Source organism: Flavobacterium branchiophilum FL-15 (assembly GCF_000253275.1).
GTDB classification, from domain to species: Bacteria; Bacteroidota; Bacteroidia; order Flavobacteriales; family Flavobacteriaceae; genus Flavobacterium; species Flavobacterium branchiophilum.
The window spans coordinates 1,095,755-1,326,440 of record NC_016001.1; the positions used below are offsets into that span (position 1 = coordinate 1,095,755).

Genomic DNA, 230,686 nt, shown 5'->3' on the forward strand with positions numbered 1-230,686 from the left:
TATTTGCTTTTAATTATTAATAACTTAAAAAAATGAAGGAATTATTACTGAAATTTGAAAATAAAGCCCCTGAAATAATTTTCAATTGGAAAGATTCAGAAACAGAAGCAGAAGGATGGACTGTCATCAACTCGTTACGAGGTGGTGCTGCTGGTGGAGGGACACGTATGAGAAAAGGCTTGGATATGAACGAAGTTTTATCGTTGGCAAAAACTATGGAAGTCAAGTTTTCTGTCTCGGGACCCGCCATTGGTGGTGCCAAATCAGGGATCAATTTCGACCCTAACGACCCTCGAAAACAAGGGGTTTTGCAACGCTGGTATAAAGCCGTTTCGCCTTTATTGAAAAGTTATTATGGAACAGGTGGCGATTTGAACGTAGATGAAATTCATGAAGTAATCCCATTTACTGAAGAGTGTGGGGTGTGGCATCCTCAAGAAGGGGTTTTTAACGGACATTTCAAACCTACCGAGGCCGATAAAATTAATAGAATTGGACAACTTAGACAAGGAGTAATTAAAGTAATCGAAAATGCACATTTTACCCCCGATGTTGCCCGAAAATATACCGTTGCCGATATGATTACTGGTTATGGTGTGGCCGAAACAGTTAAGCATTATTACAATATTTATGGTGGCAATGTACAAAACAAAAAAGCCATCATTCAAGGTTTTGGTAACGTAGGAGCTGCTGCCGCTTTTTATTTGTCAAAAATGGGAGTGAAAATTGTTGGGATTATTGATAAAGACGGAGGGGTTATGAATCCAGAAGGCTTTGATTTTGAAACTATTACATCTTTTTTTCTGCATAAAAATGGCAACCAACTTGTAGCCAACTCATTGGTGCCTTTTCAGGAAATGAACGAAAAAATTTGGACTTTAGGTGCCGAAATATTTGCTCCTTGTGCTGCCTCTCGATTGGTAACTCAACACCAAATAGACCATTTGATTCAGTCGGGTTTGGAAGTAATTTCTTGCGGTGCTAATGTTCCTTTTGCTGATAAAGCCATTTTTTTTGGTCCTATTATGGAACAAGTGGACAATCAAATTAGTTTGATTCCCGATTTTATTTCTAACTGTGGAATGGCACGTGTTTTTGCTTATTTTATGGAGCAAAAAGTTCAAATGACTGATGAAGCTATTTTTCATGATACTTCAGAAACTATTCGTAAAGCTTTGTGTAACATTCACGATTTGAATCCTGCTAAAACCCAATTAAGCGCCACAGCTTTTGAAATAGCATTAAAACAACTCACCTAAAATTTTGGTGTTAATCCTGTTTGCAATCACAATTTTTTTTATTTTTACACGTTGTTTAATGTCTAATCATATTCAGTATGGGAACTGAAACCCGATGGGCATCATTGATGGTGTCAAAACTTATAAATTTTATTTTAAACAGCGATATTTCTGATAAAAAAAAGTCATTTGTTTTGACTGTTTTCTTATTTTTTGGTGTGTTGTTTTTATTACTCAGTATCCAATTTTGGCCACCCTCAAATTTGACCTCTATAATGGGGCAGGGGGGTGGCGGAAGTGTATCGGTTAGTTTGGGCAATAGCGATTGGGGTTCTGGAAATAATTATAATATAAGTAGTGATGTTAGTGCCCAAAAAGCCCCTAATACATTAATAACAGATCCAATAGACGAAGTGATTTCTAATACAAATCCCTCTGATGATGTGGTTGCACTACCTAATCCTTCAAAAAAAACTACAAAATCGCAAACCCCAAAACACGAAACACCTGTTCATGAACCCAAGCCAAAGGTAGCAACTGTTACTCAAGATGTGTTATCTAATATATTAAAAGGAGGGACAAATAACGGCAACGGCACAGATAAATTAGCGGGTAATAAAGGCAAATCCAGTGGCAGTATAGGACAAAATGGCAATGACGGAAACGGCTCTGGTACTGGCACAGGAACAGGAACGGGTTCTGGAAATGGCACAGGAATTGGCCATGGTTCAGGACAAGGAACGGGTGGAGGCGAAGGCTATTCTTTAGGAAACAGAAAAGCACTTTCCAAACCAACACCAAAATACCAGTGCAACGAAGAAGGCAAAGTGGTTGTGGAGGTAACAGTAGATCAAAATGGCAATACCATACAAGCAACTGCTGGTGTAAAAGGCACCACCAATGCCGCCAAATGTTTATTAGACCAAGCAAAACTTGCTGCTATGCAAACCAAATGGCAAGCATCTGCATCGGCTCCAAACAAACAAGTAGGTAAAATAGTATATAATTTTTCCTTAAACTAAGGGGTGTTTTTTAATTAAAAAATTATAAAATTGATAGGTTGCTATGCTAAATACACTACCGAAAAAATACCCTGTAAGTAAATCTATTGGATAATGAAGACCTAAATAAATCCTGCTATACGAAAAAACGAGAGGCCAAATCAATAAAACATAGCTATATTTGATATGTTTTTTTAGCAATGCAATCAAAAATACGGCAACCGCAGTAGTATTGGCAGCATGACCCGAAAAAAAACTATATGAACTACTTGTTTTTACAATTCTGATAATACCCTGCAAATCAGGGGTGTTGCAAGGTCTTAATCGTTGAAAATGATTTTTAAACAAATTACACGTTTGATCGGTCATGAGGATTAAAACAGCAACCAGCAACACAATATAACCCGTTTGTTTAGCTCCTAACTTTTTGTAAACCAAATATATAAGAAACAAAAAGAAGGGTGTCCAATGCAATTGATTGGTGATAAAAAGCCAAAAACCATCATAAGGTTTGGAGCCTAATCCATTTAAATAAATCAATAACTCCCGATCCAAAATTTTGAGTTGCTCTACCATTAAAATTGACGTTTTATTGGGCCTGTAATTTCTTTTAAATCTTCGCTTACTTTATTTATAGTATTGGTAGAATCTGCAACTAAATTTTCCTTAGCATTGTTTATTTCTTTAGAAATTTCTTTCAATGACGTTTCTTCTGTAATGTCATCAACGCCTTTTTGAATTTCGTGTTTTATTTCATTTGTTGCGTTTTTCAAATGTGCCATAAATTTACCTACTTTTCTAGCAATTTCTGGTACTTTGTCCGAGCCAAACAGCATCAAAACAACGATTAATATAAATAGGATTTCACCTCCACTAACATCTAACATAATTGGTTGATTTTTTTAATTAGGTTTTGCAAAGTTAATAAGTTTCTACAATTTTTCGATAACCTTTACAGGATTAATTTGTAATTATACTTTTTTTAATACTTTCAAAATCCCATTTTTTGTCCGTATTGTATTTTATTTTTCCGTTTATAATTTCAAGTGGACTTTCAAAATTATTCGTATATAATCCTCCTGTTCCGAGTCCTTGAGGCATTTCATTTTTTTGCAAAAAAGTCCATTGTGCTATGGCATTGAGTCCCACATTACTTTCCAATGCCGAGGTAATCCACCAATTGATTTGACAGTTTTTTGCCGCCAATATCCACTCCATACTGCCTCTAAACCCACCAACCAAACTGGGTTTTAATATCACATATTGTGGGTTGATGGCTCTCAAAAGGGCCTCTTTTTGTGTGCCATAAACACCAATCAACTCTTCGTCCAAAGCAATAGGTACGGGGCTTTCTGCACACAGTTTTTTCATAGCTTCTATTTGTCCTTGTTTTATAGGTTGCTCGATGCTATGTATTTGAAATTCAGATAATTGTTTTAATTTATAAATCGCTTCTTCTACCAAAAAAGCACCATTGGCGTCCACTCTTATCGTAATTTTTGATGCGTCAAAATGCTGTCGAATATAAGCTAATAAAGCCAACTCTTTTTCAAAATCAATTGCTCCAATTTTCAATTTAATACAATCAAATCCAGCTGCTATTTTTGCTTCTATTTGAGTTCGCATATACTCTGGACTGCCCATCCAAACCAACCCATTGATTGGCATCGAATGTGTACCCAAAACAAAATCCGACGGAAACAATTCAAATGGATGCTTACTGTACAACGACTGGAATGCCATTTCTATCCCAAATTGAATCGATGGGAATTCCAGTAAAGCTTCCCATAAATAGGCAACCCCTAGGTCAATATGCTTACAAATCCATGTAAGTTTTTCTTCATAATCTTCACGGTCGTCTATACTCAACCCTCGCAACAACCCACACTCGCCAATTCCTATTTGGCCTTGGTCTTCAATTACCAAAAACCACGTTTCTTTTTGTGTCAAAACACCCCTCGATGTACCCGAAGGGGTTTTAAAATGTAATAAATATTTATAATAATGTGCTGTCATTTATATTTTTTTTGGAGCTATTTCCAGCTATTCGTTACAATCTTTTGTGCCAAACCCTGGCACAAAAGGATTTTCACTTCTATCTGGGCTAATTCGTTTTCAAAAGGGGCATGTTTTATTCAAACAATTCTAAAATGTTATCAAAATCTTCATGTTCAATTTTATATTTTTTGAATAATTCCAAGTCTTTTCGTGCTTGTTCTATCCAACTCACTTTGGATGAAATATTTTGATTTCGATAGGTTTTATGGATATTTTTGGCCATTCTAAACTCGTTGTTCAATACTAATGCATGTGCCAAACGCAGTTTGATTGCGATATCCGAGGGGGCTAATTTTTCTGCATTTTCAAGGGCTTGTTTGCCTTTTGAAAATTGCTTGGTCATCAAATAATAATAACCTAAATTGCTATAATCTTGTGCATTTGCTTTTTGAAACTTTATAAATGTTTGGTGAATAGCTTCAATAGCTGCTTCAAAATTTTGCTCATCGGCTAGCTGTGCTATATGTTGTCTATTGGTAGTATCTAACTCATCTTGTAATCCTATTTCTGAAATACATTTTTTTTCAAAGTCATACAATACTTTATTTTTTTCTATCTCTAATAGGTTTTGAAATTCGCTATATTTATAATTTTTTTGGATATTTTCCAAAATACAAGCGGTAAATAGTCCAGAATGAGCTAATTTTTGTGCCGTTTCTAGCTGATTGATGGTAGCTAAAAGTGATTTTTTGTGCGTCATGTTGTACCCCCTGCTTAATTTATAATCAACCCACGGCACTATTTCTAATACAATTTTTTGATTCAAAATCCAGTTTTTATTTTCAAACACAAAAAATATTTTTGTAACTTCATCAGAAAGGCAAGTGTCATTTTGCAATGAAATCAGTTTTGCTTCTTTGTTGGTTGGAGTGTTTTGAGCATAACAAGCCTTATTGGAATTGGCATTTTTTACAAAGTTGTTGGCTGCTATTTCCGAAGCAAAAAGGGCAAATTTGCAAGTATCATTTCCTGAAATTTTTGATAAAAGAAACACTGCACCCGCCGAACCTTGGCTAATGCCAGTAGGATCGGGTATGGATTTTAACAAAGAGGTAAGGCTCGATGCCAGCTCTTGATTATCGTTTAGTAAGGTAATTCTGAATAAAAATTGAGTAGTTCCTTCAGGAAAATCCTCTGATGCCACCACTATTTTTTTAAAAGCAGAGGCAGTTATTGTTTTATTGGTTGCTCTTTCTTTATCCCAAAATCCATCGTTTTGAGAAAAAAGGGAGTTCATGTAAAGAAAAAGTAATATTAATAAATTTTTTTTCATAATTTTTTGCAAAAATGTATCTTTGAAACCAAAGTTTCTAGCCCCGATAGTAGCGACATCCTTTTGTTTTTTTCTTTAAAAAACAAAAGATATAGCGGATAGCGGGATTAGCTCCTAGAAAAAATTACAGCACTAAGCATTATTGACAATTAAATCTGATATAAAAAATATCATTCCTAAGGCTAATAATACAGAAAGTAAAAAAGTTGAGATGGCTAATTTTTTTAATTCGGGGTCTAAATTTTTTGGAATTTGATTGTGATAAACGGTTTTTAAATGACTAATTATAGGGAAAAAGGCTACAATAAAAATGTATTGGTCAAAATGAAAACTTTGAATAAAGCCAAAAAGGAGACACAATACCATGGCAGATATAACAAGAAAAAAATGATATTTTTTTGCCCATGATCCTCCATATTTTACAACCAATGTATTTTTATTTGATTTTCTATCAGATTCTTCATCACGCATGTTGTTTAAATTTAAAACCCCTACACTCAAAAAGCCAATGGCTATTGCGGGTAAAAACAACACCAAATTGAGCTCTTTAGAATATAAGAAATTAACACCAATAGTACTAACTAAACCAAAGAAAATAAATACAAAAATGTCGCCAAAACCTTTGTACCCATAAGCTGATTTGCCAATAGTATAGCGAATGGCAGAGGCAATTGCGGTAATTCCGAGTATTAAAAAAAATAAAGAATATAGTAGATTTGTGTTTTTAAAAGACAAATAAATTAATATAATAGAACTAAAAAATGTTAGAATTGATGTAATAATTATGGCTGTTTTCATTTGTTTTGGACTAATATTGCCGCTTTGTATGGCCCTCATAGGGCCAATGCGGTCTTGATTATCAGTTCCTTTGACACCATCGCCATAATCATTGGCAAAATTGGATAGAATTTGTAAACCCAAGGTTGTAAGAATGGCAAAAATAAATATATTCCAATTAAAAACTTCGGTAGGAGTTAAAACATTTTCAGTAGGGTAGGAGAGGGCAAACATACTACCTACAATGATACCGGAAACGGAAAGGGGTAACGTACGTAATCGGGCTGCTTGTATCCAATGTTTCATAATATATGATTTTTGTCTTTTATTAATGTAAATTTAATTTTATTAATTATAAATTATGGCAACCATTTTTTTTCAAAATCAGGTTTTCTTTTCTCTAAAAAGGCATTTCTACCCTCCACAGCTTCGTCTGTCATGTAGGCCAATCGGGTAGCTTCGCCTGCAAAAACTTGTTGTCCCACCATGCCATCATCTGTTAAATTCATGGCAAATTTCAACATTTTTATTGAGGTGGGCGACTTGGCTAAAATTTCTTGAGCCCATTCATAAGCGGTTGTTTCTAACTCTTGATGCGGAATAACGGCATTGACCATGCCCATTTCAAAGGCTTCTTGTGCGGTGTAATTTCTGCCAAGAAAAAATATTTCCCTAGCTTTTTTCTGACCAACCATTTTTGCTAAATAAGCAGATCCGTAGCCTCCGTCGAAACTTGTAACATCGGCATCTGTTTGTTTGAAAATAGCATGTTCTTTGCTGGCCAAAGTCAAATCGCACACCACGTGCAAGCTATGGCCGCCACCAACTGCCCAACCTGGAACTACCGCAATGACGGCTTTTGGCATAAATCGGATAAGGCGTTGGACATCTAAAATATTCAATCTATGGTAACCATCTTCGCCAACATACCCCTGATGTCCACGGGCTTTTTGATCGCCACCACTGCAAAATGACCACACACCGTCTTTAGTCGAAGGGCCTTCTGCAGAAAGTAACACAACTCCTATAGAAGTGTCTTCTTGTGCATCGTGAAAAGCTTGTAATAATTCTGAGGTGGTTTTGGGTCTGAAAGCGTTGCGAACGTCGGGTCTGTTAAAGGCAATTCGAGCCACACCATTGCATTTTTTGTATGTAATGTCTTCAAAAACTTTAGCTGTTTTCCAATCTATCTCTATCATCTGGTTTATTTTTTTAAATTTCAAATTGTAAAAATACACATTTTATAGGAGCTAAATCCTAGTTTTATGTTTAAGTTTGGTTATGAATTAATTTTGATAATTTTTCTGTAAGTTGTTTTCTTGAAAATTGATGCAATCCTATGGCGTTCGACTTCAAATTTTGTTTCAAAAACGCATCAAAGTATTGGGCAATTGTGTTTTTTAAAGCCATTTTTTCATTGTATTGAAAAAATACGCCTGTATTGGTTTGAATTAATAGGGCCTCAAAATCTGAATCCTTTGGTCCAAGAGCAATTATTGGCCTTTCGGAAACCATGTATTCAAAAAGTTTTCCTGGTAAAATACTTTTAGTATCTTCAGAATCTATTTCAATTAAAAGTAATATTTGAGATTTTCTTTGATGTTTTAGGGCATCTTGATGGGCAACATAGCCCATATTAATAGTATAATGTAATAATTCATGTTGCTTTATTTCATCTAATATATCTTGGCTTACAGCACCTATTAATTTTATTTCTAAATAAGATTTAAAATGAGGCATTTCATTACAAAGTTCACGTAAAGATTCCCAGAGTATTTTTGGATTTCGTTCAGAAAGAAAGGATCCAATATGTGCCAATGAAAAAGTAGTGTCTAATGTTTGTTTTTCAATGTTTTCTACATCAAAGCCATTTGTTATCACTTCAATGGGTTTGTGGGTTAGCTGTTCAAATTCTTTCTTGGTTGTTTTACTGGTAACAATAATGGAATCTGCAGAATTTAACACTTTTTTTTCTAAATAGCGATGTTTTTTTTGAGCATAATTAGATAATTTTAAGGCTTTATGATAGCCAATGGTTGTCCATGGATCTCTAAAATCAGCAAACCATCTGATATTAGTTTTGCTTTTTAAATGCAATCCAATGAGGTGTACACTGTGAGGAGGACCAGTTGTAATAATTGTATCTATTAGATTATCAGTGATGTATTTTTCTAAATAAGAAACAGAAGGTTTAACCCACAAAAACCGTGCATCTGGAATAAAAATATTTCCTCGAATCCAAAGCATTATTTTTTCAAAAAAAGTTTGGTTTTTAGATTTAGGAATAATTCCTGAACTGATTTTTTTTGCTTTATTTTTAGAAAAAAAACCTGCTAATTGATACGGTTCTACTATTTTATTTTTAAGTATAATGGTATTTTTGTTAACCTCCTCTAATAAATGATCATCTACAATTGGATAAGTGGGATTTTCTGGAACATATACAATAGGTTCTATTCCAAATTCAGGCAAGTATTTGACAAATTTTAGCCAACGCTGCACCCCAGGCCCACCAGCTGGGGGCCAATAGTAAGTGATGATAAGGACTTTTTTTGTTTTCATCACTTTATTTTGATAATTTCAATTTGTTTTTTTCAATATAAAATCCAAATAGTATTACAAGCATCATGATAAAAGCACTTATTAAAGTAATGTAACTTCCTGTTTTGATGACTTGAGGCTCAAATTTAAATTCTATTTTATGTTGTCCCGCTGGTATTTGCAAGGCTCTCAATACAAAATCTACTCTAATTGATGGTGCTTTTTGTCCATCGATGTAGGCATTCCAGCCATTTTTATAATAAGTTTCTGAAAAAACAGCAAAGCCATCATTTTTATTTACAGATTGATAAATTAAATAATTAGGTTTGTACGATTTTAATGAAATAGTTGCAGTACTATCTGTAACATAATTGTTTTTTATGGCAACTTTTTTTAGATTATCACCTTCTAAATCTTTTTCAATAATGGCGGATGTTTTGGTGTTTATGGTTTTTAACATGGCCATAGCAGCATCTGCATTTGGTACTGTTTTTACCGTTTGAACAAACCATGCGTTACCATTTGCTTTTGGATTTAGCATCGCATTTGGCACCCCTTTTTCATCTGTTTGAATGATGTATTTTACATTTAACATATTTAGAACTTCTAAATTGTTTTTAGCTATTTGATAATCAAATAGTTGTTGCATCCTGATGGGCTTTACGGCACTGTATCCACCAATGGATTTATGGAAATAAGAACTTCTAGCACTAGACATATTGCCATCTACTTCAAAAACCCTGTAATTGCTGGTGTCTTGTAGAATTTGTAAATCGGCTTGTGTAGGTTGATAAGGAGCATCAACTTCTCGGGCACTTATAAAACTTTTACTATCTACATATTTTTTGTCAATAAAAAATAAATCACCAACCATAAAAAGGCCAATCAAAATAACGGCTGTATGATGAGTCATTTTTTCTTTGAAACTCAACCATAAAATAGCAGTACAACTAGCAATTAAAAAACCAGACCTTAATAAATCAGCTGCAAACATGGATTGTCTGTCTGCCCGTAATGCCTCTATAAAGGGTTGTCCTAATTGTCCGTATTGTTGTATATAATAACCATCGTTATTTCCTGCAAAACTGAATAAACTTTTTGACAATAATACTAATATTATCAATCCTAGACTTGAACCTGATGCTAATAGTAAACCTCTTTTTTGACTGTCTTTTGAAGCCATGTAAAAAGATTGTAAACCCATAATGGCTAATATTGGAAAACAAAGTTCTAAAATGACTTGTATAGACGAAACGGCTCTGAATTTGTTATACAGAGGTACAATATCTATAAAAAAATCTGTTAAAATAGGAAAATTTTTACCCCAAGATAAAACTAATGAAAATAGGGCACCAACTAAAAAAGCCCATTTTATTTTGCGCTTATCAATAGCAAGCCCTAATAATGCTAAGAAAAAAACTACAGCGCCAATATAAGCAGGTGCTGCAACAATAGGTTGGTCTCCCCAATAAGTAGGTGAATTTTGTGAAAACTCTTTAGCTTCAGCATCTGTTCCGCCTTGTGCTATAACAAAATTGTATAAGCTGGAATTATCGTCTAATGTTTCATTATTTGACCCGCCAAATAATCGAGGTGCTATCAAATTAAGACTTTCTGCAATTCCATAACTATATTCTGTAATATAATCATAGCTCATGGAGTTATTTGAAGTTTTTTTCTTGCCGTTTTCATCTAAAGTCAAATCACTTTTGCCCCTCGTACTCATTTTGGCATATTCTGATGTCGCCATCAAGCTGGTAGCATTAACACCAATACCCACGATAGCTGCCGCTGCTAAAACACTGTATGTTTTTGTTAAATTACCATAATCTTTTTCTTTTAAATAGTCTATTGTGTAATAAATACAGATTGGTATTATTAAAAATAAAGCATAATAAGTCATTTGAAGGTGGTTTGCATTAAGCTCTAAACCTGATGCCAACATGGTAAGTATGCCACCCCAAATCCATCTTTTTTGAAAAACCAATACAATACCCGAAATTACAAGTGGTAAATATCCAATGGCATGGGCCTTTGCATTATGACCAACGCCAAGAATAATAATCAAATAGGTTGAAAATCCAAAAGCTAATGATCCAAAAAATGCTTTTAATGGATCGGTTTTCATAACAAGTAAAAGCGTATAAAAACTTATAAAATATAAAAACAAATAATCAGCAGGTCTAGGCAAAAAACGGATGACATCATCAATTTTTCCAATGAAATCATAAGGGTATTTGGCTCCTAATTGATAGGTTGGCATTCCGCCAAATGCACTATTGGTCCAGTAGGGTTCTTGGTTTTCTGCTGCTCTAAAATCATTTTGCTCTTTGGCCATACCAATATATTGTGCTATATCAGATTGGTATATTTTTTTGCCTTGCAACACGGGATAAAAATAGATGACTGAAATTAATGCAAAGCTTAAAATTGCTAGTACAAATGGAAATAAATGTTGAATTTTCTTCATTAGTGTAATAAATTAACTGTGTAGTTTAATCGATTTCTTCAAAATCGATGTATTCACCTACTTGTTTATTGGTTTTTTCTTGGTTAGGTTTACTTTTTTTTGTTACGTCTTGTTCTTGTTCGTAAGTTTTTTGATACTGCTGTTGAAAATTTTGCTGTGCTTTTTCAACAACTTTTTTTACAACTATTGGAAAAAATAATCTTGCAATAAATTTAATAGCATAATAAAATACTATAATTTCTATGACCATTTTTATGAATCCATTAAAAGAGGCTGTTTGCATATTTATTAATAAATTATTCGACAAATTTAATAAATTGTTGTATAAAATTATATTTTTTTGGGTTAAAATAATAATAAAAATAAGTACTTTTGGGCTTCATTTTCAATATAAATTAAAAAATATGACTAGATTTCGTTTATTATTATTGATAACAGCTTTTTTATCAGCTAGTTATGGTTTTTCTCAATATACAGACGTCATCAATTCAAACCGGCCAGGAGAATCGATGTCGGCTTTTGCAGTTGGAAAAGATGTCATTCAAACAGAACTGGGAGCTTATTTAATACAAGAAAAACATGATTTGTTGCTTTCAGAATTAAATGGTTTTGGAACAGATGTTGCTTTACGATATGGTTTTTTGTATGATCAATTAGAATTAATAGGTAATTTACAATATCAAAAAGGGCTTTATAGTAATTTATTAGAAGAAAAAAACATTGAGGGTTTCAAAAAATTTACATTTGGTGCCAAGTATTTGATGTATGATCCTAATAGAAATTATAAACCTAAAGTCAATATTTATAGTTGGAAAGCCAATCATAAGTTTAATTGGCATTATTTAATCCCAGCTGTTTCTGTATATGCTGGAGCTAATTTTAGTGGTAACAGTCCATTTAATTATAGTATAGAGCCTAAAATAAGCCCAAAAGTAATGTTAATATCTCAAAATAATTTTCCTGGCAGTCATGTTTTTGTTTGCAATATTTTTGTAGATAAAATTGCTACAGAAAACCCACTTACTGGATATGTGGTTACTTATACCAAAGGAATTGGAAGCGATTGGTCTGTTTTTCTTGAAAACAAAGGCGTTCAAAGTAAGTACTATTCAGATTCGATATTGACGGTGGGCGGTGCTTTTTTATTGAATTTTAATACACAGGTAGATATTTCTATAAGTAAAAATTTTAAAAACACTCCAGATATTTTGTATGGCGGTGTTGGTTTTTCTTGGAGATTTGATGCCAATTACAAGGATACTTTAGACAGAGTGCCTGAAGATGAACGTATTGCAAAACAAAAAGCCAAAGTAGCAAAAGAGAAAAAACGTTTGGAAAAAGAAGCTAAAAAGAACAGTAAAGGTAAAAGTGGTATAAAAAAAGAGAAAAAATGATTACAATAGTAGAAGCCTTGTCTAAAAAAGAAATGACAGATTACGTCAAATTTCCTTTCAAACTGTATCAAAATAATCCCTATTGGGTACCACCAATAATTGCTGATGAATTGGAAACGTTTGATAAAACTAAAAACCCTGTTTTTGAAAATGCAGAAGCATATTTTTATCTAGCTTATCAAAACAATCAAATAGTTGGGAGAATTGCCGCCATCATCAATTGGGAAGAAGTCCATAACCAACAAAAACGGAAAGTCCGATTTGGCTGGTTTGATGTTATAGACGATATTGAAGTAACTAAAGTGCTATTAAATAAAGTATATGAGCTAGGAAAAAAACATCAATTAGAATATGTTGAAGGGCCTATGGGTTTTTCAAATTTAGACAAAGTAGGGGTTTTAACAGAAGGGTTTGATGAAATAGGCACCATGATTACTTGGTATAACTATCCTTATTATGCTACTCATTTTGAACAATTAGGATTTGTAATGGAGAAAGAATATTTAGAAAATAAATTTCCATTTGTAAATGTTAAATTAGAATATTTTGATAAAGCACAAGAATTAATTAAAAAAAGATACGGATTAAAAGCGTTGAACTTTAAAAAAACAAAAGATGTTTTACCTTATGTTGATCAAATGTTTGATTTGTTTAATAAATCATACGCAAGTTTATCATCTTTTGTAGCTATTTCAGATATTCAGAAAGAATATTTTAAGAAAAAATATATAAGTTTTATCAATCCTGAATATATAAAATTTGTTGCAGATTCACATGGTCAATTAGTAGCTTTTGCCATTGTAATGCCTAGTTTTTCTAAAGCATTACAGAAAGCCAAAGGCAAATTGTTGCCTTTTGGTTTTTTACATTTATTAAATGCAAGAAATAATAGTAAAGATGTTACTTTTTATTTGATTGGGGTTCATCCTGAATATCAGAATAAAGGTGTTCATGCTATTATTTTTAAAGAATACCATACTACTTTTACCGAAAAAAATATTCAAAATTGTATAAGAACACCAGAATTAGCAGATAATACAGCAATACATTTGCTTTGGAAAAATTTTGATCCTAAAATTGTTTGCAGAAGAAAAACGTATAGAAAAAACCTTTAAAAACGACACATGAAAATACTAAATGCCAATGCAAACGACCTACAACTTATTTTTCAATTTTATGATTTTGCTGTAGCTTATCAGAAACAAATTTTTAACAAACATTGGCAAGGTTTTGACGTTGATATGATTCAAAATGAAATCAACGAATCGAGAATTTTTAAAATTATTGAAAATGATTCCACTATTTGTATATTTTCAATCACTTATAATGATGCAGAAATTTGGGACGAAAAAGATGATATACCCTCAATATACTTACACAGAATTGTAACACATCCCGAACATCATGGCAAACATTTAGTAAAATTGATTACAAATTGGGCTATAAATCGGGCAAAAGAAAATAATATTTCTTGCGTTCGATTAGATACTTGGGGAGATAATGACAAATTAAATGCATATTATCAAAAGTGCGGCTACAAATTGATAGGTTACAAAGAAATAAACGCAAATTCTAGCCTACCAAAACATTACGACGCAGTGGTTTTGAGCTTGCTAGAAATTGTAATTTAATTTATTTGATTACAATATCTTTTAATAAAGCCTTTTGTTCGTAATTAATTACTTTTAATGTAATTTTTTTATGATCATTTGTTTCTCCGTTAATAAAGTACACTTTGCCTCCGTCTTCAGGTTTTTTGCTAATTTCAAAATCAATATCTCCATCGGTTAATATTTTTTTAATATCAGTAGTGTCTATCCATTTTTGAGCTATTTTTTGAGTAGCTATATCTGAATAATGAAAAGATTTTGTACGAATATTTTTTAAAACCCTTGCGTTTGGCAAATAGGCAAATTCCATATTTTTGGCACCTGAATAGTCAATTACAAATTTTAAAAAAAAGCCACCAACTAATAATCCTAATAAATAGTAGGCCAAACGATGTGTAAATTTCATGTTGTTTTGATTAATTTTTTTGCAAAATTACGTTTTTATATTTAAAAAACAATCAAATTGATGTCGCTATTTGATAAACCAAACCAATCACCAATGGTTTTATTAGTAAGAATTCCATAGTAAGAATACACACCGTTTTTCAAATCTTTATTACGTCTAATAGAAGATTCAATACCGCCATCTTCGGCAATTTGTAATAAATAAGGTGTTATAATGTTGCTTAATGATAATGTGGCCGTTTTAGCATATCGTGATGGTATATTGGGAACACAATAATGTATGACATTTTGATGCGAAAATATAGGATTTTCATGCGATGTAACTTTTGATGTTTCAAAACATCCGCCTGTATCAATACTTACATCCACAATTACAGAGCCTTTTTTCATGTGTTCTACCATAGTCGTGCTCACCACAACGGGGCACCTATCCTTGCCTCGCATGGCACCAATTGCCACATCACATCGTCTTAAAGCTTTTAGTAAACTTTTTTGTTGAATAGTAGATGTAAATATATTTTGGTTAATATTATTTTGCAAACGCCTAAGTTTTGTAATGGAATTATCAAAAACCTTTACTGTTGCACCCAGCCCGATGGCTGTTTTGGCAGCAAATTCTCCTACTGTACCCGCACCTAAAATGACTACATCTGTTGGTGGCACGCCAGTAATGTTACCAAAAAGTAAACTTTTACCTATCTGTTTGTCTATCATTAGTTCTGAAGCTATCAAAATAGAAGCCGTACCAGCAATTTCGCTTAAAGATTTTATTACAGGATATGAGCCTGTTTCGTCTTTAATAAATTCATAAGCTAAAGCTGTAATTTTTTTATTTGATAATGCTTGAAAATAACTTTTATCTTGTGTTTTTAATTGAATTGTAGATAAAATAAATGATTTTTCATTCATCATATTGATTTCTTCAATGGTTGCGGGTGCAATTTTTAATACAATTGGACAACTAAATATTTTTTGTGTTTGATGGGTAATTTCTGCACCAGCTTCGCTGTATTCTTTGTCAGAATAATTTGAATGTTCCCCTGCTCCTGATTCTATCAAAATTTGATGCCCATTGTTAACCAATGAGTTTACTGCATCTGGAGTAAGGCAAATCCTTTTTTCTTGTTTGCTAGATTCTTTTGGAATACCAATAAATAAATTGGATTTGGATTTAAAAATTTCTAATTTCTCTTCTTGAGGGATTAATTGTGCCTTTGTAAAAGGAGAATTTATTGTAGTCATAAATTTATATTATTTTCATCATTTTTATATCAGCTCTTTCATATACGCCACTTTCTAGTGGAATTTCTTCAAATCCAAATTTTTCGTATAAGTGAATGGCTGGTTTTAAACTTCTGTTTGAATACAATATTAATGATTTGAAATTTTGTTGCTTTGCAAAATCTACGGCAAACGTCATCATTAATTGTCCAATACCTAAACCTTGAGTGCCTTCTTTTACAGCCATTTTGCTTAATTCATACTCATGTTGGCAAATATATAATAATGAAAAAGTACCTACAATTTCTTCGTCTTTTGCAGCATAAAAAATATATCCACCTGTATTGATAATAGTTTCCGTTGGATTAGATAATACTATTTCGTCTTTTGGTTCTATACGAAAATATTTATTTAACCACTCATAGTTTAGCGTTTTGATATGTGTTTTTAACGCTTCTGTATATGGAATTATTTTGATATTGGTATTCGTTTTCATTGTATGTTTAATATTCTTTTGGTTTGATCTAATGTTTTTATGGTTATAACAGTATGATTTTCAGGGATAAGGGATGCTATTTTTTCTGACCATTCTATAAAACACCAATTGTTACTATATAAATAATCTTCAATTCCCATATCTAATGCTTCTGTTTCAGATTTAAGTCTATAAAAATCAAAATGAAAAATGGTTTCCCCTCTATTACTTATATATTCATTTACAATTGAAAATGTAGGGCTACTTGTGCTATCATTTACTCCTAAAGCTTTACATATTTGTGCTATTAAGGTAGTTTTTCCGACTCCCATTGGGCCTTCAAATAGCACTATTTTTTGTAAATTGAAAGTTAAAATTTTTTGAGCAACGCTTTCAATTTCTTCCAATTGAAAAGTAATTTCCATAGTTATTTTGGATTAAAAATTAAAAAAGGAACAATCATTTCTTCTAAAGAAATTCCTCCATGTTGGTAAGTATTTCTGTAATAACTAGCATAATGATTGTAGTTATTTACATAAGCTAAAAATAAATCATTTTTGGCAAAAATATAAGAACTGCTCATATTTATGGCGGGTAATCCTATTTTTTTTGGATCTTTTACAGCATAAACGTCTTTGTCTTCATAAGTCAAACTACGCCCTGTTTTGTATCTCAAATTCAAACTCGTGTTTTTGTCGCCAATTACTTTTGAAGGATTTTTTACATTAATAGTACCATGGTCTGTCGTGATAATGAGTTTAAAACCAAGACGTTGTGCTTGTTGGATAACCTCTAATAATGGCGAATTTTGAAACCAACTTTTAGTAAGCGATCGATAGGCTTTATCATCGGAAGCTAATTCTTTTACTACTTCCATTTCTGTTTTAGCATGCGATAGCATATCTACAAAATTGTAAACAATAGTTACTAAATCATTGTTTTTGAGCGTTTTAAAATTTTCTACTAATTTTTTTCCACTTGCTAAATTGGTTATTTTATAATAATCATGTTTGATATGCAAACCTAATCTTTTCAAATGAGCAGACAAAAATGCTTCCTCAAACAAATTTTTACCTCCATCGTCCACATCATTTTTCCAATATTGTGGATGCTGCTTTTCCATTTCAAGAGGGGTTAAGCCCGAAAAAATAGCGTTTCTTGCATATTGGGTTGCGGTTGGCAATATGGCATAATACGGAATTTCCTTTTCGATTTTGTAATATTGTTGTACAATATTTTCAAAACTTTTCCATTGATCATACCTTAAATTATCAATAACAACAAACAAAATAGGCTTGTCTTTTTTGACAATTTCAGGTATCACTAATTGTTTAAAAAGGTCGTGCGATTGTATTGGTTTATCTGTTTTGGGCAAAAACCATTGTTCATAATTTTTTTCGATAAATTTACCAAATTGAAAATTAGCCTCTACTTTTTGCGATTCCAAAATTTCAAACATACTGTTATCATTGATGTTTTCTAGTTCTAACTCCCAGAACAACAGTTTTTTATATAATTCAATCCAATCCTGATACGTGTTTACCATGGACATATCCATAGCAATTTTACGAAATTCTTTTTGATAATCCAATGATGTTTTTTCCGAAATTAATCGGGTGTGGTCTAAATTTTTTTTCAAACTCAACAATATTTGGTTCGGATTGACTGGTTTTATAAGGTAATCTGCAATTTTAGAACCAATAGCCTCTTCCATTATCATCTCTTCCTCACTTTTTGTAATCATTATAATCGGAATTGTGGAATTTTTTTCTTTAATTTCTTGTAAAGTTTCCAATCCACTCATGCCAGGCATATTTTCGTCCAAAAATACTATATCAAAATTGCCATCTTCAAATACATCAATGGCATCTCTGCCGTTATTACACGTTGTAACAGCGTAATTTTTCTTTTCTAAAAATAAAATATGAGGTTTGAGTAAGTCAATTTCATCATCAACCCATAAAATTTTGATGTTTTCCATTTAAAATAAAATTTGGGTGCAATTTAATCTTTAAAAAACAAAAAATGATTAAAATATCGATAAATTTATTTTTTTGTGGTTTTAAATAGGGTTTTTTGGGTAAACATATTCCATACAATTTTTATTAATAAATAGCGTTTCATTTTTATGTTTCAAATAATTTATATAATTTTACGAAAAATTAAAAACTATGAATTCCCAACAAAACAACTCCAAATTAAAAGCCATTGTATTGGTTTTAGCTCTTTGCCTTTTGGCTAGTTTAGCTTATATTTATAAATTGACGTCCGAAGCTAAAGTTACACAGAATACAATTACAACCATTACAGACGAAAAAGGCAAAGTTTTAGACGAATTGGCCGCTTTGAAAACAACTTATGACGAAGCCATTGCCAAAAACACCTCGCTTTCTGACGAATTGATTGCAGAAAGGGATAAAGTAGTAAGACTTATAGAGGAAGTAAAAAAATCTAAAGGCGATGTAGCTGCTTTGTCTGGTTTTAAACAAAAATTTACCGAATTGCAATCAAAAATGAAAGGATTGTTAATGCAAGTTGATCAATTAAAATCTGAAAATGCCTCTTTAGTATCCCAACGAGACAGTACCATTACTGTTTTGGGCGAAACAAAAAAATACAACGAAGTGTTGATTGGTCAAAACGAAGATTTGTCTAAAACCATTGAGAAAGGTGCCAAATTGAGTGTTTTGAATTTAAAAACGGCGGCTTACAAATTAAGAAGCTCTGGTAAACAAATTGAAACTGCAAAAGCCAGAAAAGCTGATATTTTGAAAATAAGTTTTACCATTGCCGAAAATGCCATTGCAAAATCTGGTGATAAAACCTATTATGTTCAAGTAATTGATAGTAAAAACAATGTTATTGGCGAAAAGAAAACGGTAACATTTGATGATAAAACATTGACTTATAGTTTTTTAAGTAATGTAAAATACGAAAATAAAACCGTACAAGTTTCACAAGATTTAGCTGGAGAAAATTTTGAAAAAGGGACTTATTTTGTTAATATTTTTGATAAAAATGAATTGGTTTCTAATTCGAGTTTTACTTTAGAATAAATTTATAAAAGGAACATGATTAAGGGAAATCCAATGTGGGTTTCCCTTTTTTATTGCTGGATACCATTGATAAAAACACTCTCAACTATTTGACTTCCAAATGAATAGGGTATTTCATAAAACGAATGTAGCGGTTTTGTAATTATCAAATTGGCTTTTTTTCCAATGGTTATACTTCCGTGTGTAGTAGAAATTCCCATGGCATAAGCCCCATTTATTGTTGCAGCATTGATAGCCTCTTCGGGGGTCATTTGCATTTTTATACAGGCCGTTGCTACAACAAAATTCATATTGCCCGAGGGGCATGAGCCTGGATTATAATCTGTGGCAAGTGCCAATGGCAAACCTGATGCAATAATTTTTCGAGCTGGAGTATATGGAATGCTTAAAAAATACGAACAAGCTGGTAATGCAACAGGCATGGTGTTAGAATTTTGAAGAAATTGTATGTCTTCGTCCGAAATAATTTCTAAATGATCAACAGATAGGGCTTGGTTTTCTACAGCCATGGCAACCCCACCTATAATGTTGAATTGATTGACGTGAATTTTTGGAAGCAATCCATTTTCTTTTCCTGCTTTTATGATTCGATCCGATTCTTCGACAGAAAAATAATTTTTTTCGCAAAAAACATCAATAAAATCAGCTATTTTTAAAGCCCCAATTTTGGGTATCATCTCATTTACAATCAAATCAATATATTCTTTATGATTGTTTTTATAAATTGCAGGAAACGCATGTGCTCCTAAAAAAGTTGCTTTTATAGCAATAGGGTAATTTTTTTTTAATTTTTGTATTACATTTAGCATTTTTATTTCAGAAATTGTACTTAAACCATATCCCGATTTGATTTCGATGGCTCCTGTTCCCATTTGGATTACCTCCTCTAATCGAGTTTTACTTTCGTCATACAATTGCTCTTCTGTAATTTCGGATATTTTTTTTGCAGAATTCAATATACCACCGCCTTTTTCGGCTATGGCTTCATAAGTCAATCCGTTGATTCTATCTACAAATTCTTGTTCTCTGTTGCCGGCATATACAATATGGCTGTGGCTGTCGCACCAAGTGGGCAACACAATTTTATTTGTTACATCTATTTTATGGTCAAAATGACTTTTGGGCAGTTGGGCCATTATGCCATAATCAACAATCAAATCATTTTCAATAATTAGATAGGCGTTAGACAATTTGGGCAATTCCTGCATGTCTTTTCCTGCTACTTTAACCACATTGGGTTCTCTTATTTGTAATAAATCTTTGATGTTGTATAATAATGTTTTCATATAGCAATATTTGTTGTAAATATAATATTGTTTTGGAGTTTAGGAATCGATTTTATATTTAAAAAATATTATTTTTTAAGTAAGTTAAGGATTGTTAAAATTGTATTTTGTCGATAATAAAATGTTTTATATCGTTTTTTTTATATTTTATAGTTTGAAAAAAACAATGTTTTGATAGATTCATTCTATGTTTGCAGTGTCAAAATAACAAAATAATAATCAAAAAGTATATCCTTTTTTCGATATAAAAATTTAAAGTTTGGGTGTTTTTTATAAAGAAACTATTGAGATGCAATTCTTAATAGTTTTTTTTTGTTTATGCAAGTAATTGCATTAATTTTGTTATTCTAAAAAATACATACTTGAGAAAAATTCGATATAAAAAAGGACAAAAAGTGCAACCTTCTATTTATGAATATACAGGTTTGCATAAAGATATAGATACGAAAATGCAACTTTTTGTATATAATGATTTGAATTTATATGAAATAGATGCTATACAAATTTTGGATTTTGATAGCCATTTGAATCTTTCACAGGTCAATTGGTTGAATATCCATGGATTAAATGATGTTGGTAAAATACAAGCAATAGGTCAGTATTTTAATATAGACAGTTTTATGGTTGGGGATATTTTAAATACTGTTAAACGAACCAAATTAGATGAATACCACGACACCCTTTTTTTTAGTATCAAATCGATTACACCAATAGAAAATTCTGAAAACATCAATGTTGAACAAATTAGTTTTTTATTAAAAAATGGTATTTTAGTATCATTTCAAGAAAAAAAGAGCGATTTTTTTACACATATTCGAGAGCGAATCCGTACTCATTCTGGTATTGTACGCTCCAAAAAAGAAGATTATTTGCTGTATTTATTGCTAGATGCTATTATGGAAAATTTCTATATTACTATTGAAAATGAAGAACTTAAAGTAGAAAATTTGATCAATTTAACCAAGAAAAGTGTAGCACCATCTATTTTGGAACAAATAGAAAAACACCGAGATAATTTTAATTTTTTGAAACGATCAATCATTCCCTTACGGGATTCGTTATACTCTATCAAAAGTATGAAAGACGACAAATTTTTTAATAATATTGCACACGAAAACTATAGTTTTTTTGATAGGCTGCATCAAAAATGTTTGGAATTATTAGAACAAATCGATTATGATATGACAACCCTAGAGGCGGCATCAAATTTTTATTTTTCGGCACAAAGCCACAAAATGAACGAAGTAATGAAAACGCTAACAGTTGTTTCGGTTATTTTTATGCCATTAACTTTTATTGTGGGCATATATGGTATGAATTTTAAGTATATGCCTGAATTGGATTATAAATTTGGATATTATACGATAGTTGCCGTCATGTTTATTATAGCATTTTTGATGGTCATTTATTTTAAATGGAAAAAATGGTTTTGAAAATGATGATTTCTTAACAAAAAACAGTTTTCGTACCTTATTTTACTAAAAAGGCCTTGTTTAGTTAAATAATTAAAAATAGATGTTCTAAAAATTGTCTATTCTAATAATTAAAACTACTTTTGTGCTTGAATCATAAAATTCCGGAAAAAATGTTTGATTTCTCACAGTATCTTGGTTTTTTACTTTTCTTAACCGTCCTAACTATGGGATTTTGGTTGATGTTCTTTTTAGTAGGTTTCGTACAATATTGGCTTTTTGGAGCTATTCGTGAACTATTAAAAGAAAGAAAAGCTAAAAAAGAATTAGAACAAGCTTAAAAAGTGTTGTTTTAATAGCAATAAAAAAGGAACCCCATCATTGGAGTTCCTTTTTTTATGAAGTAATTTTTTAAAAATCACCACCACCCATTTCTTCAGATCTTGCAGGTTTTTCTCTTTCGGTTTTTTTCTTGTTAAAACGATAAGAAAAAGTAAGGTTAATTTGTCTAACCCGGCGTTGCATTTCACTGTAGGAATTCAATGTTGGTAAATTAAACTGTCTGTACATTTTTGCAGTATTAAATAAGTCACTCACATTTAATGAAAGGGTTGCTTTGTCTTTTAAAATATCTTTGCTAAAAGCAAGATTCACCATATACATAGCCAAACTTTTTCCTTGGGCAGTGTTTTGTGGTGCCATGTAATTGCCATTTGCTTGAAAATCAATTTTATACGGTAAAGTAATTCTGGATGAAATTCTAGCAAACCAGCTTTCCGCATTTCTATCTACGGTGCTGGTGATTAGTTCATTTGTAGATAATAAATTATAAGAAAAACTTCCTTTTATTTGACTTTTAAATAAGTTGAAATTTCCGTTTAACTTCCACCATTTGAACGGGTTATAATTGATGTTACATTCTAAACCATATCTTATTTCTTGATCTAAATTGACGGGTGTAGATACTAAAACAGCAGTGCCATCAATAATTATTCCATTGGGTCTTCGGATAAATTGCATTGCATTTTGAGTGTTGTTAAAGTAAATTGAACTGGTAATAGTTATTTTTTTCCATTTGGTTAATAATCCTAAATCAAAAGCATCTGTAAATGACGGGTTGATGTCTGGATTTCCTTGAAACAAATTGATGTTGCTAGTATAACCAGAAAAAGGAGCAATAAATCTACCTCGTGGTCGTGCAAGTCGCTTGCTGTAATTCAACGATAAATGGGTAGTTTCAGTTATTTGATAATTTAAAAAGGCACTTGGAAACCAGTTTTCGTATAGTTTTTGTTTCGTTTCATTTTCAAGACGAAATTCAATATTAGAATTTTCATATCTTATACCAAATAAATATGAAAATTTGTTTATTTTTGATCCAAATTGCAAATAGAAAGCATTAATTTTTTCACTATAGGTAAAGGTATTAGTAAATAATAAATTGGGTGTATATTGTCCAAAAACATCATAACTTCCCACTTTGTATTGGTTTGTCATTTGATTGAAATCTCCTTTGTAACCCGCTTCTAATTGACTGTTTTTTTGTATCGGCAACACGTAATCCGACTGTATTAAACTTCTGTTTTGGGTTTGATAATTAGTAGTTTCATCTTTTGTAGCTTCATTTTCTAAACCTACAATAGCATCTTGTATAACAGAGTCATCATTATTCTTACTTTTTGAAAACGTGCCATCTACGGTAAGTTTGTGCCCGTCTTTTTTGAATTTTTTAGTAAAATTACTGTTGTATTCTACGTCGCTATTGTTTGATATTTGTTCATTAAATCGGATTCTTTCATAGTTTCCGCTTGTTTCATAATTATAATAATGAACCATTTCTGGACTTAATCCATTGTTTTGTCTTGCTGTTACTGCGTTTGTCCACGTCAATGTTTTAGACAAGTACCAATCCATACCAAAATTATAATTATAACCACTTCTTTCTCGTTCTCTTTTGCTTCTTTCGTTTAAAGTTTTTTGAAAAGTACCATCCGAATTTAAATATTCAGAATCGGTAAGCCCTTTTCCGTATGTATAATTATCGTTATAACCTATTGTTGTAAAAAAATTAAATTCTTTACTTTTATAATTGACATTGCCCATCAAGCCATTATTTTTTGGATTGCCAATAGTTGCTGTGATTACACCATTTAAACCATTATTTTTGCCTTTTTTCAAGATAATGTTTAATATACCTGCGCCCCCTTCTGCATCATATCGAGCAGATGGATTGGTAACTACTTCTACTTTATCAATAGCGTCTGCGGCAATGTTTTTTAAGGCATCAGTAATATTTACTGCGTTAGATGGTCTTCCGTCTATCAAAACCCTTACGTTTTCGTTACCTCTTAAGCTTACATTTCCGTCAGAATCTACTGTAACAGATGGTACATTACCCAAAACATCGCTTGCATTTCCGCCCTTTACCATCATGTCCTGCCCAACGTTATATACTTTTTTATCTAATTTAATTTCTACAGTTGATTTTTCGGCTCTTACCACAACTTCATTCAACTGCGATGGGTTTTCGGCTATTTTGATTACTCCTAAATTTGTTGCCGATAACAATTCTTTGGACTTGATTTCTATTGGCTTAAATGAAATAAATTCTATTTTAATATCATATATACCAGGAAAAATTTCAACACCAAAATCGCCTGTTGCATTGGCAATTCCTCCAAAAATCATTTTATTGTTTTTGGTATTGATCAAAGTAACGGTTGCATATTCTAATGGTTGATTACTTGTTTTTTCTACAATTTTTCCTGTAATGCTTATTTTATTACCAGCTGGTCTGCCTTGAGCATAACCGACAATTTGTAGTAAGGATACAATGGACAGACATAAGAACTGAATCTTCTTCATGTTTTTTGTTTTTTTTATTTAGATTATTTATATCGTGTAACTTTGGACTTTAAATTGGCAATAAAGTTTAATCGGAATTCAAATTAAATTGTCAAAATGACGCAATGAAGTTATAAAATGTTGTTTATCAATTCCAAAGGCCGTGCAATAACAGCTTTATCGCCATTAACAACTATAGGCCTTTCAATCAATACTGGATTTTCTACCATCAAGACGATCAATTCGTCATGAGTATAGGTGTTGTTTTTATATTTTTCTATCCAAATTTTTTCTTTTGTTCTTATCAATTCCATGGGTGTTATCGAAAGTTTGCTGATAATTGTTTTTAATTCTTTAAAATTGGGTATTTCTTCTAAGTAATTAATTACTTTTATTGATTTATTTGATTTTTCTAAAAAAAGAAGACATTCTCTCGACTTGCTACATCGAGAATTATGGTATATTTGTATCATAAAATAATATTTAAAAATGCAAATGTAAGTCATTTCTAAATTTAACCATCAAAAAAATCACATAATTATGTTTATAGAACAGGGTGTTCATGCTCAAAATCCCTTTTGGAAGTATATTTTAGGATCTGTTGTAGTTATTCTTTTTTCCTTAATTGGACAAGTACCTTTTTATTTGGCAATTACTTGGTCTTGTATGCGTCAAAATTTGAATTTCCCAACAGATGAAGCGTCTGTAATGACATTTTTAGATTCTAATGTAACCTTATTTTTAATGTTACTTTCTTTTTTGATAGCCATAGTTGGCTTGTATATTGTAGTAAGTAAAATGCACCAACAAGCTTTCAAAACCATCATGACTGCCCGACCAAAATTAGATTGGAATCGGATTGTATTTTCATTTACAATTTGGGCCGTTTTCACAATAATAGTTACAATATCAGATTATTATTTGAACCCAAGTCATTATGTTTTACAATTTAAATGGATGCCATTTTTAATATTATTTTTTATAGCCCTTGTTTTTATCCCCATTCAAACAACATGTGAAGAGCTGGTTTTTAGAGGCTATTTGATGCAAGGCTTTGCCAATTTACATCCATATAAATGGTTTCCACTAATAATGACATCCTTACTATTTGGAAGTTTACATTTATACAATCCGGAAATTCAAAAAATGGGTTATGTTCTGATTTTATACTATATAGGAACTGGTTTTTTATTAGGAATCATTGCTTTGATGGACGACGGCATAGAACTTTCAATAGGATTTCATGCTGCTAATAATCTTATTACAGCCCTACTTGTAACTTCAGACTGGACTGTTTTTCAGACCAATTCCATATTTAAAGACATTTCAGAACCCGAAATGAGTTTTCAAATATTTTTTCCTTTGATAGTTGTTTATCCAATTTTAATTTATATTTTTAGTCGAAAATACCATTGGAACAATTGGAAGGAACGATTGTTTGGAGCAATTAAACCATAAAAAACAAAAAACGATATAATTATGAGTACAATTAGTTATCAAAAAGTACATAATCAATTCAAAATGAATGGGTTTCATTTTGATAGAGACAGTATGCTTCGTGTGGCATATTGTTTAATAAAAGAAGGAGCTGATTACGAAAAACCAGTCGGAAATTTTTTCTTAGATTGGTTTGACGAAAAATCCTATTTAGAAATCCCAACTTCAGGTTCAACTGGGCCATCAAAAACAGTACGGATTGAAAAGCAAGCTATGGTAAATTCTGCACTTGCGACAGGCGATTTTTTTGGATTAAAACCAGGCGACCGTGCATTGCATTGTTTGCCAGTGAAATATATAGCCGGAAAAATGATGTTTGTGAGAGCTTTTATTTTAGGTCTCGACATCGATTTTGTAGCACCAAGTGCTCATCCATTAGAAAATAATACTACAAAATATGATTTTGCCGCTATGGTACCAATGCAAGCACAAAACTCATTGGATGCGTTAAAAAACATCAAAAAATTGATTGTAGGCGGCGCAAAAGTAAGCGACAAACTGGAACATGAATTATCAAAATTGCCTTATCAAGTGTATATTACCTTTGGAATGACAGAGACAATTACACATATAGCTGCCAAAAAAGTTGGCGAAAAATGGTTTACTACATTGCCCAATGTAAAAATTGGAATAGACGACAGGCAGTGTTTAACGATTGATGCCAGCAAAATTTCTGATGAAAAAATCATTACAAATGATATTGTAGAAATTCAAAACGACAATCAATTTCATTTTATTGGGCGTTTAGATAATGTTGTAAATAGTGGTGGAATTAAATTAATTCCTGAACAAATAGAAAAAAAGTTAGACCCTTATTTCAATAAAAGATTTTTTGTTGCTGGACTAGCAGACGAAAATTTAGGCGAAAAACTCGTTTTAGTAATTGAAGGTTTGTTTTTTGAAATAGATCCCACAATTTTTGACGTTTTGGATAAATATGAAAAGCCGAAAGACATCATTTTTAAAGAAAAATTTAATGAAACTTTAACGGGCAAAGTCATAAGAAATGATTTTTTTTAAATATTTTTGCAGCCTTAAAAGTGAATTATTTTAATTTAATTAGTGCTGAAAAGCACACGAAATGTCCCTAAATAAAATCAGAATTATGAAAAAAATTATTTGTACATTGTTGTTTTCAACTATTGGTTTTGCACAATCAGGATTAGTAAAACCTGATGCCATCAAAAATGAACCTGCTCCAGCGTTTAATATCGAAGAGCATTATGCAAATGTTTATAAAATTGCAAGCTCATTGGGCGATATCGACCAGCAAATAGGAGCTTTAATCAACGTATATGCTGCTTCTCAAAAAGACGAATCTCTTTTAGGTTTGAGTGAATTATACATCAATAAAAAAAACTATGTATCAGCATTGATTTGTGTTAATTCTGTTAAAGATTCTACCACATCTTCTGTTAAAAATGTAAAAGCTTGGACCTATAAATTAGGTGGAAATATTCCTAAATCTACCAAATATTTTAAAGAATTAATGGCTACTGATAAAGACAAAATAAACCAAAATGCTTTTCAAGTGGCGGTAAATGATTTTGAAGGCAATCTGTTGGCAGATGCTAAAAAAATAATTGCAGAATATAAAGCCAAAACAAAAACAGACGACATGGTAAATACAACGGATAGAGTGTCTTTTTATAATGTAAAATTAACTGCAGCATGGGAAAATTTGGAAGGATTAATTTTGTTAGCAGAATCCAGTGCGGATGCTAATAAAATGAAGGAAAAAAAAGATAAAATTGTGGCCTATTTTGATAAAGCAATTGCATTAGATCCAAAATTTCAATTGGCCATTGACAATAAAACGACATTCTTGAAATTATTTGAACCCAAAAAATAATTAACAATACCTAAAAAACTACTTCAATCTCGAGGTAGTTTTTTTTTATATAATCTGTTTTTTTGAAGGTGTGTTTATATTATAAATGTAAATTTTACCTTATGTTTTGTTGTGCTGGTCTCGTTTTTTGATGAGTTCAATATTCTAATACCAAATAGTTGATTTGATGTTCAAAATGGCTGGATTGTTGTATCTAGGCATTACATACAAATAATACCAAATATATTTTAAAATAGTCCAAAGATGCGTAGTTATTTTTTAGAAAAAATTTTCAAAAAAAATCGTTGCATAGCTGGGCTACTGAACTATTTTTTTGGATAATTTTAGCAAAAAAGAACCAATAGATTGGACTATTTTATATGTATATTTGGTATAACTATTTGGGTTCAAATGCAATGTCAAATTTTTGTAAAATATCAAAATATTCTTCATTGAAAATGCTAAACACTGAACCCGTAATCTCGCAAAACGCTTGTTATGCCTTTGTTTTTTATTGATAGAAAGGCAGTTATAAATTATTATAGCTGCCTTTCACTAACCTCTAATCAACACTACATTATAACATTTGTTTTTTATTTATAAATTGAAATATCAATGTATAAATAAAATATAACCAAGTGATTACACTTATTGCAAGGAATAAATTTCCAATAAATCTATTTCCATCTAATTTAGCAAGAACTCCAATAATAGTTGATAACAATGTTATAACTAAAATTATTTTTGTGCTTTTTTTCATATATATTTAGTTAAGGATTAACCGTGAATTTGAAGAACCTAGCCAAGAGCCACGAGAATCTAAATGAATAACATGTATTAGATCATTGGATTTTCGAATTAATTTTATTCTATTTATTTTGAATCCGTATGGTAAAAGTTTTTCAGCTACAATAGTCTCAATAGACTTTTTAGCATTACTTACTCTTCTTTTTCTATGGGGTTATAATATTTTAAATCTTCCCAATTCATTTTTATGATTGTGTTGTGAGAGGCTTGCTGATAACTTTAGTCTGTAAAAAACCATCGCCGAATATTTTTCAAAAATAATATAAAACTATGAAATAAAATAGCATTTATTTACAAATTTTTCAAAAAAAAAAGAGGCACTAAATCCTCTCGAAATGCTAACAAAAACCTTTTCGATAAACTCATAAGGAACGTGAAAGGAATTGGTTTAACTCATGCCTTTTTATTTTTTATGGGTATTCGTTGATGAAAATTTATTGTTCTGCTTACAGGTGCAAGGAAATGCTAACTGTTGTGTACAGTTCTATTTTTTCTCATCAAGTTTTCGTTTTAATTCTTCAATTAATCTGTCTTTTTCTTCAATTACTGCCATTAATTCTTTTTCTTTGTCTTCAAACATTGCGTTCACTGTTCTCCACGCTTCCTGTTCTGTTTCAATTTTTTTGCGTTCTTCGGGATTGGTTCCTGCAAAATGTAAAAGATCTGTCGTAACTTTTATTTCTTCGATGTTTAAATCGTGTTTAAATTCTTTTGTGATTTTTTTATCGTCAATAAAATGTCGTTGTTCAAAAACACTCAATAGTTTATCTAATTTTGTAGCGTAATTATTGGTAATTCTATCTACTTGAACTATAAAACTATCGTGGGTTAATTTTTCGATAAAATCACTTTTTTTATTAATAATAGTATTGTTTATCAAGTCTTTATAGTTTCTTTCCACCTTTAAACAAGCACTTTCTATCTCAGGAAGTTTAAATCCTAAAATATAAATTGTTGTTATGGGCAAAATGGTCTTTTTATTATCTAAACGGTCTTCTTTCTTGTGTTGTTCTGCTAAATAATTTCTGAATCGCATTAAATCTATTTGATTTTTTGCTTTTTGAATTTCGATTAATATTTTCTTTTGTTCTCCTGTTTCTGTCTTAATTGTCGCGATAAAATCAAGTCTAAAAACGGCTAAACCAGCAAGTTCATCGGTATAAGTAAACTCTTGTGGTTTTACCTCAATTGTTTCTATAGTTTGGTTCAAAAGTGTTCCAATAAAAAATTTGGCAACTCTATCGTTTTCCATCATTTTTTTAAATACTACATCGTAAATTGGATTAGCTATAATCATTATTTTAATCTTAAATATTTGTCAGCAAAAATACAAATTAATTTTTCAAATTCCTATATTTGAATTAGGTATGAGGTTGGGTCGTATTGCACACAACGTCAGTCTGTGAAAAAAATTTTGTTAAATAATTTCAAAAATAGTAAAAACATTGAAATACAATAGTTTTTTTTACCCAAACCCACCTCAAAACATCGTTTTACAGCCCATATTTTTTGGCAACAAAATAATGCTGCTTAAAAATAACCCTTTCGCAAATGGCTTCTATTACATTCAAAAACCAGCGTTTTTTTGGTTTTTTGGATTATAAACAGGGTTTTTTCACAGCCTGACGTTTTATGGCTTGCAGAAGTTGGCGATTTCGGAGCACAAAACTGTCTGCCAGCACTGAACATGACACGATGCACAATGCTTCATTAAATAACTGAACCGCCAATTTCTTGTAGGTGCTATTATGCCTTCGCCCTTCTTTTTCTGTCGTGTTTGGTCTAGTTATTTCGTATCTGTTTTGGAGCGTGGGTTTGGTGGCTCTTTTGAAATTTTAAGCTTTAGCGTGGGCTTGTGCGAAATTGCAAATGTGCCACCAAATGCGTTGACATTAGTATTTTAATTGTTTCAAAAATTCTTTTAGTGTTATTGTCGTTATGTTTAGTCCTTTGGCTTTTATTTGTAAACCATTGTCAGAAGTCAGCATAATTGGATTTTCTATTTTGTATTTTAATGCAACAGATAGAATAAAATTGTCTGGTGATTTTTTGTTAAAATCGTTTGGAAGCAAAGACAAATCTGCCGTATCCATTTTAATTCCACGTTTGTCTATACTCTCGTTAATTTGTCTCAATGCTTTTTGAACATTTTTCTTTTGTTCTTCTGTTAATGAAATTTTCAAGTAGTCCAACTCGTCAATAACTTTTGCAGAAAGCACAATACTGTATTTTAGGTCAATTTTAGAAATAATATCAGGTAGGTCAACGAAAACATTCGTGTCAATGATGTAAATATTTTCTTTATCTTTTTTGATTTCCTTTTTTGACTTCTCAAACTGCGAGATGTCTATTTTACCAATAACCTTTAATCCCGATACTGTCGAGTTATCAAGTCCTTGAAAATTCAACTTGTTGTTTTCAATTAGAACATTTGAATGAGAAAGTAAATTTTTTGAAAGACTTAATGTGTCATATATTAGATCATTGTCAATTTGACATTTTGATATATATTCTGCTACAAGACCTTTATAGGGTGGAATGATTTTAAAAACTTCATCTATTAAAATAATTGTGCAATATCTTGCTCTGCTTGATGCAACATTAAAACGATTAACTTTAAACGAGAAAACTGGGTTACCATCTGAATAGGCAAAATAAAAGCAGAAATCAACGGTTAAGCCTTGAACACTGTCCACAGTGTTGATAATTATTTGATTCTGGGCTCCATTAAATTTAAAAAGCAAATTGTCACGTAAAAGTTTAACTCCCTTTTTTGTTGATGATAAAATTGCAATTTCAAATTTGGGGTTTAATTGCAAAAGGCTATTTATTTGAGCATAAAGAAAACCATATAATAAGTCTAATTTATTTGCATCATAGAAATATAAAGAGGAGCCACCATCTTTATTATATATTGAAGGAAGTTTTCTTAGTGAAGCATCACCTTTTTGAATCTCTGACTTTGATTTTAGACTGTTTTCATAGAATGTGTTTGTTTGAAAACAAGCATTTTCCGAAAATCTATAGGTGGTAGTTAACCTGAATTTTGGACAAGTTATGGTTGATGCGTAGTATGTAAAAGATTCTAGCATCAAGTCTATATCTTTAGAAATATTACTTGGATTGTCTTGATTTACAATTGGAGTGAGTTGTAATGGGTCACCGACTAATATTACCTTTTTTCCAAGAATCTTTGCTGCAGCAATAGTTCCTAAAAAACATTGGCTAGCTTCTTCTAAAATTACATAATCATAAATCGGCTTGGTTACATTTTCTACTGATATTCCCGTCATTTTGTAAAATGTGGTTAATAATATGTTGCCTTCAGCTGACTTAAAATTCTTTGGTATAGGCTTTAATTCTTTAACTTCTCTAGATTCTTCTAAGGTCAAATTGGACTTAAATAAAACTCCTTTTTTTGCATCACTAATTTCACAATACTTTTTTGCGAGTTCGATTAGCGATCTGTTCGCTAATGTTGCAACTAAAACTGATTTTTTTTCCTTCGTTAGTAATGTAAGAAGTCTAGAAATAAAGAATGTTTTCCCTGTCCCTGGAGGACCTTGAATTATTATTGATGCTTCATTGTGTAAATTCTCTTTATATTGTTTAATTAACTCAAGTGAATCTTCAATGTGAATCGGTTTAAAATTATCCAAATGAAAATTACCTAATATTATTTCGTTAGCCTTTTGGATTTGTAAATCATTTTTAGTTATATGAATCAAGTTAAAATAGTATTTCAACGGAGGATCAGAAATGCCAAATACAATTTTATCTCCCTTATTTAAAATATTTAAAAACTCTAAGTCAACACTATTAAATCCTATATTGTATTTGCCATTCAGCTCTTGATAATAAACTCCATAACATTCTGTGAAAGAGGCTACACAATTTTTTCTGTAAAAGCTGTATGTAAAATCTTTAAAGTTAGAAACAAGTATTTCTTGCGAATTGGGCTTAGTAGCTGTTAATAGTATTTTAGTTTTAGGTATTTTATCTTTAGGAAATGAAAAGACAACTTGATTTCTAAGTTCATCAATGTATTCAAAACAACCTACACATAACTCATCTTTATTGATTAAATCAATGCACTTAGAGTCAAGATATGCCTTATAATCAGAAAGTATCTTCTTGATTTCTTCTTCGTAAAACTTTATTTGGTCTTCTTTGGAAAGTTTTTTCATTATCAAAAATTATAGTCATCAAGGTTAATAAATTCTTTGTAATTCTGTGCTGCCTTAGTGTTTTTATTAACAATAAACACAAAATGCCATTTTCCCTTGTCATTTATGTTTTCTAAGGAATTATAATCTTCTAAACTATATTCAACAGGCAATCGTAAAATTCCAAACTTGTTTTGTGATTTTGTAAACTGAATTAGACTATCTTGAGTTTTGTAAATATCAATTTGATTATTAGTATATATCGCTAGATGAACATTGTTTTCATTCAATCTTTCCCAATGATATAAGTCTAGATACAATAAGCCATTTTGGGCTGAACGAACTAAAATTTCATCTGTACCTGCCTTCAAATAGCGATTTTCATCTGAAATTTCAGAAGACTTATAATTGTCTCTGATTTTCATTAATGTTTTTATTTTTGCTGTAATATTAGCATCTAATTGCTCATTAAGTTCATAATCACCTTTTATTATACCTCTAATGAAGTTTTCATCGTCTTTGTTAAGACTTGTCCAAAATGAATCTATTTTTTCTTGAATTGAAGTTTTATTGTCTTGGTTAGTATCTTCCATTTGATTATCATTGGTAAGGTTTTGGCTCAATAGAGGTGTTTCGATTTCATTAAACTTTATACTATTTGTATTTTCTAATTCTTTGGTAAGTGACGATATATCTTTAGCTATTTTGCTAGATTTATACTCTTCATAATTTATTTCTAAACTCGACAAATAATCAACTATCTGTTGATCATTCATGTTAAGCATAATCATTATTTCTTTTTCTAACCTTACAGCAGTTAATATCTTGCTTAAATGATAAGAAATATTCAAAATCACACTTGGATTTTTCCAACTTTCGGAAATCAGAAAATCACTATTGACTTCATCATAATAGTAAATTACTATTTTGCCTTCTATCTCTTCCAAATCGTATACAAATACAGGTCGAATGTTGTTGCACTTTATAAATTTTGTCTGGGATACTTTTAAAAATCTATCATATAATGACTTATCTAAATCATTTATTATCATTTTGTTTTTAAGCATTAAACAAATTGGACCGATTAACTTAAGAAGTTTTATTTTTAAATCAAAAAATTCCTTTTGGTCTATAGCCTGATAACTAAAATTGTTTATAAATTTAATGCCAAATGCATCAAGAAGTTCTTCGAATGCAAGTGTCTTTGTATCAACATTTTTAGGAATTAATATAGTCTCTATTCCATTTGTCGAATTTTCAAATCCTAAAATATTTATATAAAGTAAATTACTTGAGGAAATATTTTTTTTCGAGGCACTAATTATTGTATGATTGACCACCCATTTTTTAATTGTTTCTGTTGTATTCTCAGAATCAATATTTAATCTTAGAATTAGCTCGTTGTAAACCATACCAAGCCGCTTTTCATTATCTTTATCAATAAAACCATTAGTCTTTAATGACAATGATATTTTTTCAAGAATACTTAATAAATCATTTATTGAAAATTTGGTTTTTAGTTTTAAAATTAGACACCAGTCATCAGGAACAGTTGTATTTACATTTATAACAGGAAGGTAGTTTCCTGCTAACTCGATGTTATATTCTGAATTAGTAAACGTTTCTTTAGCTAATTTTAAACCAACTGTTGTTGGTATGCAGTTAACACTATCAAATTGCCAGAAGGCAAAACTTGGTATTTTAGTTAAATTATTTAATTGTTTACCCCAATTCATTTCATCTAAGGTTGATATTGTCAATCCCCCACCTAGATTATAAATTGTGTAATTTTTACCAGGACTATAATTGTGGGGAGAAATGCTAGAGTGATCCTTTGTAAAATGATATTTGTTAAATAGCCTTTCCCAATAAAGTTGTGCAAACTTGATGTTTTTAGTTTGCTCTATAAAAGAAAATGATTGTACAAAAAAAGAAACTGTTAATGTTGGTAAATTAGGATAAAAAACACCAATTAAATGAGGATATTTATGACCATCTTTTGCGAAAACATTACAACTTTTAACATACTCATCAGGTAATTCAGTTGAAAGTTTTTTAGCTGATTTTATAAATTCAATATCATCAGTAACATTTAATAATTTAAAAAATAGTCTGCATTCTTGCGAATTAGATATTGGCAGATATTCCTCTGATAAATATGGCTCGTTAGGAAGCACTTTACTAAAATCAGTAGTTGGATTATAGGCCAAAGAAAGAACAGATTGATTTGCCTTTTTAAATCCTTTGCTGGTTTTTAAAGGCAGTTCTTGTAAATTTAAATAATGAGTTTCGGTAAGTTTTTTCTCTTTATGAAGTTTAAAGATGAACTTTGTAACATCTAAATGATTTCCATTATTTATACACTTATCAATACGCCCTATTATCTCCTTTTCAAGATAAGCAATACTACCAGGATCAGTTACACCTAAGTTTTCTAACCATTCAAACAGCTTTTCATTTTGTTTTATACTTTCAAAGACTTCTTTGTGAATCAAGGTATTTTTAAATTCTTCCGTTTCAATATCAATAGGAAAACAAACTCTTTTAATATAATCAAGTTCACCATCTTGATTGATGATTAATGTATTATTGGTAATGGTTGTATACCATTCACCTGATGGGTCATTTAAATCAAGTGACCTTAAAAAATTAAGAATAGTACTATTGTTAGAAGTAGTAATAAAATTGCTGATGTGCTTAGATGAAAAGAATTCTTGTAACTGAATTTCCTTTAATTCATTGGTGTCTAATTTTCTTAATATTTTATTCTGTTCTGTTAGTGAAATTAGATTAGCACCCTTTAAATGAATTTCTTTCTGGGTTTCATTTAAAAAAGTAGCTACTATCTCTAAAAGTTGAGAATCAGTTTTAAATAAATCAAAAGGGTCAAGTACTATTTCTTTTAATTTACATAGATAATTGGTTTTATCTCTAATTATTGAAAATGTATCTAATCCAATTTTTAAACCTTCATTTATTTTTTTACAGAGATTATCTCTCTCACTAATAATTCCATTTCTAAATAATGAAAGGTAAGTTCCTTCAAAAGCTTTATTTATTACAAATTCTGAACAACATTCTACTGTCTTATATCCTATAACTTGAAATAGCCATTCGTTCCATTTTCTGTTTTTATGTATTTTTTCTCTACTGGCATCTAAAAGGAAATTGCAATTAACAATAAATGGAATATTATATTCTTTTTCAGTTGTTGGTAAATAGGAGTATAGTGGGCTATTGCCTTCCTCTAATAATTTAATCTCATCAAATTTTTCGTTTATGTTTATAGCAAAAGAAATTACAGTCTTTTCCATGCTCTGAATTTTCTTGGGCGTTTTGGGATCTGATTTTAATTCTTTTTGTATTTCTAATGGTATATTATGTATCCAATTTTTAACGTACCAATTTGATATATTTTCCTTGTTACTATGCAGTGTAACAATATTTCCAATTTCAGAATTCTTTTTTTTTCTTAATTCTAGTTTGTGACTATTAAATTTTAATTCTACTCTACTTATCCTTCTTAAAAATAATAAAAATTTTGCATCTCCAAAAAAGCTATTTATATTTTCATACAACTTTTTACTATCATCTATTTTTATAGCAGTTTTTACGGAAAATATTTTATTGTTTAAAATAAGATCCGTTTCATTATCATTTGCTGTTTCTGATAAAATTGGCATCATCTGCCATGGGCATTGAAATGTTACACCATTTTTTTCTTCCCAATCCCGTTTATTTCCCCATTTTGAATTCCATCCTTTTAATCTTGCATATTCTTTATCAAATCTAAATAAGGTATTTTCTGTTTTTACGTAAACAATCCCCTCTGGCTGACCGAAAACAGATTTAAACCCAATACCCTTATAACCTGTTTTTGTAGCATCGTTTGTTTTAGTTCCTAATCCTATACTACATAATCCTCTAATATCTCTGGAATTAAAAGGCGCACCATTATGAGATATAACAACATACTTGTCAAGTATATCTATTGATAGTTCTGAATCTTCATCTAAAGCTGCATCATCCGCATTTTGAATAAGTTCATATATAAATCTTTTATCTTCCGAATAAATATCGGTAGCTAATGATTCTACTGAATTTGCCAGATTTACTACTTGAAAGGGTGAATTAATATTAATATTTTCTAGAAATATTTCGTTGATCGTTTTTTCTAAAGCTGTATCAATATTGTCAGCTTTTACTTCAATACTTTTAAATTTTTGAACTATCAGAGAATAAGGATTCTTCTTTCTGTATTCGTCTTTCGATAGTTCTAATTCAACTTCATATTGTTTCCCATCTTCAAGCCCTTTTTTAAGTATCTGATAAATACTTATTCGCCTTTCATTGGTTGCTAAAGTATCTAAAGGATATTCAATAATTTCACCATTAAAACGAATATTTCTAAAGTATCCAAATGGTTTACTTCCTTCGCGAAGAGATACGTTTATAGGAACATGAAAATCAGCTTGAAAAACAAATTTATCTACTCCCCAAAACTGTTTTAATTTATTTATGGCTTCTTCACTTGAAATCATTACTTATTAATTATTTATTGCGAACCGTTATTTACCCACTAAAATTCCAGGCTTAAAATACTCTCTACCTGTCCTGCGATTGGGGCAAAAGGAAATGTGCTGCATTGCGTTGGCTTTGTGCTTTTGTTGCAGCTCTTTTGATTTTGCCGAAGCGTTGCTTTTCGTCTGTCATTCTCAGTTCGTTCATTTTCTGTCGTGTCGGTCTTTTAGGGTGAGGCATAACTAGTAAATATACGAAAGTTCTTGCGTTTTTAACCATCACATATATCCATTGCAAACATAAAACATTTTTTTTATTTCTGAAAACTATTTTTACATTTTTTTGTTCCAATACCATGAGGGAAGTTAGAGATACGAGGTTTGAGGTACGAGGTTTGAGGTTAGAAGTTAGAAATTAGAAGCAAGAGGTTAGAAATTAGAAGCAAGAAGTTAGAAGTAGGAAAACGAAAAATAAGAATTTTGAAAAATCTTTGGTGAGTGGAGACTGACTATTGGAGGTTGCCCGCATGAGGGATAGAGCAAGGCACCATGTGCTCGTGATAGCCCGACGGCAAAAAAAGGAAGCCCCGCCTGAAGGGTTTGGGGCGTGGGGGCTTTCTTTTTTTTGGCGGCATGCCCTTGTGTGGATGGTTCTTTTTTGTTGTAATTATTCAAAAAATCAGTTACGTTGTCTGGCTATGCAACGATTTTTTTTGAAAATTTTTTTCTAAAAAATAACTACGCATTTTTGGAGTATTTTATAAATATATTTGGTATAATTTTGACAAAGATATTGATGAAACGTCCTTGATTTTTATGTGTTTTGATTTAATTGATGTCTATGAAAAAATCTTGTTTGAGGACTTCGATTTCTTGTAAGGCATTGATTTTGTGTTCAAAAAGTTGCCATTCTTTTGTAGGGCAAAGCCTTATTTTGTTGCCTCGAATCATGATATCGATGGGCATGTCAAAAAAATCGACATCGGTAACCCAACGGTATTCTAAATGGGATTGTACTTTTTTGAATTCTAGTTTGGGCAAGTTGGTGTAATGGAGGTATTGATTGAAAATGGGGGTTAGGTCGAGTTTGCTTTCTTGATTGAAAAAAGCGATAACAGCTTCGGTATCAATTATTTGGTGTTTGAAATGTTGGGCATAGTCGTAGAGCATTTTCCACCAGCGTTCGTCGTTGTTGATGACATTTCGGATGGTGTGGAGCATGAGTGCACCTTTGTAATACATATCGCTCGAGCCTTCGTTGGCTACTCCATATTGGCCAATAATGGGTTTGTCTGCTTGTATGTTTTGTGCTAAACCATTGATGTAATATTTTGCTTTTGTAGCTCCATATTTACATTCTAAATATACGGCTTCGGTATAGCACGTAAAGCCTTCGTGTATCCACATATCGGCGACGTCTTTGCTGGTGATGCTGTTGCCAAACCATTCGTGTCCGCTTTCGTGTATGATGATAAAATCGAAAAGTAAACCAAAATTGGTGCTGGATAAATCGGTGCCAAGATAGCCTTTTTTGTATTGGTTTCCGTAGGCCACGGCACTTTGATGTTCCATGCCTAAATAGTTGGTTTCTACTAACTTATAGCCATCTTCTTTGAAAGGGTAGGGGCCAAATTTGGCTTGAAAGCAGTCCATCATGGGTTTTACTTCTTGAAATTGTATTCGGGCTTTGGCTTCGTTTTCTCGGAGTACATAATAATCTAAATCGAGGCCGCCATGTTTGTCGCTAAAATGGATGTAATCGCCTATATATAATGTAATATCGTAGTTGTTTATGGGGTTTTTTACTTCCCAGTTCCATCGTGTAAAACCGTTTTTGAGTTTTTCGCTTCCTTTAAAACGGCCGTTCGACACGCCTACTAGCCCGTCTGGGATGATGAGTTTGATGGTAGCTCCTAAATTGGGTTCGTCTGTTTGCGAGTCTTTGCAAGGATACCATAAGCTTGCTCCTGTTCCTTGTACGGCTACTCCAATAAAATCTTTACCATTTTTGTCTTTTGTAAATACAAACCCACCGTCCCATGGGGCTCTTTTGGCAATTATTGGGTTTCCTGAGTAATAAAAAGCTATTTTTTCGGTATTGCCCATGCTTAATGTTTCGGCAAAATCGATAAATACAGCATTAAATTCACGTTTGTATTCGAGTTTGAACCCTTTGAATTTGATGCTGTCTATTTTCATGTTTTCAAATAAATCTATCTGAATAATATTGGTATTTTCTACTACTTTGAAAGTAATTTCATTTAATCCATACATTTTTTTTTCTTTTGGCAGTACTTTCACCGTAAGGTCGTATCGCATGACATCGAAGCTGGTTCTTTCGGGCCTTAAACCTCCAAATAAGGTGTCTTTTCTGGTAAATGTTTCCTGTGCAAGTGCTATTATACTTGCAGATAAACAGATGGTTAATAAAATTTTTTTAAGCATTTTTTTAAAGTTTGGTTTGTTAATTATTTAGTTTGGTTTTTTTAAATTATTTAAAACCCATTCCATTTCGGGGTCTTTTTTGGAGTAACGGTCTTCGATGGTTGGAATTATAACTTGGTGTGGCATGACTCCTCTGCCCTCTATTGGGGTTTGATGTGCTGCTATACAGGCAATTAAACCAAGGTGCATTTTTAATTTTGAATGTGGTAACATGATTTCGGGCATGATGCCAGCCACAGTGCCATTGGCTGCTCCTCCTGTTTCGTTGCCCACAATTGTGGCTCTTTTGGATTCTTTTAATTCGTTGGAAATCAAGCATGAAGCAGAAAAACTTCCTCCATTGACAAGCACGTAAAGGTAACCTTTAAATGCTTTGCTTTTTGGTTTGTACTGGTTTTGAAACATGTTGTAATAATATTGTCCGTTTGCATTTTTGTGGGTTGATGCCCAAAAATAGCCGAATGTGAATGGGGTTGAAATGATTTTAAGTGTTTTTTGGTACCATTTTTTGCCCGAAAAAACACCGTATTTATACAGACTGAATCGAGAAGTGATGTCTGATTTTTGTAGAAAAACAAAGCTTGAGTCTGCCAAATAGGAGTACAATTCTACAATTTCGGCTAAACTACCGCCTGGATTGTCCCTTAAATCTAATATTAAAGTTTTGGATTTTAATTGTTGTATTTGATCAAAACAATATTGATAACATTTTTTGTAATTTCCATACCTGAATCGGTTGATTTTGAGTACGGCAATGCTACTGTCTTTTTCTAAAAAATGCAAATTTCTAGAAAAATTTTTGGTGTTTGAGTCATAGCCCCACAATTTTTTTGCTTTTTTTGCTACTGTAGTTGTTTTTGGTTGTTTTTCGGTTTTCTTTTTTGTTGTATTGCTTGTGTCTGGTTTTAATCGTTTGACAACACACCATTTGATACTGTCTTGGGACTTTAATTCTAAAAGTAAGCTGTCTTGTAATCCAAATTCAGAGGTGTATAAATCGCCAATTGATTTGCCTAATTTTCGATATTTAAAGGTTTTATTAAAGCCATCTGAGGCAAACCGTTTTTCAAAAACAGCAGCTAAACTGTCTATTTTATGTTTGTTAATACTTAAAATTTCTGATTTTTCGGGTATATTTTTTGATAGGGAATTGTTTTTTACAATATATAGCTTTTGATCAAGATATTCCATTTCCAGTTGAGAGAAAGGCCCTTTTCCTTTTTTGTTTAAAGCAGCTATTTCTTTTTTAGTATATTGTTTTCTGGGAATGCTTAATCCAGAATGTCCTTGTTTAATAGCAGCTACTAACGGGCTCAATTGGGTATATAGTTCGTAAGGAGTTAGGGGTTTTTTGATGGACGTTTTCAGACTGTCAAATTTATAATCTAAATCTTTTTTTGAAATATACCAATACAATTTTGGGTGCATTCTTTGCATTTTTGTATAGGTAAAGTCAATATCTTCTTTTATTTTTTCAATTGATAAAGGCTTGATTAATTGGGCATTGTGCTGCTTGATAGATGAACATCCGCAAAGTTGTATAAGCACAATAAGTCCTAATATTTTTTTACACATAGCTATTTGAAAGTTTTGGTAAACTTAATAAATATTATTTTATGTACAAAAAACTATAAAAATAAATTTAATAAAATTAAAAATTTTCAAATACACCCAAGCCAAACAAAGCAAAATCGTATTTAACGGGGTCGTTTGGGTCTAAAATTTTAAGGTTTTTGTCGAGTTCTGCTAATGCTTTGGCATCATTTTGGGGTCTGGTTAATAAACCGAGTTTGCGGGCCACGTTTCCAGAATGTACATCGAGCGGACAAGAAAGTAGGGAAGGGGATATGCTTTTCCAAATTCCAAAATCAACGCCGCAATTGTCTTGACGAACCATCCATCTTAAAAACATATTGAGGCGTTTTGCAGCAGATTGTTTTGAAGGGTCTGAGATATGTTTTTGGGTTCTGGAAGTATGTGGAATTTCAAAGAATAATTTTTTTAGTAAGGTTATTTTTTCTTGTATATTGTATGTTTTTTGGGTGTCATAAAATACAGATTCAAGTCCATTGTGCTGATTGTAAAGATGTTGCAACCCTTTGATAAATACTATAAAATCATGTCCATTAAAAGTTCTGTGTACAAATTGTTCTAATTTTTTTAAATCTGTTTCATGGTGATTTTTTACAAAATCAAAAGGCGATTGGTCTAACAAATCCATCATTTTTTGGGCATTTTTGATGATCATTTTTCTATTTCCCCATGCTATAGTAGCACTCAAAAAAGCGGCTATTTCTATATCTTCTTTTACAGAAAATTGATGCGGAATAGCAATAGGATCGGATTCAATAAATTGAGGCCGATTGTATAAATGTACTTTTTCGTCCAAAAATTCTTTTAATTCGACTAAATGTAGTTTTTGATGTGCCATTATTTATATGATATTGCCGTCCACCATAGTGAGCTTCCTATCGGCCTTATTTGCCAATTCTTCATTGTGAGTAACAATTACAAATGTTTGTCCGAACTCTTCTCTTAATTTAAAAAAAAGTTGGTGCAAATTCTCGGCCGAAACGGTATCTAAATTCCCTGAAGGCTCGTCTGCAAAAATAATTGCGGGCTTGTTGATGAGCGCCCTTGCCACTGCAACTCGTTGTTGTTCGCCTCCTGAAAGTTCACTTGGTTTGTGGTGTATTCGATGTGAAAGGCCTAAATAATCCAATAATTTTTTGGCAGCTTCTTCTGTTTCTTTTTTGTTTTTTTGTGCTATAAAACCTGGAATACAAACGTTTTCTAATGCCGTAAATTCTGGTAATAATTGATGAAATTGAAAAATAAAACCTAAATTGTTATTCCTAAATTGAGACAGTTTTTTGTCATTTAATGTCAATATATTTTCATTATTGATTATTAATTGGGTGTTTTCATTTATATTTGGCTTGTCTAAGCTGCCTAAAATTTGTAGCAATGTGGTTTTACCAGCCCCAGATGCCCCAACAATTGAAACAATTTCGCCCTTTTGTATATGTATATCAACTCCTTTTAGTACTTGCAGTTGGTCGTAATTTTTTACGATGTTTTTTGCCTGAATCATGATGTTATTTTTCACAAAGAAACAAAAAAAAATACCATATTTAAAATTATTTTCTTGTGCTTATTGTTTTTGGCATCAATTTTGTAAATTGCTTGCCCATAATAGTTTATTTTAACCTTTTTAATTTTATCACAATGAAAAATCAATTGCAATTACCAGTAACTGAAAGTCAAGATGATCATAAATATATGAAATTAATTTTGGGAATTATTTTTGATATTGTCGGAATGTTATCCTATATATTACCTGGTTTGGGCGAATTTACAGATGTAATTTGGGCCCCATTATCTGGAATTATCTTGACAAAAATGTATTATGGTACTACAGGAAAAGTAGCTGGTTTTATTGAATTCATTGAAGAAATCGTACCTGGTATTGATGTTATTCCTACATTTACTTTAACTTGGATATTTGTATATGGTTTTAAAAAATAATGTAGATTTTACCCAAAAGTTGCATCAAATTACGGCACACCGAGCCAGCAGAGACGAAATTGCAGCATTAGTTTTGCTCGATTTGAAACTTTTGAAGGCTACTTTTGAATTTGCTACTGATTTTTCAAATAAAAATCATTTTAAAGGCTATTGGGTTTTAGAGTTGGTTTTGATGCAAAACATCGAGCTGATAATACCATATTTGGATATTTTTTGTAATAATTTAAAAAACATTTCAGTTGATAAAGCTTTAAGACCAGCTGCTAAGATTTGTATGACGTTGGCTTATAATTTAAAAATAAATAAAAAACATCAAAATATTATTATTGAATCGTGTTTTGATTGGTTGATTTCTGATGTTAAAGTAGCAACAAAAGCATATTCCATTCTAGCATTATTTGAATTTGGAAAACAACACCCTTGGATATACCCAGAATTACAAGCCATAATCGAACAAAATTTTGCTACGGAATCCAATGCCTATAAAGCAGTAGCTAAAGAAGTAATGACCAAAATATCCAAAAGCTTGAAGTAATACCAAATATAGCTATAAAATAGTCCAATCTACTTGTTCTTTTTTGCTAAAATGAGTCAAAAAAAAATAGTTCCGTAACCTAGCTATGCAACGATTTTTTTTGAAAATTTTTTCTAAAAAATAACTACGCAGCTTTGGACTATTTTATAAATATATTTGGTATAAATTACAAACAAGTACCCTCTTTTTTTTTGACAAATTATCAAAAGGCAATATCTGCTAAACTATTATTTTCGAGTATCATCAAAGTATTGTCTCTTATTTCAATCATCAATTTTCTTACAGCACAGGTTGTTTCATTTGTACAATCTATACATGGTTCATAAAAATTATGACTAGAGCAAGGAAGTAAAGCAATTGGGCCTTCTAAAATTCGATATACCGATGCCATATTGATGTCTTTGGGGTCTTTTATCAAATAATAGCCACCACCTTTGCCTTTTTTGGCACCCAAAAAACCTGAATGTCTTAATAATAATAATATGCTTTCAAGAAATTTAATCGAAATATTTTCGCTTTTTGCAATTTCAGCAATTTGTACTGGCATTTGATTTTCCTGTCGAGCCAAGAAAGTTAAAGCTTTTATTCCGTATTTTGTTTTTTTTGAAAGCATATTAGGTATTTTTTTTAAATCGTTTGCTATTGATATTAAAAATACAAATTTTTACTTTAATACACAACTTTTTTTATTAATTCTTCGGTTATCATCTGCATGACCTCTTCAGATTTATAACATTCATGCGAACTGTTTTTAACCCAAATTACGCATTAGACTTCGTTATGAAATCTAAAAATACAAGAAAATTAAGTGCTCACGGACTTTTTAAATTTTTAGAATATATTAATATTTTAACATTTTAAAAAGGAGTAAGTGCTTAATTTTGAAGTATTTTTAGATTGTAATAGATTTCTAATGCTTAATTTGGGTTTAATGATATTCGTTGTAAGATTCATTTTGATATACCATGCTGAAATTGGTTTATAAGCGTCATTTTCTCCAAAATACAAATCTATTTTACAGTTTGGTTTGGTTTTTTCATATCGCAAACGTGTGGCAGAAATTGCAATTAAATTTTCAACTTTCAATCCTTTTAATACCGATTTCCAGCCAATCGTACCGCCAATACTAAAGCCTAATATCATAATTTTTTCTGTTTCTAACGTCAATAATGTATTCACTGCATGGTCTATACCATAATCAATAAAATCTTTGTGTTCATTTATTAAAACAGTATTTTTACTTCCTAAAAATTGACAATTATAATAAATTATTTCAAAAAAAGGTTCTAATTTGTCAATATAGGCTTGTAGCCAATTGTTGTTTTCGTCGCCATTTATATCAGATAGGATTACAAGTCTATTGGTATTACATGTATTAGACACGTTCATCCAAAGCCTGCTCCAAATCGGCAATTACATCGGCTACGGTTTCTAATCCTACCGATACTCTTACCAAACCATCGGTAATGCTAACGGCCAGTCGCTCCTCTACAGTTAATTTGCTATGGGTTGTGGAGGCTGGATGGGTAACAATGGTTCGGGTATCGCCCAAATTGGCAGACAATGAACATAATTTTATTTTATCCAAAAAAGCCCGCCCTGCTTCTAGTCCGCCTTTGATTTCAAAAGCCACAATATTGCCTCCTAATCGCATTTGTTTTTGTGCAATTTCATATTGTGGATGTGATGGCAAAAACGGATATTTTACACGATTTACTTGCGGATGTTGTTCTAAAAAGCTGGCTACTTTCATTGCATTTTCGCAATGTTTTTCTACACGAACAGCCAATGTTTCCAAACTTTTTGACAAAACCCAAGCGTTAAACGGCGAAAGCGAAGGCCCCGTATTGCGTGAAAACAAATAAATTTGTCTTATCAAATCGGCTTTACCAACCGTGATGCCTCCCATCACACGTCCTTGTCCATCAATCAATTTGGTTGCAGAATGTATGACTAAATGAGCCCCAAATTGTATAGGATTTTGAATGTAGGGTGTGGCAAAACAGTTGTCTATAATCAAAATAAGGTCGTGTTTTTTGGCAATATTTCCTAATAATTCTAAATCGATAATGTCTATGGCTGGATTTGTAGGTGATTCTGCATATAAAATTTTAGTATTGGGCTGAATCAAACTTTCTATGGTTTCGGGTTTGTTGATATCAAAATAACTGGTTTGGATAGTCCATTTTGGAAAATAAGTTGTAAACAATGCGTGGGTCGATCCAAATACACTTCCTGCCGAAACAATGTGGTCGCCAGCATTGAGCAAGGCCGCAAATGTAGAATAAATTGCTGCCATACCCGTAGCAAAAGCATAGCCCGCTTCGGCACCTTCCATAGCACATATTTTTTCTACAAATTCGGTGGTATTGGGATTGCTAAATCTACTATAAATATTGCGTTGTTTTTCTTCCGTAAACGAAGCCCTCATGTCTTCGGCATCTTCAAATATAAAACTCGATGTAACATACATAGGCACCGAATGCTCTAAATTTTGTGTTCGCTCGGATTGGTTGCGGATGGCTTGGGTTTCAAAACCTAAATTTTCATAATTCATAATATCGCCTCTTTTCCTCAAAAAAAGGAAATTCCTGAAAGAGGTATCAGGGGTTTAGTTGTTTTTTGTAGTTTATTGAGGCTAAATTCTAAATACAATTCACCAATAGAATTAGCCTTTTTTGGGCGTTCCCCAAGGGTCGGGCTATCCGTTTCAATCTTTTTTTGAGGCAGAAAAAGCCTCAAAAAAAGGATTTCCACTGCTATCCCTAACGCATCAACACCGTTAAAAATAGCATTTAACCTTTATTGACAATATTGTGCTATCATATCGACTGCTTTTGGATGTCCTAACAATCTGGCTTTTTCCAAATCTTTGCAACCTTCTTTATTAAATTTCAACGATACAAATACCATCGCTCGCATATAATATGCTTTTGAAGATTCGGGCTTTAAATCTATGGCCTTTGACAAGTCCTCAATCGCTCCTTTCTCATCCTGCAACATGGCCTTGCTAATGGCTCGCATCATATAAAAACCAGGCTGTTTTGCCTTATCCTCTCCTGATTTTTCTAAATCTTCCAAAACTCCCATATGGTCAGACAACTCACTTCTAATGGCAGCCCGAGCATAATAGGTATTAGCATCTTCTTTTAGCTTTAATGCTTTGGTATAATCTGCTTCAGCTCCTTTATAATCTTTCAATTTGCTTTTTGCCATACCTCTATTTACATAAATGGCATCGTTTTTAGGCTCTATTTTCAAGGCTTGATCAAAATCTGCAATTGCTCCTTCAAAATCATTTGCTTTCACTTTTTCGATACCACTTTTATTATACAACAACACTGTCTGAGCATTCATACTAAATGTTGAAAAAAATAAAAATAAGACAGATATTTTTATAAAATTTAAAAAAATCATATTACAATTTTTAAACTCCAATTGGAGTACCATTTACAAACACTTCATATACCACCGTTGCAGTTGGTTCTACTGTTTTTGAAACAGAACAATATTTGTCAAACGACAATTGTGCAGCCCGCCAAGCTTTGTCTGGATCTACTCTTCCTTCCAAAAAAAATTGAACTTTGATGGTTTTAAAGGGGTTGGCCTCTTCAACTGCCTCTCTTGTTCCTTCTACATCGGCTTTAAAAGAAGTGATGTCTTGTCGCTGCTTTTTTAATATCGAAATCATATCTATTCCGCTACATCCAGCCACAGCCATCAATACCAGTTCCATGGGACTTGCTCCCATATCATTACCACCAAAACTAGGTCGTGCATCTACATCTACTACATGACCTCTGTCATTTTTCAATTGAAAATGAAAATTTTCGTTTACTCTTTCTAATGTTACTTTCATATCAGCCCCTCCCTAACCCTCCCAAAAGGGGAGGATGTGAGACTGGAGGGTTAGTCTCTTTTATAGTTGTTTATGATACGTTTGCTTTGCACTTTCTATTTGTTCTTCCGCTGTTATTTCAGGAAACAACACATAACTTGGTGCTTGAATCAAGGCTATTTTTTGCACCTCAATTTCTATTAATTCATGAATGGGAAATTTGTCAGTAAAAAGTGATTTTATGATTCCTGCTTTTGTTTCAAAATCAATATCATTTTTTTCAATTATTCTGGCAATTCCTTTTACTTTATACCCTTTTTGAACAAAAACATCTATAAAACTTACACATACTTTGTTGTGGACTCTGATGTTTCGAACCGAGTTTGGCGAAGCAATATTGGCTATCAACAATGTTTTATCATCTATACAAGTAAACATTTCTTTGGGCGACACATTCGGAAAATGGTCCTCGTCCAAAGTGGCTAACCAACACAAAACACTTTGGTTGATGTATTGTTTTATGGTGCTGTCAATAGTTGTTTTCATGTGTTTTAGAAACCCCTCCCCAGCACCCTCCAATGAGGAGGGAGCGAAAAAGGATTGTTTTTTTTAAAGGTAAGCCTTTCTACTTGTTGCTCATTTCCCCTTCGGGGGTTAGGGGTCTTATCCTTTATCCGACAATCTCAAAATATCACCAAAAACCCCTCTTGCCGTTACTGCCGATCCTGCTCCTGCTCCCTGAATTACAATGGGTCTGTCGCCATAAGATTCGGTATATATTTCAAAAAACGAATCCGAACCTTTTAATCCTCCTAATGCAGTATCTTTTGGTACAGAAACTAATTTTACTTCTAAATTACCTTTGTCGTTTTGCAAATCGCCAGACAATTCGCCAATGTATCTTAATACATGATGGGGCTGCTGGGCTTCTTTTATTTGGGCATAAATAGCATCAAATTCATTTAATTTAGTTAAAAAATCAGCGGCACTTCCTGCTCGTAAATGGTCTGGTATTAAATTCTGAATGGCTATTTCCTCAAATTCATTTTGCAAATCCAACTCACGTGCCAAAATTAATAATTTTCGACCAACATCATTGCCACACAAATCTTCTCTTGGGTCGGGCTCTGTATATCCATTGTCAATGGCTTCTTGCAAAATGGTACTAAATGGCACTTCTTTTTCAGAAAAATGATTGAACAAATAACTCAATGTTCCCGAAAAAACACCTTTTATTTTTGTAATGTTTTCGCCCGAAAGGTGTAGTAATTTGATGGTGTCTATCAAGGGTAATCCTGCACCAACATTGGTTTCATACAAATAATTTTTTTGATTTTCGTCTAAAACTTGTCTCAATTTTACATAAAAATCATAACTCAAAGTATTGGCTACTTTATTGGAAGAAATCAAATCAAAACTATTTTCTGCCAATGTTATGTAATTTTCTACAAATGAGGCACTTGCGGTATTGTCTATTGCAATTAAATTTTCTAAATGGTGTGCTTTGGCATAATCAATTACATCCTGAATTTGATAGGATCGACCATGGGTTTCTACATTGGATTTCCAGTTTTGATCTACACCATCGGCATTTAGCAATACTTTTTTAGAATTGGCAATCGCAAAAACATTCAATTTGATACCTTTCCTTTTTTCGATGTTTTCTGACGATTCTAAAATTTGGTTTATCAATGTACCACCAACCAATCCATGCCCAAAAATAGCAATGTTAATCTTTTTTGAAACACCAAAAATTTCACCATGAATCACATTCAATGCTTTATTCAATTGGTTTTTATCTACAACTAAACTTACGTTTTTTCCTGTTACGGTGTTGTTAAACAAAATAGGGATAATTTTGTTTTTAATTAAAGCGGTATAAGGTTTATGAAATGAACTTAAATCTTGTCCGATTATTGATATAATGGATACATTATCTGTAACGGAAATCTTATTAACATCTTTTGAATAAAAATCATTTTCAAACTCTTTTTCAAGTGCAATCATGGCCGTCGATGCTTTGTCTGATGCTACAACCAATCCTATACCTCGCTCGGATGATCCTTGAGAGATAATACTTACGCTAATTTGATTTTCGGCCATTACTCTAAATATTCGTGCATCTACACCTGCTTTGCCAAGCAATCCTCTTCCTTCTAAATTTACCAATGAAACGTTTTCTATAACCGAAAGTGTTTTGATACCTTCTTTTTCCGTTTTCGATGTAATTAATGTCCCCTTATTTTCGTAATTGAATGTGTTCAAAATCCGCAAGGGTATGTTTTTTTCTAATAATGGAATGATGGTTTTGGCATGCAAAATTGTAGCTCCAAAATTGGCCAATTCATTGGCTTCGTTAAAAGATAAATGGTCTATTTTTTTTGCATCTAAAACCAATTCTGGATTGGCGGTATAAATGCCATCTACGTGAGTGTAGTTTTGTAACTCACTTGCATCCAGAAAATTAGCTATCAACGAGGCTGTATAATTACTGCCGTTTCGACCTAATGTGGTAGCATCATTATTAGAATTTGATCCAATAAATCCGGTTACGATATTGATTTTTTCGGCATTGTCTTTGAAAAATTGAATGACATTTTTTTTGGACAAGTTTTCTAATGGCTGGGCATCGCCAAAATTGGAATCTGTTTTAATCAAGTCTCTCGCATCTGCCAATTGGGCATTTATACCTTGATGTAATAAAATGGCAGTGAGCAATTTTGCTGCAAGCAATTCTCCTTTTGAAAGAATTTGATCTTTAATTTTGGGGCTAAAATCGCCAATTAGGCTAACCCCTTCAAATAATTTTTCTAAAATATCAAATTCTTCTTGTATGGCTATTTTATATGGATTGTTTTCACTTATAATGTTTTGATAACCAGCTATTTGGTAATTTTTAAAATCCTCAAATAGGGTTTTGTAATTGCCATTTTGAGCCGCTATTTGCAATAGATGTTCCAGTTCGTTTGTAGCATTGCCTCTTGCTGAAACTACTACCGTAATAGCTTCATTTTGTGAGATTTTATCTGCAATTATAGCTACTACTTTTTGAAGTCCTTCTCCGTTGGCTAACGATTTCCCACCAAATTTTAATACTTTCATGTTTTTTTCAAAAATTGTTTTTTGTAATTCGTAATTTGATGTTAAAAAACATCTTTTAATAATGTGTTGAGTTGTTCAAATTCTATCAAAAAAGCATCATGTCCGTGGATTGATTGAATTTCTTTTAGATAAATATTTGATTTTAAAGGCTTTATAGCGTTATAAGTAGCTTTGTTTTCATCAATAATAAAAAACAAATCAGAGTTGATACCAATAATATGAATGTTTGCCTTAATTTTTGGAATAAGGGTCAAAAAATCGGTATTATTTCTAGTAATGTCAATCGTTTTGAGCAACTGATTCATCAATTTATAGGCCGATAATTGAAACCGATTTTTCAATTTTTCGCCATGGTGTTCGAGCCAACTTTCCACATTAAACAATCCCGAATGTTCATTTGATGTTCTATGGAATTTAGCGTCAAAGGATTCGGGGGTTCGGTAGCACATCATGGCATGAATGCGGGCATCGACAATTGGGTTTGATGAATTTTGTAAGATTTGCTCTTGTAAATAACAATTTGCTATAAGCCAATCTGTTGATTTCCAGTCTGTTGCAATTGGAATTAAATTTTTGGTCAATTTTGGCGACAAAGCTGCCATTTCCCATGCTATCCCACCTCCAACAGAGCCACCAATAATGGTGTGTAATGTATGGATATGTAATGTTTTAAGTGCCTCTAAAAATAGTTTGGCTATGTCTCGGGCTTTGAAATCGGTATAGTTTTCAATCAAAAAACCGTCATATCCATTGCCAGGAATATTAAACGCCAAAATGGTATATTTTTCAGTGTTTATGGTTTTTTCAGGGCCAATGAGGTCGTTCCACCAACCATTTGGACCAATTACTTGAGCATTTCCCGTTAGGGCATGATTAACCAAAACAATAGGAGCAGTATGCAACGGTTGTCCAAAAAGCTGGTAACTTATTGGAATAGAGGCATATAAAGCACCGCTTTCGGTTTTGAAATTTTGAATGATACTATTTTGAATTTGTTTTTCCAATGTCAAATCTTTAAAAAGATGGATTATGATTTGTATCTGGAAATATTAAAAAGAAAGCTAGATGACTAGAAAATTCTTGTGTTATCTTTCCACAAACTGTGTGGTAGAATGCAGCACCTTCTTCGATAATTCGTAGGGTTGCTAAGGCTTCATTGGGTCTAATCCCTCTGCCTTTCTTTATAACATTTCATCGATAAGCACGAATGCTTAACGGCACAAATTTACGGCTTTTTTTAATATTCACAATATTTATTTTTTAAAAATCAATAAAAATCGTATTTCGCAATGGAATCCTTTTTTTTTATTGAAAATTCAAAAAAAAGTCTTAAAAATTGATATTTTCAAGACTTTTTTCAACTCTATTTTTTAAAATGTAGCTTTCAAATCGGCTTTTAAATCTTCAATATCCTCTAACCCAACAGAAAGTCTAATCAAATCTTGTGTTACTCCTGTAGAAATTTGTTGGTCCGCTGTCAATTGTTGGTGTGTTGTGCTTGCAGGATGGATGATTAATGATTTGGTGTCGCCAATATTTGCCAAAAGCGAGAAAATTTTTGTGTTATCGGCCACCTTTTTGGCTGCTTCAAAACCACCTTTTAGTCCAAATGTAACAATACCACTTTGTCCTTTTGGTAAATAATTTTGTGCCAATTCATAATAAGGGCTCGTTGCCAATCCAGGATAATTTACCCATGCAACAGCCTCTTGTGTGGCAAGCCACGTGGCCAATTCCAAAGCATTTTCTGAATGTTTTTTGATGCGAAGGGGCAAGGTTTCGAGGCCTTGCAATATTTGGAATGCATTAAATGGACTCAAGGCACTTCCAAAATCCCTCAATCCTTCTATTCTAACTTTGGCAATAAAAGCTGCATTGCCAAGGGCTTCATGATATACAAGTCCGTGGTATCCAGCAGAGGGTGTAGTAAACTCTGGAAAAAGGCCATTACTCCAATCAAATGTTCCTGCATCTATGATAACACCACCAAGCGAAGTTCCGTTACCCGAAATATACTTTGTAAGAGAATGAATTACAATATTAGCTCCGTGTGCTATGGGATTCACCAAATAGGGCGAAGGTACCGTGTTATCTACCATAAAAGGTACTTTGAGTTTTTGTGCTTGTGCTGCAACTGCTTTCAAATCGATGACGTCTAATTTTGGATTGCCAAGCGATTCTGCAAAAATAACTTTGGTGTTTTGCTGTGCTGCTTTTGAAAAATTTTCAGGATCTGTCGGATCTACAAATGTGGTTGTTATACCCAAACGAGGCAAGGTAACCTGCAACAAATTGTATGTGCCTCCATACAAACTATTGGACGCTACAATATGGTCGCCTGCTTTGAGCAAAACCAACAATGCTGTAGCAATGGCTGCCGTTCCAGATGCCGTAACTACTGCCCCAATTCCTCCCTCAAGTGCTGCCAAGCGTTGCTCCAACACATCGTTTGTCGGATTGTTCAGTCGGGTATAAATGTAGCCCGATTCGGACAAATTAAATAAATTTGAAGCATGTTGTGCGTCATGAAATACATAAGACGTTGTTTGATAAATGGGTACTGCTCTGGTGCCTGCATGTTTGGTTACATCGTGTCCTGCGTGTAAAGCATTTGTAGAAAATTGTTGTGAACTCATGTGTTTTGTTGTTTTAAAGGTTTTGATTTATAATTGTTTATACAAACAAAAATTCGCTCTCTTCGTTATTCATGGTAGCTAAAATTTGATTGTTTCTAGACGTATTTCTTTTTTTTGTCTTTTTTAAAAATGATTTGGCTTTTATATGATGCCAAGCATTGCTGATTTTTCGGGTTGTTTTCATGTTATTTGAGGTTTTGAATTATTTATTTTTTATAAAAAAAGTCCTTTTGGATGGCTACCAAAAGGACTTACAGATTTAATTTAACTAAGTTTAAAATCTTTTACTTTTGATCATATAGCCTTTGTAGTGTACAATTGCACATCACAGTTTGTTTCATAAGTTGTTTAATATATTTCATCTCGACTGTTTATTTGGTAAAAAAAAAGACCTCTGTATTGTGGCAGAGGTCTTTTTATTATTTATTTCATTTTGAAATTACAATACATAGCACCCTGCGGTATTTAACCACAACTTGATACAGATATTTTGCATTGATAATCTCATTTTTCTTTCTTTATTAATATGGCAAAAATAGTGAAGTTGATTTTAATATGCAAATTTTTTTTAATTTAAAATCAATTTTTTTTATATTGAATTAAAATTCTTAAAAAAATAAATGCATTTTAAATAAAAATAACAATTAGAAAGAGCCTTTTTTGGGCGTTCTCCAAGGGTCGGGCTATCTGTTACAAACAACTTTCATTGAACACCAAAAGAAATATAATATTGTGAAATAATCATTTCTGATTACTACATTCAGAACCTATATTCGTGCAATACAACACCCCTTTTGGGGGCTGGGGGGCTTCAAAAGGATTTTCACAGCTATCGCTATCGCAAAATGTTGTTTATAATATAATTTAGTCAAAATATTGATAATCAATTCAAAATAAATAATTTTAATATTTAAAAAAGTTTTCCAATGAAAAATAAAAACAATATTTTTGTTTCAAAAAATAAAATTAAAAATGGAAAAAATAGTTTTGCACAAATCCGATTCAAGGGGGCATGCTGATCATGGCTGGCTCAATGCTTATCATAGTTTTAGTTTTGCCAATTGGTATAATCCAGAGCGTATTCATTTTGGAATGTTACGGGTTTTGAATGACGATACCGTGGCAGCAGGCATGGGTTTTGGTACACATCCACACGACAATATGGAAATCATCACTATTCCGCTTGAAGGTGATTTGGCACACAAAGACAGCATGGGCAATGCATCCACCATTTGCCAAGGCGATGTGCAAGTAATGAGTGCAGGAACCGGCATACAACATAGTGAGTTCAACCCAAATGCTGATCGACATACAAAACTTTTTCAAATTTGGATTTTTCCAAAATTTCAAAATGTAACTCCTCGTTACCAACAAATTACGCTTGATGTTTCAAAAAAACACAATAATTTTTATCAAATTTTGTCGCCCAATCCTTCAGATGAAGGGGTGTGGATACATCAAGATGCTTGGTTTCATTTGTCGGAATTTGAAGCAGGTTTTTCTTCAGAATATCATTTAAAATTACCAGAAAATGGGGTGTATGTTATGGTAATTTCTGGTCAAATTCAAGTTAATTCCCATGTACTGCACCAGCGTGATGCTTTAGGAATATGGGATGTAGCTTCTTTTAATGTCAAAGCCCTCGAATCTTCAGCATTTTTATTAATTGAAGTGCCTATGTAATTTAATAAACTTTTTTATATATTTTAATATAATTATTACAAAAAAAAACAGTCTAAAAAAATATTATTTTTCAGACTGTTTTTTTAAGCACACAATTTATAGGGAAGTTATTTTTGTTTTGGTTTACAAACCAATAAACTCGAACTATTGATAATTTCTGTTTTGTTGAGTTTCATTTTTCTAAAATGCCCCTCGGCATACATTTTTGCTTGGTCGTTATAATGTTCGCTCATTGGATTTCCAGATTGGCCTGTTGGTAAAATGCTCCAAGAATTTTCAATGTCCGAAAAGTCGATCACTCTTCTTGTTGATGGTCCGGCCGTAATATTGTATTCGCCATTTTCTGTATAAGAAAATATTTGATTATTAATAACTTCATTGCCACCGCTCATGGCAAATTTACCAACATTAAAAATGTTTTTCAAAACGGCCACTTTCCCCATAGCATGTTGATGCTCTAGTGTATGTACGTTTTTCCACTTCCAATTTTCCATATTGGTTCCTAATTGTTTTTCTAACAATTGGATGCTTTCAATAAACGATTTGTTTATAATCTCCGAAGCCGTTTCGGTTTTGTTTTTGGTTTTTGTATTGTCCCACCAAGGCGATTTCGGATTTTTTGGAATTGTAGCAATCACTTGTTTCATGATGTGAGTTCCCATAAAAAGATTGAATTTTTCAGGTCCTAATTCATCTTCAAAAGTGTTTTTCATGTATTGGTACACCCACTTGTTATATAGGGTAGGGGCAATGCTTTCTTTGTCGTGGTTGCCATCCCACTTTTGCAATATGTCCATTGCTTTTTGTACCATTTCTGATTGTGATTGTGTTGGGATTTTAGATAATAACAATTTGATATTGCCCGATGCTGTGGCCGATGTATTGTCCAAAATCATTTGGCTTACCTGTTTTTTGTTCCATTTTGTTTGATTGTTTAACAAGCTAGTAATGCGGCTGGCACGGTCTTTTGGCAAATAATAGCCAGGATACAGCTGCCCGTCTATGGACTCGGGTTGGTTGTTTGCAGAATATACATAATGCCAACTTGGGTTCAATGCTTTTGGGTTTTTAGAAAAATCGAGGTAGGTTGAAATGTCGTCTTTGCCCGAGGCTCCATCTAAAATAAAATGAGTATCAACTCCTTTTTGATGCTGGTACAACTTGCCCGAAGTTGTCCATGAAATGTTTCCCGCAGCATCGCCATACATTACATTCAAACCAGGTGCCGCAATTAAGGCAACATGTTTTCTAAAATCGAGTACATTTTTTGCATGTCCTAGTTGGTACGTTGCTTCTAAAATATGAATGGGTTGTTGGGTATATATCCAAGACATGGCAATGGGTTTTGATGATGATAACCCGTCTAAAAGGCCGTTCATTATTGGTCCATGCCTAGACGATTTAACCGTTAGAACCACATCTGAACTGTCTTTTACTTTAATAATTTTTTTGGTAATCGTCCAATTTTCAAACCCAGAAGGAGTTTGATATGTTGCTGCGTTTTTTGGATTTTCTGTTTCTTGATACAAATCAATATCGTCATTTTCAAACATGGTCAGTCCATAAGCATATTGCCTGTTGTGCCCCAAAAGCGGAAACGGTGTTCCTGCCAAATGGTAGCCATACATTTCGTAGTTTGGTGTTACCAAATGGGCCTCATACCACGTTGCGGGTTGTGAGAAACTAATGTGTGGATCGTTTGCAAATATAACCTGGTTATTTTGTGTTTTTTCTGGGGCAATAACCCAGCTATTACTACCAATAAAGGCTGGAACAGGAGAAGCGTCTAATAATATACTTAATGATTTTGAAATTTCAGAATATGCTTTAGTTTGGCCTTCAAAATTTTTCAATTGCACCTCATGAAAGGCGCCGTCTAGGCCTAAATCTTTTAAGTAATTGACACCTAATTGGTTCCGAATATCGGTTAATAATGGATCTGTTTTTTGAGCCATGGCAAAGCTAAATGACATGAATCCAAAAATATTATAGATATCTTTCAATTCAAATTGTTGTTTTTTGATTCCCAGTAGTTTAAATTCTATGGGAGTTTTACCATTTTCGAGGTATTGATTGATGCCATCTAAATAAGATTTTGCCAAAATAACACTTTCTGAATTTGGATTTAATTTTGCAATGGCTTTTGCAGAGGCCTCGTCTATGCCTATACCAGCAAAAAAACGATCGGTTTTAAGGGCTTTAGATCCAAATATTTCTGAGAGTCTGCCAGGTGCAATTCGTCTTAAAAGTTCCATTTGCCACAATCTGTCTTGTGCATGTACGTATCCTAATGCTAAAAAGGCATCTTTCTGGTTTTGGGCATAAATATGTGGCACACCAAATTCGTCAAAATAAACATCTGTTTTTTGAGTCAAATGTGCCAATTCCACATTGCCTTTGTAATCAGGGCTACTATATAAGGCCAGAGCTGCCAAGCTCAATAATATAATGATGGTAAAAATACCCAAGCCAGCCAATATTTTTTTTATTATTTTCATTTTTAATAATGTTTAATAAACTATTTGTCAAATATAGTATTTTTTTTAAAACAAAGTTGAAAGTTTTGACAAATTACATGATGTCAAACGATGTAGTTGCCTTTTGTTTATTGATAAAGACAAATTTCTATATAATACCAAATTTACATATAAAATAGCCCAATCTACTTGTTCTTTTTTGCTAAAATGAGTCAAAAAAAATAGTTCCGTAGCCCAGCTATGCAACGATTTTTTTTGAAATTTTTTTTTTAAAAATAACTTCGCATCTTTGGACTATTTTATAAATATATTTGGTATAAGAATTGTTTTGGGTAAAAATAAATATTATTTTTTTTATAAAAATAAAAAAAAGTAGTTTTTTATAAGTCAAATATATTTAAGTGTAAAATTTATAGTTACTTGTATTAACTAAATGCTATTATTTACCGTATTTTGCGTTAGGGATAGTAGTGGAAATCCTTTAGCCCCCCCAGCCCCCAATAGGGATGTTGTATTGCACAAATATAGTTTCTGAATGTGGTAATCAATAAAAATTATTTCACAGAATTATATTTCTTTTGCAATTCAATGAACGTTGTTTGCAACGGACAGCCCGACCTTTGTGGTAACGCCCAAGAAATGTTGATGTTAATTTGCTGTTTTATTTAGGGTTTAGCCATTGCATTCTAGTAATTTGAGGATTTCGTTTTCAACAAAAGTACTGTTCCAAAGTTCGTTTATGCCATCTATTGCTAATATTTTTTGCATGATTCTGTCTTGAGCCTCGCCTTGTGCCAATGCTTCACTATAGGGTCTGTGGCTAAAAGTAACTCTGCTATAAAGTGGTACCCATTTATCTGGATGTTTTTCAGAAAAATGTTTTTCTATTTTTTTTTGCAATATAAAAGTGGTATCGGCAGTTTTGGTGCTCATTTCTACAAAATTTCTAAAAGACAATTCCGCAATGGCATCTGCATTTGGTTTACGTGATTTTTGATATTCCATAAATATAGCCGACCAATCGTTTGGGTGTTGTTGAATCATGTCATATAAAACCGTAATATCTTCAAAACCTGCATTCATTCCCTGACCATAAAAAGGTACAATGGCATGTGCTGCATCGCCAATAAGTGCCACTTTGTTTTCAAATGTCCATGGATAACATTTCATCGTTACGAGTGTACTGGTAGGATTTTTAAAAAAATCTTCTACTAAATTTGGAATAATATCAACGGTATCTGGTAAATTTTCTTTAAAAAAATCTTCTACTTCTTGCTTGCTTTGCAAGGATTCCAAAGAGTTTTGGCCTTCAAAAGGCATAAAAAGCGTACATGTAAAACTTCCATCTAAATTAGGCAATGCAATAAGCATGTATTGTCCTCTGGGCCAAATATGAAGTGCATGTTGGTCTAATTTATAGCTACCATCGCTATTGGCAGGAATATTTAATTCTTTGTAACCAATATCTAAAAATTCTTGCGAGTAATTGAACCTATTTTGTCGTTGCATGCGATGCCTGATTCTGGAAAAAGCGCCATCTGCTCCAAATACCATATCATATTTTAAATCTGTCCAAGCTTCATGTTCTGATTCGCCTACATGCAAGGTAGCCTCAGACAAAGTTATATCCCAAACTTTATGTTCAAAGAAAAAAGTAACTCCAGCATTTTCAGCTAAATCAATCATTTTTTTATTTAAAACCCCTCTCGAAATAGAATAAATGCACTCGCCATCTTTGCCATAAAATTGATTGCTTGTTTGAGTTCCAATATGTATAGCCCGCTTGGCAAGTGGAATAGCAATTTTTCTAATATCTGCTCCAATTCCTGCTTCGTCCAATGCTTTCCAGCCTCTGTTTGACATTGCCAAATTGATAGACCTTCCAGAGAAATTAATTGATCTTATATCTGGACTTCTATCAAAAATGTGCACTGTATGACCTGCTTTTCGAAGGTAAATTCCTAATAAAGATCCAACTAATCCCGAACCTACAATGGCTATTTTCTTGGTTTCTTGCATGAGTTATTGTTTTTATTTGGGCTAATATATGGTTTTAGAATCTTTGGCAGATTCTAAAATATAAGCCATAAGCCAAGCAATTTGACCTTGTTTTACAAAATATATTTTTTTGTCCTTTGGCTCATCTAAATTTTGAATGGCCGATAATAATATGTTATTTGCAGTTATCAAATGCCTTTGAGAGTAGGTTTTTAATACTTTTTCAATTTCTGGATTGGTTTTGGATAATGTTTCAAATTTTGTAAAATTTCCAATCAAATCCGACTGGTGTTTTGATACTTCTTCTAAAGTAATTTTATGAAAATTTTCTATGGGGGCAGTAGCTGTCAAAGTAGCAAAAGCCCAAACGGCACCACCAGAAAGGTAAACATTTTTTTTGGTTCGTGTACCTTCTCTCATGTCATACATTTTGTTGATTTCTTTTTTTAATGTATCCTGAAATTGATAGCTGGTTTTTAAAAAATCTTCAAAAGAATCTGACGGACTGTGTTTTTTAATTTTTTCTGTAAATGTAACTGTAGCATAATTCATACTCAATGGCATTAAAACAAAATTTTCTTCATTATATAATCCAATATAACCTCCTTTTGTATTACCTCCACCAATATCTAATATCAATGAATTTAAATACCTGTTTGCGGGTATGCCTCCCTTAACCAACAATCGGGCTTCGAGTTCTGAATTGATCACTTCAGCATTTTTTTGAGTTAATTCTTTGATTTTATCAACCAAAACACTAACATTTTTAGCCATACCAACTCCTGATGAAATGATGATGTAAATCTTTTCTTTGCTTACATGGTGTGTGTCTTGTAATTTATTGAAATTTTGTTGGATAACTTGATACGTTTTTTCTAAATCATCAAGATGCAAATTACCATCTAGGGCTATACCTCTTGCTAAAGCTGTATTTTCTGTCCAAAATTCTTTGATATCAAACAGGTTTTTTTTAGCATTGTGTATGTCCATTACTGTAATTTTAATGCCTTTGCCTCCAATTTCGATACCACCATATAAATTTTGGGAAATAACAGCATTGATACAAACGATGTTGAAAAAAAATATAAATAAAAATGTTGTTTTTTTTGTGAAACTCATATAAAAAAGCCTTTTTGGATAGATAATAAATAGAAAAAAACCATCAATTGAAATTTAATGAACATCTTTGCTTATTTGCTCTTCCGTGCCGAATCTACTATATAGGACAGCAGCCAAGCTATTTGACCTTGTCTAACAAAATAATAATTTTTAGATTCTGGATTTTCTAAATTGGATACTAGTTGATTGATGATTGTGCTCCCGGCTATAATGGTTTCTCTTGGAAATGTTTTTAAAACCCTTTCGTATTCGGTACTTACAAAACTTCTTTTGATATATCCGTCATAATTATTCATAATTTCTTTATGATATTGTGTCAAATCAGAAAATGTAAACATTTCATAATCTTCGTTTGAATAGGGTTTGGATAAAGTAATAAAGGCCCATACAGATCCACCAAGTAAATATACATTAGATTTAGATTTTGAAGTAGGGTTTTTATTATACATCGTTTTAATGGCTTGATTGAGCGTGTCTTTAAACTTGTTTGTCTCATCTACAAATCCAAATGTACTACTGCCACTTATTTTTCTGATGCGTTCGGTTAGTGTAGTGGTACCAAATTTCATTCCCAATGGCATAAACGAAAATGTATTGTTCTTTTCTACATTAACAATTCCCCCTTTTACACTGCCACTGCCAATGTCTAATATTAAGGAATTGGTATATTCTTTTTGTGGAATAGCTCCTTTTATTATCATTTTCGACTCTAAATCCGATGCTATAAAATCAATATTTCGAGTTGTTAGGGTATTGATTTTATTGATTAAATCTTGTTTGTTCTTTGCAACTCCAACACTAGATGAGGCAATTACAAAAATGTTTTTTGCTGCTATGCTAAAATCTTTTTTCAAAGCTTCTATCAAATCAAAAACAATATAACTGGTTTCATCTATATCTTTCTGCGTAAAATTACCTTCAGCATCTATATTTTTTATTATGTTGGTATTTCTTGTCCAGGTCTTGATTATTTCAAACTGTCCAACTTGCAAATCCTCAATTTTTATTACAGATATTTTGATACCTTTTCCTCCAATTTCTATGCCTCCATACACTTCTTGCCCCCACGTGAGCATACTACCAAGGAAAAACAATACAACGAATAGGTGTTTTTTTTTCATTTTAAAATTCATTTATGTTTAAAGTTTTTGTTGGGTTTGTAGGTTTCGTTAATTTGAAATTTGGGGCTAATTTCAAATTAATTTTGATTTAGTAATTAGGAATTATGTTATTGTATTTTCCGTTTCTACTTTTTGTTTTTTTAGTTTCTTTTTCTTCTGGTACTTTTTTTTCTGTTTCGTTAATGTTTACGTCTTTTTCAATACTTTTTTCGGCAGTTGTATTTTTTAGCGGTTGTTTATCAACCATTTTTTCAGCCTCTGCAAAGGTACTCTTTTTTTCAACACTAGACTTTACAACCTCATCTTTAATAGGTTTTAAATTCGCAATCTTATTTTTTTTCTTGTAAATTTTATTTTTTTGCATATCATTACTGTCAATTGTCAATTCCGATTGGTCTTGTTTTAAATTAAGCAAAACTTTTTCAGTTACCATCGTGTCTGTTGTCAATGTTGTTTCACTTGCTACGTCTATATATTGTTCAGAAAGATTGTTTTTAGCTAGCGTATCTTCGGGTTGGACACTTGCATTTTCTTTATCCTTGCACGAAATCAAACCAATTAATGTTATAAAAACCAATGCTTTAGCATATAAAGTGTCATAATTTTTCATAAGTTCCCATTTTTTATTGATTATAAATATTTTTAACTAAAACACATCACTTTTTTTATTAAAAAAGTATTTTTTTAGAAACACAAACTTAATAAAATAAAATAGTTTTAACATATTTTTTTAAATTTAATTTCTTTTTTTTTATTTTTCATAAATTAAATAAAAATGCTATTTTTGTAAAGACTAAAAATTAAAACCCGTTTTATAATTATGAAAAAAATTACGCAACTAACCATGCTATTGATAGCAAATTTAGCGTTGGCTCAATCAAACTATTTTATTACAGAAAAAAATGGTTTGTTTGGTGTTATTGACAGCAAAGGAACACAAATTGTGAAACCAAAGTACGATAAAATAGAAAAATTTGGCATTCAAAAAGAAAATTGGGCTAAAGTATATTTGGAAGGAAAAATTGGTTATATTGACATTGCAGGATATGAGGTGGTACCTGCAAAATATACAACCATAGATAGTTTTGACAATCTCAATAAAGGTTGGGCATTGGTTTCCATCGAAAATAAATTTGGCTTTATTGACGTTAATGGTAGAGAAATTTTAGAACCAATTTACGATAAAATTTATCCATTTGATGAAAATAGAAAAGATTGGGCTAAAATTATCCATGCTGGCAAATCAGGATTTATTGATAAAACAGGAACTCTTGTTGTGAACACCGTTTATGACAATATCAAACCTTTTGGCGAGTATAGAAGTGGATGGTCTTTAGTTCAAATTGGAGACTTTTTGGGCTTTATCGACGAAACAAATGGCAAAGAAGTTGTTCAGGTAAAATACCGTGAAATTGAAAAATTTAGTTTGAGAAAGAAAAATTGGGCTTTAGTAAAACAAAATAGCTTGTATGGATTTATTGATAAATCTGGAAAAGAAGTGATTCCTCCATCATTTGAAAGTATTACACCGTTGGACGAACTAAACAAAAACAATTAGGTTTATAGGATTTATAAAATTCTTAAAACTTTTTTTTGATATGTATAAAAAAAGCTGTTCATTTTGGTTGAACAGCTTTTTTTGTTATAATTAGAATAATACCAAATATACATATTAAAAAGTCCAATCTATTGGTTCTTTTTTGCTAAAATGAGTCAAAAAAAAATAGTTCCGTAGCCCAGCTATGCCACGTTTTTTTTTGAAAATTTTTTCTAAAAAATAACTACGCATCTTTAGACTATTTTATAAATATATTTGGTATAAGAAAAATGGTATTTCACTTTAAATGATTGTCATTGATAATAACTTTGACAATGGTAAGTAATATGGTACTATTTTGCCAAAAAAAAGCTGTTTCTAATTATTGAAACAGCTTTTTTTTTTTTTTTGAATATTAAGATTTTGGAGCTTCTTTTTTGTCTTCTCTTGGAGGACGTGGTAAAAGTGCTTTTTTAGATACTTTTTCTTTACGTGTTTTAGGGTCAATTCCAAGGTATTTTACTTGAAATACATCGCCCATTTTTACAACATCCGAAACATTTTCGGTACGTTCCCATGCCAATTCAGATACGTGCAAAAGGACTTCGTTTCCAGGGGCAGCCGTATATTCTACTACTGCACCAAAGTCTAACATTTTAATGACTTTTACTTCATAAGCTTCGCCAAGTTGTGGTTTAAATACAATAGAATCAATTTTTGCTAACACTGCTGCAATGCCATCTGGATCGGTACCCAAAATTTCTACAACTCCTTGCTCATCCACTTCGTTGATTACGATAGTTGTTCCTGTTGCTTTTTGTAATTCCTGAATTACTTTGCCTCCAGGGCCAATTAATGCTCCAATAAAGTTGCCAGGAATAGTTCTTGTGATGATTTTTGGTGCATGTTTTTTAACATCGGGTCTTGGTGTTGCTAGTACTTCTGTAATTTTTCCTAAAATATGCAAACGACCATCTCGAGCTTGTGCTAATGCTTGCTCCATGATATTGTATGCTAAACCTTCAATTTTGATGTCCATTTGACATGCCGTAATACCATCAGCTGTACCAGTTACTTTAAAATCCATATCGCCTAAATGGTCCTCGTCGCCAAGAATATCAGACAATACTGCAAATCTTTCTCCGTCTGTTATCAATCCCATTGCAATCCCAGAAACGGGTTTAATCATTTGAATACCAGCATCTAACAAAGATAATGTACCTGCGCAAACCGTTGCCATAGACGACGATCCATTGGACTCTAACACTTCAGAAACTACTCTAATAGTATAAGGGCAGTCTGAAGGAATCATGTTTTTTAAAGCTCTTTGAGCCAAATTTCCATGTCCCACTTCTCTTCTCGATGTCCCTCTTAATGGTTTTGCTTCTCCTGTTGAAAACGGTGGGAAGTTATAATGTAAGTAAAATTTTTCTTCTCCTTGCTCGCTTGGAGAATCAATTTGATTGGCCTCTCTCGAGGTTCCTAAAGTGGCAGTTGCCAAAGCTTGTGTTTCGCCTCGTGTAAAAATGGCCGAACCGTGTACAGATGGCAAATAATCTACCTCGGCCCATATTGGTCGTATTTCTGTAGTCTTTCTGCCGTCCAATCTCAAACCTAAATCTAAAATGACATTTCTAACGGCTTCTTTATTTACTTTGTAAAAATATTTTGAAACTAAATCGCCATTCTCAGACAATTCTTCTTCTGTAAATAAGGCTTTTACTTCTTCTTTAACTAAAGCAAATTTTTCAGAACGCTCGTGTTTGGCAGTTCCTTCTTTGGCAATGTCAAAACATTTTTGGTATGCTGCGGCTTTTACTTTTTCAAAAATGGCTTCATCAGATTTCTCGTTTTCATACGTTCTGATGTCTTTTTTACCTACTAGCTCTTGTAATTTTTCCTGTGCTTCAATTTGAATTTTGATGGCTTCATGTGCAAATTTGATGGCTTCTACCATTTCAGATTCTGAAATTTCCTTCATTTCTCCTTCAACCATGGCAATAGAATCTTTAGATGCTCCAATCATCATGTCTATATCAGACAAAGCCAATTGGGCACGACTAGGATTGATAAGCAATTTGCCATCAATTCTGGCCACACGTACTTCAGAAATTAAAGTTGAAAATGGAATATCCGATATTGCCAATGCTGCCGAAGCGGCCAATCCAGCAAGTGCATCTGGCATTACCTCTTCGTCGTGACTCATCAACTGAACCATTACTTGAGTTTCTGCATGATAATCATCTGGAAATAATGGTCGCAAAACCCTATCTACCAATCTCATGGTCAAAACTTCGCTGTCACTAGGACGGGCTTCTCTCTTAAAAAAACCACCTGGAAATCGTCCTGCTGCCGCAAATTTTTCTCGATAATCTACCGTCAATGGCAAAAAATCAATTCCTGGGCTGGCCTGACGGGCAGATACTACGGTAGCTAGCAACATTGAGTTGCCCATTTGTACTACTACAGATCCATCGGCTTGTTTGGCTAATTTTCCTGTTTCGATTGAGATGCTTCGTCCATCTCCTAAATCGATAATTGTTTTTGATACTTTTGGAATCATAATTTTTATTTTTGATTAAACAATGGGTTTTAGTTGTGTTGTTGTGTGTAGTTGTTTTCTAAAACCCAATGAAAAACCAAACTTTTTTCTTTTTTTGATAAAAATAAAGCTCTTTTTTTTAAAATTTTATTTTTAATCGCTCTTTTTATAAGGAATTTATAAAAGCCCTAAATTAAAAAAAGAGGTGCAAAAGCACCTCTTTAGGATTATTTTCTGATATTTAATACTTTGATTATCTCACGGTATCTGTTAATTTCAGTTTTCTTTAAGTAGTCCAATAACGCTCTTCTTTTTCCTACTAACAATACTAGTGAACGCTCTGTATTATAATCATGACGATTTTTTTTCAAGTGTTCTGTTAAATGTGTAATTCTGTAAGTGAATAACGCAATTTGTCCCTCTGCAGATCCTGTGTTTGCAGCATTTCCTCCGTGTTTAGCGAAGATTTCTTCTTTAATTTCTTTGGTTAAATACATTCCAATATTTATTTAATAATTCTTATGTATGTCATTACAGCTTTTGTAAGACGGTGCAAATTTAATTAATTTTTTGGAACATACAACATTTTAGTTAAATTTATAGTAAGAATATTTTAGAATTTATTTTTACAATAGCAATTTACATTCATCTTTAAATTATAGGGGTGGCTTTTTGAGTTAAGCTTGTTGCAAAAGGAATCTAATGTTTTGAAATCAAAAATAGTTTTATACCAAATATATTTATAAAATAGTCCAAAGATGCATAGTTATTTTTTAGAAAAAATTTTCAAAAAAAATCGTTGCATAGCTGGGCTACGGGACTATTTTTTTTTGAATAATTTTAGCAAAAAAGAACAAGTAGATTGGACTATTTTATATGTATATTTGGTATTAGATTCAGGCAACCCTTTTTATTTTTAAATATTAATTATTTACAGGTTTCTTTTTATTAACTTTTTTTCAACTTCTATGGTTGTTTTTTAATTCAAATAAACCAAAAACGATATTTTATACGGAAAAACGATTTTTAATTACCCACATTGTCTTTTTATATTACCAAAATGATTATAAAAAATTTTATCTCAAAATAATGTTTAAAAAACACTATTTTTGCCTTTTCAATTTTAAATTGCAAATAATGTTTAGATTACAACTTCCAACAGACCCACGATGGGTAAACATTGTTGAAACAAATATAGAAGAAATTCTTACTGATCATGCTTGGTGCGAACAAAAGGCAGCCACAAATGCCATTACCATTATTACTCAAAACTCTGATTATCCTGATTTAGTGGCAGATATGTTGGCTTTGGCCAAAGAAGAAATTGAACATTTTCAAATGGTCAATAATATTATTGTAGCCAGAGGATTAAAATTGGGACGAGAGCGTAAAGATCCTTACGTTAATGAATTGGCCCAATATATGAAAAGGAGCAATACGGGAAGTAGAATTTCTGGACTTGTTGAAAGGATGTTGTTTGGAGCCATGATTGAAGCCAGAAGTTGCGAACGTTTTAAAGTACTTTCTGAAAACATCAAAGATCCCGAATTGGCTGTTTTTTATCGAGATTTGATGGAAAGCGAAGCAGGACATTATACTACTTTTATAAAATATGCCAGAAAATACGGTCATGGAATTGATGTCGAAAAACGTTGGAACGAATGGCTTGAATTTGAAGCCTCTGTTATTGCTAACTATGGCAAATCAGAAACCGTTCATGGTTGATTTTTTTGTTTTTCTTCAATCCATTTGCTCAAATATTTTGTACTCTGCAAACTATGATGTTGCAACATATTGCCAATAAAATTAATCGTTCGATGGTTTTTTATATTGGCTAATAAGACTTGCATTTGGTTCATAAAAAGGGCTTCAAATTGTTTTTTTTGATACAGTTTGTTAATAATTATGAGGCCGTTTTGTTGTGCAGCATACCATTTTTTTGAATTTTGATACAAATCGATGGCTTGTAAAACAAAGTCTGAATCTTGCTCGCAAATGGCACCATTCCAAGGCAAATGAGCGTGCATGGCTTCTGCTCCAATGGGTGTAGTAACGCTTGGTGTTCCATTTTGCATAGCCTCTATCAATTTGCCTTTGAGGCCTGCTCCAAATGGGATTGGAGCTAGTAAAACCCTCGATTTTTGTATCACTTCATGTGCACATTCTGCCCTTCCTTTGATTAAAAACCCATCTTTTTCTTGATGCAATTGTTGGGCTTTTGGAGTAGGGTAGGCCCCATAAATGTGTAACTGAGCAGTAGGAATTTTTTTTCTTATTTCGGGCCAAATGTGTTGTTTCAATCTCAAAACGGTGTGCCAATTGGGTTCGTGTCTAAAATTTCCAATGCTTATAAAATGGGCTCTTTCTTCAAATTTCAACCATTTATTTTGTTGGTTTACACTAATTTCATCAATTAAAAATGGCAAGTAAAACAAAATTTCATCTGGAATTTTAAAAACATTTTTCAATAATTGCATTTCAAATTCGGATATAATTAGGGTTACATCACATCTATAAATCGCAGCGATTTCTCGAAAGGCTATAGTCGATTTCATATAATCGGCAACGACAACTTCTTGTTGGTTTTTATATTTTTCTTCTCGAATTTTGCGTAAAAAATGCAAATCTTCACTGTCTAAAACTCTAAGTGCCTCAGGACAATTTGCTGCCACCCGCCATCCAAATTGTTCTTCTGTCATGAATCGATCAAAAAGTACAATTTGAGGTTGCATTGCTTTGATGAAATGATCAAACGAAGCATCGTTGAGCAATATTGCTTTTTTTTGGATACCAATAGTATCTAAATCAATGGCAAAAGCACTATCTGCCGCCGTAGAGGCAAAAATAATTTGCCAACTTTGACTCTGAAATGCAGCAATCAATTGCAACATTCTACTGCCTGCAGCCGTAGATTGTGGTTCTATCCAAACCGAACCGATGATTAAAAGTGTATTTTGAACCATTTTTTAATAAAATTTCATTTTTTTTCAAAAGTAGTAATAATCAATTGTTAAATATCAAAAATCAAATGATTATCTTTGCGGTTTATTTTTCGCAACAAAAATAAAACACAACTTATTATATAACTACAAAATACAAAATTTAAAATGATTAACATCGTATTATTTGGAAAACCAGGAGCTGGAAAAGGGACACAAGCCGAATTTTTAAAAGAAAAATACCAATTAACCCACTTATCAACGGGAGATATTTTTCGATTCAATATTAAAAACGACACCGATTTAGGTAAATTAGCCAAAAGTTATATGGACAATGGCGACTTGGTGCCAGATGAAGTTACCATCAAAATGCTTGAAGATGCTGTAAATAAAAATGCAGATTCTAAAGGGTTTTTATTTGACGGTTTTCCTCGAACTATTGCTCAAGCAGAGGCTTTAGATGCTTTTTTGGCTAGCAAAAATTGGCAAGTGAATGCTACAATTGCTTTAGAAGCAAACGACGAAATATTAGTAGCCCGTTTGTTGGAAAGAGGAAAAACCAGTGGCAGATCTGATGATCAAGACGAAGAGAAAATTAGAAATCGTTACCAAGAATATAACGAAAAAACCGCTCCTTTGATGGATTATTACAACCAACAAAACAAATTTTATGGAGTAGAAGGCATTGGAACAATTGAAGAAGTAGCCACTAGAGTAAATGCTGTAATAGATTCTTTATAAAATTAACAAAATTAAAAAGTTTCAAGTTTAAAGTTACCAACAAGCTTTGAATTTGAAACTTTTGCTTTTATCAACAAAAAAATCATGGAAATTATCATTATCCTATTGTTAATTATTCTGAATGGTGTGTTTTCGATGTCGGAAATAGCATTGATTTCATCTCGAAAAAATCGATTGGAAAATGCTGCCAAAAAAGGTAATGCAAGTGCACAAGCAGCTTTGGATTTGGCTAATTCGCCCAATAAGTTTCTGTCCACTGTTCAAATTGGAATTACATTAATTGGAATCCTTACGGGTATTTTTAGTGGCGATAAAATTACAACAGATGTTCAGAGTTTTGTTGCAGGTTTTCCTGTTTTACAACCTTATTCACAAACAATTGCGGTAGGATTAGTAGTGGTTACTTTAACCTTTTTCTCGTTGGTTTTAGGTGAATTATTGCCTAAAAGAATTGGGTTAAATCATCCAGAAAGCATTGCAAAAGCAGTGGCCATTCCTATGAAAATGATTTCTATTGCCACAGCACCATTTATTTGGTTGCTAACGGTTTCGACCGAATTTTTATTAAAAATAATGATGATCAAGCCTTCGTCTGATGGCAAAATTACCGAGGAGGAAATCAAAGCCATTATCAAAGAAGGAACCGAGGGCGGCGAAGTTCAAGAAATTGAACAAGATATTGTAGAGCGGGTATTTCATATTGGCGACAGAAAAGTAAATTCGCTAATGACCCATAGAAATGCAGTGGTTTTTTTGCCTTTAAAGGCCGATAAAGACCAAGTAAAATCATTAATGCTCAAAGAGTTACATTCTATATATCCCGTATATGACGAAAATTATGATAATATAGTTGGTGTTGTCAATTTGAAAAATATTTTTGCACATATTGACAAACCTCATTTTAATTTAGAACAAATTATTACAGAAGCTCCTTTTTTGATGGAACAAACTACTGCTTATAAAGCATTGGAAAATTTCAAACAAAGCGGGGTACATTATGCTTTTTTGTCAGACGAGTATGGAGTTTTTCAAGGAATCATTACTCTAAACGATATTTTGGAAGCTTTAGTTGGCGATGCGTCCGAATTTTATAAAGACGATTTCAAATTGCACGAACGAGAAGATGGCACTTGGCTTGTGGACGGGCATTATCCGCTACATGATTTTCTTACTCATTTTGAACTTGACGAACTCATCAACGATTATGAAGTAACAACAGTAAGTGGTTTGATTATGACTGAAATGGCCAGAATCCCAAAAACAGGCGACCTCCTTTATTGGCAAAAATTTGAGTTGGAAGTAATGGATATGGATGGAGTTAAAATTGATAAAATATTAGTAAAAAACAAGCAATAGATAGCGTAATATCTTATAAATAAATGAATTATGACGGAAGGAAATTTTGTTGATTATGTAAAAATATATGTCTCTTCAGGAAAAGGAGGGAAGGGTTCTACACATTTGCACAGAGAAAAATTTATCGAAAAAGGTGGGCCAGATGGTGGAGATGGTGGTCGAGGAGGCCATGTGTATATTGTTGGCAACAAAGGACTTTGGACATTATTTCATCTTAAATTTGCTCGTCATATCAAGGCGGGACACGGAGGCGATGGCGGTTCTGATAGAAGTACAGGACATGACGGTGAGGACAAAATCATTGAAGTGCCCCTTGGAACAGTTGTAAAAGACAAAGAAACAGATGAAATATTGTTTGAAATTACCGAACATGGCGAAAAAAGAATCCTTTCGCAAGGTGGCAAAGGGGGGCTTGGCAATTGGCATTTTCGAAGTTCGACAAATCAAACGCCTCGTTATTCTCAACCTGGTTTGCCAGGTGTAGAAATGGACGTGATTTTAGAATTAAAAGTTTTGGCAGACGTTGGTTTAGTTGGTTTTCCAAATGCTGGTAAATCTACGCTACTTTCTGTGCTTACTTCGGCCAAACCTAAAATTGCCGACTATCCTTTCACAACACTAAAACCCAATTTAGGTATTGTAGATTATCGTGATTTTCAATCTTTTGTAATTGCCGATATACCAGGTATTATAGAAGGTGCTGCTGAAGGAAAAGGACTAGGACATTATTTTTTAAGACATATCGAACGCAATGCTACATTGCTTTTCTTGGTGCCTGTGGATACGCCAAATATCAAAGCCGAATATGATATTTTAGTGAACGAATTGGCCCAATACAACCCCGAAATGCTCGACAAAGAACGCATGTTGGTCATTTCAAAATGCGACATGCTCGACGATGAACTCAAAGCCGAACTCAAAGCCGAGCTTGACAAAGAGTTTCAAAACATTCCTTATATGCTTATTTCTGCCGTAGCCCAGCAAGGTTTGACAGAATTAAAAGATAAATTATGGCAAATGTTAAACGAATAACCAGCATGGTTAGATATTAAAAAAGTAAAAGCCGATATTTTTTGAAAATAATTTTCATAAAAATAACGGCTTTATGTATTGTATTTATTTTTTGTCGCTCAACAAGCTAAACAATATGGTTTGCGATAACGACAAGATTAAACTAAAAACAAAAGCTGTCGAAAAACCATCAACCCTAAAACCATCAACTATTTTAGTACAAATTAAAATCATTAATGCGTTAATTACTAATAAAAATAAGCCTAATGTAAAAAATGTTATTGGTAATGTAAATAATTTAATTAACGGTTTTACTGTAATATTCAAAATAGCCAATGCTATAGCTACTTTTGCAGAGGTTGCAATGCCGTCTAACAGCACAACACCCTCAACATATCGGGCAATAATAACTACTAATATAGTGGTTATAAATAATCGGGCTAAAAGTTTCATGATATAAAATTTTGATGGATATTTTTTTTGTAAAATTATAAAAATTCTTGACAAATCTCAAAAAACATTTTTGGATTTTCAGCATGCAACCAATGCCCAACATTTGGAATCGTTTTGAAAACAGCACTTGGAAAATGCTCCTGAATGGCCATCATGTCTTGGTCGGTTATATAATCAGACAGACCTCCTTTTATAAACAAGGTTGGCTTGTCAAAATGATAATTTTTTGGCAATGCCTCCCCAACAGATTCAATACTTTCGTTGAAAACCTTCAAATTAAATCGAAATGCCAGCTGCCCTGGAGATTGCCAATACAAACTTTTGAGCAAAAATTGTCGGGTGCCAAAATCTGTAATATATCCAGCCAAAACTTGTTCAACAGCTGCTCGGCTTGGCTTTGTTGCAAAATCAACCGCATTTAAAGCACTCAAAATCACTTGATGATGCGGGGCATAATACCTCGGACTAATGTCTGCAACTACTAATTGTTGCACCCTATTTGGATACAAACAAGCCAACAACATAGCTGTTTTTCCACCCATAGAATGGCCAATTACCGAAAATGTTGCTATTTGATGCTGCCCACAATACTCAATTATATCTGATACAAAAGCCGAATACGTAAACGTATCTGAATGAAAACTTTTGCCATGGTTTCGCAAATCCAACAAATGTACCTCAAAACCCAACTCGGCAAACTGTCCCCCAAGGGTTTTCCAATTGTCGGCCATACCCATAAAACCATGAAGCACCAACAGTTTTGGAGCTTCTTTGTTGACTTGCAACACAATACTATTTAACACTGGATTCATGAAATTATAGGCTAGATGTTTTTAATTTTTGTAAATACATATTTACAACGTTATCCAAGCCCAAATACAATGCCTCGGCTATCAAAGCATGACCAATAGAAACTTCTAGCAAATGAGGCATGTTGTCATTAAAAAATTGAATGTTATCCAAACTCAAATCATGTCCAGCATTTAGCCCCAATCCCAATTCATGGGCCAAAAGGGCTGCTTGTCTATATGGCTCAATTCCAAGCTTGTTGCCCTTGCCATACAAATGGGCAAATTGCTCGGTGTAGAGTTCAATCCTATCTGCACCAATGAATTTTGCTCCCTCAACCATCTTCAGATCAGGATCCACAAACAACGAGGTACGAATGTGATGACGACGCAATTCGGTAACTATATCTGTCAAAAAATCTTTATGTTTTATAGTGTCCCAACCTGCATTCGACGTGAGAGCATCGGGTGCATCGGGTACCAAGGTAACTTGTGTGGGGCCAATTTCTAGTACTAAATCTATAAAACTTTTCTCTGGATTTCCTTCAATATTGTATTCAGTATATACAATCGCTTTCAAATCCCGAGCGTCCTGATACCTAATATGTCTTTCATCAGGTCGAGGATGTATCGTAATGCCTTGTGCTCCAAAGCGTTGAATGTCTGTTGCTACTTGCAACAAATCAGGAACATTGCCTCCACGAGCATTTCTCAGGGTAGCAATTTTGTTAATATTTACACTTAATTTAGTCATTTATATATATAATTTAATACAAAAAAATCTATTCTAATTTATTTTTAATATTTTCCAAGCCAATATTTTGGGCGTTCCCACAAGGGACGGACTTTTCGTTTCAAACAACATTCATTAAACTCCAAAAGAAATATAATATTGTAAAATAATCCTTTTGACTACACATTCAAAAGCTGTTTTGGTGCAATACAATGCCTCTTTTGGGGCTGGGCGGCTCAAAAGGATTTTCAATGCAATCCCAAACGCAAACCTCGGTACAAAAGTAAAGATAATTTTCAATTCTTTTTCAAATGTTTCACCTTTTACAAATCAATGCCATTGTGGCTTATACCTATCCAAAATTGAAATGTTATTCGGTTTTTGTTAAATTTAGATAGAGTTTAACGCTATGATTAGTTACAAATGAACAAATTAATATTTAAGAAAGCAACATCATTATATGATTTTGACCTATTAAAGGTATATTTTGATAATAAATGTTTTTGTTTCAATATTGAAAAAATTATATGATTTTGCCATATAAAGATCAAATATTTATAGCTTTTCAAACCACCAACACCAACAGTAACGCTTTTTATTTTTTTTTTATATTGTGGAAACGACTATTGAAATATTAATTTTTAAATCAAAGATGTTTAGATGTAGTTTTAATAAGAAACATTAAAATTCAATGTACCCCAATTTTTCCCAATTTTTTGCATCAAAATAGCAACAAAACCATTCTTGGGAGCCATATCTTATAAAATGCTTTTTTAAAAAATAATGAACAATACAATAATTTTTGTTTAAATTTGTGGCCAACAAAAAAAGGGCTATCAATGACAACTTTACAAGCATTAATACAAAACGATTTGAAACCACTAAAGGTTCAGGATACTTTGGCTACGGTTCAGGATTTTTTTCAAGAGGTTTCGTTTTCGCATTTCCCAGTTTTGGACGAACGGGTTTTTATTGGTAGTATTGCAGCCGATGATGTCGATAATTTTGATTACAACAAATCGTTGTCGGATTACAAATATGCTCTCGAAGGTTTTTTTGCCCGTAGCAATATGGTTTGGTTGGATTTGCTTGAAGTTTTTGCTAAAAACAACACCAATTTGGTGCCTGTTTTGAATGAATCTAATGAGTATTTAGGTTATTTTAATGCCCTTGATGTGGTAGAGATGATGAATGAAACTCCGTTTTTGAAAGCAAAAGGCAATGTAATTGTAGTGGCAAAACCGCAATCTGAAATCAACATGTCGCAAATTGTACAAATTGTAGAAAGTAGTGGTACAGCGGTTTTCGGGGCTTTTATTTCTGATGCGGATGCTCAAAATACCCATGTTACTATAAAAATGGGAGATGCCAACTTAAACGAAATTATTCAAACTTTCAGACGTTTTGATTACCAACTTATTTCAAGTCATCAAGACGATCAATATGTTGATGAATTAAAAAATAATGCGGCTTATTTGGATAAGTATTTGAGTTTTTAAAGATTGAAAGATTCAAAGATTGAAAGATTAAAATATTAAAAAGATTGAAAGATAGAGAAGATTGAAAGATTTAAAAGATTAAAAGATAGAGAAGATTGAAAAGATTAAACTTCATAATTCATCCTTCAAACGCATCCTAGATTTTTTTTTAATAAAATTATATATGAAAATAGCCATTTTTGGACAATATTATCAAAATGATACACATCCTATTATAAAGGATATTTTCGTGTTTTTCAATACCCATGGGGTTGAGTTGGTCATTGAAGAGCAGTTTTTGAATACTTTATATTCTCATGATATTCTAAAAAAACAGTACAAAACATTCAACCACCATAGCCAGCTTGATACTAGCTTTGATTTGTTATTGAGTATTGGTGGCGATGGTACCATTTTGAGAGCAGCAACTTATGTTCGGCATTTGCAAATACCAATATTAGGCATCAATGCAGGCCGATTAGGTTTTTTGGCAAGTGTACCACAAGAGAATATAACGGAGTTTTTGAATTTGGTATTACAAAAAAAATTCACAATTTCAAAACGTACATTACTTAGTGTCAGTACTTCAATCGAAAATTCAGATTTAGCACAAATCAATTTTGCATTGAACGAAATTACCGTGAGCCGAAAAGATACCACTTCGATGATAACCATCGAAACGGCCTTAAATGGCGAATACCTCAATTCGTATTGGGCAGATGGACTGATTATTGCAACCCCAACGGGTTCTACGGGTTATTCGTTAAGTTGCGGTGGTCCTGTATTGACTCCAGAAGTTAAAGGGTTGGTAATCACGCCAATAGCTCCACATAACTTAAACGCTCGCCCGCTTGTAATTCCTGATGAAACTGAAATCCAACTTAAAATTTCGGGCAGAGAAAAACAATTTTTGGTTTCACTCGATTCTCGAATTACAACATTAGACAATGAAACGGTTTTGAACATCAAAAAAACACCATTTCAAATCCATTTGGTTGATATTAACGACGTTACTTTTCTCAAAACATTACGAAAAAAATTGCTCTGGGGCGAAGACAAACGAAATTAAGAAGAAAGAAGAAAGAAGAAAGAAGAAAGAAGAAAGAGGAAAGAAGAAAGAGGAAAGAAGAAAGAGGAAAGAAGAAAGAGAACAATAATTTTGAATAGCTTCTTCTACATATTCAAAATATTTTTTTAGAAATAACAAAGGATAGTTTAAGATATATCTAAAACTATCCTTTGCTTTTAATAGAAAGAAAAATAAAAGGCGTCAAACGGCATACCTCTAACTTCTAACTTCTAACCTCTAACTTCTAACCTCTAACCTCTAACCTCTAACCTCTAACCTCTAACCTCTAACCTCTAACCTCTAACTTCTAACCTTTATCTCTTATATTTTAATCCAAAACCAAATGGATACAAAGGATTTTCAGAGTCATGCGGAACATCTTCCTTTTGTTTTTTAACGGCGTCCATTGTCGAAGGCAATTCAAACGGGAGTTTACCTTCGGGTTTTGCATTACCAAAAACAACATCTAATAAAGCAGCATCGCTGGCCCCATAATTGGCCAAAACAGCTTTTGCAGCTTTATTTATTTCAGGAAAAACAGCGGGTCTGTCCAAATAAATATCTACAATGGTTGGTACTTTTTGGCACAATTCCAAAACATCTGTCAAATCTTTCCCTTTAAAATCCAAGTCGCCATGATGAAAACCTCTTGCAAAAAAGTTGTCTGATTCTATGGGTACCCACGGTGTGTTCAATCGGAGGATAGCCACATCGGCTTGCTCTGGCGATTGCACAGCAATCCCATATTTTGAAACCAATTCAGGACTTATATTTTTAGCATATATTTTAAGTTTTGATGCGGTATGCAACGGCAAGTTCATATCGTTTTTCAATAAAGTATAAGCACGTCTTTGTGTTTTTTCGCCAAGTTCTTTAAATGATTTTTGACCAATAATTTGCAATGCTTTTTGCTCGTCTATATAAGGATTTTCAAACAACCCTAATTGAAATTTTACCCTTAACAAGCGTCTGATTGATTGATCGATTCGTTTTTCGGATACTGCACCTTCTTTGACTAAAGATACGACGTGTTGCGGACAATTTTCGCCACCAAATTGGTCGCAACCCGAATCAATTATTTTTTTAACCCGTTCTTTTTCAGTCAAATGCTCCACACCCCATGCCCGTGCGGGCCAAGTTACGGCACCCATTTTTGTGTCTGTTACCAAACCCCAGTCTGTGCACACTACGCCGTCATATTTGTATTTTTCTCGTAACATGGTTGTAATAATGTCTTTGTTGTAGGAAAACCCAACGTTTTCTGATGTTTGATCTGTTGGTACTCCATAATAAGGCATCATACAGGCAGTTTTGGCTTCAAAAGCAGCCTCAAATGGAATTAAATGATAATTAAAATTATTTCCAGGATACACTTGCCCTTTTTGGTATTGAAAATGGGGGTCTATACCTTCTTTTTGTGGGCCACCACCAGAAAAATGCTTGGTCATACAAGCCACACTTTGAGCATTCAAACCATTGGTACCTTGAAAACCAAGTATATATGCTTTTACCATTCGAGCAGATAGTTTGGCATCTTCGCCAAATGTGCCACTAACTCTTGGCCAGCGTGGCTCAGTTGCCAAATCGGCCATTGGATGCAAGGCTTCCTTTATTCCTACTGCAATATATTCTTGACGGGCAATATCGCCAAATTGTTGCATTAATTTTTCATCGCCAATAGCTGCAAACCCAAGTTGTTCTGGCCATTGCGAAAAACCTTTGGCATCCATAGCAAATACATTGTTGCTAAAATAATGACGTGGATCTGAAGCAATGGTAACAGGAATGCCAAGACGAGAATTTTCTGCTACTTTCTGAATGGCATTATATCCTTTTGCTAAAGCGGCTATACTAGGTGCTTGCCAATAGTTGAAATGGTTCATTTTTGATTTTTCTATCAATTCGATAGCGGTTGGCAATCGGGCGGCAAATCCTTCTGCTCCTTCCTTTTTTTCGATACTGCCGTCGTCGTTTATTAATGTACCGTTGATGAACATCATGCCTGCTTTTTCTTCAATAGTCATCAATGAAATAAGATTATCTATACGTTTTTCTATGGATAATTGAGTATTTTCATAATCGTCCATTTTGCCATTTTTATTCAAATCTCGGTATTTTGGCGGTTGATTAAATGCCAAAAAAGCAGTGCCAATAGTAACACAAAGGACTGGTACCACCCATTTTTTAGATTTTTTCATAATTTTGAGTTGTTAAATTTTACTAATTTATATTTTAAATTTCAATGTGTAATAATGACGCAATATAATCAATTTTTTAACACCACGAAATAAATCTTTAAATTTCAATGATTTTTTTTTATAACGAACATTTTTTTTTATATTTGCATGAATATTATAAACAAATTGCAATACATTGTTGCTAATTAAACAAAAAATTGAATTATATAATAAGGAACTTTGTTTATTTTGATTAAAAAATATTTTTTCCAAATATAGTCATGGATTGATTTATTTTTCTACAAAAAAATGTTCACTATCATATAAGTACCAACCCAAAAATTATTAATATGAAAAAGCTATTTTTTCTTCTTACTGCATTGACTTCCTTTTTAAGTCTAGAAGCCCAAATTGTAACGATACCTAATGCCAATTTTAAAGCAAAATTGTTATCGGCCAACAGTACCAATACTATTGCCAAAAATTTGACTGGTTCCTATTTTAAGATAGATAGCAATAACGATAATGAAATACAAGTATCAGAAGCCACCCAAGTTAGCTATCTTTCTGTACCCAACGCATCCATTACCGATTTAACAGGAATAAGTAGTTTTACGGGTTTGACACAATTGTATGTCGATAAAAATCAGCTAACGTCATTGGATGCAACTGCCTTAACAAACTTGGTAACTTTGTCATGTTATCAAAATCAAATTAATAATTTGAATGTTAGTGCATTAGCCAATTTAAAATACTTATATTGTTACGAAAATAGTTTGACAACTTTAAACGTATCTGGATTAACAGCTTTAGAATACCTTTATTGCAACGAAAATAACCTTACAACTATTGATGTAAGTACCCTTACGAATCTTAACTTTTTCTATTGCGATGCCAATCAATTGACCTCTATTTTTATGAAAAACGCTAAAAATGAAACCTTCACATTTAGCGGCAATCCGTATCTAACTTATATTTGTGCCGATGATAGTCAAATTGCAGCCATCGAATCACAAATTGTATTAAACGGATATACCAATTGTCATGTAAATTCATATTGTTCTTTTGCACCAGTAGGGATAAATTTCAAAATTCAAGGTACCATTAAATTAGATGCCACAGGAAACGGCTGTGATGCAACTGATTTGGCCATGCCATTTACCAAATTTAATTTAACAAGCGGAACCAATACGGGTAATGTTTTTGCAAATCAAAATGGGTTTTACACCGTAAACGTTACGGCAGGAACACACACCATTACACCTGTACTAGAAAATCCAACTTATTTTACGGTTTCGCCAACGAGTGCTAATGTTACTTTCCCTACAACTACAAGTCCATTTGTTCAGGATTTTTGTTTAACAGCAAATGGAGTTCACAAAGATTTAGAAATAATCATCATGCCTATTGGACCTGCTCGACCAGGATTTGACGTGGTTTATAAAATTACGTATAAAAACAAAGGAAATCAAACCTTAAATGGCAGTATTAATTTTAATTACAATGACGGTATTTTGGATTTTGTAAGTGCAAATCCTGCGGTTACCAGTCAATCAACCAACAACTTGAATTGGGATTATACCAATTTGGTGCCTTTTGAAACCAGAACAATTTTTGTAACACTTAATTTGAACAGCCCTACAGAAACACCTGCTGTAAATGCTGGAGCTGTATTGACTCCAAAAGCAACTGCAACAATTGCTGGAGACGAAACCCCACTTGACAATGTTTTTACACTTTCGCAAACTGTTGTCAATTCATTAGATCCCAACGATAAAACTTGTTTGGAAGGCAGCCAATTAGACCCTTCAAAAGCTGGTGAATATGTACATTATATGATTCGTTTTGAAAACACTGGTACTTTTCCTGCACAAAACATTGTTGTCAAAGACCTAATTGATACCACAAAATTTGACATCACTTCTTTAAGACCAGTAGCTGCTAGTCATGCTTTTGAAACAAAAATCTCTAATACAAATAAAGTAGAGTTTATTTTTGAAAACATCAACTTGGATTTTAACGATGCTCAAAATGATGGGTTTATTACATTTAAAATCAAAACAAAAAACAATTTGCAATTGGGAGATGCTTTTCAAAACAAAGCTAGTATTTATTTTGATTATAATTTTCCAATTATTACCAATACTGCAACCACAACTTTGGCTACATTAGCTACTAATGCAGTGTCATTGACTAATGAGTATAGTATATATCCAAACCCCGTTTCGACTGTTTTAAACATCAGTTCAAAAAATAATACCAACATCAAATCGATTCAAATTTTCAATTTGGTTGGTCAATTACTTGTAGAACAACACCAAGCAACCTCACAAGTAGCATTGGAACACTTGCAATCTGGAACGTATATTGCGGTAATACAATCTGAAAATGCCACTAGTACAATGAAATTTGTCAAATTGTAACATTTTTTCGATCCGATACTTTTAAAAGCCCTAATTTTTAGGGCTTTTTTTGTGTTTCAATTTTCGTTGGGGTAGGTCGATTAAAGATTTTTTGAGATTTGAAATTTAATAAAACAGTTTCGCAACTTTGGTCCATTTTCAAACTAATACCAAACACTTATATAAATAGTCTAAAAACGCAATGCTATTTTTTTTCAAGATTTTATAAAAATCTTTTCATAGCTGGGCTACGTAATTATTTTTTTGTGAAATATTTGGAGAAAAAGAGCTAGCAGATTAGCTACTTTATATGTATATTTGGTATTACCTATTCCATCCGCTTCAAAACACAGGTAATGCATGTTCCATCAATATAGAAATAAAAGATAGCTTAAACCCTAAAATTGACGAAACATCAATTAGAATGGTAGGAGCAAGCCATAACTACACCTTAGACCGAACCGAAAATCAATTGTCATGGAAAATGAATAACATTCAACTACCAGTTGCTGTAGCCAATTCCGATATTGGCAAAGGTTATGTGACTTTTCAAGCCAAATTAAAACCAGGATTCAATATCGGAGACATCATTCCAAACAATGCACAAATATATTTCGATTTTAATCCAGTAATCATCACCAATACATTCAATACCGAATTGGTAGCCACACTCGGAAACGAAAATATCCAATGGAACAACGCCATCTTATTTCCAAATCCAGCATCAAACCAAGTTCAAATAAAATTAACCAACAACCAAAACATTCAAACTATAAAAATAATAGATATAACAGGCAAAGAACTAAAAACATACACCAACTTAGACAACGAATTTTTCACCATACCCCTCAACGAATACAAAACAGGAGTATATATAATAGAAATCATATCAACAAATAAAACCAAATCAATGTCCAAATTAATAATAAAGTAACACACACAAATAAACAAAACCTAAACAATAGTAGCAGAGCCCTGCGGTTTACAAAGAGCCATATTCCCGCTTTCCGTTACAATCTTTTGTTTTTTAAAGGAAAAAAACAAAAGGATTTCCACTACAATCGGGGCTATTTTAGGGAGTACCTTTTTTTCAAACCAAAACCAGGGGTTACAAGAAGCGAGAAATAAGCTGTAACATATTGAAAACGAGGTATAATAAAAAAAAAGCAAAAAAAAGGTTAAAAAAAGCTTGTATAAGCCAAAAGAAGTGCTACCTTTGCACCCGCAATAAGCGATAAGCATTTTTGAAATAAGGGTAAAAAAAAAGATTTAAAAAAAGTCCAAAAAAGTTTGCCAGAATAAAAAAAAGGTTTACCTTTGCACCCCGCAAAAGAGGGATAATAAATTTGAAATCACGGCAAAAAAAGATTTAAAAATAAATCAAAAAAAGTTTGCCAGAAACAAAAAAGTTATTTACCTTTGCACCCCGCAAAAGAGCGATAATAAATTTGAAATCACGGCAAAAAAAGATTTAAAAATAAATCAAAAAAAGTTTGCCAGAAACAAAAAAGTTATTTACCTTTGCACCCCGCAAAAGAGCGATAAAAAATTTGAAATCACGGCAAAAAAGATTTAAAAATAAATCAAAAAAAGTTTGCCAGAGACAAAAAAGATTATTACTTTTGCACCCGCTTCGAGAGGGGCGAAAAATAAGAAGAAATGTTCATAGACATATTGAATTGACAGCCGTTTTAACAGCAATGTTAAAACACAAAAAAAAGAGAGTAAGCGTTTAGTAAAAAGACGTACATCGCAAATAATATAAAAAATATACGATGAAGAGTTTGATCCTGGCTCAGGATGAACGCTAGCGGCAGGCTTAACACATGCAAGTCGAGGGGTATAGTAGCAATACTAGAGACCGGCGCACGGGTGCGTAACGCGTATGCAATCTACCTTTTACATAGGGATAGCCCAGAGAAATTTGGATTAATACCTGATAGTATGTGATGATCGCATGGTTTTCACATTAAAGTACCAACGGTAAAAGATGAGCATGCGTCCCATTAGCTAGATGGTAAGGTAACGGCTTACCATGGCTACGATGGGTAGGGGTCCTGAGAGGGAGATCCCCCACACTGGTACTGAGACACGGACCAGACTCCTACGGGAGGCAGCAGTGAGGAATATTGGACAATGGGCGCAAGCCTGATCCAGCCATGCCGCGTGCAGGATGACGGTCCTATGGATTGTAAACTGCTTTTGTACAGGAAGAAACACTTCTACGAGTAGAAGCTTGACGGTACTGTAAGAATAAGGATCGGCTAACTCCGTGCCAGCAGCCGCGGTAATACGGAGGATCCAAGCGTTATCCGGAATCATTGGGTTTAAAGGGTCCGTAGGCGGTTTGATAAGTCAGTGGTGAAAGCCCATCGCTCAACGATGGAACGGCCATTGATACTGTTAGACTTGAATTATTAGGAAGTAACTAGAATATGTAGTGTAGCGGTGAAATGCTTAGAGATTACATGGAATACCAATTGCGAAGGCAGGTTACTACTAATGGATTGACGCTGATGGACGAAAGCGTGGGTAGCGAACAGGATTAGATACCCTGGTAGTCCACGCTGTAAACGATGGATACTAGCTGTTGGGGGCAACTTCAGTGGCTAAGCGAAAGTGATAAGTATCCCACCTGGGGAGTACGTTCGCAAGAATGAAACTCAAAGGAATTGACGGGGGCCCGCACAAGCGGTGGAGCATGTGGTTTAATTCGATGATACGCGAGGAACCTTACCAAGGCTTAAATGTAGTTTGACCGATTTGGAAACAGATCTTTCGCAAGACAAATTACAAGGTGCTGCATGGTTGTCGTCAGCTCGTGCCGTGAGGTGTCAGGTTAAGTCCTATAACGAGCGCAACCCCTGTTGTTAGTTGCCATCGAGTGAAGTCGGGAACTCTAACAAGACTGCCAGTGTAAACTGTGAGGAAGGTGGGGATGACGTCAAATCATCACGGCCCTTACGCCTTGGGCTACACACGTGCTACAATGGACGGTACAGAGAGCAGCCACTACGTGAGTAGGAGCGAATCTACAAAACCGTTCTCAGTTCGGATCGGAGTCTGCAACTCGACTCCGTGAAGCTGGAATCGCTAGTAATCGGATATCAGCCATGATCCGGTGAATACGTTCCCGGGCCTTGTACACACCGCCCGTCAAGCCATGGAAGCTGGGGGTGCCTGAAGTCGGTGACCGCAAGGAGCTGCCTAGGGTAAAACTGGTAACTAGGGCTAAGTCGTAACAAGGTAGCCGTACCGGAAGGTGCGGCTGGAACACCTCCTTTCTAGAGCTTATTGTGATAGCGCAAGCAACAATAAGAGAAAGATGTAAATAAGATTACAAAACATTACTCTCGCTGTTAGTTCAACATAATAAAAAAAAACAGAGTCTCGTAGCTCAGCTGGTTAGAGTACTACACTGATAATGTAGGGGTCCCCAGTTCGAGTCTGGGCGGGACTACAAACGTTCATATACAAAAGAAGGAAATTCTAGGGTTGAAAAATTACGAATTACAAAAAATTCCTAATTCATAATTCACAATTCATAATTAAATTGGGGGATTAGCTCAGCTGGCTAGAGCGCCTGCCTTGCACGCAGGAGGTCATCGGTTCGACTCCGATATTCTCCACAAAAGCCTCCCAACCCCCGAAGGGGGAGTTGACAACTAGTTTCTCATTGGGAGCTAGGGGGCTGGAAAGTTCATTGACATATTGAGATAAAAACATTTAAAAAGTAGAAAGTAGATACGCGATTTATCGCGTATAACGTAAATATGCGATTTATCGCGTATAACGTAAATAAGCAATTTATTGCATATTTAAAAACAATTCCTATTTGTATTGATATGAATAGGATGTACATAAGCAAAATAAGGGCGTATGGGGGATGCCTAGGCTCTCAGAGGCGAAGAAGGACGTGATAAGCTGCGAAAAGCTACGGGTAGGTGCACACAACCGCAAAACCGTAGATATCCGAATGGGGCAACCCACTATGTTGAAGACATAGTACATCGATAGATGGGCAAACCCGCTGAACTGAAACATCTAAGTAGGCGGAGGAGAAGAAAACAAAAGTGATTCCGTAAGTAGTGGCGAGCGAACGCGGATAAGCCCAAACCAATGTTGTTACGGCAATATTGGGGTTGTAGGACCACGATATTTCTTGCACAAAGAATTAGAATCTACTGGAAAGTAGAACCAAAGAGGGTGATAGTCCCGTATAGGTAATGAGTGTAAAGGATAGTGGTATCCTGAGTAGGGCGGGGCACGTGAAACCCTGTCTGAATTTGGCGGGACCATCCGCTAAGGCTAAATACTCCTGAGAGACCGATAGTGAACCAGTACCGTGAGGGAAAGGTGAAAAGAACCGTGAATAACGGAGTGAAATAGATCCTGAAACCATACGCCTACAAGCGGTCGGAGCCCATTCGTTGGGTGACGGCGTGCCTTTTGCATAATGAGCCTACGAGTTAACGTTGCTGGCAAGGTTAAGTGATTCAGTCACGGAACCGTAGCGAAAGCGAGTCTGAATAGGGCGCTTTAGTCAGTAGTGTTAGACGCGAAACCGTGTGATCTACCCATGGGCAGGATGAAGCGCTGGTAACACAGTGTGGAGGTCCGAACCGGTTGTCGTTGAAAAGACTTCGGATGACCTGTGGGTAGGGGTGAAAGGCCAATCAAACTCGGAAATAGCTCGTACTCCCCGAAATGCATTTAGGTGCAGCGCTGGTTATAAGTTATATAGAGGTAGAGCTACTGATTGGATGCGGGGGCTTCACCGCCTACCAATTCCTGACAAACTCCGAATGCTATATAATGTTTACCAGCAGTGAGGGCTTGGGTGCTAAGGTCCAAGTCCGAGAGGGAAAGAACCCAGACCATCAGCTAAGGTCCCCAAATATATGTTAAGTTGAAAGAACGCGGTTTGTTTGCATAGACAGCTAGGATGTTGGCTTGGAAGCAGCCATTCATTTAAAGAGTGCGTAACAGCTCACTAGTCGAGCGAACGAGCATGGATAATAATCGGGCATAAACATATTACCGAAGCTATGGATTTGTATTTAGATACAAGTGGTAGGGGAGCATTCTAACAGGGTTGAAGGTTTTTCGTAAGGGGAGCTGGACTGGTTAGAAAAGAAAATGTAGGCATAAGTAACGATAAGCGGTGCGAGAAACACCGCCACCGAAAGACTAAGGTTTCCACAGCTATGCTAATCAGCTGTGGGTTAGTCGGGACCTAAGGCGAACCCGAAAGGGACAGTCGATGGACAACGGGTTAATATTCCCGTACTAGTGTTAATTGTGATGGGGCGACGGAGTGATGAAAGTGTCGCGAACTGACGGAATAGTTCGTTGAAGGCTGTAGCTAAAGAATTTATAGGCAAATCCGTAGATTTTGGCAAAGGCTGATAGTACTCAGAGACTTCGGTTGACGAGATAGTACACCTAAGGGCTTCCAAGAAAACCCTCTAAACTTAGATTAACAGTACCCGTACCGTAAACCGACACAGGTAGTCGAGGAGAGAATCCTAAGGTGCTCGAGAGATTCATGGCTAAGGAATTAGGCAAAATAGACCTGTAACTTCGGGAGAAAGGTCGCCAGCGCAAGCTGGCCGCAGTGAAGAGGTCCAGGCGACTGTTTATCAAAAACACAGGGCTCTGCAAAATCGTAAGATGAAGTATAGGGCCTGACACCTGCCCGGTGCTGGAAGGTTAAGAGGAGATGTTAGTTTAGGCGAAGCATTGAATTGAAGCCCCAGTAAACGGCGGCCGTAACTATAACGGTCCTAAGGTAGCGAAATTCCTTGTCGGGTAAGTTCCGACCTGCACGAATGGTGTAACGATCTGGACACTGTCTCAGCCATGAGCTCGGTGAAATTGTAGTAACGGTGAAGATGCCGTTTACCCGCAGTGGGACGAAAAGACCCTGTGCACCTTTACTATAGCTTAGTATTGACCTTGGATAAATGATGTGTAGGATAGGTTGGAGACTGTGAAGTGGCGTCGCTAGGCGTTGTGGAGTCATTGTTGAAATACAACCCTTTGTTTATCTGAGGCCTAACTCCCAATTAGGGAGGACATTGCTTGGTGGGTAGTTTGACTGGGGTGGTCGCCTCCAAAAGAGTAACGGAGGCTTCTAAAGGTTCCCTCAGTACGCTTGGTAACCGTGCGAAGAGTGCAATGGCATAAGGGAGCTTGACTGAGAGACATACAGGTCGATCAGGTACGAAAGTAGAGCATAGTGATCCGGTGGTTCCGCATGGAAGGGCCATCGCTCAAAGGATAAAAGGTACGCCGGGGATAACAGGCTGATCTCCCCCAAGAGCTCATATCGACGGGGGGGTTTGGCACCTCGATGTCGGCTCGTCACATCCTGGGGCTGGAGAAGGTCCCAAGGGTTGGGCTGTTCGCCCATTAAAGTGGCACGCGAGCTGGGTTCAGAACGTCGTGAGACAGTTCGGTCTCTATCTACTGTGGGCGTTAGAAATTTGAGTGGATCTGATTCTAGTACGAGAGGACCGAATTGGACAAACCTCTAGTGTATCTGTTGTCCCGCCAGGGGCACCGCAGAGTAGCTACGTTTGGAAGGGATAAGCGCTGAAAGCATATAAGCGCGAAACCCACCACAAGATGAGATTTCTTTTAAGGGTCGTGGAAGATGACCACGTTGATAGGCTATAGATGTAAAGGCAGTAATGTCATAGTCGAGTAGTACTAATAACCCGTAAGCTTATGTATAAAACAGCCCCCTAAGTTCCAAAAGAGCAATATGTGGGGCTGGTAAAACTTTCTTTTAAATTTTTATCTCAATATGTTAAGATATTAGCAGTAAAACTGCAGTTGATAGTTGAAGGTTGGTAGTTGATGGCAACAGCAACAACCAAAAACCAACAACCGCTAACAAAGACCTTAAGGTGGTTATTGCGGCGGGGCTCACCTCTTCCCATCCCGAACAGAGAAGTTAAGCCCGCCTGCGCAGATGGTACTGCATTTTGTGGGAGAGTATGTCGCCGCCTTTCTTTTAGAAAACCCGTTTCAATCGAAACGGGTTTTTTGTTGTTTAATACTTTTGACTACTATTGGTTTTAGAATTTTGTAAGTTAATGTTCTGAAAAAAGAATAGCAGATACAAGAAAGTGAATGTCAGATGTAAAACTAGAAGGATTGCCCTTGAGAACACCACCAAAAGTGGCAATCTAGCCCCGACTGGAGTGGAAATCCTTTTTGTTTTTTCTTTAAAAACAAAAAGATTGTAGCGTAAGGCGGGAACAGCCCCTGCGTGAAAATGCCAAAAGTGGCAGCTTCAAATAAGTTAGAGGTTAGAAATTTAGTGGTTTGAAGTTGTAAGTAGGAATTATGAGTTTTGAAGTATGAAGTTCGAGGTTTGAAGTTGTAAGTAGGAATTATAAGGTTAGAGGTTGAAATTAGAGGTTAGAATTATGAGGTTAGAGGTTTGTAATATTGGAAAAATGATTATACTAAATTCATGTTTTTTGTAATTCTTGGTATTGGAAATTTATTTTATTATTAGACAAACTTTAACTGAAAATATATTTACTTTTGCAATATTAATTTTAACACTAATAGCATGAATCCAAATCAAAAATTTCAAGATGATTTAAAAATCGCATTGAATATTCAAAAAAATGGATTAAAATGCCTAATGAAGTTTTAGGGTTTAAATTTCTTATTCCCCCAATACAGATTTTTGTAATAACATTTGACTGTTACCATAGAAAGGCACGTCCGTTTTTCCTAAAATTGTGGTTGGTAATGTTCCTATTTCTGATAAGTTATCCATTGGTACTATAACTGTTTTTGCTCCGTTTTCGGAAAGTAATGTTACTTTGTCGGCGAAATTTAAAGCTCTCTCTATAGCGCCACCAATTGATACATTACCTAAAACTGCTAAACCAGCTTTTAGGTTCTTTTTGTAAATCGCTGAAATTATTGCCACATATACAGCACTACCTATACCATCGTGAATATTAGCTCCCATAATATTGCTTACTTGAATATTTAGGTCATAGTTTGCTAATGAATGTTGTTCGTTTAGAATTGTTTTTTCGTTGGCTCTGATATAGTTAAAGGTGTTCTTTATGTTTTCTTTTACTTCGGTTGAATTGGTTCCAGTAATATTTAATTTCCCTGAGCCTTTTAATGCTACTACTTCAATTTTTATTAAAGAATTATTATCTCCATCACTTGTTGCGGTGTAACATACTCCCGGAGCCAATGGATTTGCTTCTATCAATGACGAGCCTTTTTCTTCCGGTAATCCAACGAATATTTCTTCTTGTGTTTCTTTGTCGATGTAGGAGAAATTAGTGTCCCAAAATTCCATACCGCCAATACGTTTGAGCTGTTCTTTTACTCTGCGACGCATTTCCATTGCAATAATTAAGTACTCTCTAATGTCTTCTTTTGAATACTCACCGTTTGGATGCAGTAATTTTAAAAAGCCCGAAATTATACGTCTTATTGATTTGCTATCTCTTTGTTTTAAATGAGATCCTAAAGAAAAATATTTATTCAACGCATCGTAATACGTTGTTTTTCTTTGTGATTTCAATACTTCGGAAAAGAAATCGGTACTAAAACCAAAATGATGAGTAAAGTTTTGAGGACTGAATTTTGTTATTTCCCAACCTGGTAAAAATAAATTGATACGGTCTAAAAATGCGGTATCGTGGTTTACTTCATCTGATAATGGACTGAATAAGTGTGATGTTTGTAATACGGTTTCTACTGGTTGGTTTATATTCCCGTTTAATATTATAGAAGCTGAACCTGAAATTTCACCTCCCTTTGCTCTTGAAAAAGAACCACTTTCCATATAATCTTTCATTAATGGAATTGCATCTCTATCTTTGAAAAGTTTGTCGGTACTTTCATCAAAACAAATGGCGTCCCAAAGACCAACTGCACCTACACGACCAGAAGTATTGTTTACAAATAATTGAGCAACAGAACCTTGACCTCCTGAAATTAGAATAGCGTAAGGTGTAATTTCTTTGTAGATATATGATTTACCCGAAGAACGAGGACCCAATTCTACCATATTGAAATTGGCTTCTACTAATGGAATTAAACGGCAAAGTAATAGGTTTAGCTTTCTTTCATCTAATCCTTCGCTATAGGGTTCATATCCAGCACTACGTAGTAATAATTTTTTCCATTCCTCTGTTGTGAATTCTTTTCTTTTATCGGAAATTTTACTGTTGTCAAACGATGATAGTTGTATAGGTCTAATTTCTTTTACCACAAATGGAAAAACAGTTGAACCTACTGTTATCATAGGGTCATATTCCATGTCAATAATTGCCCAAATACCTCCTAAAAGTAGCTTCTCATGACTTGTAACTAACTCATCACTGATGTTCGCTTTTCTAATATTACTATTGCTGATATTTGCCCAATATTTATCTTTTTGAGGATCTAATTGAACGGATATTTTGTCAATAATTTTATAACTCCCTTTTTCTTTTAATTTTGATTGAATTAAAGTACTTTCTTCTGGATTGATGTAATGGTCACGTAAAATTGTTTTTACATTTTCCATTCCTTCTTTTAGTTTTTCCTCATCTTCTGTGCTACAGGTATTTGCTAATAAATATTCCAATACAAAAGCTGGTACATTAGCCCCACCTTTGATGATACCTACTAAATCTTTTTTTACCACATACCCACGAAAGTGGTCTAATGCTTTTTTATCTAAATCGTCAAGGACTATCATAATTTTTTTATTTTAAAGTAAACCTCCTAAATCTCTTGCTTTGTTTTGTTTAACTACCACTTTATCTAATTGTTCTTTGGTAATTGCATCTACAATTTTGACTTCTAATTCAGCATTTGAACCGAAGCGAAACTCTTTTTTCACTTCCATTTCTTTACTAATTGTAATGATATCACTTTCATTTACTTTGTTGTTTTTTACAAAAAATAATAATATTACTTTTCTTTCTGTTGAAAATAAACTTGCTTCCGTAGTAGTTGCTTTTAATGCTATTGAGAACAAATCACCTGTCACATCATTTAGATCATTTTTGTTGCTAACTACCACTTGTAATTGTTCACTTGTATTATTTTCATTAGACCATTTTAAAAAAGGTATAATGGTTTCTTGTGGTGCTATACCACCATGGCTATATCCGTAAACTCCAGGTGTTTTGAACGGCCCTAGTCTTTTAGCGAAATAGCAATACTTAAAGTTTGCATATTGGATTTCTTTTTCAACAAGTAGGTTAGTATCTATGTTTTGTTTTTCTTCTGTTCTAATAAAGCGCTCACTTTTGTTTACGTTACCTTTGAAATCAACTTCTATTTTATCTGAATTTTCTAATACACCTGTTAAAACGAAACCATGATCTGTGACTAAGAATACGTTTTTATACCCATTTCTAAGCAGTTGTTCAATTTTTGTTGCAAATAGCGCCGCTACTTGGTCAAAATATTTTAATGCTTTTTGTTGATAGGTTTCACCTAGTTTATCAGGGTCTTTGTAACTACAAATTAAATAGTTTTGTTTATCGGTGGTTTCGTTTACCATTTCTAAATCTATAAAGCCTATTGATTTATCTGTATTTTGGTTTAAAATGTATGCTTCTCGTTCTTGTTTTTTTGCTACAACTACACCTGTATCTACATACAATTGACTCATGTTATGTTCTGTTTCTGATGGAAGACCTGCAAACATAAATTGTTGCTGGTTGCATAACGTATATTCTTTTGATACTCTTTCGATGATGTCTTTAGCAAACTCAAAAGAAACGCCGTCTCCGACTACAATTGCTGTTCTTAATGCATTATTGTTTATTATTTCTTGAATTTTCCCTGTTTGATTGGATTGATAGTCTTCGAAATATTTGAACCACTTATCAAGATATATTACTGCATAATTTTTATAGTATGATTGAATAGGTTCTATTATATTTTTACGGTCTAAAAACTCCGTATATAACTCCCTAATTGCTTTATCTAATTTGTAAAAATGGTTGGTATAAAATGACACACATTCTTGATGAGAAGCAATTTGGTTGATGTTCTTTTCGTCAAATTCCAATAAGGTTTTTATGTTTTTCCAAAATGTAATCCCTAAATGAATGGTGGCTTTATTTACAATACGTTGGTTAATTTTAGGTAAGAAATTAACACAATACTCTTTGTTGTTTATGTTTTTACCCAGTTCTACTAACCAAAGCTCATCTAACTCTTTGAAAGGATGTGCAGGATGACAATTGAAAATTTCTGTTTTGGGTTCTAGTTTATATTTTTTTAGGTATTTATCAAATGATTCTTGGTATGTTTTACTGTCTAACCAATTATTATACGCTTCCAAGAGCATTTTGTTTGGATTGTTGTTTGCTAATCCATCCAATAAATAAAAAACCACTTCTTGAGCTAAAACGGCTGCTGGTTTCTCAATGTAAGGCTGCCCAATTAATTCATTTACTTTTGTGAAGAATAATTCTTGAACGTTTTTATCGTACTTGTTTAAATAGGTTTTAGGGTTATCTAAAAAAGGTACGATTTCTTTTTCCAAATTGAAGATTTCTTTAGCTCCATTGTGGCTTAAGTTCATCCAATAGGTTTGGTCTTTGCCAATACTTACTTTTGCAGCTGCAATTAATTCTTCTTTTTCTAAATGCAGGTTTATATTTAAATGGTTGATTAACTTTTCTTTAATGTATCTGTCGAAATGTTTTATTTCTACCGCCCCATTGGTTTCAACGTATTCTCTAATGAATTTTAGCTGTTCTTTTGGCGTATTGGTATAAATCAAATATTTCTTGTTTTTATCCAAGCTTTTCTCAATTTCATACTTCACTTTAAGTTCATCAATTTCGTTATTCGTAAAAAATGTAACATACTCATTTTTTACCCCTTCTTGTAAAAAAGTAGCTTCTTTTGACTCATCTATAAATACAGCTATAGGATGGGTATTGAATATTTTTTCTATTTCTTTTTTAAACCAAGTATCTATCATAAGTTAGTGATTGGTGACTAGTAATTAGTGATTCGTTTTGTTAATAGGAAATTCAAGTTCAAATTGCCAATTGACTTCTTGTAATTGCCCTCTCAGTTTTTCCAAGTTGCGTAATAGGTCTTCAAAAGAAGGTTTGTTTTCTTCGTAAATCATATCTTCCTTCATTTTGGCATAATCCGATTTCCATTCTTCTAATTTTTCATTGATTGGAATTGGATTAACTGTTTTTGGATTGTGAAGATTATAATCTACTTCGCCCACTCTTGAAAACTTGTATCGGTGCGCTACAATAGTTTCATATAATTCTTTATCGTTTATTGCCTTTTCTGCAATCCCCGCATTTGTTAGATGGAATATATCATAGAGATGGCGGCTTAGTCTATCTACTCGCATTTTTTCTTCCGGACGATGGAATTCTTCGTGTAGCAGGAAAACCTTCTCTAAAAAAGTTCGTTCCGGATTTACTGTTGGCACTTCAAATAAGGGTTCAACAAAATCTTTATCAGCATATACTTCATCTACTAAAGCCCCGAATTTTTTAACCGAAAAGGGTTCTCTCAATGAGCGGCAACTGACTTCAATTTGTACACGAGGCAAAACATATTCTGATGAAGAATTAATTACATTTGGATAATAGATTTCTAATACTCTTGGGTCTTGATCGCTATCTTTTGCTTCAATAATTTTAAAATCAAGATCTACAAATCCTCTTTTTATAAACGCTGCTTGCAATTCTTTAAAGAATGTTCCTGTGGTATAAAGGCCTGCTGTCTTTCTTAGTTTATCTCTTTGATTCTTTCCTAATTCTCCAGTAAATCCAAAAAAATCTTTATCTATGGCCAAATCGATATCTTCAGAAAATCGATTAATCAAATTCCAAGCTTTACTTAATGAGGTTCCGCCTTTGAACACCAAATGTTTGGCGATTTCCATTTGGAAAATAATTTCTAATGTACGGCTCACCCACCAGTCTTTTTCTACAGCAAAAGGCTTCATTCCTTTTTGGGTTGCAATGGCATTGAAAACAGCTACTTTCTCCGCCTTATCTGTTTTATAAAAAATACTATTTGCCATCTTTTACTGCTTTCATCATTATTTTTTGAACCCATACTGGTGCCAGTGCTATGTCGTGTTTTAGGTCTTTTTCCTCTTCCTTTTTTAGTAGGTCAATTATCTTGTTTTCTTCTTCTGCGGTTACTTTGCCGTTACCGATTTCTTTTAATGCCTGAATGACCAATCGGCTAATTTTGCCTTTTGCTAAAAGATTTTTAGGTGTGGTTTTTTTGAACTTTATCGTTCGTTTACCTACTTTAATTACTCTTGGTGAGCCATCCGTTAGTAATACAATATTCATTGGTACTTGTGTACTCAATCCTAATGCATTTAAAGCATAGCTACCTGTTGGCAACGTTCTTATTCGATCTCGTTTGGCAATAGCTTCTGCGACTTCTTCGGCGGAAGGAACCAATTGCCCTATTAATTTACTTATTTTTGGACGAACATAAATACCTTGTGCTACTCGAACAATCACTTGTTTGTTTTCTAAACGATCCAACGCTTTTCGGATGGCAGCCGACGACCCAAAACCAATATAATCGTCTGGCAAAACCAAACTGCCTTTTGGTTTGCTTTTTATTGACTTTTCTATTTGTTTTTCAATGCTTTGTGTCATTATTCTAATTTTAAATTCGTCACAAATATAGTAAAAATTTGTGACAGTTTTTAGATGAGTTCCCTTATTGGAATACCCTAAAAATTAGCGCGCCCCCTTTGGCTTTTTTTATTTTAGCAATTACTTTATCCTCAATGCTTTGCATGCTTTTTTATGACTTACTTTGTCGCAATTTTAGTATATTTTTGCGACAATTTTAGTTTTATTGTTATAACAAAAAAAGCAATTATTTGTTACAGAAAACTTTCTTGCTTGTCACAAATCTTATCGAAATTTGTGACAGTATTTTATTTATGCATTTTTGTAATTTTATAGTTTTCAATATTTGCATGAATATCGTAAGCTATTTTTAAATATTTTTCAATATTCCCAATAAAGTCATTCCATTTTACAGAATATATATAAGATGACCAACCAACATATACTGGATTGACCGTATGATTTGAACAATCATTGTAGACTGGCTTTTTAATATTGAACATATTATCTTTTAATATTTTAAATAGAAAAGGTGTATTCAATGTTCTGCAATTACATTTGGTACAACTGTTTTCGGTAATATAATAATCATAAGAAACTGTTTCATCAGGTAAAACAACAGCCAAAACAGCATTTGATTTACTTGTTATTCCATTTCTTGAATGCTCTTTTAAAGAATATGATATTTCCCAAGGGATCCACTGGTCTTTTTCATCTGTTAGCAACTCTTTCATGCCTTTAGAGATTAATACAATCGTTAAACTGCTGTCGTAAATTTTATCTCTGAGTTTGGATTCAATAGTTGTATCTTCAAAATCTGCTAATGATTGTCCATCTTTTTCACCTTTATAAATGTGGTCTTGCGATAGCTTTTCTTCCAATTTGGTTACAAAATCTCTAGCAGTTGTATTGAAATTATTTCCTAATCCCGCCACTTTACTATCGGAATACTTATATGAAACAAAAATCTTTCTAGCCATTTAGATAGGTCTTTATAAAGTACATTATCAATAATAATACTCCATAAAAAGGAATTAGAGTCATTGAAAAAACACCAAGAACCCAACCAATAATTATGAAGCAGTTTACTTTTATCTTATTAAATAACTTTTTAGATTGTTCAACAAACCAATTATCATTTAGATCAATAACCAAAAGTTTTATATCTGAATACGGATTCATATCGAAATCAACTGTGCTTTCTGTTTTTCCTGTAGCAACTTTATATAAATCTCTAAATCTTCTTTCTGTTGCAATAAAAAAGCCGTCTAATATCCAAAAGGCTACAATTGGAATAAATGCGATAATATAATACTTAGTATTTGCTTCTTTAGCAGATAATGCAAATAGCGCCGCAACTAATGTTACCGCCCAGCCTTTTATCATAAAGGAATTAGAATTTATTCTGGTGATTACATTTTGAATAAATTCTAAATGTTTTAATTGTTTGTCGTTGCTCATAATTTTGTCAATTTTAATTCTTTAAATGGTTTTAAAACATATAAATGACCTAATGGATATTGTAATTTTTCTTCTCTATTTAGTTGATGCCAAACCGTAAAATCGTCTTTAGTTAACTTTGTAAGGTGTTCTAAATCTACTTTATGAGTTATTTTAACGCTTTCGCTTATCATTTTACTTTCATTAGCAGAAAACAGAACAGTTCTAGATACTAATTTTCGGTACTCTGACAATTCTTTTTTTCTAACTAATCTAGACATTTCCAATTCTGAATAAATCCATGGGGAATAAGTTGTAGGATGTTTGATAGTATTTTCTATTGTAATAGAGTTATCGGTATTTATAAAAAAGAAACATTCCGTTTTGTCAATCATTTTAGTTAATGCCGTTGAGAGCATTATATGAACATGACTTGTAGAATTATTTCTTAAATCATAATTATATGTTTTTCCATCTGTATTTTTACAATGTTTTTCATCAATAATTTTTAATAGTTTATTAGAATATTTCCAAATAGATGAATCAATAAAACACTTTATTTTAAAATTTGAATATAGCCAACCCGCCAAGCGCAATGCTAATTTTTCATCAGCGTGCGAGTGAGAAATGAAAATATCTGCGTCTACTTGAGGAAACCATTCCTCTTGCATTTTTGCTCCGTCCAATGCACCATTTTTTGTTAAATATTGTTCTAAAAAAGCAGACGTATCTCTTTTGTATTTTTCATATTGAGGCGAACCTATAGCTTCATAGGACCCATCAATTTTCCAATCTTTAATATCCAATTCAAATCCTCTATACATAATTTTTTATTAAATAAAATTACCAATCCGTGTTTAAATATTTCTTTAACTGTCCTGCATTGAGCACCTCGTAGGCTAACATTCCTTTCTTTTGTAATGGGGCTATGTTTTTGCCTACACCATCATCTAGGATAGGATTGTAGCCCTCTTGTAGTAGCTCGTCTATTTTGGCTTTGAAGCTTTCTATTTCTTTGAGTTGCTTGTATATTTTATCGGCTTCGTTTTGTTCTGAAGCTGATAAAACTTCTTTGTTTCTTAAATCTGTTTGGCGGTTGACTAAAGCTCGTTCGCGGTGTTCGATGTACACGGAACGCACTCGCATTAATTTATCTCTGTCCCATTTGTAAATGATGCTATAGCAATCAAAACCTTGTTCTGGACCTGAAGTAAGGTGCCAAATAAATGGTGTTTTAGGCAAGTACATAAACAAATTCAAATGATCTGATAAAGCTTTGAAGAAATGCCCATTGAGGTATTCTTTGATATTACGACCTAATACTCCATCAAAAGCGGAATACTGTGCCATAGAAAAACCTTTTTCTAAGAATTTTTCCTCAATGCGGTCTAATAGGATTTTTTCTCCTGCATTGGGTACTAATGGAATGATGCCGTCTTCATCTTCTAATAAGATTTCACGAATCATATCCGCTAAAAACTCCATTGCCAAAGTGTTCATACGTTGTTTTGGAATGATGTTGCTTTCTTTGAACCAATACCATACGTTGATGGGATTGACCTGATGGCGAATGCAAAACTCTTCTAAATCATTATTGCTTTGGTACAAATTAGGAAACTCTGCTACTATTTTGTCTTTTTCTTCTGTAGAAAAGGCTGTTTCTGGTAAATTTTGGATAAAATCTTTGATGTTTTCTAAAGGAAACTCTGCCACTTCATTTTCTAAATAGTCTTTTTTGGCAGCAGCGGTTACCGGCAAACCACCAATGCTTTCGCCTTCTTTTGCCAAAACCATTGCTTTATCTGCATCAGTTAACTCATAGACTTCAAAGATCTTTGTGTTAATGATTGCTTCATTAATTAGGACTTGGGTAATTAGATAATTTTCTAAATTATAAAAATCTGATATGCTTTTGCTTTCTATTAAATTGGTTTTGTTAAAATTACTTTCATAAATTTTAAAAGATGCAGTAAAATCTTTTATTGCAACACATTGGTCGACAAGTATTTTCACTTCTTCTTCAAGCTTGCTTTTAGGTAAAACAAATGGCACTCTTTGCATATCACCAACTTGAGCGTTCACAGTTGGGTTCAAACAATCAACTATGTAAGAAACTAACTTGGAATTCATAAATCCTAAAACGAAACTTGTGTTTTTGAAATCTCTATTAGCAAAAATACAAGAACCTCCAGTGTCAAAAACAGAGTTTTCTGGTAAAATTCTAAAAGATGCACCTTTGGATCCAGATGCTGAATATGTTACCCCTTTATTAAAATATAAATCTGAATTTCTAAGAACTGCCCCTGCTTTTTTTAAAGAATCTGCATCGTTTGCATAATTCAAGTAAAGCCACATATTTCCAAACCATTTTTCATAAGGACCGCCTTTTGCATAATTCACCCATTTTTTTTTGTCAACTGGATAATCCTTTGAAAGTTCATCTTTATCCAATTCCCACCAAAATCTTAAAAACTTCAAATTATTTGTAGTTGCTGCACCTTGAGCTGGAGAAAGAACACTCTTAATATCACCTTCCCCAAACTTCTCTCTAAACTCATCAGATATCCAATAAATAAAAGGATAGGATTTGATGATTTTGAGTTTGGATTGGGGAAGTTTATGGTTGTGGATATTATCTTTTCCTTCAATATAATCATTAAGTGCTTCAAGAGTAAATTCTTTTTTAAATTTTTCATTAGGTGTTCTTGTATATTGGTCTAGAGATATAAACCAAGCATTATCTGAAGTTTTAATATTTTTTTCCATTACATAAAATGCTGGGTCAACCATTATTGAGCCAAACAAATTACTTAAGCTGTAATCAACAAAAACATTTAAATGCGTCTTTTCTAAAATGAATTTTCTAACATCTTCAAAAGTTTTTATAAACATAAATGTTCTAGGATGTATCATTGCAATTTTCCCAATTTCATTGGTCAACTCAAAACAACGTTTTATAAAAGTGGCGTATAAATTGGTATGAAAAGCAAACGGCTTTTTGTAATTGCTCTCTATATATTTTTTGAGTTCGGGGCCAAAATCGGCACTATCGGTATAAGGCGGATTAGCCGTTGCTACATCATATTTTTGGGTGATGAGTTTCAGGAAGGTAATGGCGTCTTTGGTTTTGTCAGTCAAAAACGAGTTTCCCGCTTGGGTGGCATATTGTGCTACTGCGGTTTCGAGGTTTCTAAAAAAGTCGGCTGTAAAACGTTCGTATTCTTGTATGGTGTCAGCATCAAACATACGAATTTGGTTTTCGTTTTGTTTTTCTAAAGCACCGTGTAATTTGATGCTTAGTTTTTCTTCAATTTTAACTAAAGAGCCAAATTTATGGGCTTGTTGTAAATCGGTCCAAATTTCTTCTACAATTTTGCGTTGGTTTTGGTCGGCAATGCCACTTTCAAAAATGGGTAGCACTTCCTTAAAATCAGGCAAGAAGAAATCAGACGAAACCACATGGAAGTTTAATGTTGTGGTATTTCGGTTTTTCTGTTTGGCTTTGATCCATAAACCTAATTGTGCTAATTGTGCTGCACGGTCATCTAAGTCCACCCCATATAAGTTGTTTTCAATTATTAGTTTCGGAATGTCTTCTTCGTCATAATTGGCACCATAATTGTCTATTTGGTCTTGGTACAGGGCATAGAAAAAAGCAAACGCATACAACAAAAAGTTACCCGAGCCTGAAGCTGGGTCAATAAGTTTTATTTCGTGTAAGGGTTTAGGCTCACGTACTCTGGTTTTAGGAGCGTTTGCAATTTTGTACTCGTCTTTAATTTCAGAATCGGGGTACATTTCTAAGTACATTTTTCCCAATGAATTATGAACTAAAAATTCCACCACCCAACGTGGTGTATAGACTTGCGATTGCAAACTTACTTTGTCGTACTCCGTTTTATCACCAGAGTCTTTATGGGCTTGCTTTTTAGCATTGTTGTAGCTTTCATACAACCAACCTAAAATATCATCGGACTGCCAGATGTTTGGTTGTTGGTTGTTAGTTGTTGGTTGTTGGGATTTAATAATATCTATATCTGTTTCAACTGCATTGAAGGCTTCTACAATATCGTTTAGCTCAATAACATAAGGTAATAAGGCATACGGATAGTTTTTGTGAAACAACGGTAGGTCATCGCCCAATTTGTTGAATTCGTATTTAAAATAATCACGCATTCCTTCTAATTCCTCGTTTCTTTTTTCGGGGTTGTTTTCTAACCAAATTTTATGTCCAAAGGAACGACCCCCATGAGCCGCTTGCTTGGTAACAATAGGATTAAAAAGCTGATGGGCTTCCATCACTTTGATAGCTGCCAAACGATTGAACAGTGTAAAAGTTAGCTCGTCTAACGCTTTTTCACGTGCTTCTTCGTAGTTTCCTGTTTCGCCTTCATGGCTGGCTATTAAGATTTCAATTTTCTTTCTTTTGGAATGCAAATCGGTTGGAATTTTGTCGATTTCCATTAGTTTATTGGCACCAATTCCTAAGCGAGCAAACTGATTATTGAATGCTTTGTATATGCGTTCGCGAATGCTATCTACGTGATCAGAGAGTTTCATAATATTGTGGTTAGACCTCCCCCCAGCCCCCTCCGAAGGAGGGGGAGACGGAAAGTGTTGCTGTTTTGTTTTTAATTATTTATTGTAATTTCAATCATTTCGTCATTATCCAAACCTGCTAAGGATTGCAATTGAGAGGCTAATATTCCTCGGTATTCTTTGGCAGTCATTACATTATTTTTAATGTTAAGCTGTACTTTTTTAGGTGTACCTGGTGTTGGTGTTGGTGGTGCTTCTTTTAGGAAATTCCCTTTAATAATTTGTAAATCGGTTTCGCGCGTAGGCACCAAATCGATGTAGTTTAAAATATCTGAAAGTGAAAAGCCTGTTATTTGGCAGTGTACTTTATAAATGATTTCAATATCATCGGACGTTTTGTTGTTGCAATTGTCTAAAAGTATTTTTAATTTATTTTTGTTCTCAATGTTTAATTCCGCAGGATAATTAGTATCTAAATCGGCTTGTGCTTTTTCTATTTCCGTTTTTAAACGGTTGTAAGCTGTTGCCATTTTAGTTGCGCTATCCTTCATGAGGTTGTAATATTCATCTTTAATGGCTTGTACGGCATTTTGTATGTCGCCAAATTTTTCGATCACATCTTTGGCTACTGCCTCGTCAAAAACTTTGGTTTGATTTTCGATGATTTGGTTTTGGCTATTGGCTTTTTGTAATTCGTTTTCAACCGCTTTGGTAAAATTTGAAAAGCCTTTGATTTTGTCTAAGTTCTTTTTAACGAAATTCTCCGTTTTAATAACCGTTTTTATAGCCGTAGCGTAACTATTGGAATCCTTTAAGAAATCTTCTGCCTTGTCTATGTAATTTGCTTCGGTAGTTTTAGAAACAAAACCTTGCAAGAAGTTTCTTTGTTCTAAGCAGTGTTTGAAAGTTTTATTGAAATCAGGCACTGTATTTTCTAATGCTTTTACTATCGTAACAAAGTGTTCTGCTAATACAGAAACGGCATCCGCCACGTCGAAATCACTTGACGTATCGCTTATTTTTCTTTCTTTATGTTTTTCAAATTCTAAAGCAATTAATTGATTGATTATTTCACTTTTTTGCTGTGTAGAAAGTGTTTTAGAAATGGATTTGAAACTGGCTGTTTTGAATTTGCTACCCGAAGCAAATACTTCTTGAACCGCTCTGTCTGAATAGGAGAAGTAATCGGTATCGTTTGTTTTAACTACTAGTTTTCCTGCTCTAAACAAGACCGCTAAGGTAGTAGAAATTGTACCATAAGAATAGCCCCATGGATCTAGACCAAAGGTTTCTTCTAGACTTCTACCATCAATGTATCGTTCGTTAATTTTTGTACGTAGTTGCTCTACAATTTTAAGATGATCTCCTACGAAGTTACCATTGGTATCGAAAAATTTGAATTCGTCACCAGCGTTGTATAAATTTAATTTTAAAGGGTTTGATTCTGTGAGGATTTTTACTCCTTTTGACTCCTCTAATTGTTTTGAAAGTCTTTGGGTGTAAATATTTTTAATTAATTTCTTTTGCACCTCATTGATGGTGTTTTTGAAATTGTCTTTATTCAATAAGTTTTCATCAAATAGGTATATTAAAGAACCTTTTTCGTAGGCTTCCGTAATTAAGTTTATTACATCTTTTTCTTTTTCATTTTTAATTATAGAGAAGTCACGAATGATTGGTTTAATTTTTTCGTCATCAGTGCCGCTGTATTTTTCTTCCATGAAGCCATAGCGTTTCACCTCTTCTAATAATTTGTCTATGGTATTGAAAGCTGCATTGTCTGGAATTAAGGTAATGGCATCTTTTGTATATTGGGTTTCTAATCTAATAGCTTCAATAAAATCTTGTCTGTCCCCATTAATGTTAAACAAACTGTAAGCCTTTAGTTTTAATTTTTTATTGTTTGAACCAATTATTTCATCATCTAAATCGGTTAGTACATTAAAGTTATAGGCTACTTTACTTTCGTTAATTGTTGCGATAGGACGGAAAATATTACTCTTTTTGAGGTAATTTACTAACTCTCTCTTTTTAATGAATAATTCTACATCGAAGTCTTTCATTTCTTCCAACAATTTTCCTTCTAAGTTGGATGTAATCTTATATTTGTTATTAGAAACCAACACTATTTTAGCTTCTACTAATAGGTTTAAAGCTTCTTCTACAAGAGGTTTTACTTCATAATATTTTTCAATATCAGGATTGTATAATTTCGTAATATTTTCAATTGAAGGCGAAGCAATAGATTCTGCTTCATTAATAAAATGAATGGTTTTTAAAAGCTTTTCGCCATTTATATCAATGTTGCTATTGTCTAGAATTCTCGTAGCATTTTTATATTTATTGTCTAAATCAGCAGGTGGTGCAGTTTGTGCTTGCGTGCACAAATCGTGAGCTGTTGTAAATTTATACAATTCAAGGTTTGCCAATGTTTTTTTCAACACGTCGAAGGTGGTAATAATCATCCCACGAGCTCCCACTTGAGTGGTTACTAAAGCATTAGAACTGAACAAGAACTTTTGCAATAAATCAAACTGGTATTTGTGAAATGGATAGTACGTTGCGAATTCATCAGAAGAGGTTGTTTTCGTTGGAAAAGATGATTTCAGATTGGTACTATCGCTAATTAGTCCTTCGTTTTTCTTGTAATAATCGACCAATTTTTGATAGGCTTCCTCTTTTTTAAGTAGCAAACGATTTTTCATTATGACATCTACTTCTGTAGATTCTAAGTTCATTTTTGTTTTGAAACGGTCTGTTACCTTAGTTAATTGACTTTTATTAATATTTGCATTGATGATTACATTGTCCAATTTTTCTTGTGCAATAGCAATAGTCCACACTTTTTGACTAATACTTGATAAGCTTTGGCTTATAGCCTGTAAATCCAAAATTTTGAATTTCCCTTGGCTAATGGCTTCACTTGTTTCATCAAAAATAAATACGATATTTTCGTCATTGTATTTCTTAATATATTTTTCTAATTCTATTTTAAAAATGTCTGATTCAAAATTTTCAATTGCTTTTATGTAAACTTCTTTCGTTTCATCAAACTCTTTATCGCTATAACCTAACTCTTTGTATATTGCTCTAAACGCTTTTGCAATTTCACGATTACTAAATTTTATATCCACCCAATTTTTATCGAATAACTTTAATGAAAGTTGATTTACAAAATCTAGTTTATCTTCAATAAACAAGTCATACTCCATGTAGCCATAAACATCATTTCGTAAACCAAGTTTTTTTAAAAAGGCACTAAATAAAGTGAAAGACAATCCATTATCAGTATTTTGTTGAGCAATATCTAAAAATACAACGTTACTTTTTTTAGAATTTAAACTAAGGATATCATTTTTTATAAAACTTTCATTCTTTACACCAGCCAATCTTGGCATAAATCTATCTCTAGCAGGTGTTCCGTTTATGGTAGGGTTTTCAATTAAATAACCTAGAATTTTACCAAAATATGATTTTCCAGAACCATAAAATCCTGAAAGCCATACTCCGGTTTCTTTAATATTACTTGTATATTGTTTTACGAAAGTAGATAGATGCTCTCCTAAACCATCCGTAATTATATAAGATTCTAATTCCGATTGAATTTCGTTTTCCGATTGATCTTCAAGGTCAATCACGTTTTTAATATCTTCTTGTAAATTTAATTTAAGAATATCTTTAATTGTAATCATAGGTTTTGTCTTAAATAATTGTGCATCTGTAATTAGATGATTGTTTTGCATTTAAATAATGATGATGGTCTCCGTTAATTTCTCCTGGATAAAATATCACAAGAGGCATATTGAGTTCATCAATGGTGCTGTGTTGTGTAATGTTTATATTTTCTATACCTGTTCCGTAGAAAACTCCTGTTCTGATTAAAACGGGTATTAATCCTTGTTTTGAAGTTTCAATGATTTCATTAACAATGGCATCAAAAAAATCTTTGTCGGTTCCTGTATTGTCTATGAAAATTTTATAAGAGTTAGGCTTTAAATCTTTATAAACTTCAATAAGATTGTCTAAATTATAATCATCAATAAAATCAACAAATATTTTGCTTGCGTCAATAAACTTAAAATTAGTTGAACTTAGTTCCTTTTTAGCTTTTTCTATGTACAAATTTTCCTCTTTCGGTGGATAGGTGAATAATATTGAATAACCACCATTAGCTACTAAACTTAATTGCGATCTGTTTTTTACATCAAGGATAGACTTTAAATTGTCAAACTTTGCTTTATTTTCATCTATATATGCCATCTATAATGTTGTTATTAGTAAACACTGGTTCGACTTGTAATATCGCACCGTTATAATTTAATTTAATCCAATCTTTTTTTCCTATTCTTTTTAATCTGTCTAATAAATTTTCGTTAGATATAAAAGTAAAACTCATTAGTTCCTCTTCTAGCAAGTTGATTTTAATGTCTTTAAGATTATTAATTAGGTTAATAAAAATTGTTAGTTGTTCGTCTGTTATTCTGTTGAGCTTAAATTTTTTCTTTTGATTACCTTCAACAAGATTTAATTTTTTTAAAATTGTCAGGTATTTTGAAGCAATCGTTTCAATAGTTATCTCAGACCATTTCCCCTTTAATTCTTCATTACGGCTAATCAAATCTTTTATGTAAGCTATTATTGATTCTTTTGGTAATTCTGCTCTACCTTGAAAATAATATTTGAGAAATACATCTCTATTTAATTCATAAAACAATTTGTTATTTATACTGAATAACCAAAACAACAAAACAGATTGTGAGTTTTCATCATTTTTAAAGTAATTTATCAAATTTCCAACAAATTCATTTATATCATTGTTTTCGTTTACAAAAGCAGAATTTAGAGCAGATAAAAATCTTTTTCGAGACTTTTCTGTTCTAAAATCAAATTCATTATTGTTCACAAGAATATCTTCTAATTCCGTTTGATCATTCAAAAGCATAGGTAGTGCCTTGTATATCAAATGGTAATCCGGAATGCTTCCAATGATGTTTATGTCGGTGTTGTATATCAATTGAAAATAATTTAATTTTTTTTATACATTTTATGTAAGAAGATTAATAGTGCAAATATATACAAAAAGGATAAAAAACAAGGCGTATAATGTAAATAGCCAAGACAAACGCTTTTAAATATAAATCAATAATTCTCTGTAAGCCTTAACTAATATACTTTACTTCAATTATTTCTTTATAATAAAGTGTTTACTATCTCAAGAAAAAAATGAAAAACCTACAAACAAAAAAAAAACTCCAACAATTAAGTTGAAGTTTTTTTGAAGTGGGCGATGAGGGATTCGAACCCCCGACCCTCTGGGTGTAAACCAGATGCTCTGAACCAACTGAGCTAATCGCCCTAAATATTTTTAGGTTTTAATAACAAATTTGGTGGGCGATGAGGGATTCGAACCCCCGACCCTCTGGGTGTAAACCAGATGCTCTGAACCAACTGAGCTAATCGCCCTAAATATTTTTAGGTTGCTTTGTTATTGCGAGTGCAAATATACAACTCTTTTTTATTTGTGCAAATGTTTTTTGCGTTTTTTTATAAAATTTCTGCAACCACAAACGTACTACCCCCCACATATATACAATCGTTTTGCTGTGCATTTTGCTGTGCTTGATTGTAAGCTTCTGATACAGAGTAGTATATACTGCCTTCCAAGTGGTGTTGTTTGGCAGTTTGTTGTAGTGTCAAAGCGTCTAATCCTCTTGGTAAATTGGGTTTACAAAAATAATAAATGGCATTTTTGGGAAACAATGGCAAAATAGCATCTAAATTTTTATCGTTTACGACACCCAAAACAATGTGTAGTTGTTCAAAAACAAGGTTTTGTAACTGTTTCATCGTACTTTTTAGTCCATGTTTGTTGTGTGCCGTATCGCAAATAATGGTGGGGTGGCTGCCCAGTTGCTGCCATCTTCCTTGCAGTCCTGTTTGTTGTATAACATTCAAAAATCCGTTATGTATGTGTTGTTCCTGAATGTTCAAAGTGTTTTTCAAAACAGCTATGGCTTGCAAAACGGTTTTTTTGTTCTCTGTTTGATAATCGCCTTTTAAGGCACAAGGCAATTCTGGATACAAAGCATCTGAGGCCCAATACAATGTTGCATGATTTTCGGTGGCCTTTTGTTCAAAAACCGCTTTGGTTTCGGGGGTATAGGTGCCTATAACTACGGGCACTTGATGTTTGATAATCCCCGCTTTTTCTGTTGCAATAGCCGTAAGCGTGTTGCCTAAAAATGCGGTATGATCTAAATCAATGTTTGTTATAATGGATAGGATAGGGTGGATGATGTTGGTAGAATCGAGGCGGCCACCCATGCCAACTTCTATAACGGCCACATCTACCTGTTGTTTTTTGAAATATTGAAAAGCCAGTCCAACCGTCATTTCAAAAAAACTCAAATCATTAGTTTCAAAAAAATTGCGGTGGGTTGCTATAAAATCCACTACTTCCTCTTCGGGAATTTCTAAACCGTTTATTTTGATTCTCTCCCGAAAATCTTTCAAATGAGGCGAGGTGTATAACCCCACTTTATAGCCAGCTTCTTGCAAAACCGAAGCCAATAAATGGGATGTAGAGCCTTTGCCATTTGTTCCTGCAACATGAATACACACCAAATCATGGTGCGGATTGTTTAGATGTTCTGATAAAAGGACGGTATTGGTAAGGTCTTTTTTGTAAGCAGATTGCCCAACGTGCTGGTACATGGGCAGTTGGTTAAACATCCAATCGAGGGTTTCTTGATAATTCATTTGAAGTATTTTTTTTTTAGACAAATAAAATATTTTTTAATTTTTTTAGTTTAATATTGTATGCTTAAATTATAGGGTACAAATTTGCCATATTTTTTATAAATAACACTTATAAAACACCATAAATAATATGTTTCAATGGATTAGTTTACAAGCCGACACGTTGTCTAACCAAACTGCCAATGCCGTAATTACGGACACAGTACAATCAAACAACATAACGGCTCTTGGTTTTTTGCTCAAAGGGGGTTTTTTCTTGATTCCAATAGGAATTTTATTGTTTTATACTTTTTATATCATCATCGAAAGGTGTTTGTATATACATAAAAAAACGCAAAACGACCCTAATTTAATGCCCGATATTCGCAATTATTTACAATCAGGCAATTTAGATATGGCCCGAACTTTGGCAGAACGCACCCCCTCTGCATCTGGAGCAATTTTGCGTGAAGGCATTTTAACTATCGGCAGACCTATTGCAGAAATTGAATCCAATATGGAACGTGCTGCCAATATAGAAATTGGCGAAATGGAAAAAAATGTAGGCAAGCTTGGCCTTATTGCAGGCATTGCCCCAACACTCGGATTTATTGGCACCATTTCTGGTGTCATCAAAATTTTTTATACCATTTCATTAACCGAAAATATCAGTATTGGCTCTATTTCGGGCGGACTATACGAAAAAATGATCAGCTCGGGTTCTGGTTTAATTGTGGGTATTATAGCTTATAGCGGCTATCACTTGCTCAACAATGGGATAGATGCCTTTGCCCTTCAGGTGCAAAAACAAGTGCTAGAATTTGTAAACATCATTCAAAGACCTTCAAAAAATGATCAAAAGAAATAAACGTTTTCATGCAGAAGTAGCCACGTCGTCGTTGAGCGACATTATGTTTTTTTTGTTGCTTTTTTTTCTCATTATTTCTACTTTGGCCAACCCAAATGTGATTAAAATGACGTTGCCAAATGCCAAAAACAACGAAAAAACCAACAAACAATTCATCAGTTTGTCTATTACTGCCAATAAAAATTATTATATTGATAAAGTACCTGTGCCTTTTGAACGATTAGAGTCGGAATTGATTTCTAAAGTGGGTGCAAATCAAACCGTGGTTGTTAGAATTCCTTACAATCTTCAGGTTCAAGATTTAGTAGATGTTTTACAAATTGGCGTCAAAAACAATTTGAAATTTGTAATTGCAACTCAAGCGAAATAGTTTTAATGGGGAATTATAAATTAACAAAGCAAAAGGTTGAAAAATTAGAAAACAAAACCAGAAAATGGAAAAAAAAATGATTGAAATAGGAAAATACAATACGCTAACCATACTTCGAGACACAAAAGTAGGCTTATTTCTTGGCAACGGAAACGAGGCCGAAGATATTTTGTTGCCCAATAAATATGTTCCCAAACATTTTCAAATTGGCGACGAATTAACCGTTTTTGTTTATCTCGATCACGAAGAACGTCCTGTTGCCACCACACTCGAACCCTATATATTACTTAACGAATTTGCTTTATTAAGAGTAAATTATGTAAATAAAATAGGGGCTTTTATGGATTGGGGGCTCGAAAAAGACATCCTCGTACCCTTCAAAGAACAAGCCAGACCAATGGAAAAAGGCAAGCGTTACCTCGTATATCTATACCTCGACTCCAAAACAAATAGACTTGTAGCGTCTAGCAAAACCAACCAATTTCTAAAAAACGACACCCTTTCTATACAAAAAGGAGACGAAGTAGATTTAATCGTATCCCACATCACCGATTTGGGCATCAACGTCATCATCAACAAACAACACAAAGGATTGCTATACAAAGACGAAGTTTTTGACGAAAATATCAGAACAGGCGACCGACTCGTTGGCTACATCAAAAACATCAGACCCGATAACAAAATAGATGTATCGCTCCAAAAACAAGGCTTTGAAAACATAGAACCCAACGCCGAAAAAATCCTTTTTGAACTCCAAGCCAATAGGGGGTTCCTTCGTCTTACAGACCATTCACACCCCGAAGACATCAAAACAGTACTCAAAATGAGTAAAAAAACATTCAAAAAAGCCATCGGAACTTTATACAAAAACCGAGAAATCGACATCAAACCCGATGGGATATACCTTATAACCCAATAATTTTTTTTGGGCACCTTATCCGTCCTCCACTCCCGCTTTTTTTTCTTGCCGCAAAACCCATAAAACCGTCGAGCGGCAAGAAAAAAAGAGCTCCGTTCAGGCCGGGGTGCGGGCATACCTCAAAGTGCCATCTGCCATATCGCCACGTATGGCATGATCCAAAGTTCGTTTATATAAAAATTGGGTTATACCAAATATTTTATATGTATATTTGGTATTAAAAACGATTTATTCCTAAAAATGGTTAAATCTAGGTGTTTTTGATATTTTTACGTTTCTAAAACCAATATCCCATGAATTTACATCAATTTGAAAATTGGACCAACACATTACACCAAATCGATACCCCAATGCCCGCTTTATTCATCGGACACGGTTCGCCCATGAATGCCATCGAAACCAATGAGTTTACACAATCTTGGCAACTATTAGGACAAAAAATCCCAACACCACAAGCCATTTTGGTTATTTCTGCCCATTGGCTCACCAAAAAAACACATATAACAGCCATGGAAAACCCCAAAACGATTCACGATTTTGGAGGTTTTCCTCAAGCCCTATTCGATGTGCAATATCCCGCAAAAGGAAATACAACTTTAGCACAAGAAATCCAACAAATTAGCCAACCAAACCACATTTTTCTCAACGAAACTTGGGGCTTAGACCATGGTACTTGGTGTATTTTAGCTCAAATGTATCCACAAGCCACAATTCCTGTTTTGCAATTGAGTATCGATTATGATAAACCAGCAGCTTATCATTTTGAATTGGCCCAAAAATTAAAAAACCTGCGTCAAAAAGGAGTATTAATTATAGGAAGCGGCAACATGATACATAATTTAAAGCTATTGGCATGGGACAAAATGCAAGTTCCAAATTACGGCTATGATTGGGCCCACGAAATGAATCATATTTTGAAAGAAAAAATACTGACAAACGACTTCAAAGCGTTATTGAATTACTCGAGTCTTGGCCATGCTAGTACCCTTGCCATCCCAACCCCCGATCATTATTTGCCTCTTATATATAGTGTTGCACTCCAAAAACCAACAGATGAGGTTCATTTTTTTAACGATCAATTAATTGCAGGTTCCCTCAGCATGACTTCCGTAATTTGGAAGTAAAACAGTAAATATTTTAATGAAAAAGAATTATAAAAAAATAACGTAAATATCACAAAATTTAATAATTTTGCAGTTCAAAGCAATAGATAGTAACCATTAATAAATTGATAAATATAATGACAATTCCATCAAATTTAAAATATACCAAAGACCACGAATGGGTTAGCCTAGAAGGTGAAATAGCAACAGTAGGTATCACCGATTTTGCACAAAAAGAACTTGGCGACATCGTATATGTAGAAGTAGAAACACTGGACCAAACACTAGACAAAGACGAAGTATTTGGTACTGTAGAAGCCGTAAAAACCGTTTCGGATTTATTTTTACCACTTTCTGGCGAAATAATCGAATTTAATGACTCATTAGAAAGCAAACCTGAAACTGTCAATTCAGACCCTTATGGAGCGGGTTGGATGATCAAAGTAAAAATAAACAATCCCGCTGAAATGGATCAGCTTTTAACTAGTGAGCAGTATCAAGAGCTTATCGGTGCTTAATAAAATTTATCTTTTTGCAGCACTTTTTTGGACCTATATCATTTTATATTTGTGTTTAGCAAGTACAAAAGATTTACCTCAAGTAAGTGTTGGAATCAAAAATTTAGATAAAGCAGTTCATTTTTGTTTTCATTTTGGGTTTGTAATTTTGTGGTATCTTTTTATGGCTTCACAAAAAAACGCTTTAGAAATCAGATTCAAAATGAAAAAAACATTCTTGGTTTCTGTCGTTTTTGGTACCTTGATAGAAATTGCCCAATTGTGTTTTACCAATTCCAGAAGTGCCGATATTATTGATGTTTTTGCAAACAGTGTAGGAGCTTATAGTGCGGTAATTTTTTTGAAAAAAACCAAATTTTTATTCAAAAAATTCAATTTAATATCATAAAAAAACCTTCTTTGGAAGGTTTTTTTATTTTATTCTCCAACCATTTTCAAGTGGTTGGGTAAGTTGTTTAAAAGGTTTTTATATCAAATAGCAATGTCGTTTAGTTCATCAAAATATAGTCATAATGGCACTTCAACTTTGATAAAAAGGATTGATTCGAATGAATGCTAAACTAAACGACATTGTACTCAATATATTTATAAAATAGAGAAAGATGCAAAGTTGGTTTTTCAAAAAATAATGCTGTTATTTTAAATTTTTAAAATAAGATAATAATACAGCGTCATTTACATTTGTGGGGGTGAATATTTCCAAAATACTGGCTCTTTTTTCAATAATATAAGAATTCCAAACCTTGTCGAGCTCCATTTCGTTCGAGGCTTCAAAATATTCCAATTGATGCATCTTTGCAAGGTGTTGTGCCGATAAATCATGTTGGGTTTCAAAAAACTGATTGAAAACAGGATTTTCATCGTGTCCTGGCAATATTCTAAATATTCCACCACCTTTATTATTGAGTAAAATTATTTTAAAATGCTCAGGAATATAAGAGTTCCAAAGGGCATTATTGTCATAAAAAAAGCTAATATCTCCCGAAATCAATATCGTTGGTACTCTAGCAGCTACGGCCGCTCCAACAGCCGTAGAGGTACAGCCATCGATTCCACTGGTTCCTCTATTACAAAAAACTTTTATAGATGGGTGAATATCAAATAATTGAGCATACCTAATAGAAGAACTGTTGCCAATTTGTAACATCGATTGATGAGGTAACCTTTTTAAAATATATTCAAAAACTTTGAAATCAGAAAAAGGAAGGTTTTGCAAGTATTGGTTGTGTTTTAACTTCCTGTATTCTTGTATAATTTTGTTTTTTTTAAAGTAATTGCTCTCTATTTTGTTATTAAGAACATATATATTTTCAAAAAATAAATTAATATTACAAGTTATATGAGCTGTTAAAGCAGCATAAGTATCATAAGCCCGAAGCGAATCTACATGCCAATGGTGTAGGGGTTTGTATTTTCGGAGTAGGGTTTTGATGCGTTTTGAAACTACCATTCCACCAAAAGTAAGCAATAATTGTGGCTGAAAATCAGCCATTGCAGTATCGTCAAATGGTGTTATGTGAGTGTCTATATTTGAAATAAAATCAGGATGATGCCAATTGGAGTTACATTCTGTAAGCACGACTATCGACGGGTCTGCCGCCACAATAGATGTCCAATGTTGATCAACAACGTGCGGATTTTCTGATCCAACTAATAGTAATTTTTTGCTAGAATCATTCCAAATTTTCCTAAAATTTTCCCAATTAATATTGTTATCTTCAAATGTTTGGGGTTCATTTTCTAATAAGTTAATCTTTACAGTACTTGACGGAACTGTTTCGTACAGCGGTTCTTCAAAGGGAGCATTCAAATGGACGGGCCCTTTATATTGAAGGGCTTTTTGAATGGAAAGTGCTATTGTTTTATGGTTTTGCTCAGAATCAATTTCAGACAAAGTATGACTTTCTAAAATATGATTGCTAAAAACATGGTGCTGACGGATGGTTTGCCCGTCGCCAATGTCTATTTTGTCAACTGGTCGGTCTGCAGAAATAACAATTAAAGGGATTTGACTATAATAGGCCTCTGCAATCGCAGGATAATAGTTGAGTAATGCAGAGCCCGAAGTACAAACTAAAACAACAGGTTCTTGTAATTGCTGGGCCATGCCTAAGGCAAAAAAAGCTGCCGAACGTTCATCAACAATACTGTAACATGAAAAAAATGGGTGGTTTACAAAACCAATTGTAAGTGGAGCATTTCTCGAACCTGGCGAAATGACGATATGTTTGACCTCTTTTAGCAAACATATTTGTATAATGCTTTGAGCTAAAGGAATTTTTGGATAGAAAATCATTTTTAAAATATTTTTGAACAAAAATAATCAAAAATTGTAAATATAAATTAATTAAATAAGGCAAATCATTTGAAATTATTAATGTTTTAATTTACAACGATAAAATTTGTTTTTTACCGAATTCAGAATTTTTTTCATATAATTTTAGTTCTTTCTTGTATATTTATCTTATATTTGCAACTCAAAAATTAATATTTTATTTTTGTATAAATTTTACCGATAAAAATTAAAATTATGAATGAATTTTTTGCACATGAAACAGCCGTAATTGATGATAATAGTCAAATAGGTATCGGAACTAAAATTTGGCATTTTTCACATATAATGTCTCATTGTGTTATTGGTACTTCTTGTAATATTGGTCAGAATGTGGTTATTTCTCCACAAGTTATTTTAGGGAATAACGTTAAAATACAAAATAATGTATCTGTTTATACAGGAGTTGAATGTGAAGACGACGTTTTTTTAGGTCCTTCAATGGTTTTTACTAATGTATTAAACCCTAGAAGTGCCATTAATAGAAAAGAGCAATATAGTAAAACAATTGTTCAAAAAGGGGCTTCAATTGGAGCAAATGCTACCGTAGTTTGTGGTAATACTATTGGGAAATATGCTTTAGTTGGTGCGGGCGCCGTAATTACAAAATCATTACCTGATTATTCGCTTTGGGTTGGAAATCCGGCCAAACAAATAGGTTGGGTTAGTGAATATGGACATCGATTGCATTTTGATGACAATAATATTGCAATTTGTCCAGAATCAGGACAACAATATGAGTTGAGAAATAATAAAGTTACAGAAATTTTGTAATGTTTATTAATTAAGGATATTAATATAAAAAACATGAAAAATTTTGCCCTTATTGGAGTTGCGGGATTTATAGCTCCAAGACATTTAAAAGCCATTAAAGAAACTAAAAACAATTTAGTAGCAGCATTAGATAAATTTGACAGTGTTGGTATTATGGATAGTTATTTTCCTGATACGAGTTTTTTTACGGAATTCGAGCGTTTTGACAGACATATAACCAACAATATCAACGAAAAAAATATTCCATTGGATTATGTTTCAATTTGTACTCCAAATTATTTGCATGATTCAAACATTCGTTTTGCACTACGTCAAGGAGCCGATGCCATTTGCGAAAAACCTTTGGTACTAAATCCTTGGAATATTGATGCTTTAGCAAAAAACGAAATCGAAACAGGCAAAAAAGTATATACTATTTTACAACTTCGATTGCATCCCAGCATTATTGCACTGAAAAATAAAGTGGCAAACGGCCCAAAGGATAAAATATACGACATTGATTTAACCTATTTAACCTCAAGAGGCAACTGGTATTACACTACTTGGAAAGCCGATGTTAGCAAATCAGGTGGGGTTGCCTCCAATATTGGAGTTCATTTTTATGATATGCTCAGTTGGATTTTTGGTGATGTAGTAAAAAATGATGTACATTTGCATTCGTTTGATAGAGCTGCTGGATATTTAGAATTTAAACAAGCCCGAGTTAGATGGTTTTTGTCTATTAACAGCAATACGTTACCAAAAGAAGTGGTTGCAAGAAATCAAACTACCTATCGATCGATCAAAATGGATGGCGAAGAAATAGAGTTTAGCGATGGATTTAAAGATTTGCATACTGCAAGTTATGAAGATATTTTGAGTGGAGGAGGATTTGGATTGACAGAAGCACGTACATCAATTGAAATTATTCAAACGATAAGAAATGCTGCATTGCAACCTTTGACAAACGACTACCACCCGTTTTGTAAATTAGAACAAAGTAAACATCCTTTTGAAAAATAATTATTTTCATTATAAAAAATGATGGATAATATTAAAAATAATTTTGTAATTGATCATAAACACATCATTATTTATGCAACAAGGAAGTAATAAATATGCTGAAAACGGATTAAAATATTTTTTTGTATCTAATTAAAATATATAATGTTGTTTTTTGTAAAATTTTAAAAAAATATTAGATAGGAATTGAGTTCTTAATTGAGTATTTGATAAATAATAAATTAATGTATTTTTGCACTTATTTTAAAATTTGTTGTTTTGAAATAATATAAACCGATTTATAGAAACACAAAATCTTTATAATCAGCAATATAAGAAAAAGTAGTTTATTGAAAAAAGTAAAGCTGCGAATGTTTGGAATTAAAAATTAAAAAATGAATGAAACATTATTAATAACAGGAGGTACTGGTTCTTTTGGAAACGCCGTCTTACAAAGATTTTTGCTAGGAAATAGATTTTCTGAAATTAGAATCTTATCAAGAGATGAGAAAAAGCAAGACGACATGAGAAGACGATTGAACAATCCAAAAATTAAATTCTATTTAGGAGATGTTCGAGATTACAATAGTATCATTAATGCTTTTAGAGGTGTTGATTATGTATTTCATGCAGCAGCATTGAAACAAGTTCCTTCTTGTGAGTTTTTTCCTATGGAAGCCTTTAAAACAAATGTAGTTGGCACTCAAAATGTGATCCAAGCTGCAGCGTTTCATAACGTAAAAAAAGTAATTTGTTTAAGTACAGACAAGGCAGCATATCCAATAAATGCAATGGGTATTTCGAAGGCCATGATGGAAAAAGTAACAATAGCAGAATCTAGAAATCTTCCAAATACCGTAGTTTGTTTAACACGATATGGCAACGTAATGGCCTCTAGGGGTTCGGTTATTCCATTATTTATAGAACAAATTAAAAATGGATCTGATATTACCATTACCGATCCTTCCATGACACGTTTTTTAATGAGCCTTGATGATGCAGTGGATTTAGTTTTATTTGCTTTTGATCATGGTAATTCGGGCGATTTATTTGTAAACAAAGCCCCATCATCTACGGTTAATGACCTGGCAATTGCACTACAAAATATTGCTAATAAACAGTGTAATATAAAAATTATTGGCACTAGACATGGAGAAAAAGTTTATGAAACCCTGTGCACAAGAGAAGAAATGTTAAAATCTGAAGATATGGGTGATTTTTATAGAATTCCAGCAGATAATAGAGATTTAAATTATGCTTTGTTTTTTTCCGAAGGAGATTCTAAAATTAGTGAAATTAATGATTACAATTCACACAACACAACATTGTTAACCATCAGCGAAATTGAAGTTTTATTAAAGAAATTGCCATATATAAAGAAAGTACTTTTAGATGAAACAATTTCGGATTATTTAGTAGAGTAATAAGATGCAAGTTATTAAAGGAGCTACATTTGAAGATTTTAGAGGAATTGTAAAGTTTGTAAATGATTTTGACATGACTAAAGTAGTTAGAATGTACAGTATTTATCCAAATAAAAATGTAATCAGAGCTTGGCAAGGACATAAAATGGAGTATAAATGGTTTTTTGTTGCAAAAGGTGCCATATTAGTAAAAGTTAGAAACATGCTTACCAATGAAGTACATGATTTTCATCTTTCAGAAAATGAAGCTCAAATATTAGAAATTTCTGGAGGTAATTACAATGGATTTCAAGCCTTAACAGAAGATTCTATATTGATAGTATATTCCAATTTTAGTGTAAGGGAATCATTACTAGATGATTACAGACAGTCGATAGAAGCATATCCATGGTAAAAAATAATATCAAATGAAAAAAATAGGTATAACAGGTCAGAATGGGTTTATTGGTTACCATTTATTACAAACATTAAATTTGAATAAACAAAAATTTCAAATAATTGATTTTAATAGAAGCTTTTTTGATGACTCTAAAGCATTAGAACATTTTGTTAGTCAATGCGATGTTATCATTCATTTGGCTGCATTAAACAGGCATCATGATGCCAATACAATCTTTGATACCAATACGGATTTAGTAAAAAAGTTAATAAACGCATTAGAAAACCAAAATAGTAAAGCACATCTTATTATTTCGTCTTCGACACAAGAAGAAAGAGATAATTTATATGGAAAATCCAAAAAGGAAGGGCGTTTGATGCTTGCTGAATGGGCAAACAAATCTGGCGGTAGATTTACAGGAATGATAATTCCTAATGTATATGGACCTTTTGGAACCCCTTATTATAATTCGGTTATCGCCACTTTTTGCCATCAAATAGCAAGAAACGAAGAGCCCAAAATAGATGTAGATGGTGATTTGAAGTTGGTATATGTTGGCGAGGTTGTTGATGTAATAATCAATGCAATAAATAATAATGACAATAGTCATGAATATGATGTAGCTCCAACAGCACAGGCAAAAGTTTCTGAAATATTGTCAATACTTATCAATTTTAAAAAAACCTACCAAGACAAAGGTGAATTTCCAAAATTGCACAACGATTTTGAACTTAAATTATTTAATACATATCGTTGTTATATGGATATTGAAAATTATTTCCCAAAAAAATTCCTCCAACATGCAGACGAAAGGGGAGCATTTGTAGAAATTGCTCGACATGGTATTGCAGGGCAAACCTCGTTTTCTACGACAGTGCCAGGTATTACAAGAGGCAACCATTTTCATACCAGAAAAATAGAACGTTTTGCAGTAATAAAAGGTAAAGCGTTAATACAATTAAGAAAAATAGGAACAAATAAAGTTTATAATTTTGAGCTGAATGGAAACGAGCCTGCCTATGTAGATATGCCAATTTGGTTTACTCATAATATCAAAAATATAGGAGACGAAATACTATATACCAATTTTTGGATTAATGAACCTTTTGATGCAAATGATCCTGACACTTGGTTTGAAGTTGTTTAATTGAATAAAATGAATAGATGAAAAAATTAAAAGTAATGACTGTTGTAGGTACCAGACCAGAGATTATTAGACTTTCTCGAGTAATGGCTGCCTTGGATGAAAGTCCTGCTATTGAACATATTACAGTACATACAGGTCAAAATTATGATTATGAACTTAATGAAGTTTTTTATGAAGACCTTGGAATCAGAAAACCTAATTATTTTTTGAATGCCGCTGGTATATCGGCTACCGCAACAATCGGTCAAATACTTGTAAACATAGATCCATTATTAGAAGAAATAAAACCAGATGCCTTTTTAGTTTTAGGTGATACAAATTCTTGCTTATGTGCTATACCAGCCAAAAAAAGGCATATCCCTATTTTTCACATGGAAGCGGGCAATAGATGTTTTGATCAACGTGTTCCTGAAGAAACCAATAGAAAGATTGTAGATCATATTTCGGATATTAATTTAACCTATTCTGATATAGCTAGAGAATATCTATTAAGAGAAGGGTTGCCTGCGGATAAAATCATCAAAACGGGATCGCCTATGTTTGAGGTTTTAAACTATTATTTACCTAAAATTAAAGAAAGTAATATTTTAGAAAAGTTAGCGCTAGAACCCCAAAAATATTTTGTAGTTTCTGCGCATCGAGAAGAAAATATTAGTAGTGATGTTAATTTTTTTGGTTTAATTCATACCCTTAATACAATTGCTGCTAAATATAATTATCCAATTATTGTTTCGACTCATCCTAGAACCAAAAAAAGATTGGAAGAATTGAAAGAAAATGTAGTGCTTCATCAATTGATTCAATGGCAAAAACCCATGGGGTTTTCAGACTATAACGCATTACAAATCAATGCGTTTGCAGTTTTGTCAGACAGTGGAACTATAAGCGAAGAATCGTCAATTCTCAATTTCCGAGCTTTAAATATACGAGAGGCACACGAAAGACCCGAAGCCATGGAAGAAGCAAGCGTAATGATGGTTGGACTAAATCCAACTAGAATTATGCAAGCATTGGAACATGTACAACTACAAAAAATGGGTTCAAATAGAAATTTTGAACCTGTTGCAGATTATTCTAAACCTAATGTGAGTGAAAAAATGGTACGAATTATTTTGAGTTACACGGACTACATAAAGAAAAACGTATGGAAAGAGGTAATTACGTAATATAATATCAAATAAAAAATAATAAAAAATAATTAAAAATGGAAAACATAATATCTCCTCTTACAAAAAATTCTGAAGCTGTTTTTGAAAGAAGAATTAAAACAAAACAGTTAATTTCAGATTATAATAAAAGTTTTAACATAGATGTTTCGGATTACTTTACAAATTTAGATTATATAAGCATTTATAAATGTATAAATACAGGGTATCGTTTTTACTATCCATACAATCTTTCTGGTGATAGTAAATTTTATGAACATTTTCAAAAATTTGATTGGTATTATATGCCATGGAAATGGGAACACGAGATAAGTAAAAATTATATTAATGATGGAGATAAATTATTGGAAGTAGGCTGTGGACAAGGTGCATTTTTAAAAAAAATTAATGAACTGTATTCATTGGATAAATCAATAGGATTAGAGTTAAACGAATCAAGTAAAAACGATTATGGAAAATTTCAAGTATTAAACGAAAGAATAGAAGATTATTCTGTAAATAATAAAGATTCTTTTGATGTGGTATGCTCGTATCAAGTATTGGAACATATTGCAGATGTAAATAGTTTTATTGCCTCAAAAATAGCTTGTTTGAAACCAAAAGGTAAAATGATCATTAGCGTTCCAAACAATGATTCGTATCTTAAAAACGATGATTTTAATTTGAATATGCCACCACACCACATGGGGCTTTGGACCGAAAATTCGTTAAAAAATTTATGTAATATTTTTCCTTTAAAATTAATAAAAGTACATTTAGAAGAATTACAAGAATATCATATACATACCTATTTGGGTTCAGAATACAATTTAAAATATAAGAATAAATTAATTCAAAGCATAGTAAGAAAATTTCATGTGTTAGTTGGAGTTTATTCAAAAAAAGCAGAAAAAATAAAAAGTAATAGACTAAACATTATCGGACATACCATATTGTTAGTGTATGAAAAACAATAAAAATTAATATGCTATTGAATTCCAAAAACAATATAAACAAGTTTGATTTTAATCTTTATAAAAATATTTTTTATTCCTTTGGAATAAAAGGTTTAAATATTTTTATTGGATTATTATTGGTTCCGCTTACACTGAATTATTTAGATAATTATAACTATGGGGTCTGGATCACGTTAAGCTCGTTAGTTGGTTGGTTCGGATTTTTTGATATTGGTTTGGGACATGGTTTGAGAAACAAATTAACCGAAGCTTTAGCTAAAGAGGATATACAATTAGCTCAAAAATATGTAAGTACAACTTATGGAATTATAGGAATTATTATTGCTATATTAATCCTATTTTTTTTGTTATTTACATTTTTTGTAGATTGGAATATTTTATTGAATATAGATAAAACAAAAATTGCCAATATAGATTTAAAATATATTATTTTAATTACGTATTCTACTTTTTGTTTATCTTTCATGTTACGTTTAATAACCGTAGTTTTAACAGCACATCATAAAACAGCAAAGGCGGCTAGTATTGATTTAATTGGAAAGTTATTTGTATTAATTATTATTTATATCCTTACAAAAACTTCGTTTTCTTCGTTGTTTTTATTTTCTTTTTTGTTTAGTGTTGTACCAGCCGTAATATTAGTTATGGCCAATTTTTATTTTTTTAACAAAAACTACCAACATTTAAAACCAACATTTAAAAAAATAGATTTTACATTATACAAAGATTTAATGTCTTTAGGACTCAAATTTTTTTTCCTACAAATTTCAGCAATTTTAATTTTTGAAACCAATATTATTGTTATTGGTCAATTGTTTGGACAAGAGCAAGTTACGGTTTATAATTTAGGGTTCAAATACTTTAGTATTATATCTATGATTTCTGCAATTGTTTTGACACCTTATTGGAGTGCATTTACTGAAGCATGGGTAAAAAACGATAAGTTGTGGATTAAAAAATCAATAATTAAACTAAACATTGTATGGATATTATTGGTAATCCTTGCCTTATTAATGCTCTATTTTGATAGATTTGTATTTAAAATTTGGTTTGGTGAAAAAGTTTTCATATCCAAAAAAATATCAATTTTGATATGTATTTGGCTCATCATTATGGCTTGGAATGCTACGTATGTTAGTTTTTTTAATGGCATTGGCAAAGTTAGAGTTCAAATGTTGATAGGCATCTTTGCAGCTATAACAAATATTCCTTTGTCGGTATTTTTTGCGAAAATATATGGAATAGAAGGTATTTTATACTCCAATATATTGTTAAGTACACTAACTATATTTATTTATCCAATACAATATTATTATTTGATAAATGACAAAGCAAAAGGATTATTTAATAAATAAAAGTCATGACAAAAGTATTATGGTTTTCAAATACTCCTGCAAATGCTGATGAGTATTTTAACAACGAAATCAAACAAACAGGAGGCTGGTTAAAATCTTTAGATTTATTGATGCAAGACCATATAGATTTGCATATTGCATTTAAAACCCATTTATCTATAAACCCATTTGAATACAAGAAAACGACTTATTATCCAATTACTATTAAAAAATCACTGTCAAAAAAGATATTAAACTTTTTTAATTTGCAGAAATATAATTATTTGGATCAATATCAAAAACTGATAATGGAAATAAATCCTGATGTAATACACATTCATGGAACAGAATCTGATTTTGGACTGATTTACAAATATACAGATAAGCCAATAGTGGTTTCAATACAAGGTAATTTGACGGTATATACGCATAAATTTTTTTCGGGATTGAGTAAAAATAAAATAAATAAATATTTTATTAGAAAAAGCTTTCCTTTTATTGATAATTTCATGTTTACATTCCGTAATATGAAGAACGAATCGAAAATTGAAAGTGAAATTTTGAAAAATTCAAAATATATTATCGGAAGAACTGATTGGGACAAAAATATAACTAAAGTTTTGAGCCCAAAAAATACATATTTTCATAATGATGAAGTGTTGCGAGATGGATTTTATAAAAATGTTTGGGATTTAGATTGGGATAAAAACCAAAAAATTATCATACATACCACCACAGGCGATAGCCCATACAAAGGTTTTGAAACGATTTTGCAAGCAGCAAACTTACTATTAAAATTAAACATAGATTTTGAATGGAGATTAGCTGGATTAAATGAAAAATCATTAATTACCAAAGTAGTAAAAAGTAACGTAGGAAATTATATTAAGTTATTAGGCAATTTAAATGAGAATGAACTCATACAAAATCTAAAATCGTCTCATATTTATGTAATGCCGTCACATATAGAAAATAGCCCAAATAGTTTATGCGAAGCAATGATTTTAGGAGTGCCTTGCATTAGTGCACACGTTGGAGGTACAGGCTCTATATTAAAAAATAAAAAAGAAGGTGTTTTAATACAAGATGGAGATCCGTGGATGTTGGCAGGGACTATTTTGGAATTTGTGCAAAATTTTGAGCAAGCAAAAGTATATGGTAAACAGGCTCGAAAAACCGCTTTAATAAGGCATAATAAAGAAAAAATTTCAAATGATTTGAAATTAATTTATAATAAAATTGTTAATGAATAAAATTATTACTTTTTTCAAAGAAGATTTTTTAATAATATTACTTATAATATTAGCCTCTTCAAGTGCCATTTTTTTAAATGAAAAACTATTTCTTATAAGCGTTGTAATTTATATTTTAAGTTTGTTTTTTTTCCTAAAAAAAACTATAAATTTAAAGATTTATATTTTTTTGACATCTTGGATTGTGATAAACATATTATCTTTTTTAGTTTATAATCATGTAGAATCATTTAAAGCAATAACTTTTTTATCTGTAACCGCTCGTATATTACTACCATATTTTATAATTAGAATTATGGGTATTAATAGTTTTTTAAATAAATTTGAACGAATAATATATGTTTTAACATTAATATCGTTACCATTATTTACAATACAATTAATTAATCCTAATTTGTTTTTCGCATTATCACCTTTGCTTTCTGCATTTTCATTAGAAGAGCAGCAGTTGGCAGGTGGTTGGTATGTAGGTTTTTTTATGTTTAGTGGTTGGGCTGCCGATAGAAATTGCGGTTTTATGTGGGAACCAGGAGCCTTTGCTTTTATGATTATTTTGGCAATGTTTATTCGTTTTTTCAAAAACAATTTCACTATTGATAAAAAAATAATAGTTTACGTTATCGCTATCATTACTACTTTATCAACTATGGGCTTTTTTGTACTTTTTTTGATGACATTAGCTTTTTTGTTGAAATTTAAAAGTGCAAGAATCAATATGTTGATTATTGTAATTTTACCAATATTTATTATATTTTCTGTTTATTTTTATCTTAATTCTGATTTTTTAGCTGGAAAAATAAATGTTTATGTAGAAGTGGGTAGCGAAACTTGGTATGAAGGTGTTGATAACCAGCAATTTAGATTATCAAGATTAGGAATTATTTTATTTGCCTTTGAAGAGAGTTTGAAATGGCCTTTTGGTTGGGGCATTTTAGAAAATGTTCCTGGCATTTTAAAATACGGAAAGCCTGTAAGTGGACCAAATACTTATGCTGAATTATTATTAAAATGGGGTTGGGCAGGATTGATCATGTTTATATATATATTAAAAAAAACAATGTTTATTTTGTTTTATAATCAAAGAGTTATTGTTAAATATTTGATGACTTTTTCTATTTTAATGTCTGTTTTAACATATAATTTAGCTAATAATACTTTTTTGCTAACGTTTATTTATATAGGCATATTATTTAATGAAAAATTAATATTAAAAAAAGAATAATGTTTATTATATACACAAACTATGGCAATTTTGGAAAAGTTGTTTTAAACGAAATATGTAGTAACATTTATGAAATTGAATTCAAAACGGCATACAACAATAAGGCTTCCGATTGTACAATAGATAATAGACCTTGGAAAGTTTTAAATATTAATTTTGGTTAATACAAATTAAGAGATTTATGAATGATAATAAAATAAATATACCAAATATTGTAATATATACAACATCTGATTTTCCAAACGGCGGTGCACCAGAAAATTTTGTTCGGCAAATGGTTGATGGTATATACGAAAACCAAATAGCTGTTTCGGTTGTTCGATTAAGAGGTCAATTATTTGGAGATACAGAGCATAAGGTAAAAGTAAGTAATTTTATAAATAAAAAATTTCCAGAAAATGAATTTTTAAAATTCGTAAATTTAATTTCACAAATTATTTATACTCCATTTTCAATATTAATTCAAAAATTAAAATATAAAAAAAATACAATCATTTTATATGGAGTTGAATATTTATATTTTACAATACCCTATTTGTTATTTTGTAAATTATTTAATATCCGTTTATATAGAATTGTTACAGATTATTACGAACCGCAATCGCTGACTCCCGTTTGGTGGAAAAAAATAAAATTAGTTTTTTATTATGGGCAATTCAAATTTATAGATCAATATTTTAATGGTGTTATTGTATTAAGTCATTATTTGAAAAAAATAATTCAAAAAAATAATGTAAAAAATGTTCTGTTAATCAATCATTTTATAGATTTTTCTAGTTTTTATAGTTCTAGTTTTAAAAAAGTTGAAAATACTTTTGTCATTGGGTTTTGTGGAACTACAAATATACAAAATGGAACTTTTGATTTGATTGACGCTTTCGTGTTGTTACAAGAATTTCATCCAAACACCCAACTATTAATTATTGGCAACTTTTCTTCTGAATTAAAAAACAAGTTAAATCAATTACCAGATTGCATTAAAAACAAAATAACAGTTACAGGTTTCTTGGAAAAATCAGATGTACAACAAAATTTGCAAAAATGCGATATTTTAGTCAATCCAAGAATAGCAGGTGAATTTGCTGAGGCAGGATTTCCAACTAAATTAGGCGAATATTTTGCTATGAAAAAACCAATAGTTACCACTGTAACCGATGATTTTAAAATATATTTTGAAAACAAAAAACAAGTTGTATTTGCAAGTTCCAATAACCCAACTTCTATCAAAGATGGATTGGTGTTTTTTATAGAAAACCCTTTAGAGTCTAACAAAATTGCTAATGCGGGATACCAATGGGGGTATGAAAATTTAGATTATATTAAAAACAGTAAAAAACTGATTAATTTTATAAAAATGTAATAGTAGATGAGGGTATTAATTGTTTGTAGTGGCAATGCACAAGTTATTGCACCATTTATAGTTGAGCAAGTCAACGCATTAAAAAAATTAGACGTTGAAATAGAATATTTTTTGATAAAAGGCAAAGGGATATTAGGTTATATTAAAAATTATAAGGCATTATTGCAAAAAATAGCATCGTTTCAACCCAATATCATACACGCTCATTATGGATTTAGTGGATTATTATCCATTTTTCAACGAAGAATTCCAGTTGTAGTTACATTTCATGGATGTGATATTCAAAAAAGAGGGGTTAATAATATAATATCAAATTTTGTTTTTTATTTAGCAAATAGTAGTATCTTTGTAAATAGTAAAATGCTAAATTTTGTTATATTTAAAAAAAAACACACTATTATTTCATGCGGAATTGATTTAGATGAATATCAATATATTTCTAAAGAAGAGGCTAGGAAAAACTTGCGTTTTTCTGACAAAGAAAAATTAGTCTTATTCAGTTCAAGTTTTGATGAGCCAGTAAAAAATTACGACTTAGCCAAAAAAGCTGTAGAAAAATTGGAAAACATAAAATTATTAGAATTAAAAGGATATAAAAGAGAAGAAGTAATACAGTTGATGCATGCAGTAGATTGTTTATTAATAACCTCTATTCGAGAAACAGGCCCACAAGTTGTAAAGGAAGCTTTGATGTGTGGTTGTCCCATAATTTCAGTAGATGTTGGCGATGTAAAAAGTTTGATAGAGCAGGTAGCTGGATGTTTTATAGTACCGTATGATGAAAATATAATAGCCGAAAAAATAAGTTTGGTTTTTCAAAACAATAACCGAATAAAAGGTAGAGAAGTTATCATTGAAAAAGAATTATATAATAGTGTAATTGCCAAAAAAATAAAAGACATTTACACTCAAATACTAAATAAATAATGTGTGGAATTTCGGGAATAATCAATTTCAATAACCAAAAGGTTCAAGAGTTGGAACTGCTGTCTATGGTTCAAGCCATGAAACACAGAGGGCCAGACGATCAAGGTATATTTATTGATAATACGGTTGGTTTTGGATTTGTAAGATTAAGTATCATCGATTTGTCTAGTGCAGGACATCAGCCATTTCAAAGTGAAGACCAAAGATACACCATGGTATTTAATGGGGAAATATATAATTATGTAGAATTAAGAGAAGAACTTATACGAAATGGAACGGTTTTTAATACCAAAACCGATACAGAAGTTTTGTTAAAATCATATATCAAATGGGGAAAAGATTGCTTGCATAAGTTTAATGGTATGTGGGCTTTTGCTATATATGATAATCAAGAAAAAACAGTGTTTTTTGCAAGGGATAGATTTGGAGTAAAGCCTTTTTATTATTATTCAGATGAGAATAATTTTTATTTTGCCTCAGAAATTCCATCTATATTAGCAGTATTAAAAGCAAAACCAAAAGCAAACGAACAGGCAATATTTGATTATTTAGTTTTTAATAAAACAGAACATAACAGTCAAACCTTTTTTGAGGGTATAGAAAAAATATCGCACGGTCATTGTTTGTTTGTTGATTTGAAAAAACAAAAAAATACGATTGCACCTGAAAAATGGTATGATTTAAGGGAAAATGTTAAAAAAAGCACAGGTTTTTCTTCACCTAATGAATTTAAAGATGTATTTGTAGAGGCTGTAAAACTAAGATTACGAAGTGATGTGCCGGTTGGAGTATGTTTAAGTGGTGGCTTGGACTCTTCTTCAATTGTGTCGGTTATAATTGATCATTTAAACGTAGCAAACTTAAATACTTTTTCGGCGGTTTTTGATAATAATTTTTCTGGCGATGAATCAAAATTTATATTAGAATATGCAGATAAACCAGGACAAAGACATTATATAACCCCTACTGCCGAAACTTTGTATGACGATCTTGATGATTTTATAACTTGCCATACAGAGCCAATCCCGTCAACATCACCTTATGCACAATACAAAGTGATGCAAAAGGCACAAAATAATGTAGTTGTTACTATTGATGGTCAGGGTGCAGACGAACATTTGGCGGGTTACCATTACATTTTTGGGTTTTATTTTAAAGATTTATTAATCAATTTAAAATGGTACACTTTGTTGAAAGAAATGTACTATTACTTGAAAATACATAAATCCACTTTTGGGCTTAAAACGTTTTTGTTTTTTTTACTTCCTAAAAATATTCGAACCAAAACAAAAGTGAATGATTTAGGTTATTTTAATGTTAAATTTGTTAATGATTATTTAAAAAAATCAAGTATTTCTGATAATTTGTATGGTTCCAAAAGTTTAAAAGATTCATTATTAAATCATTTTGAATACAAACTCGAACATTTATTAAAATGGGGTGATAGAAATTCAATGCATTTTTCAATAGAATCAAGAGTTCCATTTTTGGATTATAAGCTGGTTGAAAAATCGTTGGCTACAAAATCGAATGAAATAATAAAAAATGGAATGACTAAAAGCATTTTACGTAAATCGATGAAAGGTATTTTACCCGAAGTTATAAGAAACAGAGTAGATAAAATTGGTTTTGAAACCCCTCAAGATGAGTGGTTTAGAGAAATAAAATGGCAAAACAAAATAAATAATATAATAACAAGTGAATCTTTTGGTAACAGAGGAATTTTTGATCAAAAAAATGTGGTTAAAAAATATAAAAAGCACATTAGTAGAGAAATAAATATTTCAAATGAAATTTGGAAATGGGTACATTTAGAATTATGGTTTAGAAAATATATAGATGAGTTATGATAGGAATTATAGACTATAATATGGGCAATTCAGGTTCGGTAAAAAGAAAATTTGATAGATTACAATCAAATAGTTTTGTTTCAAATAATATTGCCGAGTTGAGTAAAGCAGATAAATTGGTAATGCCTGGTGTAGGACATTTTGGTAATGCAATTGAACAAATCAAAAAGCTAAATCTTTGGGATTTTATAAACGAATCTGTTTTAATTAAAAAAAAACCAATTTTAGGTATTTGTTTAGGGATGCAAATAATGGCCAAAACTAGTGAAGAAGGGAACGAAGAAGGCTTTGGATGGTTTGATGCTAACGTCATAAAATTTAAAGTTTCTGATACTTTTCAGTTTAAAATTCCTCACATAGGTTGGAATGATACATTTATTCAAAAAAAATCAAAATTATTTGATAATATTTCAAATAATGATTTTTATTTTGTACATAGTTATCATATAGAATGCAATGACAAACAAGATATATTAACGACTACAAATTATGATTATGAGTTTGTCTCTGCCATTGAAAAGGATAATATTTTTGGATGTCAATTTCATCCAGAAAAAAGTCATTCACAAGGAGATCAATTGTTTAAAAATTTTATACAATTATAGTACATGTACAAACCAAGAGTTATTCCAGTTTTATTATTAAAAGATTACGGACTGGTAAAATCTATTAATTTTAAAAAACATCGCTATATAGGAGACCCTATAAATGCTGTGAAAATATTTAATGATTTAAAAGCAGACGAGTTAGTCTTTTTAGATATTAATGCTACAAAAGATAATAAAATAATTGATTTAGATTTTGTAAAAAAAGTAGGAGAAGAGGCCAATATGCCATTTTCTGTTGGTGGCGGAATCAAAACTTTAGATAACATAGAAAGTATATTAAAGATTGGTGTTGAAAAATGTATAATTGGGACTTTTGCTATCGAAAACCCTAATTTTATAAAAGAAGCGTCTGATAGATTCGGATCATCAACAATTGGAGTTTGCATAGACGTGAAAAAAGACTTTTTTGGAAGAGAATACGTCTATTATAGAAATGGTTCAAAAAAAGCAAATTTAGCTATCGAAGATTTTGCAAAACTAATGCAAGAAAAAGGAGCTGGAGAGTTAATCATTCAATCTATAGATAATGACGGTACAAAACGAGGATATAATTTGGAACTGATAGACAAAATATCAAAATTAGTATCTATTCCTATAGTTGCACTTGGGGGGGCTAAAAATATTGATAGTATGCAAGAGTTACATAAAAAAACAGTTGTAAATGGTTTTGCAGCTGGAAGTATGTTTGTATATCATGGAAATAGAGATGGAATATTGATAAACTATCCTGATAAGGAAGAGTTGAAAAAATTATTTTTATGAAAATTTTAGTTGCTTTAAATCACCCGGCACATTATTATGTGTTTAAGTTTACGGTGAAAGAATTAATCGCATTAGGGTATGATGTTAAATATGTTATTAAAGAGAAAGATATATTAGAGCATTTACTTAAAAGCGAGGGCGTTGAGTATATAAAAATTAATGAAAAGAAAAATAGAAAGAAAAATGCTTTTTCTATTATTTACAATGGAATATTTGAATTAGGTAAACAAAATATTAACTTAGGTAAAGTAGTATATCAATGGAAACCCAATTTAATGATAGGGACTGATATATCGATTACCTATATTGGCAAACTATTCTCCATACCCTCATTTGTTTTTAATGAAGATGATTTTGAAATTAATAAAATGTTTTGCAAGGCAGCATATCCATTTGCTACACGTATAATCGCACCTAATATTTGTTCTGTTGGAAAATTTGATTATAAAAAAATAGGGTATAATGGTATTCAAAAAATGGCCTATTTGCATCCAAATAATTTTACGCCTGATTATGACGTAATTAAAGAGTATGTAGATGCAGATAAGCCTTATTTTTTAATTCGTTTAGTTAGTTTAACGGCTGGACATGACATTGAAGGTTTGCATACTGGGCTTAATGAACATTTAATAGATGAAATTATCAAACTTTTAGAGCCTTATGGAAATATAATTATTAGCGGTGAAGATAAAATAAATGATAAATACAAAAAATATAATTTAAATTTACCACCAAATAAAATGCATCATCTTATTGCTTTTGCAGATTTATTTATAGGCGATAGTCAAACGATGTGTGCAGAGGCAGGATTATTAGGAACACCTTTTTTGAGATTCAATGATTTTGTTGGCAAAATAGCCTATTTGAATGAAATTGAAAATGAATACAAACTAGGATTTGGTATCAAAACAAACAAACCAAATGAATTAATTGATCAAATCAAAGAATTAATTAAAGAAAGTGACAAAAAGAAAAAATATAAAGAAAAAAAAGAAAAATTATTTTTAGATAAAATAAATGTTTCAAGTTTTTATACAAATCTAATAGATGATTTTTTAAAGTTAAAAGAATAAGAAAATGCAAAATTTTAAATACCAAGCCGATAAAATTTGTTCAAGGTGTATAATGGATGACACTGTAGAAGGAATAACATTTAACGAAAAAGGTGAATGCACATTTTGTGAAATTCATGATGAATTAGAAATGCAGTTTGCATTAAACGATCATTCAAAAAAAGAGTTAGAAAAAATAGTGGCTAAAATCAAACAAGATGGCAAAGGGAAGCCTTATGATTGTATAGTTGGAGTAAGCGGAGGTAGAGATAGTACTTATACTTTATATGAAACTGTAAAATTAGGATTACGTCCTTTGGCAGTACATTTTGACAATGGTTGGAATACAGAGCATGCCGTAAATAATATAAAGAATGTTTGCAAAAAATTAAATGTTGATTTATACACTCATGTGGCTGTTTGGGAAGAGTTTAAAGATTTGCAAAGAGCTTTTCTTGAAGCATCAGTACCCGACGCAGAAGTTCCTACAGATTGGGTAATATTTTCTGTTTTATTTAAAGAAGCCGCTAAAGAAAATTTGAAGTATATTATTCATGGACACTCCTTTAGAACCGAAGGAACTACACCAATTTCATGGACCTATATGGATGGAAGATATGTAAATGATATCCATAAAAAATTTGGAAAACTAAAAATTAAAAGTTTTCCAATTATGAACATGTCAGATTATTTGTATTATTCATTTATAAGAAAAATAAAACAAGTACGTTTGCTGTATTATTTACCTTATGATGAACAAGAAGTTTTAAAATCTTTGACAAGTGAAGTAGATTGGCACAATTATGGTGGCAAACATCATGAATCGAAATATACTGGTTTTTTTCAATCTTATATTTTAACAAGAAAATTCAATATAGATAAAAGAAAACTCCATTATTCTGCTCTTTTAAGAAATGGACAAATAACTCGAAATGAAGCTTTATTAATTGTTAAAAAAGACCCTTTTACTGAAGGAATTGAAACAATAAATTATTGTCAGAAAAAACTAGGTTACTCTGCTGAGGAGTTCGATAGCATCATGAAATCTCCAGTAAAATCTTATAAGGATTATAATTCATATTTTAATATTATAAAAAAATTGAAAAAACCTATTTTTTGGGCAACCAAATTAGGTATAGTTCCAGATACAGTTTATAGAAAATTTTTTAAATTTTAAAATATTTTATTAAATTTAAGTATATTAAATGCTATAATATTAGTTTTTATTATTATTTAACCATTAAAATTAAGTCATAAGTTAAAATATCTTGTCAATGCCAAAAGAATATCTACTTAATAAAAATATAGGTAAGGAAGGGTTAGATTTTGTCAATCAATTTTGTTCTCTAGAAAAGGCAATTGTTTTGGCTACTCAAAATATTTTTAATATTGAAAGCATTGAAAGCAAACAAGTTGCAATTATTAATATAGAACGTATTAATGATATAAAAAAACTAAATAGTTTTTTAAAAAAGGTAAATAAAAAACTTAATAATGACGGCGTTTATGTGGGTTGTGCAGAAACCTATATGGTAAGAAAAAATAGGTTGATGAAAAAATTCCCTAAACCTTTAAACCATATTTATTATTTTTTCGATTTCTTAATAACAAGAGTGCTTCCAAAAATATGGTTTACAAGTAGAGTCTATTTTTATTTATCAGGCGGCAAAGGTAGAGTGCTTTCAAAAACTGAGGTTTTGGGTAGGTTAGTGTATTGTGGTTTTGGAATAGCAGAAGTTAAGCAAATTAATAATTTGTTGTATTTTGCAGTAAAAAAAGTAAATGAACCTCAATATGATGCACATAAACCTAAGTACGGCTTTTTTATTAAATTGCCACGAATAGGAAAAGATAGTAAAATTATAAAAGTATATAAATTAAGAACTATGCATGCTTATTCTGAGTATATTCAGAAATATGTTTTTGAACAAAACAATTTGGCCGAAGGAGGAAAGCTTAAAAACGATTTTAGAATTCCAACTTATGGAGAAAAATTAAGAAAATACTGGATAGATGAGTTGCCTATGCTCATTAACTTATTGAAGGGCGAAATGAAAATCATTGGTGTTAGGCCATTAAGTGCACATTATTTGAGTTTGTATAATCCAGAATTAGTAGCATTAAGAACTCAAACAAAACCTGGACTGTTGCCCCCATTTTATGCCGATTCGCCTAAAACTTTAGATGAAATTATGGATTCTGAAAAAAAATACTTGCTTCAATACCTGAAAAGCCCTTTTAAAACAGATGTTAAATATTTTTTTAAAATTCTACATACTATTTTCATTAAAGGTAAGCGAAGTTCCTAACAAAAAAAATAGCTTACATTTTTATTATCTATAAAAATCACTTACTTTTGCAAAAAAAAATTAAATATATAAAATGATTATTACAAAACATCACTTTACCAATAAAATTGGTTTGAAATTCTTGTGTTTTTTGTTATTAGGAATGATGGCATCTTCATGTACTTCTTCTAAAGACATTATCTTATTGCAAGATGTGCATCAAAATACTAGCAATACTATTCAAAAAAGCTATATAAACACGATTCAACCTGATGATAATTTAGCTATTTTCGTGTCTTCGTCAGATAATGTTGGTGTACAATCTTTCAATATGCCTGTAAGTGCTATTAATGTTGCTTCGGGTACCGTTTCGGGGATTCCAAAGCAAATTACTTATTTAGTAAAACAAGATGGTTCTATAGAGTTTCCTGTTTTGGGTAAAATTCAGGTTTCTGGATTAACCATGCTTGAATTAACAGAAATGTTAAAAAGTAAATTGAAAACTTATCTAAATAATCCTATTGTAAATATTGAATTGCAAAATTTTAAAGTAACGGTACTAGGTGAGGTAAACAAACCAGGTGTGTATCCTGTAAACCAAGAAAGAATAACCATTTTTGAAGCTTTAGGTTTGGCTGGTGATTTGAATATTACGGCTATTAGAAAAAATGTGTTGGTGATAAGAGAAATCAACAAAGAACAAAAATATTTTAATGTTGATTTGACATCCAAAAATATTTTTGAGTCAGATGTTTATTATTTGAAAAAAAATGATGTTGTGATTGTTGCTCCCAATAATGCAAAAATTAAATCAGCATCTTATAACGCCAATACACCCGTTTTAATATCATTGGCCTCTGTAGTACTTTCGTTAATTATAATTTTAACAAAATAATTCCTCAAAATGTCAGATTACAAAGATTTATTTATTGATAATGATCAGCATCATAATAATAATGACAATATCGATTTTAAAGAAAACTTAGAAAAATATTTAGCACATTATAAATGGTTTTTATTAAGTATTTTTTTGTGTTTAATTTTGGGAATTGTTTTTATCAAATATGCCAAACCCGTTTATCAATCTACAGCTACCATTTTACTAAAAAAAGACAAGTCGGGTGGTCCTTTGAATGAAATTTCGATGTTGCAAGATTTAGGAGTGGGGGCAGGAAATAATTTTGTTGAAGACGAAATTCAAATTATTAAATCTATTCCTATAATAAGTAATGTTGTTGGTAAATTAAACTTAAATATTAAGTGTTATAAAAAAACGAGTATTACACACAAAGTTATTGAGGTATATAGCAAAAGTTTACCATTTTATATTGTTCATAAAAAACTGGATAGTAGTAGGGTAATAAATTCTGAAATTAAAATCAAATTTACAGATAAAAATCAATTTACTGTAAGTTCTGATAGTGTAAGTAATCAAAAATACCGTTTAGGGCAAACCATTAATATTGGAGCCGATGAACTGATTTTTGTACCCAAAGCAGATTATAACAAATTGGTTACAAAGGATGTAGTGGAAGCAATGGAGTATAACATCATGGTAATTCCGTTTGATATTGCTGTGGATAATTATCGAAATGACATTCAAGTAAACCAAATCAGCAAAACATCTAATGCAGTTGAGTTAAGTTTAAAATCGGAAATTCAAGCTCAAGGGCGTGATATTTTGAATGTTTTAGTCCAAGAATATATTGCCAATGGAATTGTAGATAAAAATCAGGTTGCTCTAAAAACAGCCGAATTTATCAATAAAAGAATTGTGGTTTTAGATGATGAATTGAATGTATTAGAAAAAAATGTTGAAAATTTTAAAAAACAAAATAACCTTACAGATATAGTGTCTGAAGCCAAGCTTTTTGTAGAAGGCCATGCCGAAATAGAAACTAAAATTCAAAATAATAATATTCAATTGGGGTTAATCAAATACATGCAAGATTATTTGAGTAAAACAAAAGAAGATTTAATTCCTACAAATATCGGACTTTCGGACTTGACGTTAGCAAAAAATATTGAAATGTATAATGAGTTATTACTCAAAAAAAGGATGTTTGCTAAAAGTGTTACAGCTCAAAATCCAGAATGGATTAATTTAGCAAATTCTGTTGTAAGTTTACGTAAAAATATTATAGATGCTCTAGAAAATCAAAGAAAATCTTTTGAAATAACAAGCAGTAATTTGCAGTCGCAGAATACAAAAATCAATTCAAAAATTAGTGATATTCCTGTTCAAGAAAGAAAATTTAGAGAAATTTATAGACCTCAACAAACAAAAGAAGCATTATTCTTGTTTTTATTGCAAAAAAGAGAAGAAGCTACTATAACATCTGTATCAACTTTACCTTCGGCCAAAATTATTAATAAAGCCAACGGTTTATTTGAACCTATTTTTCCCAAAAAATCCTTAATTCTGGGAGTGTTTTTATTCATTGGAATTTTAATCCCTTTTCTGATAATTTTTATAGGACAATTGTTGGATACCAAAATACATAATATTGGACAGCTAGAAAAATTGACTTCTGTTCCAATCATTGGAAATGTTGCAAAAGGAACAAATAAAACCCGTAGTATTGTTGAGAAAAACGACCGAACCAATGTAGGTGAATCTTTACGTCATTTGATTGCCAATTTGAATTTTGTAACCAATAATGCTAAAAATTCAACTATATTAGTAACTTCTACTATGAGTGGTGAAGGTAAATCGTTTGTGGCAGCAAATTTAGCTACTTATTTGGCTCACTCTGGTTATAAAGTAGTTTTGTTAGGTTTAGATTTACGTGCTCCAAAACTTTATGAGTATTTCAATATAGATAAAGCTAAAGGTATAACGCATTTTATTACAGATAAAAATTTAACAGTTAAAGATATTATCAACCCTATTCGTGAAGTTCCTAATTTGGATTTAATTGACTCTGGTTTTATTATTCCTAATTTTAATGAAATTATTCAAACTACTCGACTGACCGATCTTGTTGAAGAACTCAAAAAAACCTATGATTATGTCATTTTTGATACAGCACCTGTTGGTTTGGTATCAGATACTTTGCATTTGAATAATTTGGCTGATTTATGTCTTTTTGTAGTAAGGGCTAATTATTTAGATAAACGGATGTTGTTTGTAGTAGAAAAAATTAAAACGGACAAACGATTTAAGAAAATTAATTTAATTTTGAATGATGTAGATTTTACTTCAAACAAATATGGTTATGGCTACGGTTATGGCTATGGCTTAGAAGAAAATGATACCTCTTGGTTTTCAAAAATTTTCAAAATAATTAAAAGAAAATAAAAAAAAGGCTGTCCTTCATAAGTTTTGGACAGCCTTTTTTTTAATCATACTTGGATTATTCCTAAATTAAATTTTTTCTCAATCGGTGCATGATTGGCAGCTTCTATTCCCATCGATATCCATGTTCGGGTGTCTGTAGGATTGATAATGGCATCTGTCCACAATCGAGCGGCTGCATAATAAGGCGATATTTGAGCATCATATTTGGCTTTTATGGCTTCAAATAGTTCTTTTTCTTTGATTTCATCAACCATTTCCCCCTTTGCTTTCAAGGCCGAAGCTTCAATTTGCATCAATACTTTGGCGGCTTGGGTACCTCCCATTACAGCGAGTTCGGCACTTGGCCAAGCAACAATTAGCCTTGGGTCGTATGCTTTGCCGCACATAGCATAATTTCCAGCCCCATAGGAATTACCAATGATAACCGTAAATTTTGGAACAACCGAATTAGCAACTGCATTTACCATTTTGGCGCCATCTTTTATTATTCCTCCATGTTCTGATTTTGATCCAACCATAAATCCTGTTACATCTTGCAAAAATACTAATGGTATTTTCTTTTGATTACAATTTGCTATAAATCGTGTTGCTTTGTCGGCACTATCAGAATAAATAACTCCTCCAAGCTGCATTTCTCCTTTTTTCGATTTTACAACTTTTCGTTGATTGGCAACAATCCCAACAGCCCAACCCTCTATTCTAGCATATCCCGTTACTATGGTTTGTCCATATCCTGCTTTATATTCGTCAAACTCCGAATCATCAATTAGTCTATTTATGATTTCCATCATATCATAAGGCTCATTTCTGGACTTGGGCAATACTCCAAATAGAGCTTCTTCCAATAATTTTGGTTTTTGTGCTTTGATTCTGTTAAAACCTGCCACTTCAAATTGTCCCATTTTTCCCATCATGCGTTTGATTCTATCCAAAGCGTCTTTATCATTAAGTGCCTTATAATCTGTTACGCCCGATATTTCGCAGTGGGTTGTTGCTCCACCAAGTGTTTCATTGTCAATATTTTCGCCAATTGCGGCTTTTACTAAATAGCTTCCTGCTAAAAAAATACTCCCCGTTTGATCTACTATCATGGCTTCGTCAGACATTATTGGCAAGTAGGCACCGCCAGCCACACAACTGCCCATTACGGCTGCAATTTGAGTAATACCCATGCTGCTCATTATGGCATTGTTTCTAAAAATTCTTCCAAAATGCTCCTTGTCTGGAAAAATTTCATCTTGCAAAGGCAAATATACCCCTGCAGAATCTACTAAATAAATGATGGGCAATTTGTTTTCAATGGCTATTTCTTGGGCCCTTAAATTTTTTTTTCCGGTAATAGGAAACCATGCACCAGCTTTTACTGTTGCATCATTGGCCACTACAACACATTGAACACCAGAAACATAGCCAATTTTTACTACTACACCACCCGAAGGACAACCACCATGTTCGGCATACATACCGTCGCCTGCAAAAGCACCTATTTCGATATTGTTGGCTTTTTCATCTAACAAATAATCGAGTCGTTCTCGTGCCGTCATTTTACCTTCGGCATGTAATTTTGCTATCCGTTTTTCGCCACCACCTAACTGAACTTTTGCAAATCGTTTTCTAAGTTCTGAAACTAAAAGTTTGTTATGGTCTTCATTTATATTAAAATGTTCATTCATAATTGCTAATTTGATATTTTCTAATGGCTAAAGTACATTTTTTTTTCTAATAATTGAAATTATATTCGTTTAAATTTTGAAAAAAACAATATAATAATCAAAACACCAATCCTTACTTCTTTATTTTTTAACAAAAAATTATAATATAATATTTATTTATATTTATAAAATATACTAAAAATTATACATTTTAAATTTATTTTAATTTTTTTATAAAAAATATGTTTTTTTATTTGGAAATGTAAATTTTAATTACATAAATTTGCACCGTTAAAAAAAAATAATACTAACCTTTAATAAAGCGAAGAGATGTTTAATTATACTACTCCTACATTCAGTACCTTATCAACAGTTGTTGGTTTGTGTCATCTTCGTGGTTTTTCTTTTAGATAGCGTTTTAATTATATATAGAAAAAGCCCGAAGTAAAGTTTAATTTCGGGCTTTTTTGTTTATTCTAGACACTTCAAAATATTATCCCGAAACCTTGCACTAGCTCCATTTTTTTGGATTGTAGCTTATAATTGTTTAAAAATTACAATTATTACCTTATATCTTTTTTTATTTAAAATCATATCTTTTTTTAAATAATGAAAGTGTTATTCAGCTTTTTATGAAAAAAAATCAAAAGTTATATTTCAATTTTATTATACATAAAATCGAATTAATATCTTGACAATCAAGATAGTATATATAATCATGGGAAATAAAATATCTGGAAAAGACTTAATAAAATTAGGTTTTCCAAAAAATAATGCAATAAATATTGCCTTGGGGCAAATTAATAGATATAGAAAAAGAGAAAAAAAAGAACCTATTTTGAATGAGGCAAAAGAGGTTTTGTTGTCGCCAGAAAAGTTTAAAAATCATGGTACTTGGGGCAAAGTTGCCGAAGGATTGGTTAATCCTGTATCAATAAGAATGCACCAGTTGCATAATACACGAGCACCTTTTACCATTTTTGGAGAAAATGACATCGATGCTCAAGCAAAGTTTCAATTGTATGATGCATTAAAATTGCCCATATCGGTTGCAGGAGCGCTTATGCCCGATGCACATTCGGGTTATGGATTGCCAATAGGTGGTGTTTTGGCTACTAATAATGCCGTAATTCCTTATGGCGTTGGGGTTGATATTGGATGTCGGATGAGTTTGTCTGTTTATGATTTGCCAGCTTCTTTTCTGAAAGGCAAAGACCATCAACTGCAAGCCATTTTGAAGAATCATACCAAATTTGGCATGACCGAGGTTCATCAAAATAAAGCTGATCATGCCATTTTTAGCCATCACGGATTTCAAGATGTGCCGTTGCTGAAAAGTTTATTGACTAAGGCATACAAACAACTTGGTACTTCTGGTGGAGGCAATCATTTTGTGGAATTTGGCATTGTAGATTTACAAAATCCGCTTTCAGAATGGCATTTAGCCCCTGGCAGTTATTTGGCGGTTTTATCGCACAGTGGTTCGAGAGGTCTTGGAGCCAATATTGCCAAACATTATACCTATTTAGCTACAAAACAATGTCCGTTACCCAAGCATGTTCAACATTTAGCATGGTTAGATTTGAACACACACGATGGACAAGAATACTGGTTGGCAATGAATTTGGCTGGCGATTATGCAAAAGCCTGCCATGACGATATTCATAGACGCATAGCTAAAGCATTGGGCAGAAGAATTGCATTGACCATAGAAAACCACCACAATTTTGCTTGGAAGGAAACCGTTAATAATCAAGAGTGTATTGTGCACAGAAAAGGGGCAACACCGGCAAGTTTAGGCGAGCTTGGCATTATTCCTGGTTCCATGACAGCACCAGGGTTTATTGTAAGAGGTAAAGGCAATTTGGAAAGTTTACAATCGGCTTCACATGGTGCCGGAAGGCTATATTCGAGGTCCAAATGCAAGTCTATTTTTACTCAAAGTGCAATTAAAAAAGAGTTGCAAAAATTTGATGTACAGCTCATTGGAGGAAATATAGACGAAGCTCCAATGGCATACAAAAACATACAGCAAGTGATGAAAAATCAAGAGGAATTAGTTGAAATTATAGGAACGTTTACGCCAAAAATTGTAAGAATGGATAAATAGTTTTAAAAAAAAGATAATGGAAAAAATAATACAAATTACCTCGGGAAGAGGGCCAGCCGAATGTGAGTGGGTGGTTGCACAAGTGCTCAAAAAAATGCTAGAAGAAGCAGCAATTTATGGTATAAAACACAATATGCTATACAGAGAACCTGGAGCAGAAAATGGTACTGTGGCCACGGCATTGATCAAATTAGAAGGACCAGAAACAACTCGTTTTGTTGCTTCTTGGCTCGGTACAATTTTATGGATAGGAAAAAGTGCATATAGAAAATTTCATAAAAGAAATAATTGGTATATCGGAATTTTTGAAGTTCAAGGCAATCCACAAGACCATTTTCAGGAATCGGATATTCGATACCAAGCCATTCGCAGTTCGGGTGCGGGAGGGCAGCACGTAAATAAAGTTAGTTCGGCTATTAGAGCTACGCATATTCCAACAGGTTTATCTGTTTTGGCTATGGATTCTCGATCGCAACATCAAAATAAAAAGTGGGCTACGAGTAGATTGCTTGAAAAATTAGCCGAAAGAGCCGATCAAAAAATCAAACAACAAATGCAACATACTTGGCTCAATCAAACACAAATTGAAAGAGGCAACCCTATTCGTACATTTGAAGGAAGTGATTTTAAACACAACAAAAAGATTAAAAGTTTCAAGCCCGAAAGGCAAAAAGCTAAGCTAGAATTAAAAAAATATTGATATGACATGTAACTGTTAGTTTACAATTACATAATCTATCATTATAAAAAATATAAAAATGAAAAATATAGATAAATATTTATTTCAAGCCATGGACAACTACCCATATTGGCTTGAAGGCACCATAGAATCGTTAGATTATGCCTTGTCTTATGACGAAAATAGCACTATGGCCTTATGTTTAGCAGGAAGGATTCAAGCAGAACAATTATTGAACTATGAACAAGCAAAATGTTATTTTCAAAAAGCATTGTCTATAAATGTTCATGCTTTAGAAGTCTATCCACATTTTATCCAAACATTACTTTGGAATGATGATTTGGACGAGGCAAAAAAATTAATTGCATTTACTTTGACAGTAAAAGGAGTTTCTAAAATAGACATTTTGCTAAAAAAAATACAATTATTAGAACTACAATTCAAGATTAAAAAAGCACTAAAAATCATTTTAGAAATAAAAAGGCTCACAACTAATAATGATTATCAATCGACTATTGAAGACACAAAAAAAAGATTGAAAGATAAATTAAAACAAAATAAAACAAGAAAATAAAGTTTTGATTTTCATGTAATACATTATTGTGATAAAATTATAATTTTTTTAATTTAATAAAGTATATACTTATTTATATTTTTAATATTATTTATAAAGTAGGTTTATATTTGATAATTATAATAAAATAAATATTAAAATTTTTTATATATTAATTGTTTATTTTTTTACAAATAATAAAAATAAAATAAAAGTTTATTTTTATAATAAATAAATATATCGATAAAAAGTTTAATAATAACGATGAATGATGTTTTTTATGTTTCGTTTTTTATGAAAAATGAGAAATTTTATTTTTAACGAATTAAAAATTAATATATTTTTAAGATAATATTTATATAATAATTGCATGTAAAGTAATTATGTTATATATTTGCATATCTTGTAAATACAAATATATTTATATGTTGTAAATATAATTTACAATTGACACATGTACATTATTTAATGTTTAAATAAAATAGACTAGAATTATAAAATTTAATAGAGAATGAAATATATTTTGAAATTTGTATTTGGAATATTTTTATTATTTAATATTTCAATATGTTACACACAAGTGGTAGGTACACCAATTATAATTTTAAAAACAAGTGCTAAAGTCGCAAGCATCAACTGTTCAAGTCCAGTCAATACCGGCTCACTTGTAGATGGTCTAACGGTTTCTACAACAAATACATCTACTATTACGTATTCAGGTGCAAATGGAAGAGGTTATAGTTCGCAAACCATTAGTTCTACTGGAATTACTGGTCTAACAGCAACAACAGATGCGGGTGTTTTATCAAATGGGAATGGTAGTATTACATATACGATTACTGGCACTCCATCTGGAACAGGAACAGCTAATTTTGAAATAAAAATGGGAGGGCTATCTTGTACATTATCTAGAACAGTAAATGCGGGTTCTATAGGTAGTTTATCATGTGGTAGTCCAACTCTTGATGGTCGAATTATTGTAGGGAAAACGGTAAATTCAACGGTAACATCTACAATTTCTTATACAGGAGGAAACGGTGGCGGTTATCCTACACAAACTATTAATTCAACTTCTGTTACAGGTTTAACCGCTACAATACAAGCAGGTAATTTTAATGTTGGTTCTGGAAATTTAGTTTACACTATAACAGGCACCCCAGCAGCAGTTGGATCTGCCAATTTTAATATTAATTTAGGAGGAAAAACATGTATCATGACTGTTACTGTGTCTTCGGCCACAGTAAATAGCATTGATTGTATGGGTACTGTTGTAAGTAATATATTAAAAAAATCAATAAACACTACGGGTAATACAATAACTATTCCCTATACAGGTGGAGACGGAGGTGTGGTTGCCCAAACGGTTTCCTCAACTGGAGTAACTGGAATTACTGCAACATTAACTGCCACTGCATTAAATGAAGGCAATGGAAATTTAATATATAATCTAAGTGGAATACCTTCGAATTATGGTGTTGCCTCTTTTAATATAAACTTTGGCGGAAAAAGTTGTACACTTCAAGTTTCGATTGCGGGTACTTCACCCGTTTTCAATTGTGGAGGAGTTGTTTCTACGGTATCACCAGCAATTGGTAGCTCATTAAATGTTTTGTCTAATGGGACAACTTTTACTGGTACATATACAATTCCTTATGTCGGTGGTGATGGAACTACTGCATACGGAACTACTTCTCAAACAAAAAATGGTATTACCTTTACAAGGGTTGCAGGCACTTATGCTGTAAATGCAGGAGTTATTGTATATCAAGTTTCAGGAAATTTGACTGATAATTCTAGTCCAACATCTTTTACAATTGAAGGTTGCTCTGTAAGTTGGAAAGTAACTTTTACTCTTCCAGCAAAGTCATGGAGTGGATGCAATGCAGGAAGCCAAGGTTTTACAGATGTTTTTCAAACGGATTTTCAAGACATTGGACCTACATTTAATTTAAGTGCTTCAAATGTTAGAATTTTTTATACTAATGCTAATATTACAGCTAAAGGTACTGTAATTTCTGGAAATCCTACAAAAGAATTAGGAGGGATAGCGATATTTAAATTGGTTAATATTGCCACTGGAGTTGAATACTTATTAACTGGTGATGCAACAACTACTGTGATCTTTCAATCTTGTCAGAATTGGAATACAGGTAACCATTCTGCTAATGCAACAATAAGTGGAAATTCAAATTATCAAACACTACCAGCTGGAACTTATAAAATTCAGGTTTCTGGTATAAGTAAATTTGCGGGTTGCAATAGTGGTAGTTCAGATTCGTGGGCGGGTTGTGCACCAGATTTAAGTTATGGTACAAAACTTACAGTAGATCCTATGTAATACGAAATATATATATAAAATAGTCTAATATATTGATTCTTTTTTGCTAAAATGAGTAAAAAAAAAATAGTTCCTTGGCCCAACTATGCAATGATTTTTTTTGAAAATTTTTTCTAAAAAATAACTACACATCTTTGAACTATTTTATAAATATATTTGGTGTATGAAATGTTATAGGTGTTTTCAAATGGGTTTAATGCTTTTAATTTAATATAAATAGACAAAATTTACAATTGTATTATTAAATTTTAAAAACAAATTAGCTAATTTTGCTTTCAAATTGAAATCTAATGAAAACAAATGCCTTGCAAATTGAAATTGACGGTATAGACAAAGAAATTTTGCGTGAACTGATGGAAGATGCTCGAAAACCAATATTGCAAATTGCAAATAAAATTGGTATTTCTGGAGCTGCTATTCATCAAAGATTACGAAAATTAGAACAATCTAATGTTATTGCAGGTTCAAAACTTTTAATAAATCCCAAAGTTTTAGGATACAATACAATGGCTTTTATTGGTGTATATTTGGATAAAGCATCTCGTAATGCTGATACTATAAAAGAGTTGAAAAATATTCCAGAAGTGTTAGAATGTCATTATACAACAGGAAATTGGTCTGTTTTAGTAAAAATTATTTGTAATGATAATGAACATTTAATGCGGTTATTAAACACAAAAATTCAAGCAATTGATGGAGTATCCCGAACAGAAACTTTCATTTCGCTAGACCAACAAATTAACCGTCAAATTCAATTGTAATTTTATAAAATATGAAAGCTATTATCAACAATATTCATCAAATAGATCTAAATAAACCTATTGATATTTCGATACCTTTATCAAATACTGATGATAATCCTATTGCGTGGTACCTTTCAAAACCATCTATACAACCCGTTCAAATGGACAATTGGACGGGTAGTGTAGCTGCTGGTAGCAGTACTAACTTTAACAATATTTCTTTTAATCCTCATGCACACGGTACACATACTGAATGTATTGGTCATCTTACAAATGAATTTTATAGTGTCAATAAAACGCTTGATTGTTTTTTTTTCTTGGCAAAATTAATTACAGTAATGCCCGAAAAAATAAATGATGATTATCAAATAGGACTTAGTCAAATAGAACCGTTATTACATGATAATGCTGTTTGTAAAGCGTTAATTATAAGAACATTGCCGAACGAACCCGCTAAAAAAAGCAGGAAATATTCCAATACGAATCCACCATATATTACAAAAGAAGCTGCATTATTTATAAAAAAACAAGGTGTTAAGCATTTGTTAGTTGATTTACCAAGCCTTGACAAGGAAAAAGACGATGGACAACTAGAAGCACACAAAGCTTTTTGGAACATCAAAACTGTAAATCCAATCAATCAAGATGCTCGTTTTGAGGCCACTATAACGGAAATGATTTTTGCAAATAATGATATTGAAGATGGCTTTTATTATTTGAATTTACAAATTGCACCTTTTGAAAACGATGCAACTCCATCAAAACCAATATTATATAAAATAGAAAATTTTTTATAAGATGAATATTCAAGATTTATATGACTTTTGCGAGGCTAAAAAAGGAGTAACACAGCATTTTCCATTTGATCAAGACACACTTGTTTTTAAAGTTGGAGGCAAAATATTTTGTTTAACGTCATTAGATTCATGGGAAAAAGCTACGCCATCTATCAATCTAAAATGCGATCCAGAAAAAGCCATTGAGCTTCGAGCCAATCATCAAGGTATCAAACCAGGGTACCACATGAATAAAAAACATTGGAATACTGTAATGGTAAATCAAGAGGTTTCAAACCAACTTTTGATTACACTAATCGATCATTCCTATCAATTGGTTTTTGATAGTTTGCCACAAAAAATAAAAAAGGATCTATAAGTTGTTGTCTAAATATATTTGGAATAAAATGAATAGTAAAAAAAAAGCCTCAAATATTTTTGAGGCTTTATATTTGAAATGTGATAAAAATTAAAATTTGTATGCAGCATTTATTGAAAATACTCTGTGTTTGTTAGAATCTGAACCAGTTTGTTTGTTTTTTTCAATTTCTGATAATCCCAAGCCATAACGTACTCCAATAGCAATATTTTCTGTTACATCATAGCCAGCACCAATATTTAATGTAAAATCAACTCCTTTTGTAGAACTTTTAACATTTGTAGTTGTGTTATTTACAGTTTGTTTTGATGTAAGTAAAATACCTAATTGTGGTCCTGCCTCTAGGCTAAATTTGTCTGCTACAAAATATCTTGCCATAACTGGAATAGTAAGATAATCTGTTTTTAATTTTGAATTGTAGGATACAGTCGAAAAACCAGGTATTGAATAACTATAAGTATAGGAAACCCCTTGCATAGAAAACAATAATTCTGGTTGTACATAAAATTTATCTGCAACATTTAAGGTTAAAAAACCACCAAAATTTGCACCTGCTATGGCTTTACCATCGTAATCACCTGTTATAGATGCCATATTTAAACCTGCTTTTACACCATATGCCAGACTTTCGTTTGAACTTGATTTTTTACTTTGTGCATTGGCAATATTCATTACTGCTAATCCTACTAACGATAAAACTATTTTTTTCATTTGTTTGTAATTGTTTAAATTATTGGGAACAAATTTATAAAAAATATAATACTTTACATTTTTTATATGATAAATAATTACATTCTATTTATTATTATACTATATAGATCTTAATAATATTTATAAATCAAGTAGTTACATTTATTATTTTAAAAAATGTTTTAAATTTATTTTTAAATAAACGGTACTTTTACAGTTGTTTTTGGTTAAAAACCCTTAAATCATATTTTCATCTGCAATTTTCAAGGCTTCGGAGATGATTGCTAAACCTTCATCAATTTCGGCCTCGGTGATAATTAATGGTGGCGCAATAAAAATGTATCCCCAACGCACAAAGGTGTAAAGACCAAGTTCTCTTAATTTGGCACCCACTTTGTTCATCACTTCCATTTCGGTTGCATTGGCATTAAATGGCGCCATTAATTCATAAGGTGCGTGACTTTTTACCACTTCCAAACAACCCAAAAGTCCTTTGTTTCTGAATTTTCCAATAGAAGGGTGTTGTGCTCTCATTTCGTCAATGCGGCGTTCCATATAGGCACCCATTTTAACGGCATTTTCAATTAAATGATCGGTTTCATAAATGTTTACGTTTGCCAAAGCAGCTGCCAAAGCCACCGGATGCGAGTTGTAAGTCAATCCCAACCAAAGCGGATTGGTTTCGTATTGGGCTGCAATTTTATCTGAAACCATCAAACAACCCAAAGGTAAATAAGAGGAAGTCAGCCCTTTTGCCATACAAATCATGTCGGGAATGATGTCGTGGTGCTGAAAACCAAACCATTTTCCGGTGCGTCCAAATCCGCTCATTACTTCATCGGCAATGAACAGAATTCCGTGTTTTTCACACATTTCTTTGATGCCTTTCAGATAACCTTTTGGATAATGCAAACAGCCAGATGAACCGCTTTCGCCTTCAAAAACGAAGGCTGCAATGGTATGTGGCCCTTCATAACGAATGATTCTTTCCACGGCATCCAAGCTCCATTTGAGTTTGGTAGCCTCGTCTTGATCGCTCAAACCATAGAAATCATAAGGGTCGTCAAGGTGAAAAATATTGGTGGCTTGTTGGGCATCTGCAAATATTTTTCGAGGGTCGCCCCCCAAAGTCATACTCGCCGAAGAATTGCCATGAAACCCTCTGTAGCGTCCAAATATTTTGTGTCGCCCTGTATAAAGTCGGGCTAATTTGATGGCATTTTCAATAGAAGAAGCCCCGCAAAGTGTAAAAAAAGCTTTGTTCAAATCGCCAGGGCAAATTTCAGCTAGTTTTTTGGCTAGTTTGGCTCTGATTTCGGTTGTGCAGGAAGGCGTTACATAACTCACTTTTTGCATTTGTTCTACCACCGCATCGGTAATTCGTTGGTCGCCATGACCAATGTTTACCGACATCAATCCACTCGAAAAGTCGATGATTTTTTTGCCACCTACTTCATATAAATACACTCCTTCGGCTCTTTCAATAGCAATGGGGTTTACGGGTTTTTGGGCTACCCAAGTAAATAAACTATATTGTTTACTGTCGTCAATAATTTGTTGTTTGTCTAACATTTTTTTGTAAAATGGTGTTGTGTAGTTAAAAAAAATAAATTCAATAAATTGGTTAAAAACATCAAATATAATTATTAAAACTGAAGTTTAAATAAATTTTTCACATCAATTAATAAAAAATATTGAATATTTATAAACCACAAAATTACTATTTTTTTAATTTAAAACGCAACACATTTTATTTTTTTTAAATTATACCAAATATATTTATAAAATAGTCCAAAGATGCGTAGTTATTTTTTAGAAAAAATTGTCAAAATAAAATCGTTGCATAGCTGGTCTACGGAACTATTTTTTTTAATAATTTTAGCAAAAAAGAACCAATAGATTGGACTATTTTATATGTATATTTGGTATTATAATAATATTGCCATCAAATATTCGTCAATAAATCGATTGTCGCTTTTCAGAAAACCATAATTTTTCAGCATTCCTTCTTTTTGAAAACCTACATTTTCATACAGCTGAAATGCTTTGTGGTTGTGTGTTGCCACACTCAACTCAATTCGGCTCATGCCATTGGATTTGCAAAACGCAATAATCTCTAGCAGCATTTTTTTTCCCAGACCTTTCCCAAAATATTTAGGAACGATGCCAACTCCGCCCAAATATGTAATATGGGAACAACGATAGGTGAGAGGGATCAATTTGCACATTCCTACGGCAATTTGATTGTCTATAAAAACATACAAAACACCTTCATGAATGAGTTTTTCAAAAATGGGTTTAAAATCCTCAGGAGGCATGATTTCATACAACAAAAAAGGATTTACCTCGGGATGCATGTACAAATTATAAAAAAATTCAAAATTGCTTAGCGATGCTTTTTGTAACATATTTTATTAATCTAAATTAAGTGATGAAAATTGAAAAACGAACTATTGTTATTGGTACAAAAATAGAATTTTATAGCAAAAAAAAACACCCTTTATGGGCGTTTTTTTTGGGGTTTAATATCTAAATAACAGGGCTTTCACTTCGTCAAATGATTCTTCTATAATGCATACAAAAGGAGCATCATGAAGTTTTGCTTTTTCATGAAGTTTTGCGTGTTTCAATTTTGTAAAATCTGTATCAGAAATGCCTTTTGGTCTGCCTAAAAACACACTAATTGTTTGGTAAGGTGTTAAACCATGGGTTTCGGAACATTTGATAACTTTAGAAACGTTTTGTTTTTTAGGAGCATTCCATTCCATTTTTGTGGAAACATCGTGTGATTTTGATGTAGAAATATGGGTCAATGTAGCAACAGCAAAATTCGATATCACTTGATGTTCATTTTGGTTTGGCCATGTGTAATGAATCAAATTTTCATCGGTTTTGATGTAATTTATTAAAAATGTTTCACCATTATGTTTTTGAATTTGGTGTGTTTGTGCATATACATTACCAATAAATAATGCACAATAAAAGTAAAAAATATTTTTCATTTTTCGTATATTTATAGGGGTTAGTATTCAATTAAAATTCAAAATATTATGCAAATTACTATGTATTTTATACCAAATATATTTATAAAATAGTCCAAAGATGCGTAGTTATTTTTTAGAAAAAATTTTCAAAAAAAATTGTTGCATAGCTGGGCTACGGAACTATTTTTTTTTAATAATTTTAGCAAAAAAGAACAAGTAGATTGGACTATTTTATATGTATATTTGGTATTATATAGATTCAAACATTAAAATTATTTAGGAAAAAAACAAGAAATAATCTGTTAAAATTGCAGTTGATACACTTTATCTAAATCTTTTTCTGAAGATAAATTAACTTGCAAGTCTGTAACAAAACCTGAGTTTAGCCCATATACCCATCCGTGTAATGTTAGGTCTTGTCCTTTTCTCCAGGCTGCTTGCACAATAGAAGTTTTGGCCAAATCAAAAACTTGTTCTTTGATATTGATTTCTACAAATTTATTAAATCTTTCTTCTTCATTGACTATAGAGTCTAAATATTGACGATGTAGCCTATATACATCTTTGATATGCCGTATCCAATTGTCAATAATTCCAATAGAACCGTTGCCCAAAGCTGCCTTAATACCACCACAACCGTAATGGCCACACACCAAAACATGTTTGACTTTCAGTACATTTACGGCATAATCCAATACACTTAGCATATTCATATCAGAATGAATTACCATATTGGCAATGTTTCTATGTACAAAAACATCGCCTGGTTTTGCTCCAATAATTTCGTTTGCGGGTACTCGGCTATCCGAACAACCAATCCACAAAAGCTGCGGATTTTGGCCTTTTGCTAAATCTTCAAAATAATTGGGATCAGCTTTCAACGAATTTTCAACCCATTCTTTATTTTTATCTAATATTTTTTTATAGTATTCTGTCATTTTGTTTTTTTTATTTTGTTTTTAAATATAATTAAATAGTTTATGGTAAATTTACAATATTTTTTTGAAATAATTCGTATTATTTTATTTTAAATAAAAAATAATTAAATTTTACTCGTAACCATTTATTGTTTTGTTTGTTGTTGATCTATATCAAATCTTTTTACCTCTTTTTGAACCATTACTTTATTTAATTCGTCATAATGATGTTCTATTGTAACATGATTGTCATGATTGTTTTCTAATTGATATGCTTTTTTGAAATTTCGAAGTTTTACTTTGATATGTAATTCTTTAGATCGTATAGACTTAAACTCTTTAATCAAATCTAAAATATCATGTGCAATATAAATGGTGTCTTTTGCATCAATGATTACTTTTGAATTTTCGGGTATCGATTTTAGTGTTTCCTTGATTGCGGCTTTATTCAAAAATGAAACTTCTTGTGCCAAATCAATATGGATAACATCGCCATCGGCATATTCCTCTTTTCTAAAATTGTAGGCTCTTTTCAAATTGCCTTTCAATACAAAAATAATACTAATGATCATTCCAAGTGCCACTCCTTTTAACAAGTCAGTAAAAACTACTGCTACAAAGGTTGCTATGAAAGGGGCAAATTGGTATTTACCTTTTTCCCAAAAATGGATAAATGTACTTGGTTTTGCCAATTTGTACCCTACCAAAAGTAGTACAGCTGCCAATGTAGCCAAAGGTATTTTATTTAATATGCTAGGAATTGCTAAAACACTAATCAACAATAACACACCATGTATGATAGCAGATAATTTTGATTTGGCTCCCGCAGTACTATTGGCAGACGAACGCACTACTACCGACGTCATGGGCAAACCACCAATGAAGCCACTCAATATATTGCCAATTCCTTGTGCTTTGAGTTCTATATTGGTATCAGTATATCTTTTTTGAACATCCATTCTGTCGGCGGCCTCAATGCACAATAAGGTTTCAATAGAGGCTACAATAGCAATAGTAAGTCCCAAAAGCCAAACGGCGGGATTCATAAATCCTGTTAAATTGGGTTGTACAAATATATTTTTAAAATCATTAATCGAATTTGGTATTGGCAATGCTACTAAATGTTCCGATTTTATGGCCAAGGAACTAGCGGTTTGGATAAATATTTCGTTGATCAATATACCGCAAATAACAGCCACTAAGGCTCCTGGAATAAGCTTCAATTTTTTAAGGAATGGAATTTTGTCCCATGCTATTAAAATAGCCAATGACACGAGTGTAATAATTATGGCTCCCAATTGAACATAATTTAATACATGAAACAATGAATCTAAAGTGTTGCCTCCATCTTTTTGCAAAAATGATTGATCGCCTTCAAAATCATTATCATAACCAAAAGCGTGCGGCAGTTGTTTCAAAATAATAATGACACCAATCCCAGCTAACATTCCTTCAATAACATTTGTGGGAAAATAATTTGAAATACTTCCTGCTTTGATAAAACCTAATGCCAATTGTAGCAGACCCGCTATCAATACCGCAGTCAAAAATAAATCAAATGCTCCCAAATCGGTTATGCCCTTCAATACAATGGCAGTCAATCCTGCCGCTGGACCGGATACACTAATATGGGATTGACTTAAAAAACCGACTACGATACCGCCAATGATACCCGATAATATTCCTGAAAATAAAGGTGCACCAGAGGCCATTGCTATTCCTAAGCATAATGGTAATGCTACCAAAAAAACCACCAAACCCGATGCAAAATCAGCATTTAGTGTAGAAAAAAAGTTGTTATTTGTTTTAGACATGTGTTGTTTTAAATTTTTTTTAAATAAATAATAGCCCATGGAAAGTAATTTCCATGAAAAATTAAAGCAGTAATTTGCTTGTTTGATTATATTTAATTTAAAACAACTCTGGTGGCGGTATGTTTATAGCAATATAGATTTGCTCATGCTTTGTTTGCGATACTTTTATTTGTGTTTTTTTCTTGGTAAAAGTATGAAATAATAGGGGCAAAAATGGCTCCGAAAATAAAGCTATAAAGGCTTCCTTCTTTACTTGCTCTTCTTCCGATAGATCATCCATATAGGTACAATCCACCGATTTCTTAATTACACTAATTATTGTAGGTGTAATTAAAAAAAACAAGAAAAATATAAGTAATATTTTGGCCATTTTTTTCATATCGCTAAAATACAATTTTGGTAGTGTTTTAAAGCATTTTTTTTGAAATTAACATTTTATTAACATATTTTTTAATTTTTAAGCACCTTTCGTTATGTCGTTCTAAAATAGTCAAAATACTTATCTCACTTTGCCTCTATGTGTCTTTACATGAAATAGGCCTTTTATATTAAGGTCATTCAATTTTTATAACGTTTCAAAAATGTAGCTTTAAGGGGGCTTTCGTTTAGGTTAAATTTTTGTAATCCAATAATATGTTTTCACAATTTACTTTTCGTGTTATCAAAAGGGTTTATTTCATGCTGTTTTTAGCATGTTTTACCCCCAATAATGAATATACATCAATTATTTAAAAAATAAAAAAAATAAGTTTTTAGTAAAATAAACAATAAAAATAGGGGGGTCTTGCTAAATTTGGTGTAATTTTAACAAACTACCCATTAAAAAATAATGGTATGATTGATTTTTAGTTAAGAATGCCGCAAAAAACAAGATTAAAAAAAATACATTAATCAATATATCGACTGCCAATTTTCGATTTCATAAAAGTGATTTCAAAATCAAAAAAAAGTTCTATTCAAGCCATTTATTTCACAAAAACTAAATAATTTTGTCCAAAGAAAAATTAAATATATTTATTAAATTCTTACAATTAAAACACAACAAAGTCTAACTAAAAAAAATGCACCATGAAAAAAACACTGTTCTCATTCTTATTTTTGGCCACTACTATTTTTACCAATGCCCAAGATACACCCTTAGAAATTTCTGGTTCGGCCGATATTTATTATAAATATGATTTTTCTAAGACGGCCAACATACCTACAAGCTTTGCAACCGATCAAAATTCAGTTTCCCTAGGCATGTTAGACGTTGTATTGAAAAAGAAAACAGGCAAAACGTCTTTCGTTGGCGAAGTGTCTTTTGGTCCTCGTGGCACTGGCCAATCCATACCAGATGTAGCGGGCCAGTCTTTTCATATTCAAAATTTGTATGCTACGTATGCAGCCTCCGAAAAATGGACGCTAACCGCAGGATATATGGCCACTTATATTGGATACGAAGTCATTTCGCCGCTAACAAATTTCAATTATTCTACCTCTTATTTGTTTACAAACGGCCCTTTTCAAAATGCAGGAATCAAAGCTACCTATACGGTGTCTTCCAAAATTACCCTAATGGGAGGGTTGTTCAACGACCAATGGAATACATACCAAGCAACCCCAAAATTTGGACTAAATGCCTTGGGAGCTCAAATTTCTTGGAATCCAAAAGAAGGATTATTTGCTTACTTCAATGTATTATCAGGCTCTGTTAGTGGCACAATTTTAGACCTAACGGCAGCATACCAAATCAATTCAAAAATCAAATTAGGTTTCAATGCTACCAATTTCAATGGCCCAGACGACCAAACGGGGTATTCAGGTTTTGCAATATACCCAACCTACAACATTACTAAGGCATTTGGTTTAGGACTTCGTGCGGAATCATTTAAAGCAAAAACCAATAGCAATTATGCCGCTGTTGGCAACGGAAGTGTAACAGCTTTCACTCTTTCTGGAAATTACAAATCAGGCAACCTAACTTTTATTCCCGAAATCAGATTAGACAACGCAAACAACCCAAATTTTGTTACCTCAGCCGGAAACCCAACTAAAACAGCCTCTCAACTTACTATGGCACTAGTTTACGGTTTCTAATCCATATCAAATATAACAATCTGAAAAACAGCAAAATACTTTTATTTTGCTGTTTTTTTTTTATCCCATATTACGCATTAGACTTCAGCATGAAATCTAATACCAAATATATTTATAGAATAGCCCAAAGATGCGTAGTTATTTTTTAGAAAAAATTTTCAAGAAAAATCGTTGCATAGCTGGGCTACGGAACTATTTTTTTTGAATAATTTTAGCAAAAAAGAACAAGTATATTGGACTATTTTATATGTATATTTGGTATATAAATACAACTACGAAGCATATCACGGAACACCACTAAAAAATAAAATGAAGTAATAAAAATAAGTACTCACGTACTTTTTAAAATTTTAGAATATTTTAAAAAGAAGACATCGTAGATTGATAAACACCAAAAAGCAATATTTAATGAGTGAATAAAGTGCTTGTTTTTTAAATAGTTTTAGATTGCAATAAATTTCTAATGCTCAATTTGGTTTAAATAGGAATAACCAATTTATACAGATTCAATTAGAGTAACTCCTAAAATAATTTAACTTCAAATCAGTTTTAAATAAATTTCATTTGAAACAAATATTTTTCAACTAACAAAGAATGTTTATTTTTTTACAACTACAATTTTCTATATAAGGGCGTGCCCCTCCGCAAGCTACGGGTCGGGCTATTCGTTCCAATCTTTTTTTGGGTTTTTGCGGGGTAAAAAAAAACCCGCAAAAACCCAAAAAAAGGATTTCCACTGCTATCCCTCACGCAAAACAACTGCAATTAGCAACCAATATTTTAATCAAATCTCTTGATACTATCCTTTTTTTTTATAATATTGTACCCTGTTCAAAAACCAAACAAAACCTATTGCAATGACTTTTAAATCTACCAATCCTTATACAAACGCCACCATTTCCGAACATGAAATACTAACCCAAAACCAGTTGCAACAGCACCTTCTATGGGCCACAAAGGCTTTTGATGCTTGGAAAAACACTACTTTTGATGAAAGGGCTTACAAAATGAAAAAAGTTGCCGAAATACTTAGAGCCAATATAAACGAATGGTCCTTATTGATAACCAACGAAATGGGCAAAATTTTGTCAGAATCCAAAGCCGAAATAGAAAAATCTGCCGCCAATTGCGATTTTTATGCTGAAAATGCAGAACAAATGCTAAAAGACAAACCCTATAACACCCCTTTCTACAGCCGATCGGTGTATGACCCAACAGGTGCAGTTTTTGCCATTATGCCATGGAATTATCCTTTTTGGCAAGTTTTTCGATATGCAGCTCCTGCAATAATGTCAGGAAACGTAACGCTTCTCAAACATGCACCAAATGTCATTGGGTGTGCAAAAGCTATTGAAAATATTTTTTTGGAAGCGGGTTTTCCAAAAGGAGTTTTCCAGCAACTAACCATAGATGTCCCACAAATAGAAAATGTCATGGCTTCAAATATTGTACAAGGTGTTACTTTTACAGGCAGCGAAAGGGCGGGTGTTGCAGTAGCAACTTTGGCAGCAAAACACCTCAAAAAAACTGTACTAGAAATGGGGGGCTCTGATGCGTTTATTGTACTAAAAGATGCCGATTTGGAAAAAGCAGCCACAGTTGCCACCCAATCCCGAATGATCAATGCCGGGCAGGCCTGTATTTGTGCCAAAAGATGTATTGTAGTGCCAGAAATTGCAGATGATTTTGCTCATCTATTTGAAATGAAAATCCAACAACTCACGCAAGGAAACCCCTTACTCGAAAACACCTCAATAGGTCCATTAGCCCGATTGGATATTGCCAACAATCTGCGTTTTCAACTCCAACAATCGCTGCAACAAGGTGCTCAATTAATTACGGGAGGCAACAGCGATTCTTGTCATTTTCAACCCACATTGTTAGACAACGTAACCGACTCAAACATAGCTTTTCAGCAAGAAACTTTTGGCCCTTTAGCCACAATTATTAGAGCCACAAACGAACAAAATGCTATCGATTTAGCCAACAACCACCGCTACGGATTGGCTGCCTCAATATGGACAAAAGATACTGAAAAAGCTTATTATTTAGCCCGAAAAATGGAAGCAGGAAATGTTTTTGTCAATTCAATGGTTCGTTCAGATTCAAGAATACCTTTTGGAGGCATCAAAAAATCAGGATATGGCAAAGAACTAGCAAGCATTGGCATCAAAGAATTTATGAACATCAAATCCATCATCATAGAGTAGGGGAGTATCTTGGAACAAATACTTTTCTGTCATTTTGTCATAAATATTATTTTGGTACTTAATTTGAAATACCAGTTTCAAATAAACAATTTAACTTAAAAAAAATAGTACTATGACAACAGGAAAAATTAATGTTTCGGTAGAAAACATCTTCCCATTGATCAAAAAATTTCTATACAGCGACCACGAAATATTTTTGAGAGAGCTGATTTCAAACGGAACAGATGCTACCTTAAAATTAAAGCATTTAACCAGTATTGGCGAAGCAAAAGTGGAATATGGCAACCCTATTATCGAAATAAAAGTAGATAAAGAGGCCAAAAAAATCCATATTATCGACCAAGGTATTGGTATGACCGCCAGCGAAGTAGAAAAATACATCAACCAAGTGGCTTTTTCGGGTGCCGAAGAGTTTTTGGACAAATACAAAGATGCTGCAAAAGACTCTGGTATTATTGGCCATTTTGGTTTAGGATTTTACTCTGCTTTTATGGTTGCCGAAAAAGTTGAAATTTTTACTAAATCATACAAAGACGAACCTGCCGCTCACTGGACTTGCGATGGAAGCCCAGAATTTACCCTTGTTCCACACGATAAAAACACAAGAGGTACAGAAATTGTTTTGCACGTAGCCGAAGATGCTTTGGAATTTTTAGATGATGCCAAAATTGCAGGTTTATTGAACAAATACAATAAATTTATGCCTATTCCAATTAAATTTGGAACTAAAAAAGAAGCACTCCCAAAACCAGATGACGCTCCTGAAGATTACAAAACCGAATTTGTTGAGGTAGATAACTTTATCAACAATCCAAATCCGGCTTGGACCAAGTCGCCTGCTGATTTGAAAGACGAAGATTATAAAAATTTCTACCGAGAATTGTATCCTATGCAATTTGAAGACCCTTTGTTCAATATTCATTTGAATGTTGATTATCCGTTTAATCTTACAGGAATACTGTTTTTCCCAAAGTTGGGTGCCGATTTACAAATTCAAAAAGATAAAATACAGCTATATCAAAACCAAGTTTATGTAACGGATAACGTGGAAGGTATAGTTCCTGAATTTTTAATGATGCTAAGAGGGGTTGTAGATTCGCCAGATATTCCTTTAAATGTGTCTCGTTCGGGACTTCAAGCCGACGGTGCTGTTAAAAAAATAGCAAACTATATTACCCGCAAAGTGGCCGACAAACTCAAATCGTTATTCAATGAAAATAGAGCCGATTTTGAACAAAAATGGAACGATATAAAAATTGTTTTGGAATATGGTATGCTTTCTGAAGATAAGTTTTATGAAAAATCGGGTGCCTTTGTATTGTATCCTACCGTAGATGACACTTATTTTACCTTGGACGAACTGAAAGAAAAACTAAAGGAAAAACAAACCGACAAAGACGGTAAACTCATTGTGTTGTATGCGGCCAACAAAGAAGCTCAACATTCTTATATAGCAACTGCAAAAGACAAAGGTTACGAGGTGCTATTGCTCGATTCGCCTATTATTTCTCACTTAATTCAAAAATTAGAAAACGATAATAAAGACCTTTCTTTTGTTCGAGTTGATGCCGATCATATCGACAATTTAATCAAAAAAGACGAAACAAGTATTTCAAAATTGAGCGACACCGAAAAAGAAACTCTTAAAACTGCCCTCGAAGCCATTGTACCCAAACAAACTTATACCGTTCAATTGGAGGCATTAGATAGTCAAGCGGCTCCTTTTATCATTACACAACCCGAGTTTATGCGACGCATGAAAGAAATGAGTCAAACTGGTGGTGGCGGTATGTTTGGAATGGGCAACTTTCCTGAAATGTATAATTTAGTTGTCAATACCAATGCCGATTTGGCCAATGTGATATTACATACTACAGATCAAGAAAAACAGCAAATCCTTGTCAATCAAGCTCTTGACTTGGCCAAACTGTCTCAAAACTTATTAAAAGGCGAAGCTTTGACAGCTTTTGTAAAACGTAGTTTTGAATTGATTAAATAGAATATTGACTATTCAAAATAAAAGGCTGTTCCAATTGTTTTGGGACAGCCTTTTTGATTTTATTTCGTAATGTTCAAGAGATTTGTTTTTCTCACATTTTCAAAAACATATTCTTTTCTATATTCATTTTTAATTTTAAGGGATAAAGAAGCCATAAAAAAACGGTTTAAAACTAGGTTTAAACCGCATAAACATTGACTTTTTACATTTGTAGCGAGGACGGGAGTTGAACCCGTGACCTCAGGGTTATGAATCCTGCGCTCTAACCAACTGAGCTACCTCGCCTGGACTATTAAAACACTATATTGTTTTAATTCGGGTGCAAAGATACTATTTTTTTTGTATGAAACAAATAAATTTGCAACAAAAAAAATATTTTTTGAAAAAGGCTTTTTTTTGAAAAAAAATATTTATATTTCGCCCAAAATTATTTGATTACAATGAACCCAAAACTACGTTACGAATTAGAATTGTCTATTAATGCTTCGCCACAATTGCTCTACCAATACATTTCAACACCTTCGGGTTTGTCTGAATGGTTTGCAGATAATGTGCATTCTAGAGGCGAATACTTTACATTTATATGGGATAGTTCCGAAGAAAAAGCCCGATTGGCCTCCAAAAAAACAGGCGAAAGAGTAAAATTCAAATGGCTCGACGAACAAAACAAAGACACCGATTTGTTTTTTGAATTGAAAATTTTGGAAGACGAAATTACCAAAGATGTATCCATTTTAGTAACCGATTTTGCTTTTGAAGACGAAATTGAAGCCTCTAAACAATTGTGGCAAAATCAAATTGCCGACCTCAAACATGTGATAGGTTCGGTTTGATAGTTGCTTTTTTTATAGTACCTTTGCCTTAATTTTTAATTAAGAAAGGAATTTTATGGTCAATAGTAATGGAAATATTGTGGCTTCAAACAGCGAATTGTTGCATCAAAACAGGGCTTTTTTGTATGGAGATGCCGTTTTTGAAACCTTAAAAATAGTCAATCATAGTATATTATTTTGGGAAGATCATTATTTTAGACTAATGGCCACCATGCGCATTGTTAGGATGGAAATTCCTATGAATTTTACCATGGAATATCTTGAAAATCAAATTTTGAGTCTTGTTCAGACCAAAAACATTACTAATGCAGCAAGAGCCAGAATCACGGTTTATAGAGCGTCTCCTGGTTTTTATTTGCCCGAAACAAATGATGTTGGGTTTGTCATTCAAGTGGCCGAAATACCGCATAGTCAATACCAATGGAATTCGTCCAAATATGAAGTAGATTTGTATAAAGATTTTTATATATCTAAGCAATTGATTTCAAATTTAAAAACAACCAATAAAATCATCCATATTACGGGCAGTATTTATGCACAAGAAAACGATTTGGATAATTGCTTATTGCTCAACGAATCTAAACAGGTTACAGAGGCACTTCAAGGCAATGTTTTTGTATATATAAACCAAGTTTTGAAAACACCTCCATTGTCCGAAGGCTGTTTGAATGGTGTGATGCGAAAAAATATCATTTCATTGCTTCAAAAAAATCAATTGGTACCCATAGAAGAATCGCCAATATCTCCTTTTGAATTGCAAAAAGCTGATGAAATTTTCATTACAAACGTAGTTCAGGGCATCCAACCTATCACACATTATAGGAAAAAAACTTTTGGAAATTCGTTAGCAATCAGGCTAATAGAAATGCTAAACAACCATGTTCAAACACCATCAAAAGACGTGTAAATTTATTCCATAGTTTCTCTAATAGCTTCAAGCTTTTTTTCGATAAATTGTACTAAATTTGCCATTCTAAAAACAAAAAATATAAATCATGTCGAGCGTTATTCAATTACTTCCAGATCATGTGGCCAATCAAATTGCTGCTGGAGAGGTTGTGCAACGGCCAGCTTCGGTTGTAAAAGAACTTTTAGAAAATGCTGTAGATGCCAAAGCCTCAGACATCAAACTGATCATCAAAGAGGCTGGAAAAACATTAATTCAAGTGGTGGATAACGGACAAGGAATGAATGTTACCGATGCAAGAATGTGTTTTGAAAGACATGCAACATCTAAAATTCGATTGGCAGAAGATTTATTTTCCTTGCATACCAAGGGGTTTCGGGGCGAAGCTTTGGCCTCTATAGCAGCCATTGCTCATGTAGAGTTAAAAACAAAACCAGACCAAAACGAACTGGGTACACATATTATTATCGAAGGCAGTAAATTTATAGCACAAGAATCGGCGGTTTTGCCTATTGGCACTTCATTCGCAGTTAAAAATTTATTCTTTAACATACCTGCTCGAAGAAATTTTTTAAAATCAGATGTTATAGAACACCGTCATATTGTAGATGAGTTTCAGCGGGTTGCTATGGCCCATCCCAATATTCATTTTAGTTTTTTTCATAACGGTAGTGAATTGTACAATTTACCAAAATCAAATTTACGACAACGAATTGTTAATATTTTTGCAGGAAAAACAAACGAAAAATTAGTTCCTATTATTGAAGATACAGAAATTGTGTGTTTGCAAGGATTTGTTGCAAAACCAGAATATGCCAAAAAATCCAAAAACGAACAATTTTTCTTTGTGAACAACCGCTATATCAAAAGTGGTTATTTGCACCATGCAGTCATGTCGGCTTTTGAAGGACTTTTGCCCAATGGGGCTCAACCAAGTTATTTCATATATTTGGAGGTACCCCCACATTCTATTGATATCAATATCCATCCAACAAAAACCGAAATCAAATTTGACGACGAAAAGGCATTGTATGCCATTTTGCGATCGGCAATCAAGCACAGTTTAGGACAATTTAATGTGTCGCCCATTTTAGATTTTGAAAGGGATGCCAATTTGGACACGCCTTATCATTACAAAGATTTGGAAGCTCAAATCCCTACGGTTGAAATAGATAGCAATTATAACCCTTTTCAAAACAGCAATAAAACACAACCTCTTTTGCCCCTAAAAAGGCAAGTGGCTGCCAATTGGGAAAGTTTATACATTGGTACAACAGAGCAAGCTTTTGATAGTCATGCAATGCAATATGAAGAAGAAGAAGTAGCAGCCTCGTTGTTTGACGAGGATATTGCCGAAAAATCTTTGCAACTCACTTATCAATTAAATAAAAAATACATCATCAGTCCTCTAAAATCAGGTATGGTAATTGTAGATCAGCAAAGGGCCCATCAAAGAATATTATACGAAGAATTTCTGTCTAATATGACTGTAAATCAAGCAGCTAGCCAACAGTTGCTATTTCCATTAAATTTATTTTATTCTACAAATGAATTGACCATTTTGTCCGAAGTAAAACTTGCATTGCAACATTCAGGTTTTCTTTTTGATGAAAACGTAACAGACAGCGTGGTCATTTTAGGATTACCTGTCAATGTTTCCGAATCCGAAGCCTCCATCGTTTTGGAACAATTATTGCAAGATATGCAAAACGAAATACCCGAAAATAGTTTCAGTCAAAACGATTTGATTGCAAAATCAATGTCCAAAAGCTTGGGCATCAAAACAGGAAAATATTTAACAGAAAAAGAACAAGAAAATATCATCAATATGTTATTTGCTTGCAAAGAGCCCAACATGTCTCCTTTTAATAAACCAACATATATTACCATGAGAGTGGAAGATATTGATAAAAAATTTTAAAAAACTATGATGCCAATTACCGAAACCGTTAAACATTTGATCATCATCAATGTATTGATTTTTCTCTGTATGCTCTTGTCCATCTATCCACAAGCCTTGGAAGTATTTGGTTTATATGGATTTCAAGACCCCAATTTTAGGTGGTTTCAGTTGTTTACCAATATGTTTGTAAACGGCAATATATTACAAATATTATTCAACATGTACGCTTTGTATTCCTTAGGTTCAACCCTAGAACATTTTTGGGGACAACACAAATTCATGTTTTTCTATATTTCTTGTGGCATAGGAGCAGGACTTATTAGCAATGTCATCAATCAAGTCTTTCAAATCAATCCCATCTCGTTTGTATATGGATCTACAGGAGCTATTTTTGGATTGTTAATTGCCTTCGGATTCATGTTTCCCGAAGCGGGTTTGATGTTCTTTTTTATTCCATATCCCATAAAAGCGAAATATTTTATTCCAGGTATTATTGCGCTCGATTTGGTTTTTTCCTTCGGACTAGGACCCATCATCCATGGAGATGGTAGGTTTGAACATATTGGAGGGGCTTTAGTAGGATTTATCATGATGAGTTTTTGGAAAAAAAATCAATACAAAAATTAGAATTTCACCTAATAATCAACAGCATGAGTTCAATATTAAACGATTTGAAACACCAATACAATGTGGGCGGTTTTGCCCAACGATTGATATTTTGGAACATCGGTATTTTTATTATTTCGTTGTTTTTTATACAATCTAATTTTTTTGAAAACATTTTTGCCCTAAGTTCCAATCCTAAAAATTTAATCACAAAACCTTGGACAATAGTGAGTTATGGATTTTTCCATCACCAAATATTCGATTTAATTGTCAACATGCTTTTGCTACAATTTGCTTGCAGGTGGTTTACCACTTTTTTTAACGAAAAACAACTTCAAGGGTTGTATTTCTTAGGAATCGTATGTTCTGGAGCCTTTTTTATTTTGTGGTTCTATTTTCAAGGTATTTATTTTCAAATGGTTGGAGCCTCTGCCGCCATCATGACCATATTAATGGCCGCTACCGTATATGCACCGTTAGTGCCCATACCTGTTTTTTTTATCGGCAAATTAAAACTTTGGATGATCACAGCCACCATTATTTTGTTTGACCTACTAGCCCTAAAATCAGACAATATGGGGGGACATTTGTCTCATTTAGCAGGTGCATTTTTGGGATTTCTATTTGTCAAATTCATTCAAAATGGCACCGATTTGAGCCGTTGGTATAGCCTTTTATCAAACCAATTGAACATCCTTTTTGGCAAGTCTAAACCCAACCCTTTCCGAAAAATAGAACGCAATTACAACACTACAAGCACTGTACAAAAAAAGAATCCTACTATTGTAATCAAAGACCAACACCAACAACAAGTAGATGCCATTTTAGACAAAATTAGCTTATCGGGCTACGACAGCCTGTCGCAAGACGAAAAAGATTTTCTGTTCAAAATAAAGTAAATGCCACTAAAAGCATCCAAAATAAATCAGCCTACAATGTAACCAAGTATTTTAAACTTAAATATTGTATTACAAAAATGATTTTATATGTATATTTGGTATTATTGTATAGCAATATTTGAAGCCGCTACATTTGGCATTTTCACGCAGGGACAGTTCCCGCCTTACGCTACAATCTTTTTGTTTTTAAAGAAAAAACAAAAAGGATTTCCACTCCAGTCGGGGCTATATGGCAGCTACAGTCTGTGTAACCTATATAATTTACACCCCACCTCAATTGATTTTAAAACTTTGAATTTTGTTATTATTCTTATTTTAATTAGTTATTTATGTAAAAATTAAGATCGAAATAATTCCCTTGTCCAATTGTGCAACCCTTTTTTTGATTTTTTTTTCTAAAAAATAATACCAAATATATTTATAAAATAGTCCAAAGATGCGTAGTTATTTTTTAGAAAAAATTTTCAAAAAAAATCGTTGCATAGCTGGGCTACGGAACTATTTTTTATGAATAATTTTAGCAAAAAAGAACAAGTAGATTGGACTATTTTATATGTATATTTGGTATAACTTACTTTGCCTTTTACTATCGCTCGGGACGCTGCTTGGGATTATTTTATCCCTGTATTTTGGTATCAATCAACATTAAATAACTTATTTTTTAAAAGAATTTTATTTTTTTGATAATGCAAAAAACCTTCTTTTTCCAATTCATTGATAATGATATTAAAAGTTGGCCTAGAGGTACCAACGAGTTTAGCAATTTCGCTTTGTGAATACGGGTTTTGTATCAAAATTTCGCTATTTGCAAGTACCGTACTGGACTGGTCTTCTTTTAATTCTTTGATAAACTCTATGATTCTTGTTCGAGTATCTCTAAAAAGCATGATTTGATACCGACGTTCTATTTTTTTTAGTTTCAAACCAATAAATTTATAAATACTTGTACTAAATGACCTGTTGCCTCGCACCAAATCTTCGGCCTGATGTAGGGTAACAGAGCATAGCGAGGTTGTTTTGTCCACATCTTGTGCAAATTCTTTTCGGTGAGTTTCGTTTAATAAAATATTTTCGCCAAAAATATCACCTTTTTTTAAGTATGCAGTTACATATTCTTCACCAGCATCGTCTATGAAACCTATTTTTACTTTGCCCTCATTTACTAAATAAATGGTACTCGAAACATCGCCCTGAAAATAAATGTAATCGCCTTTTGTATAATAAATATATTCATGTTCGGATGAATATGCTTTGAACTTGTGAGGACAAATCAATGAAAATAAATTGACATCTTCAAATACCCAATAATTTGCCATTTTTAAAATTGGTATTTATATTCGAGGTTTGCAACAAAACTTCGGGTTAAACCATCAGGACGGGCTTCTCTTACTTTTAAAGGGCTTCCTATATTGAGTTGTAAAGCATTTTTTTCGTTGATTTTGTAATCAAAATACATGTTGGCATTGAGTGTAATACCTTGTGAACCTGAAATGGTTTTGGATGTACCCATTAGGTCTGTGTATTGGTCGTTTTTTAGATGGTAAATTGGTAAGGCACTGGCTGTAAATTGGAGTTTTTGGGTTAGTTCAAATGGGTATGCTATACGAAGCAATACATCGCCACTACGTTTGAAATTATTGGTAGATTGAAATAATCGTAAATTGGCATTAGTTGGATAAACTTCGGCCAAAAATTGGTTTTTGTTTTGAGAAATTGGGAGTTGTACTGCTGCTACAAGTTGCAATTTGTTTATTTTGTAGCCCAATCCTGCTACTAAGTCCAGGGTTCCAAGGCTTGATTGATAATCCATTGGCAAAGGATTGTTGTTGTTTGTAGCATTTCCGTTTTGTAATGGCAATTTGACCCCAAGGGTAGCGGTAAGTTTTGGATTGATGATTCGATTGGCATTCAAAAACAAATCGCTTAATCCAAAAGTGGCTATGCCGTTGCCATTTTGAGATAAGGATGTCAGTTTGGCATCGAGGCTCCAGCTGGCATTGAGTTGCCTGTTGTATTCTATGTAATTACCCCACACGGCTATATTGTGGTCTGCACCACCAAAAAAAGCCCCTATTTTGAGTTGGTTTTGAGGTGTATTGGTGGTTTCGTGTGGTTTGAAGCTATTGAGGGTACAAAAACCGGCATCGCTACAGCCTTGTGCCAATAGGGTTGTAGCCTTGAGGCCTAAAAGTAATGTACCTAAAAGGAATAGATTTTTTTGTAGTTTCATAAGGATTGTTTTGTTATGTTATTGTAATTGGATTTCAAAAATACAATTTATATATGATGAGTTCAAATAATAGGGTATTTTTTTTGATATTTTTTTTGAAAAAAGGACTGTTGTAAGGAACTATTTTAGGTGAAACGAATGGTATGTGTTGATTAATAGTATTTTAGGGAATGGTTGTTTATTGGAAAGTGAACGAGGATTTTATTTGATAATGAGCTGCGGCACTATGAAAGGGTTTTTTTAGGAACATGGGAGGAACAATTCGAGAACCATTGGGCATTTTTAGCCCTGATTGTAGTGGAAATCCTTTTTGTTTTTTCTTTAAAAACAAAAAGATTGCAACGAAAAGCAGGTATTGGCTCCAAGAAAAAAATAAATATCCCTTGAAAAATGGGGTTTGAGGGTTGGTTTTTTAAAAAAAACAGAAATGTTAATAAATTTGACTTTTATAAACGATATTATTTTGTATTTTTACGCTTCAAAAATCATATTAAAAAATGGGCAAAATTATTGCAATTGCAAATCAAAAAGGTGGTGTTGGAAAAACCACAACCTCTATCAATCTTGCTGCAGCACTTGGTGTTTTAGAGAAAAAAGTATTACTTATAGATGCAGACCCACAGGCAAATGCAAGCTCTGGACTAGGGATTGATGTTGAAAATGTAGAAGTGGGTACTTATCAATTGTTGGAACATAGCAATACGGCACAAGAGGCTATTGTGAGTTGTAGTGCTCCAAATGTGGATTTGATTCCGGCACATATAGACCTTGTGGCTATTGAAATTGAGTTGGTTGATAAGGAAAACCGAGAGTATATGATGAAACAAGCCTTGGACCTTGTTAGAGATAATTATGATTATATTTTGATAGATTGTGCTCCTTCGTTGGGTTTGCTTACGTTAAATGCTTTGACTTGTGCAGATTCTGTTGTAATTCCTATTCAGTGTGAGTATTTTGCATTGGAGGGTTTGGGTAAATTATTGAATACGATAAAAAGTGTTCAGAAAATACACAATCCTGAGTTGGATATAGAAGGATTGTTACTCACGATGTATGATGCCCGACTGCGTTTGTCTAATCAAGTGGTGGATGAGGTGCAGAAGCATTTTAGCGAAATGGTTTTTAAAACGATTATTCAACGCAATATTAAGTTGAGTGAGGCACCAAGTTTTGGTGAAAGTATCATTAATTTTGATGCCACGAGCAAAGGTGCTTCGAATTATTTGAGTTTGGCCGAAGAAATAATCAAAAGAAATACAAGTAAATAGTTTTTATGTCGAAAGCAATAAAAAAGCAAGCTTTAGGAAGAGGGTTATCTGCATTATTGAAGGATCCCGAAAATAATATACAATCTGTAGAGGATAAAAATGCAGATAAAGTAGTGGGCAATATCATTGAACTAGAAATAGCGGCTATTGATATCAATCCTTTTCAGCCAAGAAGTAATTTTAACGAAGAAACACTTCAGGAACTGGCAACATCTATACGGGAATTGGGGGTAATTCAGCCCATTACTGTACGTAAAATAGAGTTTAATAAATACCAATTGATTTCAGGAGAACGTCGATTGAGGGCCTCTGTATTGGCGGGTTTAACCACCGTTCCGGCATATATTAGAATTGCAAACGACCACGAATCGTTAACGATGGCTTTGGTAGAAAATATTCAAAGACACGATTTGGATCCTATAGAAATTGCGATTTCATATCAAAGATTGATGGACGAAATTCAATTGACACAAGAACAAATGAGTGAAAGAGTGGGAAAAAAACGTTCTACTATTGCTAATTACTTGCGGTTATTGAAATTAGATCCGATTATTCAGACAGGAATTAGAGACGGATTTATATCAATGGGACACGGTAGGGCCATCATCAATATTGAGGATTTGGATATTCAGGCACAAATTTATCAAAAAATTGTGAGCCAGAATTTGTCTGTTAGAGATACAGAATCGTTGGTAAAAAATTATCAAGAGGGGTTGAAACCAAAGCCAGAGTTACCAAAAGTATCTGGGTTTGATATTGATGACACTAAGAAAAGAGAAATAAATAATTTTTTTGGTACCAAGGTAGATGTAAAAGTCGCCTCTAATGGTAAGGGAAAAATTACAATACCTTTTCGGTCTGAAGCGGATTTTCAAAGAATATTAAGTCTTATTCAATCTTAAGTGGGCAAGTATTATTACATCCTATTGTTGGTTTTGTGTATGAAGCAAACTATTGTTTTATCTCAAGATGTTAAAGAAATTCCTTTGATAGCAAAAGATTCTATAAAAAAAACAGATGATATTAATCCGTTAGCTCCAACAAAAGCTGCATTTTACTCGGCATTAGTACCTGGTTTAGGTCAGGCTTATAATAAAAAATATTGGAAAATCCCATTGGTTTATACTGCCATTGGGATTTCTGTATATTCGTACATAACGAGCAACACCAAGTACCATACTTTTAGAGACGCATATAAACGCAGATTAGAAGGATATTCTGATGATAGTTTGAGTTATTTGGACAGTTCGAGGCTCTTGGCAGGTCAGAAATTCTACCAACGAAATCGTGATTTGTCTGCTTTTTTCATCATTGGCTTTTATGTATTGAATATAGTTGATGCAAATGTAGATGCTCATTTGATGCAGTTTAATGTAAACGACAATTTATCCATAAAACCAGATATTCAACAAAACGATTTGAACAAACAAAATCAGTTTGCACTTACTTTGAATTATCATTTTTAGAGTTACAATATTGATAAAATAACATAGCAACAACACAACACAAAATCATTATATACATGAAAATAGCACTTTTGGGATATGGCAAAATGGGAAAAGTAATTGAAAGAATTGCTTTGGAAAGAGGACATGAAATTGTATTGAAAAAAGATGAGTTTAATACATTTGATGGATTGCAAACAGCTGATGTTGCAATAGATTTTAGTATTCCTTCAGCAGCGGTTTGTAACATTTCGGAATGTTTGCACACTAATATACCAGTAGTTTCAGGAACAACAGGTTGGCTAGACCAATATGACGACATGGTAGCTTTGTGCAACCAACAAAAAGGAGCTTTGATATCGAGTTCCAATTTTAGTTTGGGAGTCAATATTTTTTTTGAATTAAATGAATATTTAGCTAAAATCATGTCGAAATTTGACCAATATAAAGTTTCGATGGAAGAAATTCATCATACCCAAAAGCTTGATGCACCCAGTGGAACAGCCATATCGTTAGCCAAAGGAGTTATAGAAAACAGCAGGTATCAAAATTGGACATTGGAAAATCCAGCGGAGCATGAAATTAAAATTGATGCCAAACGGATAGAGAATGTACCAGGAACACACCTTGTTTTTTATAATTCTGAGGTAGATTTAATCGAAATCAAGCACCATGCACACAATCGTGAGGGGTTTGCTTTAGGAGCGGTTTTGGCTGCAGAATGGCTCGTTGGTAAACAAGGGGTGTTTTCTATGCGAGATGTATTGGAACTAAAATAATGATTAAAAAATTTCATTTATCAATTTAAAAATACTGTAATATGACAATGTTTCAATGGTTCGTTTTTTTTATAATAATACAAGTAATCCATTTTTTTGGAACTTGGAAAATGTATGTGGCTGCAGGTAGAAAAGCTTGGGAAGCTGCCATTCCAGTGTATAATGCCATCGTGTTGATGAAAATAATCAATAGACCTACTTGGTACACCTTGTTGTTGTTTGTACCGGTTGTAAATTTGATGATGTTTCCCGTTCTTTGGGTTGAAACTATTAGAAGTTTTGGGAAAAACAGCACCAAAGATACTTGGTTAGCCATTGTAACGTTCGGCTTTTATTTGTATTACATCAATTATACGCAACAACTAACCTATATTGCAGACCGAAGTTTAAAGCCAACCAACATGGTTGCAGATACAGTGAGTTCGTTGGTTTTTGCATTAATTGTTGCTACCGTGGTGCATACTTATGTTTTGCAACCGTTTCAAATTCCTACTTCTTCTTTAGAAAAATCATTGCTTGTAGGGGATTTTTTGTTTGTAAGTAAATTAAACTACGGTGCCAGACCTCAAATGACTGCTGTGGCGGCTCCTATGTTGCACGATACCCTTCCGATTGTTAATGTAAAATCGTATTTGAACACTCCGCAATATCCTTATTTTAGGTTGCCAGGTTTTCAAAAAATTGAACATTGCGACATTGTAGTCTTTAATTGGCCAGTAGATACTGTTTACAAATTTTTTGACCAATCGGGCAAAAAAGGAGTCATGAAACCCATAGACAAAAAATCCAATTATGTAAAACGTTGTGTGGGGCTGCCTGGCGACAGTTTGTCAATCAAAAACGGTGTTATATATATCAACAACAAAGAATTGATTTTGCCAGAACGAGCCAAACCACAATTTTCTTACTTGGTGGCGAGGGACAAAAATATACCATTGGAATTTGAGTCTGTTTTTCAAGAATTGGATATTACAGATGGTGCAGGATTTACGACTGAAAATCACGACACCATTTATATAAAGGCCATGACTTCCGCTGCTGCTGCACGATTGAAAAATTTGCCTGGAATTATATCGGTAACAAGAATTATAGCAAAAGATGTAGAAAAACCAGAAGTTTTCCCTCAAATACACCAATGGAATGTAGATAATTATGGGCCAATATACATACCGAAAAAAGGTGCAACAGTAGCATTAAATAGCGCTACATTACCGTTTTATAAGCGAATAATTGGTGTTTATGAAGGTAATGATTTAAAAGTAAACGGCAACGAAATTAGAATTAATGGACAAATTGCTACAAAATATACTTTCAAACAAGATTATTTTTGGATGATGGGAGACAACCGCCACAACTCTGAAGACAGTAGGTTTTGGGGCTATGTTCCCGAAGACCATGTTGTTGGAAAACCTGTGTTTATTTGGTTGAGTTTGGATCCAAACCAAAAAGGGTTGCATAAAATTCGATGGGAGCGTATGTTTACAACAGTAAGTGGTACGGGGCAACCACAATCTTATTTTAAGTATTTTCTTGTATTATTGGCCATTTATTTTGTTGGTGACTATTTTTGGAAAAAAAGAAAAGCTGACAAAGAATAATTTCTTAATCCTAAAAAAATGTAATGCACATAAAAATGTTTAAAAGAATAGGTTAAAAACTTTCACTTTTAAACATTTTTTTGTTAAATATATGAAAGTAATGAATAAAATTTTACTATATCCAACTTATTTTCCTTCAATAAGTCATTATGTGACTATGGCTCAAAATGACGCCATAATCCTAGAAACAGAGGATCATTTTCAAAAACAAACCAATAGAAATAGGACTTATATTTATAGTCCAAATGGATTGCAATTGTTGAATATTCCTGTAAAACATGCTATAGAAAGTCGCCATCAAAAAACCAAAGACGTAAGGATTGAATGGGCTTTTGATTGGCAAAAACAACATTTCAAATCCTTGGAAGCGGCTTACAGAACCTCGCCTTTTTTTGAATATTTTGAGGATGCTTTGATGCCAATATTTACAAAAAAACCTGTGTTTTTGATGGATTTAAACCTAGAGGCCATGCAAATAGTATCAAAATGTTTGGGTTTACCTTTTCAATTTGAAACAACCATCGAATATTTTCATGAAGTACCCCATGTAGCTGATTTCCGTTATTTGGCCAATGGCAAAAAAGACACTTCAACATTTGAACCTTATACACAAGTTTTTGGAGACAAACACGGTTTTTTAAATAATTTAAGCATCCTAGACTTACTTTTTAACGAAGGCAGATTGGCATTAGATTATTTGAAGCGGCAAAAATAAATATTTTTAAGATAAAATATTAAATTCACGTAAATTATTTATTTCATTTCCAATCGTGCCATGATAGGGTAATGATCGGAATTTTTAAAGTCGGAAAAATGGTTGAAATTTTTAATTTTAATTCTTTTATCAACAAAAATATAATCAATTCGAACAGGGTAGTATTTGAAATGATAAGTTTCTCCAAAATGGGTTCCTGCTTCTTCAAACGCATCATTCATATCGCCTCTAATGCCTCTATACACATACGAATACGGACTGTTATTCATGTCGCCACAAATCAAAATAGGGTAGGGGCAGTTTTTTTTATGGTTCATAATCAACTCTGCTTGCCGTTGTTGTTCCTTAAAGGCATTGCTTATTCTGTTGAAAATTTGTAAAGATTTTTTTTCGCTTATTTGATGTTTCCCTTCGTTTAATTCATTTACATCAGGCGTTATTTTGATAGATTCTAAATGAATATTATATACCCTAATAGTATCTTTTCCTTTTTTGATGTCGGCAAATACGGCATTATTATCAGAATTTGGAAACTCAATATTACCACTTTCAACAATGGGATATTTAGAAAAAATAGCTTGTGCCGTTTTAATGTTTTTGCCAAGCATCAAAATATAATTGTATTTATACACTCTTAAATTGACTTTTGACGCCGCAGAATATTCCTGAATACAAACAATATCGGCATTTTGATCATTAATAAAATTACGTATATTTTGAGGTATGTTATCGTCGTTTTTCCACTTGAATAAATTAAAAAGACGTACATTATAACTCATAACTTTAAAATCATTGTCAGATTTTGGAAGGTCTAAACCTGAAATTTTATAAAATTTGTTGATAAATGTAATGCCTAACAAAAGCACCAAACCCGAAAGGATCATTTGATTTTTGAATTGAATGAACCAATATAAAAAATAAATAGCATTAATAATCAGAAAAAAAGGCAATATTAATGTAAGTACAGATAATAATGGAAATAATTTTGGTGCCAAAAAAGGTAAAACATAAGCAAGAAATGTAAGTATAGTAAGCACTATATTTAAAAAAAACATGATTTTGTTGAACCAAGAAAGGTTTTTCATTTTGTTTTGAATTTAATGCAAAAATAGAATAAATTTAGGTAAAGCAGCTATATATTTGAATCTTCTTTTTGAACCAAATACCTTATCACGGTTTCGGCAGCATACAAGCCAAAAAGGCCTGGCATATAACTGTTTGTTCCATAAAAAGATTTTTTATAATTTGTACCATCTGTAATTTTAAGACTAGATTCGTCCTGAATTTCAGAAGAAAAAACAACTTTTACTCCTTTGTCTATCCTTACACCTCTTAGCCTTTTTTTGATGGCTTTTGCTAAATAGCAATTTTGGGTTTTGCTAATATCGGCCACTTTTACTTTTGCGGCCTCCATTTTGCCACCAGCTCCCATACTCGATATGATTTTAACTTTTTTTCGTTTGGCGGCAATAATCAAATTGAGTTTTGGAGTTATACTGTCTATACAATCTAATACATAATCATATTCAGCAGAAATAATGTCAAATGCTTTTTCTGGCGAAAGAAATTCTTGTATTTTTATAAGGTTTAAATCAGGATTAATGTCTAAAAGTCTGCTGCCCACTACTTCTATTTTTGGTATTCCAACGGTAGAATGTAATGCAGGCAATTGTCTGTTGATATTGGTAATATCTACCACGTCACCATCAACAATGGTCATGTTGCCAACACCCGCTCGTGCTAAAAACTCTGCAGCAAACGACCCTACACCACCAAGTCCTACTACTAAAACATGTGCTTTTTTTAAATTTTGTAAACCTTCTTCTTTAAATAATAAAGCTGCTCTTTCTTGCCAAACTTTCATTTTTATTAAAATTTAAGTATTAATTATTGTATTAAAATTAGTATATATTTGTTCTTTTAAATCGGTATTTTTGATGCCTAACACAGTGGCTGCTTTGTCATAAATACTTTCAATTGAAATTTTTTGATCATCTGTTTCAAAAAATATTTTTTCTAAAGCTATATTTTGTAGTACATTTTCTAAATCTTTTTTTACTAACAAATGATGTCCAAACGACAAATAAAATCCATGTTTTATCAAAGTTTGAGCCACTGTTTTGTTTTTTGAAAACCCATGCACAATCATTGGAACCTCTATTTGTAATAATTTTTTATATCTTATAATTTCATCAAACGATTTTACACAATGCAAAATTAAGGGTTTATGATATTTTTTTGCTAATAAAATTTGTTTTTCAAACACCATTTGCTGCAAATCAAACGGAATGTTTGTTTTTTTATCTAGTCCACATTCTCCAATTGCAATACAATTTTTATGGTTAATATTTTTTTCTAATACTGTTAATTCTTGCTCTAAATGGTCTTTTATAATATACCATGGATGAATTCCTAATGTAAAATTAGAAATTGTTAAGTCAAACGACATAGGATACTGATTGACAACAGCTATTACCTCTGCTTCATTGTTATGATAATGTGTATGGATGTTGATTAATTGCATTAATCGTGGTATTTTTTAACACCTGCCAATATAGCAATAGGCAAATCGTTTTCGAGCGGAATTATGGGGCAAGAATATTGGTGGTTGTAGGCACAATATGGGTTGTAAGCTGTATTGAAATTAAGGATAACTGTTTCTTTTAGAGGGAGTTGCAAATCCATGTATCGCCCGCCAATATAACTTGTTTGTCCACATGTACTGTCTGAAAATGGCAAAAACAAATAATTGCTATATTCGGCTTTTCTGTTGGCATCTTTGTTTTGATATACGTTTAATTTGAATGATTTTCCTTCGATTTCAAAATACAAACTACCATATATTGTATATTTTGGTAAACGACTGCCTGATGTTTTCATTTCAAAAATGCTGTCTTTTTGGGCTCTTACAAAACGGGCTTCTACAATATATTTGTCGCTTATTGGATAAAAGTCCAAATGATTGAAGGTTTTCAAATCTGCTTTTTGAAGCGGACTAGTTGTTGGGTTTTTATAGATGAGATTTAAAGCTGTTTGTGCCTTTTGAGCTATTTCAATTTGATTTTGTGCAAAAACCATTTGGGCTACACTAAATAAGAAAAGAACTAAAATTTTATTCATTTGTATTGATTTTAGATGTCAAAATATGTATTTTTTGTAATTTGATTATTGTTTTTACTATATAAGAAACGGTTTTAAAACTTTATTTGAACGGAATACATTAAAATTGTATTTTTGAAAAAAAAAATATGTTTCAAATTTTAGCAAAAATAAACAAAATACTTTTACCTAGTTTTACAAAACAAAAATTAGATCTTGCAAAAGCTCAAAAATGGCAACTTTTGATTTTAGGATGGCGATTTTATGTTACAAAAAATAGTTTGAAATAAGTAAATTATTGAAAAACAGCTGGTTATATTTGTTGCGAATATTTTATTTAAAAAAGGAATTAAAATGCTTGTTTAATCAAAAAAATCGATTAACTTTGCACCCGCAATAAGGCCTCGTGGCGCAACTGAATAGCGCATCTGATTACGGCTCAGAAGGTTACTGGTTTGAATCCAGTCGAGGTCACGAAAACAAACCGTTAGTTAGCAATAATTAACGGTTTTTTTATTTAATTTAGCAAAGGATCTTCTGGTAAATTGCTCCATATCAAATAATTACCTCCAATTTCAGTTATTTTTTGTTTCCACATGTTTTTACTTTTGATGCTTAAAATATTTTTTTGATTTGAATTGTTTGCAATCAACCATGATTTTTCTTTAATTTCATCCTCCAGTTGATTTTTGCTCCATCCCGTGTAACCTAAAAAAAATCTGATGTCGTCTTTTTGAATTAATTTTTGATTGATTAAGTTAATGACCAATTCAAATTGCCCGCCCCAATAAATACCGTCTGAAATTTCTTGACTATCTGGAATTAATTCAGGTTTTGTATGTATAAAATACAAATTATCTTGTTCGACAGGTCCACCATTATAAATTTTAAATGATGAATCTATTTGAGGAATAAAATCTTGAACAGTTAAGTCTAATGGTTTATTTAAAATAAATCCCAAAGCACCATTGGCATTGTTTTCGGCCAAAAGGATAATGGCTCGATTGAAAATATTGTCGCCAATAAGCGAAGGCTCGGCTATTAATAAACAACCTTTTTTGAAGTGTTTTAAACCCATATTACTAGTTGTCAAAAAAAAACCTTTCATTTTGTGAAAGGTTTTTTTGATGTTTTTATTACAAATTTAGTTTACTGCATTTTCTAATTCTGCACCAGCCTTAAACTTCACTACATTTTTAGCTGCAATTTGAATCGTAGCACCTGATTGTGGATTTCTACCTTCTCTAGCTTCTCTTTTTGTAACCGACCAAGATCCGAATCCTACTAAAGAGACTTTATCTCCATTTTTAAGAGTTTTTCCTACATTTCCTAGAAACGACTCCAATGCTAATTTAGCAGCTGCTTTAGTAATTCCTGCATCTGCAGCAATTGCATCGATTAATTCTGTTTTGTTCATAAATAATTGTTATTAATTGTTGGTAAAATATTTTATGATATAAAAAACAAATTTAGTTTTTTAAAAGTTCTTTGCAAGTATCTTTGTAAAATTTTAATCATTTTGTTAATAACTTATTTATTTTGTTAATAACAATTCGCAAATACTTCTTTTTTTCTTTTTTTTCATTAAAAAACCTTTGCTTTATCACTAATTTTCATCCCATTTAATATTTCAAATGCTTTCATTTGTTTTTTTCCAGGCATTTGAAGTACGTTCAGATGTATAAATCCATCTACGACGGCTACTTTTATGTCTTTTTTTGTACAAATTATTTGCCCAATACGAAAATCATGCGTCGTTTTGTTAAAAACGGTTTCCAAAATTTTGATGTCAGATTGATGGATATCTTCTTCAAACTGACACCATGCTCCAGGATAAGGGCTTAAACCTCTAATTTTATTGTAAATATTGATACCTGTATCTTGCCAATTGATTTTACAATTCTCTTTGTTTAGTTTGTTGGCCGTTTTTAAGGGTTCTTGTTCTGTTTGAATTGTAGTTTGAACATTTCCTGTTTCAATTAATTTTAAAGTTTCTATAACGGTTTCAGCTCCAATAGTTTGTAATTTATCATGTAAGCTTCCAGCATTTTCGTTTGAATGGATATTTATTTCTTTACTCCTAATTATTGCTCCTGTATCAATTTTTTCATCTATAAAAAAGGTAGTTACTCCAGTAGTAGTGTCTCCATTGATGATGGCCCAGTTTATCGGTGCGGCTCCTCTATAATTCGGCAACAAGGATGCATGCAAGTTAAAAGTGCCAAATTTTGGCATTTTCCAAACAACGTCAGGCAGCATTCGAAAGGCTACAACTATTTGTAAATTGGCTTGTAGGTTTTTCAATTGTTCAAGAAAAATGCTGTCTTTTAAATTTGTTGGTTGCAAAATATTAAGATTTTTTTGCAAAGCATATTCTTTAACTTCCGAAAATTTAATTTTTTTACCTCGCCCTGCGGGTTTATCTGCAGCAGTAATTACACCAACCACATCATAACCTTCTGATAGGATACGATCCAAAACTCCTACTGCAAAGTTTGGTGTACCCATAAAAACGATTCTTAATTTTTCTGTCATTTTATACTGTATTTGTTGTTTTTTAATAATGATATTTGATTACAATCTAATAAAACTTTCAATCCATTTATAAGATCATTCGAATTGAGTTTGCTATAAATTTCTAATTCTCTCGAATCCATCTCTTGAACTTGTAGTAATTTGATTATTTTATTTATTGAATTTTGATTGGGTGTTGCTTTTTGTTGTTTCGAGATACAGTTGGAACAAATGCCACAATTTGTTTCGGTGTTTTCGCCAAAATAATTCAAAATCAATTTGTTTTTACAATCGGTTTTGTTGGTTATAAATTGTAAAACAGCTTCAAATTGTGCTATTTTAAGTTGATTTTGTGTGGCTAAATGTTTTGAAATTTTATTTATTGTAAGTTTATCTTCTCTAATTTCATTCATGATCAATTGGGCATCATTATTTTTATGTGCCAATGCAATAACTCCTTTTTGATGTAATTTGGTTAATATCAATTTTAATTTAGCTTCTTCGATTTGGAGTTTTTGTGCTAAATAATGGGTGTTGATATAGGTTAAACCTTCATAAACACCAGGATAGTTCCTCAAAATTTGAACAATCAAGGCATCTTCCTCTGGGTTTAAACTGCGGTATCGTATGACTTCTTTGGAGGAAATTATAAAATGGATAGCAGTTTTTTCTGAATATTCATGGGATAATGTGATAATACCTTGTCTGTCTAAAAATTGTATTGCCTGATATGTTTTTGTAATTGGGAATTGATATTTGGTGCAAAACTGATTCAAATTGAACGAATAGCTTTCATTAAAACCTTCGCTATAAGGTATTTGTAAATGATTGCATAGTTTTATATAAACTTCTGTCAAAAATATTTTGTCGGGCAAAATGTCTATTACTTGCGCTTTTGATTGTAAAAAATCAGCATGATGAAATAGCAAAATGCCATACGATTTTTGGCCATCTCTGCCTGCTCGTCCCACTTCTTGATAATAATTTTCTAAATTATCAGGGATTTGTACATGTATAACTGTTCTTACATTTGGTTTATCAATTCCCATTCCAAAGGCGTTGGTAGCTATCATTACTTGCACTTTGTCTGTCATCCAAAGCGACATGTTTTTTTGTTTTTCACTAGGATGCAGGCCACCATGATAAATACAAGCTGTAAACCCCATTTGGGTTAATTTATTTAAGTAATCATGGCATGATTTTCTATTTCTTACATATATTATAGACGATTCTTTGTTTTTATTTAATATTTGTTGAATTCTAAATAGTTTGTCCTCTATTTCAAAAGTCATATAAGCCAAAGTAGGTCTGGCAAAAGATTTTTGAAAAACCATAGCTTTTTCTATACCTAACTGAACCAAAATATCAGATTTTACCCTCGATGTAGCCGATGCTGTTAAGGCTATAAATGGAATTTTTGGAAAAAATGTTTTGAGTTTTGCAATTTTTAAATAAGCAGGTCTAAAATCATGCCCCCATTGCGATACACAATGGGCTTCATCTATGGCTATTGTGTTGATATTGAGAGTTTTAATATTGTCAAAAAGCCAGTCGATTTGTAATTTTTCTGGCGAAATGTATAAAAATTTATAATTTCCAAATCTACAATTATCTAACAAAATGAGGGTATCATTTTCAGAAATGCCCCCTGTTAAAGCGATGGCGTTGAGGCCTATTTTTTGTAAGTTTTCCACTTGATTTTTCATCAAAGCTATCAATGGCGAAATTACAAGGCACAATCCATCTTGCAATAAAGCTGGAATTTGAAAACAAATCGATTTTCCCCCTCCTGTAGGTAAAATGGCTAACGTATCTTGTCCTGAAACAACCGAATTTATAATCGCTTCTTGGGGTTCACGAAATGCATCGTGCTTCCAATATTTTTGTAATATTTCAATTGATGTCATCTACATTTTATACGTTAATATTTTAATTTTTTTATTAATATTTAAAAATGATTTAAAATAAATGCGGTTCTTTTTGCTACAGTATCTTTGGGTACTTCTATCAATTGGTAGCCATAATCTTGATATGTTGCTACCAAATGCTTGTGAATTAATTGAGATTGTTCAAAATTTTCGTATCTTTCATTGTCGCTCACATAGATATGCTCCCAAGGGGGTAAAATAAATATCTTGGTATATTGATATTTTTGGCAAACTTCTATAAAATGTTTGGGATAACTGTCGCCAATGTAGTGCATATAAGCCAAAACATCGGGCAAACCACGGTCTATAAACACCAAATGGGCTGCCTCATTTTGGGCATTTTCGTATTGTTTTTTACGACCTTCTAATAGCATTTCGCTAAAAAGCAAAGGCTGTTCTAAAAAAAGTTGGGCAATGCCATTTTGTTGTGCTTCTAAGGTTACTTGTCTGGAAATTTCAGGATAACAACAATGCCCTTGTTGGGTTAAATGGTTGATTAGCGATGTTTTACCAGTTCCTGGCCCTCCAATAATTACAGCTATTTCTTTATTCATAAATACGTTAGAATAATGGATTAAAGGTTTTTATTGTGTTTTTTTAATTCTTCGTAGGATTGGTTTATTATAGTGGTTAGCTCCTCTCCATTGAATTTTTGATCGCCAATGCCATAATAAAATTTAATATCGTTGCCATTCCATAAATATTTGATGCCAGGCGTGTCTTTGCCCATGCCTAAAATTTTCCAAAACGGAATGATTTCTACAATTTTATAAGGATAGGTTGCACCCGCTTCTTTAAAAAAATCAGGTATCAAATCGGCCTCTTCATTCATGAATATTACAGACAAAGGCGGCATCGAAGGGTTTTTTAGCCTCATGGCCGTAAGTTCTTTTGCAGCGGCTCTACAATGCTCGCAACCAGGTACAAACAAACACATTATTTTTTTACCTTGATCAATGTGCGAAAAATAGGATTTAAACCCTGATTTAACTTTTTTAGGTTCGTTTTGTGTTTTTTCTTCAACTTTTGTTACACTGTCTTTTGCTTTTACAGTTGGTTTTATTGCAGCTATTGTACTGTCTAGTATAACGGTTTTTTTAGTTGGTACTTCTATGCTAACACTATCAATTTCAGTAGGTTCTATGGGGCTTACGCTGTATTTTGATGCAACAGGTTGTATAGGAGCCAGCATGAATAGTCCCAAAATACAGCCCAGTAACACGGTAGTTAAAACCCAAAAATTGCCTTTTGAAAAACTTAAATTTTCATAAATTTTATACAAATATCCCAACAATCCTATAGCTACTATGTTTTTGATGATGGCTTCGATAGGGGTCATAGGTAATAATTCTCCAAAACAACCACAATTACCAGAATTACCACCAGTTAAAAAGGTTACGTAGCTTAAATGTCCTACAAAAACTACAAGCAAAAGGATTGTAGCTGGTATAATAATTGTTTTGAGATAATTTTTTTGAAGCAACAAAAAACCTAAAGCAAATTCTATTCCAATGAGGATTCTAGAAAAATAAGGGGCTACTTGTTCTGAAAATCCCAAACTATACAACTGTTTGACCTCAAATGTTGAAATGGCAAAATAAGGCGATGGGTATAATTTGGCCACTGCCGAAAGTAAAAACAATAAGGCAACTACAATACGAATTGCCCATGTAATATAATTTTTATTTGCATTCATATTTTTTATTTTTGTAAGTTAAAATCCATTAATATTAAAGCGAAAACAGCATAATTTATCATGTCCTGATAATTAGCATCAATGCCTTCGGACACGATTGTTTTACCAAAATTATCTTCTATCTGTTTGACTCTCAGTAGTTTTTGCAAAATCAAATCGGTTAAGGAGCTCACCCTCATGTCTCGCCAAGCTTCGCCATAATCGTGATTTTTGGCTTCCATCAAATTTTTTGTCCAATGTATTTTGGCTTCATATAGTTGTATCGAAGTGGCCAATTCTAAATCGGGTTGTGTGGCCACTCCCAATTCTAATTGTATCAATGCCATTACGGCATAGTTGATAATGCCTATAAATTCGCCCGTTTCATCTTCGTCAATTTTTCTGGATTGATTTTCTTGTAAACTCCTGATTCTTTGTGCTTTAATATATATTTGATCTGTTAGCGAAGGCAATCTTAAAATTCGCCATGCACAACCATAATCCTTCAATTTATTGATATACAACGACTTACAAATATCTATTACAGCATCATATTCTTTTGAGGTATCCTTCATTTTTATTTTGTATATTTGTGTCAAAATTAATCATTTTTTTGATATTATAAAATGAATTTTCAAAACAACACATTACAAACTTCACAATCCTTGAATTGTAACGGTACCTTACTTGATTTGACTATCCCAAAAGTTATGGGCATTTTAAACCTCACGCCCAATTCTTTCTACGATGGAGGACATTTTACAAACCACAATCAAGTGTTGCATCAAGTGGAAAAAATGCTTCAAGAAGGGGCTACTTTTATAGATATTGGGGCTTATTCGAGCAAACCAAACGCCGAATTTGTTTCTGAAATGGATGAAATAAACCGACTAAAGCCTTTCCTTAAGCATATTATTAAAGAATTTCCTGGAATATTGGTTTCTATAGATACTTTTCGTAGTCGTGTTGCACAATTTGCAGTAGAAAATGGGGCTTGTATGGTTAATGATATTGCCGCAGGGACATTAGATGATAAAATGTTTGAAACGATGGCTCATTTGCAAGTACCTTATATTATGATGCACACACGGGGTACACCTCAAAACATGCAAAATTTAACACACTATAATCATTTAATTAAAGAAATAAACGAATATTTTTCTGAAAAAATAAGTAAAGCCAAACAACACGGTATTACTGATATTGTCATCGACCCTGGATTTGGATTTGCCAAAACCTTACAACAAAATTACCATTTGATGCAGCATTTATCGCTTTTAAATATTCATGATTTGCCTATTTTAGTTGGAATTTCCAGAAAATCAATGATCTATAAATTGCTAGAAACTACCCCAACCCAAGCCTTAAATGGGACAACTGTTTTGCATACAATAGCCTTACAAAAACAGGCTAAAATTTTGCGTGTGCACGATGTAAAAGAAGCCATAGAATGTATAAAAATAGTACAATGTTTGACTTAATTTGTATCGCATTTTAAATAACAGTATGAGATAGATTTTTATTTGTAATTTTAAATATTAGTTTGTTTTTTCTTTTTTGAATGTAAAAAAATTACTGCAATGGCAGTAGTAACAATCCCCATAACCAAAGCTCCAATGGTGCCTTGTATAATTATAATAATTAAAATAGGCTTTTGCATCTATTTCAGACGGATAATAACCCAATGCAACAGACCGTTTGATCATATTAGGAAAATAAGATGGAGAAATTATATAAGTAGTTACCCATTGTGAAATTGGGGTTAAAATAGCTATAAATACTGATAATATTACTCCGGATTTTAAACCTTGTTTGTATTTCATAATTCCATTGTAATATTGCTTTTTTTTGTTGTTTATTGCAAATACCATTGTAATAATAGCTGGTATTGCAAAAAAGTTTGTAACATACATTTGATAATCTATGTATTTATCATGAAAGCCCAAAAGTTTTTCCAATAGCATCCAAAGCACCACGATACAATTAAAGAGCAATGCCCATTTCATTTCAATTTTTACATTTTTCATGTTTATTTTTTTAAGGTTTTTCTTTCCAAATTTGATCTGAAATTGGAAGGTATTCTGGTAAAGCAGCCGAGCCGTACCAATACAAAACATCATAATCTAACAAACCGTTTTTTATTGCAGGATCGGATTGTAGGAGGTCTTTTGCTGCTTCAATGGATTGTATATTGTGTAATATAAAGATACCTCTATAATTTTTATCATTTTTTTCAAAAGGGCCAGCCACTATGAGTTTACCTTCGTTGACTAAATTATTGATGTTGGTCATGTGACCTTTGAAAATATCATGAATTAATTTTTGATCTGCAATTTGAGTTTGCCCCGTTTTAAGTATCACAAAATAATATCCTTTCATTCCATATTGATTGGCGCCTAGTTTTTCGGCTAAAATTTTATTATAATTTGGATTGGAATTGTTTTGTTCGACTTGTATTGTTTGTCCGATTGCCATATAGGACAACAGCGTTGTTATTATAATAAGTTTTGTTTTCATTCGTTTTTTGTAAGGTGTTCCTAATTGTTTTAAACAACACATTTTCGGGTTAAAACCCCTTTTTTTGTATCGATTGGCATGTATTGTGGTTACAAAAATATATTATTTTTTTAATAATACCATTTTTTTGCATTATATTTGTATTGCCATTTATGGTTGGAAATACAATTAAAACTCAAAGGACTTTTTTTGATACTGATGTTTTATAGATAAAAGGTAATAATTGTATGTAGTGCCGCTGTTATTCCGAAAGACATGTAGCGTTTGGAATAGTAGTAGAAATTCTTTTTGAGGCTTTTTCTGTCTCAAAAAAGATTATTTCACAATATTTCATTTCTTTTGGAGTTCAATGAACGTCGTTTGAAACGGATCGCCCGACCTTTGGGGAACGCCCAAATAGAGCGATGCTACTTTTTTAATTGTTGGAAATTTTATTATGTATAATTCAAAAATTATAATATTTTTTTAATTTTAATACACTAAGTTATCAATAGATGTATTTATAAATGTAAATCAATATGAACAAAAATATACTTTCGTTATATGAAATAGCACAAAAACCGATTAGAACGATTATTGGACTGATGTCTGGAACTTCGCTCGACGGACTAGATGTGGCTTTGTGTGAAATAACGGGTTCTGGCCAGAATACCAAAGTAACTTTGATGGAATTTGAAACCCTACCTTATACAGAGCAGACAAAAGAAGCGATTCGGAAGGTTTTTGCGAAAAAGCAAATTGATTTTCCCTATTTAGCAATACTTAATGAGCAGATTGGCTTGTGGCATGCCAACCTGGTTTTAGATTGTTTAAAAAAATGGAATAGAGCCCCAAACACTGTCGATTTAATAGCCTCGCACGGGCAAACCGTGATGCACTCGCCTTGTCATTTACATCAAATAGAAAATAGTCCAAATGCCACTTTGCAAATTGGCGATGGCGATCATATTGCGGTTCAAACGGGTATCATTACCCTCTCGGATTTTAGGCAAAAACATGTGGCCGCAGGAGGCGAAGGGGCACCACTGGCAGTGTATGGCGATTATTTTTTGTTTGGAACATCTACAGAAAACCGCATCATGCTCAACCTTGGCGGAATTGGCAATTTTACTTTTTTGCCCCAAAATCAAAACCCAGAACAAGTGTTTGTTACAGATACTGGAACAGGCAACACCCTTATAGATGCTTGGGTTAAGCGATGTTTTCCTGGCTTGGATTTTGACCAAGATGCTCAATTGGCTCAAAAAGGAACTGTAAATATTTTGCTGTTAGAGGCCTTAAAAAACCATCCTTTTTTTGAAAGTCCGTTCCCAAAATCAACAGGGCCGGAACTATTTAATATACAATATGTTCAGGAGGCATTAAGCAAAAGCCAAACACAGCAGCTTGCTGCAGAAGATGTGTTGGCAACCCTCACCCGATTTAGTGCCGAAACAGTTGCAGAGGCCATTGAATATTGTATAAACCAACAGCATGATTCAAACGAAAAATACACTGTATATGTGTCTGGAGGCGGCATGCACAATCCATTGATGATGCAGCATTTAGCCTCGTTATTGCCTTCTATTGCCTTTCAAAAAACAGATGATTTAGGTATAAATGGCGATGCTAAAGAAGCGATTTTGTTTGCCATTTTGGCCAATGAAACCCTTGTAGGAGGCACAACAAATTTTGGTAACAAGCAAGGTGTTCCTTCGGTTTCTATGGGTAAAATTTCATTTCCTGATTAAAAAAAAGCTTCAACTTAAATTTATTAAGAAGAAGCTATTTTTATTATTAAAAAAAACGCATTTTATGGTATTTAAGTGTAGTAAAATATGATTTTTCTTTAATAGTTTTAGGATTACTTTTTTTTAAAATAAAAAAATATTTTTATTTACGTTCTTTCAACACCATATCAATTGTAATGGCACTGGCAATAATAGCAACTTTATGATCCGGATGGTTCAAATTGGGGTTGATTTCGACTTTATATTTGTCTGCCGATGTAAATAATTCTTTCACCATGCCGTTCCATTTTTTTGAAATACTGCCAATATTTTCATTGTTTGGATCGGTTATATTAAATTCCCAGGCTTTCCAATCGCCAGAAATTTCTGCAATTAAAGTATCCTGAAGGTCTGTTATCATGAATTTTGGTTTAAAAAGTTTGAATTTTTGTTTTATCATGCCAATTTCATTCCCTTGTTGGTTTTTGATCATGATTTTCGACATCCAAAAAGTCCAACCTCTACTAATTGAAGCTACAATTTGTCCTTGGTTGTCTGTAATTTCTAACTCAAAAGGCATCATGGCTTTATTGATGATTAATTGTAACATTTTTTGCCCAAAACTTAATTTTTGTTTGATTATTCCAATTTGGTCGCCATGTTCGTTGTATATTTTATAGCTGTTTTCAAATTTGAAAAATTGTACTTTTTCATCGATAAAGTAATGGTTGGTATCAAAAAAATGAGTTTGCATAGTCAAGTAATTGAGTTTTATAATAAAGTTTTTATTTTTTTAGCAAATATAAATAATAAAATTTTTAAAAAAACATTTTTATTGATTAAAAAAAACAAATGATACATTATAACTTTATCATTAAACCAAATCTAAAATTGCGGCCTCTGGTATTGTATCCGATATTTTCTACAAATTTTTCATTAAAGATGTTTGTAATATTACTAAATACATCCAAACGATCTTTTATCAATTGGTATCTAATGGAACCATTTACCCATTGATAGGAAGCTAAAACGGCATCCACTTTTTGATAATTTTCATCAAAATAAAAATCGTTTTTGCTGTCCACATATTGATAATTCAGATTGATATGGGTACGTTTTTGAATTTGATAATCTATTGCAACATTTACTTTATGTTTTGGAATCAATCGGTTGAGGGCTTCATCTACATGAATATAAGTATAATTAGCTTGGCAAGACCACTGAGGGTTGAAGCGATATGCCCATTCGGTTTCGATGCCTCGGGCTTTGTTGTTGCCATCAATATTTACATACATTCCTTCATAAGTTACAGGGTTGGTATAAAAACCTATAAAATTTTCTTGTTCTCTATAAAAACCCACTAAATTTACTTGCCCTTTGTTTTTCAAAAAAGTAGTTTCAAAACCCATTTCAACAGTTTTGTTTCGTTCTGGAGTCAAGTTTTTGTTGCCATATTCAGAATACAGTTGGTACAAACTTGGCGTAAGAAAAGCGGTTGAGATAGAACTGATGAGTTTGATGGGTGTTTTTTTGAAAGTATAAGACGGATTGATATGATACACCCATTGATTGCCATATTGACTATGATGGTTGAGTCTGGCCCCCACATTGACATTTAATCCAAAAGTACTGTTGTAAACCCCAGAAAAATAGGGGTCGGCCATGTTAAATTTAGCATTTTCGGCCATGATGTTGCTATACGAGCTGGTATAGTTCATATTATTGAACTGGAATTGAGTACCTGTTATCAGGAAAAAACTTTTAGAAAAAACATATTTATTAAACGCATCTACATTTACATTTTTTGAAGCATAAGCATCTTGTGATACATCATTTAAAAAGCTATAATATGTTTGATAATCCCTTTTGATTGTAGTAAAGCCCGTTTGTAAGGTTAGTGCACCTTTTGTATATTGCCATTTTGGACTGATACCAAACCGAATTTGCTCTGATTTAGATACGTTTTTATCGGTATCATTGGTATTAGTATGGTTGTAGGTACCATCAAAATAGGAAGTTACTTTGTCAAACTGTCCTAAAAAATCCACTTGTAATGCGGCATTTAATTTGTAGTTTATTTTACCTAAATAATTCAATTTAGACAACCGATCGCTTTCATAAACTATTCCTTTTTCGGGTTCGGCAATTTGCGAAATACCTTTTGTTTCCGTACTATTTATCATGGCTAAATAGTTGATTTTTTGGTATTTACCTTGTACAGAAAAACCAGCGTTGATGTCTTCTGGGCTGCTTTTTTTTGTCCATGCGGTATTGTTTGTACCGCCATTTAAATAAGCATTGGCTTGTATTTTTTGATTTCCTGTTTTTTTCAAAGTAATATGAATTACTCCTGTTGCAGCACCCGATCCGTACAAGGTACTGGCGGCACCTTTCATGATTTCGATACTTTCTACGGCCTCTGTGCTTAATAATCTTAAATCAAATTCCATACTAATTCCAGAGGCATCCACAACGGGTTGCCCGTCTATCAAGATCAAAACTTGGTTGTTTTTGCCTCCTCTAATGTAGTACCCCAAGTTTTTGCCATTGCCACTTTGATTGCCATTCATTTCGATACCAGCAACACTATTGAGCACCGTGGCAACAGACTGCCCAGCAAAATTTTGAAGTGCTTCACTCGAAATTTTTGTAATCACTTTACCCGATTTTTCTTTAGATAGGGCAAATTTTGAATCCAATACCACTACTTCGTCTAACGTTGTGGTGTTTTCAATTTTTTTTTCTTGCGACCATACGCAAACACTCATCAATGCAGTAATTACACTGATTTGAACCTTTTTTTTGTTCATTTTTTTAAACATTTTTAAATCATAAAAATGGGAGAAAAGCACAGAATTTACCCATACCCAAACCTTTTTTCCCGAAAGTTTGATACTCGTTTTGAAATGGGCAGGTCTCCTGGCTTGCGTCTTGTTGTGTACCTTCCCATCATTTTTTTGATAGTGGTTTTGTAGATTACAACAAGCTTTTTAGCATACAGTTGCGGGTACAGCTCAGGCATTGCACCTGATTCCCTTTTAATATTGTTATTTTTTTTCGTAAGAAATAACAACAACCTCAATTCGGGTGCAAAGCTATAACTTTTTTTTATTTTTAAAGCCAAATAACTTTTATATTTGCAAATTCATAAAAATGAGTCCATGAAATTATTTATTGAAAAAGTTCTGTTGTATTTAGGTCTATTTTTATTGCTGTGTTGCCAAAGCAAAACCGATAGCAAACCATCAAAACCTCATAATCCTAATGCTATAATTAAATACGCCAAAGGACTTTCTATAGTCCAATACAAAGATGTTGCCGTAGTTACCATAGAGGACGCTTGGCCACATGCCACAGAAAAATTTAAGTATATACTTTATAAAAACAATGCTGTTGTACCCGATTCTTTAAAAGAATTTACTGCTATACCAGTTCCTATCAAAACATTAGTGGCCACCTCTACCACATTTGTATCGGCTTTAGAAATGCTTGATGTAGAAAATGCTTTGGTTGGTTTTCCGCATTTAGAGTATATTTCGTCGCCAAAAGTAAGACAACGAATTGAGGCGGGTTTTGTAAAAGAATTGGGAAACAATCAAGCCTTAAATATAGAAACGATTATCGATTTGAACCCCGATATTGTTATGGCTTATGGGATAGATCAGCATAATCCAGAGTTGGAAAATTTACAAAAAAGTGGCTTAAAAGTAATTGTAAATGGCGACTGGAACGAACAAAGCCCTTTGGGGAAAGCAGAGTGGCTTAAATTATATGGTTTGTTATTTGATCAGGAAAAAAAAGCCAATGAATGGTTTCAAAAAATAGAAAAATCTTATCAAGAAACCCAAAAACTAGCAACACACGCTGCCTCAAAACCAACCGTTTTGTGTGGTGCCATGATCGAAAATCAGTGGTTTATGCCACAAGGCGATTCTTGGGGAAGTTTGTTTATAAAAGAGGCCAATGCTACATATTTGTGGGGCAATACTCACGGTACTGGTAGCTTGTCTTTATCATTTGAGGCGGTGTTGGAAAAAGCCCAAAAAGCCCAATTTTGGATTGGCCCAGGCGATGCCACATCATTGGCGGATATGCCACAAAAAAACTTGCATTATACCCAATTTGACGCTTATAAAAAGAAACAAATCTATACGTTTAGCACCAAAAAAGGCCCAACTGGCGGTGTACTGTATTATGAAATGGCACCAAACAGACCCGATTTGGTATTGCTTGATTTGGTAAAAATTTTGCATCCCGAGCTTTTGCCCAACCATCAATTGTTGTTTTTTGATCAGTTACAATAGTCCTTATTTTTAATAATATTATGTTTTTTGTGGCTTTATATTTAAAATTTTGTATTAAAACCTATCTTATTTCTTGTATATAATGATTAATATTATACCTTTGTAGAAAAAAATATTGATTACTCATTATTTTTTTCATCAATAGTAGTAAAAGATTTACATAAAAAACTAAGCGAAATTTTTGTATTTTCATTCATCATAAATTATTTTTTGCGTCGCTTGTGGGTTTATGTTTTGGTTTGTATATTTTTTAATATATTTTAGTATAAATCAGTTTAGGTAATTAGAATATAATAATGACTTTTTTTATTAAAAAAGGGGTTTGTTTGTTGTTTTTTTACGTGAGAATAGCACTGAAAATCCTTTTTTGCCCCCTTTTTTGGGGCAAAAAGATTATTTCACATTATATATACCAAATATATTTATAAAGTCCAAAGATGCGTAGTTATTTTTTAGAAAAAATTTTCAAAAAAAATCATTGGATAGTAAGGCTACGGAACTATTTTTTTTGACTCATTTTAGCAAAAAAGAACCAATAGATTGGACTATTTTATATGTATATTCGGTATTATATTTCTTTTGGAGATCAAAGAACGTTGTTTGAAACGGATAACCCGACCCGAAGTTTTACGGAGGGACACGCCCAAATTCTGAATTGGATAATTGAATGTTTAATTTAAAGTTATTTTATACCAAACACTTATATAAAATAGTCTAAAAATGCAATGCTATTTTTTTTAAAGATTTTATAAAAAAATCATTTCATAGCTGGGCTACGTAATTATTTTTTTGTAAAATATTTGGAGAAAAAGAGCTAGCAGATTGGGCTATTTTATGTGAGTGTTTGGTATTATATTACGTCTTCTATGGTGTAAATCGTATTTTGGATAGAAAATTCATAACCTATTTTTTTTCCAATGATTTGTTTGCCTAAAGGCGATTGTGGGGACAATGCAATAATGGTTTGCTTGTTTATACTGATTTTAGGCATGGCACAACTCACAAATAGGTACATCCCGTTGGTTTTGATGAGACTCCCAAGGGCAGCCACTTGGTGTTTTTGGGTGGCATCTATTTGGTCTAAAATGTTTTTTTGTTGGTTGATTTCGGCCACTTTTTGGTTCAATTTTTCTTGTTCAAGGTGCATCATGGATAGGGCTGTTTCGTGTTTGTCGCCTGCAGATCCTTTGGCATCATTTTGTGCGTCTAATGCCAGTTCGTGTATCATGTCCTGAAAAATATCCAGTTTGTCTTGTACTAATTGTTTGTAATGTTGTAATACTTTGTTTTTTTCCATTTTTAATAGGATATTATAGTCAAATTATAAGTTGAACACGGATGGTTATAAATCTAAATCAAATTGATATGAAGCTCCTAGCATGATTTGAAACCCTTGAACAGGATAATGCAACCATTTTTGATACGATTGATTGGCAATATTGTGGGCTCTAATGCCTGCAGTCCATCTTTTATTATATTTGTAATCCAAATGGGCGTTGAGATCGAAATAACCAGGTAATGTTTTGTGATGATCTACTGCAACCAATGTCATAACACCTAAATTTTGTTGTATATCCTCACGTTTTGACACTACAAACAAATCGGTTCCTGCAAACCATTTTGGCGTAATTTCAAAATCAAAAGTGGCATTGAGGGTCAAATTGGGTCTGTTCCAGGCTTTTTCTTGTATAGTGGGTTGGTACATATTGAAAGTACCATGACAATTAAAGGATAATCTGTTTGAAAAATCTCCTTTTATTTCAGCAAATAGTTGCATGGTTTTTAGATTGTCATAATACACCTCAAAGGCATTTCCGTAATTATAATCTTTCAAATTTAAAGCATTAGTATTGAAATCTTGTGCTTTGAACCCTATTTTATTTTGTTCGCTTAGCCAAGACAATTTGGCATTGTAAACAACACTCGACGACCATTTGCCACGCAAACCACCATACAATGCTAGTTGTTGCTTGGTGGGTTGCATCAATTGGCTTGGACTAATGTAGGGATTGATTTCTACCGCATTTTGATAGGTATTTTGGATAACATTGCCTGTTGCTCCTGCATAAAAAACCAATAAATCATCTACAATTTTAAAACTGGCTTGTATGTTTGGATAGACGTAAAAATAGCCAGATTTGTTTTCGAAGTCAGCTATGTAGCCCAAATTTGTTCCTACTTGAAACGTCCAATCGTTGCGATTCAATACCCAATTTGGATTGAACCCTAATTTTATAAAACCATATTTATTTGTTGTGTTTTGTTCATTAATTATTAATTGAGCTACACTTCCTCCTACATAGTCCACTATAAAAGTAGTATTTATAGTTTGATCCAACAAATGAAACACCATGGAAGGTTCAACCTGCAATCGGTTTTCGGTTGTGTTCATTCGATCCCAAAAATGTTGGGCATTGATGTCTATTTTTTTCAGGAAACTGTTGTTCATACAAAGCTGCCCACTTGCCCATACAGTATGGTAACTTTGTTTGGTATCTAACGAATGTAACAATGTTTCGCCACCATTTTCTTTGACGTAATCGGGCAAACCATACCAATGGTATATTTGATTTTGATAGCCCAAATGGGTATTCCATTGGGTGTTTTTTTGTTTGCTGCTATATGTCAATTCTGCTTTTGATGTATAAAAGGCATCGGGCAACAATACTCCATCGATGCCTCCTTGCGATGACAAATGTTGTAAACTTGCCGAAACATAATCGGCAGCCGATAATTTTTTTGTAGCAAATAAATCGGCATCTATCGTACCATAATTTCCACCAAAAAGGCTTGCGTAATTATCATAAAACAAGGCTTTTGGGCTTTGTTCTACAGCGGCAGCTACACCCTTAATGGGTGTAAAAGTAGAGGCAACGGGCATCGAATGGATGGTATAGGTTAAAGGTTCTTTTTTTAATGCTTCTTCGTCTTCCAAAATGGGATTTTCTTTTATTTTAAATCCATCAATAATGGTTGGCGTGTAGGGTTTAACAACTTCGATGGTTTCAGTACCCAAGGCTTCTTCTTTTTTTTGTGCTGTTGCAGCCAATGAAAAAGGTATTAGTATAAGTACGAATTTATTTATGTGTAATTTCATAAAATTTATATTAAATTTTAAATATTAATTTATGTGTTTTGTTATTTTTGAATGGACGAATTTATTTGGCCAGCATCTAATTTTACAATTTCGAGGATTTGCTTGGCTTCTAACATCACATCGTCAAATTGTTTGAAGTTTTGTAGCACAGCTTCTAAAATATAGGTGGCCTGAAAAGCATCTTTAAGACCATGATAATTTTTGGCCATTACGATAAGCCCTTTGGCAGCAAAATATTTGTAACCCGAAAAATCTTTAGATAATTTTTGAATGGCTTTGTTAGAAAGCTCAAATAGTCCTTCTTTGTTTTTGAAATAGGCCTCATAATACAAGGCTTCGGCACCTAATTCGCCTTTGGCAGTTGGTTGCAATTTGGCATAATATTGCTTGGCTTTGGATTCCTCTTGATTTTGAAAGGCAGCTCTGGCAATGAACACTTGGGCATTGGTTTTGTCTGCAGTGGAAATTTTTGAATTAGCCAATACTTTTTCGGCATAAACAACTGCATTTGCAAAATCTTTGTTTTCATAATATTCTTGCATTAAGTGGGATTGTGCAAAAATCAAATATGGCACTGTATTGGTTTCTTTTTCTAATCGAATTAATGTGGGAATCGATTTTTGGTGTTGATTGTTAGTTAAATAAATTTGACTTAATTTAAACAACGCCTCTTCTGAAAACTCATTTTGAGATCCGCTACAAACCGCTTCATAATGAACAGCGGCTTTGGCTTGTGCTGCTTGATTAAAATACAATTGACCTAAATAAAAATGGGCATTTAAGGCATGAAAACCCTCTGGAAATGACGATAAATATTTTTCAAACCCTGCAATGGCAGCTTTAACATTGTTTTGTAAGTATTGTTTTTCTGCAACTTGGTAACTATCATGGTCCAAATCGGCATTGCTAACAGCAATAAAAGGCAAGGTTTTTACCCAATTTGCATACACATCCACTTGATTTTTATCTAAATATATAAGTCGTGCGGTGGCCACAGCATCTAATGATTCTGGTGCATTTGGGAATTGTGCCACCAATTTTTTGAATTGAGCCAATGCTTCATCCTCTTGGTCTTGGTTGTATAAGGCCAAACCTTTTTTGAACAACGCTTTTGGATATAATACACTATTAGGAAATTCTAAAAGTAGTTGATCATAAGTTTTAATGGCCAATGCTGGTTTGTTTATTGTCAAATAAGTGTTTGCCATTTCAAAAAGGGCCGAGGCTCTTAAGGTTGATTGGGGATATTTTTTTAGAAAATGAGTTAAATACTCTATTTTTTGGGTGTTTTTTGAAATAAATCCAAAACAAATGGCTTTTTGAAAACTGGCATAATCTGCCTCTACACTTTGCAACTCAATGACTTTATTATATGATTCTATTGCTAACTGGTATTGTGCTGTCATAAAAAGAGCGTCTGCTAATCGCAAATGACTGTCGGTTACTTTAAGTTTATCGGCATTTGGGGTATTGATATAAGCCTGAAATTGTGTTGCTGCCAAAGCAAATTGTTTCAGTTTGAAATGACAATAGCCCAAATGATAGGTCAGGTGTATGTATTCGACCACATTTTTTGCGGAGGCATTGTTTTGAAAATCCTTAAAATCTTGCAACGCAAGGGCAAAACGGTCGAGTTGAAATGCTGATTCGGCTTTCCAAAAAGTAGCTCGGGTAGTAAAAATGAGGTCTCGGGGTGTATTGATGGCTTTTTCAAACCAAGGCAAAGCAGCGGCATAATTGTTTTCGGACACAAGCTCCAATCCACGATAAAAAGCTACTTTTTGAAAAATGGTTTTGTTTTCGGGCAAGGATGTTTTTTCTAATAATTCCAAGGCTTCTTTGTAGTTTTTTGAAGACAGATAAGAGTTGATGAGCAGTTTTTGAACCGTTGGTGTTTCAGGATTTTTGGGATATTGTGATATGAATTTTTGTAGCAAAGTAGAAACATTTTCGTACGGATTGCCTAATTCATAACTTAGTTTGGCATAATTTAAGGCTGCGTCTTCTTTGATTTTGATGTCGAAATTCATATCTGCAGCCGATTTGAATGCCATAAAAGCTTGGTGTTGTTGGTTGGTTTTCCAATAACTTTCGGCCAAATGGTAGTAGGCATTTTGAGCCACACCATCCTGACCGTCTATGATTTTGTTGAATTGTAAAATGGCTTTTTCGTAATCTTTTTGTTGATAGAAGGCATAGCCCAATTGATAGAAATCGGTGTTGTTCCATTTGCCGTTTTTGCCTTTGTATTTTTCTAAATATGGCCAGGCTTTGTCATATTGTTGGAGGTTGAAATAGCTTTCGCCTATAATTTTATGGAGTTCAGATTGTTCTGTAGGACTTGATTTTGCCAAAGCGGCTTTGCCAAGGGCAATGGCCTGATCGAATTTGCCTAATTTGAAATTCATATCTGCCTGAAAATAAGACAGTTTTTCTTTAAAATCTAGGTCGTTTGCAATGGTTTCAAATTGTTTGTTGGCCTCTTTAAAATCATCGTTTTGATAAGCCATATAGCCCAAATAATATTTGGCTTGTGCTCCATATTGATTGGAATGTACTACTTTATTCAAATAATTATTTGCCTGTATTTTGTCTTTTGTTATAAAAAAAACATACCCTTTTTGAAAATACAGTTGGTCTCGTTCTTTTTGATCTAATTGACTTTCGTCCATTTTTTGAAACCATTCTAACGATTTTACAAAATTGTTTTGTTGGAAATAATACGAAGCTACTTCAAAAAAAGCTTTGTTTTGATTGGCATTTGTAGGATAGTCTTCTATGAAATTTTCCATCAATAGATCGGCATGGGGCTGTTGCAAGTGCATGGCACAGGTAGCGGCATAATAAGTGCAGTCTGCTATCGTGGTAGTGTTTTGTGAATGGGATTGTAGTTTTTCAAAAATGATTTGTGCGGCAAGAAATTGCTTGGCATGAAAAAGGGACAATCCTTTTTTGAAATCTTGCGATTCGTTGTTGTAAATGGCTGATTTTTGGGCAAATAGCGAAACAGAACAGCAAAAAAAGAGCAGTAACATTAGTTTTGAAAAAAGCTTCATAGTGCAATAATATTTGAAATTCAAATGTATTCAAATATATTGTAAACGGCAAATTGTAGTTCCAATTGCTTTATGGGATAAAGTTTTGAAAAAAAGTGTTGCTTTGTTGCACCTTTTGCATGAGGGATAGAGCAAGGCACCATGTGCTCGTGATAGCCCGACCCCAAAAAAAGGAAGCCCCCAATGAACAGTTATGCTGATTAGGGGCTTTCTTTTTTTTGGGGGCATGCCCTTGTTTTTTGATTTAAAAAAGATTTAAAGATTTAAAAACAATATCGTTTAATTGACATTAATTTAATAATAATTGCACTTCATGCTTGTATAATTTTTAACATTTGACAAAGATGATGGATTTGAATAAATGCTTAACTAAACGACCTTGAGTTATAAAATGTAGCAAGGGTTTAGTTGCCCCATTTGCCGCCACCTATATAAAAACCTAAGTGTATTCCTAAATAAGAATTGTCTGTAGATCCGACAACGTTGCCTTTTAGGTCTTGAATATTTGATTTTGGTACAAAATTGTATTCTACTCCCATTCTGAATTTGCCCCATTCAAAACCACCTCTAACCAAACCGCCTGTTTTGGAAGTGGCATCGAGCGTGGTTGTAGTATTTGTAGTACTATTAGTGTCATTAATTTCAAGATTTGCTAATTGAAATAAGCCTGCACCAGCTCCAATATAGGGTACAAACGAGCTACCAGATTGGTTAAAATAATAATCGTAAGTAAGTAGATAAGAGTTGTTTACACCAATTTCGGCATCGACGTTTGCGGTAGTTGATGTAGTTGATTGGATGTTTTTGGCCATTGCTGCTGCACCAAAACGCAAACCAATATTCATATTGTCTTTGATATTGTATTTAGGTTCGATAGAAACTAAAAAGCCCCCGCCACCTTTTGCAGGAAGGGCATAACCAAGGTCTAAACCTACTCTAAATCCGCCTTGGGATTGGGCATTTGCAAGCGATGCAAGCATAATTGCTGTTGCGATAAAAATTTTTTTCATTGTAAGTGATGTGTTTAAGATGTTTGTTGGTGCAAATATATAAAATTTAAAATAATATATACAACTTTTGGATATATGTAGTTGGTATTTTTTTTGTGTTAAAATAGATTTCAAAAAAATGGTTTTGGGTTGAATAAAATTGTATTTTTGTAGTCCCTAAATTTATTATAAAATGAAAAAAAATGTTATTTTGGCAGCACTATTTTGTTGTAGTGTGCCGTTGATGAATGCCCAATTATTAAAAATGGGTATCAAGGTAGGAGGAAATTATGCTAATGTGTCTGGCTCTGAAATTCAAACTCAAGCGATAACGAGTTATCATGGAGGTCTAATGGCAGAGGTAAAATTATTAAAAAAACTGTTTGTTCAGCCAGAAATTTTGTACAGTACACAAGGAACTACTTACAAAACCGCAATTGAAGATTATAGAAATGAATTGGGTTATTTGACAATTCCTGTGATGCTAAAAATAGGATTGTCGGATACTTTTAGTTTAGACTTGGGGCCACAGGCATCCTTTTTATTGAAAGAAAAAAATAAATTTGATGTGAACAATGCCCAAACATTTGATTTTAGTGCCAATGCAGGAATGTCGGTTCGGATTACAGAACATTTAGTGGCACAGGCAAGGTATTGTGCTGGTTTGTATGAAATATCTGAAAATTCTAAAATTAAATCTGCGGTATTTCAATTGTCGGTAGGATGTTTTTTTTAAAATTAATCTTAAAAAAACATTAAAAAAGACTATAATATAAATGGTTTTGTTAATTTTGCGGCTCAATTAAGAAAATATACACCATGAGAATCATGATTATCAATGGTCCAAATTTGAATTTGTTGGGCAAAAGAGAACCCGAAATTTATGGGTCTCAAACTTTTGAGGATTATTTTAAAATATTACAAAATAAATTTGATACTATCGAATTATATTACTTTCAAAGCAATATTGAAGGCGAAATTATAGGAAAAATTCAGGAAGTTGGTTTTAGTTTTGATGGAATTATTTTAAATGCAGGTGCTTATACCCACACGTCGATAGGAATTGGCGATGCGGTAAAGGCCGTTTCAACTCCAGTGATAGAAGTACATATTTCTAATACTTTTGGTAGAGAAGCATTTAGGCATCAATCCTATATTTCGGGTAGTGCCAAAGGTGTTATTTTAGGTTTTGGTTTACAAAGTTATGATTTAGCATTGCAATCATTTATATAAAATTAATAATAATAAAGTCTTTTTTGAATAATCAAGAAAGACTTTTTTATTTTTTCATCGAACAAAAATTATTTTTTAATGGCAATGCCGTTTAGTAAAGTCAGCTTTTGCTATGTGGCCTTTTTTGATAATGTTTTAAACTCCGACAAAGGATTTACTACCTTGATTATAACTTTTTAGTTTAACAAAACGACATTATATTTCAATTCATATTATTTTATAATAAAAATTTAACAAAATTACAATAATGAAACAAAGATTACTTTTATTGCTTTTATTGGTGGCACAATATCAATATGCTCAAATTAAAGGCATTGTAACAGACGAAAATGGTAATCCCATTCCATTTGTGGCAGTTTATGTAGAGGATACCTATATTGGGACTGCTACAAATCAAAAAGGTTTGTTTGAATTGAATTATAAAAATGTAGGAAATATCAATTTAATATTTCAAAATTTAGGTTTTAAAACTTTAAAACAAAATGTGTTGGTAGATCATTTTCCGTATATATTGAATACCGTTTTAGAAAAAGAGGATTTTATGCTACAAGAGGTTGTCATCCGAAAAAACGATAATTTAGCCAATCCTATTATTCAAAATGCCATAGCCAATAGGAAAGAAAATGCAGCCAAAACCGCCCATTTTTCAGCCGATTTTTATTCAAGAGGCTTATTTAAAATTAAAAATTTGCCTAAAAAAATCATGGGTATGGATGTTTCATTAGAAGACGATATAGCACACCATTTAGACTCTACAGGAAGTGGCATTATTTACCTGTCTGAAACGATTTCTAAAATAGATTTCTCGGCACCTAATCAGTTGAGGGAAAAGATATTAGCATCCAAAATTTCGGGTAATGATAATGGGTTTAGCTACAATACTGCAAAAAATTCGGATTACTTTTTTTATGAAAATTATGTTGGACATAGTGTAAAAATGGTGTCGCCAATTGCAGATAATGCTTTTCAGTATTATAAATTTAAACTTGAAGGCTCGACTTACGATGATAATAATTTTCAAATTTATAAGATAAAAGTTACACCAAAACGGGATAAAGAACCTGTTTTTGAAGGATATATTTATATTGTAGATGATTCATTTGCCATTTATGCGGTGGATTTGACCATGAAAGGGTATCGAATGAAAAATGAATTTATGGAAAACATGGTACTCAAACAAAATTATAGCTACCATGCACCCAAAAAAACGTGGTCTTTGAATGTGCAAAACCTTTCGTTTGATGCTGGTTTGATGGGTATTCATTTTTCGGGAGTGTTTAATTATGTGTTTACAAATTATGATTTTCCACAAACATTTGATAAAAAAATGTTTACAAATGAAGTGCTAAGTTTTGCTCCTAATGCCAATCAAAAAGACAATGACTATTGGAACAGCATCCGCCCTATACCGCTTACAATAGAAGAACAACATGACTACAAAACAAAAGACAGCCTGAAAACCAAAAGAAGTAGCCAAGTTTATTTGGATTCGATAGATAAAAAAACTAATAAGTTTCGTTTTTTGGATATTATTGGCGGATATACTTATAAAAATTCGTTTAAAAAACACCAATTTAACTTTTCGGGTTTGTTGAATAACACAAAAATGGCTTTCAATACTGTGCAAGGGTATCATTTGACACCTTCTCTTTCATATAAAAAATGGAATGACGAAACAGGAAAAAATACCACTGTTTTCGCCGCATTCAATTATGGTTTTGCCGAGGAAAGATTGCGAATTTTAGGACAAATAGACCATCAATTTAACAATCAAAATTATGCCCGTTTACAACTTTCAGGCGGTTCAACAACGAGCCAGTTTAATAACGAACGGCCAATAAGTCCGTTTATCAACAGTGTGAGCAGTTTGTTTTTTAGGAATAATTTCATGAAATTGTATGACAAAACATTTGCTTATTTAGCTTATAGTCAGGATGTTGCAAACGGAATCCATCTTAAAACATCGTTAGAATATGCCCATCGCAAGGCATTGTTTAACCACTCTGATGTGTCTTATTTTATGAAAAATGACAGGTATTCGTCCAATAATCCCTTAAATCCGTTCGATTTTGAAACGGCTGGTTTTGAGTCTCATCATCTTACCAAATGGGCTATGGAGGCTACGATACATTTTGGGAATACTTATTTTTCAAGACCCGATGGCAAATTTAATATTCGAAATCCAAAATACCCTAAACTCACATTTGGTATAGAAAAAACCTTGGCCGCATCCAACAAAAAATATGGGTACACACACTTGAATACCTCCGTTTTTTACGAACTTGGACTACAAAACAAAGGGATACTTGCCCAACAAATGAAAGCGGGCAAATTTTTTGATGCTCAAAATATTGCTTTTATGGATTACAAACATTTTATGGGAAATCAAACCCATATTGCACAAACCAATCAATACCTCAATGTATTTCATTTGTTGCCTTATTATAGTAAAAGTACCAACGATGCTTATGTAGAATACCATGCCGAGTATAACGATAAGGGGTTTATAATGAACAAGTTACCTTTGTTAAATGCCTTAAAATCAGAGTTTGTTGCAGGGTATCATGTGTTGATGCTTCCTAATCAAAAACCGTATTCTGAGTTTAATGTAGGTTTAGACCGATTGGGTTTTGGGAAATTTAAGGTTTTTAGGGTAGATTATTATACCAGTTTTCAAGCGGGTAGAAACCAACATGGAATTATTTTTGGGTGTAAATTACTGAATGTATTAGAATAAATTTTAAATAAAACAGCATGAATAATTTTGATTTATTACAAAAAGAGACACAAAATATTATAGATTTGATTGCACAAAAAGCATATAAAGAAGCAAACCATGTGCTACTAAGCACCAGCGAATTATTAGACGAAATGTTTGATTTATCTGATGATGATGCAGATTTGGTTGAAATAACAAAATATCAGGTATTGTTAAATCAATTGCATGTTAAAATAAAACAAAATTTACAATAATTTTTTTTATATTAAAAATATGATGTTTTTATGGAAAAATGTCCTTGTGGGTTGCCCAATAGTTATGAAGCATGTTGTGGGGTTTTTCACAATAGTTTCAAACATGCTCCAACGGCAGCCTTGTTGATGCGGTCTCGTTATGCTGCTTATGTTTTGGGTAAAATAGATTATTTATGGGAAACTACTCATGTTTCGACACGGCATTTTCATGACAAAGTGAGTATGAAACAATGGGCAGAACAATCTACTTGGTTGCAATTACAAATCTTGGAAGTTGGTACCCAAAAGGTGCGGTTTAAAGCCTTTTATTTAGATGAAAAAGGACAAAATCAAACGCATCATGAAGCCTCAAATTTTGTATATGAAGCGGGAAAATGGTATTATGTAGATGGAATATTTTTATAAAAAATCTATTTTTTTTATATATTTTCTAAAATAAATTTTCCTTTTTGTTGATCAAAAACAATATTTTTATCGTTGAATAATAAATCAAATGCACCTTGTGCTATTAAATTACAAGGTTGGTCTTGTTGTATATTTTTTGGGGTCATCAAAATCATTTGATCGCTTACTTGAATAGCCAAATCAATGTCGTGTGTAGAAAATAAAATGGCTTTTTGGTTTTCTGAAGCTAATTTTTTAAGTAATCGAAAAACCGAAACTTTGTGTTGTAAATCTAAATGTGTTGTGGGTTCGTCTAAAATAATTACAGGAGTATTTTGTGCTAATGCTCTGGCTATCAAAACCTTTTGTAGTTGGCCATCACTTAATTCATGATGTTTTAAAGACTGTAAATGTTGTATTTGAGTGTCTTGTAACGCTTTTGTAATATGTAAAACATCAAGATCGGAAAGTTTTCCTATCCAATTGGTATAAGGTTGCCTGCCCAAAGCTACTATTTCAAACACTGTCAATTGGCTGGGAGGTAGTTTTTCTGTAAGTACGACACTCATTTTTTGTGCCAAATCCAACAAATGATATGTGTTTAAATTTTGTTTGTTCACTTCTATTTTGCCTGATAAGGGTTTTTGAATGCCTGTAAGGGTTTTCAATAGGGTTGATTTGCCAATACCGTTTGCACCTATCAAAGCAGTCAGTTCGCCACGTTTGAGTGTCAAATTTAAGTTTGTAGCAATGATGTTTTCATGCTTTTTGGATAGATAACCAATTGTTAAATTTGTAGTTTTTAGTATCAAGTCATTCATTTGGAATAGTTATTACAAATTTATATTTTTTTTAGCAATATTAGAATTACAATTGGAGCACCTATCAGTGATGTAATGGCATTAATTGGTATGACCATATTGGAAAGTGGGAGGTAGGCAACCAAGTCGCAAATTAACATGAATGCAGCCCCTAAAAAAAGGGTACTCCAAAAAAGTATTTGGTGCTGGCTTGTTTGAAACAACATTTTTGCTATATGCGGAACGGCAAGACCAATAAAGGCAATAGGGCCAGCAAAAGCGGTAATTACTCCTGATAAAATACTAGTAGCAATAATGATATACAGTCTTGATATTGAGATGTTTAAGCCTAAACTTCGGGCGTAGTTTTCGCCTAAAAGCAAAGTATCTAATGCTTTAATGTTTATAAATGCCACAAGTAATCCAATGGATACACTGATGGTTAAAATAGTGATTGACGACCAAGGGATGTTGCCTAAATTGCCCATAGACCAAAAGGTAAATTTTTGCAATTGTTCTGATGTGCTTATGTATGATAAAATACCTACAATAGCACTAGAAAAGCTACTGAACATTAAACCTACAATGAGTAAAGAGTGGGTATCTTTGAGTTTTTTGGCAACTATTAATACTGCTATGAGGACCAAAAAGCTGCCCAAACAGGAAGCCATCACTATTCCATAAGTAGATAGTAAATAATAACTTATGAAATTTGGCAAAATTCCTGAGCCTAATACTACAAAAGCAACCCCCAAGCTAGATCCTGAACTTAAGCCTAAAACATAAGGCCCTGCTAAAGGATTTCGGAATAAGGTTTGCATAAGTAACCCGCTGATAGACAGTCCAATACCTACTAATATGGCCGTTATGGCTTTGGGTATTCGATAGTGTATCATGATGTATGTCCAAGTGGTTTTGGAAGCGTTTTGCCCTAAAATTACAGAAAAAACGTCTTTTTGTGGTATAGAAACGGAACCCCTACTAATGTTTAAAACAAACAAAAAAAGAATGGCTAAAAAAAGGATTACGAACCTCAAAATGTTTTTTTGTGAGACCATAAAAATGCTTTTGGTGTTTTTTTTGAGCAAAAGTAACTATTTTTTTAATAATAAACGATGTAAAATCCAATGGTTTGATTGTGTTGCATTAGAAGTTGTGGTTTTGTGTTTGTCAAATGTTTTTTGTGGGGTGTTTTATCAAATGATAGAAAAATAGTAGTGCTGTTTGATTTTGTACTGTTTTCATGGTGTGTTTTTTTAGGGAAGAATCAACTGATTTAATCAATGGTTTTTGGGCTCGAAGTAGCAAAGTAGCCCCGACAGTAGCGGCATCCTTTTTGTTTTTTCTTTAAAAACAAAAAGATATAGCGAATGGCGGGAACTGTACATGGGGGAAAAGGCCAAAAGTAGCTGCTTCTGATTATAGACAAATGGCGTTTTAATTTGATTGTTGTTGGTTTTTTGTTGTGGTTGGCTACAAATGGTGTTTGTGTGTTTGCGTTTTATTGTTTAAATTTACAATTTTAGATTTCATAATACAGACTTCTTACCAAGTGGTTTGATGTATAATATGGAATAAAGTACTATTAAAATATAAATAATTAACTATAAAAAACGTATGAAAGATATAATTACTGAAGTTAAGTTTAAAGCGTTTGAGGTAATGGATGAGTTGCCTGCACCTATTCGAGATTTGATGGAAAAAGCTATAGAGGCCAGACAGCGGGCTTATGCACCTTATTCAAACTTTAGGGTAGGAGCGGCTTTATTGTTGGAGAACGGCGTAATTGTACAAGGATCTAATCAAGAAAATGCGGCTTATCCGTCTGGATTGTGTGCAGAGCGTGTTGCTTTATTTTATGCAGGTGCACAATATCCTGGACAAAAAATGGTGGCTTTTGCTATATCGGCTGCTTCGGACACTAGTGTTACAGACATGCCCATTCCGCCGTGTGGAGCTTGCCGACAATCGATAGCGGAATATGAAATAGGGCAAGAAAGTCCAATTCAGTTGTATTTTATGGGGGCTGTTGGGGCTATCTATCAATCTGATTCATTGCGAAATTTGTTGCCTTTTATGTTTGATAAAAAATATTTGTAGTTTAAATTAAAAACAGTTTTTTATCAAAACATGAAAAATGGGTAGGGGTTACATTTTTTATTTACCAAAATAAAAAACTATCTTTGCCAATCAAATTGAAACCATGTTATCAAAAGAATCACAAACAGCTATACAAAAAGGGGAGTTATTACCATTGATGGAAGCTTTTTATACCATTCAGGGCGAAGGGGCTCATACAGGAACAGCAGCTTATTTTATAAGAATTGGCGGGTGCGATGTGGGTTGTCATTGGTGTGATGTTAAAGAAAGTTGGAATGCCGATTTGCATCCACCAACAGCTATAACAACTATAGTAGAGGAAGCAAAATTGTATTCGAATACTATTGTGGTAACAGGAGGGGAGCCTTTGATGTGGAATATGGACGGACTTACACAAAAACTTAAAAGAGTTGGGATGACCATCCATATAGAAACATCTGGAGCCTATCCTTTGACAGGCATTTGGGATTGGATTTGTTTGTCGCCCAAAAAAAACAAATTGCCACTGCCCGAAGTTTACGAAAAAGCCAATGAGTTGAAAGTAATTGTACACAACAAACACGATTTTGAGTTTGCTGAAGCGCAAGCCTTATTGGTAAATTCAAATGCTACATTATTCTTGCAGGCAGAATGGAGCAAAAAGGATATGATAACGCCATTTATAGTAGATTATGTAATGAATAATCCAAAATGGAGAATATCTTTGCAAACACATAAATATTTGAATATACCTTAAAATGCTAAAAACTTGTTGATAAACCCATTCGTAATGTGAATGGAATCGGTTTAACTCATGCGTTTTTATTTTATATAGGTATTCGTTGATGATAATTCATTGCTCGGATAACAGGTGCAAGGAAAGGCTAGCTGTTGGCGGCAGGTGTTTTTTTAGATTAATATTCGAATATTAAAGTACAAATCTTTATAGTTCATAAAATTTTCATATGTTAATCCGATTGCGATTCTATTAATTAGAAAGCTATTATTGAAATTAATCGATTTAAAAATTTCAGTTTTGTAATTTAACTGACTCTCAAATATTGAAGCACTTAATGTCGTACTTATATTGGATTTTGAAAACCATTTATTTACAAAAAGGTGCCCTCCAATTTTTTCATAATTTTTACTTAAATAGTCTAAACCTATCCCAATTCCTAAATTATTTTTGAGATTTAAACCGTACTTCATTTGATGATTTTCAAATTTGTTTTTTGTATTATCAATATTGAGAATTCTATTCTGATAATTGTATGAGATATAATCTGTTATTTTTAAATTTTTGTAAAAAACATTCCATTTGGATAATTGCAAATTTAAATGATGAAATCCATCATTATTAAAGTTATATTGTAGAGAAGTATTTCCATTTATTTTTGACTTCCCCAAATAAATTGCAGAATATGCAGAATAAAAACCTAATGGTAATTTAGATGCTCCACTATAACCTAATTCTAAAGAGTTAGAAAGATAACACATATTTGAAATTCCACCAGAATTATAACAGCCATATTTTGGTAATGTATTTTTGAATGATGCATACTCTTCATTTAGATTTAGTGTTTCAGACAGGTTTTTTACTAAATCTAAAACAATCAATGCTTCTGGAATTGAATCTTGTGAAGACGGTGTCCAGTATTTTTTTAACCAATAGATTTTCTTGTCGGAATGTTCTATTATATATGTTATTCCGTCCATTCCTTGAGACCAATTTTCAATATTATTGTCCGAAGGTAATTCTAAAATTTTTGAGTTTTGAACAATATTATAAATATTTTCAACTTGTTTAGCTGGTAAAATAATTTTATTTGATAAAGTTTCTGTTTTATTATTTTTTACTTTTTTTGTATGATAAATGAAGTTTGTTATAGTTCCATAAAATTCATTATTGTTTTTTGAAATTTCAATTACTTGACCATGATTTCTAAATCTAAAATTAAATTCATCTGAAGACTTTTTAAAATTTTTTAAATCTAATTTTTTTTGAAATTCGATATTACTTTTATACCAATAAATAGTGTCTCCTTTTATTTCTTTTATTTGAGAGAATAATGGAATATTGAATAAAAGTAGAAATATGAATATTTGAAGTTTTTTCATACGCTTTCAGATAACGTCAGTCTGTGAAAAAACTGCCGTTAAATATTTTTCAAAAACAATAAAAAAATAAAATAAAATAGTGTTTTTTATTATTATTTTTTGTACATTTAGCCATGCAACATATCACAGGAATAGCCCGTTTACAAATGCGTCTTTCTAGTTTGGAGGACACTATTGGCTCCGAAAATCAAGTGCGTTTTATCGATGCATTTGTGGAGGTTTTAAATCTATCAGAAATTGGTTTTGAAGTAAAAACGATTAAAAAAGAAGGTCGTCCGAGTTATAACTCAAAAGTGTTTCTTAAAATTTATTTATATGGATATCTTAACGGCATTCGTTCGTGCAGAAAACTCGAAAAAGAATGTGCCCGAAACATTGAAATGCAGTGGCTTTTGCAGGACATTAGACCCAATTATCACAGTATTTCCGATTTTAGAAAAGACAATCCGAAGGCTCTGAAAAAATTATTCAAAATATTCGTACTTTTTCTTAAAGATGCGGAACTCATTGCTGGTGAAACCATAGCTATTGATGGGACAAAAAGCAGGGCTCACAATAGTAAAAAAGCCAATTTTAGCCAAAAAAAAATCGACCAACACTTGGAATATATAGACACCAAAAGCCAGGAATACCTTGATGCTTTGGAGCAAAATGATGACAAAGAAAACCCCATTGTCATCAAAAATATTCAAGATAAAATCGAGCGTTTGAAGAAAAATCGCCTTCGATATGAACATTTGGAAAAGGAATTAAAAGAAAGTGGCGAACCACAAATAAGCACGACCGACCCGGATTCGAGAGCCTTATTGGTTCAAGGTCAGGTAGTTGAAGTGAGTTTCAATATTCAAGCTGCTGTTGATGATAAGCACAATTTGGTCATTGCTACACACACCATCAACAAGAACGACCGTAACGCACTGTCTGCCATAGCATTAGAAGCAAAAAAGAATTTAGAAGTGGACACTTTTACGGTTTTAGTTGATAAAGGATATCACAACGGAAATCAAATACACCAGTGTAAACAAGCCGATATTGTAACTATTGTAGCCCAACCCAATCAGGGAAAGAGTAATGAAAACGGTACACAGCCTGATTATTTTGTATCAAAATTTATTTATAATAAATTAGAAAACACCTACGTCTGTCCGCAAGGCGAAACCTTGACAACTTCTGGAACTTGGCACAAAAAAGCAGGACGAACAGAAGAAAGTGGTTATCAATTTCAGAAATACCGCACGCCAAAATGCAAGGAATGTCTAGTTAAAGACCTCTGCACCAGCAGGAAAGGCGGCAGAGAAATAGACCGAAGCCAGTATGCCGATGCGGTAGAAGAGAATAACAAGCGTTATCAAGAAAATCAACAATTATACCGAAAAAGGCAAGAAATTAACGAACATATTTTTGGTACAATCAAGCGACAATGGGGGTATAACCATACGAACTTAACGGGATTAGAAAAAGTAAATGGCGAACACAGCCTGATTATGCTTGTTTACAACATCAAGCGAAGTATCAATATTTTAGGAATTCCAGAATTGATTGCCAAACTTCAAAAATGGAACTCACCCTACAAGGCAAAACTTGTTTTTTGTTCTAAACCCACCTCAAAACATCGTTTTACAGCCCACGTTTTTTGGCAACAAAATAATGCGGCTTAAAAATAACCCTTTCGCAAATGGCTTCTATTACATTCAAAAACCAGCGTTTTTTTGGTTTTTTGGATTATAAACAGGGTTTTTTCACAGCCTGACGTTCCGCAGCTTGCAGAAGTGGCGGATTTTCAGCACCAAAGTTACTAAAAATTCCTAAACTTTCAACAAGCACGAAAGTTACTAAAAAAGCACCAAACCCGCCATTTCTGCAAACTGCTGTTAGCTGACGTTATATTCGTTTGAGTTTTGGTTTTACTTTGTCAAAAAATGTTTGATAGTCATTATTCATATCTGGTCTTGTAATACTTGGAAAGCCACAATACTCAAAACAAATTCTTAAATAGTTAATAAATGTAGTGTCATTTGGCTCGTTCATAAATTTACTGTCAATAGTCGGTTCGCTGGTTATTTTTATCGCATACGCTTGTCCACCACTTACATTGTCTTTGTGTAAATCGTCAGCAGATAAATTTAAAAATGCACACCCAAATTCTTCATCATCTACATATTGTTGTATTTCTTCTTCCCAATATTCATAAGTAATTTCTTCCACAACAGAATCTAAACTTGCAATTTGGATTGGGTCAGCCATTTCCCACATAAAGTCTTCATTTGTTTCATAGTCCCAAACGAAGTTTACACCACCAACAATTTTATAGAAGAACTTCAAGGACAAAGGTACAAAACCAAAAGGTTTTACTGCGTTGTCAAGTTGTTCAAGTAATAGTTCAGTGTCAGGTAATGGTTTGTGTAAAGGTTTTTCAAAATTATATTCTGGGTTTTCTTTGAATAGGTAATTTACAGATTTTAGCTCTTTATAAATTATGTCAAGATTATAGGCAACCCTTTGAAACGTTTCGGTCAATACTTTTTCAATCTCGGGTAAGTTTGTTGGCAAAAATGCCTCTTGTCCCAAAGCATAAATTTCTTTATAAACTTCTTCTGTCTCTCCGTTAATATATCTGTCGTAAAGTGTCATAGTGTATGGTGTTTTGGAATAATGGCAGCTAACTAGTTAATACACGAAAGTTATTACATTTTTTCAAATCGTATATCCATCACAAACATAAAAACATTTTTTCAATCAAGCAAAATTATTTTTATTACAAAATTTTCATGGTGAAAAAGAAGAACTAAATCCTTTTGAAAATTTAAAAAATAAAATCGATAACGCCATAAAGTGATGAAAGTTTAGAATCAGTTCTCCCGAAAAAAGGGACAAACAGTTCAACCTGAGTTGCATGGCTCGGCTTTCAGCTGCAAGGAATGGCTGGCTGTTAGCTGTTCGGTTTTATTTCTTACTAAATAACTTTATTATTTCTAAATTTTCTTTTTCCATCTCTTTTTTATATTCTTCTTTTGTTATTTTTATTAAACTTAAACTTTCAATTTTCGAGTTAAACAACTTTTCTTTTTCAATTTCGATTGTTGCAAAATATTTTTTAATTATTTCTGTTGGTTGAAAATATATTTGGTAAATTCTTGGAATATTTTCAAGTTTACTAAAAAAAATGTTTTGGCAATTTAAATCTTTTAAAAACTCATAAACATTATTATGTTTTGGTGAGTTTGCTAATTGAATTTTATAAATTCTATCATTTATTTTTTCACCATTTCTATAATATACACCTAAAAGAAAAGATAGCTTTTTTTTATTGCTATTAAATAAACTATCGTTTAAGTTATTCTTAATATAAAATGAGTTCATTAGGTTGGACATTTCTTTCGAAATAAAACAATTTTTATCTTCAATCAAATTAATTTTAAAATCTTTTTTTACAATGCTATCTACGAATTTCATTAGTGGTTTTTCAGTTGTATAATACCTATCAAACTTGTTTTCTAAACTACCATAATTATAACTCATATAATCATTCAGAGTTCCTAAGAGTAAAAAGGTACTATTTATTTTTACTTTTGTTGTGTCAATTTGGTTTGTATTTCTAATAGTAACACCATTAATTTTCTTCTCATCTGTTTGTGAAAATATATTTGTGAATGTCAATAGAATAATAACGTAAAGTAGGTTATTTTCTTTCATACGTAATAATTTTTAAAGTGAACCGAAATTTTCATTTGCTTAGTATTTGTTTTTCTGCGTTTTGCCAAACTTCTAACTAACTTTTTATTAATGTTTTGAAAATCAAACATTTACAAGATTTATTTTTTTATTTTATCCTCCTATTTTCCGATTTCGTACCGTTAGCTTACGGGGTCAGGGCATGAGTTTAGAGGGAATGTCTGACCAACGTATGTCTGTGAAAAAACTGATGTTAAATATTTTTCAAAAATAATAAAAAACTATGAAATAAAATAGCATTTATTTACTAATTTTTATAAAAAAACTACAAAACCTTCTCGTATTTTTTGAATTTTAGAAGTTTGATACCAAAAAAATGGTTTCAGTTGTTGTTTCAAGAGTGTCATTTTTTTTGTTTTATTTTACCTAAATGGAAATTTTGGCATAAATCACTTTTTTTTCTGTTTTGTCTATTTTCAATCTAATTTATTTTAACAATATAATACTTGATAATTACAATATATTAATTTAAAAAATCAGCGTATAGTAAAAATCAATATTAAGTATATTGTAAAAAATTTTAAATAGAATAAAGATTTTATTTATAAATTTATTGAATTAATTATATAAGGTTTATTTTGATTGGATAAAACCAATAATATAAAAATTTAGATATAAAAATAAGTGATTAGGTTTGTTTTAATAAAATATTATTCTTAATATTGTAACCTCAAAATTATATTTTTATGAAAAAATCATTACTATTATTAGTTTTTGCATTGTCTTCAGCTTATTTATCTGCACAAGATAAAACGACGTGGAAAAAACATGATGGAGGTAAAGTAATTACTTCCGACTATTCCAAAAGAGCTACTTTCCCAACAGATTATCAGTTGATGGAATTAGATCTAAATGGATTAAAAAACAAATTAATTACTGCAACTGATAGGTTTGCTGAAGTAAGTAAATATGTTACAATTGAAATTCCTAATGCAGATGGGGCAATGGAGCAATTTACTGTTTTAGAAGCTTCCAATTTTTCGCCTAGTTTGCAGGCAAAATTTCCTGAAATAAGATCTTATGTAGGTAATGGATTAACGGATAGGTATGCTAAATTGCGTATAGCCATCAACCCAAGAGGGATAAGTGCTATGATAACAAGAGCAGATAAAGCAACCGAATTTATTGAACCCTATTCATTAGATGGCAAAATTCATGTAGTTTATAGCTCAAAAAATGTAAAAGGGATGTTGCCTTTCAACTGTACTTCTCCAACTGATAATAAAATTATTGGAGATCTTACAAAAGCAGTAAATTCAACTTCAAGATCTAATACAAATGTATTATTAAATTTTAGGTTGGCCATGTCTGTAACACCAGAATATACGGCATATCATCATGCGGCATTAGGACTTGCCACAGCAAAGCAAAGTGCTTTATCGGCCATAAACACCACAATGTCTAGGGTAAATGGTGTTTTTGAAACAGATTTTGCTATTCACATGAATTTAGTAGATAACATGACCATTATTTATGATGGTACTACAGCAGACCCTTATGGTGCAACAGATGCTAACTATAATAGTCAATTACAGTCAACACTTACTTCAGTAGTTGGCGAAGCTAATTATGATGTTGGACATTTAATGGCAAATGTAGGGAATAATGGTAATGCAGGATGTATAGGATGTGTTTGTGAAGATGGATCAAAAGGTAGTGGATATACTACAAGTACTGTGCCTGTTGGAGATAATTTTGATATAGATTATGTTGTTCACGAAATAGGTCATCAATTTGGAGCCAACCACACTTTTTCAAATTCAAACGAAGGTGAAGGTGTAAATGTTGAAGTAGGTTCTGGAGTTACAATTATGGGATATGCGGGTATAACAAGTTATGATACCCATTTACATTCTATTGATGTATTTCATGCTGTAAGTATTGCTCAAGTTCAGGGTAATATGGCTTCAAAAACATGTCCTACAACAACTCAAATTACGCATGCGGCACCAGTAGTAAATGCAGGACAAGATTGGACAATACCATTGAGTACTCCATTTGCACTAACAGGCTCAGCTACAGATGCTGGGGGCTCCAATGCAATAACATATACTTGGCAACAAATTGATGATGGTGGTTCAAATACCAATGCTAATAGTGCCGCTAAAATAACTAAAACTAGTGGGCCAAATTGGGTAAATTACCAAGATTCTGCAAGTGGTTTAAGGAATTTTCCAGTTATGAGTACAATTCTTGAAGGATCTGAAACCACATCAGGATTAGATGTTAATGCAGAAGCATTGAGTTCTGTAGCTAGAACGCTTAATTTTAGACTAACCGCTAGAGATAACGTATTAGGACAAGGTCAAACTAATTTTGATGATATGGTAGTGAATGTGGTTGCTAAATCACCTTTGAAAATAACAATTGCTGCCAATACAAGTTATCCAGTAGGATCTACTCAAACCGTTGTTTGGACAGGTGCTACAGGTACAACAGGACATCAAACTATTTCAGGTGCATCAAATGTTGATATTTTATTTTCTGCAAACGATGGTAGTACTTGGACAACGTTACTCACCGCAACTCAAAATGACGGATCAGAATCTGTTACATTGCCAGCAGGTGCTTCAGGGCCTTTTTGTAGGTTTATGGTAAAAGCAAGTGCTAATGTGTTTTTTAACATATCTCCAAAATTTGCTGTTGGATATACTATTACCAACACTTGTAATACCTATTCAAACTCTACACCATTAACTATTCCTGATGGAACAGCTGCCAATGTTAATGGAGCAGTAGTATCCAATACTATAGCAATTCCTGTTACTTATAATTTATCTGATGTAAACGTAACTTTAAATGTAACGCACACTTATCCAAATGATTTGGTTATAGCCCTAAACCATCCAGACAACACACAAGATATTTTATGGGGTAGATCTTGTTCTGGTAATGATAATTTTAATGTTACGTTAAGTGATGGCTCTCCAACATTTACTTGTGTTGCTAATATGACTGGAACATTTAAACCTTATTCACCTTTAGCTGTTTTTAATAATAAAACATCTAATGGAACTTGGAGGTTATTGGCTACCGATTATTATGATGGAGACACAGGAACAATAAATTCTTGGTCTATTGAAGTTTGTTCACAAACTATTACCTTATCAGTACCCGAAACACAGTTTACCGATTTTGTTGTTTATCCAAATCCAAGCAGAGGTAATTTTAATGTAAAATTTAATAGCAGTACTTCAAATGCAGTGAAAATGATTATTCATGATATGAGAGGAAGAGTAATTTATAATAATGATTTTAACAATAATGGTGTGTTTAATGAAAATATTCAATTGGACAATGTTCAATCTGGTGTTTACTTGTTAAGTGTTACAGATGGCGTTAAAAAAGAAGTAAAACGTATTGTTATCGAATAATTTTTTTTTGATTTCTATAAAAAAGGCTGTCCAATTCTAATCTGGACAGCCTTTTTTTTATGTTGCAATATTCTACTATCAACGATTTTTCTTGAAAATTTTTTCTAAAAAATAACTACGCATCTTGGGCTATTTTATATGAGTGTTTGGTATTATAAATATATTTGGTATTAAAGTAATGTTGTTTATGGTGTGATTTGGTATAGAAAATGCTCTAAAAACAATTTGATTTAAGGGCTACTTTTTTTACCAATTCATTCGGGCTTTTAGTTGTTCAATATGTGCCAAATGATGTTTGCCGTGCCAAGCATACGTCCCAATGATTTCTTTGATGCTAAAAGATTTTTGGTGTTCTGGATGTATAAAAGTACGATTGAGCTCCGATGCTGATAGCGATTGTAATAGATATTCAAACCGATAATGCAGGGCTTTTAATAAAGCGATTGAACTCTCAATGGGCATTTCTACATTGTCTTTGCCCATAGCCCAGCGGTCTTCATAATAATATTTGATGGTGGGTTCCTCCTCTGTTAGTGCCCATTTGATGCGAATAAAACAATTGATATGACTATCTACACAATGATGTACAACTTGCCTTATTGTCCAACCATCTGGTCTGTATGGAGTGTCTAATTGATCGACTGTTAATGATGCAACGGCTTGTTCTAAAGCAGTGGGAAATGCAGCAAGTATTGCAATTTGATTGGCAATATAGGCTGGAGTATATGTTTCAGGTGCTACAAATTTCCCTATTGGATATTGTAATTGTTCTACATTTTGGTCCATTTTTTTTAAATTTATAGGTGTGTCAGTTTTGCTAAATAATCATAATGTGTTCCTTCCAAAATCAATTCGCAATGCAAACCCACAGAAAGGGCTACATTTTGAAGGGTTTGAAAATCAATGTACATCCATTGGAATGGTTTTTCTTTTTTACCCTTATAAGTAATATCAAAAACAACTTCGCCATAATACTCAAAGTCAGATGGTATCCATTTACCTCCATCGTCATCCTCGTCAAACATATAAATAATATCAGAACTGTCTAATAATATTTGTCCATTAGTTTTCATCAAACTTTTCAATTTTATTAAAAAACCCTTCATTTTTGATAATCTACCACACATTCCGGCACCATTCATAAGCAAAAGTATAGTGTCAAAAGCTTGGTTTTCCATATCCATAACATCTTGAACAATGGCTTTTTGACAACCTCGAAGGCTACAGGCTTGTATAGCATTTGGCGAAATATCGATGCTGGTAACATCTAAATTTTGATTGTTTTGCAAGTAAAGCGAATGGCTACCTGCTCCACAGCCCACATCGAGCACTGTGCCAAAAGATAGGGCTAATGCCGTTTGTTCTAAAGCTGGCATGTCTTCAAAAGATCGAAATAAATAGGCAACCGACATTTCGTCTGCTTCGGAAATGGTCGTTTCTGTAATTAAATTTTCGGGTGCATTATGGGTTTGGTAATCTAAAATAGCAGTTCCAAAAAGGTCTTTCATTTTTATATTGATTAAATGTTTAATACATTTGCTTTTTAAGTCCAATTTCAAAACCATAAGCCGCTATGATTTCGCCAACTGAATTACAAAAACTTGCCAAAGATAAGCAAAATGAAAACAAAAAGTATTTTGAAAAATTAAAAAAGAAAACACCCAAAAATTTGGATTATTTGATGCAAGAATTACACAACGACACATTTAAAAAAACGGATTGTTTGTTGTGTGCCAATTGCTGTAAAACAACGGGGCCTCTTTTTACATCGGCTGATATTGAGCGGATTGCAAAATATTTGAAAATAAAACCCCAACAGTTTATTTCACAGTTTTTAAGAATTGATGAAGAAAATGATTATGTTTTGCAACAAGTACCTTGTCATTTTTTAAATAGCGATAACACTTGTTTGATTTATGACGTACGACCAAAAGCTTGTAGAGAATTTCCTCATACGGATAGAAAAAAATTCCAACAAATCACAAATTTAACGTTGCTAAACGTTGCTATTTGTCCTGCTGCTTTTGAAATTGTAGAAGCTATGAAAAAGAAAATAGTATTGTGAATGGAAGTTAGAGGGTAGAAGCAAGAAGATAGAAGCAAGAGGATAGAAGTAAGAATTTAGAGGGTAGAAATAAGAAGTTAGAAGCAAGTGGATTGAAGCAAGAAGTTTTAGATTTTAAAATATAGTAAATACCTTATAATATTTAATTTTTATTTGACTGTCCGAAACACATTCTAAATTGTCAAAGTACATTGTTTAGTTTGAGTCTTGGTATGAAATGAACCTCGCTAAGTTGCATATTTGTAATGAAAAGAATAATTTAAAAAAGCTTAATAAATAAAAAGTTCTTTAGAGAAAAGTGTAGCTATTTGTTGTTTGTTGCAGATGTTTGCACCCCGACCTGAACGGAGCTCTTTTTTTCTTGCCGCTATACGGTTTTATGGTTTGCGGCAAGAAAAAAAAGCGGGAGTGGAGGGCGGATTAGGTGCCCAAAATATTATTTTGTGTTGGTAATTTCTCTAAATATACTTTCTAGGTTTTTGTTTTTTTGTAATAATTGCAGTGTTTTTAAGCCGTTTTTTTGTGCGAAATCAAATATGCTTGCCCGCATATCTTGCTCGGCTACAAAGGTCAGTTCCCAGGTCATGTCGTGGATGTTTTTTAATGATTTGAGGTTTGGGAGTGTGGCCAATAACTGTTTTTCGACCATAAAATCAAACTCGACTTCAAGAATTTGTTCGTTGTCTTCGGATATGAGTTTGTTAAGTTTTTTATCGGTTACAATTTTTCCGTGGTTGATGATGATGACCCTGTCGCAAATGGCTTCTACTTCTTGCATGATGTGTGTCGAGAGGAATACGGTTTTATTTTGGCCAACATTTTGTATTAAATTTCGTATTTCTACCAATTGATTGGGGTCCAAACCTGTGGTGGGTTCGTCTAAAATAAGTACTTCTGGATTGTGCAATAAGGCATTGGCAAGTCCTACTCTTTGTCTGAATCCTTTGGATAATTGCCCTATTTTTTTATGACTTTCTACCGTTAAACCAGTTAATTCGATCACTTCGTTGATGCGATTTTGTGGGATTTTATAAATATTAGCATTAAATTCAAGATATTCTCTCACGTATAAATCCAAATACAAGGGGTTGTGCTCTGGCAAATACCCAACTGATTGTTGTACTGCTTTTTGCTCTAGTTGCACATCAAAATGATTGACAAAAGCTGTACCTTCGGTAGGTTTAAGGTAAGTTGTAAGTATTTTCATTAATGTGGATTTTCCTGCCCCATTTGGCCCCAAAAAACCAACGATTTCTCCCTTTTCTATCGTAAACGATATGTTGTCGAGGGCTTTTTGTGTGCCATAAGTTTTAGAAATATTTTTGACTTCGATAGCCATAATGTAAGTTTTTTTATGATTAAAAAAATGATGTTGGATTTAGAAAAACAGTTTCAAAATGGGGTTATTTTAAAACTGTTTTTGTGGTTATACTCTGCCTTTTAAGGAACTAAAAACCCAAGCATTTGCTAAAAAGCCAATGCCTACGGCCGCAAATCCCCAGCCAGAATCTTCATATCTAAAAGCTCCCAAACAAATTAATAAGACGCCCATGATGACCATTATCAAGGTGGCCCAACCCAAAATGGAGTTTTTATTCATTCCCATAGTATTAGTTTTTTAGTATTGCAAATATCGTTGTTTTTTAAATTTAATAAGGACAAAATTAAAAAAAACTTCTCTATTCCAAACATTTCTATAAAGTGGTTCGTTTCATTGGCTCTTTTTGCTAAAATGTGCCAAATAAAATATGGTCGATGACTATTTTTTGTAAAAATAGTCATTGAAAATGGTACTAAAAATGTACGTCCCCCTTTTTGATACATTATGTATTGTGCGTTGTTATAGGGTTTTTGTTAAGTTATATTTTACAAAAATATTATTATTGAAATATATGTTTATAATTTATTTTGTAAACTTTTTATTTCGTCTCTTAGTTTTGCGGCTTGAATAAAATCCAATGCCTTGGCTGCTTTTTCCATGGCTTTTCGCTTGTCTTTGATTTCTTTTTCTATTTGTGGTTTGGTCAAATAGGTGTTTTGTGGCTCGGCAGCCACATTTGGGGCGAGTCCTAATTCTTGTTCTACCAATGGGTTTTTCAAAAAAGTTTGGTCAATTTTTTTGTTCAATGCCGTTGGTACCAAATGATTTTGGGTGTTGAAATTGATTTGTTTTGTGCGTCTGTATTCGGTTTCATCTATTGTTTTTTGCATGCTGTCGGTTATTTTATCGGCATACAAAATGGCTTTGCCATTCACGTTTCGTGCTGCTCTACCTATGGTTTGTGTCAGCGAGCGGTGGCTTCGCAAAAAGCCTTCTTTGTCGGCATCCAAAATTGCTACTAGCGATACTTCTGGCAAATCCAAGCCTTCTCTAAGTAAATTTACACCAATTAACACGTCAAAAATTCCTTTTCTTAAATCTTGCATAATTTCTATCCGCTCCAGCGTATCTACTTCAGAATGGATGTAGCGGCAGCGTATTGCTACTTTTGTAAGGTATTTTGTTAGCTCTTCGGCCATTCTTTTGGTCAATGTGGTTACCAAAACCCTTTCATCTTTTTCGGCTCTAATTTGAATTTCTTCAATCAAATCGTCTATTTGATTCAAACTTGGTCTGATTTCTATTACAGGATCTATAAGTCCTGTGGGTCTTATTATTTGTTCTACATACACTCCTCCCGATTTTTGTAATTCATAGTCGGCTGGTGTTGCCGATACATAAATCACTTGATTTTGCATGGCTTCAAACTCCTCAAATTTCAGCGGTCTGTTGTCCATTGCAGCAGGCAGTCTAAACCCGTATTCCACCAAGTTCTCTTTCCGAGAACGGTCGCCTCCATACATGGCATGCACCTGCGATATCGTAACATGACTTTCGTCTATCACCATCAAAAAATCTTTAGGAAAATAATCTATCAAACAAAACGGACGTGTCCCAGCCGCTCTGCCATCTAAATACCTAGAATAATTTTCAATCCCAGAGCAATAGCCTAGTTCCCGAATCATCTCCAAATCAAAATTCGTTCGTTCTTCTAATCGTTTGGCTTCCAAATGCTTACCTATTTCCTTGAAATAGGCCACTTGTTTTACCAAATCTTGCTGGATTTCCCAAATCGCTTGTTGCAACACATCGGGCGAGGTTACAAACATATTGGCTGGATAAATGGTTAGCTTGTCAAACTTTTCTATAATTTTAGCCGTTTTCAAATCAAATGATTCCATTTCTTCTATTTCGTCACCAAAAAAATGGATTCTAAAACCCTCATCGGCATAACTAGGATATACATCTACCGTGTCGCCTTTTATCCGAAAGTTGCCTGGCAAAAAAGCTTCTTCTGTCCTCGAATACAAACTTTGAACCAATTGATGCAATAATTTGGTTCTAGACAGCTCTTGCCCTGTTTCTAATGGAATCACATTACGTTGAAACTCTACTGGGTTTCCAATACCGTAAAGGCATGATACAGAGGCTACTACAATAATGTCTCGTCGTCCAGACAATAATGATGCCGTAGTACTCATTCGCATTTTTTCCAATTCGTCATTTATAGACAAATCTTTCTCAATATACACACCCGTTACTGGCATAAAAGCTTCGGGCTGGTAATAATCGTAATACGAAACAAAATATTCCACAGCATTATTAGGAAAAAACTGCTTAAATTCTGAATACAATTGTGCCGCCAACGTTTTATTGTGGGCCAATACCAACGTAGGCCGTTGTGTTTTTTCTATTACATTGGCAATCGTAAATGTCTTCCCAGACCCCGTAACCCCCAAAAGGGTTTGGTATTTTTCTTGATCTTCAACCCCATTACACAACAATTGTATTGCCTGTGGTTGATCGCCTTTGGGCTGATAATCAGAAACTACTTTAAATTTCATGGTTTATTTAGGATTTCAATTGCTATTATGGTCAAATAAAAAACAGGCAAAACAAGTTACTTTTTTCAATATGGGCATGCCCCTCCGTAAACTACGGGTCGGGCTATTCGTTTCAATCTTTTTTGGCCCCAAAAAAAAGGGCCAAAAAAGGATTTCCACTGCTATCCCTCATGCAAAAAACGCTAATAAAAAAAACAAAATTAGTGCTATCAAGAACACCTATTCTAAAAAATATCAGACACAAACATAAAGCTATTCAATACCAATCCTTAATTTAGTAGAGTAGGAGCAACCTCAATATAAAAAAAACTGGGTGTGCTAAAAAAAAAGACCTACTGCTCTCATCACTTTAGCTCCCCAAATTGGTATAATTTACATAATTTGCTTTTTCATACATACACTCAAAGCATTTCCAACATAAGGTTCATAATTTTCTGTAATTTGAAACCCCATTTTTTGATACAACTGTATTGCGGCCAATTGTTTATGTAAGGTTTCTAAAACGGCATATTCAAAGCCTAAACTAACACCCCAATTTTCCAATGCGTCCAATATTGCAACAGCCAAGCCTTTGCCTCTAGCTTCAGGTCTAACATACATCCTTTTGATTTCCATAGTATTGGAATTGTATTTCTTAAAACAACCACATGCCACGGGTTGTTGGTTTTCATACAAAACCAACACATTCGGATTGTATTCTATGATGTTGTTTTGCCAATATTGCTGCCCTTCTGTTGGGTATTTTTGCCACAAATATTGATCTAATTCATGATAAAGCCCAATAAAATCAGGATTATCACTATTTGTTTTCATACATTCTATCATGTCTTTTTACGCTATCAATTCTTTAATTTCATCAAAGTTTAATCCGCCATAATTGCCCGAACTCATCAATAATAAAGCCGTTTCATTCAAATCTTGTTCAAACAAAAACGCTTTAAAAGCATCAGGGTGGGTGTAAATAATTAAATCATTTCTTTCAAACGAGTCCGCAATTTGCTCATACGTTACCTCCTCTAATTGCTTGATTTTAACAGCATCGGGCGAATAAAAAACTACTGCTACATCTGCAGCATCTAAAGCACCTTTGTATTCTTTCAAAAATGCGGCATTCAAACTGCTATAGGTGTGCAATTCCAAACAGGCAATTAATTGTCTATCAGGATATTGTTCTTTTACGGCCTTGGTTGTAGCTGCTACTTTACTTGGCGAATGGGCAAAATCTTTGTATGCAACTTTATGTTTACTTTCGGCAATTTTTTCTAATCTTTTCGATGCTCCTTTAAAACTGGCAATGGCCTCATAAAAATCGGCCTCATCTATACCCATATTTTGACAAACCCATTTGGCTCCTGCCAAATTATTCAAATTATGGGCCCCAAAAACAGCAATTGGCATGTTACCTTCTGGCGTTTCCAAAAGTGTTATGCCATTTTCAACAACATAATTTGGTGTGTTGTAGGGTATTTTTCTGATAGGATGCGTGGTGTTCTCGGCTATTCTTTTAACTTCGGCATCCTCTTCATTGTAAACTAATATGCCTCCATTGGTAATTTTTTCAATAAAAATGTCAAACTGGGCTACATAGTTTTCATAAGTAGGAAATACATTGATGTGGTCCCAGGCTATACCCGAAATTAACGCAATATTAGGTTGGTATAAATGAAATTTTGGACGTCGATCCATTGGCGAAGACAAATATTCATCGCCTTCCAAAACAATAAAATCATTTTCTTTTGTCAAATGAACCATCGTATCAAATCCTTCTAATTGTGCCCCCACCATATAATCTACCGCCACTTGATGGTAGTGCATCACATGCAATATCATAGAGGTAATGGTTGTTTTTCCATGCGAACCACCAATAACCACACGGGTTTTGTCTTTGGATTGTTCGTATAAAAATTCTGGATAAGAATATATTTTCAAACCCAATGCTTGTGCTTTTAACAACTCAGGATTATCTGCCTTGGCATGCATTCCTAAAATAATAGCTTCTATATCCGAAGTAATTTTTTCTGGAAACCATCCCATTTGTGCGGGCAATAGGCCTTTAGCTTGCAATCGGGTTTTTGAGGGTTCAAAAATAGCGTCATCGCTTCCCGTAACTTGATACCCTTTTTGATGTAAGGCTAATGCTAAATTGTGCATGGCACTTCCACCAATGGCTATAAAATGTGTTCTCATGTTGTCTTTTTTTTTTAAATGCGTTCAAATTGTTCTTTCAATTTTTTGGCCTTGTTGTAGTCTTTTAATTTGTAGTAATAAACTTGGTATAATTTCTGAAAAGCTGTTTTAGATTTTCCAATTTCAAAAGCATTCTGATAGGATTCTGCCGCTTTCAAATACCGTTTAAAATATTCATCTATATGACCAAAGGCTAAATACCCATCTATTTTGGATATTTGCATCAACTGATTGGCATAAATTCGGGCTTTTTTTTCACTACCTCCCACAATACCAGGCAATTGCAAATACAATTCTATCAAGGCCCATCGGGCTTCTATGTGATTTGGATTTAAAACAATTGCTTTTTCAAACGACATTTTAATATCATCAATCATTCCCAGCGCCTTAAATTTATTAGCCTCTTTTGCTTTCATCCCTAAAACACCCCCACATTTATACCAATAATTGGCCTCATTTGGAAAACTTTTCTTTAAAAGAGAATAGTATTTTAAGGCTTCATCCCAATTTTTTAACTGACCAAATACATCTCCTAATAGTTCTATTGACTTGTAATGCTTTGGTTGTTCTTTTATGATCAATTCCAATATCGACTTGCATTGGTCATATTTGCCTTGAGCATACAATTGTTGTGCATGTTCAAAACTGGGCAAATTTTTATTTTCAACAATTGAAAAGCCACTGCAAATGGTCAAACAAATGGTGCCTATTAAACTTAAAAGATATAATTTGAATGGTTTCATACTATGAAATATAATCTAAACAACGTTCTAAAGCCATTCCTCTTGATCCTTTTATCAGAATGATATTGTCTTGTAATGTTACATTTTGTAAATAGTTTTTTAATTGATCAAATGTCTCAAAAAAATGTCTGTTTTTTTGTTCCATTTTTGCTTCAAAAAATGATTTCCCTACAAAAATACATGCTATGTCGTGATGTTTGTCTAATTTTTGAATCAATGCTTGATGCTCTAAATAACTTTCATTTCCTAGTTCAAACATGTCGCCTAATATCATTAATTTTGGTTTTTTATCCAATTGCAAAAAATTATCTATTGCCACAGTCATACTGCTTGGATTGGCATTATAGGCATCCAAAATAATGTCGTTTGTTCCTTTTTTTAACAACTGCGATCTATTATTTTCAGGTATATAGGCTTCAATAGCGGCTTTTATTTTATCATTAGATATGCCAAGGTATTGTCCAATGGCTACTGCAGCTTGAATGTTATTGGCATTATACAATCCAATCAAATGGGAGTTTATGGTAGTACCATCAAAAGAAATGGAAACAAACGGCTTGGCTTGTATGGCGGTAATGTTTGTACTGGCAAGGTTTTTTTTCAAACCAAAAGTAATTGGATTGATGCCCGAAGCATTCAAAACTTGAAGGCTGTCGTCTAAATTTACAACAGCTGTTTTGTTGTTGTTTTTTAAAAATTGGTACAACTCACTTTTGCCTTTGATAACACCTTCTACACCACCAAAACCTTCTAAATGGGCTTTGCCAAAATTGGTTATATATCCATAATCGGGTAGGGCAATACTACACAAAAAAGCAATTTCGTTTACATGATTAGCCCCCATTTCTACAATACCAATTTGTGTATTGGTTGTAAAACTCAGTAAGGTAAGAGGTACTCCTATATGATTATTTAAATTACCTAAAGTAGCTTTTGTATTAAATTGACTTGAAACAACAGCATTTATAAGTTCTTTTGTAGTGGTTTTTCCATTACTTCCAGTCAGTGCTATGATAGGTATTTTCAAATATTGCCTGTGGTATTTTGCTAATTGTTGAAGCGTTTCTAAACTATTATCAACCAAAATGGTTCGCTCATCAATATAATATTGAGGATTATCGATAACAACGAACAAAGCTCCTTTTGTTAATGCCTCTGCTGCAAAACTATTGGCATCAAATTGTGTTCCTTTGATTGCAACAAAAAAAGAACCCGAATTGATTTTTCGAGTATCAATTGAAATAGCGTTGCATTGTAAAAATTTCTCGTGTAAGTCTTTAATTTCCATGACTACAAATATAAAAAAAAGCCCTTAAAGAAGGGCTTTTTTAGTTTTTTTTATGTTTTAATTTTTAGGTTTTCCACTAACTGTTTTTTTGTTAGATTTTGGACCCGTTTTAGACATAGCACATCTAAACCCGATGTAATCTGTTGCCATATCTTGTGGGAAATACCTTCTTTGAGCAGGATCTAACCAATATGCTCTATCTCTCCAAGAACCTCCTTTATAAACTCTTACATGATCATCAACTAAAGTTGTTCTTTTAGAAGAGCGGTCGTATTTTCTAATCATATTACCCAAACTGTCTGTACTAACATTGTGTTCAGGCGAATCATACATTTTTTGTTTTTCTAAAGTAGCTTTGTCTAGTTCTTCTTCTGAAGTTCCAAATTTATAAAAACGGCTCGATTGTCTGTCTCCATCTCTATAATTGATGTTGTTACTTTTGTCAAAATTTTGTCTCAAATAAGTTTCATTTTCATCAACTGGAACTTGAGCAATTTGGCCTGGGAAATTTTTTGCAATCACTTTTCCATTTGGCATTGTATCAAATTTTTGATTGGCCGCCGAAACGATTTCTACTTTTCCATCTGTACCAATTTTGTTTTTCATATACACGTTACCTCTAAAATAGTTAAAGTCGTTAGCTTCGTCATCTACTATAGGTCTGTAAACATCGGCAACCCACTCTGCTACGTTTCCTGCCATATCATACAATCCAAAATCATTTGGTGGATATGCTTTTACTACTTGAGTAATATCTGCTCCGTCGTCTGACCATCCAGCTACTCCTCCATAATCACCTTTTCCTTGTTTGAAATTAGCTAACTGATCGCCTTTTACTTTTCTTTTTCCAGAACGAGTATAACTTCCAGACCAAGGATATTTTTTCTGACCTTTGTATAAATTGTATTCTCTTTGTCCAATATCTGCTGCTGCTGCATATTCCCATTCAGCTTCAGTAGGAAGCCTGTATTCTGGAAGTATGATTCCAGATGAACGTTGTGCATACACACCTGTTGGCGGGTTTGAACTTCCGTTTGCACCAGTTGTTGGTGCTGCTTTTCCGTTTTTACCTTTCAAAACAATTTTATCGTCGCCACCATACGTTTTAGATGGTGCAGCTAAATAAGTTTCAGTATTAAAGGTAGCATCCGCTTTAGCATCTGTAACCTTGGCATCTTTTTTCAAATAGCCTTCTTTCTCCAACACAGATTCGTTTACACGATCGGTTCTCCATTTGGCAAATTCTGTTGCTTGAATCCAATTTACACCTACTACCGGATAATTAGCATAAGCAGGATGACGCAAATAATAATTGGTCATGGTTTCATTATAGCCTAATCTGTTTCTCCAAACCAATGTATCTGGCGAAGCTCCTTCGTAAATGTTTTTGTAATTAGCTTTTGTAGGCGGAAATACCCTTTTTAACCAATCCAAGTATTCCAAATACATGAAATTGGTAACTTCGGTTTCGTCCATGTAAAATGATTGTACGTGTTGTTGTACAGGGGTATTGTTCCAATCGTGCATCACGTCATCTTGTACTTTACCCATTGTAAAAGTACCACCTTCTACCTCTACTAATCCAGGAGCAGTCATTTGCTTTTTGAATTTTGTATTGTATTGGAAACCTCCTTTTTTATCATTCACTTTCCACCCTGTCGATGACGAGGTATTGCTTGAATTTGATTGTTTACTACAACTAGTAAGACCTATTATTATGGCAGATGCACATAATAATTTAAGACTAATAATGTTTTTCACTTTCATATTAAGTAGCTAATAATTTGGGTGCAAGTTAAGAATATTGTCTTATATTGCAACACTTTTTTTTAAATAATTATTTTTTTTTATTTTCAAACGCTTTCTATATTGAAGAAAACGCTATTTTTGTTTTTTTATTGTTTTAAAAAAATAAAAAATTTTTATAATATTGACGTGCTATTTGCGTTACCTTTCTATATGAAAAAAATTGGATTGCTTATTTTTTGTGGGTTCTATTTTACGGGTTTTGCTCAATTATCGGGCAATATAAACCTCAATTGGTCGTGGAATCAAAACGTGTCTTATGGTAATTTTCAATTGAATCTTCCTCAATTTGATCGGGATAAAATGTATTTTGATGTTCAGAAAAAACAAATTTTCTTTGTTCAAATGCTTCCTTCAAATACTTTTTATCAGCCAGAGGCTATGCAAATTCAAAAGGTTGTACTTGAAAATGTTGCAGCAGATGCTTTGGGCGACTTGGATTTGACTAAAATTCCCTCCGAAATTGAGCCTCAGTTTGAAAACATCCAATCCAGAGACGAATCTTTTGTTCGTTTGACTTTCAATCCTATTATAAAAAAAAATAACCAATATCAAATGGTCAGGTCGCTCGATTATCAATTTAATCCTTCCAAAGCCAAAACTCAAGCGGGTACTTTTCAAAATTATGCCATAGTCAATTCGGCATTGTCATCGGGAGAATGGTATCGTTTTTATGTTCAAAAATCGGGCGTTTATAAAATAGATAAAGCTTTTTTACAACAGCTGGGCATCAATGTTGGGGCTATCAATCCCAAAAATGTGAAATTATATGGCAATGGTGGTAAAATGTTGCCATTAAGTAACAATATTGATTATCCAAATGATATAACAGAAAATGCCATCCAAGTGGTTGGCGAAGATGATGGTGTTTTTAATGATTCAGATTATATATTATTTTATGCAGAAGGTGTTGATAATTGGAATCAGGAAAGTAACACTTTTGTTAATTTATATAGCGATAAATCTTATTATTATATCAATTTAGCAAGCGATCCAGGCAAAAGAATTCAAAATTACCAACAACCCATTGCCAACGCTACACAAACCTTGAACAGTTTTGACGACGTGGTATATCATGAAGAAGATTTAATCAACATCGGAAAATTAGGCAGAACTTGGTATGGAGAATCATTTGAAGTGAATAATGATCAAACGTTTGATTTTAATATTCCAAATATAGTGCCCAATTCAAGTATTTTTTCAGAAATAAATTTGGCTTCAAATGGCGAAAATTATACTAAATTTAATATAAAAATCAACGGAGTATCCTATAACGATGTGGATTTATATCCTATTGGCAGCAGTGGAACTTATAATGAGTCCAATGCCTATAACTACATCAGTGCAACAGAAAATGTGTCTATAAATTTGAAATATGAAAATAATGGTGTGCCTATTTCTATTGGATATTTGAATTACATCAAACTCAATTGTCAACGTTATTTAAAAGGTTTTGGCAAACAATTTCGTTTTCAGCTACAAAATCAAAGTAACTCGGTGGGGTTATATGAAATAGCCAATGCCAATAACCTTACCCAAGTATGGGACATTTCGGATATATATAATGTATCAAAAATTACAAATAGCAACCAGAGTTTAATTAGTTTTAAAGCCCATTTGCAACAAAACACCCATTTTATAGCCATAGATCCTTCAGATTATTATTTGCCATTAAAAGAAGCACAAACCCGAGTAACCAATCAAGATTTGAAAGGAAGTATTTTTAAAAATACCAATGGACAATTTCAAGATATAGATTATTTGATAATTACCCCATCATTTTTATACCCACAAGCCGAAAAATTAGCTAATTTTCATAGAAATTATGCCAGTCTCAATGTAAAAGTTGTCCCATTGGAACAAATTTATCAAGAGTTTGCATCGGGTAAACAAGATATTGGTGCGATACGTAATTTTGTAAAATATGTGTATTTTAATGCCTCGTCCAATAGCTCAAAAGTTCAATATTTGAATTTGTTTGGCGATGCGTCTTATGATTTTAAAAACAAAATTCCCGCAGCATTAAATACCAATATAGTGCCTATATACCATGCCTTGAGAGGCAACTCTTTAGGCGAATCGTCGTTTGCAACCGATGATTTTTTTGGGATGATGGATGCTAATGAAGGCGATAATTTTGCCTATGGATCAAATGGATTAGATGTAGCCGTTGGTAGGATGATTGTAAGCAGCAACCAGCAAGCCGACGATATGGTAAATAAAGTAATGGCATACCATGACATAAAATCTTATGGAAGTTGGAGAAATAATTATGTATATATTGCCGATGATATAGACAAAATTTCTGACGCCTCATTAGAAGTAGTTCAAAATCAAGTGGCAGACGAACTTTGGCTCAACAAGCCATTTATGAATATTAATAAAATTATTTTAGATTCTTATTTGCAAGAGTCATCGGCAGGAGGATTTAGGTATCCAAAAGCCAAACAAGACATATATAATGCCTTTGAGAAAGGAGCCTTGGTTTTTAATTATTTAGGACACGGAGGCGAAGATGGTTTGGCTCAAGAAAGATTATGGGAAAAATCAACAGGTCAAAATTTGTTCAATCCTAATAAATTTCCATTGTTTATAACCCTTACTTGTGATTTTTCTAGATTTGACAACCCGTATAAAAAAACAGCAGGCGAATATACTTATTGGAATCCAAATGGCGGAGCAATAGCCATGATTACAACCGTTAGAGAAGTGAGCCAAGCAGGAGCCGAGGCTTTTAATTTTGAATTGAATAAGCAATTATTTGGTTTTAATCAATCGACTTATCCCTCCATTGGCGAAGCCTTGAGAAGAGCAAAAAATATAGCTTCGGCTAGTGCCAAAGTAATTTTTTGTTTAGGCGACCCCGCCTTGAAACTGGCCATACCACAATCTAAAATTGTGCTAACCAAAGTTAATGATATGCCCGTTACGGGAGCAATAGACGATTTTAAAGCTTTGTCCTACATCAAACTTTCTGGCGAAATATTAAATGAATCCAATCAATTTCAATCAACTTACAACGGTGATTTGGCAGTGGCCATTTTTGATAAAAACAGCCAAAAAAGCACCATTGTAAACGATGGTATTGGTCAAGTAATGAATTTTACTGCGTTGGGCGAAACAATTTTTCGGGGAAATGCAAATATTGTAAATGGCAAATTTGAATTTGGATTTGTAGTACCACGTGATATTAGAATACCTTTGGGCAATGGAAGAATTAGTTTTTATGCAAAACGAAATCAAATCCTTTTAGACAAAACGGGTTACAATACAGTCATCAAAATTGGAGGCATCAATCCAAATGCTGCTGCCGATACAACGCCACCCAAAGTAAAATTATATATGAATGATCAAACCTTTATCAACGGTGGAATAACCAACGAATCACCCATTTTTTTAGCCTATTTAGACGATGAAAATGGAATCAACACTGCCAGCGGCATAGGACACGACATCATCGGAATTTTAGATGGCAATGAAACAAATCCGTATATTATGAACGATTATTATGAAACCGAACCAGACAATTACAAATTAGGCAAAGTCAAATTTCCTTTTCGTAATTTGAGTGTTGGGCTACATACCATCAAATTCAAAGCATGGGATGTTTATAATAATATTGTAACAGCCGAAATCCAATTTTTAGTCATGGGCAACGACACATTAGCCCTAACCAATGTGTTGAATTATCCAAATCCATTTGTAAGTTACACCCAATTTTGGTTTACACACAACAAACCATTTGAACCATTAGAAGTACAAGTTCAAGTCATGACAGTTTCTGGAAAAGTTGTATGGACACACAACCAAACAATTACTACAGAAGGTTTTTTGTCCAGAGAAATCAGCTGGGACGGCAAAGACGATTTTGGCGATAGGCTAGGCAAGGGGGTGTATATTTATAAACTAACAGTAAAATCAAATGTATCCAATACCAAAACAGAAAAATACGAAAAACTTGTAATCCTTTAATAAAATATTATATTTGTAACCAAATTAAAAACACGAATGAAAAAAATAGCTATAATAATCACTTGCATCATGGCAAGTCAGTTTTCAAAATCGCAAGAGCGAGTGATAACCACAGGAGTACCATTTTTATTAGTAGCAGCAGATGCTCGAGCAGCAGGACTGGGCGATCAGGGGGTTGCTACCTCTGCCGATGCTTATTCACAACAATGGAACCCTTCCAAATATGCGTTTATAACCAAACAACAAGGTTTTTCAGTAAGCTACACCCCATATTTAACTAGTCTAGTAAACGATATTTCTTTAGGTCAAGTAACCTATTATAACAAAATCAACGATCGAAGCGCTTGGGCAGGAAGCCTACGGTACTTTGGTTTAGGCGAAATCGAGTTAAGAGAATATGCCGAACAAACCCCAAATATTGTAAAACCAAATGAGTTAGCAGCCGATGTTTCCTATTCGTTAAAGTTAAGCGAAAGATTTGCCATGGGCGTTAGTGGTAGATTTATCCGATCCAATTTGAAAATTCCAGATGCCACCGGCGATGCCAAACCAGCTTCAACCTTTGCATTTGACATTTCAGGTTTTTATCAATCAGAAGAAGAAGCCTACAACGACTTTAATGGCCGATTAAAATTAGGATTTAATTTACAAAATCTTGGGCCAAAAATCAATTATGATAGAAGTGTTGCCGATAAAACGGCCAATTTTTTGCCAGCCAATTTAAAATTAGGTGCAGGATATGATTTTGCTTTTGACGATTATAACAAATTCACCTTGAGTGCAGAAATAGCCAAACTAATGGTGCCAACCCCACAAAACCCTGATTTGAATTTAGACGGTGTTACTACCGCATCCGAATTGCAACAATCCAATTTAGATTATCAAAGTATTGGCTGGACCTCTGGCTTATTCAAATCATTTGGCGATGCACCAAACGGATTAAAAGAAGAAATCAAAGAAGTAACTTATGCTGTTGGAGCCGAGTACAATTATCAAGACTCGTTTGCCATGCGATTAGGTTACTTCCATGAAAGCCCCGACAAAGGAGCCCGAAAATTTTTCTCCTTGGGAGCTGGATTCAAATACACCACCCTAAAAATAGATGTGTCCTATTTGTTTAACGCCTCCAACATCAAAAGCCCACTCGAAAATACCCTTCGTTTTTCATTATCATTCTCATTTGGAGACGATTATGACGAATATTAAAATAGTTAA

191 protein-coding genes, 6 tRNA genes, 3 rRNA genes and 2 riboswitches are annotated in these 230,686 nt (G+C 32.7%); of the genes, 93 read left to right on the forward strand and 107 right to left on the reverse strand.

Annotation, left to right across the window (positions count from 1 at the left end):
* The first annotated feature begins 32 nt into the window (after nt 1–32).
* Together FBFL15_RS04680 and FBFL15_RS04685 are read left to right on the forward strand one after the other, a co-directional pair.
* Entirely contained in the window at nt 33–1,259 is a 1,227-nt protein-coding gene (locus FBFL15_RS04680) for a Glu/Leu/Phe/Val dehydrogenase dimerization domain-containing protein (RefSeq protein WP_014083503.1), read from the forward strand.
* Between the two features lie 77 nt (nt 1,260–1,336).
* Nucleotides 1,337–2,260, forward strand: coding sequence for an energy transducer TonB family protein (locus tag FBFL15_RS04685; RefSeq protein WP_014083504.1), 924 nt, complete (start codon nt 1,337–1,339; stop codon nt 2,258–2,260).
* Here FBFL15_RS04685 and FBFL15_RS04690 read toward each other — a convergent pair.
* The 9 genes from FBFL15_RS04690 to FBFL15_RS04730 form a co-directional block, all read right to left on the reverse strand.
* A complete protein-coding gene (locus FBFL15_RS04690; protein ID WP_014083505.1) occupies nt 2,252–2,815 on the reverse strand; it encodes a phosphatase PAP2 family protein in 564 nt (187 codons plus the stop codon). The two genes, FBFL15_RS04685 and FBFL15_RS04690, sit on opposite strands and share 9 nt — an antisense overlap.
* On the reverse strand, nt 2,815–3,126 hold the full coding sequence (locus FBFL15_RS04695) for a Sec-independent protein translocase subunit TatA/TatB (protein ID WP_014083506.1): 312 nt from the start codon (nt 3,124–3,126) through the stop codon (nt 2,815–2,817). The genes FBFL15_RS04690 and FBFL15_RS04695 overlap by 1 nt, the downstream gene beginning before the upstream one ends.
* 73 nt (nt 3,127–3,199) lie before the next feature.
* The gene (locus FBFL15_RS04700; protein ID WP_014083507.1) at nt 3,200–4,255 is read right to left on the reverse strand and encodes an o-succinylbenzoate synthase; all 1,056 of its coding nucleotides are present in this window, start codon (nt 4,253–4,255) and stop codon (nt 3,200–3,202) included.
* A 115-nt stretch (nt 4,256–4,370) separates the two neighbouring features.
* On the reverse strand, nt 4,371–5,570 hold the full coding sequence (locus tag FBFL15_RS04705; RefSeq protein WP_014083508.1) for a tetratricopeptide repeat protein: 1,200 nt from the start codon (nt 5,568–5,570) through the stop codon (nt 4,371–4,373).
* A 132-nt stretch (nt 5,571–5,702) separates the two neighbouring features.
* Nucleotides 5,703–6,653 (reverse strand): 1,4-dihydroxy-2-naphthoate octaprenyltransferase, encoded by a 951-nt coding sequence (menA, locus tag FBFL15_RS04710; protein WP_014083509.1) that lies wholly within the window; start codon nt 6,651–6,653, stop codon nt 5,703–5,705.
* A 53-nt stretch (nt 6,654–6,706) separates the two neighbouring features.
* The gene (locus FBFL15_RS04715; protein ID WP_014083510.1) at nt 6,707–7,546 is read right to left on the reverse strand and encodes a 1,4-dihydroxy-2-naphthoyl-CoA synthase; all 840 of its coding nucleotides are present in this window, start codon (nt 7,544–7,546) and stop codon (nt 6,707–6,709) included.
* A gap of 70 nt (nt 7,547–7,616) precedes the next feature.
* The gene (locus FBFL15_RS04720) at nt 7,617–8,909 is read right to left on the reverse strand and encodes a glycosyltransferase family 4 protein (RefSeq protein ID WP_014083511.1); all 1,293 of its coding nucleotides are present in this window, start codon (nt 8,907–8,909) and stop codon (nt 7,617–7,619) included.
* A gap of 4 nt (nt 8,910–8,913) precedes the next feature.
* Complete coding sequence (locus FBFL15_RS04725) at nt 8,914–11,358, reverse strand: YfhO family protein (RefSeq protein WP_014083512.1); 2,445 nt, start codon at nt 11,356–11,358, stop codon at nt 8,914–8,916.
* 25 nt (nt 11,359–11,383) lie between these two features.
* Nucleotides 11,384–11,608 (reverse strand): DUF4834 domain-containing protein, encoded by a 225-nt coding sequence (locus FBFL15_RS04730; protein WP_223302289.1) that lies wholly within the window; start codon nt 11,606–11,608, stop codon nt 11,384–11,386.
* Between the two features lie 154 nt (nt 11,609–11,762).
* On the opposite strand from FBFL15_RS04730, the gene FBFL15_RS04735 reads away from it, so the two are divergent.
* From FBFL15_RS04735 to FBFL15_RS04745, 3 genes are read left to right on the forward strand one after another with little or no spacing between them, the layout of a single operon-like run.
* A complete protein-coding gene (locus tag FBFL15_RS04735) occupies nt 11,763–12,752 on the forward strand; it encodes a transporter (protein WP_014083514.1) in 990 nt (329 codons plus the stop codon).
* Complete coding sequence (locus FBFL15_RS04740) at nt 12,749–13,867, forward strand: hypothetical protein (RefSeq protein ID WP_014083515.1); 1,119 nt, start codon at nt 12,749–12,751, stop codon at nt 13,865–13,867. Before FBFL15_RS04735 ends, FBFL15_RS04740 begins: the two co-directional genes overlap by 4 nt.
* Nucleotides 13,868–13,876: 9 nt before the next feature.
* Entirely contained in the window at nt 13,877–14,383 is a 507-nt protein-coding gene (locus FBFL15_RS04745; RefSeq protein WP_014083516.1) for a GNAT family N-acetyltransferase, read from the forward strand.
* 1 nt (nt 14,384) lies between these two features.
* Here FBFL15_RS04745 and FBFL15_RS04750 read toward each other — a convergent pair whose 3' ends face one another.
* Genes FBFL15_RS04750 through porX form a run of 5 tightly spaced genes read right to left on the reverse strand, consistent with a single transcriptional unit; the run spans nt 14,385 to nt 18,444 of the window.
* Nucleotides 14,385–14,768, reverse strand: coding sequence for a DUF4258 domain-containing protein (locus FBFL15_RS04750; protein WP_014083517.1), 384 nt, complete (start codon nt 14,766–14,768; stop codon nt 14,385–14,387).
* A 41-nt stretch (nt 14,769–14,809) separates the two neighbouring features.
* Nucleotides 14,810–16,009 (reverse strand): alanine dehydrogenase, encoded by a 1,200-nt coding sequence (locus FBFL15_RS04755; protein WP_014083518.1) that lies wholly within the window; start codon nt 16,007–16,009, stop codon nt 14,810–14,812.
* Between the two features lie 4 nt (nt 16,010–16,013).
* A complete protein-coding gene (locus tag FBFL15_RS04760) occupies nt 16,014–16,484 on the reverse strand; it encodes a GNAT family N-acetyltransferase (RefSeq protein WP_014083519.1) in 471 nt (156 codons plus the stop codon).
* Nucleotides 16,481–16,888, reverse strand: a complete 408-nt coding sequence (tsaE, locus tag FBFL15_RS04765; RefSeq protein WP_014083520.1) for a tRNA (adenosine(37)-N6)-threonylcarbamoyltransferase complex ATPase subunit type 1 TsaE — start codon at nt 16,886–16,888, stop codon at nt 16,481–16,483. The genes FBFL15_RS04760 and tsaE overlap by 4 nt, the downstream gene beginning before the upstream one ends.
* Before the next feature lie 2 nt (nt 16,889–16,890).
* Nucleotides 16,891–18,444 (reverse strand): T9SS response regulator signal transducer PorX, encoded by a 1,554-nt coding sequence (gene porX, locus FBFL15_RS04770; RefSeq protein WP_014083521.1) that lies wholly within the window; start codon nt 18,442–18,444, stop codon nt 16,891–16,893.
* Nucleotides 18,445–18,634: 190 nt separating this feature from the next.
* On the opposite strand from porX, the gene FBFL15_RS04775 reads away from it, so the two are divergent.
* The gene (locus tag FBFL15_RS04775) at nt 18,635–19,519 is read left to right on the forward strand and encodes a hypothetical protein (RefSeq protein ID WP_014083522.1); all 885 of its coding nucleotides are present in this window, start codon (nt 18,635–18,637) and stop codon (nt 19,517–19,519) included.
* A gap of 50 nt (nt 19,520–19,569) precedes the next feature.
* Here FBFL15_RS04775 and hutI read toward each other — a convergent pair whose 3' ends face one another.
* Nucleotides 19,570–20,805, reverse strand: a complete 1,236-nt coding sequence (hutI, locus tag FBFL15_RS04780; protein WP_014083523.1) for an imidazolonepropionase — start codon at nt 20,803–20,805, stop codon at nt 19,570–19,572.
* Between the two features lie 362 nt (nt 20,806–21,167).
* Here hutI and corA point away from each other — a divergent pair, with 362 nt between their 5' ends.
* Together corA and FBFL15_RS16610 are read left to right on the forward strand one after the other, a co-directional pair.
* A complete protein-coding gene (corA, locus tag FBFL15_RS04785) occupies nt 21,168–22,238 on the forward strand; it encodes a magnesium/cobalt transporter CorA (RefSeq protein ID WP_014083524.1) in 1,071 nt (356 codons plus the stop codon).
* Nucleotides 22,239–22,390: 152 nt separating this feature from the next.
* Nucleotides 22,391–22,558: a hypothetical protein gene (locus tag FBFL15_RS16610; protein ID WP_014083525.1), complete on the forward strand. Its 168-nt coding sequence runs from the start codon at nt 22,391–22,393 to the stop codon at nt 22,556–22,558.
* A gap of 70 nt (nt 22,559–22,628) precedes the next feature.
* Here FBFL15_RS16610 and FBFL15_RS04795 read toward each other — a convergent pair whose 3' ends face one another.
* The gene (locus FBFL15_RS04795) at nt 22,629–25,082 is read right to left on the reverse strand and encodes a TonB-dependent receptor (RefSeq protein WP_014083526.1); all 2,454 of its coding nucleotides are present in this window, start codon (nt 25,080–25,082) and stop codon (nt 22,629–22,631) included.
* A 110-nt stretch (nt 25,083–25,192) separates the two neighbouring features.
* Complete coding sequence (arsC, locus tag FBFL15_RS04800) at nt 25,193–25,534, reverse strand: arsenate reductase (glutaredoxin) (protein WP_014083527.1); 342 nt, start codon at nt 25,532–25,534, stop codon at nt 25,193–25,195.
* A 67-nt stretch (nt 25,535–25,601) separates the two neighbouring features.
* Between arsC and FBFL15_RS04805 the strand changes: the two genes are divergently transcribed.
* The 3 genes from FBFL15_RS04805 (at nt 25,602) to FBFL15_RS04815 (ending at nt 28,410) form a co-directional block, all read left to right on the forward strand.
* The gene (locus tag FBFL15_RS04805; protein ID WP_014083528.1) at nt 25,602–26,519 is read left to right on the forward strand and encodes a CPBP family intramembrane glutamic endopeptidase; all 918 of its coding nucleotides are present in this window, start codon (nt 25,602–25,604) and stop codon (nt 26,517–26,519) included.
* 21 nt (nt 26,520–26,540) lie between these two features.
* Complete coding sequence (locus FBFL15_RS04810; RefSeq protein ID WP_014083529.1) at nt 26,541–27,578, forward strand: AMP-binding protein; 1,038 nt, start codon at nt 26,541–26,543, stop codon at nt 27,576–27,578.
* An 85-nt stretch (nt 27,579–27,663) separates the two neighbouring features.
* Nucleotides 27,664–28,410, forward strand: a complete 747-nt coding sequence (locus tag FBFL15_RS04815) for a hypothetical protein (RefSeq protein WP_014083530.1) — start codon at nt 27,664–27,666, stop codon at nt 28,408–28,410.
* Between the two features lie 1,270 nt (nt 28,411–29,680).
* Here the strand turns inward: FBFL15_RS04815 and FBFL15_RS04825 are convergent.
* The 8 genes from FBFL15_RS04825 to FBFL15_RS04865 all read right to left on the reverse strand — a co-directional run bounded on the left by FBFL15_RS04825 (nt 29,681) and on the right by FBFL15_RS04865 (nt 43,421).
* The gene (locus tag FBFL15_RS04825) at nt 29,681–30,493 is read right to left on the reverse strand and encodes a hypothetical protein (RefSeq protein ID WP_014083532.1); all 813 of its coding nucleotides are present in this window, start codon (nt 30,491–30,493) and stop codon (nt 29,681–29,683) included.
* Between the two features lie 595 nt (nt 30,494–31,088).
* Complete coding sequence (locus tag FBFL15_RS04830; protein WP_014083533.1) at nt 31,089–33,383, reverse strand: PIN domain-containing protein; 2,295 nt, start codon at nt 33,381–33,383, stop codon at nt 31,089–31,091.
* Nucleotides 33,384–33,385: 2 nt separating this feature from the next.
* Nucleotides 33,386–37,903 carry a sacsin N-terminal ATP-binding-like domain-containing protein gene (locus FBFL15_RS04835; RefSeq protein ID WP_014083534.1) on the reverse strand — a complete coding sequence of 1,506 codons (4,518 nt, stop codon included), beginning with the start codon at nt 37,901–37,903 and terminating at the stop codon, nt 33,386–33,388.
* A gap of 64 nt (nt 37,904–37,967) precedes the next feature.
* Nucleotides 37,968–38,090 (reverse strand): hypothetical protein, encoded by a 123-nt coding sequence (locus tag FBFL15_RS16980; protein ID WP_262493578.1) that lies wholly within the window; start codon nt 38,088–38,090, stop codon nt 37,968–37,970.
* A gap of 620 nt (nt 38,091–38,710) precedes the next feature.
* Nucleotides 38,711–40,327, reverse strand: coding sequence for a M1 family metallopeptidase (locus FBFL15_RS04850; RefSeq protein WP_014083535.1), 1,617 nt, complete (start codon nt 40,325–40,327; stop codon nt 38,711–38,713).
* A gap of 27 nt (nt 40,328–40,354) precedes the next feature.
* The gene (locus FBFL15_RS04855; RefSeq protein WP_014083536.1) at nt 40,355–41,902 is read right to left on the reverse strand and encodes a S41 family peptidase; all 1,548 of its coding nucleotides are present in this window, start codon (nt 41,900–41,902) and stop codon (nt 40,355–40,357) included.
* A 76-nt stretch (nt 41,903–41,978) separates the two neighbouring features.
* Nucleotides 41,979–42,758 (reverse strand): TIGR02757 family protein, encoded by a 780-nt coding sequence (locus tag FBFL15_RS04860; protein WP_014083537.1) that lies wholly within the window; start codon nt 42,756–42,758, stop codon nt 41,979–41,981.
* A 3-nt stretch (nt 42,759–42,761) separates the two neighbouring features.
* Nucleotides 42,762–43,421, reverse strand: coding sequence for an ABC transporter ATP-binding protein (locus tag FBFL15_RS04865; protein ID WP_014083538.1), 660 nt, complete (start codon nt 43,419–43,421; stop codon nt 42,762–42,764).
* Between the two features lie 134 nt (nt 43,422–43,555).
* Here FBFL15_RS04865 and FBFL15_RS04870 point away from each other — a divergent pair, with 134 nt between their 5' ends.
* The gene (locus FBFL15_RS04870; protein WP_014083539.1) at nt 43,556–43,855 is read left to right on the forward strand and encodes a hypothetical protein; all 300 of its coding nucleotides are present in this window, start codon (nt 43,556–43,558) and stop codon (nt 43,853–43,855) included.
* Complete coding sequence (locus FBFL15_RS04875; RefSeq protein ID WP_014083540.1) at nt 43,839–44,390, forward strand: hypothetical protein; 552 nt, start codon at nt 43,839–43,841, stop codon at nt 44,388–44,390. Before FBFL15_RS04870 ends, FBFL15_RS04875 begins: the two co-directional genes overlap by 17 nt.
* A gap of 202 nt (nt 44,391–44,592) precedes the next feature.
* Here the strand turns inward: FBFL15_RS04875 and FBFL15_RS04880 are convergent, their stop codons facing one another.
* From FBFL15_RS04880 to FBFL15_RS16470, 10 genes are all read right to left on the reverse strand, one after another.
* Complete coding sequence (locus FBFL15_RS04880; protein WP_014083541.1) at nt 44,593–45,003, reverse strand: RrF2 family transcriptional regulator; 411 nt, start codon at nt 45,001–45,003, stop codon at nt 44,593–44,595.
* Nucleotides 45,004–45,239: 236 nt separating this feature from the next.
* Entirely contained in the window at nt 45,240–45,773 is a 534-nt protein-coding gene (locus FBFL15_RS04885) for an alpha/beta hydrolase (RefSeq protein WP_148267894.1), read from the reverse strand.
* Nucleotides 45,766–46,947 (reverse strand): trans-sulfuration enzyme family protein, encoded by a 1,182-nt coding sequence (locus FBFL15_RS04890; RefSeq protein ID WP_014083543.1) that lies wholly within the window; start codon nt 46,945–46,947, stop codon nt 45,766–45,768. The genes FBFL15_RS04885 and FBFL15_RS04890 overlap by 8 nt, the downstream gene beginning before the upstream one ends.
* Before the next feature lie 245 nt (nt 46,948–47,192).
* A complete protein-coding gene (locus FBFL15_RS04900; protein WP_158309085.1) occupies nt 47,193–47,747 on the reverse strand; it encodes a tetratricopeptide repeat protein in 555 nt (184 codons plus the stop codon).
* 70 nt (nt 47,748–47,817) lie between these two features.
* Nucleotides 47,818–48,249, reverse strand: a complete 432-nt coding sequence (locus tag FBFL15_RS04905; RefSeq protein ID WP_014083545.1) for an OsmC family protein — start codon at nt 48,247–48,249, stop codon at nt 47,818–47,820.
* A gap of 60 nt (nt 48,250–48,309) precedes the next feature.
* On the reverse strand, nt 48,310–48,774 hold the full coding sequence (locus tag FBFL15_RS04910; RefSeq protein WP_014083546.1) for a pyridoxamine 5'-phosphate oxidase family protein: 465 nt from the start codon (nt 48,772–48,774) through the stop codon (nt 48,310–48,312).
* A gap of 117 nt (nt 48,775–48,891) precedes the next feature.
* Nucleotides 48,892–51,330 (reverse strand): bifunctional aspartate kinase/homoserine dehydrogenase I, encoded by a 2,439-nt coding sequence (gene thrA / locus FBFL15_RS04915; protein WP_014083547.1) that lies wholly within the window; start codon nt 51,328–51,330, stop codon nt 48,892–48,894.
* 41 nt (nt 51,331–51,371) lie between these two features.
* Nucleotides 51,372–52,334: an alpha/beta fold hydrolase gene (locus tag FBFL15_RS04920; protein WP_014083548.1), complete on the reverse strand. Its 963-nt coding sequence runs from the start codon at nt 52,332–52,334 to the stop codon at nt 51,372–51,374.
* 78 nt (nt 52,335–52,412) lie between these two features.
* Nucleotides 52,413–52,520, reverse strand: a riboswitch (SAM riboswitch).
* Nucleotides 52,521–52,700: 180 nt separating this feature from the next.
* Entirely contained in the window at nt 52,701–53,966 is a 1,266-nt protein-coding gene (locus FBFL15_RS04925; RefSeq protein WP_014083549.1) for an O-acetylhomoserine aminocarboxypropyltransferase/cysteine synthase family protein, read from the reverse strand.
* 37 nt (nt 53,967–54,003) lie between these two features.
* Entirely contained in the window at nt 54,004–54,150 is a 147-nt protein-coding gene (locus tag FBFL15_RS16470; protein ID WP_158309086.1) for a hypothetical protein, read from the reverse strand.
* A 788-nt stretch (nt 54,151–54,938) separates the two neighbouring features.
* On the opposite strand from FBFL15_RS16470, the gene FBFL15_RS04930 reads away from it, so the two are divergent.
* The gene (locus tag FBFL15_RS04930; RefSeq protein ID WP_014083550.1) at nt 54,939–55,649 is read left to right on the forward strand and encodes a pirin family protein; all 711 of its coding nucleotides are present in this window, start codon (nt 54,939–54,941) and stop codon (nt 55,647–55,649) included.
* A gap of 107 nt (nt 55,650–55,756) precedes the next feature.
* Here the strand turns inward: FBFL15_RS04930 and FBFL15_RS04935 are convergent, their stop codons facing one another.
* The 5 genes from FBFL15_RS04935 to FBFL15_RS04960 all read right to left on the reverse strand — a co-directional run bounded on the left by FBFL15_RS04935 (nt 55,757) and on the right by FBFL15_RS04960 (nt 62,974).
* Entirely contained in the window at nt 55,757–58,147 is a 2,391-nt protein-coding gene (locus tag FBFL15_RS04935; RefSeq protein WP_014083551.1) for a penicillin acylase family protein, read from the reverse strand.
* Nucleotides 58,148–58,798: 651 nt separating this feature from the next.
* Nucleotides 58,799–60,145, reverse strand: coding sequence for an FAD-dependent oxidoreductase (locus FBFL15_RS04945; protein ID WP_014083552.1), 1,347 nt, complete (start codon nt 60,143–60,145; stop codon nt 58,799–58,801).
* Nucleotides 60,146–60,166: 21 nt separating this feature from the next.
* On the reverse strand, nt 60,167–61,243 hold the full coding sequence (locus tag FBFL15_RS04950) for a Ppx/GppA phosphatase family protein (RefSeq protein ID WP_014083553.1): 1,077 nt from the start codon (nt 61,241–61,243) through the stop codon (nt 60,167–60,169).
* A 71-nt stretch (nt 61,244–61,314) separates the two neighbouring features.
* On the reverse strand, nt 61,315–62,364 hold the full coding sequence (locus FBFL15_RS04955; RefSeq protein ID WP_014083554.1) for a Ppx/GppA phosphatase family protein: 1,050 nt from the start codon (nt 62,362–62,364) through the stop codon (nt 61,315–61,317).
* A gap of 88 nt (nt 62,365–62,452) precedes the next feature.
* Entirely contained in the window at nt 62,453–62,974 is a 522-nt protein-coding gene (locus FBFL15_RS04960; protein ID WP_014083555.1) for a hypothetical protein, read from the reverse strand.
* Between the two features lie 210 nt (nt 62,975–63,184).
* Here FBFL15_RS04960 and FBFL15_RS04965 point away from each other — a divergent pair, with 210 nt between their 5' ends.
* On the forward strand, nt 63,185–63,922 hold the full coding sequence (locus tag FBFL15_RS04965; protein ID WP_014083556.1) for a WG repeat-containing protein: 738 nt from the start codon (nt 63,185–63,187) through the stop codon (nt 63,920–63,922).
* 394 nt (nt 63,923–64,316) lie between these two features.
* Here FBFL15_RS04965 and FBFL15_RS04970 read toward each other — a convergent pair whose 3' ends face one another.
* Together FBFL15_RS04970 and rpsO are read right to left on the reverse strand one after the other, a co-directional pair.
* Nucleotides 64,317–66,464, reverse strand: a complete 2,148-nt coding sequence (locus FBFL15_RS04970; RefSeq protein WP_014083557.1) for a polyribonucleotide nucleotidyltransferase — start codon at nt 66,462–66,464, stop codon at nt 64,317–64,319.
* 206 nt (nt 66,465–66,670) lie between these two features.
* Complete coding sequence (gene rpsO / locus FBFL15_RS04975) at nt 66,671–66,940, reverse strand: 30S ribosomal protein S15 (RefSeq protein WP_014083558.1); 270 nt, start codon at nt 66,938–66,940, stop codon at nt 66,671–66,673.
* A 640-nt stretch (nt 66,941–67,580) separates the two neighbouring features.
* On the opposite strand from rpsO, the gene FBFL15_RS04980 reads away from it, so the two are divergent.
* On the forward strand, nt 67,581–68,168 hold the full coding sequence (locus FBFL15_RS04980) for a MiaE family protein (RefSeq protein ID WP_014083559.1): 588 nt from the start codon (nt 67,581–67,583) through the stop codon (nt 68,166–68,168).
* Here FBFL15_RS04980 and FBFL15_RS04985 read toward each other — a convergent pair.
* Nucleotides 68,159–69,406, reverse strand: a complete 1,248-nt coding sequence (locus FBFL15_RS04985; protein ID WP_014083560.1) for a glycosyltransferase family 4 protein — start codon at nt 69,404–69,406, stop codon at nt 68,159–68,161. The two genes, FBFL15_RS04980 and FBFL15_RS04985, sit on opposite strands and share 10 nt — an antisense overlap.
* A 144-nt stretch (nt 69,407–69,550) precedes the next feature.
* On the opposite strand from FBFL15_RS04985, the gene FBFL15_RS04990 reads away from it, so the two are divergent.
* The 3 genes from FBFL15_RS04990 (at nt 69,551) to obgE (ending at nt 72,511) form a co-directional block, all read left to right on the forward strand.
* Entirely contained in the window at nt 69,551–70,123 is a 573-nt protein-coding gene (locus FBFL15_RS04990) for an adenylate kinase (protein WP_014083561.1), read from the forward strand.
* Between the two features lie 84 nt (nt 70,124–70,207).
* Nucleotides 70,208–71,479, forward strand: a complete 1,272-nt coding sequence (locus FBFL15_RS04995) for a hemolysin family protein (protein ID WP_014083562.1) — start codon at nt 70,208–70,210, stop codon at nt 71,477–71,479.
* 30 nt (nt 71,480–71,509) lie between these two features.
* Entirely contained in the window at nt 71,510–72,511 is a 1,002-nt protein-coding gene (obgE, locus tag FBFL15_RS05000) for a GTPase ObgE (protein ID WP_014083563.1), read from the forward strand.
* 84 nt (nt 72,512–72,595) lie between these two features.
* On the opposite strand, the gene FBFL15_RS05005 is transcribed toward obgE, so the two are convergent.
* From FBFL15_RS05005 to FBFL15_RS05015, 3 genes are read right to left on the reverse strand one after another with little or no spacing between them, the layout of a single operon-like run.
* On the reverse strand, nt 72,596–72,943 hold the full coding sequence (locus FBFL15_RS05005; RefSeq protein WP_014083564.1) for a phage holin family protein: 348 nt from the start codon (nt 72,941–72,943) through the stop codon (nt 72,596–72,598).
* A gap of 35 nt (nt 72,944–72,978) precedes the next feature.
* Nucleotides 72,979–73,755 (reverse strand): alpha/beta fold hydrolase, encoded by a 777-nt coding sequence (locus tag FBFL15_RS05010; RefSeq protein WP_014083565.1) that lies wholly within the window; start codon nt 73,753–73,755, stop codon nt 72,979–72,981.
* Between the two features lie 4 nt (nt 73,756–73,759).
* The gene (locus FBFL15_RS05015; protein WP_014083566.1) at nt 73,760–74,485 is read right to left on the reverse strand and encodes a pyridoxine 5'-phosphate synthase; all 726 of its coding nucleotides are present in this window, start codon (nt 74,483–74,485) and stop codon (nt 73,760–73,762) included.
* An 818-nt stretch (nt 74,486–75,303) separates the two neighbouring features.
* Between FBFL15_RS05015 and FBFL15_RS05020 the strand changes: the two genes are divergently transcribed.
* Nucleotides 75,304–75,963, forward strand: a complete 660-nt coding sequence (locus FBFL15_RS05020; protein WP_014083567.1) for a CBS domain-containing protein — start codon at nt 75,304–75,306, stop codon at nt 75,961–75,963.
* Nucleotides 75,964–76,126: 163 nt separating this feature from the next.
* Complete coding sequence (locus tag FBFL15_RS05025; RefSeq protein WP_014083568.1) at nt 76,127–77,011, forward strand: NAD kinase; 885 nt, start codon at nt 76,127–76,129, stop codon at nt 77,009–77,011.
* 314 nt (nt 77,012–77,325) lie between these two features.
* On the opposite strand, the gene FBFL15_RS05030 is transcribed toward FBFL15_RS05025, so the two are convergent.
* On the reverse strand, nt 77,326–79,209 hold the full coding sequence (locus FBFL15_RS05030; protein WP_014083569.1) for a glycoside hydrolase family 3 protein: 1,884 nt from the start codon (nt 79,207–79,209) through the stop codon (nt 77,326–77,328).
* 329 nt (nt 79,210–79,538) lie between these two features.
* Here FBFL15_RS05030 and FBFL15_RS05040 point away from each other — a divergent pair, with 329 nt between their 5' ends.
* From FBFL15_RS05040 to rrf, 8 genes are all read left to right on the forward strand, one after another.
* Nucleotides 79,539–81,611 (forward strand): DUF7619 domain-containing protein, encoded by a 2,073-nt coding sequence (locus tag FBFL15_RS05040; RefSeq protein ID WP_014083570.1) that lies wholly within the window; start codon nt 79,539–79,541, stop codon nt 81,609–81,611.
* Nucleotides 81,612–81,900: 289 nt separating this feature from the next.
* The gene (locus tag FBFL15_RS05045) at nt 81,901–82,524 is read left to right on the forward strand and encodes a DUF7619 domain-containing protein (RefSeq protein WP_044032159.1); all 624 of its coding nucleotides are present in this window, start codon (nt 81,901–81,903) and stop codon (nt 82,522–82,524) included.
* 559 nt (nt 82,525–83,083) lie between these two features.
* Complete coding sequence (locus FBFL15_RS05055) at nt 83,084–83,326, forward strand: hypothetical protein (protein ID WP_044032161.1); 243 nt, start codon at nt 83,084–83,086, stop codon at nt 83,324–83,326.
* A 36-nt stretch (nt 83,327–83,362) separates the two neighbouring features.
* Nucleotides 83,363–84,874: ribosomal RNA gene (locus tag FBFL15_RS05060) — 16S ribosomal RNA — on the forward strand.
* Between the two features lie 102 nt (nt 84,875–84,976).
* Nucleotides 84,977–85,050 (forward strand) — tRNA-Ile (locus FBFL15_RS05065).
* Nucleotides 85,051–85,145: 95 nt separating this feature from the next.
* Nucleotides 85,146–85,219, forward strand: a tRNA-Ala gene (locus FBFL15_RS05070).
* Between the two features lie 229 nt (nt 85,220–85,448).
* A 23S ribosomal RNA gene (locus FBFL15_RS05075) occupies nt 85,449–88,328 on the forward strand.
* Nucleotides 88,329–88,500: 172 nt separating this feature from the next.
* Nucleotides 88,501–88,609: ribosomal RNA gene (gene rrf, locus FBFL15_RS05080) — 5S ribosomal RNA — on the forward strand.
* The 16S, 23S and 5S rRNA genes sit together here with 2 tRNA genes alongside, the layout of an rRNA operon.
* A gap of 668 nt (nt 88,610–89,277) precedes the next feature.
* Here rrf and brxL read toward each other — a convergent pair.
* From brxL to FBFL15_RS05150, 14 genes are all read right to left on the reverse strand, one after another.
* Complete coding sequence (gene brxL, locus FBFL15_RS05085) at nt 89,278–91,326, reverse strand: protease Lon-related BREX system protein BrxL (protein WP_014083571.1); 2,049 nt, start codon at nt 91,324–91,326, stop codon at nt 89,278–89,280.
* 12 nt (nt 91,327–91,338) lie between these two features.
* Nucleotides 91,339–93,576: a PglZ domain-containing protein gene (locus FBFL15_RS05090; protein ID WP_014083572.1), complete on the reverse strand. Its 2,238-nt coding sequence runs from the start codon at nt 93,574–93,576 to the stop codon at nt 91,339–91,341.
* A gap of 24 nt (nt 93,577–93,600) precedes the next feature.
* Nucleotides 93,601–94,650, reverse strand: coding sequence for a nucleotidyl transferase AbiEii/AbiGii toxin family protein (locus tag FBFL15_RS05095; RefSeq protein WP_014083573.1), 1,050 nt, complete (start codon nt 94,648–94,650; stop codon nt 93,601–93,603).
* Nucleotides 94,640–95,248: a DUF6088 family protein gene (locus tag FBFL15_RS05100; RefSeq protein ID WP_014083574.1), complete on the reverse strand. Its 609-nt coding sequence runs from the start codon at nt 95,246–95,248 to the stop codon at nt 94,640–94,642. Before FBFL15_RS05100 ends, FBFL15_RS05095 begins: the two co-directional genes overlap by 11 nt.
* Before the next feature lie 287 nt (nt 95,249–95,535).
* Nucleotides 95,536–96,207 carry a TIR domain-containing protein gene (locus FBFL15_RS05105; protein ID WP_014083575.1) on the reverse strand — a complete coding sequence of 224 codons (672 nt, stop codon included), beginning with the start codon at nt 96,205–96,207 and terminating at the stop codon, nt 95,536–95,538.
* A complete protein-coding gene (locus FBFL15_RS05110; RefSeq protein ID WP_014083576.1) occupies nt 96,200–96,688 on the reverse strand; it encodes a hypothetical protein in 489 nt (162 codons plus the stop codon). The genes FBFL15_RS05105 and FBFL15_RS05110 overlap by 8 nt, the downstream gene beginning before the upstream one ends.
* On the reverse strand, nt 96,685–97,491 hold the full coding sequence (locus FBFL15_RS05115) for a TIR domain-containing protein (protein ID WP_014083577.1): 807 nt from the start codon (nt 97,489–97,491) through the stop codon (nt 96,685–96,687). The genes FBFL15_RS05110 and FBFL15_RS05115 overlap by 4 nt, the downstream gene beginning before the upstream one ends.
* Before the next feature lie 19 nt (nt 97,492–97,510).
* Nucleotides 97,511–101,227, reverse strand: coding sequence for a BREX-1 system adenine-specific DNA-methyltransferase PglX (gene pglX, locus FBFL15_RS05120; RefSeq protein WP_014083578.1), 3,717 nt, complete (start codon nt 101,225–101,227; stop codon nt 97,511–97,513).
* Nucleotides 101,228–101,298: 71 nt separating this feature from the next.
* Entirely contained in the window at nt 101,299–104,898 is a 3,600-nt protein-coding gene (gene brxC / locus FBFL15_RS05125; protein ID WP_014083579.1) for a BREX system P-loop protein BrxC, read from the reverse strand.
* Nucleotides 104,899–104,908: 10 nt separating this feature from the next.
* A complete protein-coding gene (locus FBFL15_RS05130) occupies nt 104,909–105,466 on the reverse strand; it encodes a hypothetical protein (RefSeq protein ID WP_014083580.1) in 558 nt (185 codons plus the stop codon).
* A complete protein-coding gene (locus tag FBFL15_RS05135; RefSeq protein ID WP_014083581.1) occupies nt 105,450–106,220 on the reverse strand; it encodes a BrxA family protein in 771 nt (256 codons plus the stop codon). The genes FBFL15_RS05130 and FBFL15_RS05135 overlap by 17 nt, the downstream gene beginning before the upstream one ends.
* Nucleotides 106,221–106,487: 267 nt before the next feature.
* Nucleotides 106,488–106,562 (reverse strand) — tRNA-Val (locus tag FBFL15_RS05140).
* 29 nt (nt 106,563–106,591) lie between these two features.
* Nucleotides 106,592–106,669 (reverse strand) — tRNA-Val (locus FBFL15_RS05145).
* 81 nt (nt 106,670–106,750) lie between these two features.
* The gene (locus tag FBFL15_RS05150) at nt 106,751–107,965 is read right to left on the reverse strand and encodes a bifunctional folylpolyglutamate synthase/dihydrofolate synthase (RefSeq protein WP_014083582.1); all 1,215 of its coding nucleotides are present in this window, start codon (nt 107,963–107,965) and stop codon (nt 106,751–106,753) included.
* Between the two features lie 130 nt (nt 107,966–108,095).
* Between FBFL15_RS05150 and FBFL15_RS05155 the strand changes: the two genes are divergently transcribed.
* The 6 genes from FBFL15_RS05155 (at nt 108,096) to FBFL15_RS05180 (ending at nt 112,110) form a co-directional block, all read left to right on the forward strand.
* A complete protein-coding gene (locus FBFL15_RS05155; protein WP_014083583.1) occupies nt 108,096–108,812 on the forward strand; it encodes a MotA/TolQ/ExbB proton channel family protein in 717 nt (238 codons plus the stop codon).
* Nucleotides 108,796–109,182, forward strand: coding sequence for an ExbD/TolR family protein (locus FBFL15_RS05160; protein ID WP_014083584.1), 387 nt, complete (start codon nt 108,796–108,798; stop codon nt 109,180–109,182). The genes FBFL15_RS05155 and FBFL15_RS05160 overlap by 17 nt, the downstream gene beginning before the upstream one ends.
* A 76-nt stretch (nt 109,183–109,258) precedes the next feature.
* On the forward strand, nt 109,259–110,101 hold the full coding sequence (locus tag FBFL15_RS05165) for a CvfB family protein (RefSeq protein ID WP_014083585.1): 843 nt from the start codon (nt 109,259–109,261) through the stop codon (nt 110,099–110,101).
* Nucleotides 110,102–110,394: 293 nt separating this feature from the next.
* Nucleotides 110,395–111,225 carry a 4,5-DOPA-extradiol-dioxygenase gene (gene ygiD / locus FBFL15_RS05170; protein ID WP_014083586.1) on the forward strand — a complete coding sequence of 277 codons (831 nt, stop codon included), beginning with the start codon at nt 110,395–110,397 and terminating at the stop codon, nt 111,223–111,225.
* 116 nt (nt 111,226–111,341) lie between these two features.
* Nucleotides 111,342–111,722 (forward strand): glycine cleavage system protein GcvH, encoded by a 381-nt coding sequence (gcvH, locus tag FBFL15_RS05175; RefSeq protein WP_014083587.1) that lies wholly within the window; start codon nt 111,342–111,344, stop codon nt 111,720–111,722.
* Nucleotides 111,715–112,110: a VanZ family protein gene (locus FBFL15_RS05180; protein WP_014083588.1), complete on the forward strand. Its 396-nt coding sequence runs from the start codon at nt 111,715–111,717 to the stop codon at nt 112,108–112,110. The genes gcvH and FBFL15_RS05180 overlap by 8 nt, the downstream gene beginning before the upstream one ends.
* 246 nt (nt 112,111–112,356) lie before the next feature.
* Here FBFL15_RS05180 and menD read toward each other — a convergent pair whose 3' ends face one another.
* The gene (gene menD / locus FBFL15_RS05185; protein WP_014083589.1) at nt 112,357–114,018 is read right to left on the reverse strand and encodes a 2-succinyl-5-enolpyruvyl-6-hydroxy-3-cyclohexene-1-carboxylic-acid synthase; all 1,662 of its coding nucleotides are present in this window, start codon (nt 114,016–114,018) and stop codon (nt 112,357–112,359) included.
* A gap of 234 nt (nt 114,019–114,252) precedes the next feature.
* On the opposite strand from menD, the gene FBFL15_RS05190 reads away from it, so the two are divergent.
* From FBFL15_RS05190 to FBFL15_RS05285, 21 genes are all read left to right on the forward strand, one after another.
* Nucleotides 114,253–114,828, forward strand: a complete 576-nt coding sequence (locus FBFL15_RS05190) for an acyltransferase (RefSeq protein ID WP_014083590.1) — start codon at nt 114,253–114,255, stop codon at nt 114,826–114,828.
* Between the two features lie 33 nt (nt 114,829–114,861).
* On the forward strand, nt 114,862–115,830 hold the full coding sequence (locus FBFL15_RS05195; RefSeq protein WP_014083591.1) for a Gfo/Idh/MocA family protein: 969 nt from the start codon (nt 114,862–114,864) through the stop codon (nt 115,828–115,830).
* A gap of 374 nt (nt 115,831–116,204) precedes the next feature.
* Complete coding sequence (locus tag FBFL15_RS05200; RefSeq protein WP_014083592.1) at nt 116,205–117,233, forward strand: polysaccharide biosynthesis protein; 1,029 nt, start codon at nt 116,205–116,207, stop codon at nt 117,231–117,233.
* Nucleotides 117,234–117,237: 4 nt separating this feature from the next.
* On the forward strand, nt 117,238–117,627 hold the full coding sequence (locus tag FBFL15_RS05205) for a cupin domain-containing protein (protein WP_014083593.1): 390 nt from the start codon (nt 117,238–117,240) through the stop codon (nt 117,625–117,627).
* Nucleotides 117,628–117,640: 13 nt separating this feature from the next.
* The gene (locus FBFL15_RS05210) at nt 117,641–118,759 is read left to right on the forward strand and encodes a polysaccharide biosynthesis C-terminal domain-containing protein (protein WP_014083594.1); all 1,119 of its coding nucleotides are present in this window, start codon (nt 117,641–117,643) and stop codon (nt 118,757–118,759) included.
* Nucleotides 118,760–118,776: 17 nt separating this feature from the next.
* Nucleotides 118,777–119,925, forward strand: a complete 1,149-nt coding sequence (wecB, locus tag FBFL15_RS05215; protein ID WP_014083595.1) for a non-hydrolyzing UDP-N-acetylglucosamine 2-epimerase — start codon at nt 118,777–118,779, stop codon at nt 119,923–119,925.
* A 38-nt stretch (nt 119,926–119,963) separates the two neighbouring features.
* The gene (locus FBFL15_RS05220; protein WP_014083596.1) at nt 119,964–120,881 is read left to right on the forward strand and encodes a class I SAM-dependent methyltransferase; all 918 of its coding nucleotides are present in this window, start codon (nt 119,964–119,966) and stop codon (nt 120,879–120,881) included.
* A gap of 8 nt (nt 120,882–120,889) precedes the next feature.
* Nucleotides 120,890–122,236, forward strand: coding sequence for a lipopolysaccharide biosynthesis protein (locus FBFL15_RS05225; RefSeq protein WP_014083597.1), 1,347 nt, complete (start codon nt 120,890–120,892; stop codon nt 122,234–122,236).
* A gap of 5 nt (nt 122,237–122,241) precedes the next feature.
* Nucleotides 122,242–123,468, forward strand: a complete 1,227-nt coding sequence (locus FBFL15_RS05230) for a glycosyltransferase family 4 protein (protein WP_014083598.1) — start codon at nt 122,242–122,244, stop codon at nt 123,466–123,468.
* Between the two features lie 184 nt (nt 123,469–123,652).
* Nucleotides 123,653–124,690, forward strand: a complete 1,038-nt coding sequence (locus FBFL15_RS05235; protein WP_143394653.1) for a hypothetical protein — start codon at nt 123,653–123,655, stop codon at nt 124,688–124,690.
* Complete coding sequence (locus tag FBFL15_RS16475) at nt 124,690–124,854, forward strand: hypothetical protein (protein WP_014083600.1); 165 nt, start codon at nt 124,690–124,692, stop codon at nt 124,852–124,854. The genes FBFL15_RS05235 and FBFL15_RS16475 overlap by 1 nt, the downstream gene beginning before the upstream one ends.
* A gap of 17 nt (nt 124,855–124,871) precedes the next feature.
* Entirely contained in the window at nt 124,872–126,050 is a 1,179-nt protein-coding gene (locus FBFL15_RS05240) for a glycosyltransferase family 4 protein (protein WP_014083601.1), read from the forward strand.
* A 6-nt stretch (nt 126,051–126,056) separates the two neighbouring features.
* Entirely contained in the window at nt 126,057–126,977 is a 921-nt protein-coding gene (locus FBFL15_RS05245; protein WP_014083602.1) for a glycosyltransferase family 4 protein, read from the forward strand.
* Nucleotides 126,977–128,827: an asparagine synthase (glutamine-hydrolyzing) gene (gene asnB / locus FBFL15_RS05250; protein WP_014083603.1), complete on the forward strand. Its 1,851-nt coding sequence runs from the start codon at nt 126,977–126,979 to the stop codon at nt 128,825–128,827. The genes FBFL15_RS05245 and asnB overlap by 1 nt, the downstream gene beginning before the upstream one ends.
* The gene (gene hisH, locus FBFL15_RS05255; protein WP_014083604.1) at nt 128,824–129,432 is read left to right on the forward strand and encodes an imidazole glycerol phosphate synthase subunit HisH; all 609 of its coding nucleotides are present in this window, start codon (nt 128,824–128,826) and stop codon (nt 129,430–129,432) included. The genes asnB and hisH overlap by 4 nt, the downstream gene beginning before the upstream one ends.
* Before the next feature lie 3 nt (nt 129,433–129,435).
* Entirely contained in the window at nt 129,436–130,197 is a 762-nt protein-coding gene (locus FBFL15_RS05260) for an AglZ/HisF2 family acetamidino modification protein (RefSeq protein ID WP_014083605.1), read from the forward strand.
* Nucleotides 130,194–131,270: a DUF354 domain-containing protein gene (locus FBFL15_RS05265; RefSeq protein WP_014083606.1), complete on the forward strand. Its 1,077-nt coding sequence runs from the start codon at nt 130,194–130,196 to the stop codon at nt 131,268–131,270. The genes FBFL15_RS05260 and FBFL15_RS05265 overlap by 4 nt, the downstream gene beginning before the upstream one ends.
* A gap of 4 nt (nt 131,271–131,274) precedes the next feature.
* Nucleotides 131,275–132,426, forward strand: coding sequence for an N-acetyl sugar amidotransferase (locus FBFL15_RS05270; protein ID WP_014083607.1), 1,152 nt, complete (start codon nt 131,275–131,277; stop codon nt 132,424–132,426).
* A 97-nt stretch (nt 132,427–132,523) separates the two neighbouring features.
* Nucleotides 132,524–133,558: a sugar transferase gene (locus FBFL15_RS05275; RefSeq protein ID WP_014083608.1), complete on the forward strand. Its 1,035-nt coding sequence runs from the start codon at nt 132,524–132,526 to the stop codon at nt 133,556–133,558.
* 73 nt (nt 133,559–133,631) lie between these two features.
* On the forward strand, nt 133,632–134,432 hold the full coding sequence (locus FBFL15_RS05280) for a polysaccharide biosynthesis/export family protein (protein WP_014083609.1): 801 nt from the start codon (nt 133,632–133,634) through the stop codon (nt 134,430–134,432).
* A gap of 9 nt (nt 134,433–134,441) precedes the next feature.
* Nucleotides 134,442–136,838 (forward strand): GumC family protein, encoded by a 2,397-nt coding sequence (locus FBFL15_RS05285; protein ID WP_014083610.1) that lies wholly within the window; start codon nt 134,442–134,444, stop codon nt 136,836–136,838.
* A 44-nt stretch (nt 136,839–136,882) separates the two neighbouring features.
* Here FBFL15_RS05285 and FBFL15_RS05290 read toward each other — a convergent pair whose 3' ends face one another.
* Nucleotides 136,883–138,511, reverse strand: coding sequence for an acyl-CoA carboxylase subunit beta (locus FBFL15_RS05290; RefSeq protein ID WP_014083611.1), 1,629 nt, complete (start codon nt 138,509–138,511; stop codon nt 136,883–136,885).
* Between the two features lie 697 nt (nt 138,512–139,208).
* On the opposite strand from FBFL15_RS05290, the gene FBFL15_RS05295 reads away from it, so the two are divergent.
* From FBFL15_RS05295 to FBFL15_RS05325, 7 genes are all read left to right on the forward strand, one after another.
* A complete protein-coding gene (locus tag FBFL15_RS05295; RefSeq protein ID WP_014083612.1) occupies nt 139,209–140,600 on the forward strand; it encodes an RtcB family protein in 1,392 nt (463 codons plus the stop codon).
* A 16-nt stretch (nt 140,601–140,616) separates the two neighbouring features.
* Nucleotides 140,617–141,300 carry a peptide chain release factor H gene (prfH, locus tag FBFL15_RS05300; RefSeq protein ID WP_014083613.1) on the forward strand — a complete coding sequence of 228 codons (684 nt, stop codon included), beginning with the start codon at nt 140,617–140,619 and terminating at the stop codon, nt 141,298–141,300.
* A 58-nt stretch (nt 141,301–141,358) separates the two neighbouring features.
* A complete protein-coding gene (locus FBFL15_RS05305; protein WP_014083614.1) occupies nt 141,359–141,853 on the forward strand; it encodes a hypothetical protein in 495 nt (164 codons plus the stop codon).
* A gap of 490 nt (nt 141,854–142,343) precedes the next feature.
* Entirely contained in the window at nt 142,344–144,170 is a 1,827-nt protein-coding gene (locus FBFL15_RS05310) for a beta strand repeat-containing protein (RefSeq protein ID WP_014083615.1), read from the forward strand.
* A gap of 290 nt (nt 144,171–144,460) precedes the next feature.
* Nucleotides 144,461–144,931 (forward strand): Lrp/AsnC family transcriptional regulator, encoded by a 471-nt coding sequence (locus tag FBFL15_RS05315; RefSeq protein ID WP_014083616.1) that lies wholly within the window; start codon nt 144,461–144,463, stop codon nt 144,929–144,931.
* An 11-nt stretch (nt 144,932–144,942) separates the two neighbouring features.
* Entirely contained in the window at nt 144,943–145,710 is a 768-nt protein-coding gene (locus FBFL15_RS05320; RefSeq protein WP_014083617.1) for a cyclase family protein, read from the forward strand.
* Between the two features lies 1 nt (nt 145,711).
* Nucleotides 145,712–146,068 carry an MmcQ/YjbR family DNA-binding protein gene (locus tag FBFL15_RS05325; protein WP_014083618.1) on the forward strand — a complete coding sequence of 119 codons (357 nt, stop codon included), beginning with the start codon at nt 145,712–145,714 and terminating at the stop codon, nt 146,066–146,068.
* 90 nt (nt 146,069–146,158) lie between these two features.
* Here FBFL15_RS05325 and FBFL15_RS05330 read toward each other — a convergent pair whose 3' ends face one another.
* The 7 genes from FBFL15_RS05330 to FBFL15_RS05360 form a co-directional block, all read right to left on the reverse strand.
* Nucleotides 146,159–146,779, reverse strand: coding sequence for a porin family protein (locus FBFL15_RS05330; RefSeq protein WP_014083619.1), 621 nt, complete (start codon nt 146,777–146,779; stop codon nt 146,159–146,161).
* A gap of 216 nt (nt 146,780–146,995) precedes the next feature.
* Nucleotides 146,996–148,330 carry an aminotransferase class III-fold pyridoxal phosphate-dependent enzyme gene (locus FBFL15_RS05335; RefSeq protein ID WP_014083620.1) on the reverse strand — a complete coding sequence of 445 codons (1,335 nt, stop codon included), beginning with the start codon at nt 148,328–148,330 and terminating at the stop codon, nt 146,996–146,998.
* Between the two features lie 356 nt (nt 148,331–148,686).
* A complete protein-coding gene (locus FBFL15_RS05340) occupies nt 148,687–149,166 on the reverse strand; it encodes a GNAT family N-acetyltransferase (protein WP_014083621.1) in 480 nt (159 codons plus the stop codon).
* A 114-nt stretch (nt 149,167–149,280) separates the two neighbouring features.
* Nucleotides 149,281–149,760: a hypothetical protein gene (locus tag FBFL15_RS05345; RefSeq protein ID WP_014083622.1), complete on the reverse strand. Its 480-nt coding sequence runs from the start codon at nt 149,758–149,760 to the stop codon at nt 149,281–149,283.
* Nucleotides 149,761–150,044: 284 nt separating this feature from the next.
* Entirely contained in the window at nt 150,045–150,680 is a 636-nt protein-coding gene (gene can, locus FBFL15_RS05350) for a carbonate dehydratase (protein WP_014083623.1), read from the reverse strand.
* 125 nt (nt 150,681–150,805) lie between these two features.
* A complete protein-coding gene (locus FBFL15_RS05355) occupies nt 150,806–152,473 on the reverse strand; it encodes a SulP family inorganic anion transporter (protein ID WP_014083624.1) in 1,668 nt (555 codons plus the stop codon).
* Between the two features lie 97 nt (nt 152,474–152,570).
* Nucleotides 152,571–152,843 carry a hypothetical protein gene (locus tag FBFL15_RS05360; protein ID WP_014083625.1) on the reverse strand — a complete coding sequence of 91 codons (273 nt, stop codon included), beginning with the start codon at nt 152,841–152,843 and terminating at the stop codon, nt 152,571–152,573.
* Nucleotides 152,844–153,541: 698 nt separating this feature from the next.
* Here FBFL15_RS05360 and FBFL15_RS05365 point away from each other — a divergent pair.
* The 3 genes from FBFL15_RS05365 (at nt 153,542) to htpG (ending at nt 158,761) form a co-directional block, all read left to right on the forward strand.
* A complete protein-coding gene (locus tag FBFL15_RS05365; protein WP_014083626.1) occupies nt 153,542–154,552 on the forward strand; it encodes a porin in 1,011 nt (336 codons plus the stop codon).
* 857 nt (nt 154,553–155,409) lie between these two features.
* Nucleotides 155,410–156,762, forward strand: coding sequence for an NAD-dependent succinate-semialdehyde dehydrogenase (locus FBFL15_RS05375; protein WP_014083627.1), 1,353 nt, complete (start codon nt 155,410–155,412; stop codon nt 156,760–156,762).
* Nucleotides 156,763–156,874: 112 nt separating this feature from the next.
* On the forward strand, nt 156,875–158,761 hold the full coding sequence (gene htpG / locus FBFL15_RS05380) for a molecular chaperone HtpG (RefSeq protein ID WP_014083628.1): 1,887 nt from the start codon (nt 156,875–156,877) through the stop codon (nt 158,759–158,761).
* A 211-nt stretch (nt 158,762–158,972) separates the two neighbouring features.
* On the opposite strand, the gene FBFL15_RS05385 is transcribed toward htpG, so the two are convergent.
* Nucleotides 158,973–159,046 (reverse strand) — tRNA-Met (locus tag FBFL15_RS05385).
* Nucleotides 159,047–159,201: 155 nt separating this feature from the next.
* Between FBFL15_RS05385 and FBFL15_RS05390 the strand changes: the two genes are divergently transcribed.
* From FBFL15_RS05390 to FBFL15_RS05410, 5 genes are all read left to right on the forward strand, one after another.
* Nucleotides 159,202–159,594: an START-like domain-containing protein gene (locus FBFL15_RS05390; protein WP_014083629.1), complete on the forward strand. Its 393-nt coding sequence runs from the start codon at nt 159,202–159,204 to the stop codon at nt 159,592–159,594.
* Nucleotides 159,595–159,649: 55 nt separating this feature from the next.
* Complete coding sequence (locus FBFL15_RS05395) at nt 159,650–160,501, forward strand: aminotransferase class IV (RefSeq protein ID WP_014083630.1); 852 nt, start codon at nt 159,650–159,652, stop codon at nt 160,499–160,501.
* 88 nt (nt 160,502–160,589) lie between these two features.
* Complete coding sequence (gene mutL / locus FBFL15_RS05400; RefSeq protein WP_014083631.1) at nt 160,590–162,422, forward strand: DNA mismatch repair endonuclease MutL; 1,833 nt, start codon at nt 160,590–160,592, stop codon at nt 162,420–162,422.
* A 6-nt stretch (nt 162,423–162,428) separates the two neighbouring features.
* Entirely contained in the window at nt 162,429–163,031 is a 603-nt protein-coding gene (locus tag FBFL15_RS05405; protein ID WP_014083632.1) for a rhomboid family intramembrane serine protease, read from the forward strand.
* Between the two features lie 23 nt (nt 163,032–163,054).
* On the forward strand, nt 163,055–163,909 hold the full coding sequence (locus FBFL15_RS05410) for a rhomboid family intramembrane serine protease (RefSeq protein WP_014083633.1): 855 nt from the start codon (nt 163,055–163,057) through the stop codon (nt 163,907–163,909).
* A gap of 635 nt (nt 163,910–164,544) precedes the next feature.
* Here the strand turns inward: FBFL15_RS05410 and FBFL15_RS05415 are convergent.
* Nucleotides 164,545–165,225 (reverse strand): Crp/Fnr family transcriptional regulator, encoded by a 681-nt coding sequence (locus FBFL15_RS05415; protein ID WP_014083634.1) that lies wholly within the window; start codon nt 165,223–165,225, stop codon nt 164,545–164,547.
* A gap of 2 nt (nt 165,226–165,227) precedes the next feature.
* A complete protein-coding gene (locus FBFL15_RS05420) occupies nt 165,228–166,139 on the reverse strand; it encodes a hypothetical protein (protein ID WP_014083635.1) in 912 nt (303 codons plus the stop codon).
* Between the two features lie 497 nt (nt 166,140–166,636).
* Here FBFL15_RS05420 and FBFL15_RS05425 point away from each other — a divergent pair, with 497 nt between their 5' ends.
* From FBFL15_RS05425 to FBFL15_RS05450, 6 genes are all read left to right on the forward strand, one after another.
* Entirely contained in the window at nt 166,637–167,407 is a 771-nt protein-coding gene (locus FBFL15_RS05425) for a ParA family protein (protein ID WP_014083636.1), read from the forward strand.
* Nucleotides 167,408–167,412: 5 nt separating this feature from the next.
* Nucleotides 167,413–168,309, forward strand: coding sequence for a ParB/RepB/Spo0J family partition protein (locus FBFL15_RS05430; protein WP_014083637.1), 897 nt, complete (start codon nt 167,413–167,415; stop codon nt 168,307–168,309).
* Nucleotides 168,310–168,348: 39 nt separating this feature from the next.
* Complete coding sequence (locus FBFL15_RS05435) at nt 168,349–168,873, forward strand: DUF5683 domain-containing protein (RefSeq protein ID WP_050881273.1); 525 nt, start codon at nt 168,349–168,351, stop codon at nt 168,871–168,873.
* 56 nt (nt 168,874–168,929) lie between these two features.
* Entirely contained in the window at nt 168,930–169,631 is a 702-nt protein-coding gene (gene dapB, locus FBFL15_RS05440) for a 4-hydroxy-tetrahydrodipicolinate reductase (RefSeq protein WP_014083639.1), read from the forward strand.
* 41 nt (nt 169,632–169,672) lie between these two features.
* Nucleotides 169,673–171,229: a signal peptidase I gene (lepB, locus tag FBFL15_RS05445; protein WP_014083640.1), complete on the forward strand. Its 1,557-nt coding sequence runs from the start codon at nt 169,673–169,675 to the stop codon at nt 171,227–171,229.
* Nucleotides 171,230–171,329: 100 nt separating this feature from the next.
* On the forward strand, nt 171,330–171,944 hold the full coding sequence (locus FBFL15_RS05450; RefSeq protein WP_014083641.1) for a WbqC family protein: 615 nt from the start codon (nt 171,330–171,332) through the stop codon (nt 171,942–171,944).
* Between the two features lie 38 nt (nt 171,945–171,982).
* Here the strand turns inward: FBFL15_RS05450 and FBFL15_RS05455 are convergent, their stop codons facing one another.
* From FBFL15_RS05455 to FBFL15_RS05470, 4 genes are read right to left on the reverse strand one after another with little or no spacing between them, the layout of a single operon-like run.
* Nucleotides 171,983–173,029 (reverse strand): endonuclease/exonuclease/phosphatase family protein, encoded by a 1,047-nt coding sequence (locus tag FBFL15_RS05455; protein ID WP_014083642.1) that lies wholly within the window; start codon nt 173,027–173,029, stop codon nt 171,983–171,985.
* Between the two features lie 47 nt (nt 173,030–173,076).
* A complete protein-coding gene (locus FBFL15_RS05460) occupies nt 173,077–173,808 on the reverse strand; it encodes a tRNA threonylcarbamoyladenosine dehydratase (protein WP_014083643.1) in 732 nt (243 codons plus the stop codon).
* Between the two features lie 12 nt (nt 173,809–173,820).
* Nucleotides 173,821–174,468, reverse strand: coding sequence for a TatD family hydrolase (locus FBFL15_RS05465; protein WP_014083644.1), 648 nt, complete (start codon nt 174,466–174,468; stop codon nt 173,821–173,823).
* On the reverse strand, nt 174,468–175,064 hold the full coding sequence (locus FBFL15_RS05470) for a DUF1684 domain-containing protein (RefSeq protein ID WP_014083645.1): 597 nt from the start codon (nt 175,062–175,064) through the stop codon (nt 174,468–174,470). Before FBFL15_RS05470 ends, FBFL15_RS05465 begins: the two co-directional genes overlap by 1 nt.
* A gap of 379 nt (nt 175,065–175,443) precedes the next feature.
* Between FBFL15_RS05470 and FBFL15_RS05480 the strand changes: the two genes are divergently transcribed.
* Nucleotides 175,444–175,517 (forward strand) — tRNA-Arg (locus FBFL15_RS05480).
* Between the two features lie 43 nt (nt 175,518–175,560).
* On the opposite strand, the gene FBFL15_RS05485 is transcribed toward FBFL15_RS05480, so the two are convergent.
* The 7 genes from FBFL15_RS05485 to FBFL15_RS05515 all read right to left on the reverse strand — a co-directional run bounded on the left by FBFL15_RS05485 (nt 175,561) and on the right by FBFL15_RS05515 (nt 181,735).
* On the reverse strand, nt 175,561–176,151 hold the full coding sequence (locus tag FBFL15_RS05485) for a YqgE/AlgH family protein (RefSeq protein ID WP_014083646.1): 591 nt from the start codon (nt 176,149–176,151) through the stop codon (nt 175,561–175,563).
* A gap of 36 nt (nt 176,152–176,187) precedes the next feature.
* Complete coding sequence (locus FBFL15_RS05490) at nt 176,188–176,460, reverse strand: HU family DNA-binding protein (protein WP_014083647.1); 273 nt, start codon at nt 176,458–176,460, stop codon at nt 176,188–176,190.
* A gap of 167 nt (nt 176,461–176,627) precedes the next feature.
* Nucleotides 176,628–177,578: a methionyl-tRNA formyltransferase gene (gene fmt / locus FBFL15_RS05495; RefSeq protein WP_014083648.1), complete on the reverse strand. Its 951-nt coding sequence runs from the start codon at nt 177,576–177,578 to the stop codon at nt 176,628–176,630.
* A complete protein-coding gene (locus FBFL15_RS05500) occupies nt 177,575–179,464 on the reverse strand; it encodes a RecQ family ATP-dependent DNA helicase (RefSeq protein ID WP_014083649.1) in 1,890 nt (629 codons plus the stop codon). The genes fmt and FBFL15_RS05500 overlap by 4 nt, the downstream gene beginning before the upstream one ends.
* A gap of 41 nt (nt 179,465–179,505) precedes the next feature.
* Entirely contained in the window at nt 179,506–180,039 is a 534-nt protein-coding gene (locus FBFL15_RS05505) for an AAA family ATPase (RefSeq protein ID WP_014083650.1), read from the reverse strand.
* A gap of 20 nt (nt 180,040–180,059) precedes the next feature.
* Entirely contained in the window at nt 180,060–181,181 is a 1,122-nt protein-coding gene (locus FBFL15_RS05510; RefSeq protein ID WP_014083651.1) for a MauE/DoxX family redox-associated membrane protein, read from the reverse strand.
* Nucleotides 181,182–181,186: 5 nt separating this feature from the next.
* Nucleotides 181,187–181,735: a DUF1599 domain-containing protein gene (locus FBFL15_RS05515; RefSeq protein WP_014083652.1), complete on the reverse strand. Its 549-nt coding sequence runs from the start codon at nt 181,733–181,735 to the stop codon at nt 181,187–181,189.
* 51 nt (nt 181,736–181,786) lie between these two features.
* Here FBFL15_RS05515 and folP point away from each other — a divergent pair, with 51 nt between their 5' ends.
* Complete coding sequence (gene folP, locus FBFL15_RS05520) at nt 181,787–182,641, forward strand: dihydropteroate synthase (RefSeq protein WP_014083653.1); 855 nt, start codon at nt 181,787–181,789, stop codon at nt 182,639–182,641.
* Between the two features lie 57 nt (nt 182,642–182,698).
* Here the strand turns inward: folP and FBFL15_RS05525 are convergent, their stop codons facing one another.
* On the reverse strand, nt 182,699–183,187 hold the full coding sequence (locus FBFL15_RS05525; protein WP_014083654.1) for a DUF4199 domain-containing protein: 489 nt from the start codon (nt 183,185–183,187) through the stop codon (nt 182,699–182,701).
* 10 nt (nt 183,188–183,197) lie between these two features.
* Complete coding sequence (locus FBFL15_RS05530; protein WP_014083655.1) at nt 183,198–183,677, reverse strand: YciI family protein; 480 nt, start codon at nt 183,675–183,677, stop codon at nt 183,198–183,200.
* A gap of 518 nt (nt 183,678–184,195) precedes the next feature.
* Here FBFL15_RS05530 and FBFL15_RS05535 point away from each other — a divergent pair.
* The gene (locus FBFL15_RS05535; protein WP_014083656.1) at nt 184,196–185,407 is read left to right on the forward strand and encodes an anhydro-N-acetylmuramic acid kinase; all 1,212 of its coding nucleotides are present in this window, start codon (nt 184,196–184,198) and stop codon (nt 185,405–185,407) included.
* A gap of 142 nt (nt 185,408–185,549) precedes the next feature.
* On the opposite strand, the gene FBFL15_RS05540 is transcribed toward FBFL15_RS05535, so the two are convergent.
* Both FBFL15_RS05540 and FBFL15_RS05545 read right to left on the reverse strand, forming a co-directional pair.
* Nucleotides 185,550–186,140, reverse strand: coding sequence for an LURP-one-related/scramblase family protein (locus FBFL15_RS05540; RefSeq protein ID WP_014083657.1), 591 nt, complete (start codon nt 186,138–186,140; stop codon nt 185,550–185,552).
* A gap of 106 nt (nt 186,141–186,246) precedes the next feature.
* Nucleotides 186,247–188,196 (reverse strand): TonB-dependent receptor plug domain-containing protein, encoded by a 1,950-nt coding sequence (locus tag FBFL15_RS05545; RefSeq protein WP_014083658.1) that lies wholly within the window; start codon nt 188,194–188,196, stop codon nt 186,247–186,249.
* A gap of 82 nt (nt 188,197–188,278) precedes the next feature.
* Nucleotides 188,279–188,483, reverse strand: a riboswitch (cobalamin riboswitch).
* Nucleotides 188,484–188,547: 64 nt separating this feature from the next.
* Between FBFL15_RS05545 and FBFL15_RS05555 the strand changes: the two genes are divergently transcribed.
* Nucleotides 188,548–189,690, forward strand: coding sequence for an ABC transporter substrate-binding protein (locus FBFL15_RS05555; protein WP_014083659.1), 1,143 nt, complete (start codon nt 188,548–188,550; stop codon nt 189,688–189,690).
* A gap of 850 nt (nt 189,691–190,540) precedes the next feature.
* On the opposite strand, the gene FBFL15_RS05560 is transcribed toward FBFL15_RS05555, so the two are convergent.
* The 4 genes from FBFL15_RS05560 to FBFL15_RS05575 all read right to left on the reverse strand — a co-directional run bounded on the left by FBFL15_RS05560 (nt 190,541) and on the right by FBFL15_RS05575 (nt 196,853).
* Complete coding sequence (locus tag FBFL15_RS05560) at nt 190,541–190,987, reverse strand: hypothetical protein (protein ID WP_014083660.1); 447 nt, start codon at nt 190,985–190,987, stop codon at nt 190,541–190,543.
* 45 nt (nt 190,988–191,032) lie between these two features.
* Nucleotides 191,033–192,787 (reverse strand): porin family protein, encoded by a 1,755-nt coding sequence (locus FBFL15_RS05565; RefSeq protein WP_014083661.1) that lies wholly within the window; start codon nt 192,785–192,787, stop codon nt 191,033–191,035.
* 41 nt (nt 192,788–192,828) lie between these two features.
* The gene (locus tag FBFL15_RS05570) at nt 192,829–195,822 is read right to left on the reverse strand and encodes a tetratricopeptide repeat protein (protein WP_014083662.1); all 2,994 of its coding nucleotides are present in this window, start codon (nt 195,820–195,822) and stop codon (nt 192,829–192,831) included.
* Between the two features lie 425 nt (nt 195,823–196,247).
* Nucleotides 196,248–196,853, reverse strand: coding sequence for an outer membrane beta-barrel protein (locus tag FBFL15_RS05575; protein ID WP_014083663.1), 606 nt, complete (start codon nt 196,851–196,853; stop codon nt 196,248–196,250).
* A gap of 172 nt (nt 196,854–197,025) precedes the next feature.
* Between FBFL15_RS05575 and FBFL15_RS05580 the strand changes: the two genes are divergently transcribed.
* The 5 genes from FBFL15_RS05580 (at nt 197,026) to FBFL15_RS05600 (ending at nt 201,443) form a co-directional block, all read left to right on the forward strand.
* Nucleotides 197,026–197,568: a porin family protein gene (locus FBFL15_RS05580; protein WP_014083664.1), complete on the forward strand. Its 543-nt coding sequence runs from the start codon at nt 197,026–197,028 to the stop codon at nt 197,566–197,568.
* Nucleotides 197,569–197,651: 83 nt separating this feature from the next.
* Nucleotides 197,652–198,065, forward strand: a complete 414-nt coding sequence (gene aroQ / locus FBFL15_RS05585; RefSeq protein ID WP_014083665.1) for a type II 3-dehydroquinate dehydratase — start codon at nt 197,652–197,654, stop codon at nt 198,063–198,065.
* A gap of 247 nt (nt 198,066–198,312) precedes the next feature.
* Nucleotides 198,313–200,802 (forward strand): DUF5686 and carboxypeptidase regulatory-like domain-containing protein, encoded by a 2,490-nt coding sequence (locus FBFL15_RS05590; RefSeq protein WP_014083666.1) that lies wholly within the window; start codon nt 198,313–198,315, stop codon nt 200,800–200,802.
* A gap of 17 nt (nt 200,803–200,819) precedes the next feature.
* On the forward strand, nt 200,820–201,038 hold the full coding sequence (locus FBFL15_RS05595) for a hypothetical protein (protein ID WP_014083667.1): 219 nt from the start codon (nt 200,820–200,822) through the stop codon (nt 201,036–201,038).
* 30 nt (nt 201,039–201,068) lie between these two features.
* Nucleotides 201,069–201,443: a YchJ family protein gene (locus FBFL15_RS05600; protein ID WP_014083668.1), complete on the forward strand. Its 375-nt coding sequence runs from the start codon at nt 201,069–201,071 to the stop codon at nt 201,441–201,443.
* A 14-nt stretch (nt 201,444–201,457) separates the two neighbouring features.
* On the opposite strand, the gene FBFL15_RS05605 is transcribed toward FBFL15_RS05600, so the two are convergent.
* The gene (locus FBFL15_RS05605; RefSeq protein ID WP_014083669.1) at nt 201,458–202,243 is read right to left on the reverse strand and encodes an ABC transporter ATP-binding protein; all 786 of its coding nucleotides are present in this window, start codon (nt 202,241–202,243) and stop codon (nt 201,458–201,460) included.
* A 20-nt stretch (nt 202,244–202,263) separates the two neighbouring features.
* Nucleotides 202,264–203,280: an iron ABC transporter permease gene (locus FBFL15_RS05610; protein ID WP_014083670.1), complete on the reverse strand. Its 1,017-nt coding sequence runs from the start codon at nt 203,278–203,280 to the stop codon at nt 202,264–202,266.
* Nucleotides 203,281–203,839: 559 nt separating this feature from the next.
* Between FBFL15_RS05610 and cdd the strand changes: the two genes are divergently transcribed.
* Complete coding sequence (gene cdd, locus FBFL15_RS05615; protein WP_014083671.1) at nt 203,840–204,322, forward strand: cytidine deaminase; 483 nt, start codon at nt 203,840–203,842, stop codon at nt 204,320–204,322.
* Nucleotides 204,323–204,425: 103 nt separating this feature from the next.
* A complete protein-coding gene (locus tag FBFL15_RS05620) occupies nt 204,426–205,058 on the forward strand; it encodes a 7-carboxy-7-deazaguanine synthase QueE (RefSeq protein ID WP_014083672.1) in 633 nt (210 codons plus the stop codon).
* 152 nt (nt 205,059–205,210) lie between these two features.
* Here the strand turns inward: FBFL15_RS05620 and FBFL15_RS05625 are convergent, their stop codons facing one another.
* Nucleotides 205,211–206,419: a hypothetical protein gene (locus FBFL15_RS05625; protein ID WP_014083673.1), complete on the reverse strand. Its 1,209-nt coding sequence runs from the start codon at nt 206,417–206,419 to the stop codon at nt 205,211–205,213.
* A gap of 113 nt (nt 206,420–206,532) precedes the next feature.
* On the opposite strand from FBFL15_RS05625, the gene FBFL15_RS05630 reads away from it, so the two are divergent.
* Nucleotides 206,533–208,077, forward strand: a complete 1,545-nt coding sequence (locus FBFL15_RS05630; RefSeq protein ID WP_014083674.1) for an IS1182 family transposase — start codon at nt 206,533–206,535, stop codon at nt 208,075–208,077.
* 223 nt (nt 208,078–208,300) lie between these two features.
* Here FBFL15_RS05630 and FBFL15_RS05635 read toward each other — a convergent pair whose 3' ends face one another.
* Together FBFL15_RS05635 and FBFL15_RS05640 are read right to left on the reverse strand one after the other, a co-directional pair.
* Nucleotides 208,301–209,050: a hypothetical protein gene (locus FBFL15_RS05635; RefSeq protein WP_014083675.1), complete on the reverse strand. Its 750-nt coding sequence runs from the start codon at nt 209,048–209,050 to the stop codon at nt 208,301–208,303.
* Nucleotides 209,051–209,362: 312 nt separating this feature from the next.
* The gene (locus FBFL15_RS05640; RefSeq protein WP_014083676.1) at nt 209,363–210,112 is read right to left on the reverse strand and encodes a hypothetical protein; all 750 of its coding nucleotides are present in this window, start codon (nt 210,110–210,112) and stop codon (nt 209,363–209,365) included.
* A 725-nt stretch (nt 210,113–210,837) separates the two neighbouring features.
* Between FBFL15_RS05640 and FBFL15_RS05645 the strand changes: the two genes are divergently transcribed.
* The gene (locus FBFL15_RS05645; protein ID WP_014083677.1) at nt 210,838–213,525 is read left to right on the forward strand and encodes a zinc-dependent metalloprotease; all 2,688 of its coding nucleotides are present in this window, start codon (nt 210,838–210,840) and stop codon (nt 213,523–213,525) included.
* 246 nt (nt 213,526–213,771) lie between these two features.
* Here FBFL15_RS05645 and FBFL15_RS05650 read toward each other — a convergent pair whose 3' ends face one another.
* Complete coding sequence (locus tag FBFL15_RS05650) at nt 213,772–214,311, reverse strand: YfiT family bacillithiol transferase (protein ID WP_014083678.1); 540 nt, start codon at nt 214,309–214,311, stop codon at nt 213,772–213,774.
* Between the two features lie 11 nt (nt 214,312–214,322).
* Complete coding sequence (locus tag FBFL15_RS05655) at nt 214,323–215,033, reverse strand: class I SAM-dependent methyltransferase (protein ID WP_014083679.1); 711 nt, start codon at nt 215,031–215,033, stop codon at nt 214,323–214,325.
* 65 nt (nt 215,034–215,098) lie between these two features.
* Between FBFL15_RS05655 and FBFL15_RS05660 the strand changes: the two genes are divergently transcribed.
* On the forward strand, nt 215,099–215,590 hold the full coding sequence (locus tag FBFL15_RS05660; RefSeq protein WP_014083680.1) for a YkgJ family cysteine cluster protein: 492 nt from the start codon (nt 215,099–215,101) through the stop codon (nt 215,588–215,590).
* Between the two features lie 436 nt (nt 215,591–216,026).
* Here the strand turns inward: FBFL15_RS05660 and gldA are convergent, their stop codons facing one another.
* The 8 genes from gldA to gldJ form a co-directional block, all read right to left on the reverse strand.
* Complete coding sequence (gldA, locus tag FBFL15_RS05665; protein WP_014083681.1) at nt 216,027–216,929, reverse strand: gliding motility-associated ABC transporter ATP-binding subunit GldA; 903 nt, start codon at nt 216,927–216,929, stop codon at nt 216,027–216,029.
* An 87-nt stretch (nt 216,930–217,016) separates the two neighbouring features.
* A complete protein-coding gene (locus FBFL15_RS05670; protein ID WP_014083682.1) occupies nt 217,017–217,196 on the reverse strand; it encodes a CAL67264 family membrane protein in 180 nt (59 codons plus the stop codon).
* Between the two features lie 290 nt (nt 217,197–217,486).
* Nucleotides 217,487–219,475 carry an excinuclease ABC subunit UvrB gene (gene uvrB, locus FBFL15_RS05680; RefSeq protein ID WP_014083683.1) on the reverse strand — a complete coding sequence of 663 codons (1,989 nt, stop codon included), beginning with the start codon at nt 219,473–219,475 and terminating at the stop codon, nt 217,487–217,489.
* 372 nt (nt 219,476–219,847) lie between these two features.
* A complete protein-coding gene (locus FBFL15_RS05690) occupies nt 219,848–220,288 on the reverse strand; it encodes a GNAT family N-acetyltransferase (protein WP_231847490.1) in 441 nt (146 codons plus the stop codon).
* Between the two features lie 18 nt (nt 220,289–220,306).
* The gene (locus FBFL15_RS05695; RefSeq protein ID WP_014083685.1) at nt 220,307–221,662 is read right to left on the reverse strand and encodes a UDP-N-acetylmuramate--L-alanine ligase; all 1,356 of its coding nucleotides are present in this window, start codon (nt 221,660–221,662) and stop codon (nt 220,307–220,309) included.
* Between the two features lie 14 nt (nt 221,663–221,676).
* On the reverse strand, nt 221,677–222,405 hold the full coding sequence (locus tag FBFL15_RS05700) for a tetratricopeptide repeat protein (RefSeq protein WP_014083686.1): 729 nt from the start codon (nt 222,403–222,405) through the stop codon (nt 221,677–221,679).
* A gap of 1 nt (nt 222,406) precedes the next feature.
* Nucleotides 222,407–223,693, reverse strand: coding sequence for a UDP-N-acetylmuramoyl-tripeptide--D-alanyl-D-alanine ligase (locus tag FBFL15_RS05705; protein WP_014083687.1), 1,287 nt, complete (start codon nt 223,691–223,693; stop codon nt 222,407–222,409).
* A gap of 57 nt (nt 223,694–223,750) precedes the next feature.
* A complete protein-coding gene (gene gldJ, locus FBFL15_RS05710) occupies nt 223,751–225,460 on the reverse strand; it encodes a gliding motility lipoprotein GldJ (protein ID WP_014083688.1) in 1,710 nt (569 codons plus the stop codon).
* A 192-nt stretch (nt 225,461–225,652) separates the two neighbouring features.
* On the opposite strand from gldJ, the gene porU reads away from it, so the two are divergent.
* Together porU and porV are read left to right on the forward strand one after the other, a co-directional pair.
* Complete coding sequence (gene porU / locus FBFL15_RS05715; RefSeq protein ID WP_014083689.1) at nt 225,653–229,471, forward strand: type IX secretion system sortase PorU; 3,819 nt, start codon at nt 225,653–225,655, stop codon at nt 229,469–229,471.
* 36 nt (nt 229,472–229,507) lie between these two features.
* Nucleotides 229,508–230,677, forward strand: coding sequence for a type IX secretion system outer membrane channel protein PorV (porV, locus tag FBFL15_RS05720; protein WP_014083690.1), 1,170 nt, complete (start codon nt 229,508–229,510; stop codon nt 230,675–230,677).
* Nucleotides 230,678–230,686: the final 9 nt, after the last annotated feature.

Excerpts from the sequence above, each read along its gene's own strand:
- FBFL15_RS04680 (WP_014083503.1), top strand. The coding sequence starts at position 33 with ATGAAGGAATTATTACTGAAATTTGAAAATAAAGCCCCTGAAATAATT.
- FBFL15_RS04685 (WP_014083504.1), top strand. The coding sequence starts at position 1,337 with ATGGGAACTGAAACCCGATGGGCATCATTGATGGTGTCAAAACTTATA.
- FBFL15_RS04690 (WP_014083505.1), bottom strand. The coding sequence starts at position 2,815 with ATGGTAGAGCAACTCAAAATTTTGGATCGGGAGTTATTGATTTATTTA.
- FBFL15_RS04695 (WP_014083506.1), bottom strand. The coding sequence starts at position 3,126 with ATGTTAGATGTTAGTGGAGGTGAAATCCTATTTATATTAATCGTTGTT.
- FBFL15_RS04700 (WP_014083507.1), bottom strand. The coding sequence starts at position 4,255 with ATGACAGCACATTATTATAAATATTTATTACATTTTAAAACCCCTTCG.
- FBFL15_RS04705 (WP_014083508.1), bottom strand. The coding sequence starts at position 5,570 with ATGAAAAAAAATTTATTAATATTACTTTTTCTTTACATGAACTCCCTT.
- menA (WP_014083509.1), bottom strand. The coding sequence starts at position 6,653 with ATGAAACATTGGATACAAGCAGCCCGATTACGTACGTTACCCCTTTCC.
- FBFL15_RS04715 (WP_014083510.1), bottom strand. The coding sequence starts at position 7,546 with ATGATAGAGATAGATTGGAAAACAGCTAAAGTTTTTGAAGACATTACA.
- FBFL15_RS04720 (WP_014083511.1), bottom strand. The coding sequence starts at position 8,909 with ATGAAAACAAAAAAAGTCCTTATCATCACTTACTATTGGCCCCCAGCT.
- FBFL15_RS04725 (WP_014083512.1), bottom strand. The coding sequence starts at position 11,358 with ATGAAGAAAATTCAACATTTATTTCCATTTGTACTAGCAATTTTAAGC.
- FBFL15_RS04730 (WP_223302289.1), bottom strand. The coding sequence starts at position 11,608 with ATGGTCATAGAAATTATAGTATTTTATTATGCTATTAAATTTATTGCA.
- FBFL15_RS04735 (WP_014083514.1), top strand. The coding sequence starts at position 11,763 with ATGACTAGATTTCGTTTATTATTATTGATAACAGCTTTTTTATCAGCT.
- FBFL15_RS04740 (WP_014083515.1), top strand. The coding sequence starts at position 12,749 with ATGATTACAATAGTAGAAGCCTTGTCTAAAAAAGAAATGACAGATTAC.
- FBFL15_RS04745 (WP_014083516.1), top strand. The coding sequence starts at position 13,877 with ATGAAAATACTAAATGCCAATGCAAACGACCTACAACTTATTTTTCAA.
- FBFL15_RS04750 (WP_014083517.1), bottom strand. The coding sequence starts at position 14,768 with ATGAAATTTACACATCGTTTGGCCTACTATTTATTAGGATTATTAGTT.
- FBFL15_RS04755 (WP_014083518.1), bottom strand. The coding sequence starts at position 16,009 with ATGACTACAATAAATTCTCCTTTTACAAAGGCACAATTAATCCCTCAA.
- FBFL15_RS04760 (WP_014083519.1), bottom strand. The coding sequence starts at position 16,484 with ATGAAAACGAATACCAATATCAAAATAATTCCATATACAGAAGCGTTA.
- tsaE (WP_014083520.1), bottom strand. The coding sequence starts at position 16,888 with ATGGAAATTACTTTTCAATTGGAAGAAATTGAAAGCGTTGCTCAAAAA.
- porX (WP_014083521.1), bottom strand. The coding sequence starts at position 18,444 with ATGGAAAACATCAAAATTTTATGGGTTGATGATGAAATTGACTTACTC.
- FBFL15_RS04775 (WP_014083522.1), top strand. The coding sequence starts at position 18,635 with ATGAATTCCCAACAAAACAACTCCAAATTAAAAGCCATTGTATTGGTT.
- hutI (WP_014083523.1), bottom strand. The coding sequence starts at position 20,805 with ATGAAAACATTATTATACAACATCAAAGATTTATTACAAATAAGAGAA.
- FBFL15_RS16610 (WP_014083525.1), top strand. The coding sequence starts at position 22,391 with ATGTTTGATTTCTCACAGTATCTTGGTTTTTTACTTTTCTTAACCGTC.
- FBFL15_RS04795 (WP_014083526.1), bottom strand. The coding sequence starts at position 25,082 with ATGAAGAAGATTCAGTTCTTATGTCTGTCCATTGTATCCTTACTACAA.
- arsC (WP_014083527.1), bottom strand. The coding sequence starts at position 25,534 with ATGATACAAATATACCATAATTCTCGATGTAGCAAGTCGAGAGAATGT.
- FBFL15_RS04805 (WP_014083528.1), top strand. The coding sequence starts at position 25,602 with ATGTTTATAGAACAGGGTGTTCATGCTCAAAATCCCTTTTGGAAGTAT.
- FBFL15_RS04810 (WP_014083529.1), top strand. The coding sequence starts at position 26,541 with ATGAGTACAATTAGTTATCAAAAAGTACATAATCAATTCAAAATGAAT.
- FBFL15_RS04815 (WP_014083530.1), top strand. The coding sequence starts at position 27,664 with ATGAAAAAAATTATTTGTACATTGTTGTTTTCAACTATTGGTTTTGCA.
- FBFL15_RS04825 (WP_014083532.1), bottom strand. The coding sequence starts at position 30,493 with ATGATTATAGCTAATCCAATTTACGATGTAGTATTTAAAAAAATGATG.
- FBFL15_RS04830 (WP_014083533.1), bottom strand. The coding sequence starts at position 33,383 with ATGAAAAAACTTTCCAAAGAAGACCAAATAAAGTTTTACGAAGAAGAA.
- FBFL15_RS04835 (WP_014083534.1), bottom strand. The coding sequence starts at position 37,903 with ATGATTTCAAGTGAAGAAGCCATAAATAAATTAAAACAGTTTTGGGGA.
- FBFL15_RS16980 (WP_262493578.1), bottom strand. The coding sequence starts at position 38,090 with ATGAACGAACTGAGAATGACAGACGAAAAGCAACGCTTCGGCAAAATC.
- FBFL15_RS04850 (WP_014083535.1), bottom strand. The coding sequence starts at position 40,327 with ATGCTTAAAAAAATTTTATTAACCATCTGTTTATCTGCAAGTATAATA.
- FBFL15_RS04855 (WP_014083536.1), bottom strand. The coding sequence starts at position 41,902 with ATGTGTAAAAAAATATTAGGACTTATTGTGCTTATACAACTTTGCGGA.
- FBFL15_RS04860 (WP_014083537.1), bottom strand. The coding sequence starts at position 42,758 with ATGGCACATCAAAAACTACATTTAGTCGAATTAAAAGAATTTTTGGAC.
- FBFL15_RS04865 (WP_014083538.1), bottom strand. The coding sequence starts at position 43,421 with ATGATTCAGGCAAAAAACATCGTAAAAAATTACGACCAACTGCAAGTA.
- FBFL15_RS04870 (WP_014083539.1), top strand. The coding sequence starts at position 43,556 with ATGAAAAATCAATTGCAATTACCAGTAACTGAAAGTCAAGATGATCAT.
- FBFL15_RS04875 (WP_014083540.1), top strand. The coding sequence starts at position 43,839 with ATGGTTTTAAAAAATAATGTAGATTTTACCCAAAAGTTGCATCAAATT.
- FBFL15_RS04880 (WP_014083541.1), bottom strand. The coding sequence starts at position 45,003 with ATGCTTTCAAAAAAAACAAAATACGGAATAAAAGCTTTAACTTTCTTG.
- FBFL15_RS04890 (WP_014083543.1), bottom strand. The coding sequence starts at position 46,947 with ATGAATTATGAAAATTTAGGTTTTGAAACCCAAGCCATCCGCAACCAA.
- FBFL15_RS04900 (WP_158309085.1), bottom strand. The coding sequence starts at position 47,747 with ATGAATGCTCAGACAGTGTTGTTGTATAATAAAAGTGGTATCGAAAAA.
- FBFL15_RS04905 (WP_014083545.1), bottom strand. The coding sequence starts at position 48,249 with ATGAAAGTAACATTAGAAAGAGTAAACGAAAATTTTCATTTTCAATTG.
- FBFL15_RS04910 (WP_014083546.1), bottom strand. The coding sequence starts at position 48,774 with ATGAAAACAACTATTGACAGCACCATAAAACAATACATCAACCAAAGT.
- thrA (WP_014083547.1), bottom strand. The coding sequence starts at position 51,330 with ATGAAAGTATTAAAATTTGGTGGGAAATCGTTAGCCAACGGAGAAGGA.
- FBFL15_RS04925 (WP_014083549.1), bottom strand. The coding sequence starts at position 53,966 with ATGAGTTCACAACAATTTTCTACAAATGCTTTACACGCAGGACACGAT.
- FBFL15_RS16470 (WP_158309086.1), bottom strand. The coding sequence starts at position 54,150 with ATGAAAACAACCCGAAAAATCAGCAATGCTTGGCATCATATAAAAGCC.
- FBFL15_RS04930 (WP_014083550.1), top strand. The coding sequence starts at position 54,939 with ATGGAAAAAATAGTTTTGCACAAATCCGATTCAAGGGGGCATGCTGAT.
- FBFL15_RS04935 (WP_014083551.1), bottom strand. The coding sequence starts at position 58,147 with ATGAAAATAATAAAAAAAATATTGGCTGGCTTGGGTATTTTTACCATC.
- FBFL15_RS04945 (WP_014083552.1), bottom strand. The coding sequence starts at position 60,145 with ATGCAAGAAACCAAGAAAATAGCCATTGTAGGTTCGGGATTAGTTGGA.
- FBFL15_RS04950 (WP_014083553.1), bottom strand. The coding sequence starts at position 61,243 with ATGAGTTTCACAAAAAAAACAACATTTTTATTTATATTTTTTTTCAAC.
- FBFL15_RS04955 (WP_014083554.1), bottom strand. The coding sequence starts at position 62,364 with ATGAAAAAAAAACACCTATTCGTTGTATTGTTTTTCCTTGGTAGTATG.
- FBFL15_RS04960 (WP_014083555.1), bottom strand. The coding sequence starts at position 62,974 with ATGAAAAATTATGACACTTTATATGCTAAAGCATTGGTTTTTATAACA.
- FBFL15_RS04965 (WP_014083556.1), top strand. The coding sequence starts at position 63,185 with ATGAAAAAAATTACGCAACTAACCATGCTATTGATAGCAAATTTAGCG.
- FBFL15_RS04970 (WP_014083557.1), bottom strand. The coding sequence starts at position 66,464 with ATGATTCCAAAAGTATCAAAAACAATTATCGATTTAGGAGATGGACGA.
- rpsO (WP_014083558.1), bottom strand. The coding sequence starts at position 66,940 with ATGTATTTAACCAAAGAAATTAAAGAAGAAATCTTCGCTAAACACGGA.
- FBFL15_RS04980 (WP_014083559.1), top strand. The coding sequence starts at position 67,581 with ATGTTTAGATTACAACTTCCAACAGACCCACGATGGGTAAACATTGTT.
- FBFL15_RS04985 (WP_014083560.1), bottom strand. The coding sequence starts at position 69,406 with ATGGTTCAAAATACACTTTTAATCATCGGTTCGGTTTGGATAGAACCA.
- FBFL15_RS04990 (WP_014083561.1), top strand. The coding sequence starts at position 69,551 with ATGATTAACATCGTATTATTTGGAAAACCAGGAGCTGGAAAAGGGACA.
- FBFL15_RS04995 (WP_014083562.1), top strand. The coding sequence starts at position 70,208 with ATGGAAATTATCATTATCCTATTGTTAATTATTCTGAATGGTGTGTTT.
- obgE (WP_014083563.1), top strand. The coding sequence starts at position 71,510 with ATGACGGAAGGAAATTTTGTTGATTATGTAAAAATATATGTCTCTTCA.
- FBFL15_RS05005 (WP_014083564.1), bottom strand. The coding sequence starts at position 72,943 with ATGAAACTTTTAGCCCGATTATTTATAACCACTATATTAGTAGTTATT.
- FBFL15_RS05010 (WP_014083565.1), bottom strand. The coding sequence starts at position 73,755 with ATGAATCCAGTGTTAAATAGTATTGTGTTGCAAGTCAACAAAGAAGCT.
- FBFL15_RS05015 (WP_014083566.1), bottom strand. The coding sequence starts at position 74,485 with ATGACTAAATTAAGTGTAAATATTAACAAAATTGCTACCCTGAGAAAT.
- FBFL15_RS05020 (WP_014083567.1), top strand. The coding sequence starts at position 75,304 with ATGACAACTTTACAAGCATTAATACAAAACGATTTGAAACCACTAAAG.
- FBFL15_RS05025 (WP_014083568.1), top strand. The coding sequence starts at position 76,127 with ATGAAAATAGCCATTTTTGGACAATATTATCAAAATGATACACATCCT.
- FBFL15_RS05030 (WP_014083569.1), bottom strand. The coding sequence starts at position 79,209 with ATGAAAAAATCTAAAAAATGGGTGGTACCAGTCCTTTGTGTTACTATT.
- FBFL15_RS05040 (WP_014083570.1), top strand. The coding sequence starts at position 79,539 with ATGAAAAAGCTATTTTTTCTTCTTACTGCATTGACTTCCTTTTTAAGT.
- FBFL15_RS05045 (WP_044032159.1), top strand. The coding sequence starts at position 81,901 with ATGTATATTTGGTATTACCTATTCCATCCGCTTCAAAACACAGGTAAT.
- brxL (WP_014083571.1), bottom strand. The coding sequence starts at position 91,326 with ATGATAGTCCTTGACGATTTAGATAAAAAAGCATTAGACCACTTTCGT.
- FBFL15_RS05090 (WP_014083572.1), bottom strand. The coding sequence starts at position 93,576 with ATGATAGATACTTGGTTTAAAAAAGAAATAGAAAAAATATTCAATACC.
- FBFL15_RS05095 (WP_014083573.1), bottom strand. The coding sequence starts at position 94,650 with ATGGCAAATAGTATTTTTTATAAAACAGATAAGGCGGAGAAAGTAGCT.
- FBFL15_RS05100 (WP_014083574.1), bottom strand. The coding sequence starts at position 95,248 with ATGACACAAAGCATTGAAAAACAAATAGAAAAGTCAATAAAAAGCAAA.
- FBFL15_RS05105 (WP_014083575.1), bottom strand. The coding sequence starts at position 96,207 with ATGGCTAGAAAGATTTTTGTTTCATATAAGTATTCCGATAGTAAAGTG.
- FBFL15_RS05110 (WP_014083576.1), bottom strand. The coding sequence starts at position 96,688 with ATGAGCAACGACAAACAATTAAAACATTTAGAATTTATTCAAAATGTA.
- FBFL15_RS05115 (WP_014083577.1), bottom strand. The coding sequence starts at position 97,491 with ATGTATAGAGGATTTGAATTGGATATTAAAGATTGGAAAATTGATGGG.
- pglX (WP_014083578.1), bottom strand. The coding sequence starts at position 101,227 with ATGAAACTCTCTGATCACGTAGATAGCATTCGCGAACGCATATACAAA.
- brxC (WP_014083579.1), bottom strand. The coding sequence starts at position 104,898 with ATGATTACAATTAAAGATATTCTTAAATTAAATTTACAAGAAGATATT.
- FBFL15_RS05130 (WP_014083580.1), bottom strand. The coding sequence starts at position 105,466 with ATGGCATATATAGATGAAAATAAAGCAAAGTTTGACAATTTAAAGTCT.
- FBFL15_RS05150 (WP_014083582.1), bottom strand. The coding sequence starts at position 107,965 with ATGAATTATCAAGAAACCCTCGATTGGATGTTTAACCAACTGCCCATG.
- FBFL15_RS05155 (WP_014083583.1), top strand. The coding sequence starts at position 108,096 with ATGTTTCAATGGATTAGTTTACAAGCCGACACGTTGTCTAACCAAACT.
- FBFL15_RS05160 (WP_014083584.1), top strand. The coding sequence starts at position 108,796 with ATGATCAAAAGAAATAAACGTTTTCATGCAGAAGTAGCCACGTCGTCG.
- FBFL15_RS05165 (WP_014083585.1), top strand. The coding sequence starts at position 109,259 with ATGATTGAAATAGGAAAATACAATACGCTAACCATACTTCGAGACACA.
- ygiD (WP_014083586.1), top strand. The coding sequence starts at position 110,395 with ATGAATTTACATCAATTTGAAAATTGGACCAACACATTACACCAAATC.
- gcvH (WP_014083587.1), top strand. The coding sequence starts at position 111,342 with ATGACAATTCCATCAAATTTAAAATATACCAAAGACCACGAATGGGTT.
- menD (WP_014083589.1), bottom strand. The coding sequence starts at position 114,018 with ATGATTTTCTATCCAAAAATTCCTTTAGCTCAAAGCATTATACAAATA.
- FBFL15_RS05190 (WP_014083590.1), top strand. The coding sequence starts at position 114,253 with ATGAATGAATTTTTTGCACATGAAACAGCCGTAATTGATGATAATAGT.
- FBFL15_RS05195 (WP_014083591.1), top strand. The coding sequence starts at position 114,862 with ATGAAAAATTTTGCCCTTATTGGAGTTGCGGGATTTATAGCTCCAAGA.
- FBFL15_RS05200 (WP_014083592.1), top strand. The coding sequence starts at position 116,205 with ATGAATGAAACATTATTAATAACAGGAGGTACTGGTTCTTTTGGAAAC.
- FBFL15_RS05205 (WP_014083593.1), top strand. The coding sequence starts at position 117,238 with ATGCAAGTTATTAAAGGAGCTACATTTGAAGATTTTAGAGGAATTGTA.
- FBFL15_RS05210 (WP_014083594.1), top strand. The coding sequence starts at position 117,641 with ATGAAAAAAATAGGTATAACAGGTCAGAATGGGTTTATTGGTTACCAT.
- wecB (WP_014083595.1), top strand. The coding sequence starts at position 118,777 with ATGAAAAAATTAAAAGTAATGACTGTTGTAGGTACCAGACCAGAGATT.
- FBFL15_RS05220 (WP_014083596.1), top strand. The coding sequence starts at position 119,964 with ATGGAAAACATAATATCTCCTCTTACAAAAAATTCTGAAGCTGTTTTT.
- FBFL15_RS05225 (WP_014083597.1), top strand. The coding sequence starts at position 120,890 with ATGCTATTGAATTCCAAAAACAATATAAACAAGTTTGATTTTAATCTT.
- FBFL15_RS05230 (WP_014083598.1), top strand. The coding sequence starts at position 122,242 with ATGACAAAAGTATTATGGTTTTCAAATACTCCTGCAAATGCTGATGAG.
- FBFL15_RS16475 (WP_014083600.1), top strand. The coding sequence starts at position 124,690 with ATGTTTATTATATACACAAACTATGGCAATTTTGGAAAAGTTGTTTTA.
- FBFL15_RS05240 (WP_014083601.1), top strand. The coding sequence starts at position 124,872 with ATGAATGATAATAAAATAAATATACCAAATATTGTAATATATACAACA.
- FBFL15_RS05245 (WP_014083602.1), top strand. The coding sequence starts at position 126,057 with ATGAGGGTATTAATTGTTTGTAGTGGCAATGCACAAGTTATTGCACCA.
- asnB (WP_014083603.1), top strand. The coding sequence starts at position 126,977 with ATGTGTGGAATTTCGGGAATAATCAATTTCAATAACCAAAAGGTTCAA.
- hisH (WP_014083604.1), top strand. The coding sequence starts at position 128,824 with ATGATAGGAATTATAGACTATAATATGGGCAATTCAGGTTCGGTAAAA.
- FBFL15_RS05260 (WP_014083605.1), top strand. The coding sequence starts at position 129,436 with ATGTACAAACCAAGAGTTATTCCAGTTTTATTATTAAAAGATTACGGA.
- FBFL15_RS05265 (WP_014083606.1), top strand. The coding sequence starts at position 130,194 with ATGAAAATTTTAGTTGCTTTAAATCACCCGGCACATTATTATGTGTTT.
- FBFL15_RS05270 (WP_014083607.1), top strand. The coding sequence starts at position 131,275 with ATGCAAAATTTTAAATACCAAGCCGATAAAATTTGTTCAAGGTGTATA.
- FBFL15_RS05275 (WP_014083608.1), top strand. The coding sequence starts at position 132,524 with ATGCCAAAAGAATATCTACTTAATAAAAATATAGGTAAGGAAGGGTTA.
- FBFL15_RS05280 (WP_014083609.1), top strand. The coding sequence starts at position 133,632 with ATGATTATTACAAAACATCACTTTACCAATAAAATTGGTTTGAAATTC.
- FBFL15_RS05285 (WP_014083610.1), top strand. The coding sequence starts at position 134,442 with ATGTCAGATTACAAAGATTTATTTATTGATAATGATCAGCATCATAAT.
- FBFL15_RS05290 (WP_014083611.1), bottom strand. The coding sequence starts at position 138,511 with ATGAATGAACATTTTAATATAAATGAAGACCATAACAAACTTTTAGTT.
- FBFL15_RS05295 (WP_014083612.1), top strand. The coding sequence starts at position 139,209 with ATGGGAAATAAAATATCTGGAAAAGACTTAATAAAATTAGGTTTTCCA.
- prfH (WP_014083613.1), top strand. The coding sequence starts at position 140,617 with ATGGAAAAAATAATACAAATTACCTCGGGAAGAGGGCCAGCCGAATGT.
- FBFL15_RS05305 (WP_014083614.1), top strand. The coding sequence starts at position 141,359 with ATGAAAAATATAGATAAATATTTATTTCAAGCCATGGACAACTACCCA.
- FBFL15_RS05310 (WP_014083615.1), top strand. The coding sequence starts at position 142,344 with ATGAAATATATTTTGAAATTTGTATTTGGAATATTTTTATTATTTAAT.
- FBFL15_RS05315 (WP_014083616.1), top strand. The coding sequence starts at position 144,461 with ATGAAAACAAATGCCTTGCAAATTGAAATTGACGGTATAGACAAAGAA.
- FBFL15_RS05320 (WP_014083617.1), top strand. The coding sequence starts at position 144,943 with ATGAAAGCTATTATCAACAATATTCATCAAATAGATCTAAATAAACCT.
- FBFL15_RS05325 (WP_014083618.1), top strand. The coding sequence starts at position 145,712 with ATGAATATTCAAGATTTATATGACTTTTGCGAGGCTAAAAAAGGAGTA.
- FBFL15_RS05330 (WP_014083619.1), bottom strand. The coding sequence starts at position 146,779 with ATGAAAAAAATAGTTTTATCGTTAGTAGGATTAGCAGTAATGAATATT.
- FBFL15_RS05335 (WP_014083620.1), bottom strand. The coding sequence starts at position 148,330 with ATGTTAGACAAACAACAAATTATTGACGACAGTAAACAATATAGTTTA.
- FBFL15_RS05340 (WP_014083621.1), bottom strand. The coding sequence starts at position 149,166 with ATGTTACAAAAAGCATCGCTAAGCAATTTTGAATTTTTTTATAATTTG.
- FBFL15_RS05345 (WP_014083622.1), bottom strand. The coding sequence starts at position 149,760 with ATGAAAAATATTTTTTACTTTTATTGTGCATTATTTATTGGTAATGTA.
- can (WP_014083623.1), bottom strand. The coding sequence starts at position 150,680 with ATGACAGAATACTATAAAAAAATATTAGATAAAAATAAAGAATGGGTT.
- FBFL15_RS05355 (WP_014083624.1), bottom strand. The coding sequence starts at position 152,473 with ATGTCTAAAACAAATAACAACTTTTTTTCTACACTAAATGCTGATTTT.
- FBFL15_RS05360 (WP_014083625.1), bottom strand. The coding sequence starts at position 152,843 with ATGGCCAAAATATTACTTATATTTTTCTTGTTTTTTTTAATTACACCT.
- FBFL15_RS05365 (WP_014083626.1), top strand. The coding sequence starts at position 153,542 with ATGAAAAAAACACTGTTCTCATTCTTATTTTTGGCCACTACTATTTTT.
- FBFL15_RS05375 (WP_014083627.1), top strand. The coding sequence starts at position 155,410 with ATGACTTTTAAATCTACCAATCCTTATACAAACGCCACCATTTCCGAA.
- htpG (WP_014083628.1), top strand. The coding sequence starts at position 156,875 with ATGACAACAGGAAAAATTAATGTTTCGGTAGAAAACATCTTCCCATTG.
- FBFL15_RS05390 (WP_014083629.1), top strand. The coding sequence starts at position 159,202 with ATGAACCCAAAACTACGTTACGAATTAGAATTGTCTATTAATGCTTCG.
- FBFL15_RS05395 (WP_014083630.1), top strand. The coding sequence starts at position 159,650 with ATGGTCAATAGTAATGGAAATATTGTGGCTTCAAACAGCGAATTGTTG.
- mutL (WP_014083631.1), top strand. The coding sequence starts at position 160,590 with ATGTCGAGCGTTATTCAATTACTTCCAGATCATGTGGCCAATCAAATT.
- FBFL15_RS05405 (WP_014083632.1), top strand. The coding sequence starts at position 162,429 with ATGATGCCAATTACCGAAACCGTTAAACATTTGATCATCATCAATGTA.
- FBFL15_RS05410 (WP_014083633.1), top strand. The coding sequence starts at position 163,055 with ATGAGTTCAATATTAAACGATTTGAAACACCAATACAATGTGGGCGGT.
- FBFL15_RS05415 (WP_014083634.1), bottom strand. The coding sequence starts at position 165,225 with ATGGCAAATTATTGGGTATTTGAAGATGTCAATTTATTTTCATTGATT.
- FBFL15_RS05420 (WP_014083635.1), bottom strand. The coding sequence starts at position 166,139 with ATGAAACTACAAAAAAATCTATTCCTTTTAGGTACATTACTTTTAGGC.
- FBFL15_RS05425 (WP_014083636.1), top strand. The coding sequence starts at position 166,637 with ATGGGCAAAATTATTGCAATTGCAAATCAAAAAGGTGGTGTTGGAAAA.
- FBFL15_RS05430 (WP_014083637.1), top strand. The coding sequence starts at position 167,413 with ATGTCGAAAGCAATAAAAAAGCAAGCTTTAGGAAGAGGGTTATCTGCA.
- FBFL15_RS05435 (WP_050881273.1), top strand. The coding sequence starts at position 168,349 with ATGAAGCAAACTATTGTTTTATCTCAAGATGTTAAAGAAATTCCTTTG.
- dapB (WP_014083639.1), top strand. The coding sequence starts at position 168,930 with ATGAAAATAGCACTTTTGGGATATGGCAAAATGGGAAAAGTAATTGAA.
- lepB (WP_014083640.1), top strand. The coding sequence starts at position 169,673 with ATGACAATGTTTCAATGGTTCGTTTTTTTTATAATAATACAAGTAATC.
- FBFL15_RS05450 (WP_014083641.1), top strand. The coding sequence starts at position 171,330 with ATGAATAAAATTTTACTATATCCAACTTATTTTCCTTCAATAAGTCAT.
- FBFL15_RS05455 (WP_014083642.1), bottom strand. The coding sequence starts at position 173,029 with ATGAAAAACCTTTCTTGGTTCAACAAAATCATGTTTTTTTTAAATATA.
- FBFL15_RS05460 (WP_014083643.1), bottom strand. The coding sequence starts at position 173,808 with ATGAAAGTTTGGCAAGAAAGAGCAGCTTTATTATTTAAAGAAGAAGGT.
- FBFL15_RS05465 (WP_014083644.1), bottom strand. The coding sequence starts at position 174,468 with ATGCAATTAATCAACATCCATACACATTATCATAACAATGAAGCAGAG.
- FBFL15_RS05470 (WP_014083645.1), bottom strand. The coding sequence starts at position 175,064 with ATGAATAAAATTTTAGTTCTTTTCTTATTTAGTGTAGCCCAAATGGTT.
- FBFL15_RS05485 (WP_014083646.1), bottom strand. The coding sequence starts at position 176,151 with ATGAAAGGTTTTTTTTTGACAACTAGTAATATGGGTTTAAAACACTTC.
- FBFL15_RS05490 (WP_014083647.1), bottom strand. The coding sequence starts at position 176,460 with ATGAACAAAACAGAATTAATCGATGCAATTGCTGCAGATGCAGGAATT.
- fmt (WP_014083648.1), bottom strand. The coding sequence starts at position 177,578 with ATGACAGAAAAATTAAGAATCGTTTTTATGGGTACACCAAACTTTGCA.
- FBFL15_RS05500 (WP_014083649.1), bottom strand. The coding sequence starts at position 179,464 with ATGACATCAATTGAAATATTACAAAAATATTGGAAGCACGATGCATTT.
- FBFL15_RS05505 (WP_014083650.1), bottom strand. The coding sequence starts at position 180,039 with ATGAATAAAGAAATAGCTGTAATTATTGGAGGGCCAGGAACTGGTAAA.
- FBFL15_RS05510 (WP_014083651.1), bottom strand. The coding sequence starts at position 181,181 with ATGAATGCAAATAAAAATTATATTACATGGGCAATTCGTATTGTAGTT.
- FBFL15_RS05515 (WP_014083652.1), bottom strand. The coding sequence starts at position 181,735 with ATGAAGGATACCTCAAAAGAATATGATGCTGTAATAGATATTTGTAAG.
- folP (WP_014083653.1), top strand. The coding sequence starts at position 181,787 with ATGAATTTTCAAAACAACACATTACAAACTTCACAATCCTTGAATTGT.
- FBFL15_RS05525 (WP_014083654.1), bottom strand. The coding sequence starts at position 183,187 with ATGAAAAATGTAAAAATTGAAATGAAATGGGCATTGCTCTTTAATTGT.
- FBFL15_RS05530 (WP_014083655.1), bottom strand. The coding sequence starts at position 183,677 with ATGAAAACAAAACTTATTATAATAACAACGCTGTTGTCCTATATGGCA.
- FBFL15_RS05535 (WP_014083656.1), top strand. The coding sequence starts at position 184,196 with ATGAACAAAAATATACTTTCGTTATATGAAATAGCACAAAAACCGATT.
- FBFL15_RS05540 (WP_014083657.1), bottom strand. The coding sequence starts at position 186,140 with ATGCAAACTCATTTTTTTGATACCAACCATTACTTTATCGATGAAAAA.
- FBFL15_RS05545 (WP_014083658.1), bottom strand. The coding sequence starts at position 188,196 with ATGAACAAAAAAAAGGTTCAAATCAGTGTAATTACTGCATTGATGAGT.
- FBFL15_RS05555 (WP_014083659.1), top strand. The coding sequence starts at position 188,548 with ATGAAATTATTTATTGAAAAAGTTCTGTTGTATTTAGGTCTATTTTTA.
- FBFL15_RS05560 (WP_014083660.1), bottom strand. The coding sequence starts at position 190,987 with ATGGAAAAAAACAAAGTATTACAACATTACAAACAATTAGTACAAGAC.
- FBFL15_RS05565 (WP_014083661.1), bottom strand. The coding sequence starts at position 192,787 with ATGAAATTACACATAAATAAATTCGTACTTATACTAATACCTTTTTCA.
- FBFL15_RS05570 (WP_014083662.1), bottom strand. The coding sequence starts at position 195,822 with ATGTTACTGCTCTTTTTTTGCTGTTCTGTTTCGCTATTTGCCCAAAAA.
- FBFL15_RS05575 (WP_014083663.1), bottom strand. The coding sequence starts at position 196,853 with ATGAAAAAAATTTTTATCGCAACAGCAATTATGCTTGCATCGCTTGCA.
- FBFL15_RS05580 (WP_014083664.1), top strand. The coding sequence starts at position 197,026 with ATGAAAAAAAATGTTATTTTGGCAGCACTATTTTGTTGTAGTGTGCCG.
- aroQ (WP_014083665.1), top strand. The coding sequence starts at position 197,652 with ATGAGAATCATGATTATCAATGGTCCAAATTTGAATTTGTTGGGCAAA.
- FBFL15_RS05590 (WP_014083666.1), top strand. The coding sequence starts at position 198,313 with ATGAAACAAAGATTACTTTTATTGCTTTTATTGGTGGCACAATATCAA.
- FBFL15_RS05595 (WP_014083667.1), top strand. The coding sequence starts at position 200,820 with ATGAATAATTTTGATTTATTACAAAAAGAGACACAAAATATTATAGAT.
- FBFL15_RS05600 (WP_014083668.1), top strand. The coding sequence starts at position 201,069 with ATGGAAAAATGTCCTTGTGGGTTGCCCAATAGTTATGAAGCATGTTGT.
- FBFL15_RS05605 (WP_014083669.1), bottom strand. The coding sequence starts at position 202,243 with ATGAATGACTTGATACTAAAAACTACAAATTTAACAATTGGTTATCTA.
- FBFL15_RS05610 (WP_014083670.1), bottom strand. The coding sequence starts at position 203,280 with ATGGTCTCACAAAAAAACATTTTGAGGTTCGTAATCCTTTTTTTAGCC.
- cdd (WP_014083671.1), top strand. The coding sequence starts at position 203,840 with ATGAAAGATATAATTACTGAAGTTAAGTTTAAAGCGTTTGAGGTAATG.
- FBFL15_RS05620 (WP_014083672.1), top strand. The coding sequence starts at position 204,426 with ATGTTATCAAAAGAATCACAAACAGCTATACAAAAAGGGGAGTTATTA.
- FBFL15_RS05625 (WP_014083673.1), bottom strand. The coding sequence starts at position 206,419 with ATGAAAAAACTTCAAATATTCATATTTCTACTTTTATTCAATATTCCA.
- FBFL15_RS05630 (WP_014083674.1), top strand. The coding sequence starts at position 206,533 with ATGCAACATATCACAGGAATAGCCCGTTTACAAATGCGTCTTTCTAGT.
- FBFL15_RS05635 (WP_014083675.1), bottom strand. The coding sequence starts at position 209,050 with ATGACACTTTACGACAGATATATTAACGGAGAGACAGAAGAAGTTTAT.
- FBFL15_RS05640 (WP_014083676.1), bottom strand. The coding sequence starts at position 210,112 with ATGAAAGAAAATAACCTACTTTACGTTATTATTCTATTGACATTCACA.
- FBFL15_RS05645 (WP_014083677.1), top strand. The coding sequence starts at position 210,838 with ATGAAAAAATCATTACTATTATTAGTTTTTGCATTGTCTTCAGCTTAT.
- FBFL15_RS05650 (WP_014083678.1), bottom strand. The coding sequence starts at position 214,311 with ATGGACCAAAATGTAGAACAATTACAATATCCAATAGGGAAATTTGTA.
- FBFL15_RS05655 (WP_014083679.1), bottom strand. The coding sequence starts at position 215,033 with ATGAAAGACCTTTTTGGAACTGCTATTTTAGATTACCAAACCCATAAT.
- FBFL15_RS05660 (WP_014083680.1), top strand. The coding sequence starts at position 215,099 with ATGATTTCGCCAACTGAATTACAAAAACTTGCCAAAGATAAGCAAAAT.
- gldA (WP_014083681.1), bottom strand. The coding sequence starts at position 216,929 with ATGGCTATCGAAGTCAAAAATATTTCTAAAACTTATGGCACACAAAAA.
- FBFL15_RS05670 (WP_014083682.1), bottom strand. The coding sequence starts at position 217,196 with ATGGGAATGAATAAAAACTCCATTTTGGGTTGGGCCACCTTGATAATG.
- uvrB (WP_014083683.1), bottom strand. The coding sequence starts at position 219,475 with ATGAAATTTAAAGTAGTTTCTGATTATCAGCCCAAAGGCGATCAACCA.
- FBFL15_RS05690 (WP_231847490.1), bottom strand. The coding sequence starts at position 220,288 with ATGAAAACAAATAGTGATAATCCTGATTTTATTGGGCTTTATCATGAA.
- FBFL15_RS05695 (WP_014083685.1), bottom strand. The coding sequence starts at position 221,662 with ATGAGAACACATTTTATAGCCATTGGTGGAAGTGCCATGCACAATTTA.
- FBFL15_RS05700 (WP_014083686.1), bottom strand. The coding sequence starts at position 222,405 with ATGAAACCATTCAAATTATATCTTTTAAGTTTAATAGGCACCATTTGT.
- FBFL15_RS05705 (WP_014083687.1), bottom strand. The coding sequence starts at position 223,693 with ATGGAAATTAAAGACTTACACGAGAAATTTTTACAATGCAACGCTATT.
- gldJ (WP_014083688.1), bottom strand. The coding sequence starts at position 225,460 with ATGAAAGTGAAAAACATTATTAGTCTTAAATTATTATGTGCATCTGCC.
- porU (WP_014083689.1), top strand. The coding sequence starts at position 225,653 with ATGAAAAAAATTGGATTGCTTATTTTTTGTGGGTTCTATTTTACGGGT.
- porV (WP_014083690.1), top strand. The coding sequence starts at position 229,508 with ATGAAAAAAATAGCTATAATAATCACTTGCATCATGGCAAGTCAGTTT.